The organism is Microbispora rosea (genome assembly GCF_044460045.1).
GTDB classification, from domain to species: Bacteria; Actinomycetota; Actinomycetes; order Streptosporangiales; family Streptosporangiaceae; genus Microbispora; species Microbispora rosea.
Genome location: NZ_JBITJO010000002.1, coordinates 113,380 through 341,651, shown reverse-complemented (window position 1 = coordinate 341,651; position 228,272 = coordinate 113,380). Strand labels below are relative to the sequence as shown.

Here is a 228,272-nt window from a genome sequence, read left to right as displayed (position 1 = left end):
GGCGCACGATGTCGCGCGCCTCGTCGTAGTCCGCGACCAGGCCGAGGATGCCCATCAGCATGAGCGCGGTCGGCTGCGCGAAGTCGAGCGTTCTGGCCGCCTCCCGCAGGATGCGGCCGGGGTCGCGCACGTCGGCCTCGATGTAGTCGGTCGCCCCCTCGGGGGTGCTGGTCAGCAGCGCCTGGGCGTGCACCAGCACCAGGGGGTCGTTGTCGACGTAGACGATCCGGGACGCCGGGGCCAGCCGCTGGGCGACCTCGTGGGTGTTGTCGACGGTGGGCAGGCCCGTGCCGATGTCGAGGAACTGGCGGATTCCCGCCTCGCCGGCGAGATAGCCGACGGTGCGCACGAGCATCTGCCGCGACTGGCGGGCGATGTCCACCATTCCGGGGAAGACGCCGCGGATGCGTTCCCCCGCCTCTCTGTCGACCGGGTAGTGGTCCTTGCCCCCCAGGAAGTAGTTCCAGACGCGAGCCGAGTGCGGCACGCTGCTGTCGATCCTGCGGACGCCGGGGTCGTCGGTGGAAGGAGTGTCGCTCATGGGGGCCTCGGATCGGTCGGAACGGAGAGACGACCGCACCCGCGTCAGTGACCTCCGCTGGGTGCTGGCAGATCGCGCGTGGCGCCCATCCTTTCCGATCAAGCTCCGGCACGCAACCACCCGGGTCGCGCGGAAAGTGCGGTGACGGCCGCGTTCGCCCCGATAGCATCCCGTCACCGGGGACGCCGGCGTACGGCCGGTACGACGAGGCCCATAGCGGGGAGGACAGAGATGATCTCGGCTCGACCGGAGGCCGCGACTCTTCCGGACGGACGGCCGGTTCAGCCGCGCGGCGGGCCGACGGTGGTGCGCATGATGCTCGGCGCCCAGTTGCGCCGGCTCCGCGAGGCCAGGAACATCAGCCGCGAGCAGGCCGGGCACGCCATCCGTGCCTCCACGTCGAAGATCTGCCGGCTGGAGCTGGGCCGCACCCCCTTCAAACGACGCGACGTGGCCGACCTGCTCACGCTGTACGGCGTGGTCGACAGCGGGGAACGGGAGACGATGCTGGCGCTCGCCGAGCAGGCGGGCACCCCCGGCTGGTGGCACCAGTACGGCGACCTGCTGCCCGGCTGGTTCGAGGTGTACGTCGGGCTGGAGGAGGCGGCGGCCACGATCCGCACGTACGAGGTCCAGTTCGTGCACAGCCTGCTGCAGACCGAGGACTACGCGCGGGCGGCGATCCGGCTGCGGCATCGCGGGACGCCGGAGTCCGACGTCGACCGCCGCGTCGGCCTGCGCATGCGGCGTCAGCGGCTCCTGGACCAGGCCGACGGGCCCCGTGTGTGGTCGGTGGTGGACGAGTCGGCGCTGCGCCGTCCCCTGGGCGGGCGGGCCGTGCACCGCCGCCAGATCGAGCACCTGATCGAGGCCGCCGCGCGTCCGGACGTCACCCTGCAGATCCTGCCCTTCCGGGCCGGGGGCCACCCCGCCGTGGGCGGCCCCTTCACCATCCTGAGGTTCGCCGAGCCCGACCTGCCCGACGTCGTCTATCTCGAACAGCTCAGCAGCGCGCTGTACCTCGACAAGCAGGAGGACGTGGACGACTACACCGCCGTGATGAACGACCTCAGCGTGCAGGCCGAGTCGGCCCGCGACACCGTGACCATGCTGCGCGCGATGCTCCAGGAACTGTAGGGACAGGAGCTGTAGGGACAGGAGCTTCAGGGGCAGGAGCTTAGGGACAGGGACCGGTGGAACTCGGGTGTGCCGTGGGGGTCAGGCCCTGTCCAGGTGGGCCAGCAGGCGGTCGAGGGGCCAGGTGTTCACCACGTCGTCCGGGGTGAGCCAGGCCCGCTGGGCGATGCCCACGCCGAACCTCTGGTGGGCCAGATGCGGCACGGCGTGGGAGTCGCTGTCGACGGAGAACTTCACGCCGTGGTGGCGCGCGAGCCGTACGAGGTCGGAGGGCAGGTCGGCTCGGTCGGGGTAGGAGTCGATCTCCATGATCGTGCCGGTCCTGGCTGCGGCGCGGAACACCGCGTCCCAGTCCGCGTCCACCGGCGGCCGCTTGCCGATCTTGCGCGTCGTGGGGTGGCCGATCACGTGGACGTGCGGGTTCTCGCACGCCGCGATGAAACGGCGGGTCATCTCCTCCCGCGACTGGGTGAAGTGCGAGTGCACGGACGCGACGCAGACGTCGAACCCGGCCAGCACCTCGGCCGGCCAGTCCACGGAGCCGTCCGGGGCGATGTTCAACTCGCTGCCGTGCAGCAGCCGCATGTCCGGATATCTCGCCTGCAACTCGGCGATGCGGCCACGCTGGGCGAGGGCCTTGTCGAGGGTCATCCGCTGCATGACCAGGTCGGGCGCGTGGTCGGTCACGGCGTAGTAGGAGTAGCCGCGCATCGCGGCGGCGGCCACCATGTCCTCCAGTGAGGCGATGCCGTCGGTGAGGTCGGTGTGGGTGTGCAGGTCGCCCCGCAGGTCGTGCAGCTCGACCAGACGCGGCAGCTCGCCCCGCAGCGCGGCCTCCACCTCGCCGCCGTCCTCGCGCAGCGCCGGGTGCACCCACGCCATGCCGAGCGCCTGGTAGATCTCCTCCTCGGTCTCCGACGCGATGAGGCGCTCGCCGTCGAACAGGCCGTACTCCGACAGCTTCCAGCCCTTCTTGACCGCCATCTCCCGGATGCGGACGTTGTGCTCCTTGCTGCCGGTGAAGTAGATCATCGCCGCGCCCCACGACTCGGCGGGAATGAGCCGCAGGTCGACCTGGAGGCCGAGGTCGGTCCTGACCGAGGTCTTCCGCTCGCCCTTGGCGACGATCTCGGTGACGTACGGCTGCCGCGCGAACAGCTCCATCAGGCCGGGATCGCCGACGGCGAGGATGTCGATGTCGCCGATCGTCTCGCTCATCCGGCGCAGCGACCCGGCGAAGGCGATCCGGTCGGCCGGCAGCGAGGCGATGACCCGCTCCGCGAGATCCGTCGCGACGCCGAGGTGGACCCGGTCGCCCGACCGCTCCATGTGCTCGATGCCCTTGAGCAGGTTCTCCTCGGTCTTGGCGCCGAAGCCGCGCAGGCCCTTCAGGCGGCCGTCCCGGATCGCGCCGGCCAGAGCGGCGGGGGAGTCGATGCCGAGCTCCTGGAACAGGAACAGCGCCTTCTTCGGGCCGAGCGAGGGGATCCGGGTCAGCCTGCGCACCCCCTCGGGCACCTTGCCCCGCAGGTCGTCGAGCTGGCGGAAGCTGCCGCGTTCGAGGAACTCCTCGACCTTCTTGGCGATCGCCTCGCCCACCCCCGGAATCGACCGGACGTCGGTCTCTCCGAGGTCTCCGGGGAATCCCGCGATCGACTTGGCCGCCTTCTGGTAGCTGCGCACCCGGAAGGCGTCCCCGCCGTTCAGCGCGAAAAGCTCGGCGTACTCCTGCAGCGCCGCGGCTGCCTCGTCATTGGCCCGTCCCATGCGTTCAGGGTAGGAGAAGCGGGAGCGCACGTTCGAACGAACGGATCCAGTACGGCCAGGTGTGGGTGCCGTTTCCGTAGAAATCGGTCGTCACCTTCACCCCGGCCCTCTCCGCGGCCCCGGCGAAGTTCCGGTTCTGCCGCATGATCGCGGCCTCGGTCTGATCGACCGGTCCTTCCCCGTGGTCCAGCGGGCCCGGCTCGCCGTTGCCAGAGGACGCGTAGAGGCGCACGCCCTTCAGCCGCCCGGCCAGGTCGGCGGGGTTGTGCTCCGGCCACGCGCTCGGGTCGCCCCACAGATCCTCGGTGTCCACGCCGTTGTCCGCCATGAACGCCCGATATCCGGCAACGTCGTCGCGCGTGTCGAGCACCCCGGAGAACGACGCCGCGGCCTCGAACGCGCCCGGATGCCGGGCCGCGTAGACGAACGCGCCGAGGCCGCCCATCGAGAAACCGGCGACCGCGCGGCGCGTGCCGACGCCGTACCGCGGCTCGACCAGGCGCGGCACCTCGGTCATGTGGAACGTCTCCCAGCCGGGGCCGTCGCGCCAGTCGGCGTACCAGCCCATCGAACCACCCTCGGGGACGATGACGACGGCGTCGAGGCGGGCGGTCAGCCGAGCCACCTCGCCCGTCCTGAGCCAGTCCCAGCCGCCGCCGGCGCAGCAGCCGTGCAGCAGGTACAGCGCGCGCCAGCCGGTGGAGCCCGGTTTCCAGGCCGCGGGCTTCAGCACCCACACCGAGCGCCGGTCGCCCGTGGCCGGTGAGTCGATCACGAGCTTGTCCGTCCGCTCGTCCACGGTCTCCTGCGAGACGACCGTGGCCGAACCCGGAGGGCGGACGGGCGGCGGCGCCGCGGACTCCGCGGCGCTCTGGCAGCCGGTCACCGTGACGACGAGGACGAGCCACGCCAAAATCTTCTTCACATAGAGCTGACTGTCATATCGATCACACGCCGTCAACAGTCGAGAAGGGCTTCGCGTAGACGAAGGGCCCGCGCGGCGGCGGGACCCGTCGCTCGAACACCCGCACCTGGAAGTGCTCGCCCCACGCCGGGTCCGGCGCCGTCACCCCGTGCGTCTTCGCGTGTTATTTGTGCTTTATGCGGGAATTGGCGGGACAAAGGAGTTCGCGGGAGCCAGGCCGGCCTGCCAGCCGGTCTGCGGCTGAGCGATGACAGGCCGCCCGACTTGACCCGAATCCTGGTAGGCGAATACCGTCTCTCCGAAAATTACATTGAATATCGAGAAAGTTTCGATGGCGGTTCGCGGGTGGTGATGACCGTCGTGCCGGTCATCCGGCCGCCCACGTGTCCTCGTGTCGATGAGAGACGACGGTAAGGAGCACCGATGCCAGAGACGACGGACCCCGATCCGGCCGCCAGGCCCGTCCCGCGAATCAACACCGCGATTCCGCATCCGGCCCGGATATACGACTATCTGCTGGGCGGAAAGGACAACTTCGCGGCCGACCGCGAGGCGGCCGAACACCTCCTGAAGGTATCGCCGGGCACCCGTGAGGGCGTCCGCGCCCACCGCGCCTTCCTGCGCCGGGCGGTGCGTCATCTCGCCACCGAGGCCGGAATGACGCAGTTCCTCGACATCGGCACGGGCATCCCCACTCAGGGCAACACGCACGAGATCGCTCAGCAGGCCAACCCCAGGGCCAGGGTGGCGTACGTGGACAACGACCCCATCGTCCTGGTGCACGGCCGCGCCCTGCTGACCGGCAGCCCCACGGGGATGACCTCGGTGATCGAGGCCGACATGCGGCAGCCGAAGGCGATCCTGTCCCACCCCGAGGTCCGAGGCGTGATCGACTTCGACCGTCCGGTGGCCGTCATCCTGGCGGGCGTCCTGCACTTCCTCACCGACGAGGAGGATCCGTACGGCCTGGTCGAGACCTTCAAGGCCGCGGTGCCCTCGGGCAGCCACCTGCTGCTGTCGCACATCACGCTCGACTTCGCCCCCGAAGTGCGCGAGGAGGAGTTCACCAAGCCCTACGACAACAGCACCGCGCCCATGGTGCCCCGCACCCTCGACCAGGTGCTGCGGTTCTTCGACGGCTGGAAGGTGCTGGAGCCGGGCGTGACCGAGGTGGTGCAGTGGCGGCCGGACCAGTACAAGGACCGGGAGCGGATCCCCGGAGGTCACGCCTGGGCCTACGGCGCCCTCGCGGTCAAGCCCTGATCCCGGACGAGAGAGACGTACGGGCAAACACATGGCCTCCGGTGCGACGCGCGCACCGGAGGCCATCGCCTGCAGGTGGGGAAAAGGGGCCAGGAGGAACGGCTCAGCAGGCGGAGCCGGCCCAGATCGGATGGGTCCCGTTCAGATGGCTCCGGGCCGGTGGGTCCGGGTGCCGCGGCGGCTTGTCGTGGCCGCCGCGGCCGTGGTCCCGGCCCCGGTCATCGCGCCCGGCAGGGGCGATGAACCGGCCCGGCCGGACCCGCCGTGCTTACTGCGTGAAGGTCCACTTCTGGTTGTTGCCGCCCCAGCAGGAGTACATCTGGAGCTGGGTGCCGTTGCCGGTGCCCTGCCCGACGGCGTCCAGGCAGAGCCCGGACTGGACGCCGGTGATGGTCCCGTCGGAGTTGAGGCGCCACTTCTGGTTGTCGCCGCCCCAGCAGGAGTAGATCTGGACCTTGGCGCCGTTGCCGGTGCCGGCGGCGTCCAGGCACTTGTTGCCGTAGACCCGCAGTTCCTGCGAGGAGGTGTAGGTCCACTGCTGGTTGGTGCCGCCGTGGCAGTCCCAGATCTGCAGCTGGGTGCCGTCGGTGGTGCTGGAGTTGGGCACGTCCACGCAGCGGCCGGACGCGACGCTCTTGATCGTCCCGTTGCCGCCGCCACCGGGAGTGGGCGAGGTGCCGGGGCTGGGGGAGGTGCCCGGGCTGGGTGAGGTGCCGGGGCTGGGCGACGTCGTCGGCGTGGCCGCGTTGAGGGCGTTCAGGACCGAGTTGTACGCGGCCTTCTTGTTGCCGCTGCTGTCGAACAGCAGCGGGGTGGTGTTCGCACCGAGCCAGGAGTCGCTGTCACGCACGCCCCACACGGTGATGCCGATGCAGCGGGAGACGGCCAGGCAGTCGTTGACGACGCTGGCGTAGGTCGAGGCCGACCCGCCCTGGATGTCCAGCTCGGTGATGGCGACGTCCACGCCGAGGGCGGCGAACTGGGAGATGGTGGTGCGGTAGTTGCTGTTGTACGGGCTGTTGCCGTTGAAGTGCGACTGCAGGCCGACGCAGTCGATCGGCACGCCGCGGGACTTGAAGTCCTTGACCATGTTGTAGACGCCCTGCGTCTTGGCCCAGGTCCAGTTGTCGATGTTGTAGTCGTTGTAGCAGAGCTTGGCGGACGGGTCGGCGGCCCGCGCGGTGCGGAAGGCGACCTCGATCCAGTCGTTGCCGGTGCGCTGCAGGTTGGAGTCGCGCCGGCCGCCGGAGTTGCCGTCGGCGTACGCCTCGTTGACCACGTCCCAGTAGGGGATCTTGCCCTTGTAGTGGTTCAGGACGCCGTTGATGTGGTTGATCATCGCCTGGCGCAGCGCGCTGCCCGACAGGGACTGCATCCAGCCCGGCTGCTGGTTGTGCCAGGCCAGCGTGTGGCCGCGCATCCGCTTGCCGTTCTGCGTCGCCCAGTTGTAGATGCGGTCGGCGTTGGTGAAGTTGAACTGACCCTGGTTCGGCTCGGTCGCGTCGATCTTCATCTCGTTCTCAGCCGTGATCATGTTGAACTCACGGTTCGCGATGCCGGTGTAGGTCCCGTCGCCGAGCTTGCCGCTGGCGATGGCGGTGCCGAAGTAACGGCCGCTCTGCGCGGCTGCCGCGCCCAGCGTGCTCGCCGCGGCGTCGGCGGGAACCGACACCGCCACCGCGGCCGTGGCCGCGGTGATCACGCCGAGCGCGCCGGCGACCAGAGCCCGGCGCAGCCGGGTTCCGGGCGGCGACATGACGTTTTCGCCCATGTCTGAGCCTCCATAACTGAATCACCAAGGGGGAACGCGGAGGTTCCCATGAGACCGACGCCGCGCCTCGTCGCTTGAGGACGCACACCACCAGGGCGCCGTGATCGGCGGCCCCCTGCCGTGCACCACCACTTGGGGGCGGGGGACCGCCTCGGAGGATCAGTGTGGAAACGTCTCCGAAACTTGTCAAGCCTTCAACGGAAACTTTCGGGGTACCTGTGCAGTGCTGGTGTGCAAAATCGGTTAAGCATCTGGCATCCGTGCTCTGAAAGTTTCGGCAGGCTGCGAGTTGGATGGGAGAGTTGAATGAAAGTTTCATCACACGCGTCTGGCCGGCCTCGCAGGCCGCCGCGACAACGCCCAGATGGGCCGCACTCGGACCCGGGCGGCTGAACGACCTTGTATCAAGGCCCTTGACAAAGGATCTCTGTCTCGTATTGGCTCCGCCCCACACCACCTCCACACCGCCCCGATGGAGAGGAGAGCCGATCGGACGCAGAATGTGAACGCTCACAGCCATCGGCGACGCGGCCTTCCCCTGCCGTCCGGGCCGCCCGCCGGGCCCGGAGACGCTCGGCCGATGCGCGGGCACCTCACTCGCCGATCACCGGTGCGGGGAAGGAGGACGATGGCACTACCCTGCCAGGGTGAGCGTGGAAGTGTCCGTGGTGGTCCGCTATCGCAGGGCCGTGACGTACGGCGTGAACGCGCTGCTCGGCGCGCTCGAGACCGCGAAGGCCGAATGCGACCTGCGGCTCGGGACCACGCCCGAGGAGACCGCCGAGCACATCGCGGCCAGCCCCGCGGACCGTGTCCTGGTCCTCTGGTCGTTCTACTCGCCGGACGCCGAGGCGATGGCGGCCGAGCTGGCCACCGTACGGGCCCTCGCCGACGACCCCCGCGTCCTGCACATCGCCGGAGGGGTGCACGCCACCGCCGAACCGCAGCAGGTCATCGACGCCGGCTGGGACCTCGCCGCGATCGGCGAGGGGGAGCCGACGATCGTCGCCCTGGTCGAGGCGCTGCGCGCGGACCGGCCGCTCACCGGCGTGCCCGGGCTGGCGGTGCGCGACGGCGACGGGACGGCGCTGCGCACGCCACCGGCCCCGCAGTTACCGCTGGACGCCTTTCCGTCCTTCCCCGACCGGCGCCGCCACTTCGGGCCCATCGAGATCACGCGGGGCTGCGCCTACACGTGCCGCTTCTGCCAGACGCCCTTCATGTTCGGCGGCAAATTCCGGCACCGCGGCGTGGACAGCGTGCGCGAGCACGTCCGCCGGATGGCCGCCCACGGGCTGCGCGACGTCCGTTTCATCACCCCCACCTCCCTCTCGTACGGCACGCAGGGGCCGGAGCCGGCGCTGGACGCCGTGGAGGAACTCCTGGCGGGGGTGAAAGAGGAACTGCCGGCGGACGGGCGGGTGTTCTTCGGCAGTTTCCCCTCGGAGATCCGTCCCGAGCACGTGACGCCGGAGGCGATGCGGCTGCTCAGGCGTTACGTGGCGAACGACAACATCATCATCGGCGCGCAGTCGGGCTCCGACCGCGTGCTGGCCGCGGCCGGCCGCGGTCACGGCAGTGCGCCGGTGCGCGACGCCGTGCGGATCGCCGTGGAACACGGCTTCCGCCCGAACGTCGACTTCATCTTCGGACTGCCCGGCGAATCGCCGGAGGACCAGGACGCGTCCCTGCGGCTCGCCGCGGACCTCGCCGATCTCGGGGCGCGCATCCACACCCACACGTTCATGCCGCTGCCCGGCACGCCGTGGCGGGACGCCGAGCCCGCGTTCATCCCGCTGGCCACGATGCGTGAGCTGGACCGGCTCGCGCAGCGCGGCGACGCGTACGGGCACTGGCGCAAGCAGGCCGAGCACGCGGCGCGGCTGGCCGAGACGGCCAAGGCCTACCCGCGCCGTGCCCGGCGCCGCCGCACCACCGACAACTGACGTCCTCCCGCGGACCTCGCGCCCGGACCCAACCCTGCGACCCCGCCCTGCGACCCCGCCCTGGGACCCCGTCCGCCGGGCTCTTCCCGGGCCCGGCGAACGGGGGCTTCATGATCAGAACTGCTGCCGCCGGGCCTGGTACGGCTCCTCGAGAAAGGCGATCTCCTCGTCGGTGAGCTTCAGCTCGACCGCGGCGAGCGCGTCGTCCACGTGATGCTCCTTGGTCGCACCGACGATCGGAGCGGTCACGCCCGGGCGGCTGAGCAACCACGCGAGGGAGAGGGTCGCGGGGGCGACGCCCCGCTCCTCGGCGGTGCGCGCCACCCGCTCCAGGATCGCCTCGTCGGCGGGCCCGCCGTACAGCTGCTCCTGCCTGGCGCCGTCGCCGACCTGCCGCACGGTGTCGGCCTGCTTGCCCGCGCGGGCGAGCAGGCCGCGCGCGAGCGGGCTCCACGGGATGAGCCCCACTCCCTGGTCGAGGCACTGCGGGATCATCTCCCGCTCCTCCTCGCGGTGCAGGAGGTTGTAGTGGTTCTGCATCGAGACGAACCGGGTCCAGCCGTGCTTGTCCGCGACGTGCTGGGCCTTGGCGAACTGCCACGCCCACATGCTGGAGGCGCCGATGTAACGGGCCTTGCCGGCCCGGACGATGTCGTGGAGCGCCTCCATGGTCTCCTCGATCGGCGTCTCGTCGTCCCACCGGTGGATCTGGTAGAGGTCGACGTAGTCGGTGCCGAGGCGGGCGAGGGAGGCGTCGATGGCCGACATCACGTGCTTGCGGGACAGGCCGTAGTCGTTCCTGCCCCCGCCCATCGGGAAGTAGACCTTGGTGGCCAGCACGTAGTCGTCGCGACGCGGGAAGATCTTGCGCAGCAGCCGCCCGGTGACCTCCTCGCTGACGCCTCCCGAGTAGACGTCGGCGGTGTCGAAGAAGGTCACGCCGCCCTCGGCCGCCTTGCGCACGATGGGCTCGGCCTGCTCCTCGTCCAGGACCCAGCCGCCCCACTTGGCCGGCTCGCCGTAGCTCATCATGCCCAGGCAGATCCTGCTGACCTTCACACCGGTGGTGCCAAGTCGTCGATACTCCATGACAGCACCCTATTTGCCGCATCACTGCGCTGGGCGGGACGGGTGCCCGCCGGGGGCGCGCATCGGCACGGCTCTCCCGGTGCGCGGCGGGGCGTCACCAGCGCACCGCGGTGAAGTCGATCGGCCGGGGGGAGAGCCGCCCGGTGCGGACGGTCAGGTCGCGCATCCGGCGGGCGAACTCGCCGGCAGGCAGTCTCCTGCGGTCGCCGTGGCCGGGCAGCAGCCACTCGAAGCGCAACCGCGGCGCCGTACGGGCCGGCGACGCGGGGAAAGGGGTCGAGCGCCGGGCCCGGCCCGCGCACGCCGCGCCGGATCGATCGGGTGGGGCAGGCGAAAGCGGCGGCGTACAACGCCTTTTCCTCCGCATCGGTGCGCGGCTGACGGACGACCGAAGAGCGGCCGTCGACCTCGGCGACCAGTTCCGGCGCGAGCTGCCGGGCGGCGTCGCAGTCGGTGCAGCGGTGATCGACGTGCCAGACGGCGCCGGCCGGGTGCTCGTTCATGACGTGGTCCCTCCGCGCGGCCCGGTGGAATTCGGCGACCGATTGCTTATCGCGCGCCGGGTAGGAGGCCAAATCAAAGAATGCTGTCGGATTTGCCGATCACGGCCGCTCTCGGATTCCTTCTCTGCGTGCGGTCGACGATTTCGAAAATAGTGCTCCGCGTGCCGTTCGCGATGCGGCGCCCTCTAGTCGATCTTGGTCTTTCTGCTCAGACTCGCGTAGTAGTCCTTGAGCATCGCACGGAGCGCCGGGCGATCGGTGAGCTGGATCGACTGGACGACGTGGGCCACTTCGGAGCCGCTGAAGACGGCACGCCTGCCCTGCCAGACGCGGTCGGTCAACTCGAAGAGGACGTTTCTGGCGATGGCGTCCGGGGTGCCTTCCGAGGCCCAGTCGAAGGAGACGGTGACCGTGGTCGCGGTGGGCGTCGTCTCGAAGGTCAGGGGCTGCATGTCGCCGGGCGTCGGCGGCCGCCGGTGCGCGCCGGGATCGTCCTTGGTGCGCTGCTCCGGAGCACTGGTGAGCTCGCCTCCCGGCTTGGGTCCGAGCCTGAGGACGAGGTAGGTGTTCACCACGCTCATCAGGGTTTCGAGCTGGGCGAAGAGCTCTCTCAGCAGAGCGGTGAGCAGAGGTCCGGAATCTGAAGGCACCGGCGGCAGCTCGCGTAGTTCCTCGGCGGTGATCCGCCCGTTCGCGGCCAGGCCGACCAGGTCGTAGACGCGGACCCAGGCGCGGACCACCCGTGAGCACATCAACGCGTGCACCTGCGCCAGCGAGTCGCCGGCGCCGTCCCGTAGGGCCTTGACATCACCGGCGTCGAGCTGGCCCGGCTTCCCACCGATCAGGTCGATGACCACCTGCTCGTAGTTGCCCGCATTGAGAAGCGCCAGCTTCGGCGGCAGCAAGTAGTGGGCGTGGGCGTCGCGGTAGGCGAAGTCGACGGTGGGCTCCACTGCGATCGTGTGCGAACCCTCATGCACCAGCGTGGAGGCGGCATCCACGTCGGACATGAGATGCGGGCGAAACTGGGAGGACAAGTCGATGCACGCGGCCGCGCCGCTGCCCCGCCCGAGCGCTCCCATCGAGCGGGGCAGCTGCGGGTTGTAGAGCATCCCCTTGCTCTTGCCGTCCGAGCGGGCGTGGATGGCCTGCAGCTGCTGCAGGATCTTCCGGAACCGGGGGGCGGCCGCCGCGGCCTCGTCCCCGAAGCAGGTCTGCACACTCGCCATCGCTCGTGGCGAACCGGTCTCGATCGGGAGGACCACCTTCTCCTCGATCAGGTTCAGGAGCCGGATGAACCACGGGCTCCCCGCCACCGGTGGGAAATCCTCTGCCGGCTGCTGCGCCTGGGCGGCCGCGGGAGCGAGAAGCTGGTTGAGATCAGTGACGAACTGCGGCAGTTCGGCCGCCCTGCGTCGTCCCGTAGCCTCCTTGGTCTCCCCGGGAGGAACGAGGTTGAGCTTGCTCCACTGGACGACGAGCCGCTGGGAGGAATCGTCGCGCGTGACCTGCTTGGCGAGGGCGGCATCGATCAGCCGGTGGTAGGAGGCGTAGACGTTGTTCTCGTTCGCCGCGATCTGCTTGAGCAATGCGGGGGTGGGAACGGGGATCATGTCGCCGTTGTAATCCCCCGAGATCGGTTCCCGATTGCCAAGCACTTGCAGAAGGCGACATGTCGGTAGGCGCTCTGTGGCGCTGTTCCTACCCGTGCCCCGGCACGTCGCGTTGGCAGGCCCGCAGGTCTGACGGCTTCGGTACCGTGCGGGGCTATGGCGGAGAACGTATACGTGGGTAACGCTCATCTGGACTCGATCGCCGACCGCGGGTGGCTGCTGGGGCATTTCAAGCCCGCCGACGATGTGCGGCACAGCGAGGACGTCGAGATCAAGTGGTACGCGCATCCCCGGGGCGACCGGCGTGCGGAGTGGGTGACCGGCGAGAAGCGCACCGCGCTCCTCGTGCTGATCAGCGGCCGTTTCCGCGTCGAACTTCCCGGGCGGAGCGTGCTGCTGGAGAAGCAGGGCGATTACGTGGTGTGGGGCCACGGAGTCGATCACTCCTGGCACGCCGAAGAGGAGTCGGTGGTGCTCACCGTCCGGTGGCCGTCGATTCCGGGATACGCGGTCTCCGGCCCGGATCCCGCGTAGCGCCACGGACGCGCCCGGGTCGGCGGGCGGACCCCCGAGTGGTGAGGGCACCGGCCGGAGGCCGCGAGCCGTCTCTAGAATCTTGTTCCATGGCGATGTACGTGTCCCTCGGTCAGGGCCGATACCAGGCGACAGAGCACACCCAGGGACCGTGGGATCCACGGCAGCAGCACATGGGACCCGTCACCGCGCTGCTGGTGCACGAGCTCGCCCGTGTTCCCGGTCTCCCTCTGGCCCGGCTGGCGGTGGACGTGCTCGCCCCCGTCCCGGTGGCGGAGGTGGAGGTGCGGACTAACATGATCAGGGACGGCAGGCGGGTGCAGTGCCTCGGCGCGTCCGTCACCTCCGGCGGGCGTGAGCTGGTCAAGGCGACCGCGTGGCGGATCAGGGAAGCCGACAGCCCGGCGGGCGGGGCCGCGCCGCCGCCCGCGCCGGTCCCGCCACCGGCCCCGGCCGACGCGGAGTCGTGGATCGCGCAGGGCTTCGGGTACGGCAGGGCCACGGACTGGCGGTTCGTCAAGGGTTCCGCCGACGAGGCCGGGCCCGCGGTCGCCTGGGGCAGGGCGCGGGTGCCGCTCGTCGACGGTGCGGAGATCACGCCGCTGGAGCGGCTCGCGATGTTCGCCGACAGCGGCAACGGCATCAGCGGTGTCCTGGACTTCGACGCCTACCTGTTCGCCAACGTGGACCTCACCATCTCGCTCTTCCGCGCCCCGGAGGGGGAGTGGATCTGCCTGGACGCGGCCACGACGATCGGCCCGCGGGGACGCGGCCTCACCCGCACCACGCTGTTCGACCAGACAGGCGAGGTCGGCACGGCCACGCAGACGCTGTTCGTCGGGCCGCGCTGATCCGGGCGGGCGTCACGACGCCGTGCAGGTGACCGGCGACGGCGTGCCGTTCGCGCCGCCGGACCAACTGCCGGTGAAGCCGATCGTCGTCGACGCGCCCGGGGCGAGGGCGCCGTTCCAGGACTCGTTGGTGACGGTCACCGTGGATCCCGACTGCGTGTAGTGGCCGCCCCACAGCTGGGTGATGCTCTGGCCGTTCGGGAAGGCGAAGGTGACGGTCCAGGAGGAGATGGCCGCCTTTCCCGAGTTGCTGACCGTCAGCCCGCCCTGGAAGCCGCCCGGCCACTGGTTGGAGATCTGGTACGTCGCGGAACACGCGCGCGTACCGGCCGACGGCGAGGCACTGGGGGAGACCGTGGGGCGGGCGGACGGCGACACGCTCGGCGAGGCCGAGGGGCTGGGCGACGCCGAAGGGCTGGGCGACGGCCCGCCCGCGGGCGGAACGCGGATGATGCGGTCGTCGGCAGCGACCGGGGTCCCTCTGCCGTCACGGTTGCTCGTCGTCACCCAGAGCCAGCCGTCCGGGCCCACGGCCGCGGCCCGCAGCCGGCCGTAGGTCCCCTGGAACTCGGCCGCCGCGTTGCCCGTCCTGCTGCCGGCGCTGACCGGTACGGTCCACAGCCGCTTGCCGCCCAGTGCCGCGGCGAAGAGCGTGCTGTTGGCGTACGCGAGACCGCTCGGCGAGGACTCGGAGGTGCTCCAGGTCTGGATGGGGTTGGTGAAGCGCGAGTCGCTGCACACGCCCTCGCAGGTCGGCCAGCCGTAGTTGCGGCCCGGCTGGATGTAGTTGATCTCATCCCACGTGTTCTGGCCGAACTCCGTGGCGTACAGCCGGCCGCTCTCGTCCCACGCGAGCCCCTGGACGTTGCGATGGCCGTAGGTGTAAACGCGGGAACCGGAGAACGGGTTGTCCGAAGGGACCGTGCCGTCGGGCCGCATCCGCAGGATCTTGCCGCCTGGGCTGTTCAGGTCCTGGGCGTTGGCGGAGGTCCCGGCGTCTCCCGTGGTCACGTACAGCATGCCGTCCGGGCCGAAGGCGATGCGTCCCCCGTTGTGGAACTGGGCGCGAGGAATGCCGGACAGGAGCACCTGCTGGGTCTGGGGTGCGCTGAGCCGGAACCGGACCACCCGGTTGTCGGACGCGGAGCTGAAGTAGGCGTAGACCCACTGGTCCTGGGCGTAGGTGGGGGAGACCGCGATGCCGAGCAGGCCGCCCTCGCCCTGCGGTGACACGTTCGGGACGGTGGCCACCCGCGTCGGCGCCGATCCGGGACGCACCTGCGCGATGGCGGCGGTGTCGCGTTCGGAGACGAGGGCGCTGCCGTCCGGAAGGAAGGCGATGCTCCAGGGGACCTGCAGCCCGGTGGTCGCGACCTGCGCGCGCGTGAAGTCGAACCCGCCGGTCGCCGCGCTCGTGGGGAGCGGCTGGGTCACGACGAGCGCGGCGACGGCGGTCACCGTGCCGAGTGTGGTTGCGAGTGCCGCGGCGAGGCGCTTGGGCATCAGAGGCTCCAGGTCGGGACGTCGGGTTCCGGCTCGTGACCCATCGAACGCGCCCGCCGTGCCCGGTGCAATCACCGCTCCGCGAACCGGGCGATCATTTCCACGCCACACTCTCGCCGTTTCCCGCTGACCAGCGTGTTGTGTCCTGTGCCACCGACCGGGACGGCGGCCGGGGCCGGGAAAATTTCATCGCCAGGGGAAGGTTTCCCGGCGGCTTCCGCCGCCACGGTGACCGTGGCGGCGGATGCGGGACCCGTCCGGGGTCCCGCATCCGCGTCTCCCCGGTCTCCCCGGTCTCCCCGCCGGGCGCGGACAGGACGGACAGGAGTCAGGCGGCCGTGCAGGTGGCCACCGGCACCTCGACATCGCCACCGGGCCAGCCGATCGCGAAGTCGATCGTCACCGCCGCGCCCGGCGGCAGCGTGCCGTTCCAGGACTGGTTGGTGACGGTCACCGTGCCTCCCCGCGGGGTGTAACCGCCGCTCCCCAGTTGCACGTAGTTCAGACCGTTGGGGACCGTGAAGGTGACGATCCACGCGGAGATGGGCAGCGTTCCCGTGTTCCGCACCGTCAGCTCGCCCCGCGAGGCCGCCGTCCACGACAGGATGAAACGGATGGTCGCTTCGCACGACCGTGTGCCCGCGGACGGTGAAGGGCTGGGGGACGGTGAAGGGCTGGGGGACGGTGTGGGGCTGGGGGACGGTGAAGGGCTGGGGGACGGTGTGGGGCTGGGGGACGGTGAAGGGCTGGGCGACGGGGAGGGGCACGGTGAGGCACTGGGCGACGGCGACGGCGACGGTGAGGGCGACGGGCTGGGCGAGGGAGACGGTGAGGGGCTGGGCGACGAGGACGCGCTGGGCGACGGTGTGGGGCTCGGGGACGGTGTGGGGCTCGGGGACGGTGTGGGGCTGAGCGACGGGGAGGGGCACGGCCCGGGGCCGCCGGACGGCGAGGGCGACGGGCTTGCCGACGGTGAGGGCGACAGCGACGGACCGGCCGACGTCGAGGGCGACGGACTCGCCGGCGGCCACGAGCTGCCGACGGGCGGGATCCGGATGATCCGGTCGTCGCCGAGGACAGGAGTCCCGCCGCTGTCGTAGTTGCTCGTCGTCACCCACAGCCAGCCGTCGGGACCGAGGTCCACGGTGCGCAGCCGTCCGTACCTCCCCTGAAGCTCGGCCACCGGGGTGCCCACGGTGCCGCCCGCGACCGGCACCGCCCACAGCCGCGTCCCACGCAGGGCCGCGGCGAAGAGCGTCCCGTTGGCGTACGCGAGACCGCTGGGCGACGCCTCGGTCGGGTGCCAGGTCGCGAGCGGGTCGCGCACGCGCGTGTCGCCGCACACGCCCTGACAGGCCGGCCAGCCGTAGTTGCCCCCGGGGACGATGGCGTTGAGCTCGTCCCAGGCGTCTTCGCCGAACTCCGTGGCGTACAGCCGGTCGTCGGCGTCCCAGGCGAGGCCCTGGACGTTGCGGTGGCCGTAGCTGTAGACGGGCGAGCCGGCGAACGGGTTGTCCACGGGCACCGAGCCGTCGGGCCTGACGCGCAGGATCTTTCCGCCCAGGACGCCGGGGTTCTGGGCGTTGGCGCGGTTCCCGGCATCGCCGGTGGAGACGTACAGCATGCCGTCGGGGCCGAACACGATCCGCCCGCCGTTGCCGGTCAGGCCGCGGGGAATCCCGCTGAGGACGACCTGCTGCGCGTCGGGGTAGCCCCACCGGAACCGGACCACGCGGTTGTCGGAGGCGCCGGTGAAGTAGACGTAGATTAACTGGTCCTGCGTGAAGGTGGGGGACAGGGCGATGCCGAGCAGGCCGCCGTCGCCCGCCGTGTACACATTCCGGATGGTGGTCACCAGCGCAGGGGTGTATCCCGGGTACACCCGCCAGATCTGCGCCGTGGTGCGTTCGGTCACGAGGGCGCTGCGGTCCGGCAGGAAGGCCATTCCCCAGGGTGACCGCAGCCCCGACACGGCGACCTGCGCCTTGGTGAAGTCGAACCCGCCGGTGGCCGCGCCCGCGGGTGCCGGCCGGGTCACGACGAGCGCCGTGGCGGCGGTCACGACGCAGAGGACGGCCGCGAGTACCGCGGACAGACGCTTGGGCATCACGTGCTCCCGGGAGGGTCGGGGGGCGCATACCGGCTCGTCAACCATCGAAAGCGCCCACCGTGCCCGAGGCAATCGACCGGCACAGGTCCATGCACCGGCCTGCGCGTTCGTCCGCCGCCGGTGCCCGGGTGAGGAAACTTTCAGACCCCGCGGCGGTGATGGCGACGGTCAGCGGGACGCGGGCGGGACGCGGATGATCCGGTCGTCGCCGTCGGCCGGGGTTCCTCTGCCGTCGCGGTTGCTCGTCGCCACCCAGAGCGAGCAGTCGGGCCCGACGGCCACCGCACGCAGCCGCCCGTACGTCCCCTGGAACTCGGCCGCCGGGGTGCCCGGCGTGCCGCCGCTGATCGGGACCGTCCACAGCCGCGTCCCACGCAGGGCCGCGGCGAAGAGCGTGCCCTTCGCGTACGCGAGACCACTGGGGGACGCCTCCGCGGGGCTCCAGACCACGAGGGGATTGGTGAAGCGAGGGTCGGAGCACACGCCCTCGCAGATCGGCCAGCCGTAGTTGCGGCCGGGGAGGATGCGGTTGAGCTCGTCCCAGGTGTTCTGGCCGAACTCCGTCGCGTACAGCCTGCCGCTCTCGTCCCACGCGAGCCCCTGCACGTTGCGGTGGCCGTAGCTGTAGACGGGCGAGCCGGCGAACGGGTTGTCCACGGGCACCGTGCCGTCGGGTCTGATGCGCAGGATCTTGCCGCCCAGGCTGTTCAGGTTCTGGGCGTTGGCCGAGTTCCCGGCGTCGCCCGTGCCCACGTAGAGCCTGCCGTCCGGGCCGAACGCGATCCGCCCGCCGTTGTGGGTCTGGGCGCGGGGGATGCCCGTGAGGATCGGCTGCTGCGCCTGGGGCGAGCTCAGCCGGAACCGGACCACCCGGTTGTCGGATGCGCTCGTGTAGTACGCGTAGACCCACTGGTCCAGGGCGTAGACCGGGGAGACCGCGATGCCGAGCAGGCCGCCCTCGCCGCCTGGCGACACGTTCGGGACCGTGGCCACTTTCACGGGCGCGGATCCGCGGCGCACCCGCATGATGTCCGCCGTGTCGCGCTGGGAGACGAGGGCGCTGCCATCGGGAAGGAAGGCCATCCCCCAGGGCGCTCGCAGCCCTGTGGCGACGACCTGCGGGTGGGCGAAGTCGAACCCGCTGGTGGCCGCGTCCGCGGTGCCGGGCCGGGCCACGACGACACCGGCGGCGGTCACCGCGCTGAGCGCGGTCGCGAGCGCCACGAAGAGACGCTTGGGCATGAGAGGCTCCCGTCGCGTGACATGGGCTTACGGCTCGTGACGTACGACTCGCGAACCATACAACTCACGAATCCGGGAATCCTCGTGCCGCGCCGCTGTCGCCGTCACGGAGACGGCGCTGCGGAGGGTGTACGGCAGGGCGCGCCTGCCGGCCGGCTTGCCAGGCAGGGGGTGAGCACCTCCAATTCGGCGGCAAGCCGCTCACAAGTCGCGTCGCGTACAAACAGTGGCGTGAACGACTACGACATCCGGCGGCCGACGACCGCCGACGCGGCGGCCATCCACGAGCTGGTCGCCGAGCACGACATCGAAGTGACCGGCAAACCCGACTGGACACTCGACGACATCGCCGACACCCTCGGCGAGCTTGACCTGGAGCACGACAGCTGGGTGGTCCGCTCGGGCGGGCGGCTGCTCGGCTGGGGTTACGCCATGCGCAAGGGCGCGAGCGACAACGTGGACGTCGAGGTGCAGGCGCGCGAGCCCGGCGCGGGCGCCCTCATCTGGGACCTGGTGCTCGGGCGGGCCGGCGACCTCGCCCGTGAGGCCGGGCACGACCACGCCGTCGTCGACGTCAGCGTCTACGAGCGGGACACGGTCATGCGCGAGGCGGCCAAGGAGCGCGGCTTCGCGCCCGCGACCAGTTTCCACCGCATGCGCACCGACCACGCCGGTGTACGGCCCCTCTTCCTGCCCGGCGCCACGGTCGAGACCGGCGCGCCCGGCGGCCAGGAGGTGCTGCGCACGGCACACGCCGTGCAGCAGGAGGCGTTCGCCGAGCACTTCGGCTTCGTGCCGAAGACGTTCGACGAGTGGGCCGACGAGATGGAGGCGTCGAGCGCGAACGACTGGACGCAACTGCTGCTGGCCCGGGTCCACGGCGAGCCCGCGGCGATGCTGCTCGGCACCAACCACTTCGTGCCCGACGAGAACTGCGGCTACGTCCGGACGCTGGCGGTGCGGCCCGCCTTCCGCGGGCGCGGCCTCGGCCGGCTGCTGCTCACGCGGGCCTTCGAGGCCGACGAGCGGCGCGGGCGGGTGGGCACGATCCTGCACGTGGACAGCAACAACACCACTCCGGCACTCGGCCTCTACCGGTCGGTCGGCATGCGTCCGGTGCTCGTCATCGACGTCTGGCGGGCCCTCGTACGTCCCACGCGGTGAGACGGTTGCTCACACCCCGGATACCTCTAGTGTGAAATGGGGAGGAACCAGACAACAAGGGAGTGGTTGATGCTGCACGAGAGGCTCGAGGCCGTTTACGACAACGTCCTGCGCCGCAATCCCGGTGAGACCGAGTTCCATCAGGCGGTACGCGAGGTGCTGGAGAGCATCGGCCCGGTGCTCGGGAAGCACCCCGAGTATGCGGAGCAGAAGATCATCGAGCGGATCTTCGAGCCGGAACGGCAGATCATCTTCCGGGTGCCCTGGGAGGACGACCGGGGAGAGGTGCACATCAACCGCGGCTTCCGGGTGGAGTTCAACAGCGCACTCGGGCCGTACAAGGGCGGCCTGCGCTTCCACCCCTCCGTCTACCTCGGCATCATCAAGTTCCTGGCGGTCGAGCAGATCTTCAAGAACAGCCTGACCGGCCTGCCGATCGGCGCGGGCAAGGGCGGCTCGGACTTCGACCCGAAGGGCCGTTCCGACCGGGAGATCATGCGCTTCTGCCAGAGCTTCATGACCGAGCTCTATCGGCACCTGGGCGAGAACACCGACGTGCCGGCGGGGGACATCGGCGTCGGGGGCCGGGAGATCGGTTACCTGTTCGGCCAGTACAAGCGCATCACCAACCGGTACGAGTCCGGCGTGATCACCGGCAAGGGCCTGGCGTACGGCGGCGCCCAGGTCCGCACCGAGGCCACCGGCTACGGCTGCGCGTTCTTCGTCGAGGAGATGCTCAAGGCCCGGGGCACGTCGTTCGACGGCAAGCGGACGGTCGTCTCGGGCTCGGGCAACGTCGCCATCTACGCCATCGAGAAGGTGAACGAGCTGGGCGGCGTCGTCGTGGCCTGCTCCGACTCCTCCGGCTACGTGGTGGACGAGAAGGGCATCGACCTCGACCTCCTCAAGCAGGTCAAGGAGGTCGAACGGCGCCGCCTCAGCGCGTACGCCGAGCGCCGCGGCGCCGAGGCGACGTACGTGTCCGGGCGCAGCGTGTGGGAGGTGCCCTGCGAGGTGGCGCTGCCGTCGGCCACGCAGAACGAGGTCACCGGCAAGGACGCCGAGGCGCTCGTGCGGGGCGGGTGCGTCGCGGTCGGCGAGGGCGCCAACATGCCGACCACGCCGGAGGGCATCCGGGTGTTCCAGGAGGCCGGCGTGGCCTTCGGTCCCGGCAAGGCCGCCAACGCGGGCGGCGTGGCCACCAGCGCCTTGGAGATGCAGCAGAACGCCAGCCGCGACTCGTGGACGTTCGAGTTCTCCGAGCGGCGGCTCCAGGAGATCATGAGCGACATCCACGCCCGCTGCCTGGAGACCGCCGACGCGTACGGCATGCCGGGCGACTACGTGGCCGGCGCGAACATCGACGGCTTCAGGAGGGTCGCGGACGCGATGCTCGCACTCGGCCTCATCTGAACGCCCGCCCGGGTGCTCAGACGGGTGCTCATCCCGGGTCCCGGCGGGTGCGCAGGAGAGGCAGCGCGCACCCGCCTGCGGCCAGCGAGACCGCGGCCAGCCACAGCGACGTCGCCGTGGCGGCGTGCGCGGACGGGGCGAGGCTGAGGAACAGCGTGCCGAAGACGGCCACGCCGACGACCTGGCCGAGCTGGAGCATCATCGCCAGCAGGCCGCTGGCGTCGGCCGCGTCGGCGGGCGCGACCCGGGCCAGCGCCACCGCCATGAGCGGGCTGAAGGTGCCCGCCATTCCGGCGCCGATGGCCGCGAAGCTGATCTCCAGCAGCGGCTCGCCGTGGCCGCCGCCGGACAGCGCCGCCGCCAGGGCCAGTTCGCCCGCGGCGGTGACGACGGCGGCGGCGACGATCACCGGCCGGTGCAGGCGGGCCGGCAGCCGCTTCCAGTTGAGGCTGGTCAGCCCGAAGGCGGCGGCCGCGGGGATGAACAGGCAGCCCGCCCGCAGGGCGCTGTCGCCGAGGCCGCCCTGCAGGTGGAGGGCCATGGCGAACAGCCAGCCGCCGTAGGCCGCCATCACGAGGAAGATGCCGGACGCGGCGGCGGCCACGCCGGGGGCGCGCAGCAGGCGGCCGGGGACGAGCGGATGCGCCGTACGCCGCTCCACGAGCAGGAACGCGCAGAACGCGAGAACCGACAGGCCCATCGCGACCCACCCCCACAGCGGCCAGTTCTCCTCGTGCCCGAGCACGAGCGGCACGACCAGCAGGCAGACGGCGAGCGACAGGGTGACCAGGCCGGGCACGTCGAGACCCTGCTCACGCCGCACGTGCACGGCGGGCAGCCTCCGCGCTCCGACGGCCAGCAGGGCGAGCCCGATCGGCACGTTGACCAGGAAGACCGGCCGCCAGGCCGTGCCGAACAGGTCGGCGGTCACCAGCAGCCCGCCGAGCACCTGTCCGACGACCGCGCCGGCCGAGATGACCGTGGCGTAGACGCCGAGCGCCCGCCCCCGCGAGGCGCCGTCGAAGGTGACCTGGATCAGGCTGAGCACCTGGGGCACCATCAGGGCGGCTCCCGCGCCCTGCACCAGCCGGAAGGCGATCAGCACGCCGGTCGACGGGGCGAGCCCGCACATCAGCGACGCGGCCGTGAACACCGCGAGCCCGGTGAGGAACAGCCGCCGGTAGCCGAGCAGCCCCCCGAGGCGCGCCCCGGTGATCAGCAGCATGGCGTACGCGACGGTGTAGCCGGAGATGACGAGTTGCAGCCCGGAGCCGGTGGCCCCGAGATCGGCGCGCATCGTGGGCGCGGCGACGTTGACGATGGTGGCGTCGAGGATGGCCATGAACTGCCCCGCCAGGATGACGGTGAGCAGCAGAGCCTGCGAGGTTCGCCGCGCGGCCGGCGCGCGGGTGGTGACGGTGGTCATGCAGGCAACGATGCGGCCGCCCGGATACCGGTAACGAGAGCCTGCGGATACTGGTACTGACACCACCTGGCAACGCGGTCGCGCAGCCGCGAGGATGGGGAGGTGACGACGGGGACGCGCATCAGGAACACCAGGCGTGAGGAGCTCGCGGCCTTCCTGCGCAGCAGGCGCGAGCGGATCCGGCCCGAGGACGTCGGCCTGCCGCCCGGCCTGCGCCGCCGTACGCCGGGCCTGCGGCGGGAGGAGGTCGCCCAGCTCGCGGGCGTTGGCGTGACCTGGTACACCTGGCTGGAGCAGGGCCGCCCCATCAACGCGTCGGTGCAGGTGCTCGACGCCATCGCCCGCACGCTGCGGCTGGACGCGGCCGAACGGGAGCACCTCTACCGGCTGGCGGACCTGCCGGAGATCGCCGATCCGGCGGGCGACGGGGAGGGCCTCGACGCCGAGGTGCACACGATCCTGCGCCAGCTCGGCCCGCTGCCCGCGTGCGTCTACAGCGGGCGTTACGACCTGCTCGCCTGGAACGCGGCGTACGGCACGCTCTTCGCGTCCGTGGTCGATCGGCCGCGGCTGGAGCGCAACGTCCTGTGGCGGGTGTTCACCATGCCCGACTGCTGCTGCCCGCTCGTGAACAAGAACGAGGAGCTCCCGCAGATGGTCGCCACGCTGCGGGCCGCCTTCGGCAGGCACGTGGGAGAGCCGGCCTGGTCGGGTTTCGTCACCCGGCTGTCGGCGGCCAGCCCGGAGTTCGCCCGGATGTGGGCGATGCACGAGGTGGCCAGGCCCGGCGTCCGGATGAAGCTGTTCAAGCACTCGTCGGTGGGCCTGATCCGCCTGACGTCCACCAGCATGGCGCTGGCGGCGCCGCCGGAGGCCCGCGTCGTGGTCTACACGCCGATGGACGACGAGAGCAGGCAGCGCATCGATTGGCTGGCGGTGCATCCGGAGGTCGCCCACTGCCCGCTGCATGGGGAGCCGGTCCGCGGGTAAAGCCGCTGTCATGGCCTGTCGTATCAGTGAACTCATCGTCGACTGCCACGACCCCGAGCGGCTCGCCGCCTTCTGGTGCGAGGTGCTGGGCTTCGAGGTGATCGAGCGCAAGGACGGCTGGGTGGAGATCGGGCCGCCCGGCACCGGCTTCGGCGGTCTCCAGCCGACGCTCATCTTCGAGCCCGTGCCCGAGCCCAAGCGGGACAAGCTGCGCCTGCACATCGACGTCAACCCCACCGACCGCGACCAGGAGGCGGAGCTGGAGCGCCTGCTGAAGCTCGGCGCCGTGCCGGCCGACGTGGGCCAGACCGGCGAGGAAGACTGGCACGTGCTCGCCGACCCGGAGGGCAACGAGTTCTGCCTGCTGCGCCGCCGCCTGTGAGCCTCGGACGGGGCGATGCGGTAGCGTCCGGAGGGTGGCGAGGATCTTCACGGTCGACGAGGCCAGGTCGCTGATGCCGGCGGTGCTGGAGCACGCCCGCGCGTTCGTCGCCGTACGCGCCGACCTGGCCGAGCTCACCCACGACCTGCGCTACTCGGGCGCCTCACCCCTCGGCGGCGTGCCGGAGGCCAAGGGCCTGGAGGCGCGGATGGACGAGATCCTGAGCTGGTTCGACGCCGAGGACATCGAGATCAAGGGCGTCGCCCCGCTGCTCGTCGACTTCCCCGCCGTGCTCGGCGAGGTGTCCGTGCGGCTGTGCTGGCTGGAGGGGGAGACCGCCCTCGGCTGGTATCACCGCAGCGACCTCGGCTTCCCCGGCCGCCGCGCCCTGCCATGACCCGCCGGCCTCGCCTGCCGTGACCCGTCGGCCTCGCCTGCCCTGATCGTCGTCGCCTCGATCGCGGCTTCTCCGAAGCGGGCACGCCGTGGATCATGAGGGGATGTCCCGGAACTCGCTGGATCGGGCCCGCCGGATGTGGGCGGCGCTGGCCCGCGTCCCTGTCACGTTTCCCGGTCCCGGGAACGTGGCCGTGGTGGTCTCGCCCGAGTCGTGGTTGTGCCCGCCGGGATGGACGGGCGTTGTGACGCTGGACGGCGCCGCCCTGGTGACCGTGCCCGACGCCGATCTGGCCGAGCCGTTGCGCGACGCCCTGCTCGCCGGCCGTATGGATCCTTCCCCGCTGCCAGCCCGGCTTGCCGTCCGCGACGTGCTGGGCCCGGCGACGCTTGCGTACCTCGACGCCGGAGACTTCGCCCCCGCCCACACCGGCACCCGGGTCGAACGTCTGCCGGCGGGCCATCCGGACATCGGCGCCCTGGCGGCCGCGGCGGGCGAGCGGGACGCGGGGGAGAGCGCCGTGGAGGAGATCTCCTCGGCGGTCTGGGTGCTCCGCGACGGCCGGGACGTGGTCGCCGCCGCCGGGTATCGCCCGTGGCTCGACACTGCGGCGCACATGTCCGTCCTGACGGCGGCCCGGTGCCGTGGCCGTGGCCTGGCCCGAGTCGTGGCCTCGGCGGCGGTGGCCGACGCGCTCGCCGGAGGGTTGCTGCCGCAGTGGAGGGCGCGCCCAGAGCCGTCGCGACGCGTCGCCCGGGCCCTCGGGTTCCGGGAGGCCGGCGCCCAGATCAGTCTTCTCGTGCGGCGCTGACCGAGACATCCGTACGTCACCTCGGGGTCGGCAACGCGCTCGGGCTTGGCAACTTGTTATCCATGCGTATAACTTTATCCGTATGGATAACAAATTGAAATGGACTGTCGTGCGGGCGCTCTTCGTCGCCGTCCTCGTCATCTCGATCGCGGCACTCGGCGTGGCCGCCGTCGTCGGCGGCACCTGGGTGGTGTGGCTGCGCGGGGCGGCCGTGGCCGCGGCGTCCGTCTGGCTCATCGCCCTGACGGGGCAGGCCGCGGGTGGCAAGAGGGCCGCGTACGTGCGCATCCGCTTCGTCAGCATCGCCGCGCCCATCGGCATCGTGCTCATCCTGCTCGCGCCCGACAGCGGCTATCCGATGTGGATGAAGGCGGAGCAGGGCGTGGTCGGCGTCCTGGTCGCGGCCGTCGCGCTGATCGTCAACCGGCGTGCGGTGCGCGAGGCGTACCCGAAGGGTGGCAAGCTGAGGTGACATGAGAAGCCCTGGGACCCGTCAGGTGGCCACCGAGGCGCGCAGAGCTCAGATCGCCTCGGCGGCGATCGCCGTGCTCGCCGAGCGCGGCTACGCGGAGACCACGTTCGAGGCCATCTGCGAGCATGCCGGGCTCAGCAGCAAAAGACTGATCACCTACCACTTCTCCAGCAAGGACCGGCTGTTCGAGGCCGTCGTCCAGCAGGTCGTCGCCGACGCCGCGGCCTTCATGCGACCGGCGCTTCAGGCCGCACATGGAGCCCGTGCTCAGCTGGAGGCGTTCATCAGGTCGAACATCGCCTTCGTCGCCCGCCATCCCGGGCACGTGCGCGCGGTGCAGCAGATCGCCTTCAATAAGGCCCCTGTCGGAGGCGCGGAACGGGACGCCGCGATCGCCAGGATCGTGGCCCTGTTCGCGGACGGGCAGCGTACGGGGGCCTTCCGCAGCTTCGACTGCACGGTGATGGGAGCGGCTCTGCGCGCGTCCATCGACACGATGGCCGAGCGGGTCGTCGACGGTTCCGATCCCGGCGTCTGCGCGGACGAACTGGTCGAACTGTTCGACCGCGCGACCCGCGCCGAGTAGTCCGCCGGCGCGGGCGACCGGAATCAGTCGGACAGGTCGTCGAAGCCGTCGAAACCGCCGAAGGCGGCGCCGTACCGCACGCACACCATGCGGGCCACGGACTCGTGCGCGCCGAGGGGCTCGGCGCACCCGGCGCCGATCGAGCCGGCGGCCGCCGTGATCCGATCGAGGTCGGTCTCGGGGCCGATGACGTACGGCACCATGGCGAGCCGGTTGGCGCCGATGTTGCGCAGGCGCTCGGCGGCGTCGCGCACGCTCGGCTGGCCGTCCAGCGCGGCGGGGACGACGGGGAGCGTCAGACGGGCGGCCAGCAGGACGGCCGTCGCGTCGGCGCCGCGGGCGGCCTCGTCGCCCCCGGCGGTCGCGACGATGATCCCGTCGACCGGCGACGAGACGTTGAACAGGCGCATCCGGTCGGCGCGGGCCAGGCCGGCCTCGGCCAGGCGCACGTGCAGGGCCTCGGCCAGCAGCGGGTGCGGGCCGAGCGGCTCGGTGACCCGCACCGCGGCCTCGCTCTGCGTCACGGCGTCCCGTACGGCGCGCAGCACGCGCGGATGGGGCCCGGTGACGAGCGGGACGACCACCGCGGCCGGTCCCTCCGCGGGCCGCTGGGCGGCGATGGACGCGAACTCCTTGGTGAGGTCGGCGCCGCCGTCGGCCAGCGAGACGATACGAAGGTCGATCTGCGGGTTGTCGAGCCTGACGATGGAGGCGACCTCCATGGCCACGTCACCGCCCGAGCCCACCGGGTCCCCGGCCTTGCCCGGCACCGCCAGGACCAGAGCAGGCGCATCAGGCGGCAGGTCGGCGGGGAGCGGCCGTCGGTGGCGGCCGGTCCCAGGCCGAGGAGAGCGCTCTCTGATGGGGAGCTTCGGCGGGTCCTCGTGACCTTCGTTCACATCGGCGGATTCTAGGGCGAATCTGGTCGAAGAGCAGAACCAACGCGCGGCTTGTTGCGGCTTGGTGATCTAGACGGTTTACCTGTTCGTTACTTGACGCTCCCCAGGGGACCCGGTTTGATATGGACTCATCCGGCCGTAAACGTTTACAGACTGCTGCACGTTACCGGCCAGTAAACGATTACAGGACACTCTCTTCCAAGTGAGGTGCCGTTGACCGAGGGTCCCACGATCACCACGATCGCGCAACGCGCCGGTGTGTCGATCGCCTCGGTGTCACGAGTGCTCAACGGGCTGCCGACGCGCGAGGACACCGTGCGGCGCGTCATGCGCGCGGCCGACGAACTCGGCTACGTCCCCAATTCGGTCGCCCGCTCGCTGCGCAACCGCCGCACCGACCAGATCGCCTTCGCCATGGCCGACATCGGCAACCCCGTCTACGTGGCGATGGTGCGCGAGATCCAGCCGCTGCTGAAGGAGGCCGGCTACCGGCTCCTGATCCATTCCACGGACGGCGAGGCCGAGGACGAGCTCGGCGTGCTGCGCGGGCTGCGCGAGCGCTACGTGGACGGCCTCATCATCAGCCCGCTGCGCGGCGTCACCGAGGAGCACATCGAGGCCATCGTCGCCGCGCGCGCCCCCGTCGTCGTCATCGGCTCGCTGCCGGACGACATGCCGCAGGGCGCACTGGTGGACAACGTGCGGACCGACTCCAGGACCGGTGTGCGGCTCGCGCTCGACCACCTGCACGCCATCGGCAGGCGGCGCATCGGCTTCCTCAACGGCCCGCTCGACACCGTTCCGGGCGCCGCCCGTGCCGCCGCCTACCGGGAGGCCCTGGAGGCGCTGGGCCTGCCGTACGACGAGGACCTCGTCGAGGTGGGCGACTTCTACCGCGACAGCGGCGCGAGCGCCGCGCGGGCGCTGCTGTCGCGCGTGCCCGGCGTGGACGCGCTCATGTGCGCCAACGACCTCATCGCGCTCGGCGCGCTCGACGTGCTGCGTGAGCAGGGCAGGGACGTCCCCGGCGACGTGGCGGTGGTCGGCATGGACGACACCGACCTCGCCTCGGTGACCTGGCCGACGCTGACCAGCGTCTCGCTCGGCTCGGCCGAGCGCGGCCGGGCGGCGGCCGGGCTGCTGCTCGACCGGCTGCAGAACGGCCCGCGCGAGCCGCGGGTGGTGGTCGTGCGGCCGAGCCTCACCATCCGCGGCTCGACCACTCTTCCGGGGACGTCGCCGGGAGGCGCCCGATGACCGCGGTCGCCGCGCACGGCGGCGCGGGAGGCGGGCCGCCGCGCGTGTTCCGGTCCGGAAACGGGCTCGCGCTGCTGCTCCCCGCGCTGGTGCCGGTGCTGCTGTTCAGCGTGGGCCCCCTGGTCTACGGCATCCTGCTGGCCTTCACCGACGCGCGGTCCGGCCGCAACACCGAGACCTCGTTCGTGGGCCTGGAGAACTTCGCCGAGCTGCTGTCGGACGGCGACTTCTGGGAGTCGTTCCGGATCGGCATGGTGTGGGGCCTGTCGGTGACCGTGTTGCAGTTCCTCGCCTCGCTGGGGCTCGCGCTGCTGCTGAACCAGGACCTGCGCCTGCGCGGCGTCGCCCGGGTGCTCGCGGTCGTGCCGTGGGCGATGCCGCCCGTGGTGGTCGGCCTGATGTGGCGGCTGGTCTATCACCCGGACGCGGGCCTGCTCAACGGCCTGTTCGGTTCGGACGTCGACTGGCTGCACGACTTCTCCCTCGCGCTGCCCGCGGTCATCGTCGTGGGGGTCTGGACCGGCATGCCGCAGACCACGGTCGTGCTGCTCGCCGGCCTGCAGAACGTGCCCGGGGAGCTGTACGAGGCGGTCAGCGTGGACGGCGCGGGAGTCTGGCGGCGGTTCTGGAACGTCACGCTGCCGCAGCTGCGGCCCGTGATCGTGGCCATCACCTCGCTCGACTTCGTGTGGAACATCAACCAGTTCAGCCTGGTCTACGTGCTCACCCAGGGCGGGCCGGGCGGGCGGACCCGGCTGCCCATGCTGTTCGCGTACGAGGAGGCGTTCCGGTACGGCTTCTTCGGATACGCCGCGACGCTCGGCGTGGCGATCACGATCGTCGTGCTGGTCGTGCTGGGCCTGTACCTGTGGCGGCAGGCGCGGGAGGGAGACTGACATGACCCGCCCGCTGAAGTACCTCGCCCTGCTGGGATACGTCGTGTTCCTGGCGTTCCCGCTGCTGTGGCTGCTGTCCACGGCGCTGAAGACGCCGCAGGAGATGGCCGCCCTCGATCCCACGTGGATCCCGCGCCGGCCCACCCTGGCCAACTTCGCCGACGCCTTCGCGGAGCAGGACCTGCTCGGCGCGGGGCTGCGCAGCCTCGTCGTCGCGGTCGCCACCGCCCTGATCACGGTGGCGCTCGCGCTGCCCGCGGCGTACGCGCTGGCCCGCTTCCGCGGCGTGGCCGGCCGGATCGCGATCGGCTGGGTGCTGGTCAGCCAGGTCTTCCCGGTCGTCCTGATCATCATTCCGCTGTTCATGGTGCTGCGGCGGCTGGAACTGGTGAACACCCTCGCCGGGCTCACGCTCGTGCACGTCACCTTCGTCCTGCCGTTCGCGCTGTGGATGCTGCGCGGATACGTGCGGGCGGTGCCGCGCGAGCTGGAGGAGGCGGCGGCCGTCGACGGCGCGGGGCGGCTGCGCGCACTGGCCGCCGTCGTCGCGCCGCTGCTCGCGCCCGGCGTGGTCGCGACGCTGCTGTTCAGCTTCATCTCGTCCTGGAACGAGTTCATGTTCGCCCTCGTGATCCTCAAGGATCCCGAGGTGGAGACCCTTCCGCTGACGCTGGTGCGCTTCGTCGGCCCGGAGGGAGTCGCCAGGCTCGGCCCTCTGGCCGCGGCGTCGCTGCTCGCGACCGTGCCGAGTCTCGTCTTCTTCGCCATCATCCAGCGGCGCCTGCGGTCCGGCCTGATGGCCGGGGCCGTCAAGGGCTGACCCGCATGGCGACACCTGATAGGAGGGTCTCGATGAAGAGATTGAGTGCCGCGCTGGCTGTGGCGGCGGTCGCGCTCGCGGCGGCCGCGTGCGGGAGCGGCGGCGACGGCGGCGGCGACGCCGCGTCCGGGGAGCCGGTGAAGCTGCGCTTCCTCAGCCTGGCCTGGCAGAAGGAGTCGATCGAGGCCAACAAGCAGATCGTCGCCGACTGGAACACGGCCAACCCGAAGATCCAGGTCGAGTACGTCCAGGGGAGCTGGGACAACGTCAACGACCAGCTCGTGACCTCGTTCGAGGCCGGCGACCCGCCGGACGTCATCCACGACGACTCCCCGGCGCTGTCGAGCTTCGCCTCGCGGGGCTTCCTGCTCGACCTCACCGGCAAGGTCCCCGCCGAGCTGAAGAGCGACATCCCGCAGGCCGCATGGGACACGGTCACCTTCTCCGACGGCAAGAGCGGCCAGGGCGTGTACGGCGTGCCGTTCCTGCAGGAGTCGCAGGTGCTCATCGCCAACAAGAAGCTGCTCGACGGCGCCGGCGTGCGCGTGCCCACCCCGGACTCCCCGTGGACGTGGGACGAGTTCGCCGACGTGTCGAAGAAGCTCACCGCGAAGGGCGCGTACGGCGTGGCCTGGCCGATGAAGTCGCCGGTCAACAAGGTGCTCAACCTGGCGCTCAACTTCGGCGGCACCTTCTTCGACACGCAGAACGGCAAGACCACGGTGAAGGTCGGGCCGCAGGAGCGCGAGGTGCTCCAGCGCATCCACGACCAGCTCTACACCGACAAGTCGGCCGACCCGTCCGCGCTGGGCATGGGCACCGCCGACCCGCTGCCGGGCTTCTTCGCCGGCAAGTACGCGATCGTCCCTGCCGGGGTCTACCTGCGCCAGCAGGTCGCCGAGCAGGCGCCGAGCGGGTTCGAGTGGGTCACGCTGCCCCCGCTGCGGGGACAGACCTCCCAGCAGGGCGCGGTCTCCCAGACGCTGTCGGTCGCCGCCGACAGCAAGCACCCCGACGAGGCGCTGAAGTTCATCGCCTACTTCCTGAACGGCCCGAACCAGGCGAAACTGGCCAAGGGTGACTGGCTGCTGCCCACCAGCACGTCCGCGGCCAAGGATCCCGCGCTCACCACGGAGGAGAACGGGTGGGACGTCGCCACCGCCTCGGCGAAGGACCTCGTCGTCGCGCCGTTCCTCAAGGTGAACGGGTTCGACGAGTGGAAGAGCAAGGTGGCCACGCCCGCGATGCAGGAGTACTTCGCCGACAAGATCAGCCTGGACGAGCTGGCCAAGCGGCTCGTCGAGGAGGGGAACAAGGTGCTGGAGCGGTACAGCCGTTGACCTCCGTACGCGACCGCGCCCGGGGCTGCCTGCTCGGCCTCGCCGCCGGCGACGCCCTGGGCGCCCCCGCGGAGAACCTCGCTCCCGAGGAGATCGCCGCCCGGTGGGGCGTGCTCACCGAGATCGAGCGCGGCGGCACCGACGACACCGAATACACGATCTTCGCCGCCACCGTGCTCCTGCGCCACGGCCACGCGCTCACTTCCGAGGACGTGGCGCGGGCCTGGCGCGAGGAGATCGTGGCGCGGCTCGACGGGCCGATGCGCGGCGCCGGGTTCTCCGAACTCGGCACCGTCGAGGCCCTGCGCCGTGGGCTGCGGCCGCCGCTGACCGGCCGGTGGCACGCCCACGGCTGGTCCGACGGCCTCGCCATGCGGGCCGCGCCGTACGGGATCTTCGCGGCGGGCGACCCGGACGAGGCGGCGCGGCTGGCGGAGACCGACGGGCGGGTGAGCCACACCGGCGAGGGGATATTCGGCGGCCGGGCGGTGGCCGCGGCGGTCGCGGTCGCGATGACCGGCGCCTCGCCCGCAGAGGTGGCCACGGCGGCCCTGCGGGCGGTGCCGGAGGACTCCTGGACGGCCCGCAGTCTCCGCGCCGCGCTCGACGTCGCCGCCCGCACGTCCCGCCCCCTCCTGGGACGCGCCCTCCACGACGCCGTCGTGATGGCGCACTACCCGTGGACCGACCTGGCGCCCGAGGCGGTCGCCCTTGCGTTCGCCGCCTACACGGCGGGCGGTGGGGAGGTCGAGGCGTCGGTCGTCATCGCGGCCAACCTCGGCAGGGACGCCGACACCACCGCCGCCGTCGCCGGGGCTCTCGCGGGGGCGGGCCGCGGCGAGGCGGCGGTGCCCGCGCGCTGGGCCGAGCGCATCGGCCCGGTGGCGGGCCGCTGCCTGCCCGTGGTCGCCGGACGGGACGTCCGCGACGTCGCCGACGAGATCGTGAAAGGAATGTAGGACCACATGTCATCGGGGGACAGGCGTGACGGGCCGGACAGGCTCGACCGCGTGCGGGGGGCCTTCGCCGGTCTCGCCGCCGGCGACGCGGCCGGGTGGCCGGCCGCCCGGCACCGGTCCACGCTGCTGGCCGGCTGGAGCAGGCGGCTGCGCAGGGAACTCGACGCGTTCGCCGAGGAGCACCAGGTCACCACGCTGCCGGTGCCGTTCGCGCTGAACCAGCCGGTGGCGCCGCTGGCGGCCGGCCCGTCGGACGACGCCGAGTGGCTGGCCTGGACGGCCCTGACCATCGGGGAGGACCGGGCGGAGGCGTTCGGCCGCCTCGCGGGCCGCGACGACGTCCGGGCCCGCATCTCGGTGTGGGCGGCGCTCGACAACCTGGCGGCGGGCAAGCGCCCGCCCGCAAGCGGCCACGACAACCCCCACCACTTCGACGACGCCGCGGCCGTGCGGGCCGTCGCCTTCGGCGCGGCCGGGCTGGACCCGCTGGAGGACGCGCGCGTCACCAACGCGGAGGACGGCGTGCTCGGCGCGGTCGCGATGGCCCGTGCGGTCGCGGCGCTGACGGACGGCGCCCCGATGGGCGACGCGGTGGAGGCGGCGCTCGGCGCGCTGCCGCCGGACACGGCCATCGGGCACGCGGCGCGCGAGGCGCTCGCGGCGGCGCGGGCGGCGGGCTCGCCCTTCGCCGCAGTCCCGGCGCTGGACGCCGCCGTGCTCGACCACGTCTACAGCTATGGCGTGGCCGCCGCGCAGACGGTGCCGATCGCGCTGGCCCTCGCGGGCGTCGCCGTCTCCGCGGCGACGCCCGGTGCGGGGGAGTTCGGTGCGGGGGAGTTCGGTGGGGAGGAGTTCGGTGCGGAGGCGTTCGGCGCGGGCGTCTCCGCGGCGGCCTGCCTCGCGCCGGTCGCCGACTCCGCTCCCGCGCTCACCGGCGCGCTGCTCGGCTGCGCCGCGGGGTACGACGCGCTGCCCGCCGCCTGGCGCGAGCGGGTCCGCACCCTGGCCGGCTGCTGCCTGCCCGAGCTCGCGGGAGCCGACCTGCTGGACATCGCCGGGCGACTCGCATGACGCCCGGCACATCACGCGTACGCACGAGGGGGAGGACCGGATGACGCCGCAGGAGGACCTGCCGGATGACGACCTGCTGGCCGATCGCGCCGTGGGGTGTGTGGCGGGCGCCGCGGTGGGCGACGCGCTCGGCGGGGCCACCGAGGGATGGACGCCCGAGCAGATCCAGGAGCGCTACGGAGGCCGGGTCCGCGGCGTCGTCCCGCCCTTCAACGAGGACTGGCGCAACGCCCGCCCGATCGCGCCGTACCACAAGGGGGACGGCCACGTCACCGACGACACGTTGATGACGCACGCCCTCATCCGGGTGTACGAGCGGGTCGGCGGCCACCTGGACGCCTACGCCGCCGCCGAGCACCTGGTCCCCGAGATGATGGGGGAGAAGCGGTGGATTCCCGAGCTGGAGGCCGAGGCGCTGCCGCTCCACCGGGTGTTCCTCGCCGAGAAGTGGCTCGTGCTGCGGCTGCACTACGGCCACGCCGATCCCCGCGAGGCCGGTGTCGGCAACATCGTCAACTGCGGCGCGGCGATGTACATGGCCCCGGTCGGCGTCGTCAACGCCGGCGACCCCGACGGCGCGTACGCCGAGGCGATCGACCTGGCCGGGGCGCACCAGTCGAGCTACGGCCGTGAGGCGGCGGGCGTGCTGGCGGCGGCGGTCGCCGAGGCGATGCGGCCGGGGGCGACGCCCGACTCGGTCGTCGCGACCTGCCTGCGGCTCGCCCGGGACGGCACCCGGGCCGCCATCGACGCGGTCTGCTCGGCCGCCCGTGGCCTCGGCCACTGGGACGGCTCCTCCGAGGCCCTGCGGGCGGCGATCCGGCCGTACGACACGGTGGCCGACACCTACCGCGACCAGGGCCTCGGGGCGCGGCGGCCTAGCAGGCTGCACAGCATCGAGGAGCTGCCGCTCGCGCTTGCGTTCCTGGTGATGGCCAAGGGCGACTACCGCGAGACCGTGCTCGGCGGCGTCAACTACGGGCGCGACGCCGACTCGATCGCCTCGATGGGCGGCGCCGTCGCCGGGGCGCTCGGCGGGCGGGCCGCGGTCCCCGCCGACTGGCTGGCGCAGGTGGCGACGGCCAGCCGTACGGACCTGGTCGGGCCGGGGCTGGCGCTCGCGGCCGTCGCGCGGCGGGTCCACCGGGCCGACCGGGAGCGCCGCCGCGCGCACGAGGCCGCCTTCGACGCCCTGCTCGCGCCGCAGGCGGAGGGAGACGCGCGATGATCCGGCTGACGTGGGTGCAGCCGGAGGACCTCGTCGGCCACGAGCTGCGGCAGGCGGCCGAGGACGGCCGGGGAACGCTCCCGGAGGTGGCGGCCGTGGCCGGCCGCTGGCACGCCGCCGGCGGACACGACGCGCCGCCCCGGGCGGGCGCCTCCCCGGGGCCCGCCCCCGAGGGGCTGCGCACCCTGGCCGGGGAACTGCTCGACGAACTCGCGGCGATCCCCTCGCCGCTGCCCGAGCCGTCGGAGCTCGGCGAGATCGTCGCGAGCTGCCCCGACTGGCCCGTCTCCCGCCCCCGGGCCCGGCAGGTCCGTCCGGAGCCCGCCCGCGTACGCGGGGCGTGGTGGGGCCGGGCGGCCGGCTGCCTCCTGGGCAAGCCGGTGGAGAAGATCCCCCGTGAGGGGATCAGGGCCATCGCCGAGGCGACCGGCAACTGGCCGATCCGCGGCTGGTTCACCGCGAAGGGGCTGCCGCGGGAGATCGCGGAGCGGTGGCCGTGGAACCGCCGCAGCGCGGCCACCAGCCTCGCCGAGAACATCGACGGCGTGCCCGAGGACGACGACCTCAACTACGCGCTGCTCGCGCTCACCGTGCTCGAACGGCACGGACGGGACTTCACGACCGAGGACGTGGCGCGGACCTGGCTCGACGCGCTGCCCGCCGGGCGGGTCTTCACCGCCGAACGGGCGGCCTACCGCAACCTGCTCGCGGGTCTCGAACCCCCCGCGACCGCCGTCCACCGGAACCCGTTCCGCGAGTGGATCGGCGCGCTGATCAGGGCCGACGTGTACGGCTGGGCCAATCCGGGCGACCCGGCGACGGCCGCGGCCTGGGCGTGGCGGGACGCCCGGCTCAGCCACACGGCCAACGGGATCTACGGCGCGATGTTCGCCGCCGCCATGTGCGCGCAGGCGCTCGTGGCCGGGGACGTGGACGAGGTGATCGAGGCCGGGCTCTCGGTCGTGCCGCCCGGCTCGCGCCTGGCCGACGCCGTACGGCAGGCCGTCGCGGACGCCGCGGCGGAGCCGGACGTCGAGCGGGTCGCCGACAGGCTGTACGCGCGGCACGGACAGCTCCACTGGGTGCACACGGTCAACAACGCGGCGCTGCTGGCGGCGGCCCTTGTGCACGGCGCAGTCCACGGCGCCGGGGACTTCGCGGCGACCGTCGGCGCGGCCGTGGCCGGAGGCTGGGACACCGACTCGGCCGCCGCCACGGCCGGGTCGATCGCCGGGGCGCTGGCGGGCGGCGTCCCCGAGCGGTGGACGACCCGGGACCGGCTGGCCAGCAGCCTGCCCGGCTTCGACGGCGTCTCCATCGAGTCGCTCGCCGCCCGCACGCTCGCGCTCAGTGAGGGGGACCGGCGATGATCTCGGTGTTCGGCAGCGCCAACATGGACCTGGTGGCGTACGTCGCCCAGGCCCCCAAGCCGGGGGAGACCATCACGGGCCGGGAGTTCCGCACGATTCCCGGCGGCAAGGGGGCCAACCAGGCGATCGCCGCGGCCCGCGCGGGAGCCGACGTGGCCTTCCTCGGAGCCGTCGGGGACGACGCGTTCGGGCCGGGGCTGCGGGCCGCGCTCGCCGAGGCGGGCGTGGACACCGCCGGGCTGCGGGTCGTGCCCGGCCCGTCGGGCGTCGCCCACATCGTCGTGCAGGACGGCGGCGACAACTCGATCATCGTGGTGCCCGGCGCGAACGGCGCGGTCACCGGACCCGCCGGGCGGGACGCGGAGGTCATCGCCCGGTCCGGCGCGCTGCTGCTGCAACTGGAGCTGCCCATGGACGCCGTGGTCGCCGCGGCCCGGACATCCCGTGCCGCGGCGTCCCGTGCGGAGGTGATCCTGACCCCGGCCCCGGCGGCGCCGCTGCCGGCCGAACTGCTGGAGGCCGTCGACCTCATCGTGCCCAACGAGCACGAGGCGGCGGCGCTCACCGGTCGCGACGACCCCGGGGACGCGCTGGAGGCGCTGCTCGACCTCGTCCCCGAGGCCGTCGTCACCCTGGGCGTCCGGGGGGCGCTGTACGGCTCGCGCGACGGCACTCGCCTGCACGAGCCCGCCGTACCGGTGCGTGCGGTGGACACCACGGCGGCGGGGGACACCTTCGCGGGGGCGCTGGCCGTGGCCAGGACCGAGGGGGCCGCCCCGGCGCGGGCGCTGCGCTTCGCCTCCGCCGCGGCGGCGCTTTCCGTGCAGCGGGAGGGCGCCAGCACCTCCATGCCGCACCGCCACGAGATCGACCGCCTGATGGAGGACCTGTGAACGGGCCGCTCGACGGCGTACGGGTGATCGACGCAGCGACGCTGTTCGCCGGGCCGACCGCGGCGATGCTGCTCGGCGACTACGGCGCGGACGTCGTCAAGGTGGAGCACCCGCGCAGGCCGGACCCCTCGCGCGGGCACGGGCCCGACGGGCTGTGGTGGAAGATGCTCGGCCGCAACAAGCGGACGATGACGCTGGACCTGTCCACCGAGGAGGGCCAGGACCTGATGGTCCGGCTCGTCGAGGACGCCGACGTGCTCATCGAGAACTTCCGCCCCGGCACGCTGGAGCGCTGGAACCTGTCCTGGGACCGGCTCAGCGAGGTCAACCCCGACCTGGTCCTCGCCCGGGTCACCGGGTTCGGCCAGTTCGGCCCGTACGCCAGGCGGCCCGGCTTCGGCACGCTCGCCGAGGCGATGAGCGGGTTCGCCGCGATGACGGGGGAGCCGGACGGGCCGCCCACGCTGCCGCCGTTCGGGCTCGCGGACGGCATCTGCGCGCTGGCCACGGCGTTCGCCGTGATGACGGCCCTGCGGTCGGGGCGCGGGCAGGTCGTCGACCTGTCGATCATCGAGCCGATCCTGACCGTGCTCGGCGCCCAGCCGACCATCTACGACCGGCTCGGCGTCGTGCCCGCGCGCACCGGCAACCGTTCGGTCAACAACGCGCCGCGCAACACCTACCGCTGCCGCGACGGCTCCTGGGTCGCGGTCTCCACCTCGGCGCAGAGCATCGCGGAACGCGTGATGCGCCTGGTCGGACGGCCCGACCTGGTGGACGAGCCGTGGTTCGTCACCGGCGCGGGCCGGGTGGCGCACGTCGACGAGCTCGACGCGGCCGTGGCGGCGTGGGTCGGCGAACGCACCCGCGAGGAGGTGCTGCGGGCGTTCGAGGAGGCGGAGGCTGCCGTCGCGCCGATCTACGACGTGCGCGACGTGCTGGCCGACCCGCAGCTGACGGCGCTCGACGCCGTGACCACCGTGGAGGACCCCGAGCTGGGCCCGCTGCGGATGCAGAACGTGATGTTCCGACTGTCGGAGACCCCGGGACGGATCCGGTGGACCGGCCGTCCGCACGGCGCCGACACCGGCGAGATCCTGCGCGGCCTCGGCCTGACCGGCGCGCAGATCGAGGCCCTGAGGGCCAAAGGAGTGGTGTGACATGCCTTCATCCGGGCCTTCTGCCGTCCCCCTGACGTGGTTGTACGTGCCCGGCGACCGCCCGGACCGGATCGGCAAGGCCCTCGGGGGCGAGGCGGACATGGTGATCGTGGACCTGGAGGACGCGGTCGCCCCGGAGAACAAGGGTGTCGCCCGGGCCGGGGTCGTCGCCCTGCTGGCCACGCCGCAGCCGCGGGTGGAGGTCCGCGTCAACGACGTCCGCACGCCGTACGGCCAGGCCGACCTGCACGCGCTCGGAACGCTGCTGCACGGCAGCGGCGGCGTGCGCGTCCCCAAGGTGGAGTCGGCCGACGAGGTCCGCTGGATCGCCGACGCGGTGCCGGGCGTGCCGCTGCGCCTGATCATCGAGTCGGCCCTCGGGCTGGAGCGCGCCTTCGAGATCGCCACCGCCTCGCCGGCCGTCGCCGGGATCGGCCTGGGCGAGGCCGATCTGCGCGCCGACCTCGGCGTGGCCGACGAGGCGGGCCTGGCCTGGGCGCGTTCCCGCATCGTGGTGGCGGCCCGGGCGGCGGGGCTGCCGGCCCCGGCCCAGTCCGTGTACGCGAACGTCCGCGACCTTGACGGCCTGGCCGCCTCCTGCGCGGTGGGCCGGGCCATGGGCTTCCGGGGCCGGGCGGCCATCCACCCCATCCAGCTTCCGGTGATCGCGGCGGCGTACCGGCCGACCAGGGAGGAGATCGAGGCCGCCCTGGAGGTCGTCTCCGCCGCCGACCAGGGCGCGGTGGCCCTCGCCGACGGCCGCTTCGTCGACGAGGCCGTCGTCCGCCAGGCCCGCCGCCTCCTCACCGACGCCGGCGACCACTGAGCGCCGCCGAGACCGCCGCGGCCGGGCGGACCACGGTGTCCGCCCGGCCGCGGGGGTTGGCCGGTTCAGCCGGGTCGGGTCATGGGCAGTTGCCGATGTCGCTTTCCGCGGAGGCCAGGACGACGTCGGTCTTGGCCAGGCCGAGGGCGTTGACGGTGACGTGGACCGCGTTGACGGTCAGGCCCTTGTCGGGGGTGGTGAAGGGAATCTGCTCGTTGAGGACGAGCTTGACGACGCCGACGTTGACCGTGGTGTTGGGCTGGACATTGGTGGGGGCCGCGATGACCACCGTGTTGCCGACCTTGAGTGAGGCGATGGTGGTCGTCCCGGTGGATCCGGCGCAGGTGGTGGTGGAGCCGGACTTGATGGTCTTGAGGCTGATCACCGGGATGCCGGTGATCCCGATGGTGGTGTCGTCGATGGAGGCGGTGGCCTCGGATTTGCCGGGGAACTCGGTGGTGACGACCTTGGCGCACAGGGCGTGCGCGCTGATCAGCCCGCTGAGGGTGGCGGTGCAGGGCACCGAGGTGCTGCCGGTCGACGTGGTGGAGACGGGGCCGGTGTCGGGGGTGCGTGCGATGTTGACCAGTTGCAGGCCGGCCAGGGAGGCGCTGGCGGTCAGGCCGTAGGCCCGTCCGGTCAGCCGCTGCGGTGTGACGTCGACCTGCTCGTCGCTGCACGGAGAGGTGACGGAGTTGTTGTCGTCGTCGCCGCTGTAGGTGGCGGTCCACCGGTAGGTGCCGGCCGCGCCGATGGTCACGTCGCCGGACGCGGCGGTGCCGCCGCCGGACAGCTCCTCGGTGCGGGTGGCGATCGGCGTCGCGCAGTCGGTGTCGCCGGGGGCGTACAGCTGGAACTTGACGGTGCCGGTGGGGTGGAACCCGCCGGAGACGGTGGCGGTGTCGGACACGGCGCCGCCGGCCGGCACGGACCCCGATGGCGTGGTGGCGATGCCCGGGGTGGCCTTGACGACCTCGACCTCCTCCTCGCCGCATTCGGAGGTGACCGCGTTGTTGGCGTCGTCGCCGCTGTAGGAGGCCACCCACCGGTAGGTGCCCACGCCGCCCGCGGGGATGTCCCCGGACGCGGCGCTGCCGCCGCCGGACACCGTCCCGGTACGCGTCGCGATGGGCGTCTCACAGTCGGTGTCGCCGGGCCCGAACAGTTCGAACGTCACGGTGCCCGTCGGGTGGTAGCCGCCGGACAGTGTCGCGGTGTCCGAGACGTTCCCGCCCGCGGGCACCTGGCCCGAGGGTGTCGTGGCGATCGCCGGGGTCACCTTCGGGACGTGTTCGGTGATCGTTTCGGTGAAGCCGGGCGACAGGACGTCATTGAGCAGGAAGTCCACCTTGCAGGTGAGGGTGCTTCCCGGCGCGGCTCCGGCGCCGACGGAGACGGTCTCGGTGAAGGTGGCGTCGTCGCCGCTGGTCACCGCCCGGCTGGCCGGGGTCAGGGACACCGAGAGGCTGGGATCGCAGTCGCGGAGCTTGTGGGTGACCGTGACCGGCAGGTTGTGCAGGGCCGCCAGGATGGTGTCGCTGACCTCCGAGGCGTTGAGGCCGGAGAACAGCTGTCCATCCGTCGCGTCGGCGATCGCGGTCGCCTGCCCGCTCGAGTTCAGCCCGGCCAGGTCGAAGGCGAGCACGGTGATGTCGGCCGCCTGCAGGGCGCTGATCGCGTTGGCCAGCGTATGGCCGTTGCTGGGGTCGTGGCTGGGGGCGTCTCCGATCAGCAGGACGATCCGGGTGCTGTTCGGCCGGAAGTCGACCGCCCCGGACGCGACCTGGAACAGACCGTTGATGCCGTCCTCGGGGAAGTCGCCTCCGCCGGCCGCGGCCAGCGAGTTGATGCCGTCGGTGACGTCGGCATGGTTGGCGGTGAGGTTCTGCGCCACCCGGAACGGCGGCGAGTCCGCCGCGTCCTTGTACTCGGCGACCGCGAACTGCGCGTCCGGCTGCGCCGCGGCGACGTTGGACAGGATGGTGTTCGCGTTGGTCCGCACGTTCGAGATGACCCCGCCCATGCTCCCTGTCGTGTCGATCAGGAAGGCGATATCCGGCTTGGGGGGGATCGCCGGAGTGGATACGGTCTTGGTGATCGTCTTCGACTCGCCCGGATCCAGGTTCAGCGTCACGTCGGCCGGGGTGACCCCGGGCTCGGCGTACGCCGTCCCCACCCCGGCCACCAGCATCGCACCGGCCGCCACCACGCACACGGCGGCCCGTAATCGTCGCGTCATTCTCACGGTGTCATTCCTTCTGGTGTGGCGTTATGCCATACGGAATTCGGCAACATTGCCCATCCGGAATTCCGGTGATTGCGCCGTCCGGGACGCCCTCTCCTCGCATTCCGATATGAGCGGATGCCGAATTCCATTGGTTGACTACCTCGTTGACCCTTTTCGGCGCCGGCGCTGATCAGCGAGGGGGTGTGGCCACGGACATATGGTGACCGGTCAATGAATAGATGTAAATAGGCCGCTTACGGCAAGTTCCCGGTTGGCCACAGTCGGCCACTTCCGGCCGATGGGAGGCGCCCGCGAGCAGCGGCTCTTGCCGAGATCTTCCTCGGGCACGCCCGAGGAAATGAGTAATCCTCAGTTTTTCTGCCGCAGAAAAGAACGGCCGTTTCCACCCTTTATCGGCAGGCTCTGTGGTGCCTCAGGTCGTACGCTGCGCGACGAACACGAACTCACGACCCGGGCGGTCGGGGGCCTCCCGCACGTCCAGCACTCGGTAGCCGTTCGCGGCCAGGCTCGTTTCCACCTCGTCCCGGTCGCGGAATCGGAGGGTCGAATCCGATGTGACCACCGCGCCGTCCGCCATAAAGGTGTAGGTGTAGCGGAACGACACCAACGGCAGGCTCACATCGGTGACCTCGATGCGCTGCTCCACGAGCCCGGCCTCCGGAAGATCGAGGACGACCGGGCCGGTGGCGGAAGCCCACTCCTCCCACGCCCGGCGTCCGGGGCGCCTGGTCTCGAACACGAGATGGCCCCGCGGGCGGAGCGCGCCGTGGATGCCCCGCAGAGTCCGCGACCAGTCGTCGTCGGTGAGGAAGACCTGCGCCACGTTCCCCGTCATCACGGCGAGATCGGCGCCGAACGCCGGGACCCCGGTGGCGTCGCCGTGGATCCAGGTGATCCTTCCGGCCCGATCCTTCGATCTGGCGATCCGCAGCGACGCCTCGGCGGGATCGACGCCCATGACCGTGCGTCCGCTGTCCGCGAGCAGAACCGCCAGAGATCCCGTTCCGCAGCCGACGTCGAGCACGCGGTCCGCGCCAAGTTCGCCGGCGATGGCGAGGTAGGCGCCGAGGTCGTCGCGGTCTCCGTCGAAGGCGTCGTAAACGGCGGCCAGGCGAGGGTGGGCGAAGATCGGGTCAGGCACCCGGCGACCCTACTCCAGCCCTTCACCCGGCAGCCGGTCACCCGTCCCGGTCCGGGCGCTCTTCGGCGAAGATGCGGGCGAGTTCGGCCCGGGACGCGATATCGAGCTTGGTGAAGATCCGGCGAAGATGGGCCGAGATCGTGTGCGGAGACAGGAACATCCGTGCGGCGGCCTGACGATTGGTCAATCCCTGGGCGATCAGCTTCGCCACCGCGCGTTCGGTGTCGGTGAGGCTGTCCCAGCCGGATTCCCGCTGGTGTGACTGGGCCCAGTGACGGCGCCGGACGCCCAGTGCGCGCAGGCGCGCCCGCGCGCGGGCCGCGTCCCGGAGGGCGCCGATCTGCTGGTAGCCGTCGTGCGCCTGGTCGAGGCTGCCGATGGCCCGCTCGCGGTCGGCGGAGGCGCCGGACACCGTGAGCAGGACCCCGAGGTCCTCGGCGGCCGAGGCGCGCTCCCACAGTTGCGGGTGGTTGGCGGCGGCGAAAGCGAGGTCGGCGGGGTCGGCGTGAAGTAGGCCGCGGGCGTGTGCGGCCGCGGCGGCGAAGATGGGGTAGCCGGGGTTCCTCCGTGCGAGCTGGTCGGCCGTGTCGACGATGGTCTGCGCGTACGCCCGGTTTCCCGAGGCCAGCGCCAGCCGGGTCATGAAGGCGGCCGCGAGCGGCGCCGTGATGAGCGTCCGTCGTTGTCTGTCCACGTCGGTGTAGGTGGGGCGCAGGATGTCCATCGCCCGTTCGCGATCGCCCTGGGCCTCGGCGACCACGGCCTCCACCCACCTCTCCCAGGCTGATCCGAAGAGCATCCCGGGGGCGCCGGGCTCGCACGCGTACCTCTTCATGTTCCGGGCCGCGCCGTCCATGTCGCCGCGCCGCACGGCGATGTACGCGAGTATCGACAGCCCCACGCGGATGAACCCGTGCGTGCCCATGTCGTCCGCGATCATCATTCCGGCCTCGGCCTCGGCGGCGGCGTCGTCGAGCCGGGCGGCGGCCAGTTTCACGCGGGCGCGGAAGAGCGCGGGCTGCGCGGCCAGCACGGTGACGCCGAGGGCCTCGATCTCCTCCTCGGCCGACCGGATGGCCAGGTCGGCCGCGTCGAACTGACACAGGCACCGGTGCAGATGACCCAGCAGCAGCCGGGCGTACGGCCGCTGGACGGCCTCCACGGCGCCGCTGTTCCCGATCTGCAGGGCCTCGTCCAGATGCATGAACGATTCGTCGACCCGTCCGTCGGTCATGGCGCACCGGGAGAGCATCAGCAGGGCGCCCACCACGGCCGCGTCGGAATGCCTGTCGCGATCGGCGAGGACGGCCTCCGCCCGGCGTTGTCCCTCCCTCAGATCGTTCAGGGAGATGAGCCCCCAGAACACGGTCCACTCGGCGACGCCGCGGAGGTCACGGGAGATGTCCTCCCGGCCGAGCAGGCTGTCGGCCTGGGACACGGCGTCGGCCGGTCGGCCGCTCAGAAGCAGGATGTACGCCAGCGCGCAGCGCAGGCGATGCGCCAACGCGGAGGGAGCCCTGCTGAGCGCGGGACGAGCGAGATCGGCGGCCTCGCACAGCCGCCCGACGGCCGTCAGGGCGTCGACCGCGATGGCGGCCCGGCCCACCCAGTCGGGGTCGGTGGCATCGGTCAGCTCCAGCGCCCGGGTGGCGAGATCGGCGGCGGTCTGCGGCGAGGATCGCAGCACCTCCCGCGCCGCCAGGTCCAGCGCGCGCAGGGCGCACACGTCACCGTGGCCGGCGCTGTGGATGAGGTGCGCGGCGGCGGGAACGGCCGATCCGCCGCGTTTGAGCAGTATCTCCCCTGCCTCTCGGTGCAGGGCCCGCCGGACGGCGCTGGACAGGCTCTCCGTCACCGCCTCCCACAGGAGGTCGTGCCGGAAGGCCAGCTCGTGCCCGGCGGATACGACGATGCCCGCCGACGTCGCCTCCTCCAGCATGGGCAGCAGATCGCCCGTCGATTCGCCGAGCATCTCGGCCAGGTCCTTCACCGGGAACGAACGGCCCAGGACCCCGGCGACCTGGAGCATGTGCCTGGTCGGTCCCGACAGCTCCTCCAGACGCTCGCGGGTGACCGCCCGGGCCGACGGCAGCCGTGTCGACACCAACGTCGCGCGGCCGTCGGCGATCCGGAACCCGCCCTCGCGCTTGAGCTTCTCGATGAGGTGGACGAGCAGGAAGGGATTGGCATCCGCGATGCCGGCCAGGGCCAGCACGTCCGGCTCCGGGGCCGCCCCGAGGACGTCGGCGACCACCTCGGTCACCGCCGCATCGTCCAGAGCCTCCAGCCGGATCCGCGTCGCGCCCTCGCGCTCCAGCGTGGTGAACACGCGGTCGAGGCAGGGGGTGTGGCCGCCGCCGGCCGTACGGGCCAGCATCCAGATGAGCGGGGAGGAGGCGAAGTCCACGGTCAGCGACCGCAGCGCCAGCAGAGTCATGTGGTCGGTCCACTGCAGGTCGTCCAGGGTGAGCAGCGCGGGACCGTGCGCCACCAGCGTCTCCAGCGGTCCCTGCAGCTGGTCGAGCAACTGCAACCGCTGGTCGGCCGGGCCGGGCACACCGTCGCTGTCACCGGTGCGGAGGGTGCAGCCCGGCTCTCCGAGCGCCGAGAGCAGCGGGGCCAGCGGCATCAGCTGGGTCAGCTCGTCCGCGACGCCGCGGACCACCCGGTACCCCCATCTGGTCGCGGTGGCGGCGGCCACGTCGAGCATGAGGCTCTTGCCGACGCCCGGCCGGCCCTCGACCAGCAGGACCCCGCCCCTGCCCACACGTGCCGCCCGGAGCAGGTCGGCGACGAGCGCCCACTCCCGGGAACGGCCACGCCAGCCAGGCCAGGATGTCTCCCGGGAACCGGGTCCCTCCGCCACATCCGGGACATTCCGGGATATATCCCCCATGAATCCATGAGACACCCGGCGCGTACGGCCTCGCAACAGGCCCGCGCGCTGCGCCCGTCCCGTCGCCCTCGCGGTCACGACACGGCCAGAGCGTTGATCACCCGGGCGCGAGGAGGAGCGTAAGGCTACACACATGTGTGATACGGCACGCGTGCCCGGCGTTCAGGATCGTATTAGTCACCTCATTCGCTGCTGATGAGCTGACGCGGAAGGACGCCCACGACTGAGCGGTACCGGAAACATGCGCAGCGGACGACGCGTCACGCCTCCCCAGTGCTCTCAGGAGCCTGGCATCCCTCGAATTCCTATTTCGAAAGGATGGCGATGGTGGACCTGACCGATGAATTCCTGATACTCATGTGGCCGCTGTTCACGCTGCTCACGTGGATAGCCGCCGCCAAGGGCCTCGCACACGTGCTGAACGGCGGCCCGTCGACGGCCGCCTGGCACGCACTGAAGACGAGCGACAGGACGGACCACGCGAGGGCCTCTCGCGCGGAGAGCGACGAACACGGATCCCGGTTTCGGGACCCCCGCCGCCCCCAGAAGGCCGGCCGGCCGCAGCAACGGGCCCCCGCAAGCGGCTCCGCCGGCCACGCCCTCACCAAGCACGCGCACCAGACCTCCGGTCCCGCCCGGGCGTCGTCACCAGGCTCGACGGCCCCACGCTCGAGGGGGCGTGAGAACGGCTACCGGCGTCCGGACCGGCGGCGGCGGGCCCTGTGGTGGGGGGCCCTGTGGTGGCGGGCCCTGTGGTGGCGCTGGGCGCCTCGTTCGATCCGGGGGCAGATGACCCTGCTGGCCACCGTCATGACCGTCCTCACCCTCCTCCCGGCGGGAGGGGGGATGTACCTTCTGGCCAGGGCCGCGACCGTTACACGGTCGTGTGATACGTGCAGGACCGCTCCGGCGCGCGCCGCGGGTCGCCTGCCGGCGCACGGCCATGGGCGAGAGGGTGCCGCCGTCTGGGGAAGGCCACCCCGGGCCCCTGCGAGGAACCTCGGGCCGCGCATGGCCACCCCCCGGCCCATGGCGGCGTATACCGCTGCCGTCCCCGCCGGATCCCGGGTGGTCGTCGAGACGGTGCAGTCGCTGCTGGGCCTCGCGCGGCCCGGTCTCCCGCTGCTCGTGTCGCTCGAGACCGCCGAGCTGATCGTCCTGAACGCCTGGGTCACCTGGAAGGTGGGCGGACGGCTGCTGCGCCCCCTGGAGAAGGTGGGCGCCGAGCTCTCCCGGATCGACTTCGCTCATCTGGCCGCCGGCATCTCGGTGCCGAGTAGGGCGCAGGAGATCACCCGGTTGAGCCGTACGATCAACCAGGTTCTGGGGCGGGTGCAGAAGGCCAAGGAAGAGCTCGAGGAGCTCGCCCGTCGCCAACGGCAGTTCGCGTCGGACGTCGCCCACGAACTGCGCACTCCCATCACCGGGCTGCGGGTGCAGCTGGAAGCGGCACAGCAGGATCCCGGCTCGGTGCCGCTGCCGACGCTGCTGGAGACGACGCTGGGTCAGGTTGACCGGCTTCAGACGATCACCGAGGACATCCTCGGCCTCGCTCGCCTGCCCCACTGCCCACCCGCCGAGTGGCGGCAGGTCGACCTCGCGGCCCTGGTCAAGGCCGAGATCGCGCAACGTGCGGATCGGCACCCGGTGCGGCTCCGCATCACCCACGGGGCCACCGTCACCGCCGTGCCGTCCCAGATCAGCCGGCTGCTCGCCAACCTGCTGAACAACGCGCAGAGGCACTCCAGGCGTGTGGTGTGCGTCGAGGTGCGGGCCGAGCCCACCGCGGTCGAGGTCGCGGTCAGCGACGACGGGCAGGGGATCGCCGAGGCCGACCGCGAGCGGGTGTTCCAGCGCTTCACCCGGTTGGACGACGCCCGCCGGCTCGACCGCCACGGCACCGGGCTGGGCCTGGCCATCGCCCGCGACATCGCCCAGGCGCATCAGGGGACCCTCAGCGTCGAAGAAAGCACAGTCGGCGGGGCGCGTTTCGTCCTGCGGCTGCCCCGAGTCCGGCCGACTGAGACGGGGTCGTCATGAAGCTGGAAAACTGTTCGATCCGCGCCCGTGTGGCGCTGTTCGTCACCGTCGCGGTCAGCATGCTCTGCATCGCGTTCTCCATCGTCCTGTTGTTCGCCCTCAACAAGATGGCCACCGGGAACCTCACCAAAGAGGTGATGGCGGTCGGCGAATTGACCGCGTACGACGTCGACCACGGCCGGCTCGTCAATCCGCTGCCGCCGATCCCGCAGAACCTGATCCGCCCCGTCCAGGTGGTCGACCCGCAGGGACATGTGGTCGCCGCGACCAGGGATTTGCAGCACCGGCCGCTCATGGCGCATTTCACGCCGAAAAGCCCCAGGCGGGTGGCGACCGCCGTGGTCTGCAATTCCGTCCTGCCATCCGGCGGCTGCCACATCGTCGTCGCGCAACAGGTGTATCGCGACGGCGACTGGACCGTGTACAGCGCCGCGCCGACGCTGCCGTTCTTCGTCTATCCGGGTCTGGCGGCCCTCCTGGTCGCGGGAACGTCCCTCTTCACAGGGGCGGTCGCCTACGGGGCGCGGCACACCGTCAGCAGCTCGCTCAGACCCGTGGACGCCATCCGGGCCCAGCTCGACCACATCCGGAGCACCAACCTGGGCCGCCGGGTCCCCGTCCCCAAGGTCAAGGACGAGATCTACCGGCTGGCCCGGAGCGTGAACGAGACGCTGGACCGGCTGGAGCACATGCTCGAACAGCAGCGGCGCTTCTGCGCCGATGCGTCCCACGAGCTCCGCACCCCGATCACCGCCATCCGCGTCCAACTGGAGGACGCCCTCCTGGCGGCCGAAGACGTCGACCTGAGCAAGCTGTGCGACGACGTCCTTCCGAGCGTGGAGCGTCTCCAGTCGATCACTACCGGGCTGCTGACGCTCACCCGGTTCGACGCCGGCGCCTCGTGTCCGCGGCAGCCGGTCGACCTGGCCGAGCTCGTCGCCCTGGAGCTGAAGAGCCATCAGGTGAGCAGGAGGGTCGTCCTCCAGCTGACACCCGGGGTGATCGTCAACGGCGACCGGGCGCAGCTGCGGCAGTTGCTCTGCAACCTGATCCAGAACGCCCAGCGTCACGCGTCCTCGACCGTGACGGTCACGCTCCGGCGCGAGGACGGCGACGCGCGCTTCGCGAAGGGCGTCGCGGCACTGGAGGTCCTCGACGACGGCGCCGGGATCGCCCTCGACCAGCGCGAGATGGTGTTCCAGCGCTTCGCGCGGCTGGACAGCGCACGCAGCAGGGACGCCGGAGGAATCGGCCTCGGCCTCCCCATCGCCCGGCTGATCGCCGAACGCCACGAGGGCACCCTGACAATAAGGGACAGCGATCAAGGCGCCTGCTTCGTCGTCCGCCTTCCGCTGGACCCCCAGCCCGGGGTGGCGGTGACGTTGGAGACGGACGCCCCGGCCACCTGACGCGGGCCGCGCCTCGCCGCTCCTACCTGCCCGTCTTCATGCGCCGCGGGCGGAGCCGTTCCTCTCGCGGTCCCGCGCGGCGCTGGTGAGCAGCATGTCCAACGCCGTGGGGTAGGCGCTGTCGTTCATGTCGGCCACCAGCAGGGGCGCGACCGCCGCGATGCTGGGGTGGGTGGCGGGGGACAGGCGGGCGTAGGTCGCCTGCCACATCTCCTCGTCCGCCCTGCGTGCCCGCTCCGGCAGCGCGAGGGACGCCGCGTCCAGCGCGGCGAAGGCCAGCGTCATGTCGATGAAGGCGTGGTAGACGCGGACCGCCTCGCGGTCGGGGAAACCGGCGCCGCGCAGCAGCCCGAGGATCGCCTCGTCGGCCGCGATCTCGTGGGACTTGCCGCTGATGCGGCTGGCGGTCAGCACCGCGGCCTGGGGGTGTTCGAGGTAGGCCGCGTGGATGCGCAGGCCCAGCTCGCGAAGGTCGGCGCACCAGTCGCCGGTGGTGTGCCAGCCGTCCATGGCCCGGCCGATGAGCAGGTCGCCGATGGCCAGGGTCAGGTCGTCGATGCCGGCGAAGTAGCGGTAGAGCGTGCTGGGGTCGGCGCCCAGGGCGATGCCGAGCCGCCGTACGGACAGTCCGGCGGAGCCGTGCTCACGCAGCATGCGCAGCGCGGTCCGCACGATCAGGTCCTCGGAGAGGACGACTCCGTTCTTCGTCGGGCGGCGCCGTCGGCGCGCCGACTCGGAAACCACCGGTTTGGGCATGGTGCTCCCTCCCTGCGTCGCCATCTTATGCCAACACCATTGACGTGTCGTACGGCTTTGACGTTGGATCGTGTACACCAAAGGGGTCTTTGTCCGGGAAAGGGAGCTTTGTCATGCGTGTTCTGCTCGTCGGCGCCGGTGGCGTGGGTACGGCGATCACCCGGATCGCGGCCCGCCGGTCCTTCTTCGAGCACATGGTCGTCGCCGACTACGACCTGTCCCGCGCGGAGGCGGCCGTCGCCGCGCTGGGGGAGGCGGGCGCCCGGTTCGCCGCCCGGCGGGTGGACGCCGGCGACGAGGCCGCGGTGGTGGCACTGCTGGCCGAGCACCGCTGCGACGTCCTGCTCAACGCCACCGACCCGCGGTTCGTGATGCCGCTGTTCCGGGCGGCGCTGTCGGCCGGCGCGCACTACCTGGACATGGCGATGTCGCTGTCGCGCCCGCATCCGGAGCGCCCGCACGAGGCGTGCGGGGTCAAGCTGGGGGACGCCCAGTTCGAGATGGCCGCCGAATGGGAGAAGGCGGGCAGGCTGGCCCTGGTCGGCATCGGGGTGGAGCCGGGGCTGTCGGACGTCTTCGCCCGATACGCCGCCGACGAGCTGTTCGACCACATCGACGAGGTCGGCATCCGCGACGGCGCCGACCTCACCGTCGACGGGTACGACTTCGCGCCCTCCTTCAGCATCTGGACCACCATCGAGGAGTGCCTCAACCCGCCGGTCGTCTACGAGGCCGGCCGGGGCTGGTTCACCACCCCGCCCTTCAGCGAGCCGGAGGTGTTCGACTTTCCCGAGGGCATCGGTCCGGTCGAGTGCGTCAACGTCGAGCACGAGGAGGTCCTGCTCGTGCCCCGCTGGATCGACGCCGAGCGGGTGACCTTCAAGTATGGGCTGGGCGGCCAGTTCATCGACACGCTGCGGACCCTGCACCTGCTGGGGCTGGACCGCACCGAGCCCGTCCGGGTCGCCGCCGAGGGCGGCGCCGTCGCCACGGTGTCCCCGCGCGACGTGGTCGCGGCGTGCCTGCCCGACCCGGCGACCCTGGGGGACCGCATGCACGGCAAGACGTGCGCCGGCACCTGGGTCAAGGGCGCCAAGGACGGCAGCCCGCGCGAGGTCTACCTCTACCACGTGGTCGACAACCAGTGGTCCATGCGCGAGTACGGCTCCCAGGCGGTGGTGTGGCAGACCGCGGTCAACCCGGTCGTCGCCCTCGAACTGATGGCCGCCGGCGTCTGGTCCGGCGCCGGCGTCCTCGGCCCGGAAGCCCTGCCGCCCAGGCCGTTCCTCGACCTGCTCACGGCGTACGGCACCCCGTGGGGCATGCGGGAGCAGTAGGCGGCGTGCTCGCTCTCCCCGTCGCACCGCCCCCCTCGGCGCGAAGCCCGCGGAAAGGCCGCCTACCGCCGACCTTCAGCGGCCGACGTGCCGGTCGAGGAAATCGCGGACGGTCTCGGCGAGTTCGAGGCGGTGGTCGGAGAGGGCGTGGTCGGTGACGAACACGCGATGCTCCAGACGCGGCACGGGATGAGCGGTGTAGGCGGCCACCACGGGATCGTGGTGCTCCGCGGCAGGGGTGACGGTGTCGCGCCCGGCCGTGCCGACGAGCAGGACCGGCCGGTCCGCGAGCTTCGGGGCGAGCGCGGACAGGCGCCACGCATCGCCCGCCGCGACCATCTCGTCCACGAGCGCGGCGCCGCTGGTCCCCCTCAGGGGGAGCAGGTCGTCGCCGAACCCCTCGACGTACGCCGCCCGGAGCGCCGCGTCCTCCCGGCACGCGGCCGCGACAGAGCCGAAGTCGAACGCCGACACCGACGCGACGGCGCGGACGCCCGGGTCGCCCGCCGCGGTCGTCAGGGCGGCGAAGCCGCCGAAGCTGTGCCCCGCCAGCGCCAGCCGGTCCGGGTCGAGGCGGTGCGCGGCGGCGAAACCCGGGTCGCGTACGGCCGCCGCGACGCGGGCGGCGTCCTGCAGTGCGCTGGCCCACGACCAGGAGCCGCCGACGCCCCAGGACCCGCGGTAGTGGAAGACGAGGGCGGAGTACCCGGCGCGGCGCAGATGCTGGGCCAGGTCGAAGTTGCGCTCGTGCCCGGGGAAGCCGTGCAGCAGCACGACGACCGGATGCGGCCCCGGCCCCGACGGCAGGTGAAGGACGCCCAGCAGCGTCTCGCCGTCGCTGTCGAAGGTCACGGCGGCGTTGGCCGCGGGAATCTCGGGGGTCATCCGTCCTCGCATAGATCGAACCGATCGGTACGATCTAAGGCTACCGGATTCGGCCGCGGTGGCCGCCGGGCCCGCCGGGTGAGGACCGGAGGGCGGTCACGCGGCTTCCATGGTGAGGACGCGCCCCGCGGGCACGCGGGTGTGGGCCCACGCGGGGAGCGCGGTCAGCGCCGCGACGGCCAGCAGGATGGCGAGCGCGGCGGTGAGCAACCACGATCCCGGGGGCGTGATCGGTGTGGCGAATAACCAGTACAGGCCGAGCCCGACCGGAATGCCCGCCGCCACTCCGGGCGCCGCGGGCAGGAGCTGCGTGACGCAGTGCGCGGCGACGATCTGGCCGGGAGTGGCGCCGAGGGTACGGGTGATGGTCAGGGCGCGCCGGGCCTGCACGGCGGTGCCCCAGCTGAGCAGCACGGTGTTGAGCGTGGACAGCGCCACCAGCGCGAAGGTGACGGCGAGCAGCACCTGGCCGGTCTGGTCGGTCCGCACTTCGAGGGGGCCGAACCGCCTGACGGCGGGGGTCGCGTCGAGTTCGGCGTGGAAGGTGAGCAGCGCGGTGACCATGACGGTGGTGGCGGCCGTGCCGGCGGAGGCCAGGACGGCGCGGCCGGGCCGGCGGGCGAGCAGCCGGACGCCGAGCAGCAGCGAGGTGGGCAGGTAGGCCGTCACGGCGTTCAGGCGCGGGCGGCGCGTGAGCGTGTGCGCCGGGTCGGCCAGGGTCTGGACGGTGCTGCCCCGGGCGGCGCGTACGGCGGGACCGAGCGCACCGGTCACGGCGACCACGACGGCGAGGAAGACCGCGGCGAAGACGGTGACGGAGTCCGGAGGGCCGGCGGTGTCGAGCAGCCCGGCGCTGGGATCGATCAGGTGGGGCGCGGCCAGCGTCCCCGCGGTCAGTCCGAGCGCGGTGGACAGGAAGGTCAGCAGCAGGTGCGGCGCCAGCAGTACGGCGGTGACGGTGCCCGGGCCGGCGCCGACGGCTTTGAGCAGTGCGGCACGCCGGTTGTCGCGGGCGGTGCGCGCGGTGGCGAGCGCGGCGAGGGTGACGAGCGCGGCCGCGGCGAGCAGCCAGCCGCCGACGACCAGTGCGGGCTGCATGTTCCTGATCATGACGGCGTCCGTTGTGAGGACGGTCTGCCAGTTGTGGGTGTTCACCCAGGAGTCGCCCCTGCGGTCGTCGGTGAACACGGTGGCGCTCCACCGGTGGGGATCCGTGGGATCGGTCAGCTTCAGGTGGATCAGGTGGACACCGGGGGTGTGGCCCGCCGCCGCGTGGGCGTCGGCCGTGGTGAGCCAGATCCTGCCGCCGTAGTCGGACGGCCCGGGCCCCTGGGCCCAGTCGCTCCACGGATACACCGGGGTGGCCGCGCTGATCGCGATCCCGACGACCGGATAGCTGCGTTTGACGATGGTGACGCGGTCGCCGACGCGCACGCCGAGTGCCTGCGCGAAGCCGCGCTCGACCACGGCGCCGCCGGGACGCACCCAGGTCCCGGAGGTCACCAGCGGCCGGTCCACGGCGGACGGTGCGTTGTCACGTCCCTCGACCGAGGAGTGCGCGGCCTGGCCGTGTGCCCGGATGGTGGTGTCGAACGCGAAGATCGGGTCGGCCTGCGTGGCCACGCCGGGCGTGTCCGCGAGACGTCCGGCCAGGCCGGACGGGTCCGTGTCCGTCGTGATGGCGGTGACGTCGGGACCGGCGGTGGCCGCGCGGGTCTTCAGGTACGCCGTGGCCAGGGCGTTGCGGGCCGTCAGTCCGAGCGTCAGGGAGGCGATGGCGAGGGTGACGGCGATCAGGAACACGAGGGCCTCGCCGGGGCGGCGGCGCATGTCGTGCCGGATCAGACGCCAGGTCAGCAGCAGGTGTCCCATGCTCAGTCCTCCCAGCGCAGCAGCGCGCCGAGCCCGGTGCCGCCGCCGAGCCCTGTGCCACCGCTGTGGCCGCCGCCGTGGCCGTGGCCGCGGGTGTGCCTCGTGCCGCGGCCGTCGCCGTCCAGGTGGGTGTCGTCCGCCACAGTCCCGTCGCGCATGGAGACGACGCGGTCCGCGGTGGCGGCCACGCGCTCGTCGTGGGTGACCATGACCAGGGTCTGGCCGGCGGCGCGCAGCTCGTCGAAGAGCCGGAGGATGTCGTGGGTCGCGGCGCTGTCGAGGTTGCCGGTGGGCTCGTCGGCGAGGACGACCAGCGGATCGTTGGCCAGGGCGCGGGCGACCGCGACCCGCTGCCGCTGCCCGCCGGAGAGCTCGGAGGGCAGATGCCGGGCGCGGCCGGCGAGCCCGACCTGCTGGAGCAGCTCCGCGGCACGGCGCCGGGCGGCCCGCGGTGAGGCGCCGGCGAGCAGCGCGGGCAGCTCGACGTTCTGCGCCGCGCTCAGCTCGTGCATCAGGTGGTAGGCCTGGAAGACGAACCCCACGGAGCGGCGCCGCAGCCGGGCCAGCGCCCGTTCGCCGAGGTGGTCGATGCGCAGGCCGCCGAGCCACACCTCGCCCTCACTGGGCCGGTCGAGCCCGCCGAGGAGCTGGAGCAGCGTGGACTTGCCGCAGCCGCTGGGCCCGGTCACGGCGAGCGTCTGCCCCGCGGGGACATCGAGGTCGACCCCGTCGACGGCCCACACCAGGCTCTCGTCCGCCCCGTACACGCGCGTCAGGCCGACCGCCCGCAACGCCGGCCCGGCCGCCTCGGCGGGCCGGCGGCCGGCCGGTCCCGAGCGCGGGCTGTCGCCCGTCTCACTCCGCGACGACCTGCCCCTGCCCCTGCTCCTCGGTACGACTGTCTTCATCCGTTTCCTTCGCCTTCCCCGCGTGGGACGCGGGCGGACCAGGTCCGCTCGCACGCCTCCAACCAGCGCAGATCGGCCTGCAGCCGGAGCGCGATGCCCTCCAGAAGCAGTCCGGCCTCCGAGACCGTGTCGTGAGCGAGGGCGGCGCGCTGGGCCTCGGCGAGGCTGCGCATCAGCTCCCGCCGCCGCGCGTCCACGAGCGCGAGCGGGTCGGCCAGGCCCGACTCCGCGGCGGCCACCAGCTTCAGATGGAACTCCGTCACATCCGCTCTGGGCCCGGCGCTCTCGACCATCCACGCGGCCACCCGCTCCTGCCCGGCCGCGGTCAGCGCGTACACCTTGCGCCGCGGGCCGCGCACCGGCGCGTCCTCGCGCTCCTGGACGACCAGGCCCGCCTTCTCCAGCCGCGTGAGCGTCACATAGATCTGCCCCGCGTTCAGCGTGTCCCCCAGCGGTCCGAGCGCTGCCGCCAGCCGCTGGCGCAGGTCGTAGCCGTGCGACGGCTCTTTAGTCAGCAGCGCCAGCACCACGTCCTGCACGGGCCACCCTCCTCTGCGACCCCTCAATAGATAGCGGTTAGCCAAAAGGGCGTCAACCGGCCCCGTGCACCCGGACCCGGTTCGCGAGAGGAACGGGAACGGCCCCGCCCGCGCCGAGGCGCGGGCGGGGCCGCCGCGAGGGGCCTACCGCGTCAGACCCGGGACGGAGCCGGTCACCTGGGCGTAGCCGGCGGGGCGGCTCGTGAAGGAGCCCCTGCCCTGGGTCCGGCCGCGCAGCCGGGTCGCGTACCCGAACAGCTCGGCCAGCGGCACGGTCGCGGTGACCACGACGGCGCCCGCCCGCGCCGCGGAACCGGTGACCCGGCCGCGCCTGGCCGCGAGGTCGCCCAGCACCCCGCCGACGGCGTCCTCGGGCACGGTGACCGTGACCTCGGCCAGCGGTTCCAGCAGCGCCATCTCCGCGGCACGCAGCGCCTCCCGCAGCGCGAGCCGCCCGGCCGTGCGGAACGCCATCTCCGAGGAGTCCTTCGGGTGGGTCGCGCCGTCGGTCAGCGTGACCCGCAGGCCGGTCACCGGATGACCTCCGAGCGGGCCCGCGGCGAGGGCGTCCCGGCAGCCGGCCTCCACCGCACCGACGTACTCGCGCGGCACCCGGCCGCCGGTGACCGTGGACCGGAACTCGAAGCCCGCGTCGTGCTCCAGCGGTTCCACGTCGAGCACGACGTGTGCGAACTGCCCGGCACCGCCGTCCTGCTTGACGTGCCGGTACAGCAGCCCGGACACCCCGCGGACGACCGTCTCCCGGTAGGCGACCCGGGGCCGTCCGACGGCGACGTCGAGCCTGTGGTCGCGCCGGAGCCTCTCCACCGCGACCTCCAGGTGCAGCTCGCCCATCCCCGACAGCAGCGTCTGGCCGGTCTCGGGGTCGGTGCGGACCGACAGCGAGGGGTCCTCGTCGGCCATGCGGGCCAGCGCGGTCGCGAGCCGGTCGGCGTCGCCGCTCCCGCGCGGCTCGACGGCCACGGAGACCACCGGCGACGCCGTGACCGGCGGTTCGAGCACCAGCGGCGCCCCGGGAGCGCAGAGGGTCGCTCCCGCGCGGGCGGCCTTGACCCCGGCCACCGCGACGATGTCCCCGGCCGTGGCGCGGTCCGTCTCGGTCTGCCGGTCGGCCTGCACCCGGAGGATGCGTCCGATCCGCTCGGTGCGCCGGGCGCCGGCGTCCAGCACGACGTCTCCTCTCCTGATCGTCCCCGAGTACACGCGCAGGTAGGTCAGCCGCCCGGTGGGGGCGGCGTGCACCTTGAAGACCAGCCCGGCGAACGGCGCCGCCGGGTCGGCGGGCCGCTCCTGCCCGGCCCCGTCCCGTACGGGCGGCACGTCGGGCGGCGCGGGCAGGTAGGCGACGACGGCGTCCAGCAGCGGTTCGACGCCCCGGTCGCGGTACGCCGACCCGCACAGCACCACCACGGCCTCACCACGCAGGGTCAGGTCGCGCAGGGCGGCGGACAGGGTCGGCGTCGAGATCTCCGGCCCGGCGCAGAACTCCTCCAGCGCCGCCGGATGGAGCTCGGCCACCGTCTCCTCCAGCAGGCGGCGGCGTCGGCGGGCCTCGTCGGCGAGGGCCTCCGGCACCGGGCCTTCGGTGACCGTGTCACGGCCGGCCTCCCACACCAGCGCCCGCATCCGCAGCAGGTCCACCACGCCGGCGAACCCGTCCTCCCGCCCGATGGGCAGCTGGACGACCAGCGGGACGACCCGCAGCCGCCGGCGGATCGACTCGACCGCCGTGTCGAGGTCGGCCCCGGCGCGGTCCATCTTGTTGACGAACGCGATGCGCGGCACGCCGTACCGGTCTGCCTGCCGCCACACCGACTCGGTCTGCGGCTCGACGCCGGCGACGGCGTCGAACACCGCGACCGCGCCGTCGAGCACCCGCAGCGACCGCTCCACCTCGTCGGAGAAGTCCACGTGACCGGGGGTGTCGATCAGGTTGATCCGGTGGCCGTCCCACAGGCAGCTCACGGCGGCGGCGAAGATGGTGATCCCACGGTCGCGCTCCAGGGGGTCGAAATCGGTGACGGTGGTGCCCTCGTGCACCTCGCCGCGCCGGTGGACGGCGCCGGCGAGGTAGAGGATTCGTTCGGTGACGGTGGTCTTGCCCGCGTCGACGTGGGCGAGGATGCCCAGGTTGCGGATGCCGGTCGGCGGGACGAGGTGATTGCGGTTCAGGTCGGCGCGCATGGCCATGCCCTTCGGGAAGGTGCCTATGGTGGCGGGCGCGATTGGCCTGACGAGAGGAACCGGCCGATTCGGGCCGGACGCGACCCCTGGGGGAGACCATGTGAGGACCGCCGGGGATCCCGGCGTACGGCAGGCGGAGCGGTCACGTGGAGCCGGACCGCGAGCCTGCGTGCGGCCTCAAAGCCTCGAAGCGGCCCAGCGCGGCCTCAGCGTGGTCTCCGCGTGGTCTCTGTGCGGGCCTCGGCGTGGCCGGAGCGGCTCCAGAGCGGTTGCAGTGCAGCTCGAGAGCGGCCCCGGGCCGGGGGTCCGTCCTTCGCAGGGGTGCGGAGTTCGTCAGGAACGTCCGGTGCCGGCCGCGCGGCGGGCACCGGGAAGCGACGTAGACACCAGGATCACCTCGTGCCGTGACCGGAGGACGACGACCGGGATGCGCTTGCGCATGGTCAACTCCTCTCTCTCGGTCAAGGCGCGCGTCGCGGTGCGGCGGCGCGCGTGATCATTGGCGAGTGTACGGAAACCGCCCCGGGCGGGAAAGGGGTTTTTCCGGCACGACCGGCGGACGTGAGCACCCCGATGGGCCGTGCGGGAAACACCGCGGGGGAAGATCTGACGGACACTTCCACAGGAGCCGATAGGAGAACGCATGCAGGTCCACGACCTGTCCGCCGGCGGTGACGTCCTCTCCCGCGTCGAGGGGGTCGCGCGTCGCGCCCTTCGGCGCTACGACGTGTCCCCTGGGGCCTCCGTGACGCTGCTCAACGTCTCGGAGAACGCGACCTTCACCGTCGGCGACGACGGGCGCCGGGCGATCCTGCGGGTCCACCGGCTCGGCTACCACTCGCTGGAGGCCATCGCCAGCGAGCTGGCGTGGCTCGACGCGCTGCGTGACGAGGCCGGGGTCGTCACGCCGCGCGTGCTGCCCGCCCGCGACGGGTCGCGCGTCGTCACCGTGCGGGAGCCGGGTTCGGAACCGCGTCACTGCGTGATGTTCGAGTTCCTCCCCGGCGCGGAGCCGGCCGAGGACCGGCTGGTGGAAGAGTTCGAACGGCTGGGCGCGCTGACCGCCCGCATGCACCGCCACGCCCGCGCCTGGACGAGGCCGGCGTCCTTCACCCGATTCCACTGGGACCTGGACGCCGCCTTCGGCCCGCGGGCGCGGTGGGGCAGGTGGCAGGACGGCGTCGGTGTGGACCGGGAGGCGCACGCCGTGCTCGCCCGGCTGGAGGACGAGCTGCGCCGCAGGCTGGAACGGTTCGGCAAGGGCCCCGACCGGTACGGGCTCATCCACGCCGACCTGCGCCTGGCCAATCTCCTGGTGGACGGCCGGGCCGGAACCAGCGTCATCGACTTCGACGACTGCGGCCTCGGCTGGTATCTCTACGACCTCGGCGCCGCCGTCAGCTTCATCGAGCACCGGCCGGAGGTGCCGCACATGGCCGAATCGTGGGTGCGCGGCTACCGGTCCGTGCTCGACCTCCCGAAGGAGGACGAGGCCGAGATCTGGACGTTCATAATGTTCCGCCGCCTCCTCCTCGTCGCGTGGATCGGCTCCCATTCGGCCGCCGGCGTCGCGAGGGAACTCGGCGCCGGCTACACCCAGGGCAGCTGTGAGCTGGCCGAACGCTACCTCGGCGGATCACTCTGAGAAGTCCATGTGACCACGCCTGATGGCAGGATGCGACGAGCGGGTTGTGGTTCAATCGGGCGGACCATGCTCTGTCATGGTTCGTCCCTGAGAAGTGGAAAGGGTGAGCAGGTGTCCCGCGACCCGGATGGCGAGAGCGCGGTCGAGGCGGTGCGGCGGGAGGTCCTTCGGCTCATCACGAGCGGCGAGCTCCGGCCGGTCCGGCTCGCGCGCTTCCCGGCGGTGACGGGGTGAGGGCACACCCGGCCCCCTGGGCGGTGCGGGTGGCGAGCGCGCCCGTCAACTTCGGCGTCTACCGGCAGGACGGCGCGCCGCTGGGGCCGCAGCAGGTGCTCGCGACGATGCGCGAGGCCGGGTACGACGGCACCGACTCCGGGCCGATCGGCTACCTGGGCACGGCGCGTACCCTTCCCGAGCGGCTCGCGGCGCACGGTCTCGGGCTCGCCGGCGGCTGGGTGGACCTGCGCTACGACGACCCGGACGGCTTCCGCGAGGACCTGGCCGCCCTCGACGCCGCCCTCGACGTGCTCACCGCCGTCCACGACGCCAGGGCCGGGGCGGACGATCCGCGGTTCGCGCCGCGGCCGACGCTCGCCTGCCCGGACCGGCCCGAGCGGTTCGCCCGTCCCGGCATGCCGGCCGACCCGAGGATCTCCCTGCCCGACCGGGACTGGCCCGCGTACGCCGGGCGGATCGCCGAGGCGGCGGCCCGCTGCCGCGACCGCGGCCTGGAACCCGTCTTCCATCACCACCTGGGCACCGATGTGGAGACGCCGGAGGAGATCGAGCGGCTGCTCGGCTCGACGGACGTCTCGCTGTGCCTGGACACCGGGCATCTGTGGCTGGCCGGGGGCAACCCCGTGGCGGCGATCCGCGACTGGTCCTCGCGTATCCGGCAGGTGCACGTCAAGGACGCCTCCCGGGACGTCCTCGCGCGGATCCGCGCGAGCGGCGGCGATCTGTGGGACCTGGTCGCGGCGGGCGGCTTCCCGCCGCTCGGGCAGGGCGATCTGGACCTGCCCCCCGTCCTGGCCGAGCTGCGGCGATCGGGTTACGAGGGCTGGATCGTGATCGAGCAGGACGTTCCGGTTTTCCGCGCCTCGGACACCGAGGCACTCGGGCGGGCGGTCGCCGATCAGCGGGCCAACCGCGGCGTCTTCGGCGAGGCCCTCCGCGCCGCGGGTCTCGCCTGATCCCGCTCCGCCGCGCGCGCCGGCGGCGGGACTCGACGACGATGGCGGTATGACGACCGCCGAGATCTACGCCGAGTTCGCCGCGCGGGAGGCGCACGGCGTGTCCCCGTCATACGAGCGCCTGGCGCTCGCGGTCGCCCGCGACCCCGAGATGCTCGCGCTGCTCCGCGCGCTCCCGCCGGCCAAGCGGCAGCCGAACCTGCTGTTCGCCGTCGTACGTCTCCTCGGCGGCCCGGTCGAGGACCCCGCGGCGTTCCGCGACTACACCATGGGGAACTGGCCGGCGGTCGAAGCGGAGATGCGCACCCGGGCCACACAGACGAACGAGGCCGGGCGGTGCGCGGTGCTGCTGCCGGTGCTCGCCGCGCTGCCGCAGCCGCTCGCGCTGCTTGAGGTCGGGGCCTCGGCCGGTCTGTGCCTCTACCCCGACCGGTACGCCTACCGCTACGGCGACCGTCTGGTCGGCTCGGGCGAGCCGGTCCTGAAGTGCGAAGCGACCGGGGTGGCGCCGCCGGCCCGGCTACCCGACGTGGTGTGGCGGGCCGGTCTGGATCTGAACCCGCTCGACGTGACCGATCCCGCCGACCTCGCGTGGCTCGACGCCCTCGTCTGGCCGGAGCACGAGGAGCGGAGGGCCCGGCTGAGGGCGGCGGCGGCCGTCGCGGCGGCCGAGCCGCCGCTGCTCGTCCGCGGCGACCTGGCGGACGACCTGCCGGGGCTGGCCGCGAAGGCCCCTGCGGGGGCCACACTGGTGGTATTCCACACCTCGGTGCTCTACCAGGTGCCTGCGCCGCGCCGCGAGGCGTTCGCCGCGGTGGTCCGGGGGCTGCCGGGGCACTGGATCGCGAACGAGACCCCGGATGTGCTGCCGTACGCCGGTCTGCCGGAGCCGCCGGGCGCGGCACTCCACAGCGTCCTCGCGCTGGACGGGAGACCGCTCGCCTGGACCCTGCCGCACGGGCAGGCGATGACCTGGTTCGCGTGACCTCGCCCGCGTCACTGCCAGGGGCGCGGCCTGCGGGAGGAAGGCCAGGAGACCGGGCCTCGGGCGCCCGTCGCCACCGGCCTCCGTGACCACACCGTGGGGAACCGGCCGACGCGGACGACGGCGTGCGGCCGCGCGCCGCCGGATTTGTCGTCTGTGCCTGCTATAGATGGCGCCGTCATTCGATCTTTCCTGGCGACTTCCGGCGGGTCCGTTCATGAACGTTTCTGACATACAGCTGTCTCCGCAGGCGCGGCACCTGCACGACCTGCTGACGGGCGTGGTCACGGACGCCGCACAGTGGCCCGACGCCTCCCCGCTCAGCGCGTACGAGCTGGGCGCACTGCTCCCCTCGGCGTACCGGGTCGGCAAGCAGCGAGGCGATGCCATGGCGGCCAGGTTCGCGGTCGAGGACCAGGCCAGGGAGCGCCAGCCGCTCTTCACGCCCGCGGCGTGTCTGGACCTGTTCGACGCCCTGGTCGAAGGCCTGGCGACCCGGAAGTGGGCGGACCTGTGCGTCGGCGTGGGCGCGCTGGTCCGCTGCCCGGCGGGTGCGCCGTACGACCGGCTGGCCGGCCGGGCCCGCACTCTGGTGAGGTTCCTGGTCCGGCGAGAGCGCTTCGGCGAGCCCTTCCCGCTGCTGGCGGTCGCCGGGCTCGCGGGGCTGGACGCGGAGGTGGCCGGGCGGCTCACCGCCGGGCGCGGGCCGCTGGCCGTGGCCGAGCTGGAACTGCTGCTCGGATGGGACGTGCCACGGCGGGCGCTGTTCGCCGAGTCGGTGTGCGAGCGCTCCTACAACGCCTCGCCGCCCCTGCCCGACGTCCGGGAGCGCCTGGCCGCTCTTCCCGGCTACGCCGACTTCGTCCGGGACACGTTGGAGGCGGCCGACGCCCGCGTCGTCGCGATCCACGCCGGGGAACTGCCGTACAAGGCGGACAAGGCCTTCGCCGAGGGGGAGAAGGAGACCATCGGGCGCGCCGCACGGCTCGCGCTCTTCCGCGACGAGCCGTGGCTGCCCGACCTGCTGGAGCGGCTGGTACGCGGGCTCGCGGTGGCGCCCACCCAGGCCAGGACGCTGCCCTCCCAGGGCGTGTTGTTCGAGATCGCCCGCGCGGTCGAGGACCATCCGACTCCGGAGGCCGTCTCCGCCCTCCGCGCGGCCAGGGACGTGACGCGGCACGCGGGGGTGTCCAAGCAGCTGGACCGCATGCTGAAGCGCGTCGAATCCGCGTTGGCCGACCGGGTGGAGGTCGCCTTCCGCCTGCCTGACGGGCGTGTACGGCAGACGCTGGGCGAGCACACCGCGGTCATCTCGATCGAGGGCGAGGCCGAGCTGTCGTGGTGGCATGGGGACAGGAGGCTCAAGACGGTCCCGGCCGCGGTCAGACGGGAGCACCCCGATGAGGTCAAGCGGTTACGCGAGCTGGCCAAGCAGGCCCGCCGGCGCCAGACGACCCTGATCAGAGCGCTGGAGGCCGGCTACGCCCACGAGGTCACGCCGCCCTACCGCCAGCTGGAGGGGCACCCGATCGCGGACCGGCTGATCTGGGACTTCGAGGTGTCGCCCGGGGTGTGGCGCAGCGAGCTCGGAATGAACGTGCCGGACGTTCCGGTGCGGCTGTGGCATCCGGCCCGCGCCACGCCGGACGAGGTGCGGGCCTGGCGTGAGGCCGTGCAGGACAAGGAGCTGCGCCAGCCGTTCAAGCAGGCCTTCCGCGAGGTGTACCTGCTGACGCCCGCCGAGGAGTCGACCGCGACGTATTCCAACCGGTTCGCCGGGCACGTGGTCGACTACCGCAGGTTGTACGCGCTGTTCAAGCAGCGCGGGTGGCAGGCCGGCTATCTGGGGCCCTGGGACGGGGGCGGCGAGGGGGAGGCCAGGCGAGTGCTGGCCGGTGGACGCTGGCGGGCGACGTTCTTCCACGAATACCTCTGGCACGAGGACGGCTACGCCGCCACCGACCAGGTGCGCTTCCACCGGATGGCCGAGGGAGGCTGGCACGAGGCGCCGCTGGCCGAGGTGCCGCCGCTGGTGTTCAGCGAGGCGATGCGGGACGTGGACCTGTTCGTCGCGGTCACGTCGATCGCGGCCGATGCGGAGTGGATCGATCGCGGGGCGGGCCGGCTCCGGGACTACTGGCGGACGGGCTCGTCGGGGCCCCTCGCTCCCTCGGCCGAGGTGCGCCGCGACGCTCTCGCCCGGCTGCTGCCGCGGCTGGCGATCGCCGAGCGGTGTGCGCTGACCGATCGTTTCCTGGTGGTGCGGGGTGAGCTGCGGACGTACAAGATTCATCTGGGGTCGGGCAACATCCTGATGGAGCCCAACGACGCGTATCTGTGCATCGTCCCCCGGGGGTCCGGCGACCGGGTCTTCCTGCCCTTCGAGGAGGACGGCGGCATGCTGTCGGTGATCGTGTCCAAGGCGTTCCTGCTCGCCGCCGACACCGAGATCACCGACCCGACGATCATCCACCAGATTCGTCCCTGAGCCCGTCCCCGTCACTCGGCCACGGGTGGCCAGGACGGCCCGCGGTGCCGGACGAGTCGCGGTGCGGGCCGAGTCGCGGCGGTCGGGGCGCGAGGGGCGGCGCCGTCCGGGTTATTTGTCGCCCGCTGCTGCTATTAATTGCGCCATCTTCTGATCTTCACGGAAACGAGTCGTTCGATGGCGTCAGTGATGTTCCGCGATGAGACCGCGACAGGCCGCGCACTGGCCGAGTTCTCCCTTCCGGACCTGCCCGACCGGACCACGGCCCGTGAGCTGGTGCGTCTGCGCGTCCGCGAGGAGGTGGCCCGTCACAACGCCTCTCCCGCGCCGTACTTCCGCGGTCTGGTCACGCCGACGGACGCCGAGGCGGAGCTGAACGGCTACCGCATGCGCGCCGCTCGCACGCTCGACTGGGAGAAGCAGGCCGACGCCGCCGAGGCCGCCTTCGCCCGCAACGGCTTCCTGCTGCTGGTCGGCGACCGGCAGATCGAGGATCTGGACACGGAGATCGACCTGACCGCCGATCCCGTGGTGTCGTTCGTCAAGCTCGTCCCGCTGGTCGGAGGCTGACGTTGGACGCGTGGGGCTACCTGAGCCAGGCGGACAAGGACGAGTTCGAGCGGCTGGACGCGGCCTTCGCCCGGAACGAGCCGATGTCCGGCGAGCGGGGCGACACCTTCGGGTTGTGGGTCCACACCCGGTTCTGCGCCAACCCGGACGACCCGCGCCGTCTCGCACTCCTGCGGCAGATGATCGACCACCCGCCCGCCTGGTCCAGGGACACCGTGAGCGGCATGTGGCGAACGGTCTACGACGAGACGTGCCGGTCGGCGGAGCGCGCCGAGGCCCTCAGCCTCCTGCCGCTGGCGGCCACGGCGCGGCTGTCCTATCCCGATCGGAGGGTCGCGCTGCACTGGGTGCCCGACGGCTTCCGGCAGTACCGCGAACAGGTGTGGCCGCTCCTGCGCGACCGGCTGACCGAGCTGTTCGCCGAGCCGGAGACCGACGACCCCGTCGCCGCCGTCCGTAACGTGTTGTGGGACGACGACGCCTTCACGACGACGCTGGCCGCCGAGTTCGCGTCCCGGCTGGGGACTCCCGAGACGCTGCCGCTGCTGCGGCACTGCGCCACCGCCACCGCGTCCAAGCCCAGCGCCAGATGGCTCGCGCGTACGGCACGGCTTCTCGACGCGCGGGCAGGCGAGCTGATCGCCGACGTCCTGCGGCGGCTCGTCGCCCATCGCGAATACCGGATCTGTCATACCTACCGGGACGAGGAGTGGGCGGAGACGGTCTTCCTGCGCGAGCGCACCGCCGTCGCGTTGCGCGGCATGGTCTGGGCCTGCGAACTCGTCGACGAGCCCTGGGTGACCGGGCTGCTGGGCGACGTAGCCGTGACCACCGGCACCGGGATGGGCGGCTCGGGAGCGAACGCGCGCAGCGAGATGCTGGCCAACGCCGCCATCGGCGTGCTGGCCCGGCGCGGCGGGATCGAGGTGGTCGCCCAGCTGGCCCGCGTCCAGGCCAAGGTGCGGAAGAGAGCCATCCTGGCCCTGGTGGGCCGAACGCTGGAGGCGGTGGCCGCGCAGAACGGTCTCTCCTCCGAGCAGCTTCTGGAACGCACGGTCCCCACCTTCGGTCTCGACCACGACGGCACGCGCTCCGAGCAGGGGCTGCGGCTGTCCCTCACCGGAGCCATCACCTACAACGGCCGCAAGACCATCCCCAAAACGGTCGACCGGGAGCTCCTGGCCGAGTTCCGGGCCTCCGCGAAAGAGTTGAAGAAGGCGGTGCCCGCCGAGCGCTTCCGGGTCGAGCGCGCGCTGGCCGCAGGGCGGACCTGGCGCTGGAGCGAGGTGTGCGACCACTACCTCGACCACCCTGTCACCGGCTCCTTCGGGCGCACCCTGATCTGGGAGATTTCGCAGGGCCCGGCCGGGCTGCCGGTGTGGGACGCCGGGGCCTGGGAGCTCGCCGGCCCGGCAGGGCGGCGCGTCCGGCCACGCCCCGACGACGAGGTCGTGCTGTGGCATCCGATCACACACACGCTGGACGAAGTGCGGGCCTGGCGAGACCGCCTGCTGGAGATCGACGTGCGACAGCCGTTCAAACAGGCCTTCCGCGAGGTGTACCTGCTCACCCCCGCGGAGGAGGAGGCCGGTGACCGGTCCCGCCGCTTCGCCGGGCACCTGCTGCGGTACGGCCAGGCCAAGGCGCTGCTGACCGAGCGCGGCTGGACCGGGCTGTCGCTGGGCCACTGGGGCTGGGAGTACGGCTCGGACGAGGCGGAGGCGGTCAGGGAGCTGCCCGGCGGGCTGGTCGTGCGCTGGGACTTCCACCTGGACGAGGAGTCGTTCGAGCGCGACGGCGCGGGCCACACGGCGTCCGTCTGCGTCAGCGGCGAACTCTGGTTCACCTCGCCGACCGGCGCGCGCCTTCCGCTGCCGGAGGTGCCCGCGCTCACCTTCTCCGAGGCGCTGCGCGACGCGGACCTCGCGGTCGGCGTCACGTCGACAGGCCTGGATCCGGAGGGTCAGGGCGACTACTGGCAGTCCTACGGCTTCGGGGACCTGTCCGAGAACGCCCGGGTGCGTCGTGACGCTCTCGCCCGGTTGCTGCTGCGGCTGGCGATCGCCGAGCGGTGTGCGCTGACCGATCGTTTCCTGGTGGTGCGGGGTGAGCTGCGGACGTACAAAATTCATCTGGGGTCGGGCAACATCCTGATGGAGCCCAACGACGCCTACCTGTGCATCGTCCCCCGGGGGTCCGGCGACCGGGTCTTCCTGCCCTTCGAGGAGGACGGCGGCATGCTGTCGGTCATCGTGTCCAAGGCGTTCCTGCTCGCCGCCGACAACCAGATCACCGACCCCACGATCGTCCGTCAGATCCGCCCGTGACTCACTGCGTGCGGCGCAGCCTGCGGAGGAACGCCAGGAGACCGGACCTCGGGCGACCGTCGCCGCCGTCCTGCGTGGCGTCCTTCAAAGCCGGTGGCGACGGCTCACCGCCGGATTCGGGCCGGGGCGTGCCGGAGAAGCTCCGGCTGAGCTCGTAGTGCACGGGCAGGGCGCGCAGCGCGCGGACGAAGGGGGAGGGGCGCCAGGGAAGCCGGCCGGACGGCAGCGTCGGCTTCAGTGTCGAGAACCGGTCGAGCAGGCGGCGCACCGCGATCGTGGACATCTGGGTGGCCAGCCGCTGGCTCGGGCACCTGTGCGGGCCCGCGCCCCACGCGAGGTGGGCGCGGGTGCTGCGGATGGTGTCGCGGGCGAGCGCGCCGGCGAACCGCGGGTCGGCGTGCGCGCCCGCGATGGACAGCATCACCGGGTCGCCGGCCGCGATCGTGAAGCGGCCGAGCTTCACCTCCGTCCTGGCGTAACGGAAGGTCAGGTTGGCCAGCGCCGGGTTGGCCAGGGCGACGCGGTTGACCACCTCCTCGATCGCGCCGACCGACAGGCTCTCCCTCAGCCGGGGATTGGTGATCGCCTCCAGGATGACGTTGCAGATCAGGCTGCCGGTGAAGTCGAGGAAACCGGACAGCATCATCAGCTCGCGGGCGAGTTCCTCGTCGGTGAGGTCCGGCTTCGCCTCGATCATGTACGACGGCAGGTCGTCGCCGCGCCGCTGCCGTTTGACCGTCGCCAGTTCGAGGAGGGCGGCGTGCAACCGCTGGTACGCCCCGGCGGAGTCGGCGCCGTCCAGCAGGCGCCACTGGTCCTCCAGCAGTTCCTCGCCCCGCTCGATCGTGACGCCGAGCAGGTGGTTGGCGACGAGCAACGGGAACGGCCGCGCGTACTGGGCGGCGAGATCGGCCGACCCGGCGGGCCCGCCTTCCGCGATCACGCCCACGAGGTCGTCGCAGTATCTCACCATGGCGCGTTCGAGCCGCTGCGCCTGCTCGCTCCCGGGCTCCTGGAACGGCCGGAGCCCCGCGACCCAGGCGCCGCGAAGACCCCGGTGCCTCTCCCCGTCGTGGAAACCCGAGTTGTCGGCCTTGAGGAGGGCGAGCAGCGGCCAGTCGGCGGGAACGCGCCCTTCCGCGTACGCCCGCCAGTGGTCCACGCGCTTGCTCCACACCTCGCGCGCGTTCTGCATGATGTGCAGCACCTCGTCGTAGCCCATCGCGAACCAGACCGGCACGCCCATGACGTCGATGGGGGCCACCGGGCCATACCTGGCGCGCAGACGCTCGTGGACGAGCGCGGGATCGGCTTCGTAGTCCCCGGTGAGCAGGGACTCCAGCGGCAACGAGATGAGCCCTTCCACGGCCGACGCGGTCCATCGTTCGGAGATCAAGGGCTGCGCCCGCCTTTCCTGCCACATATGCGGTATGGGCGGCGATCTTAGAGTGTCCGACCGCGAATGTCAGCGCCTCGGCTCCACGCGTGCCGCCGGTTGGGGGAGGAGGCGCGACGTAGTGTGGCGGCATGACGCTGGAGCTCGACGGCAGGATCGTGAAGATCACGAATCCGGACCGCGTGGTCTTCCCGCGGACCGGGCACACGAAGCTCGACCTGATCTCCTACTACCGCGTGGTCGCCGAGGGGGCGGTGCGCGGCGTGGCCGACCGGCCGGTGATACTCAAGCGGTTCGTGCACGGCGTCGACCGGGAGGCGTTCTTCCAGAAACGCGCACCTGCCAAGCGCCCCGAGTGGGTGGAGGTCGTCGAGCTGAGCTACCCCTCCGGCCGCACGGCGGACGAGGTGGTGATCCGCGACCTCGCCCACCTGCTGTGGACGGTGAACCTCGGCTGCGTCGACCTCAACCCCCATCCCGTGCGGGCCCACGACCTCGACCACCCCGACGAGCTGCGGATCGACCTCGATCCCGTGCCCGGCGTCGGCTGGGGGGAGATCGTCCGGGTCGCCCTCGTCGCCAGGGACGTGCTGGAGGAGCACGGCCTGACGGCCTGGCCCAAGACGTCGGGCTCGCGCGGATTCCACGTCTACGCCCGCATCGAGCCGCGCTGGACCTTCCGGGAGGTGCGGCGGGCCGCCGAGGCCGTGGCCAGGGAGGTCGAGCGCCGGGAACCGGACGTCGCCACCAGCCGGTGGTGGAAGGAGGAGCGGCAGGGCGTCTTCGTGGACTACAACCAGAACGCCCGCGACCACACCGTCGCCTCCGCCTACTCCGTACGGCCGACCGGCCTGGTCTCGGCCCCACTGGCCTGGAACGAGGTGCCCGGGTGCCGGCCGGAGGACTTCACACTCGCGTCGATGCCCGACCGGTACGCCGAGACGGGCGACCCGTGGGCCGGGATGGACGAGCGGGCGGGGTCCCTCGACGCCCTGCTTGAGCTGGCCGAGGCCCAGGGACCGCGGCCGGACAAGCCCGCCGCCCCGCCACGGCAGGGGCGGCGTCAGTCCGTCATGCCGCTCGTCGAGATCGCCAGGGCCGCCACGCGGGACGAGGCGATGGCCGGGCTCGAACGGTGGAAGGCCCGTCACCCCGAGGTGGCCCGCCTGTTGCAGCCGGCCGACGTCCTGGTCGACTCGATGCGGGGGCGCAGCTCCACCTGGACCAGGATCAGGGTCAACCTCCGGCACGTCCCCGAGCCCGACCGGCCGGATCAGGAACCGCTGGAGGTCGACTACGACCCCTACGGGAGAGATCACCCGGGCCCGTAGACCTCCCACAGCTCGCCGAGGAAGAACCGGCAGAAGCGGGTCACGGCCGCCGCGCCGTCCGGCCCGGCCGTACGGAAGGTCGTGAGCATCCGCACGAGGTCGGACGGCAGGATGCGCAGCGTGCCCGTGGCGACCACGGCGGCGTCCTCGTCCCCGTCCTCCTCGACGTGCCCCTCCAGCAGGCGGGCGTGCAGGGTGGAGGTGTCCAGCCACAGGCGGGTCGGCGCGCCCGGCTGGATCTCCTTGTGCCCGGCCAGGGTGCGGGGGCGGTCGTCGGCGTCCCAGAAGTGCAGGCGGTAGCACATGCGCCGCTGCCCGGCCGTCTCCCCGGGGACGAACAGGTTGAACGAGCCCCGGGCGATCGGCCGCCGGCCCCCGCAGAGGTCGGCCTCGATCCAGCCCTCCGCCCTGCCCTCGTGCTCGGGCTCGGTGAGGAAACGGTCGATGTCGTCGACGGTGATCGTGAGCCGGAAGGCGATCGGGCATCCTCCGGCCCCGCCCCTGTGGGCCGGGCCGCGGGGCGGGCCGGGCATCAGGAGTCCTTGCATCTCCTCGACGAACCACAGCGACGTCCGGCCCTCGAACACGCTCGGCTCGTCCGCGGGCCGGGCCGTGAAGGGACGGCCCCCGGAGACGGCGGCCTGCGCCCCGCCACCCGCCTGTGCTGCGCCAACGGCCTGTGCTGTCCCGCCACCGGCCTGCGTCTCCGGTGCTCCCATCGTCTCCTGAGCCTCCTGCGCTTCCTGCGCGGCGACCGGCACCGCGCCGGCCGCCGCCCCCACCGGCACAAGCCCCGGCCCCACCGCGACCGGCCCCACCGCGACCGGCGGAACGGCGGACATCCTCACGGCCTCGGCCCTCGCCACGGACGCGGCGACGGACGCGCGAGCCTCCAGGATCCGGGTGCTCATGCGGTCGGCGAGCGCGGCGATCGTCAGCGACGGGTTGGCGCCGACCGGCCCCGGCAGGGCCGCACCGTCCGCCACGTACAGTCCGGGGAAGCCGAAGACCTCGCCGTACGCGTCGCAGACCCCCTCGCCCGGATGGCGGCCCATCGGCGCGCCGCCCAGCGGATGCACGGTCATGACCCGCTTGCGCCACCACGGCGGGCTGTCGGCGTACTCCGCGCCGAGCACGTCGCCGATCCTGCGCATGATCGCACGCAGCCGCTCGTAGTAGTCCTCGCTGCTCTCGGCCGTCCAGTCCACGTCGAGCCGGCCGTCACGCAGGCGCAGCCTCCCGTCGGGGACGTCGCGGCCCATGCCGAGCAGCGGCAGCGAGGTGCCCGACAGCTCGCCGCGCCCGATCAGGTCGGCGAACTCCGCCGACAGGTTGGTGTCGTGCGTGAGGATGTTGCGCAGCCGCCGCAGCAGGAACCGGGCGACCCGCCCCGGCCTCATGTCCGCGCCCTCGACCAGGTAGTCGACGAACTCGGGATAGCCGCCGTCCTCGATGTAGGCGCCGCGCCCGTCCGCGCCGTCGTCGAGGCGGATCGCGCTGGTGATGACCGGCCCGCGGCTCGCGCGGATGGGCCGGGTCCTGCTCCGGTCGGTGGCCCGCAGCAGGAATGCCAGCATGTCCCCGTTGCCGCAGAAGCGGGTGCCGAGCGTCCCGCTGAGAGCGGGGAAGGCCGCCCGGTTCTTCAGCAGCAGGTAGGACGTGCCGTAGGTGCCGGCGGCCAGGACGAGCCGGTCACAGCTGATCGTGTGCGGCCCGGTCCACCGGGGAGGTCCGTCGCCGTCCGAGCCCGCCTCGTCCCCACGCGGCATGTGCTCGACGTACTGCACGTCGTAGCCGCCGCCCACGCGCGGCCTGATGCGCCGCACCTCGTGCAGCGTGCGCAGGTCGGCGCCGTGGTGCCGGGCGGCCGACAGGTACGTGTGGTCGAGGCTGTTCTTCGCGCCCTCGTTGCAGCCGAGGTCGCACTCGCCGCACAACCGGCACGTACGGCGCGGCACGCCGTGCAGGTTGCCGTACGCGGGACCGGCGATCGGCACGTCCTGGCAGGGCTGCGCCCCGGGCGACGGCGCGAAGCTGACCGCCAGCGGCGGAAGCCGCCAGTCGAGCCCCAGCTCGGCCGCCGCGTCCCGCATGGCGAGCGTCTTCAGCGTGTCGTCGAAGCCGGCATGGCTCAGCGGATAGGGCGAGACGCCGATCATGCGCTCGACCGCGTCGTAGTGCGGCTCGAGATCGGCCCTGGTCACCGGCCACGACTCGTAGCCGCCGCCGGGCAGCGCCTGCTCGTGGACGAACCAGTCCTCGTCCTTGCGCAGCATCACGTTGGCGTAGACGAGCGAGCCGCCGCCGAGCCCGCTGGCGACCACCGAGTCGCAGTCGGAGAAGCTCCAGATGTCGAACATCCCGTACAGGCCCTCGGCGGGGTCCCAGAAGGCGCGGCCGAGCTGGGCCGGGCCGCGCGGGAAGTCCCCCGGCGCGTACGCCCTGCCGCGCTCGAGCACCACCACCGACAGCCCCGCCTCGGCGAGGCGGTAGGCGGCGACCGCTCCGCCGAAACCCGAACCGACCACGACCGCGTCGACGTGTTCCATAGTTTCTCTCAGTGACGCGGTCAGCGACCGCTGTGCCGCTTCAGGAAGTCGAGGATGTGCGGGAAGACGTCCCGGTGCGCGTTCTTGCCGATCAGGGGGTCGATGTGCCCGTAGCCGGGCAGGACCCGCAGCTCGTGCCGCCCCGGCGCCGCCTTCGACAGGAGGCGGTGGCAGACGATGTTGGAGTCGGTGAAGACGTCGTTGTGGTCGCCCGTCAGGAACAGGATGGGCGTGTCGACGTCGGCCGCGTTGACGAGGTAGTCGTCCGGCAGCGCGGTGAACCTCGGGTCGCCCGGGTCGTGCTTCACCGCGCGCCCGGCGGCCACCATCTTCCGCACGTGCCGGTAGTAGTGCAGGTCGCTGGCGCCGTTGAGGTCGGCGAGCCGCTCGTGGAGGTGCGTGCTCGGTGTGAGGTTGCCGTGACGGTACATCGCGGGCCTGCCGCTGCCCCACATGAAACTCTGCATGTGGCAGGCGGCCTCCCGGCACTCGGGATGGAAGAAGGAGACGGCGCGGGCCAGCAGCCACCGCCGCGTCAGCGGGGGCGCGTCCCTGAACCGCGGGTCCAGGTAGGACAGGCCCGTGCCGTACTCCAGCAGCGCCGGGCCGAGGGTGAGCTTGAGGCGGGCCCAGGGGTGCACCCGGGGCGTCAGCGCGACGCTGTTGGCGACCACACTGGCGATCCCGCTCACGGCGCCGGAGAACAGGCTCATGTGGAAGCTCACCGACCCCAGGCAGTGGGCCACCACGTGGATCCGCCGCGCCCCCACGTGGCGGCGGATCTCGCGCAGTGCTGCCGGGTGGTCGTACTGGGCGATGTCGTCCAGCGTGTGCCTGCGGGTCTCCATGGTGTACGGAAACCTGTTGCTCATCCGGAAGTCCAGCGCCCACACGTCGCCGAACCCGTGGTCGTGCAGGAACCCGACCAGGTTCGTGTGCTCCGGCATGATGAACATGTCGCTCGACGAGGTCAGTCCGTGCACGAGCAGCACGACGTCGTCCTGCGCCCCCTGCGCCGGCGTGTCGTGGCTGCGGAACCGGGTGAGCTGTAACCCCAGCTCGTCCTCGGTGGCGAACGGATGAACCGTCACCTCGGCGTCCCGCACGCCGTCAAGCGTGAACCGGGGTATGCGGTGTTCCATCCGATCGCCTTTCTGCCGGGGCTACGATCTCAAGACCAGCCATAGCGGCGACATCGTGGAAAACCCGTACTTGCCGGCACTCACCGCGTGAGGGCGGTCGCCACGCCGACCCGGGAGGTCACCTCCAGCTTGGCGAAGATCCGCGACAGGTGCGTCTCCACCGTGCGGACGCTGAGGAAGAGCCGCTGGGCGACCTGCTGGTTGGTCAGCCCCTCGGCGACCAGCAGCGCCACCTCCAGCTCCCGGGGCGACAGCCCGAACCTGGCCGCCTCCCCGCCCGCGGCCGTGGTCGCGCCGCCGCCCACCCGTACGCCGAGGCGGCGCAGCTCACGCTCGGTACGCGCCTTGAGCGCGCGGGCGCCGCAGGAGTCGAAGACCTCGGCCGCGGCGCGCAGGTTCTCCCTGGCGCGGCTCCGGCCGCCGGGCACTCCGAGATGCGCGAGCCCGGCGGTGAGCAGGGCGCGGCCCGCGTCGAGCCGCCGTTCGCCCGCGGCCAGCAGGCGGGCCGCCTCCTCCGCGGCCTGGGCTGCGGCGGACGGGTCCTGACGCGCCAGCGCGTGCGCGCGGGCGAGCGCGGCGAAGCCGCAGTAGGCCGGCAGGCGCGGTTCCTCCAGCCGCACGGCGAGCGCCGCCCACTGCGCCGCCCGCGCGGCCGCCTCGGTGCTGGCCCCAGCGTCGACCCCAGTGCCGGCCCCAGTGCCGGCCCCAGCGTCGACCCCAGTGCTCGTCTCGCGGGAGGCGTCCGCGTAGGCGAGCGTCTCGCACGCCTGGAGCAGCGTTCCCGGGTCCACCCGCGGCGACTCGAACCGGTTGCACGCGTCCAGTACCGCCTCGACGCCGTCGGCGAACCGGCCCGCGTTGACCAGGGCCTGTCCCCGCGCGTAGCGGGCCGTGGCCTCCCAGGTCTCGCCCGCACCGACGCCGCAGCGCACGGCCTCCTCGCCGGCGCGGACGGCCGCCTCGTCGTCGCCGCTCCACGACTCGGCCAGGCAGAGCTGGGTGAGCGCGAAGACGAGCTGCTGGCCGGAGTCGAGCAGTCTGGCCCCCTCGACGGACTCCTCGGCGGTGGCTCTGGCCTCCGCCAGGCGGCCCGTCGCCACCAGCGTCTTGGCCCGGCCCGCCAGCAGGTTGGTCAGGATGTAGGTCTGCCCGGTCGACCGCGCGACGGCCGCCGCCCGGTCGAAGTGCCGCAGCGCCTCACCGTAACGGCCCAGGTAGGACTCGGCCCAGCAGAGCCAGGCGATGGCGTCCAGCCACTCGGACAGGTGCTCGTCCGGCGCGTCCGCGAGCAGTTTGCCGGCGATCTCGGCGTAGCGCATCGCGTCGTCCGTACGGCGGGCCGCCAGGGCGGGCATCGGGCGCAGCGCCGCCACCGCGACCGCGAGGCCGGGCTCCCAGTCGTCGGCGTTGTCGGGCATCAGGTCGAGCACGGCCTGGGCGGCCCGGAAGTCCACCCGCATCATGCTCTCGGCGACCAGGCGCATCCGCATCGGCACCGCGGCGGCCGCCCGAGGGTTGGGCATCCGGCTGAGCTCGTCGAGCAGCAGCGCCCTGGCCTCCTGCGGGCGGTCGAGCTGGCGCTCCATCAGCGCGCAGACCCGGGCCGCGCGGCCCCTGCGGGGGTAGTCGTCCTCGGGCAGCATGCGCAGCAGCTCGCGGGCGGTGTCGCGGCCCTCGGCCAGCCTGCCGCTGATCCCCTGGGCCCAGCTGAGCTCCAGCATCAGGGCGAGCCGGTCCTCCCTGGCCGCGGCGTCGTCCGGCATGAGCCGCAGCGCCGCCTGCAGCCAGTGCGCCGAGGTGGCCGGCGCGTGCGCGGTCACCGCGCGGGCCGCGTCCACCAGCACCTCCACCGCCCGCCGGTCGCCGAACGACCCCGAATGCTCCACATGGTGGGCCTGTACGGTCGCCGGGGCGCCCAGCTCGGCCAGGTGGGCCGCGATCCTGGCGTGCGCGCCCAGACGCCAGCCCGCCGCCGCCGACTCGTAGACGGCCCGCCGCACGAGGGGGTGGCGGAAGCGGAACCGCCCGCCCGCGCTGCGGACGATGTCGCGCTCGACCAGCTCGTCCAGCGCGGCCAGCGTGGCGGCCGGCGGCACCTCGGCGGCCACGGCGGCGACGGCCGGCTCGAACTCGTCGGCGGCGACCGCGGCGGCCTGGGCCACCAGCAGCGCGCCGGGGGACAGGTCGCCCAGCTCGACCTGGAGCGCGGCGAGCACGGTCGGCGGCAGCTCGGTCACGTCTGTGCCGCCCATCCGGGCCAGCGCCTCCAGATAGAACGGGTTGCCGCCGCTGGCCTCGTACAGGGCCGTGCCGCGTCCCCGGCTCACGTCGGGGCCGAGGAACTGCCGGACCTCGGCCGCGCTGAGCGGGCCGACCGCGACCTCGTGGCCGCGCGGCCCGGCCGCCGCGGCCAGCCTGGCCACGCGCGGGGCGGCCTGGGCCGGGCGGTAGGCCACGGCCATCAGCACCGGGCCGGCGGGCGGGTGCCGCACGACGTGGTCGAGGAACTCGAGCGTGCCGTCGTCGGACCAGTGGACGTCGTCGAGCACCAGCAGCAGGCCGGCGGTCCCGGCCAGCCCGCCCACCAGGTGCCGTACGGCCCGGTAGAGCCGATATCGGGCCAGGCCGCTGCGGTCGTCGGCCAGCGCGGGCTCGTCGCCGGGCAGTGCGCCGCCGATTGGGGCGTCGTCGGCCGCGAGCCCGGGGAAGACGCCGGACAGCAGCGCGGCCTGCCCGGATCCCACGGTCCTGACGACCTCCTCCCGGCGGGCGTCGAGATGGTCGTCGAGCGCGTCCACGAGTGCGCTGTAGGGGAGCATCTGCTCGTATTCGGCGGCGCGTCCCCACAAAGGGGTGAAGCCGTCCCCGCCGGCCATCGCCGCGAGCTCGCCGAGCAGCCGCGTCTTGCCCGCACCCGGCTCGCCGGCCAGCGCGAGGAACTGGAACCCGTCACGGCGGCTCGCGGCAAGCGCGCCCCGCAGCGCGGCCAGCGCGTCCCGCCGTCCGACGAGTGGCGCGGACGTGCCCGTGACGACCGGACCGGTCGTGCGTCCGTCCATTCGCACCCCACACGCGAACACGCGGGCCGCACCCGCCGGCCGCGCCGACAACACCCAGTAAATGCACTTTACAGATCACGGGACCCGCACAGGGGGCAGGTCCGGCATTGACACCCTATGGAAAGTATTCGAAAAGGAACCGGTCAGTTCGGGCGATTCCGGGATCAGAGCCGCATGGCACCGGGTACGGGACGCCTCGTTCACACGTCGTCACCGCGGAGGTGCCAGGTGCTGGACCGGATCGCCGATCCCAGGGGGCGGCGCACGCCGTACGGACCTCCCGACGCGGTGGAACGGCTGGCCGCGGCCCTGCCGAGCCACATGCGCGACGCGCTTCCCCCGGTCATCCGCCTTGGCAGCCCCTGGCCGGTGCGTGTGGACATGCTTTCTGAGGACGGCGTCGCCGAGCCGGACGCCGAGCGCTGGGTGCCCGCCGTGTCCGCGTCGGGTTCCAACGGCGACGCCCTCGATCTGGCGGTGCGCGGCGGCCGGGTCGTGGGCGTGCGCGGCCGGGCCGGCGACCGCGTCAACCACGGCAGGCTCGACCCCCGGGAGTGGCACGCCTGGCAGCCTCACGCGGGCCGGCTGACCCGCCCTCTGGTCCGTGAAGGCGGGGTCGGTGACGGCGGGGTCCGCGGGAACGGGCGGCTGGTGGAGGCGACGTGGGACGTCGCGATGGACCGCGTCGTCGCGAGGTCGCGGGAACTGCTCGCCCGCCCCGGCGGCTGGGGCCGTCTCGCCTTCCACACCGGCACGCGGCTCTTCCTCGAGGAGCACTACACCCTCGCCGTCGTCGGCAAGGCGGGGATCGGCACCCCGCACATGGACGGCGACACCCGCTGGGGCGCGGCGGCGGCCGCCGCCGCGCTCGCGGCGAGCTTCGGCACCGACGGCCAGCCCGGCTCGTACACCGACGTGGACCACTGTGACGCGCTCGCGCTGTGGGGACACGACTGCGCCGTCACCCACCCCGTGCTGTGGGACCGCATGCTCGACAGGCGGCTCGGATCCCGGCCGCCCGCCATGATCGCGGTGGGCCCGGAGGGGACGGCGGCGGCCCTGGAGGCCGACGTCCACCTCGACGTGCGTCCCGGCACCAACGTGGCCCTCCTCAACGGCCTGCTGCACGAACTGATCGCGGGCGGCTGGCACGACGGCGCCTACGTCGCGGCGCACACCGTGGGGTTCGAACGGCTGTGGCGGATCGTCGAGGCGTACCCCGCCAAGCGGGCGGCGGAGATCTGCGCGGTGCCGGTCGCGCGGATCGAGCAGGCCGCCGAGATCCTGGGCGCGGCCGAACGGCTGGTGTCGACCGTGGGCCCGGCCTTCCTCGGCTCCAACCAGGCGACCGCCGCCGCCTGCCAGGTCAACAACGTCCACCTGCTGCGCGGCATGCTCGGCCGCCCGGGGGCCGGGCTGTTCCAGCTCGGCGGACCCGGATGCGACGCGCTGGAGGCGGGCTCGGCCGCGGACCTGCCCGGACTGCGCAACTGGGCCGACCCCGGGCACGTGCGCGAGCTGGCGGACCTGTGGAACGTCGACCCCGCCGTCATCCCGCACTGGGGGCCGGCCACGCACGCGACCCAGATCCTCAGGTACGCCGAGGAGGGCTCGATCGGGCTGCTGTGGATCACGGCCTCCGACCCGGCGGCCACGATGCCCGGCCTCGACCGGATCCTCGCGAGGGAGGACCTGTTCGTCGTCGTCCAGGGTTCCTACCTGACCGAGACCGCGCGGCTGGCCGACGTGGTGCTCCCGGCGGCGGTCTGGGGCGAGAAGACCGGCACCGTCACCGGCGCCGACCGCACGGTGCACCTGTGCGAGAAGGCGGTCGAGCCGCCGGGGGAGGCCAGGGCGGACCTCGACATCCTGCTCGACTACGCGCGGCGGATGGACCTGCGCGACCGGGACGGCCGGCCGCTCGTGCACTGGACGGACGCCGAGTCGGCGTTCGAGGCGTGGAAGGCGTGCACCAGGGGCCGTCCGTGCGACCACACCGGGATCAGCTACGACCGGCTGCGGGCCGGCGGCGTCCAGTGGCCCTGCACGCCGGCCGGCTCCCACGGCGTCGAGCGGCTGTACGCCGGGGGACGCTTCCCCACCGCGCCGGGGGACTGCCAGACGTTCGGGGCCGACCTCGCGACGGGGGCCGAGTACGGCGAGGAGCGATACCGCGCGGACAACCCCGGCGGACGGGCCTTTCTCCACGCCGCCGATTTCGAGCCGTCTCCCGAAGTGACCGACGACGATCACCCCCTGGTTCTCGCCGCCCGCCCGGGGCCGCGCGGCTGCCCGGCCCGGCCGGCCGGTCTCGGCGACGCCGTGCCCGAGCCGTTCCCCGCCGGGCCGTGCCTGGAGGTCCACCCCGGCGACGCCGCGGCGCTCGGCATCGAGGACGGCGACCTCGTCAGGGCCGAGTCGCCCCTCGGCGTGCTGGAGGCCGTCGCGCGCCTGTCGGGCGTTCGCCGGGGAGTCGTGGTGCTGCCGCTCGACGGGCAGGACGAGGCCCTGACGCGGGCGGCGGCGGAGCTGACGCTCACCGCGTGGGACCCGGTGTCCCGCCGGCCGCTGCGCACGGCCGCGGCGGTCCGGCTCGTGAAGGCCGGGCGGCGCGGTGAGGCCGCCGTGGGGGAGGGCCTCTACTCGGCCGCCGCCACGCGCCTCGGCTGCGCCGCGACCGCGCGGCCCGAGGTGACGGCCGCAGCGGGGGGAGGGGAGGCGCCGGAGCGATACGAGGAGGTCTGACGTCCGCGATCGCCGGAGATGAGGTGGGTCGGCCTACCGGAAGGAAGCGACGACATATGGCCCTTGCAGGCACACGCACCGCTTGGGGGGACGCCGCCCGCGGATGGGATGAGCCGTGAGTGAGCATCTGGCGCGCTATCTGGAGACGCTGTCCCGCACGCAGCACGCGCTGTCGTCGGGATTCCGCGCGCTGCGGCGCGGCCATCCCCGCGAGTACGACCTGTGCGGCGTCTGCGAGCGCCTGGCCGCGCAGTGCCGCGATCACACCGAGCGGCTGGAGCCCTTCCTCCGGAGGTACCGATCCGGGGGCCTCCGCGATCCGCGTCCCGCGCAGTCGCAGGCGCCCGGGGTGAGGACTCAGGGGCTGGAGGCGCCGGGCCTCGCGGCCTCCGGGTTCGACTCCGGAGGGTTCGACGCCCCAGGGTTCACCACCGGTTTCGACACGGGTTTCGACGCCGGTTTCGACGCGGGTGGGTTCGATTCCGGTTTCGATGCCGGGCGCTTTGATACGGGTGCTTTCGACGCCGGCCGTTTCGACGCCGCGGGCTTTGATAGGGGCCGCCTCGATACAGGTGGCCTTGACGCGGGGGGTTTCGACGCGGGGGGTTTCGACGCCGCCAGTATCGACGGCGGGGGATTCGAGGCCGCGGGCCTGGAGACGGCGGACCTTCCGCGGGCGGTTCGCGGGGCCGTGGAACGGGAGCGGGCGGTTTCCGAGGGCTCGGAGGCCGGGACGGCACGGCGCCCCCGCGTGACGCCGGGCCCGGGCGGCGGGGACGGCGGCGGCCTCGCGCTGCTGCGGGACCTGCACGGCTTGTATCTCCTCGCCACCGGGTGCGACCTGTCGTGGAGCGTCGTCGCGCAGGCCGCCCGCGGGCTCAGGGACGACGACCTGCTCGGCCTCGCCCGCGACTGCGCCCCCGAAACGGCCGTCCAGTTGCTGTGGCTGCGCACCCGGATGCACCACGCCGCGCCGCAGGTTCTCGTCGTGCCGTCTCGTAGTCAGGGAAACGGCGACAAAGGCCGTCATTAAGAGGAAATCTAGACAAGCATCGGGTGATTTCCGGTTTAATGGATTGTGCCCTCCGGGGAGTAATTGATAGAAGATTATCTCGGCGCCGGCGACCGGCAGGGAGCGGCCGTGCCCATCGTGATACCGGTGCTCTTGGCGGGGGCGTGCCGGTGGCGGCGGGAATGCCTCTCACTGGAAAAGGGGAGTGCCGTGCCGCGATTTCTCGACGGTGCCGGCCGCATTCGGTCGGCCGGCGCCGTCGACGATCATCCGACGCGGTGAGGACACGCCGGCGTTGGCGTTTCACCGCAATGAGTCCCATTCCGGCATGCCGCCAAAGCGGAGCGGTCGTACGCGGCCCGCCCGGCGACCGGCGCGATCGATTGGGCGACCGGCTCCCTGACGATCCGGGGGCCGCTCCGGGGGTGGCCCCGTGGCCGACGCCTCCGCTGCCGGATGCGATCGGGTGGGAAGACGACGAAACCCCGGCCTGGGCCGGGGTTTCTGTGGCTGGTGGACGATACTGGGATTGAACCAGTGACCTCTTCCGTGTCAGGGAAGCGCTCTCCCGCTGAGCTAATCGTCCGTGCCCGGATCTTGTCCGGACTCCGAGCGGAAGACGGGATTCGAACCCGCGACCCTCACCTTGGCAAGGTGATGCTCTACCACTGAGCCACTTCCGCAGCCATCGCCCGGGTTTTTCCCGGCGACGCGTGAACAACTCTAGCGGATCCCGGAGGGTGCCGGTGCCAACCGACTCCAATCTCCAGGCGCGCACGCGCCACCTGACCGAAGCGAGGCGAGACGTTGACCGGCGGGGGAGGCCACGCGCAGGATGAGGCGGCAACCGTACGCACGAGGGGGTTACGCCATGGCGAAGGTGCTCATCCTCACCGGTGACGCGGCCGAGGACCTGGAGGTGATGTACCCGTACCAGCGGCTTCTCGAGGAGGGCTACGAGGCGCACATCGCGGCGCCGTCCGCCAAGAGGCTGCAGTTCGTGGTGCACGACTTCGTGGAGGGCTTCGACACCTACACCGAGAAGCCGGGCCACACCTGGACGGCCGACGTCGCCTTCTCCGACGTGAACCCGGACGAGTACGCCGCGCTGGTGATCCCCGGCGGCCGCGCCCCCGAGTACATCCGCGGCGACCGGGACGTCCAGGAGATCGCCCGCCACTTCGCGGACGCCGGCAAGCCGATCGCCGCGCTCTGCCACGGGCCGCTGGTGCTCGCGGCCGCCGGGGTGCTGAAGGGCAGGGAGAGCAGCGCCTACCCCGCATGCGCGCTGGACGTCGAGAACGGCGGCGGCACGTGGGTCGACAGCGAGGCGCACGTCGACCAGAACCTCGTGACCGGTCGGGCCTGGCCGGACCACCCGGCGTGGATGCGCGCGTTCATGAAAGTGCTGCGCGCCGCCGCCCCGGCGACCTGATCGCCCAGGCCGGCCCGCGGGGGCGGCTCTGCCCTGATCCGCCCCCGAACGCCGGCGGCCCCGCGTGCCACTCGTCCGGCGGTCCGCGCGGCGTGGGCCCAGGCACTAGAGTCACCCGCCATGACCGAATCCGCCCCCTATCTCACCGCGACGGCCGACGCGTACGACGCCGTCGCCGTCCTCTACGCCGATCTCTTCCGGGACTCGCTCGACCGTCTGCCGCTGGACCGCGCGGCGCTGGCCGCGTTCGCCGACTCCGTGCGGGCCGACGGCGCGGCGCCCCTCGCCGGGCCCGTCGCCGAACTCGGCTGCGGCCCCGGCTATGTGACGGCGCACCTTCAGGGGCTCGGGCTGGACGTCTTCGGCATCGACCTGTCACCCCGGATGATCGAGCTCGCCCGTGAGGCGTACCCCGGGCTGCGCTTCGAGGTCGGGTCCATGCACGCGCTGGACCTCGCCGACGGCGAGCTGAGCGGCATCGTGTCGTGGTACTCCCTCATCCACACGCCACCGCGGGAACTGCCGCCGTACTTCGCCGAGTTCCGCCGCGTCCTGGCTCCGGGCGGTCACCTCCTGCTCGGTTTCTTCGAATCCGGGGGCGACGCCGTGACGGAGTTCGACCACAAGGTGACGCCCGCGTACCGATGGCCGATCGACGACCTCGCCGAGCTGGCGCGCGAGGCGGGCTTCACCGAGGTGGGACGGATGCTGCGCGAGCCTCTCGAAGGTGAGCGGTTCCGCCAGGGCCGTCTGCTGATGCGCGGACGGTAGGAGTAGGCGGGGGAAGTCCGGGCCGCGCCGAGGGCTGTTTCGGGACTGATCCTGCCCGAAAACGGGCAGGAAACTTGATAGTCGGTATCAGCGCTGCGTTAGGGTCCTGCTCTGTGTCCACGGCACGGCATCCCTTCGAGGATCTGATCGGCCACCTCACCCGGACCACCTCACTGGGGCCGGGGGAGGCGGCCCGCGTGGTGGCCGACGTTCTGGCGTACTTCGGCGAGCCCGCGGAAGAGTACGTGCGGCGCCGCCACGGCGAACTCAAGTCGAGGGGGCTGACCAACGACCAGATCTTCCCCAGAATCTCCGCCGAGCTCGCGGGAAGACGTGTCGCGGCACCGGAGCTGACCCTGCGCCAGCTCCGGCGAATCGTTTACGGATAGGAGCGGTTATGTGCGGAATCGTCGCTTATGTCGGGCCGAAGGACGCGGCGCCCATCCTGCTCGAAGGTCTCCAGCGGCTGGAGTACCGCGGCTACGACTCGGCCGGCCTCGCCGTCGTGAACGCCAAGAGCCTCAAGACGCGCAAGGTCAAGGGCCGGGTCGCCGACCTGGCGGCGGCGGTTCCCGCGAAGTTCAAGGGCACGATCGGCATCGGGCACACCCGCTGGGCCACCCACGGCGCGCCGAGTGACGTGAACGCGCACCCGCACCTCGACCAGGAGCAGCGGATCGCCGTCGTGCACAACGGCATCATCGAGAACGCCGACGAGCTGCGCCGCCGCCTTGAGGGCGAGGGCGTGAAGTTCGAGAGCGAGACCGACAGCGAGGTGCTCTCGCAGCTCATCGGGCGGATGGTCAAGGAGACCGAGTCGCTGCGGGAGGCCGTGCTGCGGGCGCTGAAGAGCGTGGTCGGCACGTACGGCATCGCCGTCATCGACGAGCAGCGCCCCGGCGAGATCGTGGTGGCCCGCAACGGCAGCCCGATCGTGCTCGGCCTCGGCGAGAAGGAGATGTTCGCCGCCTCCGACGTCGCCGCGCTCATCCGCTACACCCGGCAGGTCGTCCACCTGGAGGACGGCGAGCTGGCGGTCATCAAGGCCGACGGGTTCAACACGTTCACCAGCGACGCCAGGGAGACGGCCAAGGAGCCGTTCACGGTCGACTGGGACGCCGGGCACTACGACAACGGCGGTTACGAGCACTACCTGCTCAAGGAGATCTCCGAGCAGCCCGACACGGTCGCCCGCACGCTGCGCGGCCGCATCGACGACCGGTTCCACATCGCCCACCTCGGCGGCCTCAACATGGACGCGCGCGAGATTCGTTCCTTCCGCCGCGTGAAGATCATCGGCTGTGGGTCCGCGTACTACTCCGGGCAGATGGGCGCGCAGCTCATCGAGGAACTGGCCCGCATCCCCGCCGACGCCGAGCCCGCCTCCGAGTTCCGCTACCGCAGCCCCGTCGTGGAGCCCGACACGCTGTACGTCGCGATCAGCCAGTCGGGTGAGACGTACGACACGCTCGTGGCGGTGCAGGAGCTCAAGCGCAAGGGCGGCCGGGTGCTCGGCATCGTCAACACCGTCGGCAGCGCCATCGCCCGGGAGACCGACGGCGGCATCTACCTGCACGCCGGCCCCGAGGTCTCGGTGGCCTCCACCAAGGCGTTCATCTCCACGGCCGTGGCGTTCGCGCTGCTCGCCCTGCACCTCGGCCGCGTACGCGACCTGTCGCCGGCCGACGGCCGCAGGATCTGCGAGGGCCTGCGCCGGCTGCCCGAGCAGATCAAGGAGATCCTCACACTGGAGGACCGGATCAAGGAGCTGGCGAAGAAGTACGCCGACGCGCCGGGCATGATGTTCGTCGGCCGGGTGCGCGGCTACCCGGTGGCCCGCGAGGGCGCCCAGAAGCTCAAGGAGATCTCCTACGTCCACGCCGAGGCGTACCCGGCGAGCGAGCTCAAGCACGGCCCGCTCGCGCTGATCAGCCCCGAGCTGCCGACGGTCGCGATCGTCCCGGACGACGAGCTGCTGGACAAGAACCTCACCACGCTGGGCGAGATCCGGGCCAGGCACGGGCGCATCCTCATGGTCGGCCACCGCACCTCCGAGGCGGCCGACGACTGCATCGTGGTGCCCAAGAACGAGGTCGAGCTCGACCCCATCCTGCTCACGATCCCGCTGCAGCTGTTCGCCTACCACGCCGCCGTCGCCCTGGACCGCGACGTCGACCGCCCGCGCAACCTCGCTAAGAGTGTGACGGTCGAATAGCCCCTCCGCTCCCCGTACGGCCCGCGCCCGCCCGGTGCGGGCCGTACGGTCCGGGGTTCCGCGCAATGCCGCGCGGCCCGGCGCCGATGTACGGGTATGCATGTGACCTACTTCGTGATGGCGCTGCCCGTCATCGCCGTACTCGTGTTCATCCTGGTGCGGGCCGCACGCCGGAGCCGTGAGCAGTTCGGGCGCGTACGGCAGATCGCCCGACAGCAGTTGCCCGAGTCGGCGCCGCAGTGGACCGAACTGGAGGAGCTGGTGAACCTTCTCCAGGCGCGTCTCAATCGGACGCAGTGGGCCCAGCTGCTCCTCGGCGCGGTGGTCGGATATGCCGTCCAACTCGTGGGCGACGCCCTGCTTGGGAAGTGAGGCGAGGGGGAGGACCGGCGGAGTCCGGCGCGGCGTGACGAGCCGGTGAAGGGGTCGCCGCGGTCCTGCACGGGTGCCGGGTCTGACGGATCTGACGTGCCGGAAGCAGCGAGCTCGGGGGCGTCTCAGTCGAACCAGACGACCAGGCGCACGCCTTCGGGCCCGAACCGCTGCGCCAGCGCCCGCATCACCGCGAAGACGTGCTCCCACCCGGTGCCCGGTCCCAGCACGTCCAGCCGCGTCACCGGGCCGTACTCGAGAGTCTGTCCCGAAACCTCCCAGCGGCCCGCGGGGGCCCCGACGGGAGAGACGCCCAGGGGCGGCATGCCGTATCGCTCGACGACCTCATCGGGCCACCGGTCGTCGATCCGATACCGCGTGGTCGAGTAGCCGTCTTCCGAGTGCACGTCGAGCACTCCTCGGGCGGCGGGGCGGACGGTCATGTCCAGATCACGAAGGTCCGTCCATGAAACCCACGTGCTGCCATGAATGGCGGCATCCATCCGCGCGCAGTTCTCATACTGGGTACGGACGGCTCCCGAGACGTCGGCCGGCAGGCCGCGGGCGGCCGCGACAGGGGTCCAGTCAAGCCGGTTGCGAATGCCGAAGAGGCAACCGAGCGACGCGTAGTCACGGACGTCATAGAGCGGGTAAAGAGGAAGGGAAACGCTCCACGCGTCTCCCTCGTACCAGTCCTCGTCGGCGTGCGGGTGACGCATCTCGATGAATCCGTAGATGTCGGTGCCCATCCGGACAGGGTAGGAGGGTGGGCGCGACGCGCGGGCTTCTCTGTGGGCTGTTTCGTCCTCGTGCAATCAACTGTGCGCTTTTCATAGCCCCGTACCAGGCAATTCGGCGGCAGCCTGTTGCCCGGCGATTGCGGCTTCCCGCCTCCGCCCTCCCGCATGTCCACGTCCTCGGGCGGCAAGCGGCATGGCCCTCGTGCTCCCGCAGGCCACCGCCGCGGGACGCCCACCGATCGCCGCAGTCGTAACGTCCGTTATGTGGTGACATGGTGTAGTTACTCATAGTCTGTGCGTGTAAGGGACTCTTCGGGTAGGAGGGTGCCGGAATGCGACGCCGTACGGTCCTCGCACTGGGAGTCCTGGCCCTGGCGGGCGCGTGCGGCGTCCAGGCGCCCCCGCGCCGCGGGGAGCTCTCCCTGGCCGTCCCGGGCCCGCCCGGAGGGTGCGGGGACGGCGTCGCCGCCGGGTTCAAGTCGCTCGTCGAGGGGCGTGGCTGGGCCCGGGCCGTACGGATCAGGCGGGAGGCGGGCGACGGCGGGACGGCTCTCGCCCGCCCGGGCGGGTCGGGGACCGATCTGGTGGTCGCCGACTCCGCGCTGCTCGCCGCCTGCGCGCTGGCCCGCGACCCGCTCCTGGTGGCCAGGGCCGTGCCGCTCGCACGGCTGGCGGGGGAGTGGGAGGTGCTGGTCGCCTCACCCGACTCGGGTTATCGCACGTTCGACCAGTTCGCCGCCGCGCTGCTGCGCGACCCCGGAGGGCCCAGGGTCGCGGGCGGCGCCGACCGCGGCCCCGAGCACCTGCTGCTCGGCATGACCGCACGGGGCCTGGGAGCCGACCCCCGCCTGCTCGACTACGTCGCGTTCGGCAGCAGGGCGCAGGCCGTCGCCGCGGTCCTCGACGGGCGGCTCGCGCTCGGGTTCGGCAGCAGGCGGGAGGTCGCCCCCCATGTGCGCGCCGGACGGCTGCGGCCGCTCGCCGTCTCCTCCGCGGAGCGGCTGCCCGGGGTGGACGCGCCGACGCTGTCGGAGTCGGGCGTACGCGTCGTGTTCGCCGACTGGACGGGGCTGATCGCCCCGCGCGGCACACCCGAGCAGGACGCCCTGCTCGAACTGTGCCGGGCCGTCGCCGACACTCCGGGCTGGCAGATCCTGTGCGACCGCAACGACTGGACGCCGATGTGGCTCGACGGCGACGACTTCCGCCAATGGCTCGTCGGCGAGGCGCGCCGTACGGCCCTGCTGCTCAATGATCTCGGACTCCGCTGAAAAACACAACTTGTGGGGGCGCTTGCGGGAAGGGCCACAAGATGTAGGATCCATCGCGTTGCTGGTTCACCTTGGTGAGGCAAGAGGGAACCCGGTGCGAACCCGGGACTGCCCCGCAGCGGTGAGCGGGAACGACCGCCGTCACACAGCACGGCGCCTCAGGCGCCGTGCCGTAAGCACTGGGCGCGAGCGCGCCCGGGAAGCGACGGCCAGTAGGACCGGCGGGCGCGAGCCCGGCCGGACGCCCGCGAGTCCGAAGACCTGCCAGCGATGCGCGCGCATGGGCGCGCGCCCCGCGCCGGGCCCCGCGGGTGGGCTCGCCGTACCGTCACGGCACGGGTTCCCTCTCGTGCGCGTGCGCCGCGGCATGCCTCCCTCCGGTCCGGCCGGGACACGAGACGACGAGGAGAGGGCATCTGATGACGATCACCGACCCGGCCTCCGCGTCCGCGGACCCCGCGTCAGCGGAGCGCGGCGGGCCGCGGGCCTCGGCGGGGAACCCCGGACCCGGCACCCCGCCTGGCTCGGTCCCCGCCTCCGTACGGCGGGCCCCGGACGGCCCGGACGGCCCGGACGGCGCGGGGGACGCGGCGGGGGTCTGGCAGGCCATCGAGGAGGCGGCCGCCGGAGTCATCGCCGACCCGGAGAACTCGCGCCGGGCGGCCAGGCTGCTGAGCGGGCTGATCGCGGAGGAGGCGGCGGCCGAAGGGGTGCGCACGTTCTCCGAGTCGGTCGCCGCCGCCCACGCCGCCGGGCTGCTGGGCGACGCCGTCGCCGCGTTCGTGGCCGACGAGGCCGAGGCGCTCGACGCGCTGATCGATTCGGCGGCCGACGATCGGTTCGAGTACTTCGGGCTGCGCACGGTCTACGACCGCTACCTGCTGCGCCACCCGGTCACCCGGCGCGTGCTCGAACGCCCGCAGCACTTCCTGCTGCGGGTCGCCTGCGGCCTGTCGGCCACCGTGGCGGAGGCCGCCGAGCTGTACCGCCTGATGTCCGCGCTGGCCTACCTGCCCAGCTCGCCGACGCTGTTCAACTCGGGCGCGCGCCGGCCGCAGCTGTCGTCGTGCTTCCTGCTCGACTCGCCCCGCGACGAGCTGGAGAGCATCTACGAGCGGTACGGCCAGGTGGCGCGGCTGTCGAAGTACTCCGGCGGCATCGGCATCGCCTGGACGCGGGTGCGCTCGCGCGGCTCGCTGATCCGGGGCACCAACGGCCTGTCCAACGGCATCGTGCCGTGGCTGCGCACGCTCGACGCGTCGGTCGCGGCCGTGAACCAGGGCGGCAGGCGCAAGGGCGCGGCCTGCGTCTACCTGGAGACCTGGCACGCCGACATCGAGGAGTTCCTGGAGCTTCGCGACAACACGGGCGAGGAGTCGCGCCGCACGCACAACCTCAACCTGGCCAACTGGGTGCCCGACGAGTTCATGCGCCGGGTCGAGGCGGACGGCACGTGGTCGCTGTTCGACCCCAAGGACGTCCCCGAGCTGACCGACCTGTGGGGCGAGGCGTTCGACGCCCGCTATCGCGAGCTGGAGGCCGCCGGGCGATACGCACGGCAGGTGCCGGCCCGCGCCCTGTACGCCCGGATGATGCGCACGCTCGCCCAGACCGGCAACGGCTGGATGACGTTCAAGGACGCCTCCAACCGCGCCTCCAACCAGACCGCGCGGCCCGGCAACGTCATCCACCTGTCCAACCTGTGCACCGAGATCCTGGAGGTCACCGGCGACGGCGAGACGGCCGTGTGCAACCTCGGCTCGGTCAACCTCGCCGCGCACCTGACCGCCGAGGGCGACGGCGTCGACTTCGGCAGGCTCCGCGCCACCGTCCGCACCGCCGTGCGGTTCCTGGACCGGACGATCGACCTCGGCTTCTACCCGACGCCCGAGGCGGAGACGGCCAACCGCAGGTGGCGGCCCGTGGGGCTCGGCGTCATGGGCCTCGCCGACGTGTTCTTCGCGCTGCGCCTGCCGTTCGACTCGCCGGAGGCGCTCGCCCTGTCCAGCCGCATCGCCGAGGAGATCGCGCTCGCGGCGTACGGCACCTCGGCCGACCTTGCCGTGGAACGCGGGCGCCACCCGGCGTACGAGGAGACGCGGGCGGCGGACGGCGTCCTGCACCTCGACCACTATCCGTGCGCCCCGGTCCACCCTGGGGAGTGGGCCGCGCTGCGGGCCAGGATCGCGGAGACCGGGCTGCGCAACTCCCTGCTGATCGCGATCGCGCCGACGGCCACGATCGCCTCGATCGCGGGCTGCTACGAGTGCGTCGAGCCGCAGGTGTCCAACGTCTTCAAGCGGGAGACGCTGTCGGGGGAGTTCCTCCAGGTCAACCGGTATCTCGTGCGGGACCTCCAGGCCCTCGGCCTGTGGACGCGGTCGATGCGCGACGCGATCAAGCTCAACGACGGCTCGATCCAGGACATCGCCGCCGTCCCGGACGAGCTCAAGACCCTCTACCGCACCGCCTGGGAGCTGCCGCAGAAGGCGCTCATCGACCTGGCCGCCGCGCGGCAGCCGTACGTCGACCAGTCGCAGTCGCTCAACCTCTTCATGGCCGCCCCCACCATCGGCAAGCTCTCCTCGATGTACGCCTACGCCTGGCGGTCGGGCCTGAAGACCACCTACTACCTGCGCTCCCGCCCGGCGACGCGGATCGCCCAGACGACCGTGCCGGCCATGGCGCCGGTCGAGGCGGTCGCCTGCTCACTTGAAAACCCCGAGATCTGCGAGGCATGCCAATGAGAACGATGCTGCTCGACCCCGGTATGGACCTGACCCTGCGCCCGATGCGCTACCCGGGGTTCTACGAGAGGTATCGCGCGGCGATCAGGAACACCTGGACGGTCGAGGAGGTCGATCTCGCCTCCGACCTCGCCGACCTCGCGACCCTCGACGAGGGGGAGCGGCACCTGATCAACCGGCTCGTGGCGTTCTTCGCGACCGGCGACTCGATCGTGGCCAACAACCTGGTGCTCAACCTCTACCAGCACGTCAACGCCCCCGAAGCGCGGCTGTACCTGAGCCGTCAGCTGTTCGAGGAGGCGGTGCACGTCCAGTTCTACCTGACCCTGCTGGACACCTACCTGCCCGACCACGACGAGCGGGTCAAGGCGTTCGCCGCCGTCGAGCACATCCCGTCGATCCGCGACAAGGCCGAGTTCTGCTTCCGCTGGATCGACTCGATCAGCGCGTTGAACCGGCTGGAGACCCGGGAGGACCGGCGGGCCTTCCTGCTCAACCTCGTCTGCTTCGCCGCCTGCATCGAGGGACTGTTCTTCTACGGCGCCTTCGCCTACGTCTACTGGTTCCGCTCGCGGGGCCTGCTCGGCGGCCTCGCGACCGGCACCAACTGGGTGTTCCGCGACGAGTCGATGCACATGGAGTTCGCCTTCGAGGTGGTGGACACCGTGCGCCGCGAGGAGCCGGACCTGTTCGACGACGAGCTGGCGGCCCAGGTGACGCGGATGATGGAGGAGGCGGTCGCCGCCGAGCTCGCCTTCGCCCGCGACCTGTGCGGCGACGGGCACGGCGTGATGAGCGCCGGCAACATGCGGCGCTACCTGGAGTACGTCGCCGACCGCAGGCTCACCCGGCTCGGCCTGCCCGTGCGGTACGGCACGGACAACCCCTTCCCGTTCATGGAGTTCCAGGACGTGCAGGAGCTGGCGAACTTCTTCGAGCGCCGCGTCTCGGCCTACCAGGTGGCCGTCGAGGGCGACGTCAGCTTCGACGAAACCTTCTGATCTGTCGGTTTTCGGCGCTCCCATAAAGGGCAAAGGGAACGCCATGACGACGACAGGGGGCGCCGTCACAACGGCAGCGTGGAACTGGGCGACCTTGGCGATCGCCGTGGCCGCCGCGATCGTCGCGGTGGAACTGGTCCGGCGGGTGCTGAAATCGCGCCTGATAGGGGAGCGGTGGGCGCTCGCCGGGCCGTTCGTGCGCCGGTGCACCTGGCCGGGCTTCGCCTCGGCCGTGACGGGCACCGTCAAGGCGGCCTACGACCCCGGCATGCCCGGATCGGGCTCCCACGGCTTCCAGCGCGTGCTCGCGCTGCTGCTGATCGCGTGCGTGACCTGGCTGCTGATCCAGGCGGCGTACGCGGTGACCGACGTCGTCCTCGACCGGCTCACGCGGGTCGAAGGCGAGCGCAACCGCCGCGCCCGGCGCATCCGCACCCAGATCGCGCTGGTGCGCCGGGTGTCGGCGGCGGTCGTGGTGGTGCTCGCGCTGGGGGCGATGCTGTTCACCTTCCCGCAGGTGCGGGCGCTCGGCGCGGGACTGCTCGCCTCCGCCGGGATCGCGGGCGTGGTGGGCGGCATCGCGGCCCAGTCCACGCTCGGCAACCTGCTGGCCGGGCTGCAACTCGCCTTCAGCGACGCGCTGCGGCTCGACGACGTGGTCGTGGTGGAGGACGAGTGGGGCCGCATCGAGGAGCTGACCCTCACCTACGTGGCGCTGCGCCTGTGGGACGAGCGGCGGCTCATCCTGCCCGTGTCCTACTTCACCGGCAACCCCTTCGAGAACTGGACGCGCCACGAGAGCCGCATCCTCGGCAGCGTGTACCTCCGGGTGGACTGGTCGATCCCGGTCGACGAGGTGCGCACCGAGCTCTACCGGGCGCTGCGCGAGAACCCGCTGTGGGACCAGAAGGACTGGACGCTGCAGGTCACCGACATCACCCCGGAGGGGCTGGTCGAGCTGCGCGCCCTGATGAGCGCGGCCGACTCCGCGAGCGCCTTCGACCTGCGCTGCGACATCCGCGAGCACCTGGTGAAGTTCGTCCGGGAGAAGTACCCCGAGAGCCTTCCGCGCCTGCGCGTCGACACTCCCGCGCGCTGAGCCGTCTCATCGGCCCTCTCCTCGAACCGGGCCGTAGGAGTGGTGACGGTGTCAGGAGGCGTTGGACGGCCGCAGGAGCCTGCTCGCGCCGGCGATGAGCGCGGTGGCGAGGATCCAGCCCGCGGCGATCAGGCCGTTCGCCAGCCACTGGGTCCATCCGGCCGGCTCCCAGGCGCCTCGCTGCTCGAACACGCTCACCGGCACGAGCAGGTCGAGCGTGTAGACGAAGGCGTTGAAGTGGCGCGACTCGTCCAGCCCGATCTGGTGCGGCGGCCACTGCGTGAAGATCGCCGTGCCCGTCGCGAGGAGCAGCGCGGCCCACAGTCCGGCGAGCCAGGGCCGGTATCCGTACCCGACGAGCCCGTCGAGCAGCCGCCCCCACAGCCGCCCGGGCAGCCGCAGCGTCCGCCGCCGCGCCCGCTGCCTGGCCAGCAGCACCCGGCGCGCGTCCGGCTCGTGGCCGATGCGCCGGTAGTAGGCGGCGAGCTGCTCGTACGGCTGGGGGTAGTAGCCTCCGGGGTCGCGCCGCAGCCAGGAGAGCCGGTCGGCCAGGGTCGCGGGGCCGCGCAGCGACTCGTACGTCAGCCCGTTGAGCCGCACGTCGTCCCGGTAGCTCTCCGGATGGTCGAACAGCACTCCCAAGCGGGAGTAGCCGAGGTTGACCTCGCCCTCGATCGACTCGGGCAGCAGGATGAGCTCGTCGGCCTGCATGTGGCTCAGGTGCAGCACCCGGCGAGGCGCCCGCAGCACCGCCCCGTGGAACGACAGGACCCCGCCGATCCGGGCGCCGCGCAGCCGCACGGTTCCCTGGGCGGTGAAGCCCCCGCCGAGTTCGGCAGCGGCGGCCTGCATGTGGTCGGCGTGCACGGCGGGGATGCCGTCCGCGGTGACGACGGCGCCCTGGAGGTAGAGCCCGCTGGAGAAGCGGGCGCCGATCAGCCGCAGGCCGCCCGTGGCCCGCATGTCGCGTAAGAAGGCGCTGCCGTCCACGACCAGCCCGCCGGCCCACAGCGCGACCGACTCCCAGGTGCGCGGCTCCTCCGATCCCTCGGGGCCGTTCCAGGAGCCCGCCTCCGACGGGTCCGCCCCCGGTTCCCGGTACGGCGCCTCACCGGGGGTGCCCACCCGCGTGCCGGAGAGCCGGAGCTGCCCGGTCACGTGGGCGTTGTCCAGGCGCACCCCCGCATGGACGGTCGATCCGTCGAGGTCGAGCAGCCCGTCGATCGTGGCCCGGCTGGCCCGGAAGCGGAGGATGTCGCAGCGCCGCAGCCGTACGCCCCTGGTCCTGGCGTCGTTGAACGAGACCGTTCCGGCGATGTGGCAGTCGAGCAGGTGGACCTTCGCCTCGATCGTGGCGTCGGAGAGGTTGAGATCGCCGATGATCCTGGCCCCGGCGAGCCGGACGCCCGGCACCCGGGCCGACCCGCCGGCGCCCCGGTCGAGAACCAGGGCGGAGATCACCTCCGCCCGAACCACCCGCGAGCGGCCCCAGGAACCGCCGGAGGAAGGGTCCGCCTCGTGGCCCTCGCGCAGGTCGACCCAGGCGCCGGTGGGATAGGCCTCCCACAGCCGTCGCTCGGCGGGGGTGAGCCGGTGGAAAGGAGGCCGCGATCTTGCCATGGGGCCGACCATATATGTGCGCGATCTTCGGACGCGATCGAATCGGGCGCGAGCGAATCGGCTGCGGCACCGGGCCGCTTCCGGAGATGACCCTGTCCGGAAACACAGGGAGGGCGGGCCCGTTGTGGGCCCGCCCTCCTCGACCGTCAGGGGTGTGACCGGTTACTGCTGCGGAAGCGCGATCTTCCAGACGCTGCGGCCGAACGTCGCCGCGTACAGCGTCTTGCGGTCACCGGTGATCGTGATGTCGAGCACCGGCGTGTTGGGCAGGCCGGCGCCGACCCGCTTCCAGTTCTTCTTGCCGTTCTTGTCGTAGAAGACGCCGAAGTCGGTCGCCGCGTAGAGCTGGTCGCTCGGCTGGTCGTACGCGAGCATCTCGACCGGCGCGTTGGGCAGGTTGCCGCTGATGTTCTTCCAGCTGTTGCCGCCGTCGGTCGTCTCCCAGATGTTCGCCGCGTTGTCGCCCTCGCGGTAGCCCGAGTAGGCCACGTACACGTGGTCGGCGTTGGAGGGGTCGACCACGATCGAGTTGACCCACCGGACGGGCAGGCCCTTGCCGGTGAACTCGGTCCAGGTGGCGCCGAGGTCGGTCGTCTTCCAGAGCCGGCCGGTGTCGGTGCCGACGTAGATCGTGTTGCCGTCGGTCTTCGCCGGGCCGATCGCGGTGATCGTGGCGTACATGCCTCCGTACGACCCCGGGTCGTCCTGCTCCGCCGGCACCGGTCCGGTGAGGAAGTCCCCGGGCGGGCTGATCTGCGTGAAGGTCGTGCCGCGGTCGGTCGACCGGTCGAGCACGTTGCCGCCGAAGTACACGACCGACGGGTTGCTCGGGTCGAGGACGACCGGGGCGTCCGTCGTGATCCGCGAGGAGTGCCGCGTCCCGAAACGGATGTTGCGGGTGGTGCCGTTCGCGTCCTCGTGCCGCGTGCAGCTTCCGCCCTGGGAGCACTCGTAGTAGATGTTGTGGTCGCTCGGGTCGATCACGACGTAGTGGCCGTCACCGCCGCCGTAGGAGTTCCACTGCATCAGGTCCGAAGGCGCGGCGGTGGCGGTCCAGGTGCGGTGGCTTCCGTTGTCCTGCAGGCCGGAGGCGAGCCGGGTCGGGTCGTCGCTGGCCACCGCGAGGTGGTACGACTGGTTGAACGGCTGGTACGTCCCGTGGATCCACGAGCGGGTCGCGCCATTGGTGTCGGAGCGGTAGACACCGCCATCGTTCCCGAGGTAGACGCGGCTCGGGACGTTCGGGTCCCACTGCACCATGTGCTGGTCGGAGTGCGGTCCGCTGGAGGTGGCCCACGTCGCGCCGCCGTCCTTGGACTCGCGCAGGTTCACGTCGGCGTTGAACAGGTGGTTCTTGTCCTTCGGGTCGACCCACAGCCGCCCGAACCACCACTCGTAGCCGCTCGAGGCGCCCGCGCGGCCGCTCGGCGCGAACGAGTCGCCGCCGTCGTCCGAGACGTAGAAGCCCTTGTCGGCGCCGTACGTGTTGCCGGAGATCACGTAGACCCGGTTCGGGTCGCTCGGGGCGATCGCGACTCCGATGCGGCCGAGGCTCGCGTCGCTCGTCAGGCCGGTGCCCGTGGCGTCCGAGGCATGCCGGCCGGTCACGTTCTCCAGCCGCTTCCACGTCTCTCCGCCGTCGTCCGAGCGGAACAGACCGGAGCCGACGCCGCCGTAGAGGCGGCGGCCGCTGTTGCGCTGGTGGTCCCACAACGTCGCGAAGATGCGCTTGGGGTTCGTCGGGTCGATCGCCAGGTCGACGCCGCCCGTGGTGGCGTTCGGCGTCGGCAGGACGAGCTTCCAGTCCTTGCCGCCGTTCGTCAGCCGGTAGATGCCGCGCTCGCTCGCGGACCCGGACAGGTTCCCGGCGGCCGCGACGAAGACCGTCTGCGGGTCCGTGGGATCGACGACGATCTTGCCGATCGCCGCGCTGTCGGTGAGACCCCACTGCTGCCAGTGCCGGCCGCCGTCGGTCGACTTGTAGACGCCGTCGCCGAAGTAGGTCAGACCGCCGCCGGACGGGTTCGCCTCGCCGGTGCCGGCCCACAACGTGCCGTCGGGGCCCATCGTGAGCGCGCCCACCGTCTGCGTGCTGTCGTTCGGCCAGGCCGGCTCGAAGGTGTCGCCGGCGTCCGTGCTCTTCCAGACGCCGCCGCCGGAGGCCGCGACGTACAAGGTGTCGGGGTGGGCGGGGTCGACGGCCAGGTCGGTGACGCGGCCTCCGATGTTCGAGGGGCCGAGGAGGTCCCAGGTGCCGCTGCCCGGCTTGAGCGCCTTGGACTGCTGGACCGCCTGCTTGATCTGCGCGGGCCTCACGTCCTGGCCGGAGGTGAACTTCTGGGTGAGGTAGTCCGCCGGCTCGGTGGGGCCGCCGTCCTCCTCCTCACCGGGAATTTGCAGGGAGGCGCTCGTCTGGCTCCCCGCGGACAGGGCGGCCTGACCCGAGAACGCGGGCCCCTGGAATGTCAAAGCCGACACGGCGAAGGCAAGCAACCCCGCCGCGCCGATCGCGGGCAGCGCATGCCGCCTCATCGGGACCTTACGTCTCATACCAACGCCTCCTCGCACCCGTCCCCAGCGGACAGCCGGGGACAAAAGGTAAAGAGAGCGGCAGTATTTGGTCAATGCGACATCTGTCGAAGGTAGATACTTCTTGACCGTAATCGGCCGTACCGTGCGGCCACGTCGAACGGACAGGCCGGCCCGTGCACCGCCTCCAGCAGCACGTTCCCGGCCGGCGGAGCCGACTGGATCGATGCGACAAATGTAGGAAGCGGCCACGGGCCGTGGGTCCGCCCGTTACGAGAGCGTGTACTTGACCCGGACCTTTCCTTCGCACAGCTGGATCACCTGGATGGCCACCTCGTGCGGTCCGGACAGGTGGGCCTCGGCCTCCGAGCCCTCTTCCTGGTCCTTGCGCTCGATCTTGTATCCGGCTTTGGCGAGCACGTCGGCGGCCTCGTCACGAACACCGTCGAGGTTGGTGGGGTCCGCGTCCTTCGCGACGAAGAACAACTCGGTCTTGCCGAAGGGGCCCTTGGACATGTAGAGCTGCCCGCCGGGCGGCAACGGCAGGTCCGCGGGCGGCTTCCGCTCAGGCGTGCCGCTCAGGTCGCCGGCCTGCGAGCAGGGGATGCCGTTGCCCGCGGGCGCGGCGCTCCCCGTCGAAGCGGTGGCCGGGCTCTCCTGGGCGGCGTCGTTCGAAGTTTCCCCGCAGGCGGCGAGCGACGCGACGGCGGCGACGGCGATGCTCGCCGTAGCGATCAGTCGTGCGAAGTTCATGAAACGGATTCCTCAGACGTAAGATAAGGTCCTGCGCATGATCGGGCAGGAATCCCTCGAAACGGGCGGACTCGCCCGTGGGCGGCGACGCTATCAGGTTTACCGACGTGGCCACACGCCACGAATGGTGACGATGTGGCTCGCTTCGCTCCTCGTGCTGGTCTCGGCCTGCGCGGGCGGTGGATCACGGGGGACGTCTGCCAACGAGTTCCAGGTGGTCGTCAGCGCGCCGATGTCCACCGAGCCGTGGATCGGCGCCTTCATCGAACGCGGGGCCCGGCTCGCGGTCGACGAGCTCAACGCACACGGCGGGGTCACCACCCCGTCGGGCGCCCGCAAGGTCAGGCTGACCGTGCTCGACAACGCCGGCTCGCCGGCCAAGGCCGCCGCGAACGCCCGTAAGGCGGTCGACGACCACGCGGCCGTCCTGCTCACCGACGGGACCGGGGCGGCCTCCGTCGCGCCGATCACCGACCCCGCGCACCTGCCGGTCTTCATCTGCTTCGAAGGCGGCGACGAGCTGATCGACCCGGTCCACCGGCCGAGCCTCTTCCGGATGGCGCCGGCCAACAAGCCCATGGCGCGCAGGCTCGCCGACTACATCGCCAACAGCCACCCCAAGGTGGGCCTGATCAGCGACGACTCCACCTACGGGGAACAGGGCCGGGCCGCGCTGCTGGCGGCCTTCAAGATCGACGAGGTGAAGGTGGTGGCGGATCAGAAGGCGCCGGCCCGCTCGTCCGACCTGACCACCCAGGTGCTCGCCGCGCGGCAGGCGGGCGCCGACAGGCTCGTGGTGTGGGCGAGCGCGAGCGACGTGATCGCCGTCATCCAGGCCGTCCACGCGCTGGGCTGGGAGGTGCCCGTCTACACCGGGCCCACCGGTGAGGACCCGCTGGTCCGCCGGCGCCTGGCCGAGCATCCGGACTGGCTCGACCAGGTCACCTTCGCCTCGTTCCGGATGACCAGCGAGGTCGGCCCGGCGCCGTTCGAGCAGTTCCGCGCGGGCTATGAGGCGAAGATGGGCGTCGATCTGGTCGGCGTCCGCCAGGACGGCAAGCAGGTCGTGCAGCCGCCGGACTGGGCGATGTTCTCCTACGACTCGGTGCGCCTGGTCGCCGCGTCGCTCAGCGAGGCCGGCGCGCCGGGCGAGCCGCTCATGGACGCTCTGAACAAGATCAGCGTCACCGGCGCCAACGGCGACTACCGCGGCTACGCGGCCGACCAGCACGAGGGGGTCAACCCCAGCGACATGTACTTCGCCCGCTTCCACGGCTTCGTCTTCGAACCCGTCGGCGACGACCCGCTCTCCGACACCCTCCCCTCCGTGAACCAGCTGCAGGACTGACGGCGTCACCCACGGGGAGGCGCGCCGGTACCTCCCGGAAAGCCCGGGCGGCTCACCGCGACTACCGGAGCAGGCCCGGTCCTCAGGAGGGGGAGGAGTGCGCCTGGCGCGTCTCCGGCACGACTCGATCCGGGGAGTCGCCGTCGCCGAAGTACATCCTGCCGATTCGCGGATCGGCCGCCACCTCCTCGGTGGACCCGCTGAGGATCACGTGACCGTCCCGCAGCACGACGAGCCGATCGGCGAGTCGCAGAGCCAGCTGCAGGTGCTGCTCGATGAGCAGAACGGCCGTGCCCCCGGCTCGAATGGCGGCGATGTCCTCGCCGAGCGCGGCGACCGAGGCCGGAGCCAGACCGGCCGACGGCTCGTCGAGGACCAGCAGCGCGGGTGCGGACATGAGGCCGCGGCCGATGACGAGCATCTGCTGCTCTCCGCCGGACATGCTGCCGGCGCGCTGCGTGCGCCGCTCGGCCAGGCGCGGAAAAGTCCGGTAGACGCCCTCTCGGCGCTCGGCGACGACGTGCGTGCGGCGGCCGTCGAGGTAGGCGCCGAGAGTGAGGTTCTCCTCCACTGTGAGACTGGGGAAGACGCGTCTGCCCTCGGACACGTGACTCAGTCCCCATCGCACGATCCGCCGGGGATCGCACCGGGTGATGTCCCGGCCGTCCAACGTCACCTCGCCCGAGCTCGGCCGGTGCAGCCCCGACACGCAACGGGCGACGGTCGTCTTGCCCGCGCCGTTGCCGCCGAGCAACGCGACGATCTCGCCGCGCCCGACATGGAAGGACACATCGTGCAGCACCGGTACGGCGCCGTGGCGGGCGCACAGCCCGCGGACCTCTAGCAGGGCCACGCAGTCTCCTCTCAGCGCGTCAGCCGCGCGCGGACGACGGGTCGGTGTCACCGAGGTAGACCCGGCGTACGGCGGGGTCGGCGGCGGTCGACTCGGGGGTTCCGCTCGCCAGCACCCGGCCGCGATCCAGGACGGTGATCCTGTCCGCGACGCCGTGCACCAGCGCCAGGTCGTGTTCGACCAGCAGAATGGCCGCGCCGCCCGCCGCGAGGCGGCGCAGGACACGGGCCAGGACGACGCGTTCAGGCCCGGTCATGCCGACGGCCGGCTCGTCGAGCAGGAGCACGCGCGCCCCGGTCGCCGCGGCGCGGGCCACCTGCAGGAGGCGCTGCTCGCCGGCGCCGAGATCCCCCGGGCGGTCGGACGCGCGCCCGGCGAGCTCCGTCAGTCGCAGCACCCTCCACGCCTCGCGGTCGGCGGCGGCCGCGTGGTCCCGCATCGACTCACTCGCGAAAAGGTGCCGGACGGCGGCGAACGGCACCGGTGACCCGCCGCGCGCGCCGAGCAGCAGCTGACGGTAGGGACTGAGCCGCTCAAGACCGACGGTGCGCTGGAACGTCCGGGTCACCCCCCGCCTGACCATTTCGAGCTGGCCGGCCCCGGTGACGTCGGTCTCCTCCAGCAGAATCCGGCCGCCCTTGGGCCGCAGGGCGCCGGCGAGGGCGCGCAGGGCCGTCGTCTTGCCGCTGCCATTGGGCCCGATGAGCGCGTGGACCTGTCCGGCCCGCACCTCCAGGTCCACCCCCGTGAGGATGTCCGTCTCCCCGATGCCGACATCCAGCCCTCGGGCGGTCAGCACCACCGCCTCCCGGGAGGCTGCGGTGCGGGGGGCGAGGTCCTCGGTGTCCTCCACCGGCTCACCCGGGCGCCGCGTGCGCTCCGGCCACCGGCCCGCGAACCGTTCGACCGGCCCGCGGAGGAGCGGAACCGCGACCAGCGCCACGGCGGTGAGCACGCCGCCTGACGCCTCGGCCGGCAGACCGGCCGCGCCGGCGAGCCCGTCGGCCAGCGGCGGGATCACGGCGATCACGAGCAGGCCGAGCACCGGTCCCCACAGCCGCGCCGTACCCCCGATCAGCGCCGCCACGAACAGCTGGAGAGACAGCAGCGGCGAGACGTCGGACGGGGCGGCGACCCCGAGCAGCACGGTGATGCCCGCGCCGGACACCGCCGCGACGGCCGCGGTCGTGGCGAAGAGGGCGGCTCTGCGGCGAAGCACCGGCACCCCGAGGGACGTGGCGAGCGCGGGGGCCTCGCGCAGGGCCGCCCACTCCAGTCCGGCCGGCCCGCGGGTCAGCCGGGCCACCATGGCCAGCGTCAGCAGGCACATCGATCCCGCCACGACGACGTGGGCCAGCGGGGTGAGAGTGACGGTCACATCGAAAACCGGTGAGTGCAGGCGGGCCGGCGACGGGCGGACCAGCCCCTGGCTGCCGCCGGACACGGTGGGAAACGCATCGAGGACCGCGTACACGAGCCAGGCGAACGCCCACGTCGACAGCGCGATCGCCGCGCCGCGCAGCCGAGCCGTGAGCAGGCCGACCAGGTAGCCGGCGCACGCCGCGAGCACGGCGCCGACGAGCACGGCGCCGGCGAGCGGCAATCCCGCGCGTTCCAGATGTGCGACGCCGAAGCCGCCCACGGCCAGGAACGCGCCCTGGCACAGGACGGGTTGCCCTCCGTACGAGACGGACAGGGCGAGCCCGAGCACCGCGACCAGCAGATACAGGTGGTGTGCCAGCTCGACCATCACTCCGGGTCCTCACGCAGCGGTGATCGCAGGCCCTGCCGCCCGAGGGCGAGCACGATCAACAGGATGGCCAGCGGCGCCACGTCGGCGAAGCGCGGGCCGAGAACGTCCGATGCGACGATCAACGACTCGATCACGCCGAGCGCCAGCCCTCCGGCCAGCGCGCCGCGCACCGATCCAAGGCCGCCCAGCAGCGCGGCCGCCATCGCCTTGAGGCCCAGGACGACGCCGTCGTCGACGCCGAGCGACCGGTCCGGCGCGATCAAAAGCCCCGCCAGACCGGCCAGCGCGCCGGCCACCACGAAGGCGACGAGCACCAGCCGCCGTACCGGAAGGCCGAGCAGCGCGGCAGCGGTGGGATCGTCACTGACCGCCGTCATCGCCGTGCCGACGGGGGTGAGCACGAGCAGCCGCTCGACCAGGATCCCCACGGCCAATCCGATCCCGATGACACCGAGCGTGCGAACCGCCACCGTGCCTCCCCCGGGCAGTTGCAGCACCCCCGAAGGCGTCAACCGGCCGAGGCGCAACGGATCCGGCACCGCGTAGGCGTCCTGCGTGAGCACCAGCCCGAGAACCTCCCGGATCAGCAGCCCGGCGGCCAGGCCACCCGCCACCCAGCCCAGGACGTCCCCGCCGGTGGACCGGTGCCCGGCTCCCGGCAGGAAGGGCCTCACGGCGATGAAATAGACACCTGCCGACAGTGCCGCTCCGGCGGCGACGACCAGCACCGCCAGTCCGGCGGAGCGCGCCAGGCCCGGGGCCGCCGCCACCGGCGTGGTCCCGAGCACCGCCAGCACACCGACGAAGACGCCGCCGACCACGAGATCGCCGTGCGCGAACGCGATCACCCTGGTGAGCCGGTAGACGAGGGTGAAGCCCATCGCGATCAAGCCGTAGGCCGCACCCAGAGCCAACCCGCTCAGGATCGCCTGCAGGGCCACTCCTCCACTCACCGGACACCGTCCTCCCGTCCTCGATCAGATGACCCGGCGCCACTAGGAACCGCAGTCGCAGCAGCAGCCGTCTCCACAGCAGCAGCCGTCGCCCGAGCAGCAGCCGTCTTCCGAGCAGCAGTCGGAGCACGACGAGCAGCAGTCGCACCAGTCGCAACAACCCGAGCAGTCGGGGCAGTCGCAGCTGTCACAGCAGCAGCGCTCGGTCCACGGCGCGTTCCGATGCTCACTCCACGGCGGGCGGTAGAGCCCGCAGGTCAGGAAGATCGCCGCCCCGGCCAGCGCCGTCAGCGCGATCCCCGGGCGGTCGCCGGGGCCCTCGGGGGAGCCGCCGGGCGCGGTGTCGGGTGCGGCGTCGGGCGGCACCGGGGAGGTGTCCCCGGCGGGCGCGCGGTGCGCCGCGCAGGCGGCGCCGTGGGCGCGCGGCCCGAACGCCCGGTCGACGGCGCGGCGGGTCTCGCCGCACAGCAGCGCCTCGACCAGGTGCCGCTCCTCCAGGTCGAGGTCGCGTACGGCCAGGCGCAGCCCGTGCAGCGCCTCCTCGCACACGCGCCGCGCCTCGGCGGGCGAGGTGCCGGTCGCGTCCAGCGGGTTGTACGCCCCGCGGGCCCGGTCCTCGGCGAGGTCCTCGACCGCGTCGATCAGGTGCGCGATCCGGCCGAAGAAACGGCCGGCCTCACGCAGGCTCTCGGCGTTGCCCGGCCGGTCGGCGAGCACGGCGGTGTGCGCGAAGGCCGCGGCCACGGCGGTCTCGGTGGGCTCGGTGACGTCGAGCAGCCCCCGTCCGGGGGACGCTTCCAGCAGCGCCTGGCGGGCGGAGACCTCGGTCAGGACGGCCGTGTCGAAGCCGATCGACTCCGCGCCGCGCCGGGCGGCCGAGGCCCAGGCGGCGGCCGTGGCGCGCAGGGGGACTCCGGCCACGCGGCGGGCCGCGATGCCGTCGCCGTCGGACGCGTGGTCGCGGATCTTGCCCGAGGCGAGGGCCAGCGAGACCACGGCGGCCAGGCGGGCGCCCCGGTCGTCCGACGGCACCACCTCCGCCCGCTGGAAGCCCCGCAGCGCGCAGGGCCCGGCGGTGCGCCGGTTCGGCCCGGCCCCGGCCCCGTCCCGCGACCGTGCCCGGCCTTGGGCCCGGTCCTGGGCCCGTGCCTGGGCCTCGGTCAGGACCGACAGGATGAGGCCGTCGTAGTTGGTGGCCATGCGGGCCAGATGCCCGTGCCGGTCTCGCAACGTCAGGCACAGCCCGCACAGGTGCGCGCGCCAGGCCTCGTGGACGGTCGGACAGGAGTGGCGGGCACACGGCCGGAGGATCCCGAACACCCAGAGACTCCTTGGGGGTCATGCGTACGGGATCGTCCCGTTGCGCGGCGATTATGCCATCAGGGGCCGGGGCCCTGTGGCCGCAGCCGGGCGGCGGTCTGCACAATCGAGGAATGGAAGTTACCGACGGGTTCGAACTGACCCTCGCCGAGCACGTCGCCACCCTCACCCTCAACCGGCCCGCCAAGCGGAACGCCGTGACCGCCGCCATGTGGCGGGCGCTGCCGGGCATCCTCGCGGACCTCGCCGCCGATCCGAAGGTGCGCGTGCTCGTCCTCACCGGAGCGGGTGGAACTTTCTGTTCCGGGGCTGATATTTCGGAAATTCATGAGCTTGGCGATAACGACGATGACACCGGTATTACCGTTGTCGCAGAGCACGCACTCATGACCTTTCCCAAACCCGTGATCGCGATGATCGAGGGATACTGCGTCGGCGGCGGATGCCAGCTCGCACTCGCCTGCGATCTGCGCGTCGCGGCGGACGGGGCCCGCTTCGGCGTCACCCCGGCCAAGCTCGGGATCGTCTACCCGCTCAGCTCCACGCGGCGGCTCGCGGAGATCGCCGGACCCGCCACCGCGAAGCTCCTGCTCTTCTCCGCGGATCTCATCGACGCAGATCACGCCCTACGTACCGGCCTCGTCGACGAGGTCCGCCGCCCGGAGGACCTCCGCGACCGCGTGTACGGCCTGGCGGCCACGATCGCCGGCAGGTCCCGGCTGACGCTGACGGCGGCCAAGCAGATCGTCGACGGCCGGGCCGGGGAGGCCGAGGTGCGCGCCTGGCAGCGGGAGGCCAGGGAGAGCGGGGAAATAGCCGAAGGTGTCCGGGCATATCGGGAGGGGCGTTCCCCTGGATTCTCTTGGCATGCAAAATAGGCATAAACGGGACTCGCAGTGGTAATGACCCTGTGAGGTGTGAGATGTCGCAGAATCTATTCGCCAGGTTCGCCCGCTGGCTGGGCCTTGACAGGAATCCGCTTCGGCGCCGGTGTGACCGGGTCGAAGCGGTGGTTCGGCTTGCCGCAGTGCTGGGAGTCGTGGCCGCGATCGTGTTCGGCGTGATGCTCGGCTTGCGCGAGTACGGCAACGGCCTGAGAACCGAGGCCCAGCAGGCGCATGCCCGGCATCAGGTCGTCGCCACGCTGACCGGCGACGTGACGACGCCCCGGTTGTCGGTGGCCGGAGCGGCGGTCGGGCATGCCCAGGCGACCTGGGTGGCCCCCGACGGCACGATGAGGGCCGGTGTCATCGAGGTCCCGCCCAGCCAGCACGCGGGCGAGACCGTGCGCATCTGGACCGACGACAAAGGCGTGATCGCGCCCAGGCCGCAGGACCGGGAGACCACGGTGGTCGCCGCGCTGACCGTCGGCACGGGCGTCCCGCTGGCCGCCGCCGCGATCCTCGCGCTGCTGGTGACCTCCACCCGCCTGCTCAACCAGCGCAGGGCCCGCCGGGCATGGGAGGCCCAGTGGACCGTGGTCGAGCCCATGTGGCGGATCAACGGCCGCTGACCGGGCCCACGACACAAGGCTCACGACGGCGGGGCCCGCGACTGCAGGGCGCCCTGACGCGGGATGAGCCCTTGGGGGCTCAGCGGTTGCCGTGGAGGCGCCGACGGGCCCGGTTCCACGTGTCGTCGAACTCGGCCGAGGTCAGGGTGTAGGGCTCGTATCCGTCCCACTCCTGCACGGGGGTCTCAGCGGTCCGGCCGTAGGTCGCCTCGTACCGGCCGAGCCGGACGACAGATCGCCGGATGAAAGTTTCAGCGGCGATACGTGCGGCGAGCGCCGATCGTCACCCGAAACCACCCCGGCCGCCATTACCAACGTCCGGACACGGTGCCGTGGCCGTACAGTGACGGATAAACGTCTAGATCACTAAATGTGGCTGTATGTGATTCATAGCCGACAAAAGATCGTTTCGCTGCGTGCGTGATCTGTCCGCGTGTACGCCATCGAAGGGCCGTGTCACATGTCTGTGGCTGACCTGTCAGACGCCAAGCGAGAACTGCTCCGACGCAGGTTGCGGGCCCGCTCCGCACGCGATCCCATTCCCCGGCGCCCGGAGGGCGTCGAACCGCCGATGTCCCCGGCCCAGGAGCCGCTGTGGTTCATGGAGCAGTTCACGCCGGGCACCACCACCTACACCCTCGTGCTCGCCGTACGGCTACGTGAGCCGCTGGACGAGGACCGGCTGGCCCACGCGCTCGCCGCGCTGCCGGACCGGCACGAGGGCCTGCGCCAGCGGTTCCCCGCGACCGAGGAGGGCAGGCCCGCCGTCCACGTCGTGGACACGACGGAGGTGCCGCTGAACCGCACCACGGCGGTCACGGACGAGGAGGCGATCGCGCTCATCGGCGCCGAGACCGCCATCCCGCTGGACCTCGCCCGGGGCCCGCTGCTCAAGTGCGTCGTCGTGAGCAAGGGCGAGGACGAGCACATCGTCGCCCTGCTGGTGCACCACATCGTGGCCGACGGCCAGGCGCTGCACCTGCTCATGCGCGACCTGCTCGCGCTCTGCCGCGGCGAGGAGCCGCCCGCACCCGCCGTACGCTTCGGCGACATCGCCGTGTGGCAGCGTGAGCGGTCCCTCGACCGCGAGCTGACCTACTGGTGCGGGGAGCTGGCCGGGCTGCCGCGCCTCGAACTCCTGACGGACCGGCCCCGCCCGGCGCTTCAGACACTCGACGGCACGACCCACGTGCGCTCCCTCGCGCCGGATCTGATGGACGGCGTCGCCGCGCTGGGCAGGGACCACGGCGCGAGCACGTTCATGACCCTGCTGGCCGCTTACCAGGTCCTGCTCTCCCGGCTGACCGGCCAGGACGACTTCGCCGTCGGCGTGCCGGTGGCCGGGCGGAACAGACCAGAGTTCGAGGACGTCGTGGGCATGTTCGTCAACATGCTGGCGATACGGGCCCGGCTGGACGGCGAGCCCACGTTCGCCGAGCTGCTCGCCCGGACCAGGGACACGGTCCTCGCCGCGCTCGATCACGAGGAACTGCCCTTCGCCCAGCTCGTCGACGCCCTCGGCGTGCCGCGGGACACCAGCAGGCCGCCCCTGATCGACACGATCTGTTCGATGAACGAGTTCGCCCCCGGCGACGGCATCGAGGTCCTCGGGCTGGCCCCCACGTCGACCAGGCACGACGTGGAGCTGTACGCCGTGCCCACCGGCGACGGGGGCCTGCAGTGCGCGTTCACCTACCGGCCCGAGCTGTTCCGCGAGAGCACGATCGCCCGGATGGCCGGGCAGTTCGAGGACCTGCTGCGCGCGATCGTGCGCGACCCGCACGTCCCGATCAGCCGGCTGCCGCTGACGGGCGACGACGCGCTGATCGCCGGATGGAACGCGACCGGCGCGGACTACCCGGACACGGCCACCCTGCACGGCCTGATCGAGGAGCAGGTCGCCCGCACCCCCGAGGCCGTCGCGGTGACCTTCGACGGGCGGTCGTGGACCTACCGGCAGCTCGACGAGCGGGCCAACCGGATCGCGCACCGCCTCGTGGGGCTCGGCGTGGAGCCGGGCGGTCTGGTCGCGGTCTGCGCCGAACGCTCGCTCGACCTGGTGGCCGCGCTGCTCGGCGTGCTCAAGAGCGGCGCGGCGTACGTGCCGCTCGACCCCGGCTACCCCGCCGACCGGCTGGCGTTCATGCTGTCGGACTCGGGCGCGCCCGTCGTGCTGACCCAGCAGGACCTGGCCGAGCGGCTGGCCACCGGCGGCGCCGTCATCCTGCCGCTCGATCTGAACGCCGTATGGGACGGGCTGCCGGCGACCGCACCCGAGGCGAGAGGCGGGCCCGGCACGGCCGCCTACATGATCTACACCTCCGGCTCCACCGGCCGGCCGAAGGGCGTGCCCAACAGCCATCGCGGCATCGTCAACCGGCTCGACTGGATGCAGAAACGGTTCCGGCTCACCGGCGCCGACGTGGTGCTGCAGAAGACACCGGCCGGGTTCGACGTCTCGGTGTGGGAGTTCTTCTGGCCGCTGCTCACCGGCGCGCGGCTCGTGCTGGCCGAGCCCGGAGGCCACCGCGACCCCGCGTACCTGCGTGACCTGATCAACGCCGAGCGGGTGACCGTCCTGCACTTCGTGCCGTCCATGCTCGGCGCGTTCCTCGCCGAAGAGGGCGTGGAGACCTGCACCTCGCCGCGCGTCATCGTGTGCAGCGGGGAGGAACTGCCCGTCGACCTGGCCGAGCGCTGCCTGCGCACGCTCCCGGCCGAACTGCACAACCTGTACGGTCCCACCGAGGCGGCCGTCGACGTCTCCGCCTGGCAGTGCACGCCGTCCGCGCTGGCGGGCCGCGCGAGGGTGCCGATCGGCTCGCCCATCCAGAACATCACGCTGCACGTGCTCGACCGCCACGGCGAGCCCGTGCCCGTGGGGGTGCCCGGCGAGCTGTACATCGGCGGCGTGGGCGTCGCGCTCGGCTACCACGCCCGCCCGGAGCTGACCGCCGAGCGGTTCGCCGGAGGCCGCTACCGCACCGGCGACGCGGCCCGCCGGCTGCCGGACGGCACGATCGAGTTCCTGGGCCGCCTCGACGGCCAGGTCAAGCTGCGCGGCCTGCGCATCGAGCTCGGCGAGATCGAGGCCGTGCTCCGCGAGAAGGCCGGTGTGCGGGACGCCGCGGTGATCGTACGCGAGGACGTGCCCGGCGACCCCCGGCTGGTCGCCTACCTCACGGGCGACGACGTGCCCGAGCCGGCCCAGGTGCGGGCGGCGATCAGGGGCACGCTGCCGGAGTACATGCTGCCGTCGATGTTCGTCGCGCTCGACGCCCTTCCGCTCACGCCGAACGGCAAGCTCGACCGGGCCGCCCTGCCCGTCCCGCAGGTCCAGGCCGACGTGCCGTACGCCGAGCCGCAGACCGAGACCGAGCGGGCCGTCGCGGCCGTCTGGGCCGACGTGCTGGGGGCCGAGCGGATCGGGGCCGACGACGACTTCTTCGATCTCGGCGGCCACTCGCTGCTCGCCGTCCAGGTCGTCGCGAAGCTCCGCAGGGCGCTCCCCGCCGGATCCGCGCAGGTGGGGCTGGTGGACGTCTTCACCTACCGGACCGTGCGCGAACTGGCGGCCTACGCCGCTTCCGGTGAGGACGGCCCTCGCCCGCTGCTCCAGCGGCTCACCCCGGCACGTACGGCGAGCGTCACCTACGTGTGCGTGCCGTACGGGTCGGGCAGCGCCGTGGTCTACCAGCCGCTGGCCGACGCCCTGCCGGCCGGCCAGGCACTGTACGCGCTCGCGATCCCCGGCCACGACGTGGGCCTGGACGAGGAGCCGATGGAGTTCGCCGAGCTGGCCGCCCGCGCCACCGAGGAGATCCTCGCCATCGAGGGTCCCCTGGTGATCTACGGCCACTGCGGGGTCGGTGCCGCGCTCGCGGTCGAGCTGGCCACCAGGGTCGAGGCGACGGGCCGTGCCGTGGACGCCGCCTACGTCGGGGCGATCTTCCCGTTCGCCCGGCCGCGCGGGCTCATGCGCGCGCTGTCGAGAATCGGGGAGTTCGACCGCCTCCGCAGCAGCCAGACCGACATCAACCGTCTCAAGGCCCGTGGGGTGGATCTTGAGGAGCTCGATCCCGGCGTGGCCGACCGGATCATCCGCACGATGCGCCATGATTCCAAGGCCGCGGAGAAGTACTTCACCGGGCTGTTCGACGCGCCGGACCGGCCACGGTTACGCGCTCCGATCATCTCGGTGATCGGCGAGCGCGACCCCGCCACCGACTTCTACGCGGAGCGCTACCGCGAGTGGGGCTTCCTCACCGAGGTCACGGCGCTCGTCGTGCTGGACGAGGGCGGCCACTACTTCCTGCGCTACCGCGCGGAGGAACTGGCCGCCGCCCTGCGCACCCACACCCACCTGGAGGTCTCCGACCGCTCGGGCAACCCCTCGTGGTGGGTGCACGCGGTCTCGCGCGGGTCCGCCCCGCCCGGGTCCGACGAGCAGGGCGTGCGGCCCAGCATGGGCCGCTTCCTCACGATCTCCGCCGGGCAGCAGCTCTCGATGATCGGTTCGGCCCTCACCGGGTGGGCCCTGCCGCTGACCGTCCTCATGGACTCCGGCTCGATCGGGCAGTTCTCCACGCTGGCCGTGCTCAACCTGGCCGGGCTGCTGATCTCCCCGCTGGCCGGGGCGATCGTGGACCGGGCGGACCGGCGTCGCGTGATGCTGTTCGCCGACTGCGCCTCGGCCGGGATCCAGGCCGTGCTGGCCGGGCTGCTCCTGTTCGGCGACATACGGATCTGGCAGATCTACCTGCTGATCGTCAGCCTGTCGGTGGCGGCGACCTTCCAGCGGCTGGCCTACCAGTCGGCGGTGCCGCAACTCGTCCCCAAGCACTATCTCGGTCACGCCATCGGCGTCACCCAGATGACCAACGGCGTCGCGCAGCTCGTCGTCCCCCTCGTCGCGGCCGGGTTGCTGGCCTGGATCGGGCTCGGCGGCATCGTGGCGATCGACGTGGCGAGTTACGCGTTCGCCATCGTCACGGTGCTGCTGGTCCGCTTCCCCGACACGCTTCCCTGGCGGCCGCGCGAGCCGCTGGGCACGGAGATCGCCCAGGGCTTCACGTACACGTGGCACGACCGGGGCCTGCGCTCGACGCTGGTGTTCTTCGCCGTGCTCAACGTGTTCCTGTCCCCGCTGCTCCTGCTGGTCTCGCCGCTGGTGCTCTCCTTCGCCACGCTCAAGGACGTCAGCGTCGTCTCGCTGGTGTCCGGGCTCGGCGTCCTGCTCGGCGGGCTGACCATGTCGCTGTGGGGCGGCCCGCGCCGCGGGCGGTTCCGCGGTGTGCTGGCCTTCGCCGTGGCCATCGCGGCGGGCGCCGTCGTCACCGGCCTCGCTCCGTCGCTCGCCGTGGTCGGCGTGGGGGCGTTCGCGCTCAGCTACTTCCTCACGCTGATGAACGGCATCTACGTCACGATCGTGCAGATCAAGGTGCCCGCGCGGTTCCACGGACGGGTCTTCGCGCTCAACACGCTGGTCGCCTGGTCGACGCTGCCCGTCGGCATCGGCCTGGTCGCCCCGCTCGGCACCGCGCTGTTCGACCCGATGCTGGCCCCGGGAGGGGCGCTCGCCTCCACCGTGGGCGCCCTGATCGGGGTGGGCCCCGGCCGTGGGATCGCCTTCCTCTATCTGGTGTGCGCGCTGGGCATGGTCCTCGTGGCGGCCGGCGCCCTGCGGGTGAGGCGGCTGGCCCGCCTCGACACCGAGATGCCGGACGCGCTGCCCGACGACCTCGTCGGGGTCGAGGCCATCAAGCGTCGCGCCGCCGCATAGTTAGAGGCGCCGGGTCAGCGCGTCGAGGTTGGCCTCGACCCAGCGGAGCCGGGCGAGCGTGCCGGTGGGCTCGTTCCGCCCGGCTCCGTCGAGGAAGGCCAGATAACCGCGCACCCAGCCGCCGAAGACCCAGGGCTCCGCCGGGATGTCGCCGCCGGCTTTGCGGTAGCCGTACACGGCGGCGTCGAATCGGTCGAGGTCGGCGCTCCCGTCGAGGCGGGCCGCCCAGTCGAGGGCCATGCCCGCGGCCTCCTGCTCGGCGACGTACGGACCGGCGGTGTCCCAGTCGATGATCGCCAGGCTGCCGTCGAACCGGAGCAGGGCGTTCTTCGGGTGCAGGTCGCCGTGGGACATGGTCAGGGTGCCCACGCCGGCCGGTCGCGCGGTCGCGGCCGCGAGGCCGGCCAGTCCGTACGCCGGATCCGTGGCCGGGTGGCCGGAAGGGTCCGCCCGCGGCGGTTCCTGAGGGGCGATGTCACGACCGGCCGTGTGTACGGCGGCCACCAGCTCGCCCATCGCTTCCGACAGCTCGGGGCTGAGATCGCCGAGGGCGGGCGCCTTCCCGTCGAGCCAGCGGTGCACCCGGACGCAGCCGTCCCCGACGGGGACCACGTACGCTCCTGTCGCGGGCGACGGGACCGGCTCGGGCACCGGGAGGCCCGCCCGCCAGGCGGAGACCTCGATCTCCACGGCGGGCGCGGCCGACGGCGGCAGCCGCTTCACGGCGTACGCGCCGGTGATCGTGTCGAGCCGCCACACCTCGTTGTGGTAGTAGCCGGCCACCCGCAGCCCCCGCGTCACCGCCAGGCCGAGGCCGAACGCGTCACACACCCCGCTGATATCGAGATCCATCCGCACATTCTCCGCGCTCGGGGAGGATGCGGGAAGGTCCTGGCCGCCCGCCTACGGCTGATGACCGGCGCAGGGCCCGCGCGCCCGCTGGGCTCAGCGCTCGACGATCTCGTTCTTCCCGATCACGACGACACCGCTGCGGGTCACCGCGAAACGCTGGCGGTCGTACTCCGGGTCGAAGCCGATCCGGGCGCCGTCGGGGATGACCACGTTCTTGTCGATGATGGCCTTGCGGACGATCGCGCCCCTGCCGATCTTGACCGAGCCCATCAGCACCGAGTCCTCGACGTGCGAATGGGAGTGCAGCACCACGCCGGGGGACAGGATCGAGCGCAGCGCGGTGCCGCCCGACACGATCACGCCGGGCGACACGAGCGAATCCAGCGCGTGCCCCACCCGGTCGCCCTCGTTGTGCACGAACTTCGCCGGCGGCAGGGGATCGTTGCCGGTGTAGATCGGCCACCGGTCGTTGTAGAGGTTGAAGACCGGCTGCACCGAGATGAGGTCCATGTTGGCCTCGTAGTAGGCGTCGAGCGTCCCCACGTCGCGCCAGTAGCCCCGGTCGCGCTCCGTGGAGCCGGGCACCACGTTGTTCGCGAAGTCGTACACCTCGGCGCCGCCGCTCTTGACGAACATCGGGATGATGTTGCCGCCGAGGTCGTGCCTGCTGCTGGGGTCGAGGGCGTCCTCGCGCACGGCCTCGATGAGGGCCTGGGTCTTGAAGACGTAGTTGCCCATCGAGGCGAAGATCTGGTCGGGCGCGTCGGGCAGGCCCACCGCGTCCTTCGGCTTCTCGCGGAACGCGACGATCCTGCGGCCCGAGGGGTCCGCCTCGATGACCCCGAACTGGTCGGCCAGTTCGAGCGGCTGGCGGATCGCGGCGACGGTCACGTCCGCGCCCGAGTCGATGTGCTGGTCGACCATCTGGCGGGGATCCATCCGGTAGATGTGGTCCGCGCCGAAGACGATCACGTGGTCGGGCATCTCGTCGTAGATCAGGTTGAGGTTCTGGAACAGCGCGTCGGCCGATCCGGCGAACCAGTGCGGCCCGAGCCGCTGCTGCGCGGGCACGGGGGTCACGTAGTTGCCGAGCATCGACGACAGCCGCCACGTCCGGGAGATGTGCCGGTCCAGGCTGTGGTTCTTGTACTGCGTCAGCACCACGATCTGCCAGTAGTGCGCGTTCGCCAGGTTCGACAGTACGAAGTCGATGAGCCGGTAGATGCCGCCGAAGGGCACGGCGGGCTTGGCCCGGTCCGCGGTGAGCGGCATCAGCCGCTTGCCCTCTCCACCCGCAAGCACGATCGCCAGGACCTTCATAGGCAGGACCTTAACCCGCGAAATGGCTAACAAACACCAGGGACACCGGCAAACAGTGCGGATCGGGGACTCTAAGCTCACTCGTATGCGTGTCGATCTGCTGAGCCGCGAGTATCCGCCCGAGGTGTACGGCGGCGCCGGAGTCCATGTCGAGTACCTCGCGCGGGAGCTTCGCGGGCTGGCCGACGTACGGGTTCGCTGTTTCGGCGCCCCGCGCGAGGAGCCCGGCGTGCGGGCCTACCCGGTCCCCGGGGGCCTGTCCGGCGCGAACGCCGCCCTGCAGGTGCTCGGGGTCGACGTCGAGATGGCGGCCGGCTGCGAGGGCGCCGACGTCGTGCACAGCCACACCTGGTACGCGAACTTCGCCGGTCACGTCGCGAAGATGCTGTACGGCGTGCCGCACGTGATGACCACGCACAGCCTGGAGCCGCTGCGCCCGTGGAAGGCCGAGCAGCTCGGCGGCGGCTACACGCTCTCGTCGTGGGCGGAGCGGACCGCGCTCCACGCGGCCGACGCGATCATCGCGGTGTCGGAGGGCATGCGGCGCGACGTGCTCACGGCCTACCCGGAGGTCCCCGCCGACCGCGTGCGAGTGATCCACAACGGCATCGACACGGAGGAGTACGCGCCGTCCCGGGGCACCGAGGCCCTGGTGAAGCACGGCATCGACCCGGCCGTGCCGTACGTCGTCTTCGTGGGGCGGATCACCCGGCAGAAGGGCCTAGTGCACCTGCTCCACGCGGCCCGGTCGTTCGACCCGGCGGCGCAGCTCGTGCTGTGCGCGGGCGCGCCCGACACGCCGGAGATCGCCGAGGAGGTCACGGCGCTCGTGCGCGAGCTGTCGGCCTCCCGCAAGGGCGTGGTGTGGATCTCCGAGATGCTGCCCAGGCCCGAGGTGATCCAGATCCTCACGCACGCCACCGTGTTCGTGTGCCCCTCGGTCTACGAGCCGATGGGCATCGTGAACCTGGAGGCGATGGCGTGCGAGACCGCCGTCGTCGCGACCGCGACCGGAGGCATCCCCGAGGTCGTCGCCGACGGCGAGACGGGCCTGCTCGTCCCGATCGACCAGGGCGCGGACGGCGAGCCGCACGACCCGGAGGCGTTCGCCGCGGCGCTGGCCGAGCGGGTGAACGCGGTGCTCGGCGATCCGGGCCTCGCGGCCGCGATGGGCGAGGCCGGGCGCGTGCGCGCGATCGACCACTTCTCCTGGCGGCGGATCGCCGAGCGCACCCACGAGCTCTACGCGTCGCTCACCCGACCGGGGACGAGCTCGGGATGATCATGGTGACGCCCGGGTGCGCGCCCGGCCGGGTCAGCGCGTCCGGCGCGTCGTCCAGGCCGACGGTGCGGGTGACCAGCAGATCGGGGCGGAGCACGCCCGCCGCGATCAGCTCAAGCATCGGCGGGTAGGCGTGGGCGGCCATGCCGTGGCTGCCCGCGATCTCCAGCTCGTGCGCGATGACCCGGCCCATCGGCAGGGCCGTCCGCCCGGGGAGCAGGCCCACCTGCACGTGGCGGCCCCGCCTGCGCAGGCTGCCGATCGACGCGGCGCAGGTGGCGGGGTCGCCCAGCGCGTCGAGGGAGACGTGGGCGCCGCCGCCCCCGGTGGCCGCCCTGACCCGCGCGGCCGCCTCCTCGGGAGAACCGTCCTCGCCGGCCAGGACGCACTCGGCCGCGCCGAACCGCCGGGCCAGGTCGAGCGCCGCGGGCGACACGTCGACCGCGACGACCCGCGCCCCGATGGCGGCGCCGATCATCACGGCCGACAGGCCGACCCCGCCGCAGCCGTGCACGGCGAGCCACTGGCCCGCCCGCACCCGCCCCTGCTCGACGACCGCGCGGAACGCGGTGGCGAAGCGGCAGCCCAGGCTCGCCGCCGTGGCGAACGCCATGCCGTCCGGCAGCCGCACGAGGTTCACGTCGGCGTGGTCGATCGCCACCAGTTCGGCGAACGACCCCCAGTGGGTGAAGCCGGGCTGCGTCTGGCGCTCGCACACCTGCTGGTTGCCGGTCGTGCACTCGCGGCAGCTGCCGCAGGCGCAGATGAACGGCACCATCACCCGGTCGCCCGGCCGCCAGTCGCGCACCCCCGGGCCGGCCGAGTCGACCACACCCGCCAGCTCGTGCCCGGGCACGTGGGGCAGCACGGTGATGTCCGCGTCGTGGCCCATCCATCCGTGCCAGTCGCTGCGGCACGCCCCGGTCGCCTCGACCCTGATCACGACGCCGTCCGGCGGCGCCACCGGGTCCGCCACCTCGCGCACCTCGGCCCGCCCGCCGAACTCCTCGTACACAACCGCGCGCATGTCACGCTCCTTTCCCAGGCCGTACGCTAATCGGGTGATTGCGATCGATCGGGTGCGGATGGCCTTCACCGACCGGCACGGCGGCGTGAGCGCCGAGCCCTACGGAACCCGCAACCTCGGCGGGGCGGTGGGGGACGACCCGGCGGCGGTCGCCGAGAACCGGGCGAAGACGGCCGCGGAGTTCGGGCTCGACCGGGTGGTCTTCATGCGCCAGGTCCACGGGACCGACGTCGCCTACGTGGAGGAGCCGTTCGGGGAGGAACCGCCCGCGCTGGACGGGGTGTTCACCGGCCGTCCCGGGCTTGGCCTGGCGGTCCTGGTCGCCGACTGTGCGCCCGTGCTGGTGGCCGATCCGGTGGCCGGACTGGTCGGCGGCGCGCACTCGGGGCGGCCGGGCACGGAGGCGGGCGTGGTCCCCGCCCTGGTCGAGGCGATGGCCGCGCGGGGCGCACGGCCGGATCGGATGACGGCCGTGATCGGGCCGTCGGCCTGCGGTCTGTGCTACGAGGTGCCGGAGGACCTGTGCGAGCGCGTCGCGGCCCGCGTGCCCGAGACCCGGTCGCGGACCCGGCACGGCACGCCCGCGCTCGACATCCGGGCCGGGATCGCGGCCCAGCTCGCCCGGGCCGGCGTCGCCGACGTCCGGCACGACGACCGCTGCACGATCGAGACGGCCGACCTCTACTCCTACCGGCGGGAGCAGCGCACCGGCCGCTTCGCCGGCTACGTCTGGCTCACCGGCGCCTGACACCGCTCCGCCTGACACCGCTCCGCCTGGGACTGTTCGTTCCGCCTCCGGAGGCGCCTCAGGCCCGGGCCCGCGGTTCCAGCCCGGCGTACGCCTTACGGAGCAGCGCGTGCAGGGTCGCCCGCTCGTCCTCGTCCAGCGCGGCCAGCAGGTCGTCTCGGACCTCGCCCGCCTCGCGCAGGGCCGCCTCCAGCGTGGCCCGGCCCTCGGGGCTGACGGCGACCCGGTATCGCCGCCGGTCCTCGGAGTCGCGCTCGCGCTCCACGAGGCCGAGCGGCACGAGCGTGTCCATCACCGTCACGAGGTCGCTGGGGTCGATGCCCAGCCGGGCGCCGAGCTCGCGCTGGGACGCCGGGCCGAAGTCGCGCAGCGCGGCCAGCACGGCCATGTCCCACAGGCCGATGCCGTGCCCGCGCAGCCGGTCGCCCATGCGGCGTCGCCCGGCGACGCCGACCTTCGAGAGCAGGAACGCGGTGATCCCGAGCAGGGACGGGGGAAGTTGCGGCACGTCGCTCACGAGAGCAGGATAGGGCATAACCAATCGTTGGCCTTTACCAAGGGATTTCCATGGACGCTCTCTATCCTCGCGTGCTCGCCTCCCGGTTCGCCGAGTGCTTCCGCTTCTACGACGGCCTGCTCACCGCGGTGGCGGGCGCGCACCTCGTCAAGGGCGCGGAGACGGGGCCGTACGCCAACTGGGACCGGGACGCGGAGGCGGTGCTGGCCCTGCTCGACCGCGAGATGCTCGCGAAGGTCGCCGGCGTTGACCTCGACGGCGGACGCGACGGGACGATGCTGGTCCTGACCGTGGACGACGTCGACCGCGCCGCCGCCGTGGGGGCCGCCCACGGCGGCCGGGTCGTGGCGCCGCCGAGCGCCCGGCCCGAATGGGGGCCGACCTGCCGCACCGCCCACCTGCGCGACCCCGACGGCAACCTGCTGGAGCTCCAGTCCTACTAGACCTGTTGCCGGGCGCGACTTCTGCGTGTCCGTGCCTTGCGAGGGGCTTGCGGCGGTTGCGGAAAGCCTGCGGCAAGGGAGGTGCAGGCGAGCGGGCCTATCACTGAGGTGCACGGCCCCGGCGGCGACGGCCGGACCGGGACCGCCAACCAGCACCCTCATCCCGCAGCAGCACAGGAGACTGTCATGAAGCGCACCCTGCTCGGTCTGGCCGCCGCCGCGATCGCCGGTCTGGCCGTCACCGTCCCCGCCACGCTCATGGCTGGCCCGGCCTCCGCCGGCGGCGACTTCGGCCCCGACACCTGCCAGGAGGGCTACGTCTGGCGCGAGGCCCGCTCCGGCGACGTCGTCTGCGTGACGCCCGCGACCCGCACGCAGACCAAGGCCGACAACGCCGCCAGGGCCTCGCGCTGGACCTCCGGCCCGTTCGGCCCCCACACCTGCGTCAACGGGTACGTCTGGCGCGAGGCGTTCGCCGGCGACGACGTGTGCGTCACCCCCGCCGTACGCGGGCAGGCCAAGGCCGACAACGCCAAGGCGGCCGACCGCAGGGTCTCGGCCCGGCTGTGGATCAGCCGTTACACCGTGCCGCCCGTGGACAACGGCGACGGCACCGCGACCAGCACCTCGGTCGACGACATCCCGCGCCTCAAGCTCAACGGCGACCACTACAACGTCGGCCAGGTCAGGCTCTACATCCGCTACAACACCGGCAGGCTCTACTGGAGCGGCACGGTGAGCGCGAGCGCGCACAGCGGCTACGCCGGCGGCAGCTTCGGCAAGAAGACCGGCGTGTTCGACTGCTCCGGAGGCGGCAAGGCGGCCAACGCCTACGCGCAGGCCCAGGACGTCGTGTCCGGCCGGTGGTCGCCCCGCCTTCCCGTACGCGTCGGCTGCGCCGTCCTCTGACGGCAGGCCCGCGACGACGGCACGGAAGACCAGCACGGAGGACCAGCACGGAGGACCGGCCCGGTCGGGCCGGTCCTCCGGCGCGTCACCGGGAAGTCTCCGCGCAGGTCAGTGGATCTTTTGACCGGCCTGGCGTTCCAAGCATCGTGATCGGGGTAGTCGGTGGGCCTGCGGGAACCGCCGGAGGCCCGCCCGCGACCCGGCCCCGGCGGTCCCCACCCCCTGACGACGTGAGGACTGACATGGGAACCGCGACCCCGGTGCCGGAGACCAGGAGCATGAGCGGCGACGAACTGTCGGCCGACGACGCCTACGCCGCCATGCGACGGTACGGCGGTTGGCACCTCATCCGTGACGCGTACGTCCGGTTCAGATACGGCGACGGCACGAGCAACGCCCGCTCCCTCGCCTTCCAGACCTGTCTCGCGATCATTCCGGGCGCGATCGCCATCGTGGGCCTGAGTTCGGTGCTGCACCAGGAACGCTTCGGCCGGCTCCTCGAGCTCACCCTGCGGCAGTTGACCCCCGGTGCGGGCTCACAGGTGATCCAGGAGACGCTCGACCAGAGCCACCACGCCTCGGACGCGGGAGGGAAGCTGGCCCTGTGGCTCGGCCTGCTGACCGCGCTGGTGTCGCTGACCACCGCCATGGGCCAGTTCGAACGCGGGGCCAACCGCATCTACGGGATCGAGCGCGACCGCCCCTTCGCGGCCAAGTACGGCAGGGCGCTGCTGATGGCCGTCACGGCGGGGCTGTTCATGAGCGTCGGCTTCGTCATCCTGGTCGGCGGAGGCGCGGTCGGCGAGGCCGCGGCGCACGCCTACGGCTGGAGCGACACGACCCAGCGGCTGTGGGGCTGGCTGCGCTGGCCGATCGGCTTCCTGCTCGCCGTCCTGTCGATCTCGGTGCTGTTCCGCGCCTCGCCCCGGCGCAGGCAGCCGGGCCACACCTGGCTCGCCGTCGGGGCCACGGTCGCCGTGCTGCTGTGGACGCTGCTCACCTGGCTGCTCGCGCTCTACACCGCCAGCAGCCACACCTTCGGCGCGACGTACGGCCCGCTGACGGCGGTCATGGCGCTGCTGCTGTGGTCGTTCCTCAGCTCGATGGCGCTCTTCCTCGGGCTCTCCTTCTCGGCGCAGCTGGAGGCCTGCCGGGCGGGCCGCGGCGAGCCGGCCGCACCCGACCCCGGCCCCGCCCCGGCCTCGCCGCGGGAGCGGCAGCCGATCGGGAGCGGCCGATGAGCTGGTGGCGCAGGCGGCTCGACCCCGGACACGGACTGGGCCTGCGGCTCACGGTGGCGACGGCGGCACTGGCGCTGATCGTGGTGCCGTTCACGGTGCTGCTGGTCTTCGTCAAGACCTCCTTCGGCCCGCTCACCGAGATCGACCAGGGCGCGGCGTGGGACCTGCACGCCTTTGCGATCGGCGATCCCGGCTTCGCCCGGCTCATGGAACTGATCAGCGACGTCTTCGCACCGCTGACCTGGCGGATCGCGGTCGGCGCCGCGGTCGCCTGGCTGGTCTGGCGCCGCGCCTATCACCTCGCCCTGTGGGCGGCCACCACGATCGCGGTCGGCGGCCTGCTCGGCCTGGCCCTGAAAGTCATCGTCGCGCGGGCCCGGCCCAGCCTGCCGGACCCCGTCGCCATCGCGCCCGGCGCGTCGTTCCCCTCGGGGCACACGGTCAACGCCGTGCTCGGCGCCGGGGTCCTGCTGCTGCTCGTCCTGCCCCTCGTGCGGGGACGCGGGCGGGTGCTCGCCTGGACGCTCGCCGTGCTGATCCCGCTCGCGGTCGGCTTCAGCCGGATCGCGCTCGGCGTGCACTGGTTCAGCGACGTGGTGGGCGGGCTGGTGTTCGGCGTGGCCGTGGTGGCCGCCACGGCCGCCGCCTTCGAGACCTGGCGCCGCCGCGACATGGGCCGACGACCGGCCCAGCCGTTACGCGAAGGCGTCGGGCCCGAGACGAAGAGGGAGATCACCCCCCAAGGAGGACGAATTGGACGCCGTTCGTAGTCGTGGCACGGCCCGGAGCGCCCCGACGTCCCCGAGGCCCACTCGACGAGCAGTGGCCGCGGAGACGGCGCGGAGGATCCTGCTCCCGCTCGCGCTCATGGCCCTGGTGACACTCGGGCTCGGCCTGTTGCTCACGAAGGTCCTGGAGCACTCGACGCTCGTCGCGCAGGACGAGGCGGTCAGCCGCGAGATCGCCCAGGAGCGCACGCCGTTCTGGAACGAGGTGACCCACTACGGCTCGATGCTGTCCGACACTCCTGTGATCATCGTGGTAACGACGATCATGGCGATTCTCTTCCGGGTCGTCTACAGGCGCTGGCGGGAGTCGGTCTTCCTGGTGGCCGCCGTCTGCGCCCAGTCGGCGATCTTCCTGCTGGCGACCGTGTTCGCGCAGCGGGCCCGCCCGCACGTGCCGCACCTCGACCCCGCGCCGCCCACGTCCAGCTATCCGTCGGGGCACACCAGCGCCGCCGTGGCCTTCTACTGCGGCACCGCGCTCGTGCTCACGCTGCACACGCACCGCCACACGATCCTCAAGGCGCTGTGGTGGCTGCTCGGCGCGGGCGCGGCCCTGGCGGTCGGCCTGGCCAGGCTCTACCGAGGCATGCACCATCTGACCGACGTGAGCTGGGGCTACGTGCTCGGGATCTTCTGCGTGGTCGTGCTCGCCCAGGCCCTGCTGCTGCGGCCGATCATGGCGACGCGGCACGGCACGCCGAAGAAGCGGGCCGCACGCGGGGCCGCGCTGACCTGACCAGGCTCACGCGGCCACCCCGGCTCACGCGGCCACGAAGCTCACGGCCACAGAGGCTCACACGGCCCCCGGCCCATAGGCCACGCCTCATCGGCCGCCGGCTCGAAGGCGAGCCGGTGGCCGTGGTGGTCAGGCGGAAAGGCCGGTGAGACGGCAGGCGTCCGCCCAGCGCGCGGGATCGACCGCGGCGGGGGCGGGTCCGGCGGCGGTCACCGTCGCGGGCTCCGCGGCGGTCCCGGCGCCGGGTCGTGCGCCGGTTCCCGAGACGGGACGAAGCAGAGCCCAGCACTCGTCGATCGCGTCGGCCAGCAAATCGCGCAGCAGCGGATCGGGGTCGGACACGCACGCCTGAGCGATGCCCCGCACCGCGAGCTGCACCGTGTTGGGCGCGGCGTACCTGCGGAAGCCCTTGGGCGAGATCCGCACGCCGCGCCCGAAGGTGTAGGCCCAGCGGGCGGCGTCCGGCACCTGGTCCAGCGCCTGCCTGCTGCGCTCGTCCAGGTAGCCGGCGCGGCGGCCCTCCATCTCGGCGAGCACGTGCTCGCCCGACAGGATCGAGACCGCCATCGCGAGCTGGCGCTCGTGCGCGACGACCGGCAGCGCGGCCCTGGCCGCGCACAGGGCGATCCGCGCGTCGAGGCGCGGATCGTCGCCCGTCAGGCCGATCACCGACGGGATCAGCTCGGCCAGTCGAGGCCGGGCGGCGTCGGAGGTGTGGTCGTTGACGAGGCGGGCGAGCCCGGCGAGCAGCGGGTGTGTACACGACGGATGGTCGCTCCACCGCTCACCTGCGAGGTAGGACGCGAACTCCATGAAGCAGGCGCCCTTGCTGGGATTGCGATGCTTGCCACGAGAGAGCATGGGCATCGCTGGAGGCATCTGACCGTGCACGAGCTACTCCACGCTGAATCGCCTGTTGTGTCCCTTTCAGTGTGCGCCCGTTATCGGACGTTGAGAAGAAGGCTTACCTCGACTTGCCCAACGCATGCCGGGACGCGTCAGCGACGGCCACGCGACGGCCATGCGGCCGTCACAGGAACGCGGCGGTAATCGGGAACGGAACGTCTGCCTGTGGTCGTCCGGGTCGCGGAGCCGAGCCGGAGGCCGGCCGAGACCGGGAACCAGGCCGTCGGCGCCTCGGCCGCCGAAAAACGGCGCACCGAGCGCGACGACGTCCGGATTGGAAAAACAGAGGTGGAGACGGGATTTGAACCCGTGTACGCGGCTTTGCAGGCCGCTGCCTCGCCTCTCGGCCACTCCACCAGAGCGAGGCCCGCAGTTGTGACCTCTCGGAGCGGAAGACGGGATTCGAACCCGCGACCCTCACCTTGGCAAGGTGATGCTCTACCACTGAGCCACTTCCGCGTCCGCCTTGCGGCGACGTGGCTACTGTACCGGGTTTTCGGCTGCGGTGTGTACTCGGAACGACGCTGCGGTCGTGTGATCAGAACGGCCGGGCGGTCGGTCTGCGGAACACGCGGTCGGCTCCCCGCTCGATCGCGGGCAGGGTCAGGAAGATCTCCAGGATGCGGGTGAGCCGGTGCACCTCGTTGCGGTGGAAGTCCGGCCCCTCCGCCCTGGCCAGCATCAGCGACAGCGCCAGCGGCGGCAGCGGCGCGACGATCACGTGCAGGCCGGACGGCAGCGTGGCGGCCGTCGGCCGGGGCGGGGTCTCCTCGGGGAACGGGATGTCCTCGGGCGCCCGCCAGCTCGCGTACACGGCCACGCGCGGGTCCTTCTCGGTCGCCGCCGCCGCCCAGTCGGCGCTGAACAGCACCGGCATGGAGTCGATCAGCGTGCCGAGCGCGCGGTCGCCCGCCGTGGTGAGGAACTTCAGGATCTCCAGCTCCGGATAGGTGCCGGGTGCCTCCCTGGTGCCCCAGATGCCCTCGATCCTGACCTCGTCCACGCCTTCCAGGGCCCGTACGAGGTCCTCGCGGGGGGCGGCGTCGGGCCAGTAGACGGTGAAGTCGTCGAGGGCGCGGCCGTCGCCCCGATCGAGCACCGTCACCTGCGTGATGTCGGCGCCCGCGGACCCCAGGATCCCGGTCACCTGGCTCAGCGAGCCCGGCCGATCCGGCAAGGCGATTCTCAGCCGTAGCAGCATGACGACCTCCCCCACCGTTGGTCCAGGTCAGATTAACCGGGGCAAAACCCTCACGTCCATGATCTTGTACGGCTCACCGCCCGCAGCGGGGAGAATGAACACGTGAAAGTCGGCGCGCTCGAGGTCTGGCCCCCGGTGGTGCTCGCTCCCATGGCGGGCATCACGAACATCGGTTTCCGCAGGTTGTGCCGGGAACAGGGCGGCGGCCTGTTCGTGTCCGAGATGATCACTTCGCGCGCGCTGGTCGAGCGGGTGCCGCTGACGTTCCAGATGATCCGGTTCGGCGCGGACGAGTCCCCGCGCAGCATCCAGCTGTACGGAGTCGATCCGGCCGTCATCGGCAAGGCCGCGCGGATGATCGCCGAGGAGGACCTGGCCGACCACATCGACCTGAACTTCGGCTGTCCCGTGCCCAAGGTCACCCGCAGGGGCGGCGGGTCGGCCCTGCCGTACAAGCGCAACCTGCTGCGCGCCATCCTGCGCGAGGCGGTGGCCGGCGCCGGGCCGCTGCCGGTCACGATGAAGATGCGGATGGGCATCGACGAGGACCACCTGACCTACGTCGAGGCCGGCCGCATCGCCGTGGAGGAGGGCCTGGCCGCCGTCGCCCTGCACGCCCGCACGGCCCGTCAGCACTACGGCGGCACCGCGCACTGGGACGCGATCAAGCGGCTGAAGGACGCGGTGCCGGAGATCCCGGTGCTCGGCAACGGCGACATCTGGAGCGCCGACGACGCGCTGCGCATGGTCGCGGAGACCGGCTGCGACGGAGTGGTGATCGGGCGGGGCTGCCTGGGGCGTCCATGGCTGTTCCGCGACCTCGACCTGGCGTTCCGGGGCTCGGCCGAGCGCGTCCGGCCCCGCCTGGGAGAGGTCGGCGCGATGATGCTGCGCCACGCCGAGCTGTTGTGCGAGGTCATCGGCAGCGAGCCGCACGGACTCGCCGACTTCCGCAAGCACGTCGGCTGGTATCTCAAGGGCTTCGTCGTCGGAGCCGAGACCCGACGCGCCCTCACCTCGGTCGCCCGGCTGTCGGAGATGGCCGAGCGGGTGGCCGAGCTCGACGCGGACCAGCCGTGGCCGGAAGAGGCCGACGGCCCGCGCGGCAAGAGCGGCGAGAGGTCGAAGGTGTCGCTGCCGCACGGCTGGCTCGACGACCCCGACGACATGACGATCCCCGGCGCCGGAGCCGAGGACCCCACCTCCGGCGGCTGACGCGTCCACGGCGCCCGCGCCTCGGCTCGGGGACGGCCTCGCCGCGCTCAGGCGACGCCCTACGCCCCGTCCAGCAGGCCCGACCTCCACTGATCCTCAGGGAGTTCCACGCTATGCACTCTCGTGAGGCGGCGGGCGGCCCCGGAAACGGGCGGGCCGGGAGTGCGACACCGGCGCGTAGGCTCGGGGCATGGCGAACGCGATCATCACGGCCCGGGGGGTCGGGCTGGACCTGGGCGGAGTGCCCGTGCTGCGCGACGTCGATCTCACCGCCGCTCCGGGCGAGATCGTCGCGGTCATGGGGGAGAACGGCGCCGGGAAGTCGACGCTGCTGCGCTGCCTGGCCGGTCTGCACCCCTCGCCGCGCGGTGAGATCGACGTACTCGGCGGGCCGCCGGCGGACCTGCCGGACTTCTGGCGACGGGTCGTGCAGGCCGGCGACGAGCCCGCCTGGTATCCGGGCCTGAGCGTCCGCGAACACCTGGAGCTGATGAGGGCCGTCCAGCAGGACGCCCGCCTGACGGTCGACGAGGCGCTGGAGACCTTCGAGCTGACCGCCCGGGCCGATCTGGCCCCGTTGTCGCTGTCCACCGGTCAGCGGCAGCGGCTGTCGCTGGCGATGGCGCTGCTCAGGCCCAGCCGCCTGCTCCTGCTCGACGAGCCGGAGCGCGGCCTGGACTCCGGGTTCAGGCAGCGCCTCGCGGAGATCCTGCGCGGCTACGCCGCCGAGGGCGGCACGGTCGTGATGGCCACCCACGACGCGCGGCTGGCGCGGGACGCGGGAGCCCGCGTGATCACGCTGAGGGCGGCGTCGTGATCTCCGCGAGCGCCCGGACGCACCCCGCTTTCGCCTACCTTCGCGCCCGCCGGGCGCGTCCCGCGACCTGGTCGGACCGCTACACCAGTGTCTTCGGTCTGCTCGTCGCCGCCGCGGTGCTCGGCCGCCCGGTCGCGGAGGCGCTGGCCGGGCTGGCCCATGACGCCGACCCCGCGCGGCTCGGCCCCGGTCTCGCGCTGGTCGCCGCGGCCTACGCGGGCTTCCTCGCCTTGGCCCGGGCGCTCGGGCCCGTCGTGCTGCCCGCCGCCGACGCCGCGTGGCTGGTGACGTCGCCGCTGCCCCGCAGGGCCGTGCTCGGCCGTACGGCGCTGCTCCTGCTGGCGGCGGCGGTGCTGGTCGGAGCGGCGCTCGGGCTGACCGCGCTGTCGGTGTTCGGAGCCCCCGGCCAGCTCGGTGTGCGTCTCGCGGCGGCGCTGGTGCTCGGCGTCACGGCGGGCGTGGGCGGCATGGCGGCCGCGGTGCTCGGCCAGCAGTCCCCGGCGTCGGACGCCCGGCTGCAACTCCTGATCGCCGGGGCCCTTTCCGCGGCCGTGCTCGCGGCCGTCCTCGGCGCGGGCCCCGCCCGCCGGATCCTCGCCGCCGTCGCCGAGGCGCCCGCGTCCCTGGGCGCGGCGGTCGCGGGCGTCGCCTCCGTCGTGGCCGCCTTCCTCGTACGGCGGGCCTGGGTGGCGCTCGACCGCATCCCCGCCCGCAGGATCCTGGCCTCCTCGACCAGGACGGCGCGGGTGACCTCGGCGGCCACCACCCTGGACCCCGGGATGCTCACCTGGGTCGCGGAGGAGTCCCACTGGCGCGGCCGTGCACTGCGGTCCCGCCCCTGGCCCCGTCTCGTGTCGCGGCTCGGCGCCGCGCCCGCGCTGGCATGGCAGGAGTGGCTGCGGGTGGGCCGGCGGCCGGGCCGCCTGGCGGCGCTGCTCGGTGCGGCGGCCCTGCCCGCCGTCTGCGCGAACGCCACCGGAGGCGGGTCAGGGCCGGTCGCCGCGATGCTGCTGTGCGGGGCGCTGACCGCGGCCGCGATGTGCACCGGAGGGGTCCGGCGCGACGGCGGAGACCCGGCCCTGGCGCGGATGCTGGCCGTGGACGGCAGGGCCGCGACGGCCGCCCGCGCGGTGCTGCCCGCGCTGCTGGCCGCCTCCTGGTCGGCGCTCGCCCTCGCGGGCCTCCAGGCCGCCGGAACGCTGCCGGCGGGGGCCTGGTGGGCGCTCGGGCCGGCCGCCGCTCCCGCGCTCGCCGCGGGCGCGCTGCGGATGGCCCGGCGGCGGCCCGTCGACCATTCCATGCCGGTCATCGACACCCCGGGCGGAGCGGTGCCGACGGGACCGCTGATCTGGGCGTTGACCGGCGTGGACCTCGCGCTGCTCGGGGCCCTGCCCGCGCTCGCGGCGCTGGTGTCGCGGCCCGCCTCGGTGGCGCCGTACGTCGCCGCGCAGTTGGTCGCCGGCGCCGCGGTGCTCGCCGCCTACATCCTGCGGAGGAGCCGCGAGAACCGCCCATGAACGTGGGCCGGGGTCGCCCTCGGGCCCGCCGTGCTCCCAGGCGATCCCGGCGGGAGAGTAGGAGTGGGACTACGGACTGTGACCGGACTGTGATCCGGATGATGACTCCGTGAAGTCAACTTCGGCGTACCTTGCGGTCAAGGCTTGCCGCACCGCAGGGGAGGCGCGTGACCGAGACCCGGCCCCAGACGCCGGCGGAGGACCTCGTCGCCGAGTTCGACGCCGAACGTCCCGCCCGGCGCCTGTCCGGCCGCCCGGCGGCGCTCGTCACGATCCTCGCGCCGGCCCTGTCGCTCTACGCGCTCTACCAGACCTTCCGGCCGGGGGCGGTCCTGCCCTACCGGATGGCGTTCCTGGCCGCGGTGCTGCCGCTGGCCTTCGTCTGCTACAAAGCGCGGCGCGGGGGCCGGGACCGGCCCCGAGGTGATCGAATCAGCGTGCTCGACTGGGCGCTGGCGGCGCTGTCCCTGGCGGTCTGCGTGTATCCGATCGTCGTGTTCGACGACCTCATCCGCCGGGCGTACGCGCCGACGCCGCTCGACGTGGCGGCGGGCGCGCTGCTCACGCTGCTGCTCCTCGAGGCGTGCCGCCGGACCGTGGGCTGGATCCTGCCCGTCGTGTGCGCGGTCTTCTTCGCCTACGCCTACTACGGCGGCTACCTGCCCGCCGACTGGGCGCTGGGCCACCGGGGCTACGACCTGGACCGGATCGTGGCGGCGTTCACGATGGGCACCGAGGGCGTGTACGGCGTGCCCCTCGACGTCGCGGCGACCTACATCATCCTGTTCACGATCTACGGCGCGGTGCTCGACCACTCGGGGGCGGGGCGGTTCTTCGTCGACGTCTCCTTCGCCGCGTTCCGCCGCTCGCGCTCCGCGCCGGGGCGGACCGTCACGCTCGCGGGGTTCCTGCTCGGCACGGTGAGCGGCTCCGGCGTGGCGACGACGGTGAGCGTGGGCAGCGTGGCCTGGCCGATCCTGCGCCGCGCCGGCTATCCGCGCGAGCAGGCCGGGGGAGTGCTGGCGGCGGCCGGCATCGGCGCGATCCTTTCGCCTCCCACGCTGGGCGCGGCGGCGTTCATCATCGCCGAATACCTGCGGGTGAGCTACCTGACCGTGCTCGTCTACGCCACGATCCCGACCGTCCTGTACTACCTGGGCGTCTTCCTCGCGATCGAGATGGACGCCCGAAGGTTCGGCACCCGGGCGGTCCCGGTGGACACGGGCGGCCCCTGGCCGTTGATCAGGCGCTTCGGCTACCACTTCAGCTCGCTGTTCGTGATCATCATCCTGATGGCCCTCGGCCAGTCGCCGTTCCGCGCGGTCGTGTACGCCACGCTGCTGGCCTTCGCGCTCTCGTTCCTCGACCGCACTCCCGGCGGCGAGAACCGGCTGACCCCGCGCCGTGCCGTACGGGCCCTGGCCGCGGGCGCCACCGGCGTGCTGCCGGTCGCGGTCACCTGCGCGGCGGCGGGCACGATCGTCGGCGTGGTCACGCTCACCGGGCTCGGGCTCAAGGCCGGCTCGCTGATCGTCGGTCTGTCCGGGGGGAATCTGGCGGCCACCGCGGTGGCCTGCGCGCTGGCGGTGCTGCTGCTGGGGCTGGCCGTGCCGGTCACGGCGTCCTTCGTCATCGCCGCCGTGATCATCGGCCCCGCGTTGCTGAACCTCGGCGTCACCCCCGCCGAGGCGTACATGTTCATCTTCTATTACGCCGTGCTGTCCGAGGTGAGCCCGCCGACGGCGCTGTCGGCCTTCGCCGCCTCGGCGATCACGGGCGGCAACGCGCACCGCACGATGTGGGCCACCTGGAAGTACACGCTTCCGGCGTTCCTCGTGCCGTTCGCCTTCGTGCTCACGCCGTCCGGCGCCGGCCTGCTGGCCCAGGGCCCGATCGGCGAGATCCTGCTCGCCGCGGCCGTGTCCGCGCTGGCCGTGGCCGTCCTCGCGGCGGCCACCGGAGGCTGGATCACCGGCCCCGCCGGTCCGGTCGAGCGGGGCCTGTGCGCGCTGGCGGCGGTCCTGCTGCTCGTCCTGTCGCCCTGGCCCGTGCTGGCCGGGCTGGGCGTCGCGGCCCTGGCGCTCGCCATCCATTTCGTCCGCAGACACAGGGAGGCGCATCCGTGAGGTTCAGGCTCGTGACGGCGCTGGCCGTCACCGCGGCGCTGCTGGCCGCCGGTTGCGGAGGCGACCGGTCGGCCGCGAACGGCGGCACGGGCGGCGGGACCCGCCTGTCGATCGCCACCGGCAACACCACCGGCGTCTACTACGTGCTGGGCGGCGGGCTCGCCGAGCTGATCGACAAGCACCTGCCGGGCCACCGGGCGACCGCGGAGGCCACCGGCGCCTCGGTGGAGAACATCCAGCGGGTGGTCAGGGGACAGTCCGACGTCGCCTTCACACTCGCGGACACGGCGGCCGACGCGGTCGAGGGCACCGGCGCCTTCAGCGCCCCGCAGCCGATCCGCGCGCTCGCCCGGCTGTACGCCAACTACACGCACGTGATCGCACGGGCCGACGCCGGGATCACCTCCGTCGCCGGGCTGCGCGGCAAGCGCGTGTCCACGGGCTCGCCGAACTCGGGAACGGAGGTGATCGCGCAGCGGCTGCTCGCCGCCGCCGGGCTCGACCCCGACAAGGACGTGAAACGTCAGGCGCTGTCGCTGCCCGAGACCGTGCAGGGGCTCAAGGACGGCACCCTCGACGCGCTGGTGTGGTCGGGCGGGCTGCCCACCTCGGGCATCACCGACCTGATGACGAGCATGGGCGACGAGGTGACCTTCGTGCCGCTGGACGACGTGCTGCCCGCCATGCGCGCCGCCCACGGCCCCGTCTACGCGGAGGGCGTGATCCCCAAGGCGGCGTACGGCACCCCGTCCGACGTGCCGGTCATCGTCGTGCCGAACCTCCTCGTGGTGAACACGGCGATGGACGCGAAGCTCGCGGAGGACCTCACCCGGCTGATCTTCGACCACAAGGCCGACCTGGAGAAGGTGCACGTGTCGGCCAAGGACATCACCCTGGCCGACGCGCCGAAGACCGACCCGGTGCCGCTCCACGAGGGCGCCAGGAAGTTCTACGGCTGACCCGCCGCACGCGGCTCAGAGGCGGGTGAGACCGGTGACGTGCAGAACGGCGTGGCCCTCCTCGTCGGAGGCGGCCAGGTCGACCTCGGCGCCGACGCCCCAGTCGTGGTTGCCGGCCGGGTCGTCGATGATCTGACGCACCCGCCACAGCTCCTTCTCCTCCTCGATGAGCAGGAGGGCCGGGCCGCGGGCGGCCGGACCGGTGAGGATCTCGTCGTGCTCCTCGTAGTAGGCGTCGAGGCCCGCGCCCCAGTCGACGTCCGGGTAGAGCTCGAGGAGCTCCTCCTCGCGGTCCAGCGCGGCGAGCTCCACCAGCCGGAACATCGCGTTGCGGACCAGCACCCGGAAGGCGCGCGCGTTGGCGGTGACCGGGCGGATCTTGGTCTCCAGCTCCTGCCCGGCCGCCAGCGCCTCGGCGGGGTTGGCCAGCTTCTCCCACTCGTCGATCAGGCTGGAGTCGACCTGGCGCACCAGCTCGCCGAGCCATTCGATGAGGTCCACCAGGTCGTCGGTCTTCAGGTGCTCGGGCACCGTCTTCGACAGCGTCCGGTAGGCGTCGGCCAGGTAGCGCAGCACCGTGCCCTCCGAGCGGGCCAGCTCGTAGAACTGGATGTACTCGGTGAAGGTCATGGCCCGCTCGTACATGTCGCGCACGATCGTCTTGGGGCTGACGACGTGGTCGCCGACCCAGGGGTGGCCGCGCCGGTAGGTCTCGTACGCGCCGAAGAGCAGGTCGGCCAGCGGCATCGGGTGGGTGATCTCGGCGAGGCGCTCCATCCGCTCCTCGTACTCGATGCCGTCGGCCTTCATCTGGGCGACCGCCTCGGCCCTGGCCTTGTTGAGCTGGGCGTGCAGGATCTGGCGGGGGTCGTCCAGCGTGGACTCGATGATCGAGACCATGTCCAGCGCGTACGTCGGGGAGCCGCGGTCGAGCAGCTCGAAGGAGGCCAGCGCGAAGGTGGACAGGGCCTGGTTGAGCGCGAAGTCCTCCTGCAGGTCCACGGTGAGCCGGGCCATCCGGCCGTGCTCGTCGGGCGCGGCGAGCTTCTCCACGATGCCGCCGGCCAGCAGCGAGCGGTAGATCGCGATGGCGTGGCTGATGTGGCGGCGCTGCGCCTTGCGGTCCTCGTGGTTGTCGGTGAGCAGCCGCTTCATCGCCTGGAAGCAGTCGCCGGGCCGGTTGATGATCGACAGCAGCATGGCGTTGCTGACCTTGAAGCGGGAGGTCAGCGGCTCGGGCTCGGCCGTCTGGAGCTTCTCGAACGTGTCCTCGCTCCAGCCGACGAACCCCTCCGGGGGCTTCTTGCGCGCGTAGCCGCGGCGCCGCTTGGGGTCGTCGCCGATCTTCGCCAGCGCCCGCTCGTTCTCGATCACGTGGTCGGGCGCCTGGCAGACGACGTATCCGACCGTGTCGAAACCGGCCCGGCCGGCCCGCCCCGCGATCTGGTGGAACTCCCGCGCCCGCAGCCGCCGCACCTTGGTGCCGTCGAACTTCGACAGCGCCGTGAACAGCACGGTGCGGATCGGGACGTTCACCCCCACGCCGAGCGTGTCGGTGCCGCAGATGACCTTCAGCAGGCCCGCCTGGGCCAGCCGCTCCACCAGCCGGCGGTACTTCGGCAGCATGCCCGCGTGGTGCACGCCGATGCCGTGCCGTACGAGCCGGGACAGGGCCCGGCCGAAGCGGGTGGTGAAGCGGAAGTTGCCGATGAGGGCGGCGATGGCCTCCTTCTCGGCCTTGGTGCACATGTTGATGCTCATCAGCGCCTGGGCGCGCTCCATCGCCGCGGCCTGCGTGAAGTGCACGACGTAGACGGGAGCCTGCTGGGTGGACAGCAGCTCCTCCAGCGTCTCGTGCAACGGGGTGGTCCGGTAGGAGTAGATGAGCGGCACCGGCCGCTCGGCGTGCTTCACGACGGCGGTGTCGCGCCCCGTGCGGCGGGTGAGGTCGGTCTGGAAGCGCTCGACGTCGCCCAGCGTGGCCGACATCAGCACGAACTGCGCCTGCGGCAGCTCCAGCAGCGGCACCTGCCAGGCCCAGCCGCGGTCGGGCTCGGCGTAGAAGTGGAACTCGTCCATGATCACGGTGCCGACGTCGGCGTCCGCGCCGTCGCGCAGCGCGATCTGGGCGAGGATCTCGGCGGTGCAGCAGATGACGGGCGCGTCGGCGTTCACGGTGGCGTCGCCGGTCATCATGCCGACGTTCTCGGTGCCGAACAGGGCGCACAGGTCGAAGAACTTCTCCGACACCAGCGCCTTGATCGGCGCGGTGTAGAAGCTGATCTCGTCCCGGGCCAGCGCCGCGAAGTGCGCCCCGGCGGCGATCAGGCTCTTGCCCGAGCCCGTGGGCGTGGACACGATCACGTTGTTGCCGGAGACGACCTCGATCAGGGCCTCCTCCTGCGCGGGATAGAGCGTGAGCCCCCGATCGGCGTTCCATGAGGCGAACGCGTCGAACAACGCGTCCGGGTCGGTGCCCGACTGTGGGCCGGACGGGAGACGGCGGAGGAGGCTCATGCTTTCGCTCACGCCTCTTATCCTGCCCAAGACGCATGACTGTTTCGACCGGCCCGACGTACGGCAAGGTGTGGCACAGCTACGTCAAAGGGGTGTGGCGCTGCACGAAGCCGCAGGTCAAACCCACAAACTAGCGGTATGGGGGAGAAGTGGGCCGGGCTGGCCGCACGCCGGGAGGCGGCGGCCGACGTGCTGCTCGCCGTCGCGGTGCTCGCCTTCGGGCTGCCGGCGGTGTTGTTCGGCCGCTCCTTCCCCGACCTGCCGTTCCTCGCCGTGCCCGCGTGGGCGCAGATCGCCGCCGTGGGCGCGGCGGCCGCGTCCATGCTGGTGCGGCGCAGCGCGGCCTGGCCGATGATCGCGGCCACCGTCGCCTGCGGACTGCTCTCCGGCCAGACCATGCCGCTGATGCTGGCGGCGTACTCGATGACGTCGCAGAACACGGTGCGCCGATGGCCGTGGGTGGCCGTCGCGCTCGCGGGGGTCTACGCGCTGGCCGACTGGGCGAGTCCCTACACCGACCGGCTGCCCGTCGCCGTGGTGGTGCGGGCGATCACGCTGATCCTCCTGCCCGCGCTGGTGGGCACCTGGGTGTGGCGCTACCGCTCGATGATCCGGGAGCTGCGTGCGGGCGTGCGGGCGCGCGAGGAGCGCGCCGCCGCCCAGGAACGCCGCCGCATCGCCGGTGAGCTGCACGACACGGTGACGCACGCGGTGACCGTGATGGTCCTGAACGCCGGTCTCATCCAGGACGCCGACGAGCTGGACGAGATCCGCAAGCTGGCCAGGAACATCGAGGACAAGGGCGTACGGGCGCTCACCGAGCTGCGCGAGCTGCTCACGGCGCTGCGGCGCAGGGACCTGCCGCCCTCGGCGGAGAGCGTCGAGGGGATACCGCGCCTGGTCGAGGAGAGCAGGGCCACCGGCCTGCGCGTCGCCCTGCACTACGACGTGCCGGAGGAGACGCTGTCGCGGCAGGCCGGCCACGCCTGCTACCGCGTCGTCCAGGAGGGCCTCAACAATGTGCGCAAACACGCGCCGGGGGCCGACGTGCAGGTGGTCTGCGAGGCCCACGGCGGCGTGCTGAACGTGTCGGTGGTCAACAGCGGCAAGAGCCGGGCCGTGCCGGTCCGGGTGCCCGCCGACGCGGGAGGCGGCTACGGGCTGCCGGGCCTGCGCGAGCGCGTCGCCCAGCTGGGCGGGCGGCTCACGTACGGCCCGACCGCCGAGGGCGGGTTCGCGCTCACCGCCACCGTCCCCTTCCACCCGCCCGACCAGTGCGAGGCCTGACCCGTACGCGTCACAGGCCGAGGTCTTCGATCTCCTTGAGCAGGGCCGCCCTGGAGCCGGGCGGAGCGGGCGTGCCGGGGTCCGCGCTCCCGCCCGCGCTCCCGGTCGTGCTCCCGGTCGCGCCCTTGGCCCGCCGGTCGCGGAACAGGTAGCCGCCGAGGATGCCGCCCGCGAAGCCGAAGACGTGCGCCTGCCAGCCGATGCCCTCGGCCGGCAGCAGGCCGGCGAACTGGTAGGCGAAGCACAGGCCCATGACCAGGCCGATGACGATGTCGATCAGGTGCCGGTCGAAGGCTCCGCGTACGAGCACGTACCCGAAGTAGCCGAACACCAGCCCGCTCGCGCCCGCGCCGACCGTGGCGGAGTCGGCGGTGAACCACGAGCCGAGCCCGCTGGCGACGGCGATCAGCCCGGTCACGCCGAGGAAGCGCCGCACGCCCCGGTAGGCGGCGAGGAACCCGAAGATGAACAGCGGCCCGGAGTTGCCCTCGATGTGGGCCCAGCTCCAGTGGAGGAGCGGCGCGGAGACGATCCCGGGGAGCGCGTCGAGGTCCCAGGGCCTGATTCCGTAGCTGTAGCTGAGCGAGTAGTCCGCGGCCCAGTTGGCGAGCTGCACGACCCAGATCAACCCCAGGAAACCGACCATGACCCAGAAGGCCTTGCGGGCCTCGGCGATCATGATCTCGGCGGTGCGGCCGTCGCTCACGGGACCTCCCTGTGCCTGAAGGCCACGCGGTCCGCCGAAGACGGCGCGGCTCTTGAGGATCACCCGGAAAGATACCGCCGACGGGCGCACGCGTCACTGAGCGCCGGCGCCAGGAGCGCGGCACCGCCCCCGGGGTCTGCCCGGGGCGGCATCGGGGTTAAGGGGTGGCGGGCCGCCCGGACGGTCCGATGACGAGGTGAGCCGGGGCCCGGCGGTTCCCGACCTCCGGCGCCCGGCTCGCCCCCGGCCGACTACACGCGTTCGATGACGACGATCGGGATCTCCCGGTCGGTCTTCGTCGCGTAATCGTCGTACGCGGGCCAGGTGGCGGTCATCGTCCGCCACATGTCCGGCCGTTCCCCGGGGGTCGCCGTACGGGCGTGCGCCTTGAACCTGTCCCCCTTGATCTGGAACTCCACCTCGGGCTCGGCCTCGAGGTTGCGGTACCACAGCGGGTGCTCGTCGGCCCCGCCGTGGGAGGCGACCACCAGGTAGGCGTCACCGTACGGCTGATAGATCAGCGGGGTGCTGCGCGGCAGGCCCGACTTGCGGCCCTTGGTGGTGAGGATGGCCACGGTGGTGCCCTGCCAGTCGTGGCCCTCCTCGCCGTCGGTCTCGATGTAGCGCGTGACGTGTTCCTGTCCGAAGAGCATGGTCGATCTCCTTCCCATCAGAAGGGGATCAACTACCCGTGCCGTCGGCCAATTCCAGGGCCACCTGCAGCCCCGCCGCGATCCGCTCCTCCTCGGTCGACGACTCGTCGCGGATGAAGAACCAGGCCGCGTGCATCGCGAACAGCGCCATCGAGCGCCTCAGCCTGACCGGCAGCGGGTCGTCCGGGCCGCACAGCGCCTGCATCAGCTCGCCCATGCGCTCGCGCATCAGGTCGACCTTGGCATGGCCCTGCAGCGCCGTCTTGTTGCGGTCCATGAACTGCATGACCTCGTGGTGGCGTCCGCGGGTCATGTGCGCGGAGTAGCGGCGGATGAGCTCCCCCCGGGTCTCCGGCGTGCGAGGGTGCCCGTTCGCCCACGCGATCAGCTCGTCCAGCGCCTTGACGCGGTCTTCGATGAGGCTGGCGACGATGTCCTCTTTGGTCCGGAAGTGGTAGTAGAGTGCCGCCTTGGTCACGCCGAGGGCCTCGGCTATCTCCCGGAGCGACGTCGCCTCGTACCCCTGCTCGGTGAAGAGCCTGATCGCGACCTCCTGGATGCGGCTGCGCGTGTCGGTTTGAGCACCCATTCCCACGGTTCCTATTTAACTTGACGGCCGGCAAGTAAGCACAATACCGTGCCTCGGGCACTAGCCTGTCGGCTAGTAAGTAATTTTCTCTCAAGGGGGCACCCATGACTACGGAGACCGCGGCCGCGCCCGGCCGGTCCCGGGAAGTGATGATCGTCTTACCCGGTCTGATGCTGGCGATGATGCTGGCGATGCTGGACAACATGATCGTCGGTACGGCTATGCCGAGGATCGTCGGGGAGCTTCAGGGCCTGGACTACTTCACCTGGGTCACCACCGCCTACGTGCTCGGCACCACGGTCTCCACGCCGATCTGGGGCAAGCTCGGCGACCTCTACGGTCGTAAGAACGTCTTCCTGAGCTCGATCGTCATCTTCCTGGTCGGTTCCGCGCTCTGTGGCATGGCGGGCTCGTCGCTGTTCGGCGGCACCGGCGACGGCATGATCGAGCTGATCGCCTTCCGCGCGCTGCAGGGCCTCGGCGCCGGCGGGCTCATCGTCGGCGTGATGTCGATCATCGGGGACCTGGTCCCGCCCCGTGAGCGGGGTCAGTACCAGGGCATCATGGCGGCGATCATGTCGCTCGCCATGATCGCGGGGCCTCTCGTCGGCGGTTTCATCACCGACAACCTCAACTGGCGCTGGGCCTTCTACGTGAACCTCCCGCTCGGCGGCGTGGCGCTGATCTGGCTGATCCTCAAGCTGCACCTGCCCAGGCACCGCACCGAGCACCGCATCGACTGGCTCGGCGCGGCCATCCTCACCGTGGCGATCACCGCGATCGTGCTGATCACTTCGTGGGGCGGCCAGAAGCACGGATACCCGTGGGGCTCGTGGCAGATCCTTGGGCTGGCCGCCCTGGCGGTCGTCGCGCTGGCCGCGTTCATCCCCGTCGAGCGGCGGGCGGCCGAGCCGATCCTGCCGCTGCACGTGTTCGCCAACCGCAACTTCACGCTGATCAACGTGCTCGGCTTCCTGCTCGGCTTCGCGATGTTCGGCGCGATCACCTTCCTGCCGATCTTCCAGCAGATCGTCCAGGGCGCCTCGGCCACCAACTCCGGTCTGCTCCTGCTGCCGATGATGGCCTCATCCATGGTCGTGTCGCTGTTCGTCGGCCGGGCGATCACCAAGACGGGCAAGTACAAGAGCTTCCCGGTGATCGGCGGCGTGGTCATGGCCATCGCCGTGTGGCTGCTGTCGACGCAGGACGTCCACACCCCGTCCTGGAAGACCGGCGTCTACATCGCCGTCCTCGGCCTCGGCATGGGCTTCCTGATGCAGACGACCATGCTGATCGCGCAGAACAGCGTCGAGCAGAAGGACATCGGCGTCGCCAGCAGCGCCTCGACGTTCTTCCGCTCCATCGGCGGTTCGTTCGGCATCTCGCTGTTCGGCGCCATCTTCAACAGCCGCCTCGCCGACGAGATCGCCGCCAAGTTCGGCGCGCAGGGGTCCGCCCTGGCGGCCGGCGGCCCTCAGGTCGACCCGAAGATGCTCGAGCAGATGCCACCGGCGGTCAAGGCGGGGTTCCTGGAGGCGCTCGCCAACGCGATCGGCTCGGTCTTCCTGTGGGCGGTCGTGTTCGCCGCGCTGGTCCCGGTGATCGCCGCCTTCATCAAGCACGTCCCGCTGCGCAGCGGCGCTCCCGGCGCCGGCGACGGCGAGAAGGCGGAGCCGCTGGCGGCCGCCGCCTTCGAATGACCTGATCTGAAGCCGATACGGCGCACGCCCCCGCGCGGGCGTGCGCCGTCTCGCGTTTACCGGGCTGGTCAGGCGGGCCGCTCGGCCCGGTCCGCCGACCAGTCGGTGTGGAAGGAGCCCTCCCGGTCGACCCTCCGGTAGGTGTGCGCGCCGAAGAAGTCACGCAGCCCCTGCAGCAGCGCCGCGGGGAGCCGGTCGCGGCGCAGCCCGTCGTAGTAGGCGAGCGCCGAGGAGAAGCCCGGCGTGGGCACCCCGATCGTCGCCGCCGTCGCCACGACCCGCCGCCACGACTCCTGGGCCTCGTCCAGGGCCTGCGCGAACGTCGGGTCCACCAGCAGCGTCGGCAGGTTCGGGTCCGCGTCGTACGCCGCGCGGATCCGGTCGAGGAAGCGCGCCCTGATGATGCAGCCGCCGCGCCAGATCGTGGCCATCGCACCCAGGTTCAGGTTCCAGCCGTACTCCGCGCTCGCGGCGGCCATCTGGTCGAACCCCTGGGCGTACGCCACGATCTTGGAGGCGTACAGCGCCCGCCGCACGTCCTCGACAAGGCCGGAGTCGCCGGCCGTCCCCGAGGGGCCGGTGAGCGAGCGGGCGGCGGCCCGCTGCTCGGGGTGACCCGACAGCGCCCGGGCGAACACCGCCTCGGCGATGCCGGTGACCGGGACGCCGAGGTCGAGCGCGCTCTGCACGGTCCAGCGGCCGGTGCCCTTCTGCTCGGCCTGGTCCTGCACGACGTCCACGAACGGCTTGCCCGTCGCGGGGTCGGTGTGGCCGAGCACCTCGGCGGTGATCTCGATCAGGTACGACTCCAGGTCGCCCCGGTTCCACTCGCGGAAGACGTCGGACAGCTCCTTCGGGGTCAGCCCGAGAGCCTGCCGGAGCAGGTCGTAGGACTCCGCGATGAGCTGCATGTCGGCGTACTCGATGCCGTTGTGCACCATCTTGACGAAGTGGCCGGCGCCGTCGGGACCCACGTGCACGCAGCACGGCACCCCGTCGACCTTCGCCGCGATGTCCTCGAGCAGAGGGCCGAGCGTCTCGTACGCCTCGGCGTCGCCGCCGGGCATGATGCTCGGGCCGTTGAGCGCGCCCTCCTCGCCGCCCGAGATGCCGGTGCCGACGAAGTGGATGCCCCGCTCGCGCAGCGCGGCCTCCCGTCGGCGGGTGTCCAGATAATGGGCGTTGCCGCCGTCGATGATCATGTCGCCCGGCTCCATGACGGCGGCGAGCTCCTCGATCACGGCGTCGGTGGGCGCCCCGGCCTTGACCATGATGATCGCCTTACGGGGCCGCTGGAGGGAGGCCACGAACTCCTCGATCGTGCCCGCCGGCAGGAACGCGCCCTCGTCGTGGTGCTCCTCCATGAACCGGGTCGTACGGCTTTCCGTGCGGTTGTGCACCGCGACCACGTGACCGTGGTGGGCGAAGTTCCGGGCGAGGTTGCGGCCCATGGTCGCCAGGCCCGTCACTCCGATGTCTGCCTTGTCCATGCCTACAGTCATACCGCTCCCAGGTGGGGGCGACGGGCCTCGGGTGGGCGTGTCCGGCGACCGGTCGCGGTGAGCAGCGGATTCGGTAGCCGATCAGTAGCCGTATGCGCCGGACGGGTGGGAGTGCGACGGAGCCGGTCTGGCCGCGGCCGTGGGCGCGGGTGCCGGCTTTTCCGCAGGTGGGAGGCGCGGACAGTGGCAGGTCTGCCTTATCCTGACAAAACCCGCAAAGCAAGCGGGTTTTGTATAGACATGGTCGTCCGATGGCGAGGACACTTGGCCTCGCGCCTGGCCGCTGGTAATTCACTACAGCCAAGAAGGGCCGGTTCCCCCGAGCCGGCCTCGTCCACCGTCGTCGCTCACTACGGAGAAGAGACGTGTTCGCACCGAAGCCGGAACGGTCAGTCGTCGCGGTCCCTCCGCCCGGAGACGGGCCCGGATTCTGGGCGGGCGCGCCCAGCGCCGTGAGCCGGGACGGATGGATCTACCTGGCCTACCGGCTGCGCCGGCCGCTGGGTGACGGCCGGGGGTACGCCGTGGAGATCGCCCGCTCGGCGGACGGCGAGCGGTTCGAGAAGATCCTCACGATCGCCAAGGAGGACATGAAGACCGAGTCGCTGGAGCGCCCGACGCTCGTGGTGACGCCGGAGGGCAGGTGGCGTCTGTACCTGAGCTGCGCGACGTACGGCACCAAGCACTGGCGGGTCGAGATGATCGAGGCCGCCGCGCCGGCGGAGTTCGACCCCGCCGACGCGCAGGTGGTGCTGCCCGGCGACCTCAAGACCGGTGTCAAGGACCCCGTGATCCTCCACCACGGCGGCGTGTGGCACCTGTGGGCGTCCTGCCACCCCCTGGAGGACCCCGACGAGGCCGACCAGATGGTGACCGACTACGCCACCAGCATCGACGGCGTCGAGTGGACCTGGCAGGGGACCGCGCTCGACCGGCGGCCCGGCGAATGGGACTCGCGCGGCGTGCGGGTGAGCGCGGTCACGTTCAGCGGCGAGACCGTCATCGCGTACTACGACGGCCGCGCGTCGGCGGAGGAGAACTACGAGGAGCGCACCGGCGTGGCCATCGGCCCCGGCCCGTCCACGCTCACCGCCACCGGAACCGCCCCCGTCGCCCAGTCGGAGCACGACGGGGGAGGACTGCGCTACCTGTCGATCGTGCCCGTGGCGGGGGGCCACCGCCTGTACTACGAGCTCACCCGCGCCGACGGGGGTCACGAGCTGCGCACCGAGCTGCGCTGACGGCTCTGGAGAGGGTCGCGGGACGGGTCCGGCGGGCGGGGTGGACACCGCCGCGCGCCTTCACGGCGGCGGAGCGGGAGCCGAGGACGGTCATGCCCCGATGGGATCGCCTCCCGGCGGGCCGCCCATGCGCGGCGGCCGGGCGGCCTGGTCGGAGTCACTCCTCACGCGGCCGTTGCGGGCCTGCCGCTGGCCGGACGGCCGGGCTCCGACCAGACCGCCCGACCGATCCCGGGGGCGCAGCCAGTCGCCGAAGTCGTCGCCGGAGTCGCCGCCCAGCAGGTCGCGCAGCAGCGCGATGTCGGCGGCGAAGTAGGCGAGCAACTCCTGCCGCTGCGCCCAGGTGAGCGGCCGCCGGGGCTGGCCGTCGCGCTGCAGCATCCGTTCCAGCGGCGCCGTGAGGCGCTGGCCCAGCACCGGATCGCCGAGCCGGGCGAGCCGGGCCAGGATCCGGTGCCTGCGGCTGTGCCGCGGATGGGCCGTGACGTTCTCCCTGGGCACCTCGCCGACCAGCCCCTGCTCCACCCCGAGGAACGCGCAGATGCGATCGAGGGTGGCGGCGGGGCGGTCGACCATGTCCCGGTAGCGGAAGACCAGCACCTGCTCGCGAGGGAACAGCGTGAACAGGTGCGCGAGCTGCTCGCCGTACCGGCCGAGACCGACGTAGTGCCAGAACGGCGACCAGCCGTCGGCGACCCGCTGCTTCTCGGCCGCGCACGCCTCGATGACATCGCCGATCGGCTCCAGGCCGGCCGACCACAGGTGGGTCCAGTTCGAATGGGCGCGCTCCACGGGGTCGCGCAGCGAGACGATGAGTCTCGCGCCCGGGATCGCCTCCCGGATCCGCCGCTGGGCCGCGCGGTCGTAGAGGTAGAAGGGGGTGGACTCGCCGCGCAGCGCTCCGGGCGCCGCGTCCGCGAACAGCGCCTCGTAGTCGGCGCGCCGCCACACGTGCTCGCGGTAGGTCTCCGCGTCCCCCGGCCCGCCCTTCGCCGGAGGCGGGCCGTCGGTGAGGAAGAACTTCGGCTCCTTGACGGGAGACATGAACAGCTGCGGATGGCGGGCCAGCGCCGCGTGCAGGGCCGTGGTGCCGGCCTTCGGCACCCCGATGACCAGGAAGTCGGGCAGGGCCATGGGAGTCCTCCTACTTTCCCGATTTATTAAGTTGGTTTTGCCCCTTCCTTGCCCGGAAAAATCACCCGACTTTGGTGTAGTACCACCGAAACGGACGCCGATGCCGTCTCCCGGCCCGTATCTGCACGCCGCGGCTCCCCGCCCCGTACGTCCGGCAGGACCGCGGCCGGGAAGCGGTGGGGGCCGGGTCAGCCGGAGGTCGCGCCGCGCGCCGCGACGGCAGGCCGCACCCACGCGGCCGGCCGGCGGTGGGTGAGCGCGGCGGCGCGCCGGTCCCCGTCGGACCAGACCTCGAACCACACCTCGTTGCGGCCGGCCTCCCGGACCAGCCCCCACCGGTCGGCCAGCAGGTCCAGCAGCGGCAGGCCGCGACCGCCCTGGCTCGACCCGTTGGGGAGCCGATGACCGGCGCACGGCGGCTCGGCCGAGCCGTCGTCCTCCACGCAGACCCGCACGCGGTCGGGCAGGCACGAGACGGTGACGGTGAAGGTGCCGCCGTCTCCCGATCGGGAGTGGACGACCGCGTTCGTCGCGATCTCGCTGGTCAGCAGTACGCAGTCGTCGTGGCGGGGATGACCGCGCCCGAGCGCGGCGGACACGAGCCTGCGCGCCCGCCCCACCTGGTCCCGCCCACCCGCGAGCCGGGCCACGCGGTTCCCCGCGCCGTCCCCCGAGATCTCCATGAGCTCCTCCCAACGCGTGGCCGTGTGGCCGCCGCAGGAGAGGACGTCCGCCCCCGCGTCCGCGATGTCACGGGAAAGTAGGAGTGTCCTTGCCCCGCTATGCCGGGAAAGTGCCCCCGCTCCCTCGTCTCACGGGCGGCGGCCGGGGAGCCGGCCGCAGCGGAACCGGGGGAGGCCTCGCACCACCGGCCTCGCCCCGCACCGGGGTGGACGGCCTTTCTGGAGGGGGTCGTGGGAGTGTCTCAGCGGCTGTAGTCCAGGAACAGCGTGCCGTTCTTGCCCCGTCCGACTTCGAGCAGCGTCCACGACTGGACGTCGTCGCCCTCGAACACCCGCCTGCCGTGGCCGACCGCCGATGGTGCGACGACCAGCCGGAGTTCGTCGACGAGCCCGGCCCGCAGCAGTGAGCGGGCCAGTTCGATGCTGCCGTGGACGCCGATGTCGCCGCCGGATCCCTGCTTCAGGGCGGTCACGTAGTCGTGTGCGGGGGTGGTGACCAGGGTGGAGTTCGCCCATTCCTGCGCGGGCACGCTGGAGGTGACGACGTGCTTGCGAGTGCCGTTGATGAAACCGGCGAACGGCTGGAAGTCCGACGTGGGCCAGTATCCGGCCCAGTAGTCGTAGGTTCCGCGTCCCAGCAGGACGTCGTCCTGGGTGGCGATGACCCGGTCGAGGTAGGCGACCAGCTGGGGGCCGTCGTCGGCGAGCCAGTCGCCGTCCTCGTAGGCGACGCCGTCGAGCGACATCAGGTGGTAGAGCACGACCTTGCGCATGGTGGTCTCCTGGTGGTCGGTCCAGTGATCAATCGCGTACGTGGCGGAGACGGTGCCGCACCGGCCGTGCCGCCGGTCCGGTGACGGACGACGCCGTCGTCCGGTCGTCGCGGGTCCCATAGTGTCGCCTGATCGCCGGCCCCGGCGATACGAATTCGGCGGCGGCCGAATCCGACGAGTCGCCGGCCGGGCCATGCTCTACGTCCGCACGCCCCGCGCCAACGCCCTGCTGGGCGATTGATTCGGCGCAGGCCGAATCTGTCCACGCGAAAGTGAATTGTCCGGAAGAGCGACCCGACGGTAACTTCGCGGCTTATGACCCCGACTCTGCGTACCGAGCGCCTGCTGCTTGAGCCGTACGTCCCCGAAGACGAGGACGACTTCGTCACGCTGTTCCGGGACGGGCGGGTCTCGCAGTGGATGGGCGATGGTCCCGCCAGCGAGGCGGAGTATCGTGCCCTGTTCGGACGGATCTTCACCAAGGTCTACGCCCAGGATCTGTTCGACGTCTGGGCCGTCCGCAGGAACGGCCGCTTCGCCGGGCACGCCGAGATCAAGCCGGCGGACGTGGCGGAAGGCCACGAGATCATCTACGCGCTCACCCCCGACCTGTGGGGATCGGGCCTGGGGAGAGAACTGGCCGAGGCGATCGTCGCCCACGGCTTCGACACCCTGGGGCTCGGGGAGGTGTACGCCACCGTGGCGGCGCCCAACAGCGCCTCGCTGGCCGTGCTGAACAGGATCGGATTCGAGCACGTCCGGGACATGGCCGAAGACGACGGAAGCATCACCCGGGTGCTGCGCCGCCCGGCCGTGGGGCCCACTCGCCAAGGGTGAGCAGGCCGGCCGTTCCCGGCGGGATGCCGGCTCTGCCGCCGGGACGGGTCACCGCACGCGAGGCCTCTCGGAGGCCGTCGCCGTGGCGACGTCGCGAGGATAGGAGCGCCTGCCGTGGAGCAGGATGACCGCGTTCGCCACCAGGGGTGCGAGCATGATCAGAAATGCGTACTGCAGGCCCTGCGCGCCCCCGGCGCCGCCCGAGCCGAGGAGGTCGGCCAGGAATCCGAAGGTCACGGGGGCGGCCGCCTCCGCGCCCATCCGGAGGAACGTACGTATGCTTTCCGCGCGTCCCCAGAGCCGGTAGTGGACGACGTCGAGGCGCGCGGCGTCCAGCGGGGGATTGGCGGCGGCGAGGGATGCGGCGGCGACGAGGAAGAACGGCAACGCCGTCGCTGTCGACGTCGTCAGCAGAGCCGGGACGAAGAACACGGCGGTGGTGAGGTAGGCGACCGCGGGAACGGTCATCCGTGCGCTGAGACGACCACGTCGAATCAGGTGGTCGGCGATCCGCCCACCGCTGAGGACACCCGCCAGGGCGCCGAGACCGACGAGCACGGCCGGGCCCGTGACCGCCGCCGCGGCGAGACCGTACTGCCGGTCGAGGAAGAGCACGCCGAAGCTTCGCAAGCCGGCGAAGAAGAAGTATCCGACCGCGGACGCGCTGATCAACACGACGTTCGTGCGGATCCGCAGGACGTAGATCGCCGCCTCCCACATCGACATCCGCGTGGGGTCTCGCCGCAGCGTCAGCGCGTGGTCGGGCTCGACGCCGCGGCCCTGTATGGCGAAGTGCGCCGCGTCGCTCCGGCCGGGTGGCGCGCCGCCGCCCCGCCCCACCGGGTGCGGCCGCCCCTGGCCGCCGCGCGCCGGCTCGGGAAGCTTACGCGCGATCACGAAAGTGAGGAGCGTCCCGAACAGCGCGAGCAGGAAGAACGCGGCACGCCATGACAGCAGGTGCGCCAGATTGCCGCCCACGAGCAGGCCGAATCCGACGCCGAGCATCTCTCCGCTGAGGATGAACCCGTAGACCCGGGCTCGTTCGCCCGGGGGGAAGAAGTCGCCGATGAGGGAGCTGAGCGTGGGCCCGGCCGTGGCCGACACGGCGCCGAGCGCCAGCCGCGACAGCAGGAGCCACTGGTAGGAATCCGCCAGGCCGCCCGCGAGCATCGCCAGCACCCAGAGCACGACGCCGGCGGTCAGGAGCCTGACCCGCCGGACCCGGTCGGTCAGCACGCCCACGGGTATGACGGCCAAGGCGGCCGAGGCCGACGACACCGCGGTCAGGGAACCGAGCTCGGTGTTGCTGATGCCCAGACTCTCCTTGAGCTCCACCGCCACCGCTCCTACGGTTCCCTTGTCCGCCGCGTCGAGCGCCAGCACGCAGGCGAGGACGGCGATGATCTGGAAGCGCGCCGGGCCTCCCACGGCACCGGTCAGCCACCGCGCGGCCCAGGCGACCGCCGCACGCACCAGACCTCCGGGTTGTCCGGACATGCTGCTCCCTACCGGGGTGCGGAAACGTGGGCAGTCGCAGGAAAGGAAGCAGGCCGAGCTCGGCGAGACGACGGATCGCCTCGCCTCTCTTCGTCCACTCCCCGGCCCGCACGAGGCGTCGCACCAGCGCGGGAACTCTGGTCGCAACCTTTGCCGACGCTTGTGGAGCGGCATCGGGGAACCCGGGTACGCGCGGCGGCGGGCAGCCGGGTGCCGTGCGGGACGATGGGGAAACGGCGGCCGGGGGTGACCGCCGGGGCGAGGGCGGGAAAGCGACGGGAAAGCGACGGGGCGGCGGGACCGGTTCGTCCGGTCCCGCCGCCCCGTCGCCGTGAATGGAGCCGGGCAGGCTCCCGTCAGGAGTCGTGCGCGGACGCCCCTGTGGCGGAGCCGTTCACGACGAGCACGCGCTCCCGCTCGGGCACCTCGATGGCAGGGAAGGTGCCGGTGTCGACGATCCCGTGCTCCCGGAACGCCGCCTCGATCAGCGCGTACGCCTGGGGTTCGAGCTTCCACAGCGCCCGCCACTCCTTCGCCACGAGGAGTGGGATGCCCACCTCCTGGGCGATGTCGGCGGCCCGGGGGACGTACTTGCGTGCGATCTGCTGGTCCCAGTACTGCCGGGCCGCACGGAGCTGGGCCGCGCGCTGCGCGGTGTCGACGACGGGCGGCGCCGGCTCGGCCGGGACGTCCTCCTCCTCGTCGTCGATCAGCTCGGCGATGGTGGGGGCGGGCAGCGCCGCGGGAGCGGGCTGCTCGGGCTCGGGCGCCCAGGGGACCGGCGGGGCGAGGTCGATCAGCGCGGAGGTGTTGTAGAGCGCGCCGATCTGGGACAGCAGGGCCTCCTGCCGCTTCTCGTCCACGGCCAGGCCGGTGAACTCCACGGCCTGGTCCATCGCCTTGTCGAGCTTGGCCATCGCGACGCGCAGCTTGCGCCCGGACACCCCGGCCTCGCGCAGCGCGCGGACCCGCTTGGCGGCCAGCGCCACCCTGGTCAGCCTGCGGTGGGCGTCCACCTCGCTCGCCGTACGGTCGCTCGCCTCGGCCAGGCCGATCCGGACCAGCACGCGCTCCGGGGTGAGCCGCCAGTTGATGCGGCCCCGGCCGGTGATGCGGACCCGTTCGATGGCCATGCCGCGCTCCCACAGCCAGGCGGCCACGAGCGGGGCGGCGAGACGGAAGACGGCCTCGGCGACGCTGCGGGCGTCCATGCTCGACAGGACGGCCGACAGGGACGTCAGCACCCACACGGCCAGGCCGTCGATGCCGGCCGAGTAGTTCTCCCGCATGTTGCGGCGCGCCCGTACGGCGCTGGTGATGACGGCGACCTCGATGAAGGCGAACAGCAGGAGCCGCAGCGGCCCGTCGAACCCGAGGACGTCGCCGGAGAAGCGCCACATGCCCTGGGCGGAGACGCCCGTGGCGATGCTGGCGGCGACGATGGTGAGAACGTCCTCGGTGGGCCGGCCGGCCGCCCAGCGGCGGAACAGGCGGATCAGGGCGCGCAGGGCGAAGAAGGCAAGGACCAGTAAGACCAGGGCGATGACACTGATGATGATCGTCTCGACCGGATTGGCCGATACGAAAGCGGTGATTTGGTCAATGGGGGGCATCAGTCACGGTCTCTCGACGTCCGATGGTTTTCCTCGAGATCATCCCAGAACCGTGTCGGCCTTTGGTGCGAAACACGCCTCTCCGTGAACACGCCGTCGCCCGGGGTCCAACGAGAGTGTGGCCGCGGCGGGACATTGACCGCCCGGGGACCGGTGCGTACGTTCCAGGCAGCGTGGAGGACAGCATCGCCGGGAGGCGACGATGGCAGAGCAGTCCGGCACCACATGGCCCTGGCCCGATCTTCCGCCCGGCCCCTTGGGAACCCCCTCGCCCGATCTCGCCCGCAGGTGCGCGCAAGCCCCGATGGAGCCGGTCACGATGCCGAGCGGGGACCGGGCCCCGATGATCGTCAGATATGAGGACGTCAGGACCGTGCTCACGTCCCCGGCGGGCAGCCGCAACCTGCGCGCGGCGAACCTGCCCAGGATGGTCAGCGGCACCGGCCTGGACGACGACCCGGCGGCTCTGATCAACCAGGATCCGCCCGAGCACACCCGCTATCGCCGCATCCTGCAGAGCACGTTCACTCCCCGGCATATCGAGCGCTGGCGGCCCCGCGCGGCGGCCATCGCGGCCGAGCTGCTCGACGCGGCGGGGGAGGAGTTCGACGTGGTCGCCGACTTCGCGCTGCCGCTGCCCGCCCGGGTGATCTGCGAGGTGCTCGGCGTGCCGATGGACCGGTTCGAGCAGTTCCGCGGCTGGACGGAGATGTTCCTGTCCTCCTCCGAGCTGAGCGCGGAAGCCAGGGCGGAGGGGTTCGCCGCGTTCATGGCGTACGCCCGGGACCTGATCGCGGAGCACCGGACCAGGCCGGGTGACGACCTCATCGACCTGCTCATCGCGGCGCGCGACGGAGAGGACGCGCTGAGCGAGGACGAGCTGACCCACATGGTGTTCACACTGATCATGGCGGGGCACGAGACGACCGCCTCGATGATCACCCGGGGCGCGTTCCGCCTGCTGTGTCACCCCCGGCAGTACGCGGAGCTGACCGCGCGCCCCGAGCTGATCGAGGCCGCCGTGGAGGAGATCCTGCGGCACGAGGGGCCGGGAGGGAACGGCCTGCTCCGGCGGGTGACGGAGGACGTCGAGCTGTCCGCAGGCACCGTGCCCGCGGGGACCGTCGTGCTGCCCAACCCGGCGGCGGCCAACCACGATCCCTCGGTCTTCGACGATCCGTGGCGTTTCGACATCCGGAGATTCGCCGGGCCCACCCCCGACCCGCACCTGGCGTTCGGCCACGGCCCCCACTACTGCCTGGGGGCGAACCTGGCCAGGATGGAACTGCAGGAGGCGTTCCGCGCCCTGGTCACGCGGCTGCCGCGGCTGCGCCCGCGGGAGGATCCGGCGAGCGTGCGGTGGACCGACGACGGCTTGATCCACCGGCCGCGCCGGCTGCTGGTCAAGGCCGGCTGAACCACACCCAACCCCGGGCCGGACCTTGCGCCTGACCCTGGCCGGACCTTGGGCCGGACCTTGGCCGGGCCGGCGACACACCCGTGTCGAGCCCGGCCGGCGCCGGCCGAGGACCAGAGGTTCTCAGATGTCCGGTTCTCAGATGTCGAGGTTGAGGCGGGCGATGGGCTCGACGAGCTCCTCCTCCTCGTAGCGCAGGTGCGACAGCAGCACGTCGGACAGCAGCTCCACCTGGTCGCGCACGCCGTCGAGCCGGTCCGGGTCGTCGATCATCGCGACGAGGGCGGCGTCCAGCTGCGTCAGCACCCCGGCGATGACCTCGTGCTCCTGCTCCAGGCGGGCCACGACCGGCGCCAGCGACTCCTGCGCCGCCGCCAGCATCGGGAACATGTGTTCGTCCTCGATCGTGTGGTGGGTGGTCAGCAGACGGCAGTACGACGCGCAGAACGTGCCGAGCGTCCAGTAGTTCTGCCGCATGGTGAGCTCGTTGATCATCGAGCGGAGCGCGGCGGCGTCGGAGCGTCCCGCGGCGACCTGCTCCAGGGCGTCCCTGATCTGGGTCAGCTCCCGGCGCAGGTGGTCGTGGATGAGCACGAGCCGCCGGCCGTTCGCCTGCTGGCGCGGCGGGAGCGCGGCGATGTCCCGCTTGGGCAGCCGCGGCCGGGTGGTCTCGTCGAGCACCGCCTTGGCCGGTGCCGCCTGCGCGATCCCGGCCGGGCCCTCTGCGTCCGGCCGCGGCCCCCGGGCGCGCTCCCGCGCCACGGCCTCGCGTACGGCGGGGGCGACCTCCTCGGCGAAGACCTTGAGGTCCCTGTCGTCGTCCACGGCCAGCACGAACACGCTCATGCCGGGGCCCAGCGCGAGCTCGGCGAGCTGCTCGGCCCACACGGCGGGCGGCCCGTCCAGGAACCCCTCTCCGGCGGCGCCGGAGAACCGGCCCTCGATGTTGTAGACGCGGCGGATCTCGGCGGGGTCGCGCCCGGCCCGCTCGGCCGCGGCGTCCAGGATCTCGCTCATCGCGCCCAGCTCGCCCGGCGCGGCGTACCCGGAGGAGGGCACCCACCCGTCGCCGAGCCGCCCGGTCAGTTCCAGCATGCGCCGCTTGTACGCGCCCAGCCACAGCCCGATGGGGTGCGGGGGAAACGGCCCCGGCCGCGCGCCTTCCAACCGGTAGTGCCTGCCGTCGAGCCGTACGCCCTCGTCGCCCGGCGTCCACAGCGCGCGGAGGACCGCGATGGCCTCCTCCAGCGCGTCCACGGCCTCGCCGGGGCTGTGGCGGGGGCCGCCCATGGCCGCGATGCCGTCCCAGAACGCCCCGGCACCGAGGCCCAGCTCGACCCGGCCCCCGCTCAGGATGTCGAGGGACGCGGCGGCCCTGGCGAGCACCGCCGGCGGCCGCAGCGGCAGGTTAACCACGTCGGGGAACAGCCGCACCCGCTCGGTGCGCCCCGCGAGCGTGGACAGCAGCGTCCAGGTGTCGAGGAACGCCGGCAGGTAGGGGTGGTCCTGAATGCCGACGATGTCGAGTCCGATATCGTCGGCCAGCACGGCCTGCCGGACGATCCGGTGGTGCCCCGCCGCGTCGGGCGTGAGAAACGCCCCGAACCACAGCTCATGTCCGAAGTCGGCCATTAAATCGCTACCTTTCCGCGTCTCGGACCGGGAGCCTACCTTCGTGACAAGATCCGGCGACACGACCCTCACGGCCCCCGGCGGCACCGTCCTGTCGGTCGTGATCGGCTCGCGCGCGTACGGGCTGGACACCGAGGAGTCGGACGTCGACAGGCGGGGCGTGTTCGTGACGCCCACCCCGATGTTCTGGCGGCTCGACAAGCCGCCCGATCACGTGGAGGGGCCGCTGCCCGAGCAGTTCTCGTGGGAGGTCGAGCGGTTCTGCGTGCTCGCGCTCGAGGGCAATCCGTCCGTGCTGGAGTGCCTGTGGTCGCCGCTGGTGGAGCTCGTCACCCCGGTGGGCGAGCGGCTGCTGGCGCTACGCCCCGCGTTCCTGTCCGCGAAGGCGGAGCGGGCGTTCGCGGGCTCGGCCGAACGGCAGTTCCGCCGTCTCGGGCCGCAGGACCCGCCCCGGCCGGGCGGCGACGGCAGGCGGTGGAAGATGGCCATGCACATGATCCGGCTGCTGCTGGGCGCCGTCCACCTGGCCGGGCACGGGGAGCCGCTCATCGAGGTGGGCGCCCACCGCGATCGGCTGCTCGCCGTACGGCGGGGGGAGACGCCCTGGCCCGAGGTGCTGGCGTGGCGTGCGCGGCTGCTCGCGGAGCTGGACGAGCGGGCCGGGCGCGCGCTGCCCGCACGGCCGGACCGGGCGGCCGTCGAGGAGTTCCTGACCGACGTGCGGAGGTGGGCTCTGTGACCGATCGAGGTGCGGGGGCCGGCTCGACGACCGTGATCGAAGGAGAGGCGCCATGACCGCCGTCCTGCCGTCCTGGCTGCCCGAGGTGGCCGCGGGTGAGCGGCACCCGCTCGCGTTCGCCACCGTGAGCGGCGCGCATCTCTACGGGTTCCCCTCCGTGGACTCGGACGTGGACCTGCGGGGCGTGCACGTGCTGCCGGTCGAGGAGGTCGTCGGCCTGCGTGCGGGTGAGGAGACCGTGACCCGCTCGTGGATCCGTGAGGGGGTGGAGGTCGACCTCGTGACCCACGACCTCGCCAAGTTCTGTCGGCTGCTGCTGAGCCGCAACGGCTATGTGCTGGAGCAGCTCCTGTCACCGCTGGTCGTGACCACCTCTGCGCTGCACGAGGAGATGCACGCCCTCGCGCGGGGCTGCCTGACCCGGCACCACGCCCACCACTACCTCGGCTTCGCGCGCACCCAGCGGCGGCTGTTCGACCGTACGAGGGAGCTGAAGCCGCTGCTCTACGCGTTCCGGGTGCTGCTGACGGGCGTTCACCTCATGCGTACGGGCGAACTCGTCGCCGACCTCACCCTGCTCCTCGCCGGCGGGCCGCCGTACCTGCCCGGCCTGGTGGAGGCCAAGCGGGCGGCCGAGCACGGCGGGCTGCCGGACGGCGCGCCCGGCGGGGAACGGCTCGCGGCCGACCTCGACGCGCTCACCGCCCGCCTGGAGGACGCCCGGGACGCCTCCGCGCTGCCGGACGCCCCCTCGGCCCACGACGCCCTGCACGACCTCGTCGTACGGACCCGGCTCGCCGGGCGTCCATCGGGGGACTGAACGGTGAAACAGGACGGGGACACGCGAACAACGCGGGGTGCCGCCCCACAGACGGGGGCTATCGCGGATAATGGGCCAACCGCCACCATCCCAGGAGAACGCTTTGACCACTCAGTTCGGCAAAGACAACCTCGACCTGGCCGCGAGCGCGGAGGCACTGGCCGACAGCGCGCCCACCGGATCTCTGCGCCACGCCGCCGCCAAGTCCGTCGCGATCACCTTCGCCACCACCCGTGACGCCGATCAGGCACGCAGCACCCTGAACGGCATCTCGCCCGCGGACGTCCGGAAGGCCGCGCTGGAGATCTTCGACGAGCTCTCCGCCCGGGCCGACTGACCGGGCCGACTGATCGGGTCGACTGATCGGGGCGACTGACCGGGCCGCCACCGCCGATCCCCGGCGGCGGCGCGGGGACGTCCCGTGGGATCGGCGCGCCGGCCCCCCGCACCGGCCTCGCCCCGCTACGGCCCGGGCGACCAGGCGATGACGGGCGGTCTGACGGCCGCGCACAGGGGACGCCCCTGCGCGTCGGTGAGCCCGAGCCGCCCGACCAGCGTGCCGGAGCCGATCGCCGCCGCGAGCAGATCCGGTTCGAGCCGGTCGAGCATGAGCTTGGCCCGGCGGAACACCGTGAAGCCGCCGGCCACGTCGAGCGTGCCCCAGCACAGGTAGACGAATCGGCCGCCCGGCCTGCCCTGGACGTACGGCCCGCGGATGTCCGCCGCGCCGCCGGCGGTGGTGGACACCGTGCAGTCGAGCGTCCACTGCGCCGTCGCGGCGTCACCGGGGTGAAGATCGATGATCTCGCCGGGGCGGTCCCGCCGCTGCACGCCCACGTGGATGCCGGAGTATCCCGGGAACCCGTCGCCGGGCGGGCAGGTGCGGCCGGGCAGATCGCCGGCCTCGATGCGGATGCGCATGCCGGCATCCTCACAGACGGTCCCGACAGAATCCGCCGGCCCCGCCGGACGCCGTCCTATCCGTGATCGTGCCCGGCTGTGTGAACGGAGGCCCCCGCCTTTCGGCAGCAGGTTACCGCGACGCGAAGAAGGCCGGTCCCGGGGTTCCGGGTCCGGCCTTCGGATGCTGCTTGGTGGTGGGCGATACTGGGATTGAACCAGTGACCTCTTCCGTGTCAGGGAAGCGCTCTCCCGCTGAGCTAATCGCCCTTGGACAAACCAAGAGGTGGAGACGGGATTTGAACCCGTGTACGCGGCTTTGCAGGCCGCTGCCTCGCCTCTCGGCCACTCCACCGTGACAAGCTGCACAGTGTCAAGCTCCGAGCGGAAGACGGGATTCGAACCCGCGACCCTCACCTTGGCAAGGTGATGCTCTACCACTGAGCCACTTCCGCGTTCCCCGGCTCTGTCCGGCCGGGCTCACGGGAAGACTTTATCCAATCTCCCGCCGACTCCCCAAATCAAAGGCGTTCCCCCTGCTCACGCCGCGAGTTCCGGCCGATGCTTCCACCCCCGTCGAACCGTCCCCGCGTTAGCGTCGAGGCATGTCCGTCACACATGACCGCACACACGCCACCCTCCCCGGCGCCGCCGGGAACGCCCCGGAGCCCGGCACGGCCGAGATCGGGGGGAGGGCCGGGGGCGCACCGAACACCGAGGTCGCGGGAGACGCCGACATCGCCCCCGTCGCGGCCCTGATCGCGGACGCCGCCCGCGCCGCCATGCTCACCGCGCTGCTCGACGGCAGGGCGCTGGCGGCGGGGGAGCTGGCCGCTATCGCGGGTGTGAGCGCCCCCACCGCGAGCTCCCATCTGGCCCGGCTCCTCGACGGCGGCCTGGTGACCGTGGTCAAGCAGGGGCGGCATCGCTACTACCGCCTCGCCGGCCCCGACGTCGCCCGCACCCTGGAGGTGCTGGCGCGGATCAGCGGGCGCGTCGCCGTACGGTCCCTGCGGCAGTCGCGGCAGGCCCGGCTGCTGCGGGAGGCCCGCAGCTGCTACGACCACCTGGCCGGCCGGGTGGGGGTCGAACTGTACGACTCGCTGGTGCGCGAGGGGCGTCTGGTCGAGGCCGACGGCGGCTGCCTGCTGACCGCGAGCGGAGCGGAGGCGCTGGCGGAGCTGGGCGTGGACGTGGAGCAGGTGCGCCGCGCCCGCCGCAGGTTCGCCCCCGACTGCCTCGACTGGCTGGAGCGCCGTCCGCACCTGGGCGGGGCGCTCGGCGCCGCGGTGCTGGACCGGCTCCTGGCGCGGGAGTGGCTGGTCCGGGGCACCGTGCCCCGCGCCCTGCGGCTGACCGGCGCGGGACGGGAGGGACTGGGCAGGATCTTTGGATGTAAGGACCTAACCTGAGATACGCTGGTTACCCGCCACGCGCGCAGGGCGCGAGCAGCATGACGTGAAAGAGTGGGACGATGCACGACAACGAGGTCGTGGGCGTCGGCCCTGGACCGCTCGCCTTCGACGACGTGGTCCGGGTCGCGAGGTACGGCGCACAGGTCCGCCTGACGGACGACGCGATCGCCGAGATGGCCGCCTCGCGGGGGCGGGTGGAGGAGCTCGCGGAGGCCGACACCCCGGCCTACGGCGTCTCCACCGGTTTCGGCGCCCTGGCCACCCGGCACATCGACCCTTCGTTGCGCGCCCAGCTCCAGCGCAGCCTCGTCCGCTCCCACGCGGCCGGCTCGGGGCCCGAGGTGGAGACCGAGGTCGTGCGGGCCATGATGCTGCTGCGCCTGCGCACGCTCGCCACCGGGCACACCGGCGTACGCCCGGCCACGGCCCGGGTGCTGGAATCCCTGCTGAACGCCCGGCTCACCCCGGTCGTCCACGAGTACGGCAGCCTCGGCTGCTCGGGCGACCTCGCCCCGCTCTCCCACGTCGCCCTGACGATCATGGGTGAGGGCGTCGTACGGGACGCCGAGGGGCGTCTGCGGCCCACCGCGGAGGCGCTCAAGGAATACGGCGTCGAGCCCGTCGAGCTGGCGGCCAAAGAAGGGCTCGCGCTGATCAACGGCACCGACGGCATGCTCGGCATGCTGGTGCTCGCGCTGCACGACCTGTCGCGGCTCCTCACGACCGCCGACGTCAGCGCCGCGATGAGCGTGGAGGCGCTGCTCGGCACCGACTACGTCTTCGCGGCCGACCTGCAGGCGCTGCGGCCCCATCCCGGTCAGGCCCTGGCGGCGGCCAACATGCGGACGCTGCTCGCCGGCTCGGGCGTGATGGCCTCCCACCGCGACGGCTCCTGCACCCGGGTCCAGGACGCCTACTCCCTGCGCTGCGCCCCCCAGGTCGCCGGCGCCGCCAGGGACACCCTCGCGCACGCGTCCGCCGTCGCGGCCCGCGAGATCGCCAGCGCCATCGACAATCCCGTCGTGCTCGCCGACGGCCGGGTGGAGTCCAACGGGAACTTCCACGGGGCCCCGGTGGCGTACGTCCTGGACTTCCTGGCCATCGCGGTGGCCGACCTCGCGTCGATCGCCGAGCGGCGCACCGACCGCATGCTGGACGTGGCGCGCAGCCACGGCCTCCCGGCGTTCCTCGCCGACGACCCGGGGGTGGACTCCGGGCACATGATCGCGCAGTACACCCAGGCGGCGATCGTGTCCGAGCTCAAGCGGCTGGCGGTGCCGGCCAGCGTGGACTCGATCCCGAGCTCCGCGATGCAGGAGGACCACGTCTCGATGGGCTGGTCGGCGGGCCGCAAGCTGCGCCGCGCTGTCGACGGCCTCACCCGTGTGCTCGCGATCGAGCTGCTGACCGCCGCCAGGGCGCTCGACCTGCGCAGGCCGCACGCGCCCGCGCCCGGAACGGGCGCGGTGGTCGAGGCGCTGCGCGAGCCGGTGGCGGGGCCGGGGCCCGACCGCTTCCTCGCACCGGAGATCGAGGCGGTCGTCCGCCTCGTCGAAAGCGGCGTCGTGGTCGCCGCCGCCGAGTCCGCCGTCGGCCCCCTGGGCTGAGACTCTGGGCTGAGACCCTGGGCGTGGACCCCTGAGCTGAGCTGGGACCCCCGGGCTGACACCTCAGAGGGCGGCGACCACCTCGACCTCGATCATCAGCCCCGGCTGGAACAGCTGTCGGCCGCCGGGGCGGAGGGCGGGTTGACCGCCCGCACCTCCTTCGCCGCGGGGGCTTCGGCCGCCCGGGACGCCGCGAACGGGACGACGGCGGTGAGGTCGCGCCCCGCCAGCCCGGCCGCGACCGCCTCCGCGAGCAGGTCGCGCGCGGCGGCGGTCACCGTCTGACGGCTCCCCGGCCCCTCGGTGGCCAGTCGCAGGTCCTTGGCGGCCAGGCCGAGGGCGTACCTCGTCTCGAACGGGCCCGACTCGGCCACCGGCCGCAGGCGCTCCGCGAGCCCGGCCAGCGGCGTCGCCCCGAGGACGTCCAGGAGCGCGGTGCGGCCGACTCCGAGGCCGTCCGCGTAGGCCAGCGTCTCCGCCAGCCCCACCTGGGCGGTCACCAGCGCGCTCATCACGGCGAGCTTGGTCGCGGCGCCCGACTCCGGCCCGCCCGCCTCGTGGATCGTCCCGAAGACGCGCAGCACGTCAGACACCCGGTCGAGGTCCTCGCGGCGGCCCCCGGCGAGCACGACCAGCGTTCCCTCGGCGGCCGGGCCCACGCTGCCGAGCACGGGGGCGTCGACCAGGCCCACGCCCTCGGGAAGCAGGCCCCGCAGGCTCCGCACCGCGCCGGGGCCGATCGTGGACATCTCCACCAGCACCGATCCCGGCCGTAGCCCCGGCAGCGCCGCCCGCACCACATCGGACACCGCGTCGGGATCGCTCAGCATCGTGATCACGATGTCCGCTCCGGCCGCGGCCTCCGCGGCGGAGGGGGCCGCCTCCGCGCCCGGCACGTCCCGTGGCGTACGGTTCCACACGGTCACCTGGTGACCGGCCGCGACGAGGCGGCCGGCCATCGGGATCCCCATACGCCCCAAACCAAGAAAAGCAATCATGTCTTGGACATTATTGGAGGCAAAAGCCGTTCCACCAGCGACTAGATTGCATGGCGTTCATCCCCCTCCCTCATGGATCGGAGCATGTTCGACACCGACGCGCTTGTGCTGCTCGACGTCGTGGCCCGTACGGGATCGTTCACGGCCGCCGCGATACAGCTCAACTACACCCAGTCAGCCGTGTCCCGGCGCATCGCGTCCCTGGAGGCCCAGGCGGGCGGCCCGCTGTTCGCGCGGCTGCCGCGGGGGGTGCGGCTGACGCCCGCGGGCCGGACGCTGCACCGCTACGCCCGCGAGGTGCTGGAGCGGCTCGGCCGGGCGGGGGAGGAGCTCGCCGCCATCCACCAGGGCAGCGGCGGGCGGCTGCGGGTCGGCGCGTTCGCCACGGCCAACGCCGTGCTGGTCCCCGCCGCCCTGCGCGAGCTGCGGGCCTCCCGCCCGGAAGTGGCGGTCAGCATGGTGGAGGGCCTGAGCACCGCGCTCATGGACGGCCTCGGCCGCGCGGAGATCGACATCGCGGTCGTGAGCGACTACCCCTCCGGGCTGGGGGCGGGTCCCGAGGTGGAGGTCACCCGCCTGATGGAGGACGAGTTGCTCGTCGCCCTCCCCGCCGACCACCCACTGGCCGGGAGCGAGCAGGTGGACCTGCGCGACCTGCGCGAGGAGAGCTGGATCGAGGGCGCCCCTCCCGGCACCGTGACCATGCTCGGCGCCGCCTGCGCCCGGGCCGGCTTCGCCCCCAGGGTCGACCTGCGGATCGGGGAGTGGACCGGCAAGCTCGGCTACGTGGCCGCCGGGCTCGGGGTGACGCTGGTGCCCGCCATGGCCGCGCCCGCCGTACGCGCGGACGTGGCGTTGCGGTCGCTTGGCGAGTTCGCGCCGCGCCGCACCGTGTACGCCGCCCTCCCGCGCACGGCTCCGCTCCCCGCCGCCCGCGCGCTGCTCGGCCTGCTGGCCCGCCGGGCCGTCTGATTGCGGCTCCGGGAGCCACCCGGCCGCCCGGGGACGCGAGAATGGACACGTGCACGACGCCTTCGCCCATATTGGGGGATACCTGGCCACCGGCCTGCGGGAGGTGACCACCGACCTGGCCGCCCTCGACGGCTCCGGCTGGTGGGCGGTGGTCGTGTCGTACGAGGGGAAGGTCGTCTGCGCGCGGTTCGACGACGTGCGGCGCGCTCCGCTGCCCGCGCCGCGCGGCCGGTGGCGGGGACCCGGCCGGGACGCCTGGGCCACGTCCCTCGACCGGGAGGGATACGAGCGGGGCGTCCGGCGGATCAGGGACTACATCGAGCGCGGGGAGGTCTACCAGGCCAACCTCTGCCGCGTCCTGTCCGCGCCGCTGCCCTCGCCGGACGTGGACCCCCTCGCCCTCGCCGCACGGCTGGCCGAGGGCAACCCCGCGCCGTACGCGGCCGTCGTGGACGTGCCGGGGCTGACGGTCGTGTCGGCCTCGCCGGAGCTGTACCTGTCCAGGCGCGGCGCGGTGGTCGAGTCCCGGCCGATCAAGGGCACCGGCGTGACGGCGGACGATCTCCTCGACAAGGACTACGCGGAGAACCTCATGATCGTCGACCTGGTTCGCAACGACCTCGGTCGCGTGGCGGAGGTAGGCTCTGTGACCGTGCCCTCGCTGTTCGCGGTCGAGGAGCACCCCGGGCTCGTGCACCTGGTGTCCACGGTGCGGGCGCGGCTGGACGGCGACGCCGGCTGGCCGGAGCTGTTCGCCGCCACCTTCCCTCCGGGTTCGGTGACCGGGGCGCCGAAGTCGTCGGCGCTGCGGATCATCAACGAGCTCGAACCGGAGCCCCGCGGGCCGTACTGTGGGGCCGTGGGCTGGGTCGACGCCGACCGGCGCGAGGGGGCGCTGGCGGTCGGCATCCGCACCTTCTGGATCGAGCACGACACGATCCGGTTCGGTACGGGAGCGGGCATCACCTGGGGGTCCGACCCCGGGAGGGAATGGCACGAGACCGAGCTCAAGGCCGCCCGGCTCATCGGCCTCGCCTCCGCGGGACGGGCCGGGGACGGGCCGCGACATCGGTAACGAACGGAGCAGGAGATGTCTGTACCCATCTGGGTGAACGGAGAGCTGTACGAGCCAGGCAAGGCCGTGGTCTCGGTGTACGACCACGGGCTCATGGTCGGCGACGGCGTGTTCGAGACGATCAAGGCGGTGAACGGGGAGTCCTTCGCGCTGACCCGCCACCTCGACCGGCTGGCGCTGTCGGCCAAGCGGATGGACCTGCCCGAGCCCGACGTCGCCGCGATCGCCGACGGTGTGCGCCGCTGCCTGGCGGCCGCGCCGAAGTGGCCGCTGGCCCGCATCAGGATCACCTACACCAGCGGCCCGGGCCCGCTCGGCTCCGACCGGGGGTCGGCCGGCACGAACGCCATCGTCATCGTGGGCGAGCAGGCGCCGTTCCCCGCCACGGCCGACGTCACCGTGGTGCCCTGGCCCCGCAACGAGCGCGGCGCGCTGGCCGGCGTCAAGAGCACCTCCTACGGCGACAACGCCAAGGCCCTGGCGTACGCCAAGGAGCGCGGCGGCGCCGAGGCGATCTTCGAGAACCTCGCCGGCAACCTGTGCGAGGGCACCGGGAGCAACATCTTCATCGTCACCGGCGGGCGCCTGATCACCCCGACGCTCTCCTCCGGCTGCCTGGCCGGCGTCACCCGCGCGCTCACTCTCGAGTGGTGCGGCGGCGAAGAGGTGGACGTGCCGATCTCGGCGCTGTACGAGGCCGAGGAGGCCTTCCTCACCTCCACCACCCGCGACATCCAGCCGATCAGGGCCGTGGACGGGAAGGTGCTGCCGCAGGCGCCCGGACCGATCACGCTGGAGGCCATGAAGGTCTTCGCCGAGCGTTCCGCGGCCGACCTCGACCCGTGATCCTTCAGTAGGAGCGCTGGCTCTGGGCGTTGAGCTCGTCACGGCGTACGGCCTTGGCGGGATCGGTGCGGGGATCGTCCAGACGCAGCACGTCGAGGCCCTTGGTGATGTCGCTGGAGTAGATGTAGCCGTTGTAGTAGTAGGCCGACCAGGAGCCGCCGAGATGGAGCTCCGGCGCCAGCGGCCCGCGCTCGAAGTAGGCGATCTCCTGCGGGTGGGCGGAGTCGGTGAAGTCCCAGACCGAGACTCCGCCCATGTACCAGCCCTGCACCATCACGTCGCGGCCCGGGACGGGTATCAGCGCGCCGTTGTGGGCCACGCAGTTCTCCTCGGCGCTCTGCGCTCGGGGGATCTTGAAGTAGCCCTGCCGGACGAGCCTGCGCTCCGGCGTCAGCGCGTAGATCGCGTCCGCGCCCTTGGTCGCGCTGATCGAGGGCAGGCAGGTGGCGGCCATCCCGCCGCCCAGCTCGTCGCTGAAGACGACCTTGGTGCCCTCGTTGTCGAACGTGGCCGAGTGCCAGATGGAGAAGTTCTTCTCGTCTCGCACGGTCTGCAGCAGCTTCGGACGCACCGGGTCGGAGATGTCCAGCAGGACGCCGTCGCCGAAGCACGCGCCCGCGGCCAGGTGCTTCTCCGGGTAGACGGTGATGTCGTGGCAGCCGCCGGTCTCCTCCTCGCCCGCCGGCCTGCCCGCGAACAGTTCGGGCTTGGCCACGACCCGTGCGCTCCCGGGATCGGCGACGGGGACCTCCACGATCGAGATGTTCTGGTGGGGCGGCGCGCAGTTCGTCGTGTCCGGCTCCGGGCCGGGGGAGGAGACGTACAGGTAGACCGTCCCCGCGTCCTTCCCCGGCACGACGGCGTGCGTGTGGGAGCCGCACTCGGTGCGTACGGACTTCAGGTAGCGCGGGTGGGTCTTGTCGGAGATGTCGAAGACGCGGATGCCCTCCCACTCTCCCGCCGCCGCCGGGTCGCCGGCCTGGCTCGCGCAGGTGTCGTCCGTACGGGGTTCGTCCACCGACAGGAACAGCAGGTCGCCGGAGACCGAGATGTCGTTCTGCCCGCCGGGGCACGCGACCCGGGCGACGGCCTTGGGGTGCTCGGGGTCGCCGATGTCGTGCACCGTGAAGCCCCCGTAGTTGCCCACGAACGCGTAGCGGCCCTGGAAGGCCATGTCGGTGCCCCAGTCGTCCGGGCCGTCGAACGGCGCCGCCAGGGGGACGTTGGCGACCAGCGTCATGTTGGGGCTGTGCCGGATCTCGTCCTGGCCCGGGATGCCGGTCGGAGCGGCCGCCGGGGACGGCGCGGGTTCGCCGGAGGCGCAGGCGGGGGCCAGGAGGAGGGCGGACGCCACCAGTGCGGCCTTCAGCCTCGGTCTGCTCACGTCGCCCCCATGTCCGCGGATCATCGCCCACTATGGAAGTTATGTCGAGCCCGCGGCCGGTGCGGACCGGATTGGTAACGGTTGCGCTGGCAGTTGCGCCGATGCTGGCCGCCTGCTCGTCCGGAGCCGCTCCGCCGGCGCACGCCGACGCCCCGGTGATCGTCCCCGGGGCCCCGGGGCAGTCCGGTTCCGCGCCTGCCCGCTCACTGGCGGAGGCGGGGCCCGTGGCGGCGGACGTACGGTTCGCCGAGGCGATGATCCCGCATCATCGGCAGGCACTGGAGATGGCGGGGCTGGCCGCGGCGCGGACCGGAGACCCGCTGGTGACGGCGGTGGCCGAACGCGTGCTGGACGGGCAGCGCCCGGAGATCGCCGTGATGGAGTCGTGGCTGCGGGGACTGGGCCGCATCCCGCCGCCCGCGCACGACCACGGCACGAATGACCGCGGGATGAGCGGCTACGGCATGGCGGATGAGGAGGAGCTCACCCGGCTGCGTACGGCGCGAGGGCGCGACTTCGACACGCTGTTCCTCACGCTGATGATCCGGCACCACGAGGGCGCGGTGGGCATGGCGGCACAGGAGCTGCGCCGGGGACGGGACCGGGCCATGCGGACCATGGCCCAGGACGTCGTCTCCGGCCAGCAGATCGAGATCGCCCGGATGCGAGGGATCCAGCGGAGGCTGGGCTAGCTGTTCTAGGAGCTCCAGAGCATGTTGGTGAGCTCCTCGTCCAGGTCCATGAAGTCGGTCTCACGACCGGCGGGGACGAGCTCGTAGGTCCGATGCAGGAACTCGGTGAGGGGGGCCAGGGGCACCTCGAACAGGGCCTGGCCGAAGGGCGAGGTGAGGCTGATGTTGAGCGTCCGCTCGCCGTCCGAGCGGGCCGGCCACACCTGGACGTCGCCTTCACCCACGCGTCGCACGATGCCCACGGTCAGCAGCTCGCGGGCGAAGATCCACTCGACCGGCTCGTCATTCCCCACATGGAAGGCCATCCGGATGGCGTACGGATCCTCAGCCGTGTAACTCAGGCCGGCGAGCAGGGGGACGGTCGTACGGTCGGGGACCACAAGCCGAAGGCCTAGCTCGGCAGAGACGGTGGTGCTGTTCATCGTCAGCCAAACCTTTTCGTCGTCGGGTCCCCTGTCAGGGGCTTTCACTGCGTCTTCACTGTGCGGTCGGGGCTCGCCGGGCGCTCGTGCTACGAGACGAACGAAGAGACCCGTAGGAAAGATTCCGCCTCCAGGCCCTTCTGTAACGCACATCACAGCTTGACATTCGGTCATCTACCAGCTCAAACATCACCAACAGGCTTGTCCTTACCTCTGCTTTGCGTGTCGGCGGGGCCGCGTCGGCAATGCCATTGCGGGCGAATGATCTCAGGTCGTGCGTATAGGTCGAGCATGGAGCATCACGATGCTATGACACCACACCCCCACGCCGGGGATGGTCTGGCGAACCTTTCGAAGGTGTTGACGAAGGCGGGACGATCGAGCCGACCGAGCCGCGCTTTCGCCATCACCCCCTCGAGTGCGGTATGGTTTTCCCCGTCGGCGCCGCGAGGCGCGGATGATCCCGGGCGATTAGCTCAGCGGGAGAGCGCTTCGTTCACACCGAAGAGGTCACTGGTTCGATCCCAGTATCGCCCACACAGCCCAGAGGCCATCCGCCACCACGCGGGTGGCCTCTTCTGATCTTCTCAGTGACTAACTGAGTGACTAGGCATCGAACGGGCCGGCGTCGTCGAGTAACTCCTGCGCAGGCTCTGATGAAACCGCTCCACCTTCCCGGTCGTGGTCGGCGAGCGCGGTTGGGTCAGCCGGTGGGTGATGCCGTTGCCGCGGCAGATCCGATCAACAGCACCTCACCGCCGTGTCCGAACCGCGCGTGAACTGCTTGCCGTTATCGAAGAGCACCTCACCCGGCGCCCCGAACGCGCAGGGCCTCGACGAAGGCCAGGCAGACCGCACGTCTGGTGGCCCTCAGCAACGCCTTAACGATCACGCAGTAGCGGGAGTGGTCATCGACGCCAGCCGCGCTCTACCGGAGTGAGCGTGCCGTCGAGGATGGCGTAGGCCGGCCGGGAAGCCCGACGCGGCCGGCCCCGCGAATGAGGGGTCACACGTCGTACGACCGGCCGCGCGTGCGGGTGCAGGGCGCAGGGGCGGCGCTCGGTCGAGGAGACGGCCAGGGCGGACGGATCATGCCAGCGCGGGCGCCTGCTCGGCCGAACCGGACGCCGCACCGGCGGGGACACGCTGCTGGGCGGGCTCCCGGCCGGGCGGCTCAGGCGCGGGCGGCAACTGGAGGGGAGCCGCATGCGCGAGTGCGGGCCGGGCCGGCGCGCGCCCGCGCAGCCGGGCCAGGGCGAGCCCGGCGGCCACGGTGGCCAGGACCACCACGACACCGGTGACCTGCAAAGTCACGCGGGGGCCCACGATGTCGCAGAGCAGGCCGAGAAGCGGCCCGCCGATGGCCCCCGCGCCCGCGCTGACCACGCCCTGGACGGCGATGACCCGGCCGCGCATGTGGTCGGGGCTGTCCAGCTGGGCGCGGGTTGCGAGGGTGGTGTCGATGATCACAGCGCCGGCGGCGATCGGCAGCATGAGCACGCCGAAGGCGGCCAGGCCGGGCATGAAGCCGCTGACGCTCTGGCCCACGCCGGTCAGCAGCGCGGTGACGAGCAGCAGGGCCACCGTGAGGCGGGGACGTCCGGCGGCGATCACCCCGCCGATCACCGTGCCGATCGCGAAGATCGTCGACAGCAGCCCGTATCCTCCGGCGCCGGCGGCCAGCGGTCCGGAGCTCATCGCCGCCATGGTGACCTGGTAGTTGCGGCCCAGGCTGCCCAGAATCAGCGCGAGCGCCAGCAGCACCACGAGCCAGGGCGTGCGAAGCACGTAGGACAGGCCTGCGCGCACCCCGCCCCGGTCCGTCTCGGAGCGCAGGAGCCGGTGCATCTCGGAGGCGCGCATGGCGAGGACGGCCACGATGACGGCGGCGAAGCTCAGGGCGTTGACGAGGAACAGGCCGGCCGTGCCGGTGAGTGGGAGAAGGGCCCCGGCCAGGCTCATGCCGAGGATGCGGCCGGCCGAATTGATGATCGATCCCAGCGCGAAGGTGTTCGGCAGGTCCCGCGCGGGGACCACCTCGGCCCCGAATCTGCCGAGGGCCGGGCCGCCGATGGCGTTCACGACGCCGCTCGCGAACACGATGGCGTACACCGGTGCCACCGAGCCGGGGGCGCCCGCGGCGGCGAGCGCGAGGAGAGCGGCGAGCGCCGCCTGAACCACCTGCGTGGCGAGCACGACCGGGCGGGCGGGGAGCCGGTCGGCCAGGGAGCCGCCCCACAGCCCCAGCAGGAGCATGGGTGCGGCCTGGAGGACCAGGCTGAGGCCCACGCTGGTCGCCGATCCGGTGGCCGAGAGGATCAGCCAGTTGACCCCCAGCACCTGCATCCAGGTGCCAGTGACCGAGACCAGGTCTGCTCCTGCCCAGAGGCGGTAGTTGTGATGACGAAGGGAGCGCAGCGTCGCCGCGGGCAAGGGCACGTCTTTGTCCTTCTTTGGGGCAATTGTCCGGAATGGCAACATCCCGAACCGAGAGAAGGATTCCGGTCAGACCGAAATATGGCGCGGATCACACCCGGAGAAGGTTTGACCAGGCTTCCTCTGGAGGTGGCCCGCCGCCGGCTGGAGAGGGGGACAGTGGCGCCGGTGTCCCCGACACGAGCACCCCCGGCGCCCGCGGCCCCGCGTCTGCGGAGAGGTCCTCGGACGGGACCTTGCCTCAGGAGAGGACGCAGTGGGTGCCGGTGTAGATCATCGGCATGCACTTCTTGCAGTGGACGCACAGTGACCGGGCGGCGGCGCCCCAGCGCATGCGGGCGACCAGGCCAGGCTCGCGGAGCAGGGCGCCGGGCCATGACGACGAACTGGAAGCCCTCGGCCATCCCCTGCGCGGTGAGGTACACGGACACATCGTGGGGCAGCGGGTTCAGCGTCAACATCACGATCACCGACGCCGGCTGTCCGGTGAACCAGAAGAGCCGTCTGAGTGCTCGATGACGTCGTTCCCTTGGAAGGTGCCCAGGCGGAGGGACGCGTCGATCGCTGATCTACGCTCGGGTCTTTGTGCTAGCTAGGCTGACCGCGTGACTGATGCGGCGGGACGGGTCGAGCCGTCTGGGGTGTGGGCCACAGCCTTGGGCGTGGCCCGGGTGAGGGCGATGGAGACGGCACGCGAGCAGCCGCTGTTCCGGGACCCGCTGGCGCAGGCCTTCGCCATGGCCGGCGGGAGAGACCCTGGGGCGCCGCCGCCCCCGCGCGCGGACGAGGCGGCGCGGCGCCGCTGGCTCGGTGTGGCCTTCTCGATCGTCATCCGGACGAAGTTCCTCGACGACCTGCTGGAGCGGGCGGTCGCGTCCGGCGTCCGGCAGGTCGTGCTGCTCGGAGCCGGGATGGACAGCAGGGCCTTCCGGATGGACTGGCCTGAGGGGACCCGGCTGTTCGAGGTCGACACGGCCGAACCGCTGCGCTTCAAGGCGTCGGTGCTGCGTCAGGAGCGGGCCGTTCCGCGCTGCGAGCGGATCACCGTCCCGGTCGACCTGCATGAGGACTGGCCCGGCGCCTTGGCCGCGGCCGGACACGACCCGGCGCAGCCGACGGTGTGGATCGCCGAGGGACTGCTGATCTATCTGCCCGAGGACGCGGTGCAGTCGCTGCTCGAACGGGTCGGCGCGCTGTCCGCCGCAGGCAGCAGGATGGGCCTGACACTGGGCTCGCGCGGTGTGCTCGAACGCTTCCGTGGAGACGCCACTCCGGGATCGGCGGCGTCTATGTGGCTCTGGGAGATGCCGGAAGACCCGGTCGGCTGGCTGGACGGCCTCGGCTGGAAGGCGGAGACCTTCACCCTGCGTGAGCGCGCCGAGGTCTACGGGCGTCCGATGCTCACCCCGTCGCAGCTTGACGAGGGCGCCGGCGGACTGGTCTCGGCGGTGCGCGCGGCGCACTGAGCACGATGAAGGCCGGCCCCCACATGTGGCGTCGGTAGAGCCTGTGGCGCATGCTGTCCGGCTCCGCGCACTCCAGCACTTCCTGACCGTGCCGAGTCAGCCGCCACCGGCGCAACTGCGTGAGACAAGGCCTCGCCCGACGTTCAGGTCCAGGCCACCCGGCGGTCATCGCCCGCATGAAGGGTGAACGTGTCCGCCTCTCCTCCGAGGCGGGCGTTCCTACCCAACAGACGGAGAAGCACGAAATGCGCATCCGCGCGCTGTTCGCCACCGCCGCGGCGGGCACGCTCGTCCTCATAGGCGCCGCGAGCCCCGCTCTCGCAACGTCCGGCTCGGCAGACGACGCTCAGACCGAGAAGGCCTCGGCCGTCACGACACCTCAGGCCGTCACGACGCCCCAAACCAAGGCACCCCACGAGCGCGAGCTCATCGGCGCGTTGCACGAGCACAGCGGCTACTCCGACGGATGGCCCGGCTCGCGACCCGCCGACTACTTCGGGTCTGGGCGCGACAAGCACGACCTGAACTTCGTCGGCTCGAGCGAGCACACCTCGAACGTCAACTCGCCGTTCACCTTCAACGAGGAGTGCCTGGACCCGCGGGTCGCGCCGAGCTGCCAGAACGCCGATCCGGTCAACCCGCTCGACGCGCTGCGCAAGTGGGACGCGGAGCTCGAGCAGGCCAAGGCCGCGACCGACCCCGCGAAGGACTTCGTCGGCTTCCGCGGGTTCGAGTGGACCTCCGACCGCATGGGCCACATCAACGTCTACTTCTCGCGCGAGAACTCGCTGCCCGAGACCGACGGCGGCACCATCGCGATGGACCGCTTCTACGACTGGCTGACCACCACCGGCAAGGACGGCCTGGCGGTGTTCAACCACCCCGGCGACAAGACGCTGTGCGGCCCGCTGAAGTGCGACGTCCGCAGCGACCTCGGCTTCGGCTGGGAGGACTTCAAGTACTTCCCGAAGGCCGACGACCAGATGGTCGGCATCGAGGTCTTCAACGGCGGCAGCGACTTCGGCTCGGCGCCCGGGCACAACGCCCCGCCCGAGGGCTGGTACGCCCACGCGCTCGACAAGGGCTGGCACGTCGGCGCGATCGGCGCCGAAGACAAGGGGCACGACCGCACGGACGACTGGGGCGGCTCGCAGTACGCCAAGACCGTCGTCCTGGCCAAGGCCAACACCGAGAAGGACATCAAGCGCGCGATGGCCGACCGCCGCTTCTACGCGGTGCTCGACAACGCGCTGCGACTGGACTTCACGGTCGACGGGCACGGCATGGGCGAGCGGATCCACACCAACGGCAAGAGCCCGCTGGCGATCGACGCGCACGTCCGCGGCTCGAGCACACCGCTGCAGCTGGAGCTCGTCAGCAACGGCGGCCAGGTGGTCGCCAGCGCGACCGGCGACCAGCTCAACGCCTCGCTGAAGGCGGCCGACGACACCTGGTACTTCCTCAGGGTCCGCCGCGACGGGCGTTCGGTCGCGTACTCCAGCCCGATCTGGGTCAACGACGGCAAGCAGGTGGGCGCGCCGAAGGCGCCCGAGAGCGATCTGAGCACCACGGACGGCCGCTGGCTGGCGGGCGACCTGAACGTCCACAGCTGCTTCTCCAGCGACGTCTACTGCGCCGGGACCGACGACGCGAGCGAGGCCGACCCGTTCCGCCAGGGCGTCGACGTCCGCTCACGCTTCGCCGAGGCGGGCAGCCGCGGGCTCGACTACCTCGCGGTCACCGACGACGGCGACGTCCGCTCGGCGAACGCGCCGGGCTCCGGCAGCCACGGCGTGCTCGCGATCCCCGGCTACGAGGACAAGGTCAAGGGCGACGCCCACGTGCTCGGCGTGGACAAGCTGCTCGACAATGGCGACGGTTCCGCCGCCGCGATCAACAAGCTCGCGGACGACGCGCGCGCGAAGGGCGGCGTCTTCCAGATCGACCACCCCGGCTCTAAGATCACCAAGAAGTTCGCCGGCTGCGACGCTTCGACGCTCACCTGGGGCTACGGGTTCGACGTGCGGCCGGACACGATCGAGGTCTGGAATCCGAGCTCGAGCATCCGCGCCGCCGAGGACTACCTCGACTGCTGGCTGCAGCGCGGCGCGCGCGTCGCGCTGACCGGCGGCAGCGACGCCCAGACGAAGGTCGCGCAGCCTCAGGGCGCCGGCTATCCCACCACCTGGGTGCTCGCGCGCAACCGCTCGGCGGGCGCCGTGCTCGAGGCGTTGCGCGCCGGCCGCACCAGCGTGTCCTCGCTGCCGCCGGCCGTCGGCGGGCGCCCGCTCGTGATCGAGGCCAAGCGGGGCGGACACTTCGTGTCCGTCATCGGCGACGACGTCCGTCCGGGTGAGACGCTACGCGTGCGCTCGCTCGACGCGCTCACCGACGGCTCGCTGCGCGTCGTCGCCAACGGCCAGACGCTGCTCGACCAGCACCTCACGCGCGACGGGGCGATCGAGTTCACCGCCCCGGCCCAGCCGGGCTGGGTGCGCGCCGAGCTTCGCCTCGGCAACGACCTGCTCGAGCAGACCCCGCTGTGCGGACCGATCGACGTCGGCGCGAACCTGTGCCCGTACGACGCGGCGATGGTCGCGATGACCTCGCCCGTCTACGTCCGCTGATCCCTCGATCTCAGTCGCGACGAGGCCCCGGTCCGTTGGACCGGGGCCTTCGTGCTGTATGGGAGTCGTCCAATTGCGCGTGCGCATGCCGGCGACAGCCGGTCTCCGCGTGACATGGGCCGGTAGCAGCCTGCGGTCTTCTTCGCTCGGGAGACGGATCGGCCGAGATGAAATACCGGCTGATCGATGCGGAGAAGACACGCTACGGCGTCTCCCTGCTGGTCCGGGTGCGGGTGTGGGCGGCGTGTGGATCTCGGACGTGATGGTCGAGAGAGCGGCACGGCCCGCATCCGACGGGTTCGCCGGCGCATGCGGCAGCCGGCCGAGTGAGGTCGCTTCGAGTCGACGCCGGCTGACGGCCCCCCGAACGGAAGACTTCATGTGCCCGGGTGTCCGCCTGAGACATCCCCAGAGTTCGGGGCCGGCACCGGCGGCGTCCTGAAGGTCCGTGCTCTCGCGGGGTCAAGGGGATACCTGCTGCGGGCGGGGCGGCTTGCCGGTGAGCGGTGAGGGATGCGTTACGGCGGATGAACGTGCGCGTGACGCCGGGGAAACGACGGCCCCGTACATATCTGTCAATCGACAGAAATCCCCCCAGCGCCCGGAGCCCCGATGGCCGTCACCGTTCCTTCCGCTCCCCCCACCGACGAGAGCGCCCTGCAGACGTTCGGCTACCGCCAGGAGCTGCACCGCAGCATGGGCAGGTACGCCTCCTTCGCCGCCGGATTCTCCTTCATCTCCGTGCTGACCACGGTCTTCCAGTTCTTCGCGTTCGGGTACGCCTTCGGGGGCCCCGCCTTCTTCTGGACCTGGCCCGTGGTGCTGGCCGGGCAGATCCTGGTCGCCCTCAACTTCGCCGAACTGGCCGCCCGCTATCCGATCTCCGGCTCCATCTACCAGTGGTCCACCCGGCTCAGCACGGCGACGTTCGGCTGGTTCGCCGGATGGATCATGATTCTCGGGCAGATCGTCGTGATCGCCGCCGCGGCGCTCGCCCTCCAGGTCGTGCTGCCCGCGATCTGGCCGGGATTCCAGCTCGTCGGCGGCGACCCCGCGCCCACCACCGCCACGGGAGCGGCCAACGCCGCGATCCTCGGCCTGGTCCTGCTCGCGCTCACCACGATCGTGAACGTCGTGGACAACCGCGTGCTCTCCCGGGTCAACGGCATCGGCGTCACCGCCGAGATCGTCGGGGCGGTGCTCATCGTGGTGCTGCTGCTCACCCACGCCGAGCACGGTCCCGGCATCACGCTCAGCACCGGCGGGCAGGGTGGAGCCATCGGCGCGCTGCTGGTCGGCTCGTTCACCGCCGCCTACGTCCTCATCGGGTTCGACAGCGCGGGGGAGCTGAGCGAGGAGACCCGCAACCCCCGGCGGGTCGCCCCGCGCACGATCCTGACCGCGCTCACGGCGGCCGGGCTGCTCGGGGGGCTCATCCTGTTCGCCGGTCTGCTCGCCGCTCCCAGCCTGACCGACGGGAGGCTGGCCACCGAGGGCCTGTCCTACGTGCTCACCAGCAGGCTGGGCGACTGGGTGGGCAAGCTGCTGCTGGCGGACGTGGTGCTCGCGATCACCGTGGCGACCCTGGCGATCCAGACCGCCGCCACCAGGATGCTGTTCTCCATGGCACGCGACGGGGCGATGCCGTTGTCGGGCGTGCTGTCCAGGGTCTCGCCCCGCACCGGCATGCCGACCGGGCCCGCGCTGGTCACCGGGGTGGCCGCGGCGGCCATCCTGCTGCTCAACTTCGCCTCTCCCGAGGCGTTCCTGGCCATCGGCACCACCTGCATCGTGCTGCTCTACCTGGCGTACGCGATGGTGACGGGCCCCCTGCTGCTCCAGCGCCTGCGCGGCGGCTGGCGGGGCGGGGCGCCGGCGGGGTTCGCCGAGGACGGCAGCCCGCTGTTCAGCATGGGCCGCTGGGGCCTGCCGGTCAACGCGCTGGCCTTCTGCTACGGCCTGGCGATGGCGGTCAACCTGGCGTGGCCGAGAGCCGAGGTGTACGCCCCGATCACCGGCCACTGGTTCTTCCAGTGGTTCACCCTGCTCTTCCTGGCGGCGGTCGTGGCTCTGGGTGCGCTCTACCGGCGGCTACGCCGGCCCGTGGCCCGTCTTGCGCAGGCCGGGCAGATCCCGGTCGGGAACGCCGGCCAGGCGTAGCGCCGCGTCGGCGGTGGCGGCCGCCAGCGTCTCCAGGACGTCGGCGGCCATCTCGCCCGGAGCGTCCTCCCTGCGGATCAGGATGACGCCCTCGATCAGCGCGAACAGCAGATCGGTGCGCAGCGCCCGCTCGTCGGGCGTCAGCGCCGCACCGGCGGAGGTGGCCGCCAGCAGCCGCGCGTAGGTGTCCTTGAGCTCGTCGCGCATGCGCCGGAAGGCGGCGAACCGCTCGGTGCGCACCTCGGGCAGGAGGTAGAGCGCGCCCAGGTTGTGGGGGCCCGAGCACAGCAGCCTGGCGTCGCAGTGGCACAGCTCCCACAGCCGCTGTTCCGGCGTGCCGCCGGTCAGGGCGCGGGCGGTCTCCAGGGAGGGCCGCACCGTGCTCTCCAGCAGCTCGGCGAGGATGTCCTCCTTGCCGTCGAAGTAGTGGTAGATCGACGCCTGCCTGATCCCGGCCCGCTCGGCCATCGCCCTCGTCGAGGTCGCGGCGTAGCCGTGCGCCGTGAACAACTCCGCCGCCGCCGTCAGGATCTCCTCCCGCGGGCTCAGCTCACTTCGGGGCCGTTCGACGGCTCGCGGCCTGCCGACTCTTCTGACGGTGGAACGGGCGCTCACCGGACGATCGTCGCACACCTTCGGCGGAGCGCTGCGGCTGTGCGCTTCCGGTAACGGGCGGGAAACGTCGCGACGCGTGAGAGGAAACATGCGCCGCCTAATTTCTGTCGCACGACAGAAATACACCCCCTGAGGAGAACGCGCATGGCGACCAGCACGACGTACGGCGCGCGCGAGCACGCCCGAGCACAGGAAGGCACCACGAGCGACACCATGCCGGTGCTCCCGGCCTCGGACTGGCCCACCCCGCCCGACGGCGTCGACCCCGCCGACCTCGTGTGGGCCGAAACCGTCGCCGGGGGCGGTTACACCCACAAGGCGCTGGCCCGGGGCACCGAACTGCGCCTCACCGACCTGGCCGGCGACGCCTGCGCGCACCTGCTGCTGTACGTCGAGGGCCGCCCCTGGGAACGCCTCAACGTCGCCGACACCGTCAAGGTGCTGTGGAACGCCTACCTCGGCGAAGGCCACCTGCTGCTGTCGGACCAGGGCCGCGTGCTGGCCTCCGTGGTCGCCGACACCTCCGGCCGCCACGACACCGTGTGCGGGACATCCACCCTGCGGCGCAACACCGAGCGGTACGGCGACGGCTCCCCGCACGGCCCCGCCCCCGCCGGGCGAGAGCTGTTCACGCTGGCCGCCGCCAAGCACGGGCTCGGGCGACGGGACCTGCCCCCCTCGATCTCCTTCTTCCAGGGCGTCGAGGTCGAACCCGACGGCGGCCTGACCTTCACCGGCTCCGCCGGGCCCGGCGCGTCCGTCACCCTGCGCGCCGAGATGCCGCTGGTCGTGCTCATCGCCAACACCGCTCACCCCGTCGACCCGCGCCCCGCCTACACCTGCACCCCGCTGGAGGTCCTGGCCTGGCGCGCCCGGCCCACCGGACCTGACGACCCCCTGTGGCAGTCGAGCCCCGAAGGCCGCCGCGCCTTCCTCAACACCGCCGAGGTGACCCGATGACCGTGTCCGACGTACCTGTGTCCGACGTACCTGTGTCCGCCGCGCCCGCGCCGGGCGCCACCGTGCTCGATGTGATCGTGCCCGCCCGCGCCCCCTGGTCGGCGATCATCCGCACCGGGCAGGAGCTGACCATCACCGACCTCGGCGGCAACCAGGCGGTCGACTGCCTGCTGTACGACGCGAACGACACGGCCGTGCGCTACAGCGCCCCCGACACCATCCACGCCCAGGGCAGCATCTTCCTCACCACCGGCAGCGTGCTGCTGTCCAACGAGCACACCCCGCTGATGACCGTCGTCGGCGACACCTGCGGCCGCCACGACACCGTCGGCGGCGCGTGCTCCAAGGAGTCCAACACGCTGCGCTACGGACACCACACCTACTCCCAGTACGCCTGCGTCGAGAACTTCCTCATCGAGGGCAGCCGCCACGGGCTCGGCAAACGCGACCTGGTCAGCAACATCAACTGGTTCATGAACGTCCCGGTCGAGGCCGACGGCACGCTCGGCATCGTCGACGGCATCTCCGCTCCCGGCCTCGCGGTCACCCTGCGCGCCGAGACCGACGTGCTGGTCCTGGTCTCCAACTGCCCGCAGATCAACAACCCGTGCAACGGCTTCGACCCCACGCCCGTGCGGATGACGGTCCGATGAACACACTCCTCGTCGCCAACCGAGGCGAGATCGCCGTCCGCGTCATCGCCACCGCCCGCCGCCTGGGGCTCCGCACGGTCGCCGTCTACTCCGACGCCGACCGGGGCGCGGCCCACGTCCGCCTGGCCGACCACGCCGTACGGCTCGGCCCCGCTCCCGCCCGGGAGAGCTACCTCGACGCCGGCCGGGTGCTGCGGGCCGCCCTGGACAGCGGCGCGGACGCCGTCCACCCCGGCTACGGCTTCCTGTCGGAGGACGCCGCCTTCGCGCGCCGGGTCGAAGCCGCCGGGCTGGCCTTCGTCGGTCCCACCCCCGAGCAGCTCGACCTGTTCGGGGCCAAGCACACCGCCCGCGCCGCCGCCGAGGCGGCCGGTGTGCCCCTGCTCCCCGGCACCGGCCTGCTTCCCGACCTGGACGCGGCCCTGAGCGCCGCGCGGGACATCGGCTACCCGGTCATGCTCAAGGCCACCGGCGGAGGCGGCGGCATCGGCATGCGCGCCTGCCGCGACGCCGGCGAGCTGGCCCAGGCGTGGCAGAGCGTCCAGCGCACGGCCGCCGCGAGCTTCGCCTCGGCCGGGTTGTTCCTGGAACGCCTGGTCGAGGGCGGCCGGCACGTCGAGGTCCAGGTCTTCGGTGACGGCATGGGCAATGTCGTCACGCTCGGCGACCGCGACTGCTCGCTGCAGCGACGCCACCAGAAGGTGCTGGAGGAGGCCCCCGCACCCGGCCTGCCGCCGCTGGTGCGGGCCAGGCTCGCCGACAGCGCCGCAGGCCTGTGCGCCTCCGTGGGTTACCGGTCGGCGGGCACCGTCGAGTTCATCTACGACCCGGCGCGCGCCGAGCCGTACTTCCTGGAGGTCAACACCCGCCTGCAGGTGGAGCATCCGGTCACCGAGGCGATCTACGGCGTCGACCTGGTCGAGTGGATGCTGCGCCTGGCCCAGGGCGACGCCGGTCACGTGCACGCCGCGCTGCGCAACCCGCCCGCGGCCGTGGGCCACGCCGTCGAGGCCCGGGTCTACGCCGAGGACCCGAGCCGCGACCACCGGCCCAGCGCGGGCCTGCTCACCAACGTCGCCTTCCCCGCGGGCGTGCGGGTCGACGGCTGGGTGGAGACGGGCACCCAGGTGAGCAGCGCCTACGACCCGCTGCTCGCCAAGGTCGTCGCGCACGGCGCCGACCGGGAACAGGCCCTGGACCGGCTGGCCGAGGCGCTGGCCGAGACCAGGATCGACGGCGTCGAGACCAACCTCGGGCTGCTGCGCGCCGCCGCCGGCGATCCTTCCGTACGGGCGGCCACGCACGGCACCGCCACCCTGGCCGGGCTCGCCGACGGCTCCCGGCGCATCGAGGTGGTGCGGCCCGGCACCCTGACGACCGTCCAGGACTGGCCGGGACGGACCGGCTACTGGCAGGTGGGCGTGCCGCCGTCGGGACCGATGGACGACCGCTCCTTCAGGTACGGCAACGCCGCCCTCGGCAACGACCCCGGCGCACCCGGCCTGGAGTGCACGTTGCGCGGCCCGGCACTGCGCTTCAGCCACGCCGCCACCGTCTGCGTCACCGGCGCGCCCGCGCCCGTGACCGTGGACGGCACGCCCGTTCCGCAGTGGGAGCCGGTCACCGTGCCCGCCGGCGGCGTGCTGGACATCGGCGCCGCAGAAGGGCCGGGACTGCGGGTCTACCTGCTCATCGCGGGCGGATTCGACGTTCCCGCCTATCTGGGGAGCGCCGCGACGTTCACACTCGGCGGGTTCGGCGGCCACGGCGGCCGGGCCCTGCGCGCCGGTGACGTCCTGCACGGTGGTTTCCTCAAAGACGGTGGTTACCTCAAAGACGGTGGTTGCCTCACACACGGGGGACACCTCGCACACGGCGGCACGGAGACGGGCGCGGGGACAGGCGCCGAGGCGGGGGAGCGGCCCGAGTTCGGGCAGGCCTGGCGGATCGGCGTGGTCGAGGGTCCGCACGCCAACCCCGAGTTCTTCACCGACGACGACATCCGCGACTTCTACGCCGCCCAGTGGAAGGTCCACCACAACTCCGCGCGCACCGGCGTCCGCCTGATCGGCCCCAAGCCGCGCTGGGCCCGCCTCGACGGGGGAGAGGCGGGACTGCACCCCTCCAACATCCACGACACCCCCTACTCGGTGGGCGCTGTGGACTACACCGGTGACATGCCGGTCGTGCTCGGCCCCGACGGCCCCTCGCTCGGCGGGTTCGTCTGCCCGGCCACCGTCGTCACCTCGGAACGCTGGAAACTCGGCCAGCTCCGGCCGGGAGACACCGTCACCTTCGTCCCCGTACCGCCCGCGATCGGCGCCCCCGGTGACGGCGGCGTGCTGCACCGTCTGCCCGAGACCGGCGAGCGGCCCGCCGTCACCTACCGGCGCAGCGGGGACGACAACATCCTCGTCGAGTACGGGCCGATGGAGCTCGACCTGGGCCTGCGCATGCGCGTGCACGCCCTGTCCGAGGCGCTGTCCCAGGCACTCGCCGCCCGGGACCTGCTCGGCGTCGCCGACCTCACCCCCGGCATCCGTTCGCTTCAGATCCACCTCGACCCGGCCGTGCTGTCGCAGCGCGACCTGCTGGCCGAGCTGCTCCGCATCGAGGACGGCCTGCCGCCGACCGGAGAGCTGGAGGTGCCCAGCCGCGTCGTCCACCTCCCCCTGTCGTGGGACGACCCCGCCACCCGGGAGGCCATCGCCCGCTACATGGCGGGAGTGCGCGACGACGCGCCCTGGTGCCCGTCGAACATCGAGTTCATCCGGCGGGTGAACGGCCTGGAGGACGTGGCCGAGGTCCATCGCATCGTCTTCGACGCCGAGTATCTCGTCCTCGGGCTTGGCGACGTCTATCTCGGCGCTCCCGTGGCCACCCCGCTCGATCCGCGGCACCGCCTGGTCACGACCAAGTACAACCCCGCCCGCACCTGGACCGCCGAGAACTCCGTCGGCATCGGCGGCGCGTACCTGTGCGTCTACGGGATGGAGGGACCGGGCGGCTACCAGTTCGTCGGCCGCACCACGCAGGTGTGGTCGAGCTGGCAGCAACGCGGCGCGTTCCAGCCCGGCTCCCCCTGGCTGCTGCGCTTCTTCGACCGGATCCGCTGGTATCCGGTGACGGCGGAAGAGCTGCTCGAACTCCGCGCCGACCTGGCGGCGGGGCGCCTCGAACCCAAGATCGAGGAGGGAGTGTTCCGGCTCGCCGACTACCGTCGCTTCCTGGCCGAGCACGCCGATTCGATCGCGGCCTTCCGCGAACGGCAGGCCGCCGCCTTCGCGGCCGAACGCGCGGCCTGGCAGGCGTCGGGCGAGTTCGACCGCGCGGAACAGCCGGCAAGCCCGGCCGAGACCGAGCTGGAACTTCCACCGGGCTGCCGCCTGGTGGAGGCGGAGTTCGCCGCGAGCGTGTGGCAGATCGGCGTCACGCCCGGCCGGCGGGTCGCCGCAGGGGAGCCGCTGATCGTGCTGGAGGCCATGAAGATGGAGTCCGCCGTCCTGGCTCCGGCGGACGGCGTGGTCGAACGCGTCCTGGTCAGGGCCGGTGAGCAGGTGGAGGCGGGCGCCCCGATGGTGGTGCTGAGGAGTGATCGTGGCTGAGACGGCACTGGAACGGGTCCGCAGGGCCTACACCCGGATCGCCGAGACCGGCCGTCCGGAGATCTGGATCGACCTGCGGCCACAGGCCGACGTGGAGGACGAGGCCGCCGCCGTGGACGCCCGGGTGGCGGGCGGCGAGCACCTCCCCCTCGCGGGGCGCCTGCTGGCGGTGAAGGGCAACATCGACGTGGCCGGGCTGCCGACCACCGCCGGCTGCCCCTCCTACGCCTACCTGCCGGACGCCGACGCCCCCGCCGTGGCCGCCCTCCGCGCGGCCGGGGCGATCGTGCTCGGCACCACCAACCTGGACCAGTTCGCCACCGGGCTCGTCGGCACCCGGAGCCCGTACGGCGCGGTGCGCGCCGCCACGGACCCGGCCCGGATCTCCGGGGGATCCAGCTCGGGCTCGGCGGTCGCCGTCGCGCTCGGCCTGGCCGACCTCGCGCTGGGCACCGACACCGCGGGCTCTGGCCGGGTCCCCGCCGCCTTCAACGGCATCGTGGGGCTCAAGCCCACCTACGGCCTGATTCCCGCGGAAGGCGTGGTCCCGGCCTGCCGGAGCCTCGACTGTGTCAGCGTCTTCGCCCGTACGCTCCCCGAGGCCCAGCGGGCCCTGGCCCTCATGACCCGCCCTTCCGCCCGGCCGGCGTCCCCTCCGGCCCGCCGTCCCGGACCGTGGCGGGTGGCCGTGCCGGGCACCGCCGACCTGGGCCCGCTGGCTGCGGGCTGGGCCGAGGCGTTCGAGGCGACGGCGGGCCGGCTGGCCTCGGCGGGGGTGGAGATCGGCCCGATCGACCCCGCCCCCTTCCTGGAGGCCGCCGCGCTGCTCTATCAGGGGGCGTTCGTCGCCGAGCGTTACACCGCCGTCGGCGCGTTCGTCGAGAAGGGCGGCCCCGACCTGGATCCCGTCGTCGCCTCCATCGTCACCGCGGCGCGTGACCTGCCCGCCCACCGCCTGTTCGCCGACCGGGAACAGCTCGCGGAGCTGCGGGAACGGGCCATGAGCCTGCTCGGCGACCGCGACGCCCTGCTCCTGCCGGTCACCCCGCGCCATCCCACCCTGGCGGAGGTCGCGGCCGACCCCGTCGGCGTCAACAGCGATCTGGGCCGCTTCACCAACTTCGTCAACCTCTTCGACATGTGCGCACTGGCCGTACCCGCCGGACAGGTGGACGGACTGCCGTACGGAGTCATGCTCGTCGGCCGGGCCCACGCGGACGACGACCTGGCGGCCATCGCGCGGCTGCTCCAGCCGGCCGTACGCCTGGCGGTGGTCGGCGCGCACCTGTCGGGACAACCGCTCAACCACGAGCTCACCGCACGCGGCGCGCGCCTGCTGGCCACCACCAGGACCGCCGAGCGCTACCGGCTGCACGCCCTGGCCACCGACCCGCCCAAACCCGGGCTCGTACGGGTCGCCGAGGGCGGCGCGGCCGTCGAGTGCGAGGTGTGGGAGCTTCCCGCCGAAGGGCTGGGCGACCTGCTCGCGGCCCTTCCCCGCCCGATGACGCTGGGCCAGGTCGAAATGGCCGACGGCGCGAACGTGCCGGGCTTCCTCTGCGCTCCGGAAGGGCTGCGGGACGCGGCCGACATCACATCGCACGGGGGGTGGCGCGCCTACCTCCGATCACTGGCGGTTCCTGGCCGCTCCGCTCCCTGACGCCGCCGGTGGTCATGTGCCTGACGGCGGTCACGGTGATGGCCGCCGTCAGCCGGCGCGGTCGAGGCGGGCGGCGGCGTCGTACGACTCGCGGGCGTCGAGCAGTTCGTCCCAGTGCTCCGCCGCCCAGGCGCAGGCGACCTCCAGCGGTTTGAGCATGCTGCGGCCGAGCGGGGTCAGCTCGTACTCGACGTGCGGGGTGGCCTCGGCGTAGACGGTGCGCGTGACCAGGCCGTCCCGTTCGAGGGACCGCAGCGACTGGGTGAGGACCTTGGGCGTGACGCGGCTCAGCGGTACGCGCAGCTCGGAGAACCGGCGCGGCCCGTGTTCGAGGCACCGGATGACGAGCGGCGCCCACTTGTCGCCGAAGCGGATCGGATTGAGCGAGGACGGACACAGCTCGTCGAACATGTCGGCGGGCAGGGGTTCCCTCATGACCTCACGATAACCGGTATCCCGGCGGTAACCAGGGGCCCGGATAGCGTCCGGGGGCATCGGCCGGGCGCACGGGCTCCGGCCTTGGTGAGAGGTGGTTCGCCGTGAACATTGTGATCTTCGGAGCGGGTGGCCGGGCCGGGCGGCAGGCGGTCGCGGAGGCGCGCCGGCGCGGTCACCGGGTCACCGCCGTGGTGCGCGACCCCGCGGGCCACGGCGACCTGGGCGACGTGCGGGTGGTGGCGGGCGACGTCACCGACCCGGTGAGCGTCGAGCGCGCGGCCGCCGGGCACGACGCCGCCGTCAGCGCGGCCGTGGACCTGTCCGCGTCGCCGCACGACTTCTTCACCGCGTCGGCCCGCGCCCTGTCCACCGGCCTGGCGAAGGCGGGCGTATCCCGCCTGGTGGTGGTCGGTCTCGCGTCGGTCATGCCGGGGGCTTCCGGTGCTCCTCTGATGGACGAGCCCGGCTACCCGAACGAATATCGCGCCTTCTCCCTCGGCCACGCCGCGGGCCTCGACGAGCTCCGGGCCTGCGGCCTCGACTGGGCGTACGTGGCGCCCGCGGGCGACTTCGACCACGACGGCACGGGCACCGGCGGCTACCTGCTCGCCGAGCACGGTGACATGGCCAGCCGGATCACGTACGCGGACTTCGCGATCGCGCTGCTCGACGAGGCCGAGGCACCCCGCCACCACCGCGCCGCCGTCAGCGTCCGGGAGACGCCGTCGTCCCCCTGAACGGCTACGTGAAGGGTTTCAGCGACACTGACGCTCAGCCGTGCAGGTTGCGGCGGAGGAAGGCGTGCCAGGTCTGCTCGAACGAGCGGGCCAGGGCCGACGTGGCCGCGAAGCGGTCCCAGGCGTGGAACGCGCGGGCGTAGAGGTGCAGGTCGACCGGCACACCGGCGGCGGTCAGCCGGCGGGCGAAGTCGATGCCCTCGTCCCGCAGCACATCGAACTGGGCGACGGCGACGAAGGTGTCCGGCAGACCGGCGAGGTTCGTGGCCCGGCCGGGCGCGGAGTACGGGTGCACGTCGCCCGTGTCCAGCCGGTCGCCCAGGACCGCGGCCCAGGCGAGCCGGATGTCCGGACGGGCGAAGACCACCTCGGAGACGGCCTCGAAGCTCGACGGCGTCTCCAGGCGGTCGTCGAGCATCGGGTAGAGCAGGGACAGCGAGCACGGCCGTACGGCCTGCCGATCGCGCGCCATGAGCGCGGTGGCCGCGGCGGGGGCTCCGCCGCCGCTGGCACCGGCGAGCCCGATCCGGTGCGGGTCGATCCGGTGCTCGGCGGCGTGTTCGGCGAGGTGGGTGTAGGCGAGGTAACCGTCCTCGGCGGCACCGGGAGCCGGGGTCTCCGGGGCGAGCCGGTAGACGACGGCGGCCACGACGCAGTCGAGGTCCAGGGCCAGAGCGGTGTGGTAGGCGTCGTCGTCGCGGGCGTCGTCGCCGAGGACCTGGGCGCCGGCGTGGAACCAGACCAGGGCCGGGAGGGGGTGTTCGGCCCCGGCTGGGCGATACAGGACCACCTCGAGCTCGGTCCGATCGGCTCGGGGGATGCGCAGCGTCTCGATCGTGACCCGCGGGTCCGCCGGGGCCGGGGCCAGCTGGGCGCGGGCCTCGCGGAGTCGCGCACGCAGGCCCGGGATGTCGGAGAGTTCGAGCAGGGTGCCGTTCGCGGCCTTGGGCATCGCGGCGAACGCGGCGGCGAGTTCCGGGTCGAGGGCGTCGACGGTTCCAGGCATGGGAGGTCCTTTCAGAACAGGGAGGGCTGGCCGCTGCCGGCGGTGATGCCGCCGTCGACGGGCAGGATGACGCCGGTGATGAAACGGGCGTCGTCCGACGCCAGGAAGCAGACCGCGGCGGCGACGTCGGCCGGGGTGCTGAAGCCGGTGAGCGCCCGGCGCTGGTTGAAGCGTTCGATCAGGTCGGCGTGCTTCGCCGCCAGTTCTTCCGGCCCGGTCAGTGACGGGGCGACGGCGTTCACCCGGATGCCGAACTGGCCGAGGTCGAAGGCGAGCCCGCGGGTGAGGTTCACGACCGCGCCCTTGGCCGCGTTGTAGGCGGTGAGCCGGCGGTCGCCGCCGAGGCCGGAGGCCGAGGCGATCTGGACGATGCTGCCGCGGCTGTCCTTCAGGTACGGCAGCGCCGCCTGCGCGCCGAAGAAGCAACTGTCGACGTCGGTGCCCATGACGAGCCGCCAGTCCGCCGGCGTCGTCTCCGCGAACTCCCTGCCGAGGCCGACGCCGGCATTGGAAACCAGGACGTCGATGCGGCCGAACCGGGCGGCGCCGGCGTCGATCATCGCCTGCACCTCGTCCTGGCTGGTGACGTCGGTGGCGACCGGGAGCGCACGGTGGGTGCCGAACTCGGCCGCGAGGGCCTCCAGCCGGTCCTTGCGGCGCGCGGCGAGGACGACGTTGGCTCCTTCGGCGGCGAACCGCCGCGCGATGCCCTCGCCGATGCCGGAACTGGCTCCGGTGACCACGACCGTCCTGCCGGTGAAACGCTGTTCCACGGTGACCTTCTCTATGTCAGTGGCTGACGCACTTGCGTCAGTGGCTGACTGTACGATGCGACAGTGACTGCCGCAAATCCATGTCAGTCACTGTCGCTCGTGGTAGGGTTCCGAACGTGCCACGGAACGGGGATGAAGTGCGGCTGCGCCTCCAGGAGGCTGCGCTTGAGCTGTATTTGGAGCGTGGCTACGACAAGACCACGACCGGGGACATCGCCGCCCGCGCCGGGGTCACCGAGCGGACCTTCTTCCGCCACTTCGCCGACAAGCGTGAGGTCTTCTTCGACGGCGAGGCGCAGCTACGGGACCTGCTGACCGGCGCGGTCGCGGCGGTGCCGGCCGGCACCAAACCACTGCCCACCCTGCGGGCCGCGTTCCACCAGACCGTGCCGCTGATCGAACGCAACCTCCCGATCACCCAGCGGCGGGCGCCGGTCATCGCCGCCACGCCGGCCCTGAAGGAACGGGCGCTGGCCAAGAGCGCGGCCCTCGTCGCCGCGCTCACCGACGCCCTCCGGGACCGCGGCGTCGCCGAGCCGATCGCGGCCCTGTGCGCCCAGGTGGGCATGGACACCTACTCGATCGCCATCCGCCGGTGGGGAGCCGACCGCACCGACGACCTGCACACCCACCTCGACCGGGCCTTCACCGATCTACGACTCGCCGCGAACGCCCTGAAGTGACCGGCCAGGCGTGATTTCTCGCCCTTGATGGCGGCGCGGTCCCGGCGCCGCGTCGTCGGCGGACACGGGCCGTCCGGACGAGGGTGGGCCGGACGAGGGCGGGCCGGGCCGGAGCGGTGGCCGATTCCCGGGCGTACCGGCGTGTTTGGCTCTCCTACCTGCGGGTAATCCGGCGCGGACGTGCCCGAACCGCTCCATGGAGGATTTCGCCGAATGGATGCCAGCAAGCCCGCCAAGGCCGTCAAGGACGTCGTGGAGAACGCCGCGGAGAAGGTGGCCGGCGCCCTGACGCCGGACGTTCCCGGCGCGCCGGGCAGCGCCCCGGCGACCATCGAGGAGCCGTCGACGCCGCGCGGCCCGCTGCCGCCGAAGAAGGAGCAGGGCGCTCCCGCGACCGTCACGCCGACCGGAGCGGAGACCGGCGCGCCCGCCCCGTCGAAGGGCCAGCAGGGCGCCTACCTCACCACCGCGCAGGGGGCGCGGCTGCGCGACACCGACCACTCGCTGAAGGCGGGTGAGCGCGGCCCGACCCTGCTGCAGGACCACCACCTGCGCGAGAAGATCACGCACTTCGACCACGAGCGCATCCCCGAGCGCGTCGTCCACGCCCGGGGCGCGGGCGCGCACGGCGTGTTCGAGGCGTACGGCACCGCCTCGGCGGTGACCAAGGCCGGCTTCCTCAAGAAGGGGAAGAAGACCGACGTCTTCGTGCGGTTCTCCACCGTCCTCGGTTCGCGCGGCTCGGCCGACACGGTCCGCGACACCCGCGGCTTCGCGACGAAGTTCTACACCGACGAGGGCACCTTCGATCTCGTCGCGAACAACATCCCGGTGTTCTTCATCCAGGACGGCATCAAGTTCCCCGACGTGATCCACGCGGGCAAGCCGCACCCCGACAGGGAGATCCCCCAGGCGCAGAGCGCGCACGACACGTTCTGGGACTTCGTCTCCCTGCACACCGAGGCCCAGCACCACACCATGTGGAACATGTCCGACCGGGGAATCCCGCGATCCTTCCGGATGATGGAGGGCTTCGGCGTCCACACCTTCCGGCTCGTCGACGAGGCGGGGGAGACGGTGCTGGTCAAGTTCCACTGGAAGCCCAAGCTCGGCGTGCACTCCCTGACCTGGGAAGAGGCGCAGATGCTCAGCGGCATGGACCCCGACTTCCACCGTCGCGACCTCTACGACGCGATCGAGGCCGGCGCCCACCCCGAGTGGGAGCTCGGCATCCAGGTGTTCCCCGACACCCCGGACCAGACCTTCGAGGGCATCGACCTGCTCGACCCGACCAAGATCGTGCCCGAGGAGCTCGCGCCGGTGCAGCCCGTCGGGCGGATGACGCTCAACCGGACGCCGACGAACTTCTTCGCCGAGGTCGAGCAGGTCGCCTTCCACGTCGGCCACCTGCCTCCGGGGATCGACGTCACCGACGACCCGCTGCTGCAGACGCGGCTGTTCTCGTACCTCGACACGCAGATCACGCGGCTGGGCGGCCCGAACTTCGCGCAGATCCCGATCAATCGTCCGCACTGCCCGGTCAACGACATGCTCCGGGACGGCTTCCACCAGCACGCCGTGCACTCCGGGGTCGCGCCGTACCGGCCGAACTCGCTGGACGGCGGCAATCCGTTCGTCGCCGGTGACGCCGAGAACGCGTTCGTCGACACTCCGGTCGAGGTCGCCAGGGGGAGGAAGGTCCGCGCCAACCCCGTGTCCTTCGACGACCACTTCAGCCAGGCCCGCCTGTTCTGGCTGAGCATGTCGCCGGTGGAGAAGGAGCACATCATCCGCGCCTACACCTTCGAGCTGGGCAAGTGCTACGAGCAGGCGATCAAGGAGCGGCAGCTCCGGTGCCTGGCGAACATCGACCCGGTCCTCTGCCGGGAGGTCGCCACCGGGCTGGGCCTGCCCGCGCCGGAGCCGGCCCTGCCGCTCGCCGACCCCGCACCGAGCCCCGCGCTCTCGCAGGTGGGCAAGGAGTGGCCGGGTGACGGCCGCATGGTCGGCATCGTCGTGGACGACGGCGCCGACCTCGACGGCGTACGCGACCTGCGCAAGGACGTGTTCGCCGCCGGCATGGTGCCGCTGCTGATCGCCCCGCACGGCGGGATGCTGGGCGACCTGCCCGTGCAGCGGACCTTCGCCACCGCCCGGTCGATCGAGTTCGACGCCCTGCTGGTGGCGGCCGCGCCCGCGCCGGCCCCCGACGCCCTGTCGGCGCGCGACGCCAAGGCGGGCGCCGGTGGCTCCCTCACGGTCGACCCGCGGGTGACGCTCATGATCGAGGAGTGCTGGCGGCACGCCAAGGCCATCGGCGCCTGGGGCGCAGGCGCGAAGCTGCTCGCCCAGTCGGGACTCTCCGGCGCGCCGGGCGTGGTCTCCGGCGACTCGGCCACGGAGGTCTTCACCACCGTGCAGCGGCTGATGGCCGCCCATCGGGTCTGGGAGCGGTTCCCCGCCTCGGTGGCCTGACGCTCCGCATCGGGCGTGCGCAGGGCCTCCTCCCTCGGCTCAGGGGGAGGGGACTACCCGGCGGCGACGAGTTCGGCGATCCGCGCCTGGTCGGCGTCGGCGGCGAGGAAGGCGACGAGCTTCTGCTCGACGTCGTCGGCGGTGAGGAGGACCACGTGCCGTAGTTCGAGTTCGCCGAGGAGCGGATGCCGCAGCCTCTTGGTGCCCGAGCTCAACGGCGCGATGTCGTGCCGCGGCCACCACGCGCGTACCTCCGGGCTGGCGGTCTTGAGCCGGGCGGTCAGCTCCTCGAACCCGTGGTCGCCGGAGTGGCGGGCGGCGGCGGAGCGGAAGCGCGCGAGCAGCGCGGACGCCTCTTGCTCCCACTCGACGAAGACCATGCGCGCGGCCGGGTCGGTGAACATCCACCAGAGCATGTTGCGAGCCTCGGGCGCCAGCAGGAGCCAGTCGGTCCACAGCGTACGCGCCGCGCGGTTGGCCGCGAGCACGTCCCAGCGCCGTCCCGTGACGTACGCGGGGCACGGGTCGAGCCGGTCGACGAGATCCGCGACGGCGGGTGCGAGGCTCTCCCCGCCGGGCGGGACGACCGGTGGCGCGGCGAGGTGGGCGAGCTCGTGCAGGTGGGCGCGCTCGGCGGCGCTGAGGCGCAGAGCGCCGGCCAGCGCGTCGAGGACCTGACGCGAGGGGCGCGCGTCCCGGCCCTGCTCAAGGAAGGCCAGGTAGGTCGGGGAGATCGCCGCGAGCGTGGCTACCTCCTCCCGCCGCAGGCCGGGTGTGCGGCGCCGGGCGCCCGGGGGAAGCCCCACGTCGGCGGGGCGCAGGCGGTTCCTCCGGGAGCGCAGGAAGTCGCCCAGCTCCCTCAGCCGTGCGGGATCGACGGCATCGGTCATGACGATCCTGATACTGCGGTTACTAGCATGAACGTCCTGTGGTTACGGCGGTCCGGCGACGTTAGCGTCGTCTCGTGACTACACGATCTTCGCCTGCTTCGCACCGGATCCTCACCGAGTCGGTCGAGATGACCGTCGCCGACGGGTCGCGGATGGGCGGCTTCCTCGCCCGCCCGGCAGACCCCGGGCGCTTCCCCGGCGTGGTCGTGGCGATGGAGCTCTTCGGCGTCAGCGCCCACGTCCGCGACGTCTGCGAGCGGCTCGCCGCGGACGGATACGTCGCGCTGGCGCCGGACCTCTATCACCGCGACGCCCCCGGGATCGAACTCCCGCACGACGCGGCGGGCCGTGAGCGCGGCTTCGAACTCCTGCACCGGATGACGCGGGATCAGGCGGTGGACGACGTGCGTGCCGCCATGGACCACCTGCGTGCGCGGGGCTGCGCGCGCGTCGGCATGGTCGGCCTCAGCGTCGGCGGCCACGTGGCCTACCTCGCGGCCGCCCGCCTGGACCTCGCGGCGGTCGCCGTCGCCTACGGCGGCTGGATCCCGGCCGCCGACATCCCCCTCGGCAGCCCGGAGCCGACGCTCGCGCTGACCCCCGGTATCACCGGGCGCGTGCTGGTCCTCGTGGGCGCCGAGGACCACGTCGTTCCGCCGGACCACCGCCGGATGATCGCGGACGCGCTGCGGGCCGCCGCCGTACGCCACGAGATCGTCGAATATCCCGGGGCCGGTCACGGGTTCCTCTGCGACCGCCGTGACACGTTCGACGCCGCGGCGGCCGGCGACGCCTGGCGGCGCCTGCGGGAACTGCTGGCCGAAGAACTGGTCGAGAGTGGTCCGGTGAGGATGCGGTAACGTCCCCGCAATAAGAAACATCGCAGTAACACTCCCGAATACGCCGTGAAACGGCCAGCGGTGAGTCTCATGGTGCGCCGGTGGCGGAACCGCCGGACGACCACCCTGAGGAGTGTGAGGCGATGACATGCCGGTGAAGGTAGATGGCGGCGCCACCGCCTGGCTCCTGGCCTGTACCGCGCTCGTCCTGCTGATGACGCCGGGCCTGGCCTTCTTCTACGGCGGGATGGTCAGGGCCAAGAGCGTGCTCAACATGATCATGATGAGCTTCGTCTCGATCGCCCTGGTCACCCTGGTCTGGCTGGCCGCCGGCTACAGCCTGGTGTTCGGCCCCGACATCGGGGGGCTGATCGGCGGCCTGACCCACGTGGGGCTGCACGACATCACCATCGGGTCGGTCACCGGGCAGGTGCCGACGCTGCTGTTCGCGACGTTCCAGCTCACCTTCGCCGTCATCACGGCGGCCCTGATCAGCGGCGCCATCGCCGACCGGGCCCGCTTCTCGGCCTGGATGGTCTTCGTCCCGGTGTGGGCGCTCGTGGTCTACGCGCCCATCGCCCACTGGGTGTGGGGCCCCGGCGGCTGGATCCACGCCATGGGCACGCTCGACTACGCGGGCGGCCTGGTCGTGGAGATCACCTCGGGGGCCTCCGGGCTGGCCATGGCTCTTGTGCTCGGGCCGCGGATCGGGTTCAAGGCCGAGGCCATGCGACCGCACAACCTGCCGCTGGTGCTGCTCGGCGCCGGGCTGCTGTGGTTCGGCTGGTTCGGATTCAACGCCGGTTCCGCGATGGCCGCGGACGGCACCGCCGCCGCCGTCTTCCTCAACACCCTGGCCGCGGGGTGCACCGGCCTGCTGGGCTGGCTGCTGGTGGAGCAGCGCCGCGACGGCCACCCCACCACGTTCGGGGTCGCCTCCGGCGTCGTGGCCGGGCTGGTGGCGATCACGCCGTCGTGCGGCTCGGTCGACGTGCTTGGCGCCCTGGTGATCGGCCTGGCCGCGGGCATGATCTGCTCGCAGGCGGTCGGCTGGAAGTTCCGGCACGGCTACGACGACTCCCTCGACGTGGTCGGCGTGCATCTGGTCGGGGGCGTCGTCGGCACCCTGCTCATCGGGCTGCTGGCCACCCGTACGCTCACCGGCGCCGACGGCCCCCAGGGCCTGCTCTACGGTGGCGGGCTTGCCCAGCTGGGCAAGCAGGCGCTGGCGGTCCCGGTGGTCGCGCTGTACGCCTTCGCGGTCACCTACGGGATCGGCAAGCTGATCCACCGGCTGATGGGCTTCCGGGTGAGCGAGGAGGACGAGGTGTCCGGCGTCGATCTGGCGCTGCACGCGGAGACCGCCTACGACCACGGCGTGCTCGACCACGCCGTGCGGCTGCGCACCCACCGCCCCGTGCCGGCGCAGCCGGATCCGCGTCCCACGACCTGATCGCCAAGGTCCGTGATCGCGACTGGTGCCGACGAGAGCCGGCCCTCGGCGTCGGACGCCGGAGGGCCGGCCGCTCGGCGGTGAGCGGAACGCCCGCCAGGACGCCTACCAGGTGACCGGCATCGTGGTCAGGCCGTGCACGACGGTGAGGGAGCGGAACAGCGGCTCGCCCGCCGGCCGCAGGCCGGGGAACCTGCGCAGCAGGGCGGGGAACGCGATTCGCATCTCCATGCGGGCCAGAGGAGCGCCGAGGCAATGATGCACGCCGTGCCCGAACGCGACGTGGCCGACGGCATCCCGGCGGATGTCCAGGTCGTCGGGGTTCGAGAAGAGCCCCGGATCGCGGTTGGCGGCGGGAAGTGAGCAGATGACGGTCTCGCCGGGGCCGATGGTCTGGCCACCCAGCCGGACCTCGGTCGTGGTGAGCTTGACCGTTCCGGAATGCACGATGCTCAGCCACCGCAGCAGCTCCTCGACGGCGGCGTCCACGCGGTCCGGCTCGTCGCGCAGCAGCGCGAGCTGGTCGGGGTGCCGCAGCAGGGCGAGTGTGCCCAGCGACAGCATGTTGGCCGTGGTCTCGTGCCCGGCGAGCAGCAGCAGGCTGCCGATGCCGGACAGTTCGGCGTCGCTCAACTCGTCGCCGTGCTCGCGTACGAGCATCCCGAACAGGTCCTCGTCGGGATCGTTCCGGATCGTCTTGATCAGGCCGGCGATGTACGCCCGCGCCTCGGACGCCGCCGCCGCGCGTTCGTCCGGAGACAGCGACACGTCGAGGATCCGCTTGGACGTGTCCTGGAAGCCGGCCCGGTCGGCGTACGGCACGCCCAGCAGCTCGCAGATCACCAGCGAGGGAACCGGGAGGGCGAAGTCCGTCACCAGATCGGCGGGCGGCCCGCCGCGCTCCATGGCGTCCAGATGGTCGTCGACGATCTGCTGGACTCTGGGCTCAAGCCGGCGCATCCGGCGGACGGTGAACTGGGCCGTGAGCATCCGGCGCAGCCGGGTGTGCTCGGGAGGGTCGGAGCCGAGCAGGTTGCCGGCGCGCATCTCGGCGACCTCCTCCTTGCTGGGCGGCGGCGCGCCGGGCGGCCGGAGCGGCGGCACGAGCGCGTTGCTGTACAGCTCGGGATGGCTCAGCACCGTACGGACGTCCTCGAATCTGGTGACCAGCCAGGCGTCGGTGCCGAAAACGGTGCGGATCCGGGCCACCCCCTCGTCGTTCCGCAGCGCTGAGAGCTCCGGGGCGGGATGGAAGCCGTCCCGTCGCATGTGCAGGGGCGGGGACATGTCGCGCACGCGACCTCCTCGGGGTCACCGGAAGTTTGATGATCACCCTGCCACAATCCGACCCGCTCACGCGATCAGGCGAGGTGCCCGAGGGCGGCTGTGTAGATCTCGACGGCGTCCTCGATCCGGTGGACCAGGCAGTACTCGTCGGTGACGTGCGCCTGCTCGGGCTCGCCCGGGCCGCATACGACCGTGGGCCCCCCGCCGCAGGCGGCGGCGAGGACCGAGGCGTCGGTGAAGTAGCTGGCCGCGGGATGGTCGCCGGGCGCGCCCGCCCCCGCCTCGACCAGGGCCAGTACGAAGGGGTCGTCCGGCTCCGTCCAGATTGCGGGCAGGTCCACGAGCACGTCGAGGGTCGCCTCGTCACCGAGCGCGGCCTGCAGCCGCTCACGGAGACTTCCGTGGTCCTGGCCGGCGACGGTGCGCAGGTCGACGGTCGCGGCGGCCAGGTCGGGCACGGAGTTCACGTTGATCCCGCCGCGCACCGTTCCCACGTTCACCGTGGAGGGGCCGAGCCACGGGTGCTCCGGCACCCCGGGGTCGAACGTCTCGACGGCGCCGATGACGCGGGCGAGCTTGTAGATCGCGTTGTCGCCCAGGTGCGGCATCGAGCCGTGCGCCGTCGTGCCTCGCGTCGTGGCCTCCAGCCAGAGCGCGCCCTTGTGCCCGAGCAGCACCCGGTTGGCGGTCGGCTCGGCCACCAGCAGCGCGCGCGACCTGCTCACCAGGCCCGCGGCCACCATGTCGGCCGCGCCCTCGCAGCCGGTCTCCTCGCCCACGGTGAAGACCATCTCAAGTGCGGCCCTCGGCCCGGTACGGCGCACGTGCCGCTCGGCGGCGACCACCAGCGCGGCGACGCCGGCCTTCATGTCGCTCGAACCGCGCCCGTACAGACGGTCGCCGTCGATCTCCGCGCCGTGCGGCGCGTGCCGCCACGCCTGCCCGCCCAGCGGCACCGTGTCGAGGTGCCCGGTCAGCGTCACCGGTTCGCCCGTCCCCCAGCGCGCGATCAGCCCGGTGCGGCCGGGCGCGTGCGCATGCGTGCGCACCGCGAAACCGGCGTCCGACAGCCGTCTCGCGAGGGGTTCGGCCACCGCGGCCTCGCCTCCGCCCACCGAGTCGATCCTGATCAGCTCGCGTGCCAGCTCGACCGCCTCGTCCACGCGGCCTCCTTTCCTCGCTTACCCTTCGACGCCGGCCGCCACCGGTCGGCTGGTCTGCCGTACGACCAGCCTGGGAGCGATGGCGATGCGCTGCGCGGGCCGGGGGTCGCCGGCCTTGAGCTGGCCGAGCAGGCGCACGGCCTCGGCCGCCATCTCCTCCACCGGCTGGCGCACGGTGCTGAGCGGTGGGTCGCACATGGTCGCGTGCCCCACGTCATCGAACCCCACCACGGCCACGTCCTCGGGGACCCGCGCGCCGCCGAACCGCAGCGACCGCACCAGGCCCACGGCGATCTCGTCGTTCGCGCAGACGACGGCGTCCGGCAGCCGACCTGCGTCGAGCAGCCCGCGCCCGGCCTCGATGCCCCATTCGAGGGTGAACTCGCCCAGCAGCGGCGGCAGAACCTCGACACCGGCCCGCGCGGCAGCGCGTTCGAACCCGCTGAGCCGCAAGCGGGCGGAGGAGCTCACCAGCCGGCTACCGGCGAAGACCACCGAGCGGGCCCCGCCCGCGATCACGTGATCGACCGCGAGGGCCAGCCCGGCCTCGTCGTCCACGCCCACCCAGTCGGCCCCGCCGCCCTCGATGTAGCGGTCGAGCTGCACCAGCGGCACCCGGCGGGCCGCGTCGAGCACCGCGGGGACGCTGGCCTCGATGTCGCACGGGCTGATGATCAGTCCGTCCACGCGCCGGGCCAGCAGGGTCTCCAGCCTGCGCGCCTCGACCTGCGGGCTGTACTGGGACGCGCACAGCAGCAGGTCGGTGCCGGAGTTCTGCAGCTCGCGCTCCACAGCCTCGACGATCGTCGTGAAGAACGGGTTGCCGATGCCCGGCACGACCATACCGATGGTGCCGGTGGTCTGGTCGCGCAGCGCCTTGGCGACCGCGTTCGGCTGGTAGCCGAGTTCGGCGGCGGCGCGCGCCACCCGCTCGGCGATCTCGGGCGTGACCTTGCGCCGCCCGGAGAGGGCACGGGAGGCCGAGGCCACGGAGACGCCGGCCGCTCGTGCCACGTCGTGAATCGTCACGCCCATCGTGTAATCGATTTCCCTTGATCTTTGCCAACGATCGACCTTTTGTCGTCCCGGGCTGCTGGGATCACAAGGAACGATAGAGGTTTAGTGAGGAAACTGCACCTTGACGGTGCTTTTTTGGTCCCACTAGCATGCCCGAAACTCGGGTAATCGATTACCCAGTCGATGGCCCATCCCTGCCCGGCCCCCCGAAAGGCTCATCTCTCATGGCGCGATCCACGAGGCTCATCCGCCTGACAGCGGCGACGACGATCCTGGCCACCGGCCTGCTGGCGGCGGCCTGTGGCGGTTCAGACGACTCCGGCTCTTCCGGGGGCTCCGGCGGAGACCGGCCGCGGGTCGGGCTCGTCCAGATCAACCAGCAGGCGATCTTCTTCAACGAGATGAATGCCGGCGCCCAGCAGGCGGCGAAGGAGGCGAACGTCGACCTCACGATCTTCAACGCCAACGACGACCCGGCCAAGCAGAACGAGGCCGTCGACAACTTCGTCCAGCAGCAGTTCGACGCGGTCATCGTGGTCGCCATCGACGTCGAGGGCATCAAGCCCGCCGTAAAGATCGCCAAGGACGCCGGACTGAAGGTCGTCGCGGTGGACGCGATCGTCGACTCGCCCGCCGTCGACACCCAGGTGGGCGTGGACAACGCGGCGGCGGCCCAGCAGGCGGGCGACTTCGTCAACAAGTGGGCCCAGGCGCAGGGCCTGACCGCGCCGAAGATCGGCGTCGTGGGCGCACTGAACTCCTTCATCCAGAACATCCGCAAGGACGACTTCAACAAGACCGTCGAGGGCGCCGGCGCCAAGATCGTGCAGACGGTCGACGGGCAGAACAAGCAGGAGGCCGCGATGACGGCCGCGGAGAACCTGCTCACCTCCCGGTCCGACATGAACATCGTGTACGCCACCGGCGAGCCGGCCCTGCTCGGCACGGTCGCCGCGGTGAAGTCGCAGAACGCGGGCGACCGGGTCAAGGTCTTCGGCTGGGACCTGACCAAGGAGGCCATCAACGGCATCGACGAGGGGTTCGTCGCCGGTGTGGTCCAGCAGGATCCGAAGACCGAGGGCTACGAGGCCGTCAAGGAGGCCAAGGCCCTGATCGGCGGAGCCCAGGCGAAGAAGAAGATCGACGTGCCCGTGACGATCGTGACCAAGGACAACGTCGACCCGTACCGCGCCACCTTCAAGTGAGCGGCGAAGGGACTCACATGACGGACCAAGAGGCGGTTCGCGTTGATCGAGTGGTCATGCGCGACATCCGCAAGCGCTACGGAATGGTGGACGCGCTGCGCGGCCCGACGCTGCGCGTCGGCCCGGGAGAGGTGGTGGGGCTCGTCGGCGACAACGCGGCCGGCAAGTCCACCCTCATGAAGGTGCTGGCCGGCGCCGTCGTGCCGGACTCCGGCGAGATCGTCTTCGACGGCCGGCCGGTCGCCTTCGCCAGCCCGAAGGACGCCCGCGAGCTGGGCATCGAGATGGTCTACCAGGACCTCGCGCTCTGCGACGACATCGACGTCGCCGGGAACCTGTTCCTCGGCAGGGAGCCGCGCAAGGCCGGCGGGATGATGCTCGACCTGAGCAAGATGCACGCGGACGCCCGGCGCCACCTGGACGCACTCAACATCCGGATCCCGCTGACGGACATCCCCGTCGGAGGGCTGTCCGGCGGCCAGCGGCAGGCGGTCGCCATCGCCCGGGCGGTGACGTTCGGGCCCAAGCTGCTCATCCTCGACGAGCCGACGGCGGCGCTCGCCGTCGCCGAGGTCGAAACCGTCCTCGAACTGATCAAGACCGTCTCGGCCCAGGACGTCTCGGTCATCCTCATCACGCACCGTCTGCAGGACCTCTTCCGGGTCTGCGACCGGCTGTGCGTCATGTATGAGGGCACGGTCAGGGCCGACTTGGACGCCCGGAACACGAGTCTCGAACGGCTCGTGTCCGAGATCGTCGCCCACGACGAGGGAGAGAAGGAGGGGGAGCGACGGTGACCGCCACCAGGACCGGGAGCAGCCAGCGGGTCGTCACCACCAGGTCGGCCCGGGCCAACGCCCACATCGGCAGGCACGCGCAGACGATCGCGATCGCGGTCGTGCTGGTGGTCCTACTGATCTTCTTCGCGTTCTCCGCCGACCGGTTCGCCACGACGGGCAACATACTCAACCTGTTGCGGCAGATCGCCCCCACGCTGGTCGTCGCGACGGCGATGACATTCGTGATCAGCACCTCGGGCATCGATCTGTCGGTCGGCTCCACGGTGGCGCTGTCCGGGTCGCTGCTCGCGATCGTGCTGCAGCACGGGTGGAACCCCACCCTCGCCCTGGTCGCGATCCTCGCGCTCGGCGCGCTGATCGGGTTCGTGAACGGGTGGTTCTCCTCCTACCAGAACATCCCGCCGTTCATCGTCACGCTCGCGATGCTGTCGATCATGCGGGGCACGGCCCTGCGCGCCACCGAGGGCTACTCGACCCCTATCGACGGCGAGCTCTGGATCGTCCAGATCGGCCAGGGCCGCATCGCCGGGGTCCCTGTCCCGGCCATCCTCGCCGTGATCATCGCGCTCGTCGGCTGGCTCGTCCTCACCAGGACGCCGTTCGGCCGTTACGTCATCGGCCTCGGTTCCAACGGCGAGTCGCTGCGCCGCGCCGGCGTGAACACGCGGAAGGTCGGGCTGACCGTCTACGTGCTCACCGGCCTGGCGGCGGCGGTCGCGGGCGTGCTGATCGCCACCCGCCTCAGCTCCGGCTCGTCCAACGCCGGCTCCGGCTTCGAACTGGAGGTCATCACGGCCGTCGTGCTCGGCGGCACCAGTCTCTTCGGCGGCCGGGCGAGCATGCTCGGCACGATCCTCGGCGCGCTCACGCTCGGCGTGATCGCCAACGGCCTGGTGCTGCTGCACGTCTCGCCGTTCTACGTGCAGATCGTCCAGGGCGGCATCCTGCTGCTGGCCATCTTCGCCAACAGCAAGGTGTGGGCGAAGTTCGGAGCGATCCGGAAATGACGTCCGCAACCCCACCTGCGGCCGTGACGACGGCGCTTGTGAACACCGTGCTCGGCCCGGTGTCCCCCGACGACCTCGGGATCACGCTCTGCCACGAGCACCTGCGCAACGACGGCGCCCGCGCCTGGCACCCCGCGCCCGAGGGCGACGCCGAGGGCGAGCTGATCGCCCGCGACCGCCTGCGGATGGAGTTCCTCGGCAGGCTCCGCAACGATCCGTACCTCTCGCGCGACAACGTGTCGCTGGACGACACCTCGGCCGCGATCGAGGAGGTGCGCCGCTTCGCCGAGCGCGGCGGGCGCACGGTGCTGGAGGTGACCCCCGAGGGGATCGGGCGGGCACCCGGCGAGCTGGTCGCGATCGCCCGTGCCACCGGGCTGAACATCGTCATGGGATGCGGCTTCTACCTGGAAAAGACCCATCCCGCCCGGGTCCGCTCGATGACGGCGGCGGACGTCGCCGACGAGATCGAGCGCGACCTGACCGAAGGCGTCGGCGGGGGCGTGGACGGCGTCCGCGCGGGAGTGATCGGCGAGATCGGCGTCTCGCCGGACTTCACCGCCGAGGAGGAGAAGGTGCTGCGCGGCGCGGCCAGAGCGCAGGCCCGCACCGGGGTGCCGCTCTCGGTCCACCTCCCCGGCTGGGTGCGGCACGGCCACCGCGTGCTCGACGTCGTCGCAGAGGAGGGCGGCCTGCTCGCCGGTACCGTGCTCTCGCACCTGAACCCCAGCGGGGCGGACCGCGACTACCAGGTGTCCCTCGCACTGCGCGGCGCCTACCTCGGCTACGACATGTGCGGCATGGACTACCTCTATCCGGGCGAGGGCCAGTCCCCGTGCGACGAGGAGAACGCCGCCGCGGTGGCCTGGCTGGTCCGCGCCGGGCTCGGGGACCATGTCCTGCTCTCGCAGGACGTCTTCCTGAAGACCATGCTCGTCCGCTACGGCGGCACCGGCTACGCCCACATCCTCACCCACTTCGTGCCGCGTCTGCACCGGCACGGGCTGACCGCCGACGACACCACCCGGCTGCTCGCGGCCAACCCGCGAGAGCTCTTCCTCGCCGCCGCGCGCGGCCACTGATCACACACACGAACAGAAGGAGACGATTTCCATGACCCGCGTGCTGGTCGCCGGCGAATCGTGGGTGAGCCAGTCGACCCACTTCAAGGGCTTCGACTCGTTCACCACGACGACCTACCACACCGGAATCGATCCGCTGCGGGACGTCCTGGTCGCCGACGGCATCGAGGTCGACCACCTGCCCGCGCACGACGTGCCCGCGCTGTTCCCCGGCACGCCCGAGGCGCTGGCCGCCTACGACGTGATCGTGCTCTCCGACATCGGGGCCAACAGCATCCTGCTGCACCCCGCCACCTGGCTGGCCAGCGAGAAGACCGTCAACCGGATCGACCTGCTGGCCGACTGGGTGGAGCAGGGCGGTGGCCTCGCCATGGCCGGCGGCTACCTGAGCTTCCAGGGCTTCGAGGCGAAGGCCGCCTTCGCCGGCACGGCGGTCGAGCGGGTGCTGCCCGCCCGGATCTCCCGCTACGACGACCGCGTCGAGGCCCCGCAGGGCGTGCCCGGCCTGCTCGCCGGCGACGCGCACCCCATCGTGGCCGGGCTTCCCGCCCAGTGGCCCGACCTGCTCGGTTACAACCGCTTCGCGCTGCCCGAGGACGCCACGCTGCTCGCGACCGTCGGCGGCGACCCCCTGCTCGCCGTGCGGCAGGCCGGGGCGGGCCGTACGCTCGCCTGGGCCTCCGATATCGCGCCGCACTGGTGCCCCGACGAGTTCGTCTCCTGGGACGGCTACCGCACCCTGTTCACGCGGGCGGTCCGCTGGCTCGCGAAGGAGCTCTGACATGCCGATCCCGGTGATCCTCGACTGCGACCCCGGGCACGACGACGCCATGGCCATCCTGCTCGCGGTGGCCCACCCGGCGATCGACCTGCGCGCGATCGCGACGGTCGCGGGCAACCAGACGGTGGAGAAGACCGCGCTCAACGCGCGGCGGATGCTGAGCCTGGCCGGCGTCACCGATGTGCCGGTCGCCGCAGGCTGCGACCGCCCGCTCGCGGCGCCACTGGAGATCGGCGACTACGTGCACGGGGAGAGCGGCCTGGACGGCCCGGCGTTCGGGGAGCCGAGCGTCCCGCTCGACCCCCGCCACGGCGTGGACCTCATCCACGACACGCTGGCGGACGCCGCCGAGCCGGTGACCGTGGTGGCCATCGGCCCCCTGACGAACATCGCCACACTGCTGCGCCGTCACCCGGAGGACCGCGAGCGGGTCAGGGAAATCGTGATCATGGGTGGCTCCACGGATCGCGGCAACCACACGCCGTACGCGGAGTTCAACGTCTACGCCGACCCGGAGGCGGCGGCGGAGGTGCTCGGCAGCGGCGTGCCGACCACGTGGGTCGGGCTCAACGTCAGCCACCAGGCGCTGGTGACCGCCGACGTGCTCGCCAGGATCCAGGAGCTCGGCACCCCGCTCGCGCGCGTCTGCGTGGAACTGCTCACCTTCTTCGGCTCCACCTATCACGAGACCTGGGGGTTCCCCGCGCCGCCGCTGCACGACCCGATCACGGTGGCGTACCTGATCGATCCCACGGTCATGACGTACGAGCGGGTGGGCCTGCGCATCGAGCTGGACGGCCGGCACACCCGGGGAGCGACCGTGGCCGACCTGCACCGCCGGATGGACTGGGGGCCCAACGCGAACGTCGGGATCGGGCTGGACCGCGACCGGTTCTGGGATCTCATGATCGGCGCGATCGAGACGCTCGGCCGGGTCTCCTGACATCCCTGAAGCAGCCCGAAACAGGAGGAACGCCATGGAACCGAAAGGTGTCGTCGTCGTCGGGAGCATCTCCGCGGATGTCACCGCCTTCACCCGCCGCCTCCCGCGCCGGGGAGAGACCGTTCTCGGCGACGACGTCACCGTGGTCCTGGGCGGGAAGGGCGCGAACCAGGCGGTCGCCGCCGCCCGCGCGGGAGCGCCCACCTGGCTGGTGGGCTGCGTCGGCACCGATCCGTTCGGCGAGATCGTCTCGTCGGCGCTGCGCTCCCACGGCGTGGCGCTGACGGAGGTCCGCTCCGTCGGCAACCGCACGGGCGTCGCGCACATCAGGGTGGACGCGTCGGGCGAGAACGACATCGTGATGACTCCTCTCGCCAACGAGGACCTCAGCGCCGAGATGGTGGACGAGAGCATCCGGGCCGTGCGCGGCAAAGCGAGCGTGCTTCTCCTCCAGCTCGAGATCCCCGCCGAGGTCGCCTGTCACGCGGCCGAGGCGGGTGCGCGGGCCGGTCTGACCGTGGTGCTCGACCCCGCGCCCGCGCAGCCGCTGCCCGACCGCGTCTGGCCGCACGTCGCCGTCGTCACCCCCAACGAGAGCGAGGCCGCCGCGCTTACCGGAGTGGAGATCACCGACGTCGCGTCCGCCGAGCGGGCCGGGGCCTGGTTCCTCGACCGCGGTGTGCGGCACGCCCTCATCACGCTCGGGTCGGCCGGCGCGCTGTCGGTCACCCCCGGGCGCACCCGGCACTTTCCGGCCTACCCCGTCACGCCCGTGGACACCACCGCCGCGGGCGACGCCTTCACCGGCTCCCTGGGCGCGGCCCTCGCGGCGGGCCTCGACACCGCCGCGGCGATCCGCCGGGGGATGGCCGCCGGAGCCCTGGCGACCACCCTGCCCGGCGCCAGCCCCTCGCTGCCCGACCGGAAGGCGGTGGACGAACTGCTCGGCGTCATGGCTGAGGAAGCCGCTCGCTGAGGCGCCCGGTCCCGAGAGCCGGCGGCACGTGCCCGCTGTCGGTGGAGGCCGCTACCGTGTCGCCACGTGTCGTGGAGATCGCGTTGGTGGTGGGCCGCCGCTCTGGCGGCGGCGCTGGCCGGGGCCGCGTACGTCCTCTCCTTGCAGGAGGGGGCCCTCTTCCAGGGAATCGACGCCGCCTACGCCTTCTGCCCGGGCTGGGAAGCCCAAGGGCCGCTACCGGATCCGGGTGCACTACCGCAGGCCCGATTACGAAGCCTGGACACCTCAGCACATCCTCGTGATGGTCTATCCCGGCAGAGCCCGGCCGTCGGTCGAATACCGTCCCCGCCCTGTCGTCCATGCCCGGGGCCGGGCGCGGGCCGGTGTTCCGTGAGCGCGGGGCGGCCGACGTCGGCGGCGGAGAAGGGGCCGCGCGAGGGCGCGCAAAAGAACTCGCGCGAGAGCGCGCAGAAGCAGGCGTGCAAGAAGCGCGTGAAGCAGGCGTACAAGAGCGCGTGAAGCACGGGTGCAAGAGCCGGCAAAGCCGCCCTCGGACCGCACCCGGCGGGCGTTAGCGTCTCGCCGACCCGTCGCGCCGCGCCGCTCCCGCGCGCGTACGCGGCCGGTCGTCGTGACCGTACGGGGGCCGGCCGGGCCGCAGCCCGCCGCGACGAAGGGGCAGGCGTGGGACGAGCGCGTGGAACCGGTGCCGTGACCGTGGTGCTGATGATGCTCGGAGGGTTCGCCCTGGCCGGTTGCGCGGCGCGGCCGTCCGCGCCGCGTGCCGAACCACCGGCGGCCGCGCCGTCGCGGGTCACGCATACCCCGTCGGCGTCCGCTCCGCCGTCGCCGGACGCGGCCGCGTCGCTCCAGGCGCGGAGCCGGGGTCGGGTCGACGTCTACGCGGCGGACCGGCCGGGGATGCTCAGCCCCGTCGTCAAGGGCTTCCGCTCCCTCGTGTACGTGCCCAACAGCGAGAGCGGCACGGTCGACGTCATCGACCCGGAGACCTACCGGATCGTGCGGCACTTCACAGTCGGGGCGCTGCCGCAGCACGTCGTGCCGTCCTGGGACCTCAAGACGCTGTGGGTGAACAACAACCGGGGCAACTCCCTGACCCCCATCGACCCCCGCACCGGCAGGCCAGGCCGCCCGGTGCCCGTGGAGGATCCCTACAACCTGTACTTCTCGCCGGACGGCACGTACGCGCTGGTCATGGCGGAGCGCAACAACCAGCTCGACCTGCGCGACCCGCACAGCATGAAGCTGCTGCGCTCGCTGTCGCTGCCCTGCCGGGGCATCAACCACGGCGACTTCACCGCCGACGGCTCGGTGTTCCTCGCGAGCTGCGAGTTCAGCGGCGGCCTGGTCGTGCTCGACTGGCGCACGCCGAGCGTGATCCGGCACATCCACCTGGGCCACATGAGCATGCCCCAGGACGTGAAGCTGTCGCCCGACGGCACCGTCTTCTACGTCGCCGACATGGAACGGCACGGGGTGTGGCTGGTGGACGCGGCGACGTACAAGGTCATGCGGTTCCTGCCGACCGGCCGGGGCGCGCACGGCCTGTACGTGAGCCGGGACTCGCGCCGTCTCTACGTGTCCAACCGGGGCGAGGGGTCGGTGTCGGTCGTGTCGTTCCGGAAGCGGAAGGTGGTGGACGTCTGGCGGATCCCCGGCGGCGGCTCGCCCGACATGGGCGGCGTGTCGGCCGACGGCACCAAGCTGTGGCTCAGCGGCCGCTACCACGGCGTCGTCTACGTCTTCGACACCCGGGACGGCAGGGTCGTCCGGACCATCCCGGTCGGCGCCGGGCCGCACGGGCTGTGCGTGTATCCGCAGCCGGGCCGCTACTCCCTCGGCCATACCGGTATCTTCCGGTGACCCGCTGATCTCCTTCGCAGGACGCTCCATCGGATGCCGAACCGAGACGGGAACGGTCCATCGGCGTCAAGGGTGGTCCATATGATCGATATCGATCATGTCCCCCCAACTCAGGAGCATCCCTGTGCGTACCCGATCTCTGCTGGCGGCCGCAGCGGTGGCCGCCGGCGTGGTCGCCGTCTCCCAGCCCGCCTACGCGGCGGGCCCGGCCGTACGGATCACCAAGATCTACTACGACTCGCCCGGCTCGCCGGACTCCGGCGCGAACAGCAGCCTGAACGGCGAGTACGTGCAGATCAAGAACACGACGAAGAAGGCCGTCGGCCTCAAGGGCTGGACCGTCCGCGACGACACCAAGCGCTCGGACCACATCTACACGTTCGGCCCGTTCACTCTCGGAGCCGGGAAGACGGTCACCCTGCGGACCGGCCGGGGGAAGGACACCTCCACCACCCTCTACTGGGGCAGGAGCGGGGGAACGCTCGCCTATATCTGGAACCAGGCCAAGGACAAGGCGTACCTGCGGAAGGCCTCCGGCGCACTGGTCGACTCCTGCGCGTACAACTCGTCGCGGCAGGACTACAAGATCTGCTGACCGCGACCGGAGCTGTGACCGGAGCCGTGACCGGCCCCCGGCGGGATAACGCCGGGGGCCGCTTTGTCCTCTCTCGCGCCGTATGAAACATTCAGCGGTCATAGCGGGATTTTGACCGGGTTCGTCGCTCTCTCTGTCCTGGTCGGGGCGGAACGGCGTTCCCAAGGTCCCCGGGAGCGCGGCGTTTAACGCCCGACCGGATCGAGCCCCGCGATCGCCGCGCTGGATCGGCCCGTCCATGTCGAAATACCCTCCGGGCACTCGGCACTCCTGCAACGGATGAGGTGCGAATTGATCCCACGCTCGCGAGGACGTCGGTTGACGACGTCGATCGCCATGGCCGCCGCGGCGACGGCCGCTGCGCTCGTGCCGCTCAGCCCCGCGCACGCGGCGTACGGCGCGGACCAGCCGGTCTACCTGCAGTTGGTGAGCAACGACGGCTACGCGACGCAGTTGGCCCTCCTGGACGGCACGGTGGCGTTCGACGACGGGAACACGAAGTACCGCTACTCGCTGCGGCTGTGCTGGCAGCACGCCTACCCGCAGCCCTACTTCACGATCAACGTCAACGGCACGAGCACGGCCTCGCCGACCCAGACCGGCCCGACGTCGATGTCCGGGTGCCAGCAGGCGTACCTGTACAGCGGCGAGGTGAACTTCGGCAGCACCGTCCGCAACGTCCGGTTCGACGTGACCGGAGGATGGTTCGGCAGCAACGGCCAGTACCAGATGCGGACCAAGAGCACCTACACCTACGACAACCCCTACAACTGAGCCGCTTCGGTGCGGCGCTCCGCCCGATGAGGCGGGCTGAGGCTCGCCCTGTCGGGGGTGCGGACGGCTGAACGGCGAGGTCTCCGGCAGGCGGTTCACGAAGGACCGTCTGCCGGAGGCGGGCAGGCCGTTCACCAAGGACGACCTGCCGGAGGCGGAGCGGGCGACGGGGGAGTCTCGCCCTCGGCCCGGCTGAACCGCGAGCGCCTCGCCGGGGACGATAGCCTCGCGGGGTGAGCCGCACCTCTCGTCACCGCCGTGCGCCGCGCGCCGGCGAGCCCTGTCCCTGTGGCCTGCCGGCCGTCTACGGCGACTGCTGCGGCCGGTTCCACGCGGGACGGTCCGCGCCGACGGCCGAGGCGCTGATGCGCTCGCGCTTCTCCGCGTTCGCGATCGAGGACGAGGCGTACCTGCTGCGGACCTGGCATCCCTCCACCCGTCCGGCGCGGGTCGATTTCGACCCGGGCATGCGGTGGACCGGGCTGGAGATCGAGGCGTTCACGGGCGGGAGCCCGATCCACGCCGACGGCACCGTCACCTTCCGCGCCCGCTACGCCTATGGGGGACAGCCCGGCGAGATGCGGGAGCAGAGTCGCTTCGTCCGCCATGAAGGCGCCTGGGTCTATCTCGACGCCGTTGGAGAATGAGCCTCGCGAAGGCCGGGCCGAGGTCCGAATACGGCAAATTCCTATATTTCCGGGCTTATGTGAAGAGGGGTATTTGAGGGCCTGGGCGTGTGATGTCCGCTCGGACGGCATAGCGACAAAAAATGCGTCATCATCCATGCCGCGCTTGGCATCGGCGGGGCCGAGGCCATGACGCGGGGTATGAGGTCGACGTTGCTTATGTCCGCGACGAAAGCCCATTGCCGCATGGCCTTGGTAGGTAGGTGCGTTCCACGATGTCTCGCCGCTGCACGTCCCGCTCCCGACCATCTCGGGCTCTGACGGCCCGTCGCCTGACGCTGGCCACTCTCGTGGCCGCGATGGCGTGGAGCGTCGCGGTCCAGGGGGCGAGCGCGTTCGCACAGTCCTCGCGCCGCACTCCCATGAGGCCAACCGGTCACGGGGACGGCGGGGGCCAGGTGGCGGCGGGCGGGACGGCCACGGCGCGGCAGCTCAAGTCGGGCAACGGCAAGTTCAACCAGAATCTCAACGGCGTGTTCGCCCCGACCTTCATGATCGGCCAGCAGCAGACCGGCATCACGAACGGCGGGCGCATCAGCACCCAGGGCGCCTTCTGCGGTCCCGGCCCGAGGAAGTGCAAGATCTGGCAGAACATGCCCATCAATTCCAATGGCTGGTGATCGCGTTCGGATACGCGTCGGTCGTCGATTCCCCGAATACGGGGGCAGCGCTGACTGATATGGCAATGATGCCGTAAGCCGCCGCGCGGGCCGGGCGCGGGAATCCACCGCGTCACTAGCCTGACAACGCCCGGGTGAAAAGGGGGCCGCCCGGAGCGTTGCGGCGGTGACTGGCGGGAGCGCGCGATGAAGTGTCAGCGGTACGGCGGGACGGCCATGAGGAAGATCGGTCGTGGTCTCCTCGCCTGTGCGTCGGTCGTGGCGGCGCTCACCGCCGCGGGCCCTGCCGCCGAGGCCACGCGCACCCCCGGACGGGAGACGCCAGGCCACCAGGAGTCCGGGCTCCGGCCCACGCGGACCGAGAGGGACACCGAGGGGGACGCGGCCCCGCCCGCGCTCACCGCCTCGAGTTCGACGACCAACCGCGGTACGCAGCAGATCACGATCAACCTCGCGAACGGCGGGACCGGCATCCAGAACGCGATGTGCAGGGGCAACCGGGCGTGCGACATCGCGCAGGCGCTCGGCACGCCCTACGCGGGGGCCTCACCCGCGCCGCCCCCGGCCCCGGCCTCGCAGGCGCCGCCCACGACGAGAGCGGCGACACGTGAGGCGGCGAGCCGTGGACGTACGGCGACCCGTGCGGCAGCGGCGAGCCGGGGAGGTGCGGCGACCCGTGCGGGAGCGGCGTCCCGGCATGCGGCGGCCACCGCGGACCGGCGGAGGATCAGCCCGCAGGCGGCACTGAGCCGGGGGCGCGCAGGATCGGAGGACCAGGGCGAGCGGGGGCGCCGGTAGACGGGGACTCCGCCGCAGACGACTCCGTTGGTAACCTCAAGACGAGGACGGGGTCACGGCCCTGTCCTCCTGTCCACGGCCCGCCAACGAGGAACCCCTCCGAGTCGTCAGGATCTGCGCACCATGTCGAAAGCCGGTCGGTCCCAAGAGGAGATGCGCCGGCGCAACCTGGGCGATCTGCTGCGGCACGTGCACCTGGGCGGGGCCCTCTCCCGTTCCGAACTGGCCGACCGGATGGGCCTGAACCGCAGCACGATCATGGCGCTGACCGCCGAACTGTCCGCGGCCGGCCTGGTCGGCGAGGAACTTCCCGGAGACACCGGCAGGGCGGGCCGGCCGTCGCTGGTGGTCCGCCCGGAGCGCGACCGGGCGCACGTGCTGGCCTTCGACGTCCGGGTCGACCGCCTGGTCGCGGCCCGCGTGGGACTGGGCGGCGAGATCCTCGACCGCCGGGAGGCCGTCAGGCACCGCGCGGGCGCGGACCTGGAGGACGTCGTCGGCGTGCTCGCGGGCTTCGGCCGCGAGCTGCGGCGGGGCGCCCGGCCGGGCTCGGTGTGCGTCGGAGTCGGCGCGGCCTACTGTGGCATGATCCGGCCCGACGACGGGACGGTGCGATACGGGCCGTACGTCGGGTGGGTGGACCAGGCGTTCGGCGTCGAGCTCGGCTCCCGGCTGAACCTGCCGGTGCTCGTCGGCAACGAGGCCCACCTGGGCGCGCTGGCCGAGCGCGACCGCGGCGTCGGCCGCGGCTTCGACAACCTGATCTACCTGCACGGCGACGTCGGCGTGGGCGGCGGCATCATCGTCGGCGGCAGGCTGCTCGGCGGCGACGGCGGCTACGGGTGCGAGCTCGGGCACATGATGGTGAACCCGTACGACGGGCGGCCCTGCATGTGCGGCTCGCGCGGCTGCCTGGAGGCGGAGGTCGGCGAGCACGCCCTGATCGAGGCCGCGGGCCGTTCGGGCGAGCTGAGTGGCCGCGAGGGCGTGCGCGCCGTGGTGGAGGCCGCCGGACGGGGGGACGCCGCGGCCGAGGAGGCGCTGCACCGGATCGGCGACTGGCTGGGCATCGGCGTGGCCAACCTGATCAACCTCTTCAACCCCGGCATAGTGATCTTCGGGGGGATGCTGCGGGACGTGTACCCGGGCTCGGCGGCACAGGTCGGCCGCAGGGTGGAGGCGAACGCCATGGTCATCTCCCGCGAGCAGGTGCGGCTGCGGGTGTCGGCGCTCGGCGACGACGTCACGCTGGTCGGTGCGGCGGAGCTGGCCTTCTCCAGGCTCCTGGCCAGCCCACTTGAGGTGCTCGCGGAGATGCGGCGCCGTACGGCGCACCGCTCGGCGCCCCGGAAGCGCGCGCTGGCGCTCTGATCGCGCGGCGCCGCACGGGGTTCACGCCGCGGTCGTTGCGCTCACGAACGGAAGTCGACGCAGGTCAGGCACCGGGTACGAGGCCGACCCCGCCGATGATGTCGCCTCCCGGCTTGCCGTTCCACGCGGGCTCCACGGTCTCGGGCCGCCACAGGTGGAGCGGCACGACGCCGGGCTCCAGCATGTGGAGGCCGTCGAGGAAGCCGCGGACCTGGGCCGCGGTGCGCGGCACGATGCCGCCCGCGGTGGTCCCGGTGTAGACGTCCCGGCCCCGCCTGACCGCGTCCTCGTCCAGGTCGCCCCGGGTGATGTGGGAGACCACGAGATGGCTGCCCGGGGCGAGCGGCTCGCGGAACGCGCCGACGAGCCGCGCCGCCTCCGCGTCGTCGGTCACGAAGTGGAGGACGGCCAGCATGATCAAGGCAACCGGCCGGGTGAAGTCGAGGTGGGTCAGGACGCCGGGGTGGCCGAGGACCGACTCCGGGTTCCGCATGTCCCCGTGGATCACGATCGACCGGGGGTTGTCGGCGAGCAGGGCGCGTGCGTGGGCGAGCACGATCGGGTCGTTGTCGACGTAGACGACCCGGGACTCCGGCGCCTCGGCCTGCGCCACCTGGTGGACGTTCTCCTGCGTCGGCAGCCCGGTGCCGATGTCGAGGAACTGCCGGATGCCCGAGCGCGCCAGGTGCCGTACGGCCCGTATGAGGAAGGCGCGGTTGGCCCGGGCGACATCGCGGGCGTTGGGCAGGATGGAGATGATCTTCTCGGCGGCCTGGTGGTCGGCCGCGAAGTTGTCCTTGCCGCCCAGGTAGTAGTCGTACATCCGGGCGACGCTCGGCGTGCCGGGGTCCACCACCCACGCGGGGGCCTGCTCCTCGTGCACGCTGTGCCCTCCACTGCTCGGTCGCTGCGCGGCTTGGAACGACGTCCATCCTAGAGACACGAGTGCCGTTTTTGACCATCCGATCCGACAATCAGCAATGTCGGATGTCCCCACGCGCGCCCGCGGCGGACACCTGGTCGGCGGCGGGGGTTCAGCCGGCGGCGAGGGCGCCCATGATGCGGTCCTCGCTGACCTCGGGCCCGGACAGCTCGCCCACGACCGCGCCGTCACGCAGGACCACCACGCTGTCGCAGTTCTCCACCAGCTCCGACACGTCAGAAGAGATCAGCAGGATCGCCAGCCCGTCCACCGCCAGGTCGTCGAGGAGCGACCGCATGGCCAGTTTGGTCGCGATGTCGACACCCCGGCTGGGCTCGTCGAGCAGCAGCACCTTCGGGTGCATCGCGAGCCAGCGGGCCAGCAGCACCTTCTGCTGGTTGCCCCCGGACAGCTCCCCGGCCGCCTGCCGGGGCGAGACGGCCTGGATGCCCAGCCGCCGCATGAACGTGGCGACGATCCGGTCCAGGTGCGCGTCGGAGACGATCCCCGCCCGCGACAGGCGGGGGAGCGCGGCCAGCGCGATGTTGTCGCGGACCGACAGGGCCGGCACGATGCCCTCGACCCGGCGGTTCTCCGGCACGAGCCCGACGCCGGCGCGGATCGCGTTCCTGATCGACCATTTCCCCGCGGGCGCGCCCGCGATCGTCACCTGGCCGGCGTCCACCCGCAGCGCGCCTGCGATCGCCTTCGCGGTCTCGCTGCGCCCCGCGCCCCGCAGGCCGCCGAGGCCGACCACCTCCCCCGTACGCAGGGCCAGGGAGACGTCGCGGAGCACGTGGCGGCGGGTCAGCCCCCGGGCTTGGAGCAGGGGCTCGTCCGCGGGCGGGCCTGCGGGCTCGCCGGCGGCGGTGTCCACCCCCTCGGCGTGGAAGGGCCGGCCGAGCAGGAGCGAGACCAGCCTGCGGCGGTCGAGGCCGGCGAGCGGTCCGGTGTGCACCACCCGCCCCTCACGCAGCACGGTCACCCGGTCGCAGATCTCGTAGAGCTCGTCCAGCCGGTGGGTGACGTACAGCACCGCCCGGCCCTCGTCGCGGAGCCGGGAGATCGCGCCGAACAGGACGTCCAGCTCGTCACGCTCCAAAGCGGAGGCGGGCTCGTCCATCACGACCAGCCGCGCGTCCGCGGACGCGGCCCGGGCGAGGGCCACGAGCTGACGCGCGCCGTCGCCGAGCGAGCCGAGCGGCCGGCGCGGGTCGGCGCGCAGGCCGTAGGAGGACAGCAGCTCGGCGGCCCGCGCGTGCATGGCCGCGAAGTCGATCAGGCCGAAGCGCCCGCGCGGCTCCCGGCCGAGGAACAGGTTGGCGGCGATGCTCATCGTGGGGACGAGCCCGGCGTCCTGGTGGATCGTGGCGATCCCGAGCCGGGCCGCCTCGGCGGGGGAGGAGAGGGCGATCTCCTCTCCGAGGAGGCGCAGCCGGCCGGCGTCCGGCCTGCACACCCCGGAAAGCACCTTGACCAGAGTGGACTTGCCCGCGCCGTTGCCGCCGACGAGCGCGTGGACCTCCCCGGCCCGCAGGGCCAGGGTGACGTGGTCGAGCGCGGGCGCGCCTTGAAAGCTCTTGCAAATACCTGCGGCCTGCAGCACGGTTGCCTCCGCCTCGAATGGTGAGCCTGGTAGGAAACAAACCCGTAACGAGGCCGTCACGTTCGATCAAATCTGAGCAACGTGCAGGCGGACGCCCTTGCCTCCCAGCTCGTCGAGCACGTCGCGCGGCGCGGCGTCGTCGGTGACCAGGTGGTCGATCTGCTCGGCCGACACGGTCTGCACCATCGCGTCGATGCCGATCTTGGTGTGGTCGGCCAGCACGACCACCTCCTCCGCGGCTGCGGCCAGTGCCTGGTCGACGCAGGCGACCTGCATGTTCGGGGTCGACAGGCCGCGGTCGGCGGTGAGCCCGTTGCCGGAGATGAAGGCCCGGCGCACGCGCAGCCCGGCGAGGGACCGCTCGGCCGCGCTGCCGACGAGGGCGAGGATCGGCCCGCGCAGCGTGCCGCCCGTCAGCATCACCTCGATGCGCGGGAAGCCGGCGAGGGCCTGGGCGACCAGCAGCGAGTTGGTCACCACGGCCAGCTCGGTGTGCCTGCTCAGCCTGCGGGCGAACTCCTGCGTGGTGGTCCCGGGGCCGACGACGATCGCGTCCCCGTCCTCCACCAGCGACGCGGCCAGGTCCGCGATGGCCGACTTCTCCGCCGAGGAGAGCGTCGCCTTCTGGACGTAGCTGGCCTCCCTGTTCAGGTCGCCGGGCAGGGTGGCGCCGCCGTGGTGCCGGTTGAGCAGGCCCTCCGACTCCAGCGCGCGCAGGTCGCGGCGCACGGTGACCTCCGACGACTGCACCGCCTGGGCGAGCTCGCGCAGCGAGACGGCCCCGTTGGCCCGCACCAACTCCAGAATGCGCTGGCGGCGCTCGGCCGCGAACACGGGCCGGCGCCCGTCGCTGTCCGTGTCGACCACGGCCCCCACCCTCCGCTGTGACCGGATCCGATCATAGTCGACCAGCCAAAGGGCCGCAGGGCTGACCGGAAATGAACGAATTTGATCCGATCCCTTGACCGCTTGTCCTCCGCAGTGCTTATTTGAGGGCGATAGCCGACTCGATCCTGTCCGAATCTGATCGGTCCCGCTCGGAACGCGTTCCCAGCGTCCGCGGCTCCGATCTCGACCCTCCCCCCACGTCATGGCAGGTGGTCACCGGCGCGCCGTGCGGAGCGCACAGTGTCGCCGGCCGGACGCGGCCACGCCGTACGGCGCGTCCGCCCGCCCCTGCCCGCAGGAAAGGATCCCTGTGAGAAAGCCCATCCTCTTACTGCTGGCCGTCGTTCTCGGCGCCGTCTGGCAGGTCGCGGGGCAGGGGCCCGCGACCGCCGCAGGCGCCGAGCGCCACGGCCTGCGCGGCGACTACTACCTGTCCTCGGCGGCCGGCAAGTTCGACTTCGCCCAGCTCAAGGCCACCGTGATCGATCCGGATCTCGAGCTGCCCGACCTCAACCCGGTCTTCACCTCGCTGACCGGGCGGGAGGACGACGTCACCGTGCGGTGGACGGGCCGCATCCAGCCCGCGTACTCCGAGGCGTACACCTTCTCGATCACCGGAGACAACGGCTTCCGGCTCTGGGTGGACGACACCCTCGTCATCGACCACTGGGTGGACGACTGGGACAAGGAGCAGACCGGCGCCCCGATCACCCTGGAGGCGGGCCGGAAGTACGACGTCAAGGTCGAGTACTTCGAGCACTACGGCGGCGCCAACCTCCACCTGCGCTGGCAGAGCGCCAGCCAGCCCAAGCAGGCCGTGCCCGCGGAGGCGTTCTACCTGCCCGAGGGCTTCGACCCGCCGGGGCCTGACAGCGCCGCCCTCGACGCGGCGGGGGACACCGCCACCCTCGACTTCGGCGACACCGCGCTCGCGGCGCTGGCCGCCGGCGCCGCCGAGCACTTCGGCCTGACGGTCGCCGGCACGAAGTGGACGATCCAGTCGGCCGCCCTCGACGGCACCAGCAAGATCAAGCTGAAGCTCGCCTTCCCGATCCCGCGCCTCGCCGCCGACATCCGGGCCTCCTACGACGGCAAGGGCGGCCTCACCGAGGCGGACGGCAGCGCGATCGAGCCGTTCACGTGGGTCCCGGTGACCAACGCGTCCACCTATGTGCTGAAGACCCGCTGGTCCGACAAGGTGGACGGGAACCACCCGCTGCCCGAATACCCCCGCCCGCAGCTCGTCCGCGACCGCTGGCAGAACCTCAACGGCACCTGGCAGTTCGCCGCCGCCGAGGAGGGTGAGGCGCCGCCCTTCGGCCGCGACCTCGCCGAGCGGATCGTCGTGCCCTACCCGGTGGAATCGAGCCTGTCCGGCATCGGCCGCCACGAGGACCGCATGTGGTATCGCCGCACCTTCGAGGTGCCGGCCCCCTGGAAGAAGGACCGCGTTCTGCTCCACCTCGACGCCGTGGACTACGAGTCGGTCGTCTACGTGAACGGCAAGCAGGTCGGCACGCACAAGGGCGGTTACGACAGGTTCACCGTCGACGTGACCGACGCGCTGACCGGGAAGGGCCGGCAGGAGCTGGTCGTGGGCGTGAGCGACGCGACCGGCGCCGGCGGCCAGCCGAAGGGCAAGCAGACCCTGACCCCGGGCGGCATCTGGTACACCCCGGCCTCCGGCATCTGGCAGACGGTCTGGATGGAGCCCGTCGGCAGGACCCACATCGAGGCCGTGGACACGATCCCCGAGGTGCTCGGCCAGTCCCTGCGGGTGAAGGTCAGAGCGAGCGGCGACGCCACCGCCGTCGTCACCGCCCGCGCCGGCGAACGCGTCATCGGCAAGGTCAGCGGCCCCGCCGGCAAGGAACTGGCCGTGCCGATCCCGGACCCGCACCTCTGGACGCCCGACGACCCCTACCTGTACGGCCTCACGGTCGAGCTCAAGGGCGGCGACAGGGTGGAGAGCTACTTCGGCATGCGCTCGATCTCGGTCGGCCGGGTGAACGGCACGACCCGGGTCCTGCTCAACGGCGCGCCGGTCTTCCAGTTCGGCCCGCTCGACCAGGGCTACTGGCCGGACGGCATCTACACCGCGCCCACCGACGAGGCCCTGCGCTACGACCTGGAGCAGACCAAGGCACTCGGCTTCAACATGGTGCGCAAGCACATGAAGGTCGAGTCCGACCGCTGGTACGCGTACGCCGACAAGCTGGGCCTGCTCGTCTGGCAGGACATGCCGTCGACGAACGGCTCGCCGAGCGCGGCCGACAAGCAGCAGTTCGAGAGCGAGCTGCGGGAGATGGTGGACCAGCACCGCAGCAGCCCGTCGATCGTGATGTGGGTGCCGTTCAACGAGAGCTGGGGCCAGTACGACGTCTCCAGGATCGCCGACTACGTGGAGAGCCTCGACCCCTCCCGGCTCGTGGACAACATGAGCGGCATCAACTGCTGCGGCTCCCAGGACGGCGGCAACGGCGACGTGATGGATTACCACATCTATCCCGGGCCCGGCAGCCCCGGCCAGCCGGGCTTCTTCCGGGCGTCGGTGCTCGGCGAGTACGGCGGGCTCGCCCTGCCGGTGGTCGGCCACACCTGGACCGGCGGCGGCTGGGGCTACGCGGTCGAGGCCGACTCCGAGGCGCTGACCAAGCGCTTCCTGGAGATGGACGACGCCCTGCGCAGGCTGCACGCCTGCAACGGCCTGAGCGCGGCCGTCTACACCCAGACGACCGACGTGGAGACCGAGATCAACGGCCTGATGACCTACGACAGAGCCGTGACCAAGCCGGACGTCAAGCGCGTCCACGACGCCAACACGGCGCTCACCGCGGAGATCCTCCCTTCCTGCGCCTGATTCCCTCCGGCCTGGGCCCGATGACCCCGGCCCGGCCGCCACGGCGGCCCGGACGACACGTCCGGGCCGCCACCCCCACCCCCCACGGCGTGTCACCCTCCGGACCGCAGGACCCGCCGCGGGACCCCCGACCGCAAGAAGGACCATCATGAAGGCACATCCCCGCACGGCCCTCGTCGCCCTCGCCGTGCTGCTCGGCGCGGCCGGCTGCGCCAAGTCGGAGACCCAGGCCACGGCGGGCCCCGGCGAGGCGGCGTCCGCGCAGCAGCAGGTGGTGCAGACCCCGGCGGGCTCGGCCGGCCCGACCTGCACGCTCGACCAGTTCGGCGGCACGAAGTTCGACCTGAAGACCGCAACGGTCGGCTTCTCCCAGTCGGAGAAGGAAGCCAACCCGTTCCGCATCGCGGAGACCAAGTCCATCAAGGACGAGGCGGCCAAGCTCGGCATCGCCGCCCTCAAGGTCACCAACGCGCAGTCGCAGTTCTCCAAGCAGATCACCGACGTGCAGCAGCTCATCGCCCAGGGCGTGAAGCTGCTCGTCATCGCGCCGCTGAACTCCGACGGCTGGGAACCGGTGCTCCAGCAGGCCGCCGCCAAGAAGATCCCGATCATCACGGTCGATCGCAAGATCAACGCCAAGCCGTGCAGCGACTACCTGACGTTCATCGGCTCCGACTTCTACGAGCAGGGCAAGCGGGCCGCCGACCAGATGATCAACGCGCTGAGCGGCAAGGGCAAGGTGGCGATCCTGCTCGGCGCCCCCGGCAACAACGTCACCACCGAGCGCACCAACGGCTTCAAGGACCGGATCAAGGAGAAGGCGCCCGACATCCAGATCTCCTTCGAGCAGACCGGTGAGTTCGCCCGGGAGAAGGGTCAGCAGGTCACCGAACAGCTCATCCAGTCCAACCCGGACATCAACGGCATCTACGCCGAGAACGACGAGATGGCGCTGGGCGCGGTGACCGCGCTGAAGGGTGCGGGCAAGGACCCGGGCGCCATAAAGATCGTCTCGGTCGACGGCACCCGCAGCGCCGTCCAGGCCATCGCCGACGGCTGGCTGCACGCGGTCGTCGAGTCCAACCCCAGGTTCGGGCCGCTCGCCTTCGAGACCGCGCGGAAGTTCCTCGACGGCGAGCCGATCCCGGACAAGGTCATCATCTCCGACCGCGAATACGACGGATCCAACGCCGAGGCGTCCCTCGGCGAGGCCTACTGACCTGCCACAGCCCGTAACGGACGCCGCGAAAGCCCGCGTGCGTCCCGGGCCTGCGCGCGCGGGCGCGCGCAGGCCCGTCCGAGGAAGGGAACTCATTGAGCCAGTCCGCTGCACCGGTGCTCGAGGCCAGGCGGATCAGCAAGCGCTTTCCCGGCGTGGTGGCCCTCGACGGCGTGTCCCTCGCCCTCCTCCCCGGCGAGGTGCACGCCCTCGTGGGAGAGAACGGCGCGGGCAAGTCCACGCTGATCAAGGTCTTCACCGGCGTCCACCGCCCGGACGGCGGTGATCTGATCTACAACGGTTCGCCGGTGGCCTTCGGGACGCCGCTCGACGCGCAGCGCGCCGGGATCTCGACCATCTACCAGGAGGTCAACCTCGTCCCGATGATGAGCGTGGCCCGCAACCTGATGCTGGGGCGCGAGCCGCGCGGACGCCTGGGCGTCATCGACACCGCCAGGATGTACGGCGAGGCGGAGCGGATCCTCGCCGGATACGGCGTCGTCACCGACGTACGCCGCCCGCTGCGCACCTTCGGAATGGGCGTCCAGCAGATGGTCGCCCTGGCCAGGGCCGTGGCGATCGACGCCCGCGTGGTCATCATGGACGAGCCCACCTCGTCCCTGGAGCCGCGCGAGGTCGAGACGCTGTTCTCGGTGATCAGGAAGCTGAGGGACGACGGCATCGCCGTCGTGTACGTCAGCCACCGGCTCGACGAGCTGTACGAGGTGTGCGACCGGGTGACGGTGCTGCGTGACGGCAGGGTCGCGCACACGGGCCCGCTCGCCGGGCTCGAACGGCTGAAGCTCATCGCCCTGATGCTCGGCCGCGACCTCGACGAGGTCAGGACCGGCGGCCTGACCCGGTTCTCCCGCGACCGCCGCCATGCCCGTGAACGGGACGGCGCCCAACCCGCCGTACGGGCCGAGGGACTGACCCGGCGGCAGGTCCTGCGCGGGGTTGACGTCTCGGTGTGGCCGGGGGAGGTCGTCGGCCTCGGCGGGCTGCTGGGAGCGGGCCGCAGCGAGACGGCCAAGGGGATCGTCGGCGCGCTTCGGCTGGACGCGGGCCGGGTGGTCGTGGCCGGCCTGCCGCTGCGCACCGGCTCGACCACGGCGGCGATCAGGGCCGGGGTCGGCCTGCTGCCCGAGGACCGCAAGGCCGAAGGCATCATCCCGGCGCTGTCGGTCAGGGAGAACATCGCGCTCGCGGCCCTGCCGTCGCTGTCGCGGGCCGGCGTCGTCTCCGACGCCAAGATCGACAAGGTCGTCGAGGTGTTCATGCGCCGGCTCAGGATCAAGGCGGCCTCGCCGCACCAGCCGGTGCAGGAGCTGTCCGGCGGCAACCAGCAGAAGGTCCTGCTCGCGCGGTGGCTCGCCATCCGGCCGAAGATCCTCCTGCTGGACGAGCCCACTCGCGGCATCGACGTCGGCGCGAAGGCCGAAGTGCAGGCCCTCGTGGACGAGCTGGCCGAAGAGGGCCTGGGCGTGTTACTGATCTCGTCTGACCTGGAGGAACTGGTGGAGGGCGCCGACCGGATCCTGGTGCTGCGCGAGGGCGCCGTCGTCGGCGAGCTGTCCGGCGACGACGTCACGGAGGACACGATCATGGCGTCCATCGCCGAACGAGGAGCGGAGTCCGATGGCTGAAGCGGTCGCACCGCCCGGACGGCGGGTGCTCGCCTGGGCGCAGGAGTACGGCGTCTACGCCGCGGTCGGCGTCCTGCTGCTGTTCAACGTGCTGTTCACCCCCCACTTCCTCGACGTGGCGAACTTCCGCACGCAGCTCGTGCAGGTCGCCCCGATCGTGATCGTGTCGCTCGGCATGGCGCTGGTCATCGGCACCCAGGGCATCGACCTGTCGGTCGGCTCGGTCATGTCGCTGGCCGCCGCGCTCGTCGCGCTCTACCTGGGGTACGGCGCGTGGCCAGCGTTGCTGGTCGCCCTCGCCGGCGGCGCGGTGGCCGGGACGGCGGGCGGCGCGCTGGTCGCCTACGTGGGCGTGCAGCCGATCGTGGCCACGCTCGCGCTGCTGGTCGGCGTCCGGGGCCTGGCCAACGTGCTCGTGCCGCAGCTCGTCGAGTTCCGCAACCCCGACCTGATCGCGCTCGGCAGCAGCTCGCTGTCCGGCGTGCCGGTCATCGTGGTCATCGCGGCCGTGCTGACGCTGCTGACGGCGTTCCTGGTCCGCAGGACGACGTTCGGCAGGCAGGTGGTCGCGATCGGCGGCAACCGCGCGGCCAGCGAGCTGTCCGGGCTGCCCGTCCGCCGGGTGCTGCTGCTGGTCTACGTGATCTCCGGGGTGCTGGCCGCGCTGGCCGGGGTGCTCGCGACCGCGCGGCTGCAGGCGAGCGATCCGACCTCGCTCGGCCTGTTCATCGAGCTGTCGGCCATCACGGCGGTGGTGGTGGGCGGCACGCCGCTGAGCGGCGGACGGATCCGGGTGCTCAGCACGGTCATGGGCGCGCTGCTCATGCAGCTGCTGTCGGCCACCCTCATCAAGCACAACCTGCCGCAGTCGTGGACGCAGATCGTGCAGGCGGTCATCATCCTGGCCGCCGTTTACGCCACCAGGGAGCGAGGAACCCGATGACCGGATCGCCCGGACGCGAGCAGGTGAGCCGCGTCCTCCAGCAGCACGGCGCGCTGATGGTGCTGGCGGCGCTGGTCATCGTCGGCAGCGTCGCCTTCGACTCCTTCGCCACCGCGGGCAACGCCGCCAGTGTCCTCGTCTCCTCCTCCTTCACCGCGATCATCGCGATCGGCATGACCTTCGTGATCATCAGTGGCGGCATCGACCTGTCGGTGGGGTCGCTGTTCGTGTTCGGCGGGGTCCTCGCGGCGTACGGCTCGCAGTATGGGCTGTTCGTCGCACTGGCGCTGCCGCTCGCCGCGTGCGGTCTGGTCGGGCTCCTCCAGGGGCTGCTCATCGCGAGGACGGGCATGGCGCCGTTCATCGTCACCTTGGCCGGGCTGCTGGGCGTGCGCGGGCTGATGCTGGCGATCTCCGACGAGGGCGCCACCACCTACCTGGTGAAGGACTCCGCGTTCGCGCGGCTCGGGCAGGGCGGTCTCTTCGGCCTTACCTGGCCGGTGTACATAACGGCGCTCCTGGCGGTGGTCGCCATGGTCCTGCTCCAGCGGACCGCCTTCGGCCAGAACGTCTACGCGGTCGGGGGCAACGAGCCGGGGGCCGCGCTGATGGGCGTGCCGGTGGCGCGGACGAAGGTCTACGTCTACCTGATGTCGGGCCTGCTCGCGGGCCTTGCCGGGGTGCTGAACGCGGCCCGGCTCTCCTCCGGCGTCACGATCCTCGGCATCGGCCTGGAACTCGACGTGATCGCCGCGGTGGTGATCGGCGGCACGCTGCTTACCGGGGGAGGGGGCGGCATCACCGGCACCATCGCCGGTGTGCTGCTGCTCGGGGTGATCCAGAGCCTGATCAACCAGGTGGGCAACCTGACGTCGGCCTTCCAGCAGGTGGTCAGTGGCCTGTTCCTCGCCCTGGTCGTGGTGGCCCAGCGGCTGCTCGGCAGGGCCCAACGGCTCGGCTGACCGGCCGCCGGGGGCAGGCCGGGTTCGCCGCTTGCTTCGCCGGTCACATCCGCGCCGGGCGCGAGCGGCCGGGTGACGACCTGCTCGGTGGGAACCGCCTCGGTCAGGCGGCCGCGCCCGGGCCCGGCAGCGGATCGACGTCACCGCCGTGCATCGGCTCGCCGCAGTGGGCGCAGCGCAGCTCGGCATGGCTGATCTCACCGCACGCGTGGTGGCGGTAGAGCACCGGCGGCCCGGCCTCGCCCGCGAGCCAGCGGTCCCCCCAGCCGGCCATGACCATGAGCAGGTCGACCAGCTCGGCGCCCTTGGCGGTCAGGTGGTACTCGTAGCGCGGCCGCCGGTCGTAGGGGCGGCGCTCGAGCACGCCCTGGTCGACGAGGTGGGCGAGCCGCTCGGTCAGCACCTTGCGCGAGATCCCGAGGTCGGCCTGGAGCTGGTCGAACCGAGTCATGCCTACCCACACATCACGCAGGATCAGCGGCGACCACGGCTCTCCGATCACGTCGAGGGTGCGCGCGATGGAACAGGCCATCTCCCCGAACTTCGTGCGTTGCATGAACCCAGTCTAGCAATTGGGGTTCCCTTAAGGAACTTTGGCTGTTACGGTCATGGAGTCTCTTCAAGGAACTCGAAAAGGGAGTCGGCGAGATGAGCAAGGTCTTCAGCGCCCACGCGGTGTCGGTCGACGGGTACATCACCGGACGCGACCCGGGCGCCGGACGCGGGCTGGGCGACGCGCCGATGCTGTTCGACTGGTACTTCGACGGCGACACGCCCAGCGGCGTGTTCGACGGGTTCAAGCTCAGCGGGCCCAGCGCCCGGATCTTCGACACCCTCGCCGGGCGCGTCGGTGCGCTCGTGGCAGGGCGCAACACCTACGAGGACTCCGACCGCTTCGGCGGCGGCAGCCCGCACCCGGCGGCCCGGCTGTTCGTCCTCAGCCGTTGGGCGGCGCCCGAGATCAGCGAGAGGCAGACCCTGGTCACCACCGGCATCGAGGACGCGATCGCGGCGGCACGCGAGGCGGCCGGGGGCAGGGACGTCGCGCTCATGGGCGGCGGCGTGCTGACGGCCGCGCTGGAAGCGGACCTGGTCGACGAGGTGATCCTCCACCAGGTGCCCGTTCTGCTGGGCTCCGGGCGCCGCTTCCTCCAGGAGCTCCCGAAGCACGTGCGTCTCTGTCTGGTGGAGGCCGTCCCGGCGCCCGGCGTGACCCACCTCCACTACGAAGTGGCCCGCTGACCCTCGTCATCACCGCTCGTCGCCGGCCACGTCGTGTGGCGCGCCGAAAACAACCCCCGAAGGAGTGCACCCATGCTCGACCCCGACGTGCGCCGCGTGCTCGACGGCGCTTCGATCGCGCATCTCGCCACCGTCCTCCCGGACGGCTCGCCCCACACCGCTCCCGTCTACGTCGGCACCCAGGGCGACCGGATCGTCTTGTTCACCGGCCCGGGCACGCGTAAGGCGCGCAACCTCCGCCGCGACCCCCGCATGGCGCTGTCCGTCGCGCCCGCGGACAACCCGTTCGAGCCCGTCGTCGTCCGGGGCAGGGCCGTCGAATGGCTCGAGGGGACGCGGCGTGGGAGATCGTCGACCGGGTGGCCACGAAGTACACCGGTGCGCCCTACCCTCGGGGGCAGGAGCGCGTCGTGGTCGTGATCGAGCCCGAGCGGCAGACCGTCGGCATCGGCTGACCGGCCGCTTCCCCGTTCCCCGCCGACGCCCGGTGGCTCAGGCCGCCGCGCCGTCCGACCCGCCCAGTGCCACCAGTTCCCGCAGGGTCGCGTGGGGGATGTCGATGCCGGCGAAGGTCAGGAACCGTCCCATCGGCATCGACGAGGCCATCCGCAGCCCGTTCTCGTCGTCCTCCTCGGGCCGCTTGCTCTTCCCGCCGGTGAGGACGCGCAGGAGAGCAGGCCCGGCGAGCGGATGGGAGAGCCACTCGCCGAGCGTCGAGTCGAGCGACACCACGGGGACGACGGAGTCGCCGCCGAGGCCGATCGTCGTCTCGGCCACGACGGACGAGGCGTTCTCGCCGATCTGGATCGTGTAGTCGCCCGGCGCGACGACCCACCGGCCGAGCTGGACGTCGTAGTACGCGAACGCCCGCCGGTCGAGCCGGAGGGTGACCGTGCGCGACTCGCCGGGGGCGAGGGAGACCTTCGTGAAGGCCCGCAGCTCCCGCGTGGGCCGCCGTACGGGGCCGGCGGCGGTGGACACGTAGACCTGCACCACGTGCTTGCCCGCCCGCTCGCCGGTGTTGGTCACCCTCACCGTGACGGCCGCCCTGTCGTCGCCCGTACGGGTGACGGTGAGGCCCTCGACCGCGAACGTCGTGTAGCTCAGGCCGTGGCCGAAGGGGTAGCGCACGGGCAGCTCGACCGTCTCGTAGTAGCGGTAGCCGACCATGACGCCCTCGCCATAGCGCACGTGCCCGGCCTCGCCGGGGAAGTTGAGGTAGCTCGGGGTGTCCTTCAGCCGCATCGGGATGCTCTCGGCGAGGCGCCCTGAGGGGTTCACGGCGCCGAAGAGAAGGTCGGCGACGGCGGAGCCGCCCGCCTGGCCGAGCAGCCAGCCCTCCAGCACGGCGTCCACGTCGTCGTGCCAGCCCTCCAGGGAGACGACGCCGCCGTTGGACAGGACGACCACCGTACGGCGGGCCGCGGCGGCGACGGCGCGGATCAGCTCGACCTGGACGGCGGGCAGATCGATCGTGTCCCGGTCGAAGCCCTCCGACTCCTCCCGCTCGCCCAGGCCGGCGAAGACGACCGCGACGTCGGCGGACGCCGCGGCCTCGGCCGCCGCCTCGCGAAGCTCCCGTGCGTCGCCCGATCCGTCCAGAGAGAACCCCTGGGCGTAGGCGACGTCCGGGGCGAGGGCGCGGATCGCGTCGAGCGCCGCGTCGACCCGGGTGGCGTTGATGTGGGAACTGCCGCCGCCCTGGAACCGGGGCCTGGCGGCGAACTCGCCGATCACGGCGATGCGGGCCTCCGCCGAGAGGGGGAGAGTGCCGTCCTCGTTCTTGAGCAGCACGGCGCATTCTGCGGCGAGCTCGCGGGCGAGCGCGTGATGGGCGTCGGCGTCGAACGCGCCGGAGACGCCGCTGTGGCGCTCGGTGAGGGCGACGACGCGGCGCATGCTCGCGTTCACCACGGCCTCGTCGAGGTCGCCCGCGCGGACGGCGTCCACGATGCGCCGGTCGCTCGCGCCGCCGGTCCCGGGCATCTCGAGGTCCAGGCCCGCGGCCAGCGCGGCAACCCGGTCCTGGACCGCGCCCCAGTCGGAGACGACCACGCCGCTGAAGCCCCACTCGCGGCGCAGGACGTCGGTGAGCAGCCACCGGTTCTGCGAGGCGTGGACGCCGTTGACGCGGTTGTAGGAGCACATCACCGTGGCGGGCCGCGCCTGGGTGACCACCCGCTCGAACGCGGGGAAGTAGATCTCACGCAGCGTGCGCTCGTCCACGTCGGCGCTGACCCGCATGCGGTCGGTCTCCTGGTTGTTGGCCGCGAAGTGCTTGACCGACGCGCCGGGTCCCTCGGCCTGCAGCGCGGCGACGTGCGCCGCCGCCAGCACGCCCGAGAGCAGGGGATCTTCCGAGTAGTACTCGAAGTTGCGCCCGCACAGCGGCGAGCGCTTGATGTTCACGCCGGGGCCGAGCACGACCGCCACGCCGAGGGCCCGGCCCTCCCGGCCGACCGCGGCGCCGATCCGGGCGGCCACTTCGGGGTCCCAGCTCGACCCGACCGCGGCCGCGGGCGGGAAGCAGGTGGCGGGAATGCTCTCGTTCAGGCCGAGGTGGTCGGAGCCGCCGGCCTCGCGGCGTACGCCGTGCGGCCCGTCGCACAGCGTGATGGACGGAATCCCGGCCTCATCGAGCGGTTTGGTAGTCCAGAAATCCCGGCCCGACAGCAGCGAGGCCTTCTGCTCCAGGGTGAGCGCGTTCAGCGTGAGCGCGTCGAGGTCGGTCCGGGCCATCGGTGCGGCTCCTTTCACGGGGAGAGTTCACAGAGGTTCCTGCCCCGGAAGGGAGCAGCGGCGGACAGGAGCGGCGGCGGTGCGCCGATCCTTCCCCCGGCAGGTGGACGCGGGGGCCGCCGAGCGCGACGGCGCGACGGCGTCGCGGCGGGCGGCCCGGCCGCCCGCCGCACGCGTGTCACGCTCAGGAGGCCGGTTCCGGCACCCGCGCGTGGGTGGTGAGCCGCCGGGCCCGGCCGAGCACGACGGTGTCACCGGTCAGCAGGATCTCGGACCGCAGCGGGCGGTCGGCGGCGGACGGGCCGGCGGTGAGCGCGATGACGCCAGGTTCGACGATCCTGCGCAGGCCGGGGTCGGTGTAGGAGAAGGCGTCGGTGGGGATCTCGAAGACCACGTCGCGGGTCTGTCCCGGCGCGAGCGGCACCCGGGCGAAGCCGACGAGCTGCGCGACGGGCCGGGCCACCTGGGCCAGCGGGTCGGAGGCGTAGAGCTGCACGACCTCCTCCGCCGTCCTGGAGCCGGTGTTGGTGACGCTGACCCGCGCCTCGACCGTGCCGTCCGTGGGGCACCGCTCCGTCGAGGTCGTCAGCGCGTCGTAGGTGACGGTCGTGTACGACAGCCCGTGGCCGAAGGGGAAGGCCGGGGTCGGGTCGGACACGGAGATCCCGTCGGTGCGCAGTCCCAGAGGCGGCTGCAGATACGTGGAGGGGTTGACGAAGGGGGAGCCGGGAATCTGGACGGGCAGGCGGCCCGAGGGCTCGACCCGGCCGCTGAGCACCCCCGCGATCGCCGTTCCTCCCTCCACGCCCGGCAGGAACGCCTGGAGCGCGGCGGCGGCACGGCCGGCGTAGGCGCCGATCGCGTACGGCCGGCCGGACACGACGACCAGCACGGTCGGCGTGCCGGTGGCCAGGACCGCCTCGACCAGCTCCGGCTGGACCCCGGGCAGGGCGAGGTGGGCGGCGTCGCAGCCCTCGCCGGAGGTGCCGTTGCCGAACAGCCCGGCCCGGTCGCCGACGAACAGCAGGGCGAGGTCGGACCGCCCGGCCAGGGCGGCGGCCTCGGCGATGCCCGAGGTGTCGTCGCCCGACACGTCGGTGCCCCGGGCGAACTGCAGGCCGGAGTCGGGGAACTCGGTCCGCAGGAGGTCCAGGACGGGCGAGATGGGCAGGCCCATGCCGTGGTCGGGGAAGCGGTCGAGGACGTGGTTGGGGAAGGCGTAGCAGCCGAGCAGGGTCTGCGGGTCGTCGGCGCACGGGCCGATGACGGCGATGCGGGCGGTCGTGCCGGAGGCCAGCGGCAGCACGCCGGTGGGGTTGCTCAGCAGCACGACGGAGCGTTCGGCCACCGCGCGGGCCAGGTCGCGGTTGCGGGGGCTGTCCAGGTCGGCCTCGCCGGCGTCCTCGGGCACGAGGGGGCCGTCGTCGAGCAGGCCGAGCTCGATCTTCTGCCGAAGCACCCGGCGCGCGGCCTCGTCGACCAGCGCCTCCTCCACGTGGCCGGCCCGCACCTGCTCGACCAGGCGGGTGCCGTAGCCGACCGTGTCGGGCAGCTCGACGTCGATGCCCGCGCGCAGCGCGACAACGCCGGCGTGCGCCTCGTCGGCGGCGACGTTGTGGTTCATGGCCAGGAACGGCACCGCCCAGTAGTCGGCCACGACCGTGCCGTCGAATCCCCACTGGTCGCGCAGCACCCCGCGCAGCAGGGCGGCGTTGGCGCCGACGGGTACGCCGTCGATGTCGGTGTAGGAGTTCATGATCGAGCGGGCGCCGCCCTCGCGGATGGCGGTCTCGAACGGCGGGAGGATGACGTCGGCCATCTCGCGGGGGCCGATGCTGACCGGGGCGTGGTTGCGGCCCGCCCGGGAGGCGGCGTATCCGGCGAAGTGCTTGAGCGTCGCGACGATCCCGGCGTTCTCCAGGCCGCGCACGTAGGCCGCGCCGATCTGCCCCACCAGGTAGGGGTCCTCGCCGAGCGTCTCCTCGACCCGGCCCCAGCGGTAGTCGCGGACCACGTCGAGAACCGGAGACAGGCCCTGGTGGACGCCGACGGCGCGCAGGTCGTCGCCGATGGCCCGCGCCATCCGCTCCACCAGCCCGGGGTCGAAGGTCGCGGCCCAGGCCAGAGGAGTGGGGTAGGCGGTCGCGCCGTAGGTGGCGAACCCGGTCAGGCACTCCTCGTGCGCGATGGCGGGGATGCCGAACCGGTTGGCCGCGACCACCTGCTCCTGCAGCTTGCGCAGCCCCGCCGCCCCCTCCGCGGGGCTCACCGGCGCGGTGCCGTACACGCGGGTCAGATGGCCGACCCCGTCGCGCATCCGGTCGGCGAGATCGGCGCCGTCCTTCATGAACAGGTCCTGCAGTGGCGCGACGTTGCCGCCCGCCGCCTCCGAGCCGGCGGGCGAGATGTCGGCCCACACCGATCCGAGCTGGGCGACCTTCTCCTCCAGCGTCATCTCGGCCAGCAGCGCCTCAACGCGCTCGTCGAGAGGCCGGTCGCCGTCCCGCCAGGGCGCGAGCCCTGGCGCGTCTACGAATGTCATGACATCCCTTGCTTGTCGATCCATCGCGTGGGGCTCGACCCCGGAAGACGCCGTACGGGGTTCAGGTGGCGATCGGCCCGGCCGTCCCCGCGCGGCGGCGGCGGCAGGCGGCGGTACGCGAGCAACCGCATCGAGCGCCCCCTGCTCATCCGGACTGTCGTCTGAACTGCGGTCCGAAAGTTTCCGAATCAGGACCGATAGTTTATGGGGACTCTAGGCCGGTGCGCTCGAGGCCGTCAAGGATCGAGCGGTGAGACATCCGAAACATTCGGCTTGGTGTCCGAAAGTTCGGGCTAAACTGCGGCCATGACGACGACCAGGGAGCCGACACCGCCGGAACGAACCCCCTCCCGGCCGCTGACCATCGCCCAGATCGCCGAGCTGGCGGGGGTGTCGCCCGCGACCGTCTCCAAAGTCGTCAACGGCAGGTCCGAGGTCGCCCCCGAGACCCGCGCCCTGGTCGAGGACCTGATCCGCGAGCACGGCTACCGCCGGCAGAAGAAGCGCCCCACCGCGGCTCCGCTCATCGAACTGGTCTTCCACGAGCTGGAGGGCGGGTACGCGATGGAGGTCATCAAGGGCGTCGAGCAGGTGGCGCGCGAGCACGGCCTCGCGGTGGTCGTCTCCGAGCTGCCCGACCACCACCCTCCGGCCAGGGGCTGGATCGAGGGGGTGATCGGCCGCCGTCCCTACGGCGTGATCGTGGTCTTCTCCGGCCTCACCCGGGCCCAGCACGAGCAGTTCAGGACCCGGGACATCCCCGTGGTGCTGGTCGATCCCACGGGCGACCCCGGGCACGAGCTGCCCTCGGTGGGCGCGGGCAACTGGAGCGGCGGCCTGTCGGCCGCGCGCCACCTGCTGGAACTGGGACATCGGCGCATCGCGCTCATCACCGGTCCCGCCCACGCCCTGTCCAGCCGCGCGCGGCTCGACGGGTTCCGCGCCGCCATGGACGCCGCGGGCGTGCCGACGGATCCGGAGCTCGTCCGGCAGGGCGACTTCAGCGCGGAGGACGGCCTTGCGCACGCCCGCTCCCTGCTCGCGCTGCCCCGGCCCCCGACCGCCGTGTTCGCCTTCAACGACGCGCAGGCCATGGGCGTGTACCAGGCGGCCCACGAGATGGGGCTGCGCATCCCCGACGAGCTGAGCGTGGTCGGCTTCGACGACCTGCCGATGGCGCAGTGGCTCATCCCCGCGCTGACCACGGTCCGCCAGCCCCTGACGGAGATGGCCGCCGCCGCCACGGCCATGGTGGTCGCCATCGCTCGCGGGGAGTCCCCCGCGCAGGACCGCGTGGAACTCACCACCGGCCTCGTCGTACGCGGCAGCACCGCTCCGCTCGTGGCCTGAATTTCCGGATCTCGGGAAAAAATTTCGGAGCCCGGCCGATCCTGTGACGCTCTCCGCACCGGAGTCGTGGGAAGCGTACGGCGGACCGGAACGCGGAAAGCGGGTCCGGCCGTGGCGAGGCCGGTGCGATCGGACGGAGTGGCGCCGGTTGACCTGCGCCTCCTCGCCGGACGCATGCTCCGCCGCGCAGAAATATTCGACATTCATCCGAAAATTTCGGTGCCACCCCACGTCACCATGGCTGAGCGTGCATCGAGAAGCACCTGCTTTCGTTGCCCGGCCGCCCTACGATCAGGGCCTTGCGCCGCTCTGCGCCACCCTATTGGCGCCGCAGCGAACTTTGTCGGGATGATCCCTGTTTCAGGGTGGGAACGTTTCGGACATCCAGCCGTAACTGATCATTTATAACGTCTCGCGCATCACCGGGTTCCCCAAGGAGCACCTCGTGCGCAAGGCTCGTCCCGTCCTCTGTTCTCTCCTCACTCTTTCCCTCCTCATCCCGCTCACGGCGGCGCCGGCGTCCGCCAAAGCACCGCCTGAAGAGCCCGCGAAGGGCCACCGGCCACCCGTACTCGATCTGGAGACGCTCACCGGCGCGCAGGCCGAGGCCATGATGGAGCAGGGTCGGCTCACCTCTGTCGAGCTCACCCAGATGTACATCGACCGGATCGACGCGCTGAACAAGCGCGGACCGGGCCTGAACGCCGTCACACAACTCAACGCGGACGCCCTCAAGGAGGCCGCCGAGGCCGACAGGCAACGGGCGAAGGGGCATGTCCTCGGGCCCGCGCACGGGCTGCCGATCCTGCTGAAGGACCTCATCGACGTCACGGGCATGTACACCTCGGCCGGCAACTACTCGCTGCGTAACTCGTTCCCGGCGACCGACGCGGGCATCACCAAGAAGCTGCGCGAGCACGGGGTGGTCGTCCTCGGCAAGGTCGGCCTGTCGGAGTTCGCCAACAGCTTCGGCAACCAGCCGTCCGGGTTCGCGAACCTCACCGGGCAGGTCATCAACGGCATCGACGCCGACCAGAACCCCAGCGGCTCCTCCTCCGGCACGGGCGCGGCGATGGCTGCCGCGATGTCCACGCTGGGCATCGGCACCGAGACCTCCGGCTCGATCATCAGCCCGTCGAGCACGCAGAGCCTCGTCGGGCTGCGGCCGACCGTCGGGCTCGTCCCCGGGTACGGCATCGCGCCGATCAGCGCCTCGCAGGACACCGCGGGGCCGATGGCCCGCAGTGTGTCGGACGCCGCGATGACCCTCCAGTCGATCGCCGGGCCCGACCCGGACAGCGACGCCGAATACCGCGCCGTCTTCGGCGACGACTACCTGAAGACCGGTGTCATCCCCACCCCGCCCGCCCAGGTGCCGGACTACATGAAGGCCCTGGACCTCGGCTTCGTCAAGGGCAAGAAGATCGGCTACAACGGCACGCTCACCGAGGGCAGCCCGCTCAAGATCGCGTACGACGCGCTGGTCGCCGCCGGCGCGATCATGGTGCCGCGGCCGACCGTGTCGATCCCGGCGATCCCCAGCCTGCCCAGCGGGTACGAGCAGCACAAGACCATCGACGAGTACTACAAGCGCCTCGGCTCGCAGGCGCCGATCAAGTCGCTGGCCGAAGAGGTGGCCGACAACCAGGCCAACGCCCACCAGGCCCTGAAGTACGGCAACAGCAGCCACCTCAGCGCGCTGAACGCCGACGTCACCCCCGGCGGGGCCAACGAGACCGCCTACCGGGAGAACCTGCCCGTACGCAAGGCGGCCTGGCACAAGGCCATCGACGACATGATGACCTACCCCGGCTCCGACCCCTCCCAGCCCGCCGACCCCGTGATCGCGATCCTCGGCAGCGTGCCGAACGGGCCGCAGGCCGGGTTCCCGTCGATGACGATCCCGATGGGGTACAACGCCACCACCCGCCGTGCGGTCAACGTGCAGATCCACGGCAACGCGTACGACGAGTACAACCTGATCGGCGTCGGCTACGTCATCGAGCAGGCCACGAAGCTGCGCCAGACGGCCGGCAACGTGAACCCCAGCATGTACCGGTGCGCGCCCACCGTCCCGGCGGAGCCGTACGCCTCGCGCGGGCACTGCAACCCCGCCTACGACACGATCATGAAGATGCTCGGCGGCGCGCCGGCGCCGCTGCCGTTCTCGCTGGAGACCGAGTCGGCGCAGAGCCTGTCCGCGCGGCTCGCCGCGGGCACGCTCACCTCGGAGGCCCTGGTCAAGGCGTACCTCTACCGGATCGCGCTCACCAACGCCGAGGGCCCGGCCATCCAGGCGGTACGTTCCATCAACACCGATGCGATCAAGGAGGCCCGCAGGGCCGACAAGGAGCGGGAGAAGGCGGCCAAGGACAAGAAGGGCAAGCGTGACCCGCTCGGGCCGCTGGCAGGCCTTCCCGTGCTGGTCAACGACGGGTTCGACGTGGACTCGCTGCCGACGACGGGCGGCTCGATCGCCCTGCAGGACCTGCGGCCGGCGAAGGACTCCACGGTGGTCGCCAAGCTCAAGGCCGCCGGGGCGATCATCCTCGGCAAGACGAACATCACCGAGTTGAACGGTGTGTTCGACGCGAACCTGCCGGAGGGGTACTCCTCCCTCGCCGGTCAGGTGCTGCTTCCGTCGGACACCGACAAGACTCCGGCCGGGTCGTCCGCGGGATCGGCGGCGGCGACGGCCTCCGGGCTGGCGGCGTTCACCGTCGGCATGGAGACCTCGCCCGACTCCGCCCAGCTCGTGGCCCCCGCCGACGCGGCCGGCGTCGTCGGGCTGAAGCCGACCGTCGGGCTGGTCAGCCGCACCGGCACGCTGCCGGTCGCCAAGTCGCAGGACGCCCCCGGGCCGATCACCCGTACCGTGTACGACGCGGCGGCGGCGCTGACGGCGATGGCCGGGGCCGATCCGGCCGACCCGGCGACGAAGGACGCGCCCGTGAAGGACTACACGGCGGGCCTGTCGAAGACCGCCCTGCAGGGCGAGCGGATCGCCGTCATATCGAGCACGTCCGGGCCGTACCCGGCGGTGGTGAGCGCCCTGCAGTCGCTCGGGGCCACGACGACCACGGTGACCGTCGGCACCCCGAGCCCCGACCCGGCGAGCGTCGTGAGCCGGGAGTTCAAGCGCGACCTGAACGCCTACCTGTCCGGCGCCGGGCGCGGGCCCGGGGCGAGGTCCCTGCAGGACGTCATCGACTACAACGTCGCCAACCCGGTCGAGGGGCTGAAGTACCAGCAGGGTCAGCTGATCGACGCGCAGGCCGTGGACCTGTCGGACCCGGCCACCGGCGCGGCGTACACCTCCGATCTGCAGGCGGGGCAGGCGTCCGCCCGCGCGCTGATCGACGGCATCCTCGCCAACGGGACCCCCGGCGACCCGTCGGACGACTTCGACGCGGTGCTGGTGCCGTCCGGCAACGCGCTCGTCGGTCACGCCGACCGCGCGGGCTACCCGGTGCTGACCCTGCCCGCGGGGTACGGCGCCACCAACAGCTCGGCGGGCCGCAACCCGATCGGCGTCGTGCTCGTCGGCACGGCCTTCAGCGAGGCGACCCTGCTCGCCGACGGCTACGCCCTGGAGCAGGCGACCGCCGTCCGGCTCGCGCCCAGCGACACCAACCCGAGCATGTGGCGGTGCGTGCCCGGCAGCACGTTCTTCACGGGAGAGCTGTGCAACCCGGGTGACCGCCTCCTGCGGCCCGGCCCGCGCCGCTGACCGCTCCGATTCGAAGGTCCTTGAGGTCCGTCCCGAAGGCCCGCGCCGCCCGGCGCGGGCCTTCGGCCTTCCCGTGATCGCCTGGAGGGCACCGGTCGCCGGACCTTGACCGCGATCAGGGTAAAGTACCCCAAATGTTGCATATGTCCAGATCGGCGAGGTAGCGGGTGGCGGGGGTACAGGCAGTTCTGAAGCGTGTCGCCCTCGACACCAGGCCCCTGAGCATTCCCGCGTACCGGCGGCTGCTGGTGGGGCAGGGCGTCTCCTTCATCGGCTTCCAGCTCACCTCGGTGGCCGTGAGCGGGCAGGTGTACAACATCACGGGCTCGTCCCTGTGGGTGGGCATGCTCGGGCCGGTGAGCCTCGTCCCGCTGGTCGTCTTCGGCCTGTGGGGCGGCGCGGTCGCCGACGCGATGGACCGTCGCAGGCTCCTGCTGGCCGGCTCGGTGGTGGCCTGGCTGTCCACCGTCGCCCTGCTGCTGCACGCCTGGTCGGGACTGGGCAACGTCTATCTCATCCTCGCCGTCATCGCCCTGCAGTCGATCGGCTTCGCCGTCACCTCGGCCACGCGCGGGGCGATCATTCCCCGCATCGTGCCCACCGAGCGGGTCCCCGCGGCCAACACCCTCAACTTCCTCGTCAGCAGCATCGGCACGGTGGTCGGGCCGCTGCTGGCCGGGGTGGTGCTCGCCAAGGGCGGCTACGCCACCGCGTACCTCATCGACGCGGTCCTGTTCGGCGCCGGTTTCTACGCGGCCGTACGGCTGCCGACGCTGGCGCCCGTCGGCGAGATCTCCCGGCCCGGCCTGCGCTCGGTGGTCGACGGGCTCAGCTATGTGGTGAGCAAACCCGTCGTGCTCATGTCGTTCGTGGTGGACATCATCGCGATGGCGTTCGCGATGCCGAGGGCGCTGTTTCCGGAGATGGCGGCCGAACGTTTCGGCGGGTCGACGGTGGCGTTCGGCTGGCTGTCGGCGAGCATCGCCATCGGCGCGGTCGTCGCCGGCGTCTTCTCCGGCTGGGTCGGCCGCGTACGCCGCCAGGGGGTGGCGCTCACGCTCGTGATCGCCCTGTGGGGCGTGACCGTGGCCGCCGCGGCGCTGGCGCAGCCGTTGTGGCTGGTCGTGGCGCTGCTGGCGATCGGCGGAGCGACCGACCTCGCCTCCGCCGTCTGGCGGCAGACGATCCTGCAGACCTACGCGCCCGACGAGATGCGCGGGCGTCTGCAGGGGGTGTTCATGGTCGTCGTCGCGGGCGGTCCCCGGCTGGGCGACCTGCGGGCGGGCGCCACCGCGGACGCCTTCGGGCTCGTGCCCTCGTGGGCGGGCGGCGGCCTGGTGTGCGCCCTGCTGGTCCTGGTGACCGGATTCGGCGTGTCCGCCTTCCGCCGCTACGACGCCATGGCGAGCCGCCCCGACGCCCGCTGAGGCCGGGTCAGGGCCGGGCCTCGCCGCGTACGCAGAAGGAGATGGGGCTGCGGACGCGGGCGGGGAAGACGAAGCGCTCCAGCGACTCGACGGTGAAGCCCGCCGCCTGGACGGCCGTCACGCTGTCGCGGCCCGTGTGGCAGCCGCCGGTCAGGCAAGGCCAGACGGTCGCGTCCAGCAGGTCCTGGGCCCTGGCCCAGCCCGAGGACCCGGCGCGGACGTGTTCGAGGAAGCGCAGCCGCCCGCCGGGGGCCAGCACGCGGCGGATCTCCCGCAGCCCGGCGACGGGATCGGGCAGCGAGCACAGCACGAACGACACCACCGCCGCGTCGAACTCGCCGTCGGCGGCCGGGAGCCGGTCGGCCAGGCCGCCGACGACCTCGATCGGCGCCCGCGCTTCACGGGCCGCGTGACGGGCGATCGCCCGCAGCCGCGGCTCGGGCTCGACGGCCAGCACACCGACGACGGACGGCGGATAGTGGGCGAAGTTCAGCCCGTTGCCCGCGCCGACCTCGATCACCCGGCCCGACAGCCCCGACACCAGCGCCTCGCGCTGCCCGAGCATGCCCTGCCGGTCGAGCACCTGGCTGAACCACGTGTAGAAGCGGGCGAAGAGCGGATGGCTGACCCCGGTCGTCGGCATGGCGTCCCCCTGTTCGTTCCCTGTTCATTCCCCGCCCGGCAGGGGCCCTCATGACCTGCGGCATTACCGAATCGGGGCGAAACGGCCGTGGTCGCCGCCGGTCTTCGCGGGTACGGGCCCAAGGGAACGCTCCCGGCGGCATGACGCGGAAAGGAAGCGACCATGACCTCTGCGACCTCTGCCGTGACCTCTGCGGCGCCCGCGGCGACACCCGCGGCGACGTCCGAAGCGCAGCCCACCCGGCTGCCGCTCATCGGCGACAGGGCGCCGGACTTCGAGGCCGAGAGCACCCACGGACCGGTGCGGCTCGCCGACTACGCGGGGCGGTGGCTGGTGCTGTTCAGCCATCCGGCCGACTTCACCCCGGTGTGCACCACCGAGTTCGTCGCGTTCGCCGACCTGGCGGAGGCGTTCGCCGCCCGGGGCGTCGCCCTGCTCGGCAACTCCGTCGACTCGGTGCACAGCCACCTCGCCTGGACGCGGGCGATCGAGGACAGGCTCGGCGTGAAGATCCCCTTCCCGATCGTCGCCGACCTCGACACGCGGGTGTCCCGGGCGTACGGCATGCTCCACCCGAACGCGTCGGCGACGGCGGCGGTCCGCGCGGTGTTCGTGATCGACCCGGAGTCGGTCGTCCGCGCGATCCTCTACTACCCGATGAACGCGGGGCGGATGGTCCCGGAGATCCTCAGGCTCGTGGAGGCGCTGCAGACGGCCGACCGCGACGGCGTCTCCTGCCCGGCCAACTGGCGCCCCGGCGACGACGTGCTGCTGGGCGCGCCGAAGACCGAGGCCGAGGTGGAGGCCAGGCTGGCCGACGAGCGGCTCAAGCTCGTCGACTGGTATCTCGCCAGCCTCCCCGGCCGCGGCGCCTGACCGCCGGCGTCCCGCGGCAGGGAAGGTGAACCGCAGGCAGATGAGCACCTGAGCGCGATGTTCCGGT

At 72.2% G+C, this 228,272-nt stretch carries 184 protein-coding genes, 8 tRNA genes, 2 pseudogenes and 1 riboswitch (1 of these 195 running past the window's edge); of the genes and pseudogenes, 114 read left to right on the top strand and 80 right to left on the bottom strand.

Annotated features, from left to right (window positions below; all coding sequences use genetic code 11):
• Window positions 1-541 carry the 5' portion of an SAM-dependent methyltransferase gene (locus ACIBK1_RS08975; RefSeq protein WP_076433647.1) on the bottom strand. The gene continues 275 nt to the left of window position 1, outside the view, so 541 of the gene's 816 nt are visible here — the first part of the coding sequence; the start codon lies at window positions 539-541; its stop codon lies beyond the left edge, outside the window.
• A gap of 231 nt (window positions 542-772) precedes the next feature.
• On the opposite strand from ACIBK1_RS08975, the gene ACIBK1_RS08970 reads away from it, so the two are divergent.
• Entirely contained in the window at window positions 773-1,678 is a 906-nt protein-coding gene (locus tag ACIBK1_RS08970; RefSeq protein WP_030505210.1) for a helix-turn-helix domain-containing protein, read from the top strand.
• An 81-nt stretch (window positions 1,679-1,759) separates the two neighbouring features.
• Here ACIBK1_RS08970 and polX read toward each other — a convergent pair whose 3' ends face one another.
• From polX to ACIBK1_RS08955, 3 genes are read right to left on the bottom strand one after another with little or no spacing between them, the layout of a single operon-like run.
• Window positions 1,760-3,445, bottom strand: coding sequence for a DNA polymerase/3'-5' exonuclease PolX (gene polX / locus ACIBK1_RS08965; RefSeq protein WP_396733578.1), 1,686 nt, complete (start codon window positions 3,443-3,445; stop codon window positions 1,760-1,762).
• A gap of 4 nt (window positions 3,446-3,449) precedes the next feature.
• Window positions 3,450-4,370 (bottom strand): alpha/beta hydrolase, encoded by a 921-nt coding sequence (locus ACIBK1_RS08960; protein WP_396733575.1) that lies wholly within the window; start codon window positions 4,368-4,370, stop codon window positions 3,450-3,452.
• Window positions 4,371-4,392: 22 nt separating this feature from the next.
• Window positions 4,393-4,515 carry a hypothetical protein gene (locus tag ACIBK1_RS08955; RefSeq protein WP_396733572.1) on the bottom strand — a complete coding sequence of 41 codons (123 nt, stop codon included), beginning with the start codon at window positions 4,513-4,515 and terminating at the stop codon, window positions 4,393-4,395.
• 278 nt (window positions 4,516-4,793) lie between these two features.
• Here ACIBK1_RS08955 and ACIBK1_RS08950 point away from each other — a divergent pair, with 278 nt between their 5' ends.
• Window positions 4,794-5,633, top strand: coding sequence for an SAM-dependent methyltransferase (locus tag ACIBK1_RS08950; RefSeq protein WP_030505206.1), 840 nt, complete (start codon window positions 4,794-4,796; stop codon window positions 5,631-5,633).
• A 268-nt stretch (window positions 5,634-5,901) separates the two neighbouring features.
• On the opposite strand, the gene ACIBK1_RS08945 is transcribed toward ACIBK1_RS08950, so the two are convergent.
• A complete protein-coding gene (locus ACIBK1_RS08945; RefSeq protein ID WP_030505205.1) occupies window positions 5,902-7,404 on the bottom strand; it encodes an endo-1,4-beta-xylanase in 1,503 nt (500 codons plus the stop codon).
• Window positions 7,405-8,051: 647 nt separating this feature from the next.
• Here ACIBK1_RS08945 and ACIBK1_RS08940 point away from each other — a divergent pair.
• Window positions 8,052-9,350, top strand: a complete 1,299-nt coding sequence (locus tag ACIBK1_RS08940; RefSeq protein WP_030505204.1) for a TIGR04013 family B12-binding domain/radical SAM domain-containing protein — start codon at window positions 8,052-8,054, stop codon at window positions 9,348-9,350.
• 114 nt (window positions 9,351-9,464) lie between these two features.
• On the opposite strand, the gene ACIBK1_RS08935 is transcribed toward ACIBK1_RS08940, so the two are convergent.
• From ACIBK1_RS08935 to ACIBK1_RS08920, 4 genes and pseudogenes are all read right to left on the bottom strand, one after another.
• Window positions 9,465-10,439 carry an aldo/keto reductase gene (locus ACIBK1_RS08935; protein WP_030505203.1) on the bottom strand — a complete coding sequence of 325 codons (975 nt, stop codon included), beginning with the start codon at window positions 10,437-10,439 and terminating at the stop codon, window positions 9,465-9,467.
• A 94-nt stretch (window positions 10,440-10,533) separates the two neighbouring features.
• The gene (locus ACIBK1_RS08930) at window positions 10,534-10,677 is read right to left on the bottom strand and encodes a hypothetical protein (RefSeq protein WP_231513678.1); all 144 of its coding nucleotides are present in this window, start codon (window positions 10,675-10,677) and stop codon (window positions 10,534-10,536) included.
• Window positions 10,678-10,759: 82 nt separating this feature from the next.
• Window positions 10,760-10,942: pseudogene (locus ACIBK1_RS08925) on the bottom strand (ferredoxin); the annotation flags it as partial.
• 185 nt (window positions 10,943-11,127) lie between these two features.
• A complete protein-coding gene (locus tag ACIBK1_RS08920) occupies window positions 11,128-12,555 on the bottom strand; it encodes a hypothetical protein (RefSeq protein WP_396733567.1) in 1,428 nt (475 codons plus the stop codon).
• Between the two features lie 156 nt (window positions 12,556-12,711).
• Here ACIBK1_RS08920 and ACIBK1_RS08915 point away from each other — a divergent pair, with 156 nt between their 5' ends.
• Both ACIBK1_RS08915 and ACIBK1_RS08910 read left to right on the top strand, forming a co-directional pair.
• Window positions 12,712-13,089: a signal peptidase I gene (locus ACIBK1_RS08915; RefSeq protein ID WP_396733564.1), complete on the top strand. Its 378-nt coding sequence runs from the start codon at window positions 12,712-12,714 to the stop codon at window positions 13,087-13,089.
• A gap of 89 nt (window positions 13,090-13,178) precedes the next feature.
• The gene (locus ACIBK1_RS08910; RefSeq protein ID WP_030505200.1) at window positions 13,179-13,940 is read left to right on the top strand and encodes a thioesterase family protein; all 762 of its coding nucleotides are present in this window, start codon (window positions 13,179-13,181) and stop codon (window positions 13,938-13,940) included.
• A 12-nt stretch (window positions 13,941-13,952) separates the two neighbouring features.
• Here the strand turns inward: ACIBK1_RS08910 and ACIBK1_RS08905 are convergent, their stop codons facing one another.
• The 3 genes from ACIBK1_RS08905 to ACIBK1_RS08895 form a co-directional block, all read right to left on the bottom strand.
• Window positions 13,953-15,443: a PQQ-dependent sugar dehydrogenase gene (locus ACIBK1_RS08905; RefSeq protein ID WP_396733561.1), complete on the bottom strand. Its 1,491-nt coding sequence runs from the start codon at window positions 15,441-15,443 to the stop codon at window positions 13,953-13,955.
• 328 nt (window positions 15,444-15,771) lie between these two features.
• Window positions 15,772-17,550, bottom strand: a complete 1,779-nt coding sequence (locus tag ACIBK1_RS08900; RefSeq protein WP_396733558.1) for a PQQ-dependent sugar dehydrogenase — start codon at window positions 17,548-17,550, stop codon at window positions 15,772-15,774.
• 171 nt (window positions 17,551-17,721) lie between these two features.
• Window positions 17,722-18,795: a PQQ-dependent sugar dehydrogenase gene (locus ACIBK1_RS08895; RefSeq protein ID WP_396733555.1), complete on the bottom strand. Its 1,074-nt coding sequence runs from the start codon at window positions 18,793-18,795 to the stop codon at window positions 17,722-17,724.
• Between the two features lie 231 nt (window positions 18,796-19,026).
• Between ACIBK1_RS08895 and ACIBK1_RS08890 the strand changes: the two genes are divergently transcribed.
• Complete coding sequence (locus ACIBK1_RS08890) at window positions 19,027-19,959, top strand: GNAT family N-acetyltransferase (RefSeq protein WP_387069157.1); 933 nt, start codon at window positions 19,027-19,029, stop codon at window positions 19,957-19,959.
• Between the two features lie 69 nt (window positions 19,960-20,028).
• On the top strand, window positions 20,029-21,372 hold the full coding sequence (gdhA, locus tag ACIBK1_RS08885; RefSeq protein ID WP_030505195.1) for an NADP-specific glutamate dehydrogenase: 1,344 nt from the start codon (window positions 20,029-20,031) through the stop codon (window positions 21,370-21,372).
• Between the two features lie 28 nt (window positions 21,373-21,400).
• Here gdhA and ACIBK1_RS08880 read toward each other — a convergent pair whose 3' ends face one another.
• On the bottom strand, window positions 21,401-22,798 hold the full coding sequence (locus tag ACIBK1_RS08880; protein WP_081903167.1) for an MFS transporter: 1,398 nt from the start codon (window positions 22,796-22,798) through the stop codon (window positions 21,401-21,403).
• A gap of 102 nt (window positions 22,799-22,900) precedes the next feature.
• Between ACIBK1_RS08880 and ACIBK1_RS08875 the strand changes: the two genes are divergently transcribed.
• The 6 genes from ACIBK1_RS08875 (at window position 22,901) to ACIBK1_RS08850 (ending at window position 26,436) form a co-directional block, all read left to right on the top strand.
• Window positions 22,901-23,788 (top strand): helix-turn-helix transcriptional regulator, encoded by an 888-nt coding sequence (locus ACIBK1_RS08875; RefSeq protein ID WP_051761106.1) that lies wholly within the window; start codon window positions 22,901-22,903, stop codon window positions 23,786-23,788.
• A 10-nt stretch (window positions 23,789-23,798) separates the two neighbouring features.
• Window positions 23,799-24,170, top strand: a complete 372-nt coding sequence (locus ACIBK1_RS08870) for a VOC family protein (RefSeq protein WP_030505192.1) — start codon at window positions 23,799-23,801, stop codon at window positions 24,168-24,170.
• A gap of 34 nt (window positions 24,171-24,204) precedes the next feature.
• Entirely contained in the window at window positions 24,205-24,567 is a 363-nt protein-coding gene (locus tag ACIBK1_RS08865; RefSeq protein WP_030505191.1) for a DUF2203 domain-containing protein, read from the top strand.
• A gap of 103 nt (window positions 24,568-24,670) precedes the next feature.
• Window positions 24,671-25,378, top strand: coding sequence for a GNAT family N-acetyltransferase (locus ACIBK1_RS08860; protein ID WP_030505190.1), 708 nt, complete (start codon window positions 24,671-24,673; stop codon window positions 25,376-25,378).
• 94 nt (window positions 25,379-25,472) lie between these two features.
• The gene (locus ACIBK1_RS08855) at window positions 25,473-25,850 is read left to right on the top strand and encodes a hypothetical protein (protein ID WP_396733550.1); all 378 of its coding nucleotides are present in this window, start codon (window positions 25,473-25,475) and stop codon (window positions 25,848-25,850) included.
• A 1-nt stretch (window position 25,851) separates the two neighbouring features.
• Window positions 25,852-26,436 carry a TetR/AcrR family transcriptional regulator gene (locus ACIBK1_RS08850; protein WP_036404709.1) on the top strand — a complete coding sequence of 195 codons (585 nt, stop codon included), beginning with the start codon at window positions 25,852-25,854 and terminating at the stop codon, window positions 26,434-26,436.
• A 23-nt stretch (window positions 26,437-26,459) separates the two neighbouring features.
• On the opposite strand, the gene ACIBK1_RS08845 is transcribed toward ACIBK1_RS08850, so the two are convergent.
• The gene (locus tag ACIBK1_RS08845; protein WP_081903165.1) at window positions 26,460-27,206 is read right to left on the bottom strand and encodes a sirohydrochlorin chelatase; all 747 of its coding nucleotides are present in this window, start codon (window positions 27,204-27,206) and stop codon (window positions 26,460-26,462) included.
• A gap of 342 nt (window positions 27,207-27,548) precedes the next feature.
• On the opposite strand from ACIBK1_RS08845, the gene ACIBK1_RS08840 reads away from it, so the two are divergent.
• The 11 genes from ACIBK1_RS08840 to ACIBK1_RS08790 are packed head-to-tail and all read left to right on the top strand — an operon-like array spanning window position 27,549 to window position 39,155.
• The gene (locus ACIBK1_RS08840) at window positions 27,549-28,592 is read left to right on the top strand and encodes a LacI family DNA-binding transcriptional regulator (protein ID WP_076433611.1); all 1,044 of its coding nucleotides are present in this window, start codon (window positions 27,549-27,551) and stop codon (window positions 28,590-28,592) included.
• The gene (locus ACIBK1_RS08835) at window positions 28,589-29,488 is read left to right on the top strand and encodes a carbohydrate ABC transporter permease (RefSeq protein WP_081903164.1); all 900 of its coding nucleotides are present in this window, start codon (window positions 28,589-28,591) and stop codon (window positions 29,486-29,488) included. The genes ACIBK1_RS08840 and ACIBK1_RS08835 overlap by 4 nt, the downstream gene beginning before the upstream one ends.
• A 1-nt stretch (window position 29,489) precedes the next feature.
• On the top strand, window positions 29,490-30,308 hold the full coding sequence (locus tag ACIBK1_RS08830) for a carbohydrate ABC transporter permease (RefSeq protein ID WP_030505184.1): 819 nt from the start codon (window positions 29,490-29,492) through the stop codon (window positions 30,306-30,308).
• A gap of 32 nt (window positions 30,309-30,340) precedes the next feature.
• Window positions 30,341-31,648, top strand: a complete 1,308-nt coding sequence (locus tag ACIBK1_RS08825) for an ABC transporter substrate-binding protein (protein WP_030505183.1) — start codon at window positions 30,341-30,343, stop codon at window positions 31,646-31,648.
• Window positions 31,645-32,607 carry an ADP-ribosylglycohydrolase family protein gene (locus ACIBK1_RS08820; protein ID WP_396733544.1) on the top strand — a complete coding sequence of 321 codons (963 nt, stop codon included), beginning with the start codon at window positions 31,645-31,647 and terminating at the stop codon, window positions 32,605-32,607. The genes ACIBK1_RS08825 and ACIBK1_RS08820 overlap by 4 nt, the downstream gene beginning before the upstream one ends.
• A 6-nt stretch (window positions 32,608-32,613) precedes the next feature.
• Window positions 32,614-33,678 (top strand): ADP-ribosylglycohydrolase family protein, encoded by a 1,065-nt coding sequence (locus tag ACIBK1_RS08815; RefSeq protein WP_396733541.1) that lies wholly within the window; start codon window positions 32,614-32,616, stop codon window positions 33,676-33,678.
• 40 nt (window positions 33,679-33,718) lie between these two features.
• Window positions 33,719-34,906, top strand: coding sequence for an ADP-ribosylglycohydrolase family protein (locus ACIBK1_RS08810; RefSeq protein ID WP_396733538.1), 1,188 nt, complete (start codon window positions 33,719-33,721; stop codon window positions 34,904-34,906).
• Window positions 34,903-36,276 carry an ADP-ribosylglycohydrolase family protein gene (locus ACIBK1_RS08805; protein ID WP_396733535.1) on the top strand — a complete coding sequence of 458 codons (1,374 nt, stop codon included), beginning with the start codon at window positions 34,903-34,905 and terminating at the stop codon, window positions 36,274-36,276. The genes ACIBK1_RS08810 and ACIBK1_RS08805 overlap by 4 nt, the downstream gene beginning before the upstream one ends.
• Window positions 36,273-37,169: a ribokinase gene (locus ACIBK1_RS08800; RefSeq protein ID WP_030505178.1), complete on the top strand. Its 897-nt coding sequence runs from the start codon at window positions 36,273-36,275 to the stop codon at window positions 37,167-37,169. Before ACIBK1_RS08805 ends, ACIBK1_RS08800 begins: the two co-directional genes overlap by 4 nt.
• Entirely contained in the window at window positions 37,166-38,329 is a 1,164-nt protein-coding gene (locus tag ACIBK1_RS08795; RefSeq protein WP_396733532.1) for a CaiB/BaiF CoA transferase family protein, read from the top strand. The genes ACIBK1_RS08800 and ACIBK1_RS08795 overlap by 4 nt, the downstream gene beginning before the upstream one ends.
• Window position 38,330: 1 nt before the next feature.
• The gene (locus ACIBK1_RS08790; RefSeq protein ID WP_396733529.1) at window positions 38,331-39,155 is read left to right on the top strand and encodes an HpcH/HpaI aldolase/citrate lyase family protein; all 825 of its coding nucleotides are present in this window, start codon (window positions 38,331-38,333) and stop codon (window positions 39,153-39,155) included.
• Between the two features lie 79 nt (window positions 39,156-39,234).
• Here the strand turns inward: ACIBK1_RS08790 and ACIBK1_RS08785 are convergent, their stop codons facing one another.
• From ACIBK1_RS08785 to ACIBK1_RS08775, 3 genes are all read right to left on the bottom strand, one after another.
• The gene (locus tag ACIBK1_RS08785) at window positions 39,235-41,394 is read right to left on the bottom strand and encodes a choice-of-anchor P family protein (RefSeq protein WP_396734459.1); all 2,160 of its coding nucleotides are present in this window, start codon (window positions 41,392-41,394) and stop codon (window positions 39,235-39,237) included.
• A gap of 421 nt (window positions 41,395-41,815) precedes the next feature.
• The gene (locus ACIBK1_RS08780) at window positions 41,816-42,544 is read right to left on the bottom strand and encodes a class I SAM-dependent methyltransferase (RefSeq protein WP_030505174.1); all 729 of its coding nucleotides are present in this window, start codon (window positions 42,542-42,544) and stop codon (window positions 41,816-41,818) included.
• A gap of 37 nt (window positions 42,545-42,581) precedes the next feature.
• The gene (locus tag ACIBK1_RS08775) at window positions 42,582-45,410 is read right to left on the bottom strand and encodes a helix-turn-helix transcriptional regulator (RefSeq protein WP_396733526.1); all 2,829 of its coding nucleotides are present in this window, start codon (window positions 45,408-45,410) and stop codon (window positions 42,582-42,584) included.
• Window positions 45,411-46,451: 1,041 nt separating this feature from the next.
• On the opposite strand from ACIBK1_RS08775, the gene ACIBK1_RS08770 reads away from it, so the two are divergent.
• Together ACIBK1_RS08770 and ACIBK1_RS08765 are read left to right on the top strand one after the other, a co-directional pair.
• Entirely contained in the window at window positions 46,452-47,480 is a 1,029-nt protein-coding gene (locus ACIBK1_RS08770; RefSeq protein ID WP_396722326.1) for a sensor histidine kinase, read from the top strand.
• The gene (locus ACIBK1_RS08765; protein ID WP_051761100.1) at window positions 47,477-48,889 is read left to right on the top strand and encodes a sensor histidine kinase; all 1,413 of its coding nucleotides are present in this window, start codon (window positions 47,477-47,479) and stop codon (window positions 48,887-48,889) included. The genes ACIBK1_RS08770 and ACIBK1_RS08765 overlap by 4 nt, the downstream gene beginning before the upstream one ends.
• A 36-nt stretch (window positions 48,890-48,925) precedes the next feature.
• Here the strand turns inward: ACIBK1_RS08765 and ACIBK1_RS08760 are convergent, their stop codons facing one another.
• Window positions 48,926-49,645, bottom strand: coding sequence for a TetR/AcrR family transcriptional regulator (locus tag ACIBK1_RS08760; RefSeq protein ID WP_076433579.1), 720 nt, complete (start codon window positions 49,643-49,645; stop codon window positions 48,926-48,928).
• Between the two features lie 113 nt (window positions 49,646-49,758).
• On the opposite strand from ACIBK1_RS08760, the gene ACIBK1_RS08755 reads away from it, so the two are divergent.
• On the top strand, window positions 49,759-50,982 hold the full coding sequence (locus ACIBK1_RS08755) for a saccharopine dehydrogenase family protein (protein WP_030505169.1): 1,224 nt from the start codon (window positions 49,759-49,761) through the stop codon (window positions 50,980-50,982).
• 75 nt (window positions 50,983-51,057) lie between these two features.
• Here the strand turns inward: ACIBK1_RS08755 and ACIBK1_RS08750 are convergent, their stop codons facing one another.
• The 5 genes from ACIBK1_RS08750 to fusA all read right to left on the bottom strand — a co-directional run bounded on the left by ACIBK1_RS08750 (window position 51,058) and on the right by fusA (window position 57,391).
• On the bottom strand, window positions 51,058-51,867 hold the full coding sequence (locus ACIBK1_RS08750) for an alpha/beta hydrolase family protein (RefSeq protein WP_396733522.1): 810 nt from the start codon (window positions 51,865-51,867) through the stop codon (window positions 51,058-51,060).
• Window positions 51,868-51,963: 96 nt separating this feature from the next.
• Window positions 51,964-53,739 carry an FtsX-like permease family protein gene (locus ACIBK1_RS08745; protein WP_030505167.1) on the bottom strand — a complete coding sequence of 592 codons (1,776 nt, stop codon included), beginning with the start codon at window positions 53,737-53,739 and terminating at the stop codon, window positions 51,964-51,966.
• Window positions 53,740-53,741: 2 nt separating this feature from the next.
• Window positions 53,742-54,647, bottom strand: a complete 906-nt coding sequence (locus ACIBK1_RS08740) for an ABC transporter ATP-binding protein (RefSeq protein ID WP_396733519.1) — start codon at window positions 54,645-54,647, stop codon at window positions 53,742-53,744.
• Entirely contained in the window at window positions 54,644-55,186 is a 543-nt protein-coding gene (locus tag ACIBK1_RS08735; protein WP_396733516.1) for a PadR family transcriptional regulator, read from the bottom strand. The genes ACIBK1_RS08740 and ACIBK1_RS08735 overlap by 4 nt, the downstream gene beginning before the upstream one ends.
• Window positions 55,187-55,330: 144 nt before the next feature.
• Window positions 55,331-57,391 carry an elongation factor G gene (fusA, locus tag ACIBK1_RS08730; protein ID WP_396733513.1) on the bottom strand — a complete coding sequence of 687 codons (2,061 nt, stop codon included), beginning with the start codon at window positions 57,389-57,391 and terminating at the stop codon, window positions 55,331-55,333.
• A gap of 643 nt (window positions 57,392-58,034) precedes the next feature.
• Between fusA and ACIBK1_RS08725 the strand changes: the two genes are divergently transcribed.
• The 7 genes from ACIBK1_RS08725 to ACIBK1_RS08695 all read left to right on the top strand — a co-directional run bounded on the left by ACIBK1_RS08725 (window position 58,035) and on the right by ACIBK1_RS08695 (window position 66,599).
• The gene (locus ACIBK1_RS08725) at window positions 58,035-59,036 is read left to right on the top strand and encodes a phosphotransferase enzyme family protein (RefSeq protein WP_396733510.1); all 1,002 of its coding nucleotides are present in this window, start codon (window positions 58,035-58,037) and stop codon (window positions 59,034-59,036) included.
• Between the two features lie 111 nt (window positions 59,037-59,147).
• The gene (locus tag ACIBK1_RS08720; protein WP_357325980.1) at window positions 59,148-59,270 is read left to right on the top strand and encodes a hypothetical protein; all 123 of its coding nucleotides are present in this window, start codon (window positions 59,148-59,150) and stop codon (window positions 59,268-59,270) included.
• Window positions 59,267-60,229, top strand: coding sequence for a sugar phosphate isomerase/epimerase family protein (locus tag ACIBK1_RS08715; RefSeq protein ID WP_396733507.1), 963 nt, complete (start codon window positions 59,267-59,269; stop codon window positions 60,227-60,229). The genes ACIBK1_RS08720 and ACIBK1_RS08715 overlap by 4 nt, the downstream gene beginning before the upstream one ends.
• Before the next feature lie 49 nt (window positions 60,230-60,278).
• Window positions 60,279-61,214 carry a DUF2332 domain-containing protein gene (locus ACIBK1_RS08710; protein WP_030505161.1) on the top strand — a complete coding sequence of 312 codons (936 nt, stop codon included), beginning with the start codon at window positions 60,279-60,281 and terminating at the stop codon, window positions 61,212-61,214.
• A gap of 217 nt (window positions 61,215-61,431) precedes the next feature.
• On the top strand, window positions 61,432-63,702 hold the full coding sequence (locus tag ACIBK1_RS08705) for a DUF4132 domain-containing protein (protein ID WP_396733504.1): 2,271 nt from the start codon (window positions 61,432-61,434) through the stop codon (window positions 63,700-63,702).
• A 177-nt stretch (window positions 63,703-63,879) separates the two neighbouring features.
• Window positions 63,880-64,272 (top strand): hypothetical protein, encoded by a 393-nt coding sequence (locus ACIBK1_RS08700; RefSeq protein ID WP_030505159.1) that lies wholly within the window; start codon window positions 63,880-63,882, stop codon window positions 64,270-64,272.
• A 2-nt stretch (window positions 64,273-64,274) separates the two neighbouring features.
• Window positions 64,275-66,599, top strand: a complete 2,325-nt coding sequence (locus tag ACIBK1_RS08695; protein ID WP_396733501.1) for a DUF4132 domain-containing protein — start codon at window positions 64,275-64,277, stop codon at window positions 66,597-66,599.
• A gap of 1 nt (window position 66,600) precedes the next feature.
• Here the strand turns inward: ACIBK1_RS08695 and ACIBK1_RS08690 are convergent, their stop codons facing one another.
• Entirely contained in the window at window positions 66,601-67,995 is a 1,395-nt protein-coding gene (locus ACIBK1_RS08690; RefSeq protein WP_396733498.1) for a cytochrome, read from the bottom strand.
• Between the two features lie 131 nt (window positions 67,996-68,126).
• On the opposite strand from ACIBK1_RS08690, the gene ligD reads away from it, so the two are divergent.
• On the top strand, window positions 68,127-69,326 hold the full coding sequence (gene ligD / locus ACIBK1_RS08685) for a non-homologous end-joining DNA ligase (protein ID WP_030505156.1): 1,200 nt from the start codon (window positions 68,127-68,129) through the stop codon (window positions 69,324-69,326).
• Here the strand turns inward: ligD and ACIBK1_RS08680 are convergent.
• From ACIBK1_RS08680 to ACIBK1_RS08670, 3 genes are all read right to left on the bottom strand, one after another.
• Window positions 69,311-71,875: an FAD-dependent oxidoreductase gene (locus ACIBK1_RS08680; protein WP_036404393.1), complete on the bottom strand. Its 2,565-nt coding sequence runs from the start codon at window positions 71,873-71,875 to the stop codon at window positions 69,311-69,313. The genes ligD and ACIBK1_RS08680 overlap by 16 nt on opposite strands.
• A gap of 20 nt (window positions 71,876-71,895) precedes the next feature.
• Window positions 71,896-73,017 (bottom strand): alpha/beta fold hydrolase, encoded by a 1,122-nt coding sequence (locus ACIBK1_RS08675; RefSeq protein WP_030505154.1) that lies wholly within the window; start codon window positions 73,015-73,017, stop codon window positions 71,896-71,898.
• A gap of 80 nt (window positions 73,018-73,097) precedes the next feature.
• Window positions 73,098-76,076: a helix-turn-helix transcriptional regulator gene (locus tag ACIBK1_RS08670; RefSeq protein WP_030505153.1), complete on the bottom strand. Its 2,979-nt coding sequence runs from the start codon at window positions 76,074-76,076 to the stop codon at window positions 73,098-73,100.
• A gap of 228 nt (window positions 76,077-76,304) precedes the next feature.
• Here ACIBK1_RS08670 and ACIBK1_RS08665 point away from each other — a divergent pair, with 228 nt between their 5' ends.
• Both ACIBK1_RS08665 and ACIBK1_RS08660 read left to right on the top strand, forming a co-directional pair.
• Window positions 76,305-78,821, top strand: a complete 2,517-nt coding sequence (locus ACIBK1_RS08665) for a molybdopterin oxidoreductase family protein (RefSeq protein ID WP_063754515.1) — start codon at window positions 76,305-76,307, stop codon at window positions 78,819-78,821.
• Between the two features lie 115 nt (window positions 78,822-78,936).
• Window positions 78,937-79,854 (top strand): hypothetical protein, encoded by a 918-nt coding sequence (locus ACIBK1_RS08660; RefSeq protein WP_051761097.1) that lies wholly within the window; start codon window positions 78,937-78,939, stop codon window positions 79,852-79,854.
• Window positions 79,855-80,344: 490 nt separating this feature from the next.
• On the opposite strand, the gene ACIBK1_RS08655 is transcribed toward ACIBK1_RS08660, so the two are convergent.
• Window positions 80,345-80,419, bottom strand: a tRNA-Val gene (locus ACIBK1_RS08655).
• A 25-nt stretch (window positions 80,420-80,444) separates the two neighbouring features.
• Window positions 80,445-80,516 (bottom strand) — tRNA-Gly (locus ACIBK1_RS08650).
• Between the two features lie 188 nt (window positions 80,517-80,704).
• Here ACIBK1_RS08650 and ACIBK1_RS08645 point away from each other — a divergent pair.
• The 5 genes from ACIBK1_RS08645 (at window position 80,705) to ACIBK1_RS08625 (ending at window position 84,626) form a co-directional block, all read left to right on the top strand.
• Window positions 80,705-81,268, top strand: coding sequence for a DJ-1/PfpI family protein (locus ACIBK1_RS08645; RefSeq protein ID WP_030505150.1), 564 nt, complete (start codon window positions 80,705-80,707; stop codon window positions 81,266-81,268).
• Window positions 81,269-81,388: 120 nt separating this feature from the next.
• On the top strand, window positions 81,389-82,039 hold the full coding sequence (locus tag ACIBK1_RS08640; RefSeq protein ID WP_030505149.1) for a class I SAM-dependent methyltransferase: 651 nt from the start codon (window positions 81,389-81,391) through the stop codon (window positions 82,037-82,039).
• Between the two features lie 113 nt (window positions 82,040-82,152).
• Complete coding sequence (locus ACIBK1_RS08635) at window positions 82,153-82,428, top strand: hypothetical protein (protein ID WP_030505148.1); 276 nt, start codon at window positions 82,153-82,155, stop codon at window positions 82,426-82,428.
• A gap of 8 nt (window positions 82,429-82,436) precedes the next feature.
• Window positions 82,437-84,254, top strand: a complete 1,818-nt coding sequence (gene glmS, locus ACIBK1_RS08630) for a glutamine--fructose-6-phosphate transaminase (isomerizing) (protein ID WP_030505147.1) — start codon at window positions 82,437-82,439, stop codon at window positions 84,252-84,254.
• 102 nt (window positions 84,255-84,356) lie between these two features.
• Window positions 84,357-84,626 carry a hypothetical protein gene (locus ACIBK1_RS08625; RefSeq protein WP_396733491.1) on the top strand — a complete coding sequence of 90 codons (270 nt, stop codon included), beginning with the start codon at window positions 84,357-84,359 and terminating at the stop codon, window positions 84,624-84,626.
• Window positions 84,627-84,751: 125 nt separating this feature from the next.
• Here the strand turns inward: ACIBK1_RS08625 and ACIBK1_RS08620 are convergent, their stop codons facing one another.
• A complete protein-coding gene (locus tag ACIBK1_RS08620; RefSeq protein WP_030505145.1) occupies window positions 84,752-85,375 on the bottom strand; it encodes a hypothetical protein in 624 nt (207 codons plus the stop codon).
• Window positions 85,376-85,698: 323 nt separating this feature from the next.
• On the opposite strand from ACIBK1_RS08620, the gene ACIBK1_RS08615 reads away from it, so the two are divergent.
• The 4 genes from ACIBK1_RS08615 to ACIBK1_RS08600 all read left to right on the top strand — a co-directional run bounded on the left by ACIBK1_RS08615 (window position 85,699) and on the right by ACIBK1_RS08600 (window position 91,484).
• Entirely contained in the window at window positions 85,699-86,637 is a 939-nt protein-coding gene (locus ACIBK1_RS08615; RefSeq protein ID WP_030505144.1) for a Bug family tripartite tricarboxylate transporter substrate binding protein, read from the top strand.
• Window positions 86,638-86,682: 45 nt separating this feature from the next.
• Window positions 86,683-86,920, top strand: a riboswitch (cobalamin riboswitch).
• A 136-nt stretch (window positions 86,921-87,056) separates the two neighbouring features.
• Window positions 87,057-89,384 (top strand): ribonucleoside-diphosphate reductase subunit alpha, encoded by a 2,328-nt coding sequence (locus ACIBK1_RS08610; RefSeq protein WP_396733488.1) that lies wholly within the window; start codon window positions 87,057-87,059, stop codon window positions 89,382-89,384.
• On the top strand, window positions 89,381-90,385 hold the full coding sequence (locus ACIBK1_RS08605; protein WP_231513675.1) for a ribonucleotide-diphosphate reductase subunit beta: 1,005 nt from the start codon (window positions 89,381-89,383) through the stop codon (window positions 90,383-90,385). Before ACIBK1_RS08610 ends, ACIBK1_RS08605 begins: the two co-directional genes overlap by 4 nt.
• A gap of 43 nt (window positions 90,386-90,428) precedes the next feature.
• Entirely contained in the window at window positions 90,429-91,484 is a 1,056-nt protein-coding gene (locus tag ACIBK1_RS08600) for a mechanosensitive ion channel family protein (protein WP_081903159.1), read from the top strand.
• 51 nt (window positions 91,485-91,535) lie between these two features.
• Here ACIBK1_RS08600 and ACIBK1_RS08595 read toward each other — a convergent pair whose 3' ends face one another.
• The 3 genes from ACIBK1_RS08595 to ACIBK1_RS08585 form a co-directional block, all read right to left on the bottom strand.
• Window positions 91,536-93,104, bottom strand: coding sequence for a pentapeptide repeat-containing protein (locus ACIBK1_RS08595; RefSeq protein ID WP_030505140.1), 1,569 nt, complete (start codon window positions 93,102-93,104; stop codon window positions 91,536-91,538).
• 162 nt (window positions 93,105-93,266) lie between these two features.
• Window positions 93,267-95,654, bottom strand: coding sequence for a WD40/YVTN/BNR-like repeat-containing protein (locus tag ACIBK1_RS08590; protein WP_156080680.1), 2,388 nt, complete (start codon window positions 95,652-95,654; stop codon window positions 93,267-93,269).
• A 249-nt stretch (window positions 95,655-95,903) separates the two neighbouring features.
• Window positions 95,904-96,386 carry a hypothetical protein gene (locus tag ACIBK1_RS08585; RefSeq protein ID WP_030505138.1) on the bottom strand — a complete coding sequence of 161 codons (483 nt, stop codon included), beginning with the start codon at window positions 96,384-96,386 and terminating at the stop codon, window positions 95,904-95,906.
• 124 nt (window positions 96,387-96,510) lie between these two features.
• On the opposite strand from ACIBK1_RS08585, the gene ACIBK1_RS08580 reads away from it, so the two are divergent.
• Window positions 96,511-97,734, top strand: coding sequence for an ABC transporter substrate-binding protein (locus tag ACIBK1_RS08580; RefSeq protein ID WP_030505137.1), 1,224 nt, complete (start codon window positions 96,511-96,513; stop codon window positions 97,732-97,734).
• A gap of 82 nt (window positions 97,735-97,816) precedes the next feature.
• Here the strand turns inward: ACIBK1_RS08580 and ACIBK1_RS08575 are convergent, their stop codons facing one another.
• Genes ACIBK1_RS08575 through ACIBK1_RS08560 form a run of 4 tightly spaced genes read right to left on the bottom strand, consistent with a single transcriptional unit; the run spans window position 97,817 to window position 102,613 of the window.
• Window positions 97,817-98,587, bottom strand: a complete 771-nt coding sequence (locus ACIBK1_RS08575; RefSeq protein ID WP_051761094.1) for an ABC transporter ATP-binding protein — start codon at window positions 98,585-98,587, stop codon at window positions 97,817-97,819.
• A gap of 19 nt (window positions 98,588-98,606) precedes the next feature.
• Window positions 98,607-100,337, bottom strand: coding sequence for a branched-chain amino acid ABC transporter ATP-binding protein/permease (locus ACIBK1_RS08570; RefSeq protein ID WP_030505135.1), 1,731 nt, complete (start codon window positions 100,335-100,337; stop codon window positions 98,607-98,609).
• Entirely contained in the window at window positions 100,337-101,293 is a 957-nt protein-coding gene (locus ACIBK1_RS08565) for an ABC transporter permease subunit (protein ID WP_143734114.1), read from the bottom strand. The genes ACIBK1_RS08570 and ACIBK1_RS08565 overlap by 1 nt, the downstream gene beginning before the upstream one ends.
• A 42-nt stretch (window positions 101,294-101,335) precedes the next feature.
• A complete protein-coding gene (locus ACIBK1_RS08560) occupies window positions 101,336-102,613 on the bottom strand; it encodes a DUF5685 family protein (protein ID WP_030505133.1) in 1,278 nt (425 codons plus the stop codon).
• 113 nt (window positions 102,614-102,726) lie between these two features.
• On the opposite strand from ACIBK1_RS08560, the gene ACIBK1_RS08555 reads away from it, so the two are divergent.
• From ACIBK1_RS08555 to ACIBK1_RS08545, 3 genes are all read left to right on the top strand, one after another.
• Window positions 102,727-103,491 carry an enoyl-CoA hydratase/isomerase family protein gene (locus tag ACIBK1_RS08555; RefSeq protein ID WP_030505132.1) on the top strand — a complete coding sequence of 255 codons (765 nt, stop codon included), beginning with the start codon at window positions 102,727-102,729 and terminating at the stop codon, window positions 103,489-103,491.
• A gap of 44 nt (window positions 103,492-103,535) precedes the next feature.
• Entirely contained in the window at window positions 103,536-104,126 is a 591-nt protein-coding gene (locus ACIBK1_RS08550; RefSeq protein ID WP_435872182.1) for an Rv1733c family protein, read from the top strand.
• Between the two features lie 460 nt (window positions 104,127-104,586).
• Entirely contained in the window at window positions 104,587-109,908 is a 5,322-nt protein-coding gene (locus ACIBK1_RS08545) for a non-ribosomal peptide synthetase/MFS transporter (RefSeq protein WP_030505130.1), read from the top strand.
• Here ACIBK1_RS08545 and ACIBK1_RS08540 read toward each other — a convergent pair whose 3' ends face one another.
• Entirely contained in the window at window positions 109,909-110,760 is an 852-nt protein-coding gene (locus ACIBK1_RS08540) for a phosphotransferase enzyme family protein (protein ID WP_030505129.1), read from the bottom strand.
• A gap of 93 nt (window positions 110,761-110,853) precedes the next feature.
• Window positions 110,854-112,161 carry a glucose-1-phosphate adenylyltransferase gene (gene glgC, locus ACIBK1_RS08535; RefSeq protein ID WP_269321749.1) on the bottom strand — a complete coding sequence of 436 codons (1,308 nt, stop codon included), beginning with the start codon at window positions 112,159-112,161 and terminating at the stop codon, window positions 110,854-110,856.
• 4 nt (window positions 112,162-112,165) lie between these two features.
• Here glgC and glgA point away from each other — a divergent pair, with 4 nt between their 5' ends.
• Window positions 112,166-113,362 carry a glycogen synthase gene (gene glgA, locus ACIBK1_RS08530; RefSeq protein ID WP_396733477.1) on the top strand — a complete coding sequence of 399 codons (1,197 nt, stop codon included), beginning with the start codon at window positions 112,166-112,168 and terminating at the stop codon, window positions 113,360-113,362.
• Here the strand turns inward: glgA and ACIBK1_RS08525 are convergent.
• Window positions 113,334-114,389, bottom strand: a complete 1,056-nt coding sequence (locus ACIBK1_RS08525; protein WP_396733474.1) for a zinc-dependent alcohol dehydrogenase family protein — start codon at window positions 114,387-114,389, stop codon at window positions 113,334-113,336. The genes glgA and ACIBK1_RS08525 overlap by 29 nt on opposite strands.
• Before the next feature lie 58 nt (window positions 114,390-114,447).
• Between ACIBK1_RS08525 and pgeF the strand changes: the two genes are divergently transcribed.
• Complete coding sequence (gene pgeF / locus ACIBK1_RS08520) at window positions 114,448-115,137, top strand: peptidoglycan editing factor PgeF (RefSeq protein WP_363537911.1); 690 nt, start codon at window positions 114,448-114,450, stop codon at window positions 115,135-115,137.
• Between the two features lie 58 nt (window positions 115,138-115,195).
• On the opposite strand, the gene ACIBK1_RS08515 is transcribed toward pgeF, so the two are convergent.
• Window positions 115,196-115,654 carry a MarR family transcriptional regulator gene (locus ACIBK1_RS08515; protein ID WP_204053555.1) on the bottom strand — a complete coding sequence of 153 codons (459 nt, stop codon included), beginning with the start codon at window positions 115,652-115,654 and terminating at the stop codon, window positions 115,196-115,198.
• Between the two features lie 50 nt (window positions 115,655-115,704).
• On the opposite strand from ACIBK1_RS08515, the gene ACIBK1_RS08510 reads away from it, so the two are divergent.
• The 5 genes from ACIBK1_RS08510 to ACIBK1_RS08490 all read left to right on the top strand — a co-directional run bounded on the left by ACIBK1_RS08510 (window position 115,705) and on the right by ACIBK1_RS08490 (window position 119,771).
• The gene (locus ACIBK1_RS08510) at window positions 115,705-116,097 is read left to right on the top strand and encodes a VOC family protein (RefSeq protein WP_030505123.1); all 393 of its coding nucleotides are present in this window, start codon (window positions 115,705-115,707) and stop codon (window positions 116,095-116,097) included.
• 186 nt (window positions 116,098-116,283) lie between these two features.
• Entirely contained in the window at window positions 116,284-117,006 is a 723-nt protein-coding gene (locus ACIBK1_RS08505) for a hypothetical protein (protein WP_051761092.1), read from the top strand.
• Between the two features lie 242 nt (window positions 117,007-117,248).
• Window positions 117,249-118,247 carry a YihY/virulence factor BrkB family protein gene (locus ACIBK1_RS08500; protein WP_396733470.1) on the top strand — a complete coding sequence of 333 codons (999 nt, stop codon included), beginning with the start codon at window positions 117,249-117,251 and terminating at the stop codon, window positions 118,245-118,247.
• On the top strand, window positions 118,244-119,017 hold the full coding sequence (locus tag ACIBK1_RS08495) for a phosphatase PAP2 family protein (protein WP_396733467.1): 774 nt from the start codon (window positions 118,244-118,246) through the stop codon (window positions 119,015-119,017). Before ACIBK1_RS08500 ends, ACIBK1_RS08495 begins: the two co-directional genes overlap by 4 nt.
• A gap of 52 nt (window positions 119,018-119,069) precedes the next feature.
• A complete protein-coding gene (locus tag ACIBK1_RS08490; protein WP_396733464.1) occupies window positions 119,070-119,771 on the top strand; it encodes a phosphatase PAP2 family protein in 702 nt (233 codons plus the stop codon).
• Window positions 119,772-119,900: 129 nt separating this feature from the next.
• Here the strand turns inward: ACIBK1_RS08490 and ACIBK1_RS08485 are convergent, their stop codons facing one another.
• The 4 genes from ACIBK1_RS08485 to ACIBK1_RS08470 form a co-directional block, all read right to left on the bottom strand.
• Window positions 119,901-120,638: a hypothetical protein gene (locus tag ACIBK1_RS08485; RefSeq protein WP_396733461.1), complete on the bottom strand. Its 738-nt coding sequence runs from the start codon at window positions 120,636-120,638 to the stop codon at window positions 119,901-119,903.
• Window positions 120,639-120,963: 325 nt separating this feature from the next.
• A tRNA-Cys gene (locus ACIBK1_RS08480) sits at window positions 120,964-121,034 on the bottom strand.
• Window positions 121,035-121,064: 30 nt separating this feature from the next.
• Window positions 121,065-121,136: transfer RNA gene (locus ACIBK1_RS08475), tRNA-Gly, on the bottom strand.
• Window positions 121,137-121,215: 79 nt separating this feature from the next.
• A complete protein-coding gene (locus tag ACIBK1_RS08470) occupies window positions 121,216-121,878 on the bottom strand; it encodes an ACT domain-containing protein (RefSeq protein ID WP_143734110.1) in 663 nt (220 codons plus the stop codon).
• Window positions 121,879-121,980: 102 nt separating this feature from the next.
• Here ACIBK1_RS08470 and dusB point away from each other — a divergent pair, with 102 nt between their 5' ends.
• From dusB to ACIBK1_RS08445, 5 genes are all read left to right on the top strand, one after another.
• Window positions 121,981-123,093: a tRNA dihydrouridine synthase DusB gene (dusB, locus tag ACIBK1_RS08465; RefSeq protein WP_030505116.1), complete on the top strand. Its 1,113-nt coding sequence runs from the start codon at window positions 121,981-121,983 to the stop codon at window positions 123,091-123,093.
• A 190-nt stretch (window positions 123,094-123,283) separates the two neighbouring features.
• Window positions 123,284-123,910, top strand: coding sequence for a heme ABC exporter ATP-binding protein CcmA (gene ccmA / locus ACIBK1_RS08460; protein WP_030505115.1), 627 nt, complete (start codon window positions 123,284-123,286; stop codon window positions 123,908-123,910).
• On the top strand, window positions 123,907-125,427 hold the full coding sequence (locus ACIBK1_RS08455; RefSeq protein ID WP_396733458.1) for a DUF6297 family protein: 1,521 nt from the start codon (window positions 123,907-123,909) through the stop codon (window positions 125,425-125,427). The genes ccmA and ACIBK1_RS08455 overlap by 4 nt, the downstream gene beginning before the upstream one ends.
• 167 nt (window positions 125,428-125,594) lie before the next feature.
• Entirely contained in the window at window positions 125,595-127,553 is a 1,959-nt protein-coding gene (locus ACIBK1_RS08450) for a TRAP transporter permease (RefSeq protein ID WP_396733455.1), read from the top strand.
• Complete coding sequence (locus ACIBK1_RS08445; RefSeq protein ID WP_197042360.1) at window positions 127,550-128,512, top strand: TAXI family TRAP transporter solute-binding subunit; 963 nt, start codon at window positions 127,550-127,552, stop codon at window positions 128,510-128,512. Before ACIBK1_RS08450 ends, ACIBK1_RS08445 begins: the two co-directional genes overlap by 4 nt.
• Window positions 128,513-128,527: 15 nt before the next feature.
• On the opposite strand, the gene ACIBK1_RS08440 is transcribed toward ACIBK1_RS08445, so the two are convergent.
• A complete protein-coding gene (locus ACIBK1_RS08440; RefSeq protein WP_030505111.1) occupies window positions 128,528-131,029 on the bottom strand; it encodes a DEAD/DEAH box helicase in 2,502 nt (833 codons plus the stop codon).
• Window positions 131,030-131,167: 138 nt separating this feature from the next.
• Between ACIBK1_RS08440 and ACIBK1_RS08435 the strand changes: the two genes are divergently transcribed.
• Window positions 131,168-132,316, top strand: coding sequence for a sensor histidine kinase (locus ACIBK1_RS08435; protein ID WP_051761087.1), 1,149 nt, complete (start codon window positions 131,168-131,170; stop codon window positions 132,314-132,316).
• 10 nt (window positions 132,317-132,326) lie between these two features.
• On the opposite strand, the gene ACIBK1_RS08430 is transcribed toward ACIBK1_RS08435, so the two are convergent.
• From ACIBK1_RS08430 to ACIBK1_RS08420, 3 genes are all read right to left on the bottom strand, one after another.
• On the bottom strand, window positions 132,327-133,022 hold the full coding sequence (locus tag ACIBK1_RS08430) for a rhomboid family intramembrane serine protease (RefSeq protein ID WP_030505109.1): 696 nt from the start codon (window positions 133,020-133,022) through the stop codon (window positions 132,327-132,329).
• A gap of 251 nt (window positions 133,023-133,273) precedes the next feature.
• Window positions 133,274-133,675 carry a nitroreductase family deazaflavin-dependent oxidoreductase gene (locus tag ACIBK1_RS08425; protein WP_030505108.1) on the bottom strand — a complete coding sequence of 134 codons (402 nt, stop codon included), beginning with the start codon at window positions 133,673-133,675 and terminating at the stop codon, window positions 133,274-133,276.
• A gap of 28 nt (window positions 133,676-133,703) precedes the next feature.
• Complete coding sequence (locus tag ACIBK1_RS08420) at window positions 133,704-134,264, bottom strand: TetR/AcrR family transcriptional regulator (RefSeq protein ID WP_030505107.1); 561 nt, start codon at window positions 134,262-134,264, stop codon at window positions 133,704-133,706.
• 104 nt (window positions 134,265-134,368) lie between these two features.
• Between ACIBK1_RS08420 and ACIBK1_RS08415 the strand changes: the two genes are divergently transcribed.
• The gene (locus tag ACIBK1_RS08415; RefSeq protein WP_030505106.1) at window positions 134,369-135,964 is read left to right on the top strand and encodes an MDR family MFS transporter; all 1,596 of its coding nucleotides are present in this window, start codon (window positions 134,369-134,371) and stop codon (window positions 135,962-135,964) included.
• 68 nt (window positions 135,965-136,032) lie between these two features.
• Here ACIBK1_RS08415 and gndA read toward each other — a convergent pair whose 3' ends face one another.
• Complete coding sequence (gene gndA, locus ACIBK1_RS08410; RefSeq protein WP_143734109.1) at window positions 136,033-137,454, bottom strand: NADP-dependent phosphogluconate dehydrogenase; 1,422 nt, start codon at window positions 137,452-137,454, stop codon at window positions 136,033-136,035.
• Between the two features lie 377 nt (window positions 137,455-137,831).
• Here gndA and ACIBK1_RS08405 point away from each other — a divergent pair, with 377 nt between their 5' ends.
• Window positions 137,832-138,707: a hypothetical protein gene (locus ACIBK1_RS08405; RefSeq protein WP_030505104.1), complete on the top strand. Its 876-nt coding sequence runs from the start codon at window positions 137,832-137,834 to the stop codon at window positions 138,705-138,707.
• A gap of 90 nt (window positions 138,708-138,797) precedes the next feature.
• Here the strand turns inward: ACIBK1_RS08405 and ACIBK1_RS08400 are convergent, their stop codons facing one another.
• The 3 genes from ACIBK1_RS08400 to ACIBK1_RS08390 form a co-directional block, all read right to left on the bottom strand.
• Window positions 138,798-139,841 carry a sulfotransferase family protein gene (locus tag ACIBK1_RS08400; protein ID WP_081903156.1) on the bottom strand — a complete coding sequence of 348 codons (1,044 nt, stop codon included), beginning with the start codon at window positions 139,839-139,841 and terminating at the stop codon, window positions 138,798-138,800.
• Between the two features lie 188 nt (window positions 139,842-140,029).
• Complete coding sequence (locus ACIBK1_RS08395; RefSeq protein WP_063754514.1) at window positions 140,030-140,524, bottom strand: ATP-binding protein; 495 nt, start codon at window positions 140,522-140,524, stop codon at window positions 140,030-140,032.
• A gap of 242 nt (window positions 140,525-140,766) precedes the next feature.
• Window positions 140,767-141,297 (bottom strand): dihydrofolate reductase family protein, encoded by a 531-nt coding sequence (locus ACIBK1_RS08390; RefSeq protein ID WP_030505101.1) that lies wholly within the window; start codon window positions 141,295-141,297, stop codon window positions 140,767-140,769.
• Window positions 141,298-141,612: 315 nt separating this feature from the next.
• On the opposite strand from ACIBK1_RS08390, the gene ACIBK1_RS08385 reads away from it, so the two are divergent.
• Window positions 141,613-142,134 (top strand): GNAT family N-acetyltransferase, encoded by a 522-nt coding sequence (locus ACIBK1_RS08385; RefSeq protein WP_396733446.1) that lies wholly within the window; start codon window positions 141,613-141,615, stop codon window positions 142,132-142,134.
• A 48-nt stretch (window positions 142,135-142,182) separates the two neighbouring features.
• Here ACIBK1_RS08385 and ACIBK1_RS08380 read toward each other — a convergent pair whose 3' ends face one another.
• Window positions 142,183-143,631, bottom strand: a complete 1,449-nt coding sequence (locus ACIBK1_RS08380; protein WP_063754513.1) for an MFS transporter — start codon at window positions 143,629-143,631, stop codon at window positions 142,183-142,185.
• 356 nt (window positions 143,632-143,987) lie between these two features.
• Window positions 143,988-145,244 (bottom strand): hypothetical protein, encoded by a 1,257-nt coding sequence (locus tag ACIBK1_RS08375; protein ID WP_030505098.1) that lies wholly within the window; start codon window positions 145,242-145,244, stop codon window positions 143,988-143,990.
• Window positions 145,245-145,446: 202 nt separating this feature from the next.
• On the opposite strand from ACIBK1_RS08375, the gene ACIBK1_RS08370 reads away from it, so the two are divergent.
• On the top strand, window positions 145,447-146,661 hold the full coding sequence (locus ACIBK1_RS08370) for a cytochrome P450 (RefSeq protein ID WP_030505097.1): 1,215 nt from the start codon (window positions 145,447-145,449) through the stop codon (window positions 146,659-146,661).
• A gap of 138 nt (window positions 146,662-146,799) precedes the next feature.
• On the opposite strand, the gene ACIBK1_RS08365 is transcribed toward ACIBK1_RS08370, so the two are convergent.
• Window positions 146,800-148,293 carry an LLM class flavin-dependent oxidoreductase gene (locus tag ACIBK1_RS08365; protein WP_396733442.1) on the bottom strand — a complete coding sequence of 498 codons (1,494 nt, stop codon included), beginning with the start codon at window positions 148,291-148,293 and terminating at the stop codon, window positions 146,800-146,802.
• Window positions 148,294-148,336: 43 nt separating this feature from the next.
• Between ACIBK1_RS08365 and ACIBK1_RS08360 the strand changes: the two genes are divergently transcribed.
• The 3 genes from ACIBK1_RS08360 to ACIBK1_RS08350 all read left to right on the top strand — a co-directional run bounded on the left by ACIBK1_RS08360 (window position 148,337) and on the right by ACIBK1_RS08350 (window position 150,189).
• Window positions 148,337-149,032 carry a nucleotidyltransferase domain-containing protein gene (locus ACIBK1_RS08360; RefSeq protein WP_076433467.1) on the top strand — a complete coding sequence of 232 codons (696 nt, stop codon included), beginning with the start codon at window positions 148,337-148,339 and terminating at the stop codon, window positions 149,030-149,032.
• Between the two features lie 52 nt (window positions 149,033-149,084).
• The gene (locus ACIBK1_RS08355; RefSeq protein WP_030505094.1) at window positions 149,085-149,852 is read left to right on the top strand and encodes a nucleotidyltransferase domain-containing protein; all 768 of its coding nucleotides are present in this window, start codon (window positions 149,085-149,087) and stop codon (window positions 149,850-149,852) included.
• 103 nt (window positions 149,853-149,955) lie between these two features.
• Window positions 149,956-150,189, top strand: a complete 234-nt coding sequence (locus ACIBK1_RS08350; protein ID WP_030505093.1) for a hypothetical protein — start codon at window positions 149,956-149,958, stop codon at window positions 150,187-150,189.
• Window positions 150,190-150,314: 125 nt separating this feature from the next.
• Here the strand turns inward: ACIBK1_RS08350 and ACIBK1_RS08345 are convergent, their stop codons facing one another.
• The 4 genes from ACIBK1_RS08345 to ACIBK1_RS08330 form a co-directional block, all read right to left on the bottom strand.
• The gene (locus ACIBK1_RS08345; RefSeq protein WP_030505092.1) at window positions 150,315-150,773 is read right to left on the bottom strand and encodes a DUF5990 family protein; all 459 of its coding nucleotides are present in this window, start codon (window positions 150,771-150,773) and stop codon (window positions 150,315-150,317) included.
• 174 nt (window positions 150,774-150,947) lie between these two features.
• Window positions 150,948-151,022: transfer RNA gene (locus ACIBK1_RS08340), tRNA-Val, on the bottom strand.
• Window positions 151,023-151,036: 14 nt separating this feature from the next.
• Window positions 151,037-151,107, bottom strand: a tRNA-Cys gene (locus ACIBK1_RS08335).
• Window positions 151,108-151,135: 28 nt separating this feature from the next.
• Window positions 151,136-151,207 (bottom strand) — tRNA-Gly (locus tag ACIBK1_RS08330).
• Window positions 151,208-151,357: 150 nt separating this feature from the next.
• On the opposite strand from ACIBK1_RS08330, the gene ACIBK1_RS08325 reads away from it, so the two are divergent.
• Together ACIBK1_RS08325 and hutH are read left to right on the top strand one after the other, a co-directional pair.
• Entirely contained in the window at window positions 151,358-152,164 is an 807-nt protein-coding gene (locus ACIBK1_RS08325; protein WP_396733437.1) for an ArsR/SmtB family transcription factor, read from the top strand.
• Between the two features lie 62 nt (window positions 152,165-152,226).
• A complete protein-coding gene (hutH, locus tag ACIBK1_RS08320) occupies window positions 152,227-153,774 on the top strand; it encodes a histidine ammonia-lyase (protein WP_396733434.1) in 1,548 nt (515 codons plus the stop codon).
• Between the two features lie 95 nt (window positions 153,775-153,869).
• Here hutH and ACIBK1_RS08315 read toward each other — a convergent pair whose 3' ends face one another.
• Complete coding sequence (locus tag ACIBK1_RS08315; RefSeq protein WP_396733431.1) at window positions 153,870-154,772, bottom strand: NAD(P)-dependent oxidoreductase; 903 nt, start codon at window positions 154,770-154,772, stop codon at window positions 153,870-153,872.
• Window positions 154,773-154,856: 84 nt separating this feature from the next.
• Here ACIBK1_RS08315 and ACIBK1_RS08310 point away from each other — a divergent pair, with 84 nt between their 5' ends.
• Genes ACIBK1_RS08310 through ACIBK1_RS08300 form a run of 3 tightly spaced genes read left to right on the top strand, consistent with a single transcriptional unit; the run spans window position 154,857 to window position 157,665 of the window.
• Window positions 154,857-155,744: a LysR family transcriptional regulator gene (locus ACIBK1_RS08310; protein WP_357316427.1), complete on the top strand. Its 888-nt coding sequence runs from the start codon at window positions 154,857-154,859 to the stop codon at window positions 155,742-155,744.
• 49 nt (window positions 155,745-155,793) lie between these two features.
• The gene (locus ACIBK1_RS08305) at window positions 155,794-156,819 is read left to right on the top strand and encodes a chorismate-binding protein (RefSeq protein WP_030505087.1); all 1,026 of its coding nucleotides are present in this window, start codon (window positions 155,794-155,796) and stop codon (window positions 156,817-156,819) included.
• A gap of 15 nt (window positions 156,820-156,834) precedes the next feature.
• Window positions 156,835-157,665: an aminotransferase class IV gene (locus ACIBK1_RS08300; RefSeq protein WP_030505086.1), complete on the top strand. Its 831-nt coding sequence runs from the start codon at window positions 156,835-156,837 to the stop codon at window positions 157,663-157,665.
• A gap of 4 nt (window positions 157,666-157,669) precedes the next feature.
• Here ACIBK1_RS08300 and ACIBK1_RS08295 read toward each other — a convergent pair whose 3' ends face one another.
• Window positions 157,670-159,049, bottom strand: a complete 1,380-nt coding sequence (locus ACIBK1_RS08295; RefSeq protein WP_396733427.1) for an LVIVD repeat-containing protein — start codon at window positions 159,047-159,049, stop codon at window positions 157,670-157,672.
• A 224-nt stretch (window positions 159,050-159,273) separates the two neighbouring features.
• Here ACIBK1_RS08295 and ACIBK1_RS08290 point away from each other — a divergent pair, with 224 nt between their 5' ends.
• Window positions 159,274-159,741: a DUF305 domain-containing protein gene (locus ACIBK1_RS08290; RefSeq protein ID WP_396733424.1), complete on the top strand. Its 468-nt coding sequence runs from the start codon at window positions 159,274-159,276 to the stop codon at window positions 159,739-159,741.
• 5 nt (window positions 159,742-159,746) lie between these two features.
• Here the strand turns inward: ACIBK1_RS08290 and ACIBK1_RS08285 are convergent, their stop codons facing one another.
• Window positions 159,747-160,163, bottom strand: a complete 417-nt coding sequence (locus ACIBK1_RS08285) for an SsgA family sporulation/cell division regulator (RefSeq protein ID WP_030505083.1) — start codon at window positions 160,161-160,163, stop codon at window positions 159,747-159,749.
• A gap of 465 nt (window positions 160,164-160,628) precedes the next feature.
• Here ACIBK1_RS08285 and ACIBK1_RS08280 point away from each other — a divergent pair.
• A tRNA-Val gene (locus tag ACIBK1_RS08280) sits at window positions 160,629-160,700 on the top strand.
• A gap of 78 nt (window positions 160,701-160,778) precedes the next feature.
• Here the strand turns inward: ACIBK1_RS08280 and ACIBK1_RS08275 are convergent.
• Window positions 160,779-161,082, bottom strand: a pseudogene (locus ACIBK1_RS08275) (DDE-type integrase/transposase/recombinase); the annotation flags it as partial.
• Window positions 161,083-161,252: 170 nt separating this feature from the next.
• Window positions 161,253-162,602, bottom strand: a complete 1,350-nt coding sequence (locus ACIBK1_RS08270; protein ID WP_396733421.1) for an MFS transporter — start codon at window positions 162,600-162,602, stop codon at window positions 161,253-161,255.
• 602 nt (window positions 162,603-163,204) lie between these two features.
• On the opposite strand from ACIBK1_RS08270, the gene ACIBK1_RS08265 reads away from it, so the two are divergent.
• From ACIBK1_RS08265 to ACIBK1_RS08255, 3 genes are all read left to right on the top strand, one after another.
• The gene (locus tag ACIBK1_RS08265) at window positions 163,205-164,065 is read left to right on the top strand and encodes a class I SAM-dependent methyltransferase (RefSeq protein ID WP_396733418.1); all 861 of its coding nucleotides are present in this window, start codon (window positions 163,205-163,207) and stop codon (window positions 164,063-164,065) included.
• Window positions 164,066-164,310: 245 nt separating this feature from the next.
• Window positions 164,311-166,692 carry a CehA/McbA family metallohydrolase gene (locus tag ACIBK1_RS08260; RefSeq protein ID WP_396733415.1) on the top strand — a complete coding sequence of 794 codons (2,382 nt, stop codon included), beginning with the start codon at window positions 164,311-164,313 and terminating at the stop codon, window positions 166,690-166,692.
• 612 nt (window positions 166,693-167,304) lie between these two features.
• A complete protein-coding gene (locus tag ACIBK1_RS08255) occupies window positions 167,305-168,852 on the top strand; it encodes an amino acid permease (RefSeq protein WP_051761084.1) in 1,548 nt (515 codons plus the stop codon).
• Here the strand turns inward: ACIBK1_RS08255 and ACIBK1_RS08250 are convergent.
• Window positions 168,784-169,467, bottom strand: a complete 684-nt coding sequence (locus tag ACIBK1_RS08250; protein WP_036404371.1) for a TetR/AcrR family transcriptional regulator — start codon at window positions 169,465-169,467, stop codon at window positions 168,784-168,786. The genes ACIBK1_RS08255 and ACIBK1_RS08250 overlap by 69 nt on opposite strands.
• 144 nt (window positions 169,468-169,611) lie before the next feature.
• Between ACIBK1_RS08250 and ACIBK1_RS08245 the strand changes: the two genes are divergently transcribed.
• The 4 genes from ACIBK1_RS08245 to atzF are packed head-to-tail and all read left to right on the top strand — an operon-like array spanning window position 169,612 to window position 176,345.
• Entirely contained in the window at window positions 169,612-170,427 is an 816-nt protein-coding gene (locus ACIBK1_RS08245; protein WP_030505077.1) for an urea amidolyase associated protein UAAP1, read from the top strand.
• The gene (locus ACIBK1_RS08240; protein ID WP_396733410.1) at window positions 170,424-171,080 is read left to right on the top strand and encodes an urea amidolyase associated protein UAAP2; all 657 of its coding nucleotides are present in this window, start codon (window positions 170,424-170,426) and stop codon (window positions 171,078-171,080) included. The genes ACIBK1_RS08245 and ACIBK1_RS08240 overlap by 4 nt, the downstream gene beginning before the upstream one ends.
• On the top strand, window positions 171,077-174,685 hold the full coding sequence (locus ACIBK1_RS08235; protein ID WP_396733407.1) for a 5-oxoprolinase/urea amidolyase family protein: 3,609 nt from the start codon (window positions 171,077-171,079) through the stop codon (window positions 174,683-174,685). The genes ACIBK1_RS08240 and ACIBK1_RS08235 overlap by 4 nt, the downstream gene beginning before the upstream one ends.
• Entirely contained in the window at window positions 174,678-176,345 is a 1,668-nt protein-coding gene (atzF, locus tag ACIBK1_RS08230; RefSeq protein WP_396733405.1) for an allophanate hydrolase, read from the top strand. The genes ACIBK1_RS08235 and atzF overlap by 8 nt, the downstream gene beginning before the upstream one ends.
• 48 nt (window positions 176,346-176,393) lie before the next feature.
• Here atzF and ACIBK1_RS08225 read toward each other — a convergent pair whose 3' ends face one another.
• The gene (locus ACIBK1_RS08225; RefSeq protein WP_030505073.1) at window positions 176,394-176,780 is read right to left on the bottom strand and encodes a winged helix-turn-helix transcriptional regulator; all 387 of its coding nucleotides are present in this window, start codon (window positions 176,778-176,780) and stop codon (window positions 176,394-176,396) included.
• 104 nt (window positions 176,781-176,884) lie between these two features.
• On the opposite strand from ACIBK1_RS08225, the gene ACIBK1_RS08220 reads away from it, so the two are divergent.
• Window positions 176,885-177,520: an NAD(P)-dependent oxidoreductase gene (locus ACIBK1_RS08220; RefSeq protein ID WP_396733401.1), complete on the top strand. Its 636-nt coding sequence runs from the start codon at window positions 176,885-176,887 to the stop codon at window positions 177,518-177,520.
• 34 nt (window positions 177,521-177,554) lie between these two features.
• On the opposite strand, the gene ACIBK1_RS08215 is transcribed toward ACIBK1_RS08220, so the two are convergent.
• The gene (locus tag ACIBK1_RS08215) at window positions 177,555-178,526 is read right to left on the bottom strand and encodes an alpha/beta hydrolase fold domain-containing protein (protein WP_396733398.1); all 972 of its coding nucleotides are present in this window, start codon (window positions 178,524-178,526) and stop codon (window positions 177,555-177,557) included.
• Window positions 178,527-178,537: 11 nt separating this feature from the next.
• Window positions 178,538-179,299 carry an SDR family NAD(P)-dependent oxidoreductase gene (locus ACIBK1_RS08210; protein WP_030505070.1) on the bottom strand — a complete coding sequence of 254 codons (762 nt, stop codon included), beginning with the start codon at window positions 179,297-179,299 and terminating at the stop codon, window positions 178,538-178,540.
• 116 nt (window positions 179,300-179,415) lie between these two features.
• Here ACIBK1_RS08210 and ACIBK1_RS08205 point away from each other — a divergent pair, with 116 nt between their 5' ends.
• Both ACIBK1_RS08205 and ACIBK1_RS08200 read left to right on the top strand, forming a co-directional pair.
• Window positions 179,416-179,982, top strand: a complete 567-nt coding sequence (locus ACIBK1_RS08205) for a TetR/AcrR family transcriptional regulator (RefSeq protein WP_030505069.1) — start codon at window positions 179,416-179,418, stop codon at window positions 179,980-179,982.
• Window positions 179,983-180,195: 213 nt separating this feature from the next.
• Window positions 180,196-182,457 (top strand): catalase, encoded by a 2,262-nt coding sequence (locus tag ACIBK1_RS08200; protein ID WP_396733394.1) that lies wholly within the window; start codon window positions 180,196-180,198, stop codon window positions 182,455-182,457.
• Window positions 182,458-182,510: 53 nt separating this feature from the next.
• On the opposite strand, the gene ACIBK1_RS08195 is transcribed toward ACIBK1_RS08200, so the two are convergent.
• The gene (locus ACIBK1_RS08195; protein WP_396733391.1) at window positions 182,511-183,347 is read right to left on the bottom strand and encodes a helix-turn-helix transcriptional regulator; all 837 of its coding nucleotides are present in this window, start codon (window positions 183,345-183,347) and stop codon (window positions 182,511-182,513) included.
• Between the two features lie 74 nt (window positions 183,348-183,421).
• Between ACIBK1_RS08195 and ACIBK1_RS08190 the strand changes: the two genes are divergently transcribed.
• Together ACIBK1_RS08190 and ACIBK1_RS08185 are read left to right on the top strand one after the other, a co-directional pair.
• Window positions 183,422-184,207, top strand: a complete 786-nt coding sequence (locus tag ACIBK1_RS08190; protein ID WP_396733388.1) for a dienelactone hydrolase family protein — start codon at window positions 183,422-183,424, stop codon at window positions 184,205-184,207.
• Between the two features lie 127 nt (window positions 184,208-184,334).
• Window positions 184,335-185,639: an ammonium transporter gene (locus tag ACIBK1_RS08185; protein WP_051761082.1), complete on the top strand. Its 1,305-nt coding sequence runs from the start codon at window positions 184,335-184,337 to the stop codon at window positions 185,637-185,639.
• 105 nt (window positions 185,640-185,744) lie between these two features.
• On the opposite strand, the gene ACIBK1_RS08180 is transcribed toward ACIBK1_RS08185, so the two are convergent.
• The 3 genes from ACIBK1_RS08180 to ACIBK1_RS08170 all read right to left on the bottom strand — a co-directional run bounded on the left by ACIBK1_RS08180 (window position 185,745) and on the right by ACIBK1_RS08170 (window position 189,124).
• On the bottom strand, window positions 185,745-186,926 hold the full coding sequence (locus ACIBK1_RS08180) for a cytochrome P450 (RefSeq protein ID WP_357325450.1): 1,182 nt from the start codon (window positions 186,924-186,926) through the stop codon (window positions 185,745-185,747).
• Window positions 186,927-187,000: 74 nt separating this feature from the next.
• On the bottom strand, window positions 187,001-188,089 hold the full coding sequence (locus tag ACIBK1_RS08175; protein WP_357325444.1) for a M20 family metallopeptidase: 1,089 nt from the start codon (window positions 188,087-188,089) through the stop codon (window positions 187,001-187,003).
• An 18-nt stretch (window positions 188,090-188,107) separates the two neighbouring features.
• Complete coding sequence (locus ACIBK1_RS08170) at window positions 188,108-189,124, bottom strand: LacI family DNA-binding transcriptional regulator (RefSeq protein WP_030505062.1); 1,017 nt, start codon at window positions 189,122-189,124, stop codon at window positions 188,108-188,110.
• A 206-nt stretch (window positions 189,125-189,330) separates the two neighbouring features.
• On the opposite strand from ACIBK1_RS08170, the gene ACIBK1_RS08165 reads away from it, so the two are divergent.
• The 14 genes from ACIBK1_RS08165 to ACIBK1_RS08100 all read left to right on the top strand — a co-directional run bounded on the left by ACIBK1_RS08165 (window position 189,331) and on the right by ACIBK1_RS08100 (window position 202,610).
• Window positions 189,331-190,311: a substrate-binding domain-containing protein gene (locus ACIBK1_RS08165; RefSeq protein ID WP_387075237.1), complete on the top strand. Its 981-nt coding sequence runs from the start codon at window positions 189,331-189,333 to the stop codon at window positions 190,309-190,311.
• A gap of 17 nt (window positions 190,312-190,328) precedes the next feature.
• Window positions 190,329-191,108 (top strand): ATP-binding cassette domain-containing protein, encoded by a 780-nt coding sequence (locus ACIBK1_RS08160; protein WP_396733382.1) that lies wholly within the window; start codon window positions 190,329-190,331, stop codon window positions 191,106-191,108.
• Window positions 191,105-192,118: an ABC transporter permease gene (locus ACIBK1_RS08155; protein WP_357319673.1), complete on the top strand. Its 1,014-nt coding sequence runs from the start codon at window positions 191,105-191,107 to the stop codon at window positions 192,116-192,118. The genes ACIBK1_RS08160 and ACIBK1_RS08155 overlap by 4 nt, the downstream gene beginning before the upstream one ends.
• 23 nt (window positions 192,119-192,141) lie before the next feature.
• Window positions 192,142-193,200 (top strand): phosphotriesterase, encoded by a 1,059-nt coding sequence (locus tag ACIBK1_RS08150; protein ID WP_396733379.1) that lies wholly within the window; start codon window positions 192,142-192,144, stop codon window positions 193,198-193,200.
• Window positions 193,201-193,231: 31 nt separating this feature from the next.
• Window positions 193,232-193,981: a glutamine amidotransferase gene (locus ACIBK1_RS08145; RefSeq protein WP_030505057.1), complete on the top strand. Its 750-nt coding sequence runs from the start codon at window positions 193,232-193,234 to the stop codon at window positions 193,979-193,981.
• A 1-nt stretch (window position 193,982) separates the two neighbouring features.
• Window positions 193,983-194,924: a nucleoside hydrolase gene (locus tag ACIBK1_RS08140; RefSeq protein ID WP_396733376.1), complete on the top strand. Its 942-nt coding sequence runs from the start codon at window positions 193,983-193,985 to the stop codon at window positions 194,922-194,924.
• A 34-nt stretch (window positions 194,925-194,958) separates the two neighbouring features.
• Window positions 194,959-195,900: a ribokinase gene (locus ACIBK1_RS08135; protein WP_396733373.1), complete on the top strand. Its 942-nt coding sequence runs from the start codon at window positions 194,959-194,961 to the stop codon at window positions 195,898-195,900.
• A gap of 666 nt (window positions 195,901-196,566) precedes the next feature.
• Entirely contained in the window at window positions 196,567-197,766 is a 1,200-nt protein-coding gene (locus tag ACIBK1_RS08130; protein ID WP_231513668.1) for a YVTN family beta-propeller repeat protein, read from the top strand.
• 124 nt (window positions 197,767-197,890) lie between these two features.
• Entirely contained in the window at window positions 197,891-198,361 is a 471-nt protein-coding gene (locus ACIBK1_RS08125) for a lamin tail domain-containing protein (protein ID WP_396733370.1), read from the top strand.
• A 318-nt stretch (window positions 198,362-198,679) separates the two neighbouring features.
• Entirely contained in the window at window positions 198,680-199,135 is a 456-nt protein-coding gene (locus tag ACIBK1_RS08120; RefSeq protein WP_030505052.1) for a hypothetical protein, read from the top strand.
• A gap of 233 nt (window positions 199,136-199,368) precedes the next feature.
• Window positions 199,369-199,782, top strand: a complete 414-nt coding sequence (locus ACIBK1_RS08115; protein WP_030505051.1) for a YchJ family protein — start codon at window positions 199,369-199,371, stop codon at window positions 199,780-199,782.
• Between the two features lie 338 nt (window positions 199,783-200,120).
• Window positions 200,121-200,441, top strand: a complete 321-nt coding sequence (locus ACIBK1_RS08110) for a hypothetical protein (protein WP_156080677.1) — start codon at window positions 200,121-200,123, stop codon at window positions 200,439-200,441.
• 186 nt (window positions 200,442-200,627) lie between these two features.
• Entirely contained in the window at window positions 200,628-201,239 is a 612-nt protein-coding gene (locus ACIBK1_RS08105) for a hypothetical protein (RefSeq protein ID WP_396733365.1), read from the top strand.
• A 123-nt stretch (window positions 201,240-201,362) separates the two neighbouring features.
• A complete protein-coding gene (locus tag ACIBK1_RS08100; protein WP_051761081.1) occupies window positions 201,363-202,610 on the top strand; it encodes an ROK family transcriptional regulator in 1,248 nt (415 codons plus the stop codon).
• A gap of 64 nt (window positions 202,611-202,674) precedes the next feature.
• Here ACIBK1_RS08100 and ACIBK1_RS08095 read toward each other — a convergent pair whose 3' ends face one another.
• The 3 genes from ACIBK1_RS08095 to ACIBK1_RS08085 all read right to left on the bottom strand — a co-directional run bounded on the left by ACIBK1_RS08095 (window position 202,675) and on the right by ACIBK1_RS08085 (window position 206,005).
• Entirely contained in the window at window positions 202,675-203,493 is an 819-nt protein-coding gene (locus ACIBK1_RS08095) for an SAM-dependent methyltransferase (protein WP_396733362.1), read from the bottom strand.
• Between the two features lie 151 nt (window positions 203,494-203,644).
• Window positions 203,645-205,138, bottom strand: coding sequence for a sugar ABC transporter ATP-binding protein (locus tag ACIBK1_RS08090; protein WP_396733359.1), 1,494 nt, complete (start codon window positions 205,136-205,138; stop codon window positions 203,645-203,647).
• A gap of 66 nt (window positions 205,139-205,204) precedes the next feature.
• On the bottom strand, window positions 205,205-206,005 hold the full coding sequence (locus ACIBK1_RS08085; RefSeq protein ID WP_231513666.1) for a DeoR/GlpR family DNA-binding transcription regulator: 801 nt from the start codon (window positions 206,003-206,005) through the stop codon (window positions 205,205-205,207).
• 331 nt (window positions 206,006-206,336) lie between these two features.
• Here ACIBK1_RS08085 and ACIBK1_RS08080 point away from each other — a divergent pair, with 331 nt between their 5' ends.
• The 5 genes from ACIBK1_RS08080 to ACIBK1_RS08060 all read left to right on the top strand — a co-directional run bounded on the left by ACIBK1_RS08080 (window position 206,337) and on the right by ACIBK1_RS08060 (window position 213,656).
• Window positions 206,337-208,886 carry a PA14 domain-containing protein gene (locus ACIBK1_RS08080; protein ID WP_396733356.1) on the top strand — a complete coding sequence of 850 codons (2,550 nt, stop codon included), beginning with the start codon at window positions 206,337-206,339 and terminating at the stop codon, window positions 208,884-208,886.
• A 148-nt stretch (window positions 208,887-209,034) separates the two neighbouring features.
• On the top strand, window positions 209,035-210,105 hold the full coding sequence (locus tag ACIBK1_RS08075) for an ABC transporter substrate-binding protein (RefSeq protein WP_357320547.1): 1,071 nt from the start codon (window positions 209,035-209,037) through the stop codon (window positions 210,103-210,105).
• A 116-nt stretch (window positions 210,106-210,221) separates the two neighbouring features.
• Window positions 210,222-211,751, top strand: a complete 1,530-nt coding sequence (locus tag ACIBK1_RS08070) for a sugar ABC transporter ATP-binding protein (RefSeq protein ID WP_363535211.1) — start codon at window positions 210,222-210,224, stop codon at window positions 211,749-211,751.
• A complete protein-coding gene (locus ACIBK1_RS08065; RefSeq protein WP_030505041.1) occupies window positions 211,744-212,694 on the top strand; it encodes an ABC transporter permease in 951 nt (316 codons plus the stop codon). The genes ACIBK1_RS08070 and ACIBK1_RS08065 overlap by 8 nt, the downstream gene beginning before the upstream one ends.
• Window positions 212,691-213,656: an ABC transporter permease gene (locus tag ACIBK1_RS08060; RefSeq protein WP_396733352.1), complete on the top strand. Its 966-nt coding sequence runs from the start codon at window positions 212,691-212,693 to the stop codon at window positions 213,654-213,656. The genes ACIBK1_RS08065 and ACIBK1_RS08060 overlap by 4 nt, the downstream gene beginning before the upstream one ends.
• Before the next feature lie 103 nt (window positions 213,657-213,759).
• On the opposite strand, the gene ACIBK1_RS08055 is transcribed toward ACIBK1_RS08060, so the two are convergent.
• The gene (locus ACIBK1_RS08055) at window positions 213,760-214,212 is read right to left on the bottom strand and encodes a winged helix-turn-helix transcriptional regulator (protein ID WP_030505039.1); all 453 of its coding nucleotides are present in this window, start codon (window positions 214,210-214,212) and stop codon (window positions 213,760-213,762) included.
• Between the two features lie 92 nt (window positions 214,213-214,304).
• Between ACIBK1_RS08055 and ACIBK1_RS08050 the strand changes: the two genes are divergently transcribed.
• Window positions 214,305-214,898, top strand: a complete 594-nt coding sequence (locus tag ACIBK1_RS08050) for a dihydrofolate reductase family protein (protein WP_396733349.1) — start codon at window positions 214,305-214,307, stop codon at window positions 214,896-214,898.
• Between the two features lie 72 nt (window positions 214,899-214,970).
• Window positions 214,971-215,318 carry a pyridoxamine 5'-phosphate oxidase family protein gene (locus ACIBK1_RS08045; RefSeq protein WP_396733346.1) on the top strand — a complete coding sequence of 116 codons (348 nt, stop codon included), beginning with the start codon at window positions 214,971-214,973 and terminating at the stop codon, window positions 215,316-215,318.
• A gap of 72 nt (window positions 215,319-215,390) precedes the next feature.
• Here the strand turns inward: ACIBK1_RS08045 and ACIBK1_RS08040 are convergent, their stop codons facing one another.
• Together ACIBK1_RS08040 and ACIBK1_RS08035 are read right to left on the bottom strand one after the other, a co-directional pair.
• Window positions 215,391-217,637 carry a glycoside hydrolase family 3 C-terminal domain-containing protein gene (locus tag ACIBK1_RS08040; RefSeq protein WP_396733344.1) on the bottom strand — a complete coding sequence of 749 codons (2,247 nt, stop codon included), beginning with the start codon at window positions 217,635-217,637 and terminating at the stop codon, window positions 215,391-215,393.
• A gap of 184 nt (window positions 217,638-217,821) precedes the next feature.
• The gene (locus ACIBK1_RS08035; RefSeq protein ID WP_030505035.1) at window positions 217,822-220,179 is read right to left on the bottom strand and encodes a beta-xylosidase/alpha-l-arabinosidase; all 2,358 of its coding nucleotides are present in this window, start codon (window positions 220,177-220,179) and stop codon (window positions 217,822-217,824) included.
• A 306-nt stretch (window positions 220,180-220,485) separates the two neighbouring features.
• On the opposite strand from ACIBK1_RS08035, the gene ACIBK1_RS08030 reads away from it, so the two are divergent.
• The 3 genes from ACIBK1_RS08030 to ACIBK1_RS08020 all read left to right on the top strand — a co-directional run bounded on the left by ACIBK1_RS08030 (window position 220,486) and on the right by ACIBK1_RS08020 (window position 226,686).
• Window positions 220,486-221,529: a LacI family DNA-binding transcriptional regulator gene (locus tag ACIBK1_RS08030; protein ID WP_030505034.1), complete on the top strand. Its 1,044-nt coding sequence runs from the start codon at window positions 220,486-220,488 to the stop codon at window positions 221,527-221,529.
• 445 nt (window positions 221,530-221,974) lie between these two features.
• Window positions 221,975-225,259, top strand: coding sequence for an amidase family protein (locus ACIBK1_RS08025; RefSeq protein WP_396733339.1), 3,285 nt, complete (start codon window positions 221,975-221,977; stop codon window positions 225,257-225,259).
• A 167-nt stretch (window positions 225,260-225,426) separates the two neighbouring features.
• On the top strand, window positions 225,427-226,686 hold the full coding sequence (locus ACIBK1_RS08020) for an MFS transporter (protein ID WP_396733336.1): 1,260 nt from the start codon (window positions 225,427-225,429) through the stop codon (window positions 226,684-226,686).
• 7 nt (window positions 226,687-226,693) lie between these two features.
• On the opposite strand, the gene ACIBK1_RS08015 is transcribed toward ACIBK1_RS08020, so the two are convergent.
• Window positions 226,694-227,329, bottom strand: a complete 636-nt coding sequence (locus tag ACIBK1_RS08015) for a class I SAM-dependent methyltransferase (protein ID WP_396733333.1) — start codon at window positions 227,327-227,329, stop codon at window positions 226,694-226,696.
• 162 nt (window positions 227,330-227,491) lie between these two features.
• Here ACIBK1_RS08015 and ACIBK1_RS08010 point away from each other — a divergent pair, with 162 nt between their 5' ends.
• Window positions 227,492-228,205: a peroxiredoxin gene (locus tag ACIBK1_RS08010; protein ID WP_036404353.1), complete on the top strand. Its 714-nt coding sequence runs from the start codon at window positions 227,492-227,494 to the stop codon at window positions 228,203-228,205.
• The last annotated feature ends 67 nt before the right edge of the window (window positions 228,206-228,272 follow it).

What these genes read in the sequence shown, in the direction of transcription:
- ACIBK1_RS08580 (WP_030505137.1), top strand. Translation starts at nt 96,511, where the DNA reads ATGGTGACGATGTGGCTCGCTTCGCTCCTCGTGCTGGTCTCGGCCTGC.
- ACIBK1_RS08935 (WP_030505203.1), bottom strand. Translation starts at nt 10,439, where the DNA reads ATGGAGTATCGACGACTTGGCACCACCGGTGTGAAGGTCAGCAGGATC.
- ACIBK1_RS08600 (WP_081903159.1), top strand. Translation starts at nt 90,429, where the DNA reads ATGACGACGACAGGGGGCGCCGTCACAACGGCAGCGTGGAACTGGGCG.
- ACIBK1_RS08245 (WP_030505077.1), top strand. Translation starts at nt 169,612, where the DNA reads ATGGCGACCAGCACGACGTACGGCGCGCGCGAGCACGCCCGAGCACAG.
- ACIBK1_RS08510 (WP_030505123.1), top strand. Translation starts at nt 115,705, where the DNA reads ATGGACGCTCTCTATCCTCGCGTGCTCGCCTCCCGGTTCGCCGAGTGC.
- ACIBK1_RS08825 (WP_030505183.1), top strand. Translation starts at nt 30,341, where the DNA reads ATGAAGAGATTGAGTGCCGCGCTGGCTGTGGCGGCGGTCGCGCTCGCG.
- ACIBK1_RS08545 (WP_030505130.1), top strand. Translation starts at nt 104,587, where the DNA reads ATGTCTGTGGCTGACCTGTCAGACGCCAAGCGAGAACTGCTCCGACGC.
- ACIBK1_RS08830 (WP_030505184.1), top strand. Translation starts at nt 29,490, where the DNA reads ATGACCCGCCCGCTGAAGTACCTCGCCCTGCTGGGATACGTCGTGTTC.
- ACIBK1_RS08745 (WP_030505167.1), bottom strand. Translation starts at nt 53,739, where the DNA reads ATGGGACACCTGCTGCTGACCTGGCGTCTGATCCGGCACGACATGCGC.
- ACIBK1_RS08135 (WP_396733373.1), top strand. Translation starts at nt 194,959, where the DNA reads ATGGAACCGAAAGGTGTCGTCGTCGTCGGGAGCATCTCCGCGGATGTC.
- ACIBK1_RS08235 (WP_396733407.1), top strand. Translation starts at nt 171,077, where the DNA reads ATGAACACACTCCTCGTCGCCAACCGAGGCGAGATCGCCGTCCGCGTC.
- ACIBK1_RS08945 (WP_030505205.1), bottom strand. Translation starts at nt 7,404, where the DNA reads ATGGGCGAAAACGTCATGTCGCCGCCCGGAACCCGGCTGCGCCGGGCT.
- ACIBK1_RS08870 (WP_030505192.1), top strand. Translation starts at nt 23,799, where the DNA reads ATGGCCTGTCGTATCAGTGAACTCATCGTCGACTGCCACGACCCCGAG.
- hutH (WP_396733434.1), top strand. Translation starts at nt 152,227, where the DNA reads ATGCACGACAACGAGGTCGTGGGCGTCGGCCCTGGACCGCTCGCCTTC.
- ACIBK1_RS08180 (WP_357325450.1), bottom strand. Translation starts at nt 186,926, where the DNA reads ATGTCCCCGCCCCTGCACATGCGACGGGACGGCTTCCATCCCGCCCCG.
- ACIBK1_RS08225 (WP_030505073.1), bottom strand. Translation starts at nt 176,780, where the DNA reads ATGAGGGAACCCCTGCCCGCCGACATGTTCGACGAGCTGTGTCCGTCC.
- ACIBK1_RS08065 (WP_030505041.1), top strand. Translation starts at nt 211,744, where the DNA reads ATGGCTGAAGCGGTCGCACCGCCCGGACGGCGGGTGCTCGCCTGGGCG.
- ACIBK1_RS08200 (WP_396733394.1), top strand. Translation starts at nt 180,196, where the DNA reads ATGGATGCCAGCAAGCCCGCCAAGGCCGTCAAGGACGTCGTGGAGAAC.
- ACIBK1_RS08485 (WP_396733461.1), bottom strand. Translation starts at nt 120,638, where the DNA reads ATGCCCATGCTCTCTCGTGGCAAGCATCGCAATCCCAGCAAGGGCGCC.
- ACIBK1_RS08910 (WP_030505200.1), top strand. Translation starts at nt 13,179, where the DNA reads ATGGCGATGTACGTGTCCCTCGGTCAGGGCCGATACCAGGCGACAGAG.
- ACIBK1_RS08755 (WP_030505169.1), top strand. Translation starts at nt 49,759, where the DNA reads ATGCGTGTTCTGCTCGTCGGCGCCGGTGGCGTGGGTACGGCGATCACC.
- ACIBK1_RS08750 (WP_396733522.1), bottom strand. Translation starts at nt 51,867, where the DNA reads ATGACCCCCGAGATTCCCGCGGCCAACGCCGCCGTGACCTTCGACAGC.
- ACIBK1_RS08760 (WP_076433579.1), bottom strand. Translation starts at nt 49,645, where the DNA reads ATGCCCAAACCGGTGGTTTCCGAGTCGGCGCGCCGACGGCGCCGCCCG.
- ligD (WP_030505156.1), top strand. Translation starts at nt 68,127, where the DNA reads ATGACGCTGGAGCTCGACGGCAGGATCGTGAAGATCACGAATCCGGAC.
- ACIBK1_RS08645 (WP_030505150.1), top strand. Translation starts at nt 80,705, where the DNA reads ATGGCGAAGGTGCTCATCCTCACCGGTGACGCGGCCGAGGACCTGGAG.
- ACIBK1_RS08550 (WP_435872182.1), top strand. Translation starts at nt 103,536, where the DNA reads ATGTCGCAGAATCTATTCGCCAGGTTCGCCCGCTGGCTGGGCCTTGAC.
- ACIBK1_RS08145 (WP_030505057.1), top strand. Translation starts at nt 193,232, where the DNA reads ATGACCCGCGTGCTGGTCGCCGGCGAATCGTGGGTGAGCCAGTCGACC.
- ACIBK1_RS08905 (WP_396733561.1), bottom strand. Translation starts at nt 15,443, where the DNA reads ATGCCCAAGCGCCTCGCCGCGGCACTCGCAACCACACTCGGCACGGTG.
- ACIBK1_RS08710 (WP_030505161.1), top strand. Translation starts at nt 60,279, where the DNA reads ATGACGACCGCCGAGATCTACGCCGAGTTCGCCGCGCGGGAGGCGCAC.
- ACIBK1_RS08605 (WP_231513675.1), top strand. Translation starts at nt 89,381, where the DNA reads ATGAGAACGATGCTGCTCGACCCCGGTATGGACCTGACCCTGCGCCCG.
- ACIBK1_RS08810 (WP_396733538.1), top strand. Translation starts at nt 33,719, where the DNA reads ATGACGCCGCAGGAGGACCTGCCGGATGACGACCTGCTGGCCGATCGC.
- ACIBK1_RS08370 (WP_030505097.1), top strand. Translation starts at nt 145,447, where the DNA reads ATGGCAGAGCAGTCCGGCACCACATGGCCCTGGCCCGATCTTCCGCCC.
- ACIBK1_RS08015 (WP_396733333.1), bottom strand. Translation starts at nt 227,329, where the DNA reads ATGCCGACGACCGGGGTCAGCCATCCGCTCTTCGCCCGCTTCTACACG.
- ACIBK1_RS08165 (WP_387075237.1), top strand. Translation starts at nt 189,331, where the DNA reads ATGGCGCGATCCACGAGGCTCATCCGCCTGACAGCGGCGACGACGATC.
- ACIBK1_RS08365 (WP_396733442.1), bottom strand. Translation starts at nt 148,293, where the DNA reads ATGGCCGACTTCGGACATGAGCTGTGGTTCGGGGCGTTTCTCACGCCC.
- ACIBK1_RS08850 (WP_036404709.1), top strand. Translation starts at nt 25,852, where the DNA reads ATGAGAAGCCCTGGGACCCGTCAGGTGGCCACCGAGGCGCGCAGAGCT.
- ACIBK1_RS08640 (WP_030505149.1), top strand. Translation starts at nt 81,389, where the DNA reads ATGACCGAATCCGCCCCCTATCTCACCGCGACGGCCGACGCGTACGAC.
- gdhA (WP_030505195.1), top strand. Translation starts at nt 20,029, where the DNA reads ATGCTGCACGAGAGGCTCGAGGCCGTTTACGACAACGTCCTGCGCCGC.
- ACIBK1_RS08310 (WP_357316427.1), top strand. Translation starts at nt 154,857, where the DNA reads ATGTTCGACACCGACGCGCTTGTGCTGCTCGACGTCGTGGCCCGTACG.
- ACIBK1_RS08765 (WP_051761100.1), top strand. Translation starts at nt 47,477, where the DNA reads ATGAAGCTGGAAAACTGTTCGATCCGCGCCCGTGTGGCGCTGTTCGTC.
- ACIBK1_RS08725 (WP_396733510.1), top strand. Translation starts at nt 58,035, where the DNA reads ATGCAGGTCCACGACCTGTCCGCCGGCGGTGACGTCCTCTCCCGCGTC.
- glmS (WP_030505147.1), top strand. Translation starts at nt 82,437, where the DNA reads ATGTGCGGAATCGTCGCTTATGTCGGGCCGAAGGACGCGGCGCCCATC.
- ACIBK1_RS08740 (WP_396733519.1), bottom strand. Translation starts at nt 54,647, where the DNA reads ATGAAGACAGTCGTACCGAGGAGCAGGGGCAGGGGCAGGTCGTCGCGG.
- ACIBK1_RS08345 (WP_030505092.1), bottom strand. Translation starts at nt 150,773, where the DNA reads ATGCGCATCCGCATCGAGGCCGGCGATCTGCCCGGCCGCACCTGCCCG.
- ACIBK1_RS08425 (WP_030505108.1), bottom strand. Translation starts at nt 133,675, where the DNA reads ATGCTCTTCGGACAGGAACACGTCACGCGCTACATCGAGACCGACGGC.
- gndA (WP_143734109.1), bottom strand. Translation starts at nt 137,454, where the DNA reads ATGGACAAGGCAGACATCGGAGTGACGGGCCTGGCGACCATGGGCCGC.
- ACIBK1_RS08170 (WP_030505062.1), bottom strand. Translation starts at nt 189,124, where the DNA reads ATGGGCGTGACGATTCACGACGTGGCACGAGCGGCCGGCGTCTCCGTG.
- ACIBK1_RS08540 (WP_030505129.1), bottom strand. Translation starts at nt 110,760, where the DNA reads ATGGATCTCGATATCAGCGGGGTGTGTGACGCGTTCGGCCTCGGCCTG.
- ACIBK1_RS08075 (WP_357320547.1), top strand. Translation starts at nt 209,035, where the DNA reads ATGAAGGCACATCCCCGCACGGCCCTCGTCGCCCTCGCCGTGCTGCTC.
- ACIBK1_RS08420 (WP_030505107.1), bottom strand. Translation starts at nt 134,264, where the DNA reads ATGGGTGCTCAAACCGACACGCGCAGCCGCATCCAGGAGGTCGCGATC.
- ACIBK1_RS08140 (WP_396733376.1), top strand. Translation starts at nt 193,983, where the DNA reads ATGCCGATCCCGGTGATCCTCGACTGCGACCCCGGGCACGACGACGCC.
- ACIBK1_RS08240 (WP_396733410.1), top strand. Translation starts at nt 170,424, where the DNA reads ATGACCGTGTCCGACGTACCTGTGTCCGACGTACCTGTGTCCGCCGCG.
- ACIBK1_RS08610 (WP_396733488.1), top strand. Translation starts at nt 87,057, where the DNA reads ATGACGATCACCGACCCGGCCTCCGCGTCCGCGGACCCCGCGTCAGCG.
- ACIBK1_RS08185 (WP_051761082.1), top strand. Translation starts at nt 184,335, where the DNA reads ATGCCGGTGAAGGTAGATGGCGGCGCCACCGCCTGGCTCCTGGCCTGT.
- ACIBK1_RS08060 (WP_396733352.1), top strand. Translation starts at nt 212,691, where the DNA reads ATGACCGGATCGCCCGGACGCGAGCAGGTGAGCCGCGTCCTCCAGCAG.
- ACIBK1_RS08680 (WP_036404393.1), bottom strand. Translation starts at nt 71,875, where the DNA reads ATGGAACACGTCGACGCGGTCGTGGTCGGTTCGGGTTTCGGCGGAGCG.
- ACIBK1_RS08500 (WP_396733470.1), top strand. Translation starts at nt 117,249, where the DNA reads ATGGGAACCGCGACCCCGGTGCCGGAGACCAGGAGCATGAGCGGCGAC.
- ACIBK1_RS08100 (WP_051761081.1), top strand. Translation starts at nt 201,363, where the DNA reads ATGTCGAAAGCCGGTCGGTCCCAAGAGGAGATGCGCCGGCGCAACCTG.
- ACIBK1_RS08570 (WP_030505135.1), bottom strand. Translation starts at nt 100,337, where the DNA reads ATGGTCGAGCTGGCACACCACCTGTATCTGCTGGTCGCGGTGCTCGGG.
- ACIBK1_RS08920 (WP_396733567.1), bottom strand. Translation starts at nt 12,555, where the DNA reads ATGATCCCCGTTCCCACCCCCGCATTGCTCAAGCAGATCGCGGCGAAC.
- ACIBK1_RS08895 (WP_396733555.1), bottom strand. Translation starts at nt 18,795, where the DNA reads ATGCCCAAGCGTCTCTTCGTGGCGCTCGCGACCGCGCTCAGCGCGGTG.
- ACIBK1_RS08440 (WP_030505111.1), bottom strand. Translation starts at nt 131,029, where the DNA reads ATGAGCCTCCTCCGCCGTCTCCCGTCCGGCCCACAGTCGGGCACCGAC.
- ACIBK1_RS08805 (WP_396733535.1), top strand. Translation starts at nt 34,903, where the DNA reads ATGATCCGGCTGACGTGGGTGCAGCCGGAGGACCTCGTCGGCCACGAG.
- ACIBK1_RS08030 (WP_030505034.1), top strand. Translation starts at nt 220,486, where the DNA reads ATGACGACGACCAGGGAGCCGACACCGCCGGAACGAACCCCCTCCCGG.
- ACIBK1_RS08700 (WP_030505159.1), top strand. Translation starts at nt 63,880, where the DNA reads ATGGCGTCAGTGATGTTCCGCGATGAGACCGCGACAGGCCGCGCACTG.
- ACIBK1_RS08215 (WP_396733398.1), bottom strand. Translation starts at nt 178,526, where the DNA reads ATGCCTGGAACCGTCGACGCCCTCGACCCGGAACTCGCCGCCGCGTTC.
- ACIBK1_RS08785 (WP_396734459.1), bottom strand. Translation starts at nt 41,394, where the DNA reads ATGACGCGACGATTACGGGCCGCCGTGTGCGTGGTGGCGGCCGGTGCG.
- ACIBK1_RS08415 (WP_030505106.1), top strand. Translation starts at nt 134,369, where the DNA reads ATGACTACGGAGACCGCGGCCGCGCCCGGCCGGTCCCGGGAAGTGATG.
- ACIBK1_RS08435 (WP_051761087.1), top strand. Translation starts at nt 131,168, where the DNA reads ATGGGGGAGAAGTGGGCCGGGCTGGCCGCACGCCGGGAGGCGGCGGCC.
- ACIBK1_RS08325 (WP_396733437.1), top strand. Translation starts at nt 151,358, where the DNA reads ATGTCCGTCACACATGACCGCACACACGCCACCCTCCCCGGCGCCGCC.
- ACIBK1_RS08385 (WP_396733446.1), top strand. Translation starts at nt 141,613, where the DNA reads ATGACCCCGACTCTGCGTACCGAGCGCCTGCTGCTTGAGCCGTACGTC.
- ACIBK1_RS08470 (WP_143734110.1), bottom strand. Translation starts at nt 121,878, where the DNA reads ATGCTGCTACGGCTGAGAATCGCCTTGCCGGATCGGCCGGGCTCGCTG.
- fusA (WP_396733513.1), bottom strand. Translation starts at nt 57,391, where the DNA reads ATGCGCGCCGACCTGAACCGCAATCACCTCGTCCCGCCGACCGGCATC.
- ACIBK1_RS08105 (WP_396733365.1), top strand. Translation starts at nt 200,628, where the DNA reads ATGAAGTGTCAGCGGTACGGCGGGACGGCCATGAGGAAGATCGGTCGT.
- pgeF (WP_363537911.1), top strand. Translation starts at nt 114,448, where the DNA reads ATGGCCTTCACCGACCGGCACGGCGGCGTGAGCGCCGAGCCCTACGGA.
- ACIBK1_RS08315 (WP_396733431.1), bottom strand. Translation starts at nt 154,772, where the DNA reads ATGATTGCTTTTCTTGGTTTGGGGCGTATGGGGATCCCGATGGCCGGC.
- ACIBK1_RS08055 (WP_030505039.1), bottom strand. Translation starts at nt 214,212, where the DNA reads ATGCAACGCACGAAGTTCGGGGAGATGGCCTGTTCCATCGCGCGCACC.
- ACIBK1_RS08040 (WP_396733344.1), bottom strand. Translation starts at nt 217,637, where the DNA reads ATGGCCCGGACCGACCTCGACGCGCTCACGCTGAACGCGCTCACCCTG.
- ACIBK1_RS08160 (WP_396733382.1), top strand. Translation starts at nt 190,329, where the DNA reads ATGACGGACCAAGAGGCGGTTCGCGTTGATCGAGTGGTCATGCGCGAC.
- ACIBK1_RS08950 (WP_030505206.1), top strand. Translation starts at nt 4,794, where the DNA reads ATGCCAGAGACGACGGACCCCGATCCGGCCGCCAGGCCCGTCCCGCGA.
- ACIBK1_RS08525 (WP_396733474.1), bottom strand. Translation starts at nt 114,389, where the DNA reads ATGCGCGCGGTTGTGTACGAGGAGTTCGGCGGGCGGGCCGAGGTGCGC.
- ACIBK1_RS08260 (WP_396733415.1), top strand. Translation starts at nt 164,311, where the DNA reads ATGCGCATCCGCGCGCTGTTCGCCACCGCCGCGGCGGGCACGCTCGTC.
- ACIBK1_RS08770 (WP_396722326.1), top strand. Translation starts at nt 46,452, where the DNA reads ATGGCCACCCCCCGGCCCATGGCGGCGTATACCGCTGCCGTCCCCGCC.
- ACIBK1_RS08375 (WP_030505098.1), bottom strand. Translation starts at nt 145,244, where the DNA reads ATGCCCCCCATTGACCAAATCACCGCTTTCGTATCGGCCAATCCGGTC.
- polX (WP_396733578.1), bottom strand. Translation starts at nt 3,445, where the DNA reads ATGGGACGGGCCAATGACGAGGCAGCCGCGGCGCTGCAGGAGTACGCC.
- ACIBK1_RS08860 (WP_030505190.1), top strand. Translation starts at nt 24,671, where the DNA reads ATGTCCCGGAACTCGCTGGATCGGGCCCGCCGGATGTGGGCGGCGCTG.
- ACIBK1_RS08300 (WP_030505086.1), top strand. Translation starts at nt 156,835, where the DNA reads ATGTCTGTACCCATCTGGGTGAACGGAGAGCTGTACGAGCCAGGCAAG.
- ACIBK1_RS08915 (WP_396733564.1), top strand. Translation starts at nt 12,712, where the DNA reads ATGGCGGAGAACGTATACGTGGGTAACGCTCATCTGGACTCGATCGCC.
- ccmA (WP_030505115.1), top strand. Translation starts at nt 123,284, where the DNA reads ATGGCGAACGCGATCATCACGGCCCGGGGGGTCGGGCTGGACCTGGGC.
- ACIBK1_RS08900 (WP_396733558.1), bottom strand. Translation starts at nt 17,550, where the DNA reads ATGCCCAAGCGTCTGTCCGCGGTACTCGCGGCCGTCCTCTGCGTCGTG.
- ACIBK1_RS08255 (WP_051761084.1), top strand. Translation starts at nt 167,305, where the DNA reads ATGGCCGTCACCGTTCCTTCCGCTCCCCCCACCGACGAGAGCGCCCTG.
- ACIBK1_RS08050 (WP_396733349.1), top strand. Translation starts at nt 214,305, where the DNA reads ATGAGCAAGGTCTTCAGCGCCCACGCGGTGTCGGTCGACGGGTACATC.
- ACIBK1_RS08790 (WP_396733529.1), top strand. Translation starts at nt 38,331, where the DNA reads ATGCCTTCATCCGGGCCTTCTGCCGTCCCCCTGACGTGGTTGTACGTG.
- ACIBK1_RS08400 (WP_081903156.1), bottom strand. Translation starts at nt 139,841, where the DNA reads ATGGCCCTGCCCGACTTCCTGGTCATCGGGGTGCCGAAGGCCGGCACC.
- ACIBK1_RS08970 (WP_030505210.1), top strand. Translation starts at nt 773, where the DNA reads ATGATCTCGGCTCGACCGGAGGCCGCGACTCTTCCGGACGGACGGCCG.
- ACIBK1_RS08390 (WP_030505101.1), bottom strand. Translation starts at nt 141,297, where the DNA reads ATGCGCAAGGTCGTGCTCTACCACCTGATGTCGCTCGACGGCGTCGCC.
- ACIBK1_RS08620 (WP_030505145.1), bottom strand. Translation starts at nt 85,375, where the DNA reads ATGGGCACCGACATCTACGGATTCATCGAGATGCGTCACCCGCACGCC.
- ACIBK1_RS08195 (WP_396733391.1), bottom strand. Translation starts at nt 183,347, where the DNA reads ATGACCGATGCCGTCGATCCCGCACGGCTGAGGGAGCTGGGCGACTTC.
- ACIBK1_RS08555 (WP_030505132.1), top strand. Translation starts at nt 102,727, where the DNA reads ATGGAAGTTACCGACGGGTTCGAACTGACCCTCGCCGAGCACGTCGCC.
- ACIBK1_RS08800 (WP_030505178.1), top strand. Translation starts at nt 36,273, where the DNA reads ATGATCTCGGTGTTCGGCAGCGCCAACATGGACCTGGTGGCGTACGTC.
- ACIBK1_RS08010 (WP_036404353.1), top strand. Translation starts at nt 227,492, where the DNA reads ATGACCTCTGCGACCTCTGCCGTGACCTCTGCGGCGCCCGCGGCGACA.
- ACIBK1_RS08615 (WP_030505144.1), top strand. Translation starts at nt 85,699, where the DNA reads ATGCGACGCCGTACGGTCCTCGCACTGGGAGTCCTGGCCCTGGCGGGC.
- ACIBK1_RS08355 (WP_030505094.1), top strand. Translation starts at nt 149,085, where the DNA reads ATGACCGCCGTCCTGCCGTCCTGGCTGCCCGAGGTGGCCGCGGGTGAG.
- ACIBK1_RS08495 (WP_396733467.1), top strand. Translation starts at nt 118,244, where the DNA reads ATGAGCTGGTGGCGCAGGCGGCTCGACCCCGGACACGGACTGGGCCTG.
- ACIBK1_RS08505 (WP_051761092.1), top strand. Translation starts at nt 116,284, where the DNA reads ATGAAGCGCACCCTGCTCGGTCTGGCCGCCGCCGCGATCGCCGGTCTG.
- ACIBK1_RS08380 (WP_063754513.1), bottom strand. Translation starts at nt 143,631, where the DNA reads ATGTCCGGACAACCCGGAGGTCTGGTGCGTGCGGCGGTCGCCTGGGCC.
- ACIBK1_RS08675 (WP_030505154.1), bottom strand. Translation starts at nt 73,017, where the DNA reads ATGGAACACCGCATACCCCGGTTCACGCTTGACGGCGTGCGGGACGCC.
- ACIBK1_RS08585 (WP_030505138.1), bottom strand. Translation starts at nt 96,386, where the DNA reads ATGAACTTCGCACGACTGATCGCTACGGCGAGCATCGCCGTCGCCGCC.
- ACIBK1_RS08670 (WP_030505153.1), bottom strand. Translation starts at nt 76,076, where the DNA reads ATGGACGGACGCACGACCGGTCCGGTCGTCACGGGCACGTCCGCGCCA.
- ACIBK1_RS08835 (WP_081903164.1), top strand. Translation starts at nt 28,589, where the DNA reads ATGACCGCGGTCGCCGCGCACGGCGGCGCGGGAGGCGGGCCGCCGCGC.
- ACIBK1_RS08590 (WP_156080680.1), bottom strand. Translation starts at nt 95,654, where the DNA reads ATGAGACGTAAGGTCCCGATGAGGCGGCATGCGCTGCCCGCGATCGGC.
- ACIBK1_RS08595 (WP_030505140.1), bottom strand. Translation starts at nt 93,104, where the DNA reads ATGGCAAGATCGCGGCCTCCTTTCCACCGGCTCACCCCCGCCGAGCGA.
- ACIBK1_RS08880 (WP_081903167.1), bottom strand. Translation starts at nt 22,798, where the DNA reads ATGACCACCGTCACCACCCGCGCGCCGGCCGCGCGGCGAACCTCGCAG.
- glgA (WP_396733477.1), top strand. Translation starts at nt 112,166, where the DNA reads ATGCGTGTCGATCTGCTGAGCCGCGAGTATCCGCCCGAGGTGTACGGC.
- ACIBK1_RS08045 (WP_396733346.1), top strand. Translation starts at nt 214,971, where the DNA reads ATGCTCGACCCCGACGTGCGCCGCGTGCTCGACGGCGCTTCGATCGCG.
- ACIBK1_RS08110 (WP_156080677.1), top strand. Translation starts at nt 200,121, where the DNA reads ATGGCGTGGAGCGTCGCGGTCCAGGGGGCGAGCGCGTTCGCACAGTCC.
- ACIBK1_RS08705 (WP_396733504.1), top strand. Translation starts at nt 61,432, where the DNA reads ATGAACGTTTCTGACATACAGCTGTCTCCGCAGGCGCGGCACCTGCAC.
- ACIBK1_RS08285 (WP_030505083.1), bottom strand. Translation starts at nt 160,163, where the DNA reads ATGAACAGCACCACCGTCTCTGCCGAGCTAGGCCTTCGGCTTGTGGTC.
- ACIBK1_RS08395 (WP_063754514.1), bottom strand. Translation starts at nt 140,524, where the DNA reads ATGGAGATCTCGGGGGACGGCGCGGGGAACCGCGTGGCCCGGCTCGCG.
- ACIBK1_RS08815 (WP_396733541.1), top strand. Translation starts at nt 32,614, where the DNA reads ATGTCATCGGGGGACAGGCGTGACGGGCCGGACAGGCTCGACCGCGTG.
- ACIBK1_RS08035 (WP_030505035.1), bottom strand. Translation starts at nt 220,179, where the DNA reads ATGACATTCGTAGACGCGCCAGGGCTCGCGCCCTGGCGGGACGGCGAC.